Below are 230,686 nucleotides of genomic sequence, written 5' to 3'. Positions count from 1 at the left end.
TATAATACATCACAATAATAGAAAGACCCGCACCTAATCAATCTATTATTTTATACACTCAAGTTTATTAAGAAAAAAATCTGAAAATTCAAAATCAACAATATCTTGATGCCCTTCGGTGCCCTCCAAACGAACTAATTTAATTTTTGATTTTTTCAATCTTAAAAATTCACTTGGACTAAGCTTCCCAATTAAATAATAATCATCTGCACAACGAACATCACCTGAATGATAAAAAGTTAATTTATCATCATTTTCCAGTATGACTTGTACTTTTGAACGTGAAGTTTGATAAGGACTTGAGCATCCTAATCTTACATTTAATTTGAAATTAACAAATTTATATTTACCTATTCTTTGCAAGGCAATTAAAAGTTCGTAGTCGTGGACATATCCAACCTTATGATATTCGGTGCTTTTTATAATATCACCAGTTACGGCGTCAACAGAATTAGTGTCATATTCACAAGTATTCTTTTTGTCAATTTCATACTGTTTAAATTTTTCGTTTTTTCTTTCTCGAAAAATATCGGCGCTATCAATCTCTATCTTGTTAATCCCAATCCTATATGCTCTTAAATCCTTATTTTCATTAAAATAAGATTTAGCCAAAACGTAACCTTTTACCCCTCCAACTTCTACGAGATAATTATTTTGCGTATAACCCAAAACATTAATTGAGTCGTATTTTTTGAAACTATAGATTCTTTTTACTGGATGATTAATATCATCCTTTAATTTACCACTCTTAATAGCAACAGTCTTATAAAGAATTGTATCTGAGGTTACATTTTGCGCTTGTAAATTACTTAAACCGATTAAAAGCATAAGTACTTGTAAATAAAATAGTTTTCTATAATGTATATTCATATTAATCTTTTTAAGAAATATTATTAAGTATAGTTTGTAATTCAATCCGTGCAAAAGTCTTATTTTTTTTTAAATCATCTGTGTTTGATTAAATTTATTAACTATTTCATTATCAGACCTTATTTACACATACTAATAATAACCAATCAATTTAAAAGATATCTCATTTTCTATCTTTTTAATAAGAGTCTATCTACTTTACATATAAGTGGACATTTAAATTTGTTTGTGATATATATCCTTTCGCGAAAGCGTAATTTATCAAATACCACCTAGAACAAACACATATAATTCCCATTTCTAGACTTAACACTTGGGCGCTATAAACATTAACAGTTTGGGATGGAATTAACAGTAATACTAGCTATCTTTGGCAGCCTTTTTGTATACTTAGGTTGAACTATAAATACATAGAATTTTATGAAATATATCACGCTTATAGTGTGCGTTATAATGTCTTCTGTACTTAGTGCTCAGGAGCTTCCTATACAGATGGACTCTGTAGAGCCTCTTGAGACTCATACGAGTCCTATATTGAGAGAGCTTTTAATACAAGAGATTAATAAAAACTCAAAATGGAAAAATCTAGTGAAGTCTAATAGAATGTCTATAGGCGTTGTAGATATGTCCAACTTAGAGAATATAGAGTATGCAGGTATCAATGATGAGTTTATGATGTATGCCGCAAGTTTACCTAAGATTGCCATACTTCTTGCCGCAATGGATGCTATAGAAAATGGCGAACTACAAGACTCTAGAGAAATACGTAAGGATATGCGACTTATGATAAGTAAGTCTAATAATGCTGCTTCTACTCGTATGATAGACCGTGTGGGCTATGATAAAATAGAACAAGTACTGCGCAGTGACCAGCTCAAGCTTTATGATGAAGAAGTAGGCGGTGGTTTATGGGTAGGCAAGAGATATGCCGCTGGCGGAAAACGTAATCCAGACCCTATGAAGGGATTAAGTCACGCGGCTACAGCTAGACAGGTATGTAGTTTTTACTACCAGCTTGCAATGGGTAACCTAGTAAGTACAGAAAAGTCTGAAGAGATGCTGGACATTATGAAAGACCCAGCACTACACCACAAATTTGTAAACACGCTAGATAAAATTGCTCCTAAGGCAGATATCTACAGGAAGTCTGGATCGTGGAAGAATTGGCACTCTGACTCTGTATTGGTATGGGGACCTGAGCGCAAGTATATACTAGTGGCTCTTATAGAAGATGCACAGGGTGAGCAAATTGTAAGAGATTTAGTAATTCCTTTAGAAAAAGCAATGAAAAAATCACGAGCTTTAGCCTATAACTAGGGAACCTCATTATAAACGCAATGAATGCTTAAAAGTCTTTACAAGAAAGCCTTTGATATAAGAGATGGTGAGATCACCATCTCTTTTTTTATGCAGCTGTACATCTTTTTGGTGATTACAGTGCTACTTATTGTAAAGCCTACTGTAAACGCATTATTTCTATCGGCGCTAGGTGCAGAGCGATTGCCTTACGGGTATCTTTTTGTTGCGGCTGTGGCTATTTTAAGTTCTTACTTCTATAACAAAGCTTTAAAGCGATATTCGTTTAAAAAGGTAGCTACGATAACCTTATGCGCTTTTGGCTTCTTTTTTATGTTGCTTTCTGTCGCCTTGCATTATAAATTTCTTGAGGTCTGGCTACTTTACTATTACTACGTTCTCATATCCTTGTTTGCCGTGGTGGTTACCTCACAATTCTGGATACTAGCAAATATGGTTTATAATGCGAGGGAGGCAAAGAGACTCTTTGGTTTTATAGGCTCTGGCGCTATTGCTGGTGGAATTTTTGGTGGGTACTTAACGACCTTAATTTCGGCGGCTTTTGGGAATAAAACGTCTATTCTTATCGCAGGGATTCTCATTTTATGCTGTGTGCCTATACTCTATCGTATTTGGAATTTAAGGTTACGCACGCTTTCTATGTACACGAGAAAGAAAGAGATACACCAAGTGTCTAACCCGGATCGTAATGCTTTTCAAATCATCTTAAAATCTAAGCATTTACTATACTTAGCATCTATTATCGGGATAAGTGTGCTGGTGGCAAAGCTGGTTGATTTTCAATTTAGTGATTTTGCGCACAAGGCCATTCCAGACTCAGATGAGCTTGCTTCTTTTTTAGGGTTCTGGTTTTCTTCGTTTAATGTGGTGGCTTTACTCATACAGCTTTTTGTTACTAATAGAGTCTTAAGCTATCTAGGCGTAACCTCAACTATGCTTATACTCCCACTAGGAATTGCCTTAGGCTCCCTCCTATTTCTTACGGTTCCTGAGCTTTGGGTGCTTATTATCATAAAAGGGTTAGACGGTAGTTTTAAGCAGTCTATAAACAAAGCAGCTGCAGAGCTTTCTATTTTACCCATACCGTATGCTATAAAGAACCAAGCAAAATCATTTATAGATATTGTGGTAGATAGTGTAGCCACAGGTATTGCTGGTTTTCTGCTCATTTTTGTGATTAAGGGTATGGAACTAGATACCAAGTTTGTGACGATTCTTACTATCTTCTTCTTGTTTATATGGCTCTTGTTAATCTACAAGCTTAGAGATGCCTACTTTGATTCGTTTAGGTCCAACCTCAAGAGTTTACTACTCAATAAAGATGAGTCCAAACGAAACTTCAGAAAAGAACGTACTATCGCTACTGCAAGACATATTTTACAAAATGGTGAAGAAAGCGAGATTCTCACTTTATTATCTAGATTATCATCGGCTAAGCTTAATCCCTTAAAAAAGCAAATAGTCGCACTTTTAGACCATCCTTCTAATGCTATAAAAATAGCGGCTATTGAGGAGTTGTATTATTATAAAGAAGGTACTGCATTACATAAAATTAAAGCCCTCCTTCACACTAGCGACAGCGCACTTATTATAGCCACATTACAATATTTACTACATCATACCAAAATAGACGATCAAGAATTATTTACAACCTATCTAGATCATCCAGAAAAGCCCATTGCAAATGCTGCGCTGTTATGCCTTGCACAAGATGCACGCCTCAATACAAATCTTGGTAAGCAGTTTAATTTAAGAGACCGTATCGCGACTCAAATAGAACGACTAGGCACACCAGAAGGACTAGAAAATGTTGCCGAAACTTCTGACCTGCTTCTTAGTATTGCCTACTCAGGGCTTAACGAGTTTTACTACTTTATCTCTATTCATTTTAGTAATAAAAATAAAAAGGTAGCAAAGAAAGCTATAGAAGCTGCAGGCATTACCACAGACCCGCTCTTTGTAGGGAATCTTCTCCAGTTTCTAGAAAATAAAAAACTTCGTAAAGCAGCTATAAAAAGTCTTACTCAATATGGGCCAGAGATTACAAAAACACTTCTCAGGCTAGAAAATGAAGATGCTTTTAGTCTAGACATAAAAAGAAATCTACCTAAGGTTATCGCAACATTTAACTCTCAAAATGCAGTAAAAATCTTATTCAAATTTTTAGGTAGTAACAACCTCATCGTACGTAAAAATGCCTCAAAATCATTACTAAAACTAAGTAGTAAAAACCCGTCGCTTACCATAGATAAGCGCAAAATCTCTAGATACATATTACTAGAGAGCAACTATTACCAAAGCACGCTTAACGCCCTTGCTACCTTCACAAAACTTGTAAACAATCCGCCAGCAGACTCACAAGACGAAACTAAAGAAACAGAGGTCTTACTCGCCCGTGAAGCCATAGTGCTCATTTTAAGGGAACAAGTAGATCAAAGTCTACATAGCATCTTTACACTATTAAGTATACGTTACAATCAAGAAGATATAAGTGCTGCGTTTTTGGGTATTAAAAGTAAAGATGATACAGCGAGAATCAACGCCATAGAGTTTCTAGACAACCTCTTACATATCAAACTTAAAAATAAGATCCTGCCATTGCTCGAAGTACATATCATTGACACAGATGTTGATAATCTACATTCTCAAGAAATGGTAGAACAAACAGAATTTGATGCCGTAAGAAGCTTAATTCGTAATCGCAGCAGACAGATGAATATCGCTATGCTCCACCTTATTGAGATACTAGAAGACACAAAGTATACTGCCATTACTCAATCTTTTACAAAGCATAAAAACACGAACATTGCAAAACTTGCTACGCGTGTATCTACAAGTCTACAACGGGTAAAACAGCAACAAAAGTAAAACGCCTTCTAGTAACAACTAGAAGGCGTTTTAATAGAACTGTAAATGCTTTTTATGTGGGATTTACCACCTTATCAATACTACTTGCTAGGTACATATGTGCACCTGCAGAATTTTTATTAAGTACGTTAGTCATTAGGCATACGATGTATTTTTTACCATTAGGCTGCTCCACAATAATCACTGAGTTCATATAGTTAAACACATTACCTGCATAGTCGCTACAGTTAGGGTTTTTCTCTCGATCACATTTATAAAACGAGCCAGATTTAAAGTACACCGCCGCGTCATCTAGTCTATTAGAGTGTGCATAACGTATACGTCTGTCTGTCATATATAATAATCGCTTCATCTCAAGCGAGCTTTCCTCATCTATTACATTTCCTTGCTCTAGCGCTACTAGAAACTTCATAAGCCCTTTAGGAGTTCCAATACTTCCACCCTCACGACCTACGTACTTACCAGCAGGACGCGTAAACATCCCTCCTAGTCTCCAGTCGTCTTCTGTAATTCCTAGATCTCTTAATGGCTGATTCACCACTCGGTTTGCTTGACTCGTAAGAGAGTCTCTATCGGTCTCTACAAAGTAATTTTCTGCTTCTTCTTCGGTGAGGTCTGCATACTTTCGTCCAAAGGCGTCTAGCAGCATTGTCTCTCTATACAGCACACTCGCAGCTCCGTTATTACTCACAGAGACCATATGATCTGCCCACTCATACAGCGAGAACTCATCACTAGCAACCACTTGTCGCTTTGTTAACTTATCACTGTCTATATCATACACAGGTATCGTGTGGTGATCTCCTGTTCCCCAGTAGCGAGCCTTCACTCGTTTATTACACATAAGCCCCGTACGCAACTCAAAGTTATCTGGATATACCTCTGCAAGCTCTGTAAAGAAGCCGTTTAGGACAGCAATTTTACCTACACTTCCTGGCTGGTACCCTACATTTTCTCTGTGAGCCGCATATTTTAAACTATCTGGATTAGTCATATCAAGTACCGCAAGTGAGTAGTTTCCACCGGGTGTAATTCTCGCAATCTTTCTGGAAAAATCATTGTCTTCTACTAGTATTGCTCCAAGAGAATCACGCTTTCGCGAAAGCAAATTGAGCTTGATATCCTCTAGTTTTAAATAAGCGCCATTAGGAATACGCTTGTTTACAATACTATCCATCTCCATTTTCTGAAGTCGGTATAATCGTTTTATACCCGTCGTATCATAACCGTCTATAGGATAAAGCATCGCTACAAATAAAGTCGATAAAGCGATGAATGTTAGTGTGATATATGTTTTCATTAGTTTATAGGTGCATCAAGCGTTATTAAAAAGTCTTTGTCAATTTTTGGTGAGATTGCCTCAAGATATTCTGAGGACTTTGCCGTTTTATTTTCTACAAATGGTCGTATCTGGAACAGCCATAGTTTGTCATTTTCAAAACCAAGCTCCACATCATAAGCCCCATCATAGTCAGAACCTGTCATTTCTGGTAATCTAGTTCTTATAGACTGGGCAATGGCACGTATATCCTTTATGTTTTTCTCATTGAGAATCTCTTCGTCAAAGGTTGCGATGTTTCTCTTCACACCTCCCGTTGCTGGCAGTCTAATAAAATCTGCCTGTCTCGCTGGCGATAGTAAGCGTGCATCTGTAGCGGTAACAAGTCTAGTTTCTGCGGCTTGTCCATCTACAGCTCCTCCTGCCCCACGGCTAAAGGCAATAGTAAGATCCTCATCTGTACCTTGATTAATACCCTTTGTAATCATCACACCACTATACTCCACATCTACCGAAGGAATGATAAGTATAGAAGGAAACACATTTTCTGGGTTGCTTAGATACTGCTGGCGCCATTTAAAACTACGCTCCGTATATGGAGAAGCCCACACATCTTTAATTCCTTTTAATATTTTATCCTCATCAAGAATATTAAAAAGCGTCAAGTTCAATCCTGCGCCAGTAAATTCTTCAAGGTCTTCCATATTTGTATCACTACGCAAGAATACAGGAGTTTTACCCATAGGCGATTTAAAGACTTTTTGGAAATCTGCACGCAGGCTATTTACAAATGACGGCTTTAGCGTCATCATATTTATAGCTTCACGTAATCGCTTCAACTCTTGCAGTTGGTACGTCTCTATCTCTTTTGATGACGCGCCGTTACTTTTCATTTGTTCCGCTTTCGCGAAAGCGCTATTTAAAAACTCCCAATAAGAACCCTCGTAATTGGTCATTTTTTGATCCATATGGTCCTTAAAAATGCCGAAAGGAATAACAAGACCTTCTACCACCTGCTCTGGGAACATCTTCTTGAGTTGCCCAAGGTTTGCCGCCTTAGGGCCTACTAGTTTTCCAGACGCGCTTGCATCTAGATCACGCATATTTATGATGTCTTTCTTATCTAGTGCTATCTTCTCTACAGGCACGGTTACCTGACTTGTAGAACGTTGCTTCTTTGAGAATAACTCACGCTCCTCATCTGTAATATCGTCCTCGCCTTTTATAATCACACTTCCTTTATTTGAAACTGCATAGAATACCTTATTACCGCTATACTTGCTCAAATCTTGAAGATTTTCTTGGGATAATGCCGCATTAGGGATTCCTAAATTACGAGCTAGTAACTGCACGTGTGAAACCAGATTACCTTCTGATACCGTCATAATACCAGCCACAGGCTTGAGGTCTGACGGCGGTTTTTCAAAAACGTATATCTTCTCTGTATCCACTTCTATACCTTCTGGAGAACCTTCTATAACGACGAGCTCACCGTAGGCATACCCAGGATTTAATCCTCTCACAGAAGACTGTCCATCTATATCCATTACCTTATTTTCAAGCCCAGAATGCTTTGCTATAAACGCACCTAGCGTGCTCACACTCTCACCTAAATCTAATGCAACAGAGGAGCGCACGCGGTCATCTATAAAACCATAAGCCTTAGGCTCAAAAGTTGCGTAGGTATCGACGACTTCTTGATACTTTGCCTTTACTTGTGAGGCGCTCCACTCTACAACACCTCTAGCTGTCGCCAGGAAATCGTTAAGCTGCTCGACACTCTTATCATTATGGTAACTATCTGCTTGTAAATACGGCTCTACTGCTGCCCACTCATTTAACTCAATGAGTCCTGTACCTGTTGCTGCATATGAAAGGGTTTGTATTTTATAAAGCAGCTCCTTTAATGTTTCTGGTTGCCACTCTTGTGTCTTTAGGAGTAATATATCTTCCAGCTCATTAGATAAATCTAGCATCGCAAGACGATCACTAGATCTACGTAAAGTAAGTACGTCTTGACGTATATAACAGAGTACATCTGCAATTTCTGGCACAAGTATTTGCGCAGAAGTATCCTGAGCAGCTTTTTCTAAAAACGTGCTAATGCGTTCTGTTAGATCATTTTTTACAGAGATAGCGTTTACTTGGCTCTGTAGTTCCTTAAAATTGATAGGTGTATAAAACTCGGCGAGGGTTTTTTCTAGTTGGTCAAACTGCTTTTTCACTTCACCAGAGAGGTCTCCCTTATGTTTAGCTCTAAACTCTTGAACCATCTGGATGTCACTCACACTGGGCTTGCCGTGTATTTTAATACGGGCATCCATAAATTTTGGGTAGGTCTCTGCCAGTATTTTTGACTCACTACGCATACGCTGGGCAATGTTGCTATCGCCATCGTGAGGAATATCTCGTAAGGTCTGGCGTAGTAAATAGTAGTTTTGTCTAAAACGAGTATCGCTACGCAATAACCACTCATAAAACTCAACGCCCCACGCCTCCTCATCTTCAGACTGGATGGCACCACGGTAAAACTGTGACTTGCGCTGCACCCAACCATTATCTACACTTGCAAGGTATCTCGCTAGTTGATATTGCTTGATGCGGCTATTATCATTTGTAACATCCCAGAAAGCAACCCTATCTGTATTTGCAAGTATATCTGCAAAAAAGAGGTGATACTTAGTACCTAGCGTTATTAGATCTTCACTATAACTCGCGTGCTGCACACCACCACCTATATCATCTGGACAAGGGTCACGTGCTTCTCGCATCGTACCATCTTCACAAAACCACTCTATTTTTTTATAAGGGCCTCGCGGATTTTCTTTAAAAGATTTAATATTCTTCTGGATAGTTGCGACGGGTAAGTCTTGAGCAACAAGTTGACTTGTGATAGTAAAAGATAATATCACAAGAAATGCTTTGTAAATTTTGATCATTTATTGGTTAGATTGGATAGTGTGAACTAAAGGTAATAGAGTATACAGCAACATCCATATCCATTAACGCTTTACTAACAGAAGAAGCGCACCAGAACCGAATATTTAATATACTTTAACTTTTGGCAACTGTAAACGTAAATTTTGTGTACTCCCCTAGCACTGAAGAAACACTTATGGTCCCACCGAGATTATGCACTAGTTTTTCTACTGTAGATAATCCTATACCGTGGCCTTTCTCTCCATTTTTATCTAGGTGTCCTACGGTACTGAATAAAGTGAATACACCTTCTATCTTTTCTTCTTCTATACCGCGCCCATTATCTCTTATAGAAAATTCAAAGTGCTCATCTTGCTCTAGAACATCTATATGTATTACTGTATGGGCTTTATCATTATACTTTATACTATTACCTATAAGGTTTAAGAATATCTGGTCAAGTGCAGACCGGTTACATCTAAGTTCTATATTTACCTCAGGAAAGTGAAATTCACACTCAAAGTTTATATTTAATAGATCTACAAGATCTTCTAGCATATCGTTAAACATAAACTCGTGGGCATCTTCTCTATCATATGCCGTGCTCTCGTAGTGAGCAAGTATGTTTGTTATATAGTTACTCATAGAGAGTGAAGACTTCTTGAGATAACCTAGGTAATTTACTCCAGACTCATCTAGTGATGCTGTGTACTTCTTTTTTAATATATCTGAGGTGAGAATAAGGTTTGCGAGGGGCATTTTTAAATCGTGTGAAACAGTACCTGCAAAATCTTTGAGCAATGTGTTATGTTTTGTGAGACTCGCTTTTGCCTGTTCTAATTGATTATTTACAATGCGCAATTCAAAAAGTCGCTCCACCTGCTTTCCAAGAGTTATAAGCGCGGCTCTTTGTTCTTTACTTAGTTTATTAGGTTTATGATCTATAACACATAAAGACCCCATAGACATACCATCTGTTGTGCGTAGCGGGACTCCTGCATAAAATATGACAGGATCTTCAAGCTTTGTAAGTGGGTTATCTATAAAACGATCATCTTTTGTTGCATCTGGTATTTCTAATATCTCATCTGGAGTTAAAATGGCGTGCGCACAAAAAGAACTATCACGCGAAGTCTCACATAATGCCATACCTACTTTACTTTTAAACCACTGTCTATCTTCATCTACAAGGGTTACTAATGCAACTGGAGTGCCACATATGTATGCAGCGAGCTTAGTAATGTAATCAAAATCTTCCTCTTGATTTGTGTCAAGTAACCCTAAACCTAGTAAGGTTTGCATACGTTGCTTTTCATTAAGAGGGAAATCTGGTGCGATCATAAAGAATGTACTATTTAAAAAACAACAAACTGTTTAAGTAACTAAGATAGAATATACAAAAATAACATTCAACCTTAAACAATTTTGCTTTATTGCATAATATGTTAACGCTATTGAATTCTCTTACAATTATCTATTTGTTAGACTTCGGTTTTATTAAATAATAAGGGGTATATTTATGATGTTCTCATTTTCGCGAAAGCGTAACTATCATATTCACAAGATATTCATATAAATTCGCATTAATTACTGTGCGTGCATAGTATATTTTTAGTATCTTTACAATCACATTGTGAAGAACTATATGAAAGATAAAACTATAGACTACTGTTTAAGAGCCACCTGGCAAGCAGTTATGAAAATGTATAATGAACAGGCTGCCGAATATGATGTAACTATGGCGGTAGGTTTTGCACTCCTTAGTATTGATCCAGAAGAGGGAACTCCCTCTACAGCACTAGGACCGCGTATGGGTATGGAAGCTACTTCCCTATCTCGCACACTTAAGACTATGGAAGAAAAAGGTCTTATAGTGCGTAAACCTAATCCTGCAGATGGCAGAGGCGTTCTTATACACCTTACAGAGTTTGGACTTGAAAAAAGAGATTTTTCAAAAGACCGCGTTGTAACTTTTAACGATGCCGTACGTGGCAATATATCTGACGAAAAGATTAATAATTTTTACGAAGTCATTGAGACCATTAATGACTTGATTCAAAATAGAAGAGTATTTAACCAAAAAGAAACCGCAATAAAATAATGGCAAAACGTAGAATAAAGAAAGTAGCCGTCATCGGTAGTGGAATAATGGGAAGTGGTATTGCTTGCCATTTTGCAAACATAGGTGTTGACGTTCTTTTGCTAGATATCGTTCCTCGTGAGCTTACTGCAAAAGAAGAAGCTAAAGGACTTACACTTCAAGACAAAGTTGTACGTAATAGAATGGTAAATGACTCGCTCACTGCAGCACTTAAGAGTAAGCCGTCACCTATTTACAACCAAGCTTTTGCAAAAAGAATCTCAACGGGTAACCTTGAAGATGATATCGCAAAAGTAAAAGACGTAGACTGGATCATTGAGGTGGTAGTAGAGAGACTTGATATTAAGAAACAAGTTTTTGAAAACCTTGAAAAGCATAGAACACCAGGTACACTTATTACTTCAAACACATCTGGTATCCCTATAAACTTTATGTCTGAGGGACGTAGTGAAGATTTCCAAAAGCACTTTTGTGGAACTCACTTCTTTAACCCAGCACGTTATTTAAAATTATTTGAAATCATACCTGGGCCAAAAACAGACCAGAGCGTTCTTGATTTCTTAAATAACTACGGCGAGCAATACTTAGGGAAAACCTCTGTTGTTGCAAAAGATACACCTGCCTTTATAGGTAACCGTATAGGTATCTTCTCTATTATGTCACTTTTCCATACTGTAAAAGATATGGGTATGACGGTAGAAGAGGTAGATAAACTTACAGGTCCAGTTATAGGACGTCCAAAATCTGCAACCTTCCGTACGGTAGATGTTGTAGGTCTTGATACTCTTGTACATGTTGCAAACGGTATTGCAGAAAACTGTCCTAATGATGAGCGCAAGTCTCTTTTTGAGCTTCCAGGCTTCATTAGTACAATGATGGAAAACAAATGGCTAGGGTCTAAAACTGGTCAAGGTTTTTATAAAAAGAGTGTAAATGAAGCTGGTAAGAAAGAAATTCTTACACTAGACCTTGACTCTATGGAGTACCGCTCTAACAAGAAAGCAAAATTTGCTACCCTAGAGCTTACTAAAAATATAGACAGCGTTTACGATCGCTTTAAAGTGCTTGTAGGTGGTAAAGACAAAGCTGGTGAGTTTTACCGCAAGTCTTTTGCACACCTATTTGCTTATGTACAAAATCGTATTCCTGAGATTACAGACGAGCTTTACAAGATAGACGATGCTATGAAGGCTGGTTTTGGCTGGGAGCACGGACCATTCCAAATTTGGGATGCTGTAGGTGTAGAAAAAGGTATCGAGCTTATGAAGGCAGAAGGTCTTGAAGTTGCCACTTGGGTAACAGATATGATTGCTGCTGGAAGTGAGACTTTCTACTCTGTAAAAAATGGTGCTACTTATGTATATTCCGCTTCCGCGAAAGCGCACGTAAAGAAACCAGGTCAAGATTCATTTATCATTCTTGATAACATTAGAAAGCAAACAGAAGTATTCTCAAACACGGGAGTATCTGTACAAGATCTAGGAGATGGAATCTTAAACGTTGAGTTCCGCTCTAAGATGAACTCTATAGGAGGTGACGTACTTGCAGGAGTAAATAAAGCAATAGATCTAGCCGAAAAAGACTTTGACGGTCTCGTAGTAGGTAATCAAGGTACAAATTTCTCTGTAGGAGCAAACATTGGGATGATCTTTATGTTTGCTGTAGAGCAAGAGTATGATGAGCTTAATGCTGCTGTAAAATATTTTCAAGATACGTGTATGCGTTTACGCTACTCTGCTATCCCTACAGTTGTTGCACCTCACGGTATGACACTAGGTGGTGGTTGTGAGATGACACTACACGCAGATAGAGTTGTCGCAGCTGCCGAATCTTACATAGGACTTGTAGAGTTTGGTGTAGGTGTAATACCAGGTGGTGGTGGATCTAAGGAAATGGCCCTTAGAGCATCAGATAAGTTTGATAAAGGTGATGTACAACTTAACGTATTACAGGAGCACTTCCTTACTATAGGTATGGCAAAAGTATCTACCTCTGCACACGAGGCGTACGATCTTAACATCCTTAAGCACGGTAAAGACCTTGTAGTTGTAAACCGCGATCGCCAGATTGCTACAGCAAAGGCTGTTGCACGCCAAATGGCAGATATGGGGTACACACAACCTGTAAAACGTAATGATGTACTAGTATTAGGTAAGCAGGCACTAGGTATGTTCTTAGTAGGGACAGACTCTATGCAAGCATCTAACTATATATCAGAGCACGATAAGAAAATTGCAAACAAGCTTGCTTATGTAATGGCTGGAGGAGATTTATCTGAGCCTACAAGAGTTTCTGAGCAGTATTTACTAGATCTAGAGCGTGAAGCGTTCTTATCTCTAGCTACTGAGAGAAAATCACTTGAGCGTATACAGCATATGTTACAAAAAGGAAAACCATTAAGAAACTAAAGTTTCTGCAATACGCCTTAAGCGCTAAGCTATAGGCAATGATAAACCGCTTAAAGCTTTCAGCTTATAGCCAAAAGCAAACTAAAATGAAAACAGCATATATAGTAAAAGCATATAGAACAGCCGTTGGGAAAGCTCCCAAAGGTGTCTTTAGATTCAAGCGAGCAGATGAGCTTGCTGCAGAAACGATTCAGTATATGATGAAGGAGCTGCCAGAATTTGATAAAAAGAGAATAGATGACGTCATTGTAGGTAACGCAATGCCAGAAGGATCACAAGGTCTTAATATGGCGCGTCTTATATCTCTTATGGGACTAGACGTAATAGACGTACCTGGTGTAACTGTAAATCGTTTTTGTTCTTCTGGGATAGAAACTATAGGGATGGCAGTAGCAAAGATTCAAGCAGGTATGGGTGATTGTATTATCGCCGGTGGAGCAGAGTCTATGTCTTCTGTACCTATGACAGGATTTAAACCAGAACTTAACTACGATACTGTAGTAAAGTCTGGACACGAAGATTACTACTGGGGAATGGGTAACACCGCAGAGGCAGTAGCAAATGAGTATAAAATCTCTCGTGAAGATCAAGATGAGTTTGCATATAACTCACATATGAAAGCCCTACGCGCACTAGCCGAAGATCGTTTTCAAGACCAGATTGTACCTATAGACGTAGAGCAAACGTATATAGATGCAAACGGTAAGAAAGCTACAAAATCTTACACAGTAAACAAGGATGAAGGTCCTCGTGCAGGAACAAATAAAGCAGCACTTGCAAAACTTAGAGCAGTATTTGCAGCTGGAGGAAGTGTAACTGCTGGTAACTCTTCACAAATGAGTGATGGTGCTGCCTTTGTAATGGTTATGAGTGAGGAGATGGTAAAAGAACTTAACATCGAGCCTATCGCACGTATGGTAAATTATGCAGCAGCAGGTGTACCACCACGTATAATGGGTATAGGTCCCGTAGCTGCCATTCCAAAAGCCCTTAAACAAGCTGGACTTAAGCAAAATGATATTGAGCTTATTGAGCTTAACGAGGCATTTGCATCACAGTCACTTGCAGTAATACGCGAGTTAGGACTTGATCCAGATATTATAAACGTAAATGGTGGTGCGATTGCATTAGGTCACCCACTAGGATGTACTGGAGGTAAACTATCAGTACAGTTATTTGACGAGATGCGCAAGCGTGATATGTCAGGTAAATACGGTATGGTTACAATGTGTGTAGGTACCGGACAGGGAGCTGCAGGGATTTATGAATTCTTGAAGTAATTCCGCTTTCGCGAAAGCGTAAAAACAAAAAAATATAGTACATATTTCTTATAGAGAAAGAAAAAAATTAATTAGCAATAGCAATGAGCACAGAAACAACAAAAAATGATATCCTACGCGGTGGTCAATTTATCGTAAAGGAAACAGCTTGTGAAGATGTCTTCACAATGGAAGATCTTAATGAAGAGCAAAAGATGATGCGCGACTCTACAAGAGAGTTTGTAGACCGCGATCTTTGGGCACACTGGGAGCGTTTTGAAAAGAAAGATTATGCATACACAGAGGAGACTATGCGCAAAGCTGGTGAACTAGGTTTACTAGGTGTTGCTGTACCAGAAGAGTATGATGGTCTTGGGATGGGATTTGTATCTACAATGCTTGTTTGTGATTACATTTCTGGAGCTACTGGATCTTTTAGTACTGCCTTTGGAGCACATACTGGGATAGGTACAATGCCTATCACACTTTATGGTAACGAAGAGCAAAAGAAGAAATATGTGCCAAAACTTGCTACTGGTGAGTGGTTTGGAGCATACTGTCTTACAGAGCCTAGTGCTGGATCTGACGCAAACTCTGGAAAAACAAAAGCCGTTTTATCTGAAGATGGAAAGAGCTACAAGATTTCTGGACAAAAAATGTGGATTTCTAACGCTGGTTTCTGTAACCTATTTATCGTTTTTGCTAGAATAGAAGATGATAAAAACATTACAGGGTTTATCGTAGAAAATGATCCTTCTAATGGAATCACACTAGGTGAAGAAGAAAAGAAATTAGGTATACACTCTTCTTCTACTCGTCAGGTATTCTTTAATGATACAGTAGTACCTGTAGAGAATATGCTTTCTGACCGTGGTAACGGTTTTAAAATCGCGATGAACGCACTTAACGTAGGTCGTATTAAACTTGCTGCTGCTTGTCTTGATGCACAGAGACGTGTGATAAACGAGGCTGTAACATATGCAAAAGAGCGTGTACAGTTTAAAACTCCTATCATAAACTTTGGTGCAATTAAGCAAAAACTTGCGCTTATGGCTACAAACGTCTATGTAGATGAGTCTGCATCTTACCGTGCTGCCAAAAACATTGAAGATCGTATCGCTATGCGTCAGGCAGAAGGTAACACACACCAAGAAGCAGAGCTTAAAGGTGTTGAGGAGTATGCTATAGAGTGTTCTATCCTTAAAGTTGCAGTATCTGAAGATGTACAGAATACTACAGATGAAGGTATTCAGATTTTTGGAGGAATGGGCTTCAGTGCAGATACTCCTATGGAGTCTGCTTGGCGTGATGCACGTATCTCTCGTATCTATGAAGGTACAAACGAGATTAACCGTATGCTCGCTGTAGGTATGATGGTAAAGAAAGCGATGAAAGGACACGTAGACTTTATGGGACCAGCAATGGCTGTAAAGGATGAACTTATGGGTATCCCTTCTTTTGACACTCCAGATTACTCTGAGACACTTTCTGAAGAAAAAGCACTTATCAAGAGCCTTAAGAAAGTATTCCTTATGGTTGCAGGATCTGCAGCTCAAAAGTTTGGAACAGAGCTAGAGAAAAATCAGCAACTACTTATGGCAGCTGCAGATATTCTTATAGAAATCTATATGGCAGAGAGTGCTATACTACGTACTGAGAAAAACATTAAGCGCACTGGTCTAGATAGTCAAGCAACACAAGTTGCAATGTCTCAACTATACCTATTTAACGCTGTTGATATCATCCAGACTAAAGCAAAAGAAGCTATTATCTCTTTTGCCGAAGGTGATGAGCAACGTATGATGCTTATGGGACTTAAACGTTTTACAAAGTATACAAACCAGCCTAATGTAATCGCACTGCGCAACCAGATTGCTGCAGATGTTGAAGAAAATGGTAAATACCGCTTTGACGGATAATATATTTTTTTAAGTCACTAAAACTATGTGTACTAGATTACGTATTGAAAATGACTTAAATGTATATGTATTCGCTTGCGCGAAAATTTAATATCAACAGAAGCCACTTCCCTATCGAAGTGGCTTTTTTTGTACCCTACTACTACAACGATTTCGTAACACAACAACCTATTTTACACAATGAAAATTAAAAAAGTCCTCGTCGCAAATCGCGGGGAAATTGCTATTAGAGTACTACGTGCCTGTACAGAACTTAATATTACAACCGTAGCTGTCTACACCTATGAAGATAGATACTCACAACATCGCAACAAAGCAGATGAGTCTTACCAGATAGGAGCAGATAATGAGCCGCTTAAACCCTATTTAGATATGGATCAAATCATTGATCTAGCAAAATCTAAAAATGTAGATGCCATTCACCCCGGCTACGGCTTCTTATCTGAAAACTCAGAATTTGCAAGAAGATGTGCAAAAAATGGCATTATATTTATTGGCCCTGAGCCAGAAGTAATGGATGCACTAGGTGATAAAATCACCGCAAAAAAAGTAGCACAATCTTGTGGAGTACCTATAATAGAAAGTAATAAAAAAGCCTTAGATTCACTAGAAACGGCCCTAAGTGAAGCTGGAAAAATAGGATATCCAGTAATGCTCAAAGCTGCCTCTGGTGGCGGTGGTCGTGGTATGCGTATTATACGTAAGGAAGAAGATTTACAGCTTAGTTTTGACTCTGCACGTAATGAGGCGCTCAACTCTTTTGGAGATGATACAATGTTTTTAGAAAAATATGTAGAAGATCCAAAACATATAGAAGTACAAATAGTAGCAGACACACACGGTAATATAAGACACCTTTATGAACGTGATTGCTCTGTACAACGCAGGCACCAGAAGGTGGTAGAGATGGCTCCTTCATATAACCTATCACAAACGCTACGCGATAACCTTTATAAGTATGCTGTAGCTATTGCTACAGAGGTAAATTATAACAACATAGGTACCGTAGAGTTTCTTGTGGATGCAAATGATAATATTTACTTCATCGAGGTTAACCCACGTATACAAGTAGAGCACACAGTAACCGAAATGGTTACAGGTATTGACCTTGTAAAAACACAAATCTTTGTGGCTGGCGGTTATAAACTATCAGATAAGCAGATAAAGATTTATGGACAAGAGTCTATAGGTACTTACGGCTTTGCCATACAGTGTAGACTTACAACAGAAGACCCTACTAATAAATTTACACCAGATTACGGAAAGATAACAACCTACCGTAGCGCCTCTGGTATGGGTATACGTCTAGATGCCGGTAGCATTTATCAAGGGTATAAAGTGAGTCCGTTTTTTGATTCGATGCTTGTAAAAGTATCTGCTCACGGAAGAACGCTGGATGGAGCAATACGCAAGATGGTGCGCGCCTTAAAAGAATTTAGAATACGTGGTGTAGAGACTAACATTCATTTTCTTCAAAATGTCATACAGACCGACGTTTTTAAAAATGGAGAGACCACGGTAAATTTCATTCAGAATACTCCTTCCCTATTTAATATTAAACTTTCTCAAGATCGTACCTCTAAGGTTGTTCAGTTTCTGGCAGATGTGAGTGTCAATGGTAATAGTGATGTAAAAACAAAAGATCCAAAAAAGGTATTTACAAACCCTAAGGTGCCACTTTACAGCCTGTCAGATCCGTTTCCAAAAGGGACAAAAGATATGCTTACAGAGCTAGGTCCAGAGGCATTTTGTAAGTGGTTACTAGATGAGAAAAAAATACACTTTACAGATACCACAATGCGTGACGCACACCAGTCTTTACTGGCAACGCGTATGCGCTCTTATGATATGCTCAAAGTAGCATCCAGTTTTGCAAAAAATCACCCTAACACCTTTAGTATGGAAGTATGGGGAGGTGCAACCTTTGATGTATGTATGCGATTCTTACACGAGAGCCCTTGGACACGTTTACGAGAGTTACGCAAGGCAGTACCTAACATCTTGTTCCAGATGCTCCTTCGTGGATCTAATGGCGTGGGTTACAAAGCATATCCAGATAACCTTATAGAAAAGTTTGTAGAGAAGTCTTGGGAGAATGGTGTAGACCTCTTCCGTATTTTTGACTCTCTTAACTGGGTAAAAGCAATGGAACCTAGTATAAAATACGTGCGTAATCTTACAGGAGGAATAGCCGAAGGTGCCATAAGTTATACGGGAGATATTCTAGATACTAAGCAAACTAAGTACAACCTCAAGTACTACACACAACTTGCAAAAGATCTAGAAAATGCTGGGGCACATATGATTGCCATTAAGGATATGGCGGGATTATTAAAACCTTATGCCGCGACAGAACTTGTTACAGCACTTAAGGATACTGTAAATGTGCCTATACACCTGCACACACACGACACGTCTTCTTTACAAACAGCTACTTACCTCAAAGCCATTGAGGCAAATGTAGATGTGGTAGATGTAGCTCTAGGTGGACTTTCTGGATTAACTTCTCAACCTAACTTTAATGCTGTAGTAGAGATGCTTAAGTATCAAGATAGAGAACATCCATTTGAGATGGAAAAACTCAATCAGTTTTCAAATTATTGGGAAGATACGCGTGAGCTCTACTACCCTTTTGAGTCTGGACTTAAAGCCGGAACGGCAGAAGTATTTCAGCACGAGATACCAGGTGGGCAGTACTCAAACTTGCGCCCTCAGGCAACTGCTCTAGGTCTTGCAGATAGATTTACAGAGGTAAAAAAGATGTATGCCGCTGTAAATAAAATGTTTGGCAACCTAGTAAAGGTTACGCCTAGCTCTAAGGTGGTAGGTGATATGGCCATTTTTATGGTGACCAATAACCTCACACCAGAAGATGTGATGGAGCGTGGTGATACCATTTCCTTCCCAGAGTCTGTTATAAACTTCTTTAAAGGAGATCTAGGTCAGCCAGTAGGTGGTTTCCCAAAAAAGCTACAAGCCATTATCTTAAAAAATAAAGAAGCTTATACAGATAGACCTAATGCACACCTGGCGCCAGTAGATTTTAATAAGGAGTATAAAGTCTTTACAAAGACCTTCCAAAAAGGGTTTACCAGGCCACTAGAGATAGAAGATTTTCTATCATATATGCTCTACCCTAAGGTTTTTGAGCAAGCACACGAAAACTATAAGAAATACGGTAACCTAGCGCTCGTACCTACTAAGAATTTCTTCTTTGGTATGAAACTAGGTGAAGAAACACTTATTGAGCTAGAACCAGGAAAAACGGTGATCATCAAGTTACTCTCTATTGGTATTCCTAATGATGAGGGAATGCGCACGGTATTCTTTAAAGTAAATGGAGAAAATCGTTTTGTAGAGGTACACGACACTTCCCTTAATATCAAAAAGGTTGAAAACGTAAAAATTGATCCAGATAATGAGAACCACATAGGTGCTCCATTACAAGGGTCTCTTTACAAAGTGCTGGTCAAAAAAGGGCAAGAAGTCAAAGAAAATGATCCACTTTTTATAATAGAAGCTATGAAAATGGAAACTACCGTTGTTGCCTTTAAAGATGGTACAGTACAATCTATAATCGTGACAGATGGAACAATGGTGTCTCAAGATGATCTCGTTGTAACTCTTGAATAAGCCACCCCCTGCATCTCACAATTTTTGATGAGATACTCGGTAAAGCCGCCTCTTGACAGGCGGCTTTTTTTGTTCTCAATAGTACAATTACTTTTATAGGTTGTGAGTCCGCTTTCGCGAAAGCGTAATAAAACCCTATCTCAAAAGTACCTTAACTTCATATTTACAACCGGCGTTAAATAAAACCTAATATCACCTAGGGAATAGGAATTATACAACACAACTTGTACTTTAAAATAAAACTAAATAGATATGAATACTACAAAAGTTATACTACTTAAAAATAGACCGAGCGGCAAACCGTCATCTAGTGATTTTGAATTTACAGAAGAGCAAGTGCCGGAAATAAATGATGGTGAGATACTCTTAGAAACTACATACGTCTCTGTAGATCCTTACCTAAGAGGAAGAATGCAAGATGCCAAATCTTACGTACCGCCTTTTGAGCTTAATAAGCCTATACACTCTGGTGTAGTGGCAAAAGTTATAGCGACCAAAAATGATAATTTTAAAGAAGGAGATTATGTATCTGGGATGCTAGACTGGAAAGAGGTACAGAAATCTACTGGAGAAGAATTACATAAAGTGTCAAAAGACAATGCTCCCCTACCTGCATATCTTGGTACTCTAGGTATGACCGGTCTTACTGCATACTTTGGCCTTAAAGAAATAGGAAAACCTAAAGAAGGAGAAACCATACTCGTATCTGGTGCAGCAGGCGCCGTAGGAAGTATCGTAGGGCAAATAGCAAAAATAAAAGGCTGCCGCGTGGTAGGTGTTGCAGGCTCTGATGAAAAGATAGAAAAGCTTAAGAAAGATTTTGGCTATGACGATGGCTTCAATTACAACACAGAAGATGATCTAAACGCTGCTATACAGAGAACCTGCCCAGATGGTGTAGATGTATACTGGGATAACGTGGGAGGAGAACTCTCAGACGCTGTATTCTTTAATATTAACCAGAAAGCACGTATTATAAACTGTGGTGCAATTGCCGTGTATAATGACAATAAAGTACCTACGGGCGTGAGTCCGCAGGTGTTTTTAATTAAGAATAGTGCCTTAATGCAAGGATTTATAGTGTCTAATTATATGGATTCTTTTCCAGAAGGAGTACAACAACTTAGTAAGTGGTACGGAGAAGGTAAACTGCACCACGAAGATACTATTGTAGAAGGTTTTGAAAATATACCGCAAGCGTTTATAGACCTCTTTGATGGTAAAAACACCGGTAAAATGCTCGTAAAGATATAGACGAGATAACACGTATTATTATTGCACCTCTATGTAAGGCACAATGTCATACATAGGGGTGTAACTTTTTGTGCAAAATAACGAGACTAAGGTGTATTAAAATTATCTTCGCAGCAGATACTAGTTTTAATGAGTTACCACCTCCTTTCTTCGCCCTTGCAGGGCTTTACAGATTTTCGTTTTCGCAATGCACAACAAAAATATTTTGGAGGTATAGACACTTACTATGCTCCTTACATACGACTTAATAAAAAACAAGTCATAAAAGGCTCTTACCAGCGAGACTTAAATCCAGAAGTAAACACATCGCTAGAGGTCATCCCGCAAGTAATGACGGCAGACCCAGATGACTTTATTTTTGTGATTAAATATATACAGTCACTAGGTTATAAAGAACTTAACTGGAATCTAGGCTGTCCCTACCCTATGGTCACTAAAAGCGGTATGGGATCTGGACTTATTTGCAATACAGAAAAAATAGACCACATACTTGACCGTGCGCATACGGAAACAGATGTTACCATCTCAATGAAAATGCGACTAGGTTATGAAAGTCCAGAAGAGATTATTAATTCTTTTCCTATTCTTGAAAAATACCCACTCAAGAGTGTGGCTATACACGCACGTCTAGGTAAGCAATTATATAAAGGCGGGGTAGATCTTGAGGGTTTTCAAAAATGTATAGACACGGCAAAACACAAATTATATTACAACGGTGATATCACAACGGTAGCACAGTTTAGAAAAATGAGAGAGCGCTTCCCTTCTATCGAGCATTTTATGATAGGTCGCGGTCTTATTGCAGATCCTTTTTTACCAAGTATGATTAAGGCAGATACTACTGCCTACCCAGAAAATAGATGGGAGATTTTTAGAGAATTTCACGATGAGATTTATGCACAATATGATGCTGCCCTCTCTGGCCCCACTCCTATAAAAATGAAAATGCAAGGCTTCTGGGAGTTTTTTGCACAATCTACACACAACCCACAGAAGGTTTTTAAGGCTATAAAAAAAGCAAGCAACCCTATGAAGTATCAAAAAGCCGTAGGAGAAATAATCGCAGCACAACGATAGTAAGATATTAAGCTATCTTTGCACCTCACAAAAGAGCCTCTCAATCTATTGGAAGACGTATTACTCATAACACCACCCTTTACACAGCTTAACACGCCATACCCGGCAACAGCATACATAAAAGGTTTTCTTAATACTATAGATATCACAAGCTACCAGATGGATCTGGGTATTGAGGTAATACTTAATTTATTTACCAGTGATAGCTTTCAAGAAATATTTGATAGTGTTAAAACCCAAGACCTAGCACTCTCAGAAAATGCACAGCGCATACTTGCACTTAGTACGCAGTACGTGCAACCGCTAGATAGAATAATTGCCTTCTTACAAGGTAAAAACCAGACGCTTGCTAGACTCATTTGTACAGATAACTTCTTACCGCGTGCCTCTCGTTTTGAGCAACTAGATGATCTCTCTTGGGCTTTTGGTGAAATGGGAATGCAAGACAGAGCAAAGCATCTTGCTACCTTGTATCTAGAAGATTTATCAGATTTTCTAGTAGAATGTGTGGACCCAAATTTTGGTTTTAGTAGATATGCAGAACGTCTAGGTCAAAGCGCAAATAACTTTGACGAGTTATATGATGAGTTACAGCAAGAACTCACATATATAGATGAGATAACAATTGGATTGCTAGAAGCCCGCTTTCGCGAAAGCGTTCCAAAACTAGTACTACTCTCAGTACCTTTTCCCGGAAATTTATACAGTGCACTGAGATGTGGTGCTTACATCAAAAAAAATTACCCGGAAGTAAAAGTGGCTATGGGCGGTGGATTTCCTAACACAGAGTTGCGCTCTATTACAGATACCAGAGTTTTTGAGTTTACAGATTTTATCACCCTAGATGATGGCGAGCTACCCGTTGCACTACTCATAGATGCAGTGATACATAAAGTTGAAAACCCAACCTATAAACGTACGTTTCTCATAGAAAATGGTGCTGTGGTTTATAAAAATAACACGGCAAGACAAGACTATAAGCAAGCACAAGTAGGAACTCCAGATTATAATGACTTGCTACTAGATGAGTATATCTCTGTGATAGAGATTGCAAACCCTATGCACAGCCTGTGGAGTGATGGCAGATGGAACAAGCTCACAATGGCACACGGCTGCTACTGGGGTAAATGTACTTTTTGTGATATCTCACTAGACTACATAAAGATTTATGAACCTGTTGCAGCACGCACGCTTGTAGACCGTATGGAAGCCCTTATCGCTCAAACGGGCGAAAACGGTTTTCACTTTGTAGATGAAGCTGCTCCTCCAGCTCTAATGAAAGCTGTAGCACTAGAAATACTTCGTAGAGGGCTTGTAGTAACCTGGTGGACAAATATTAGATTTGAAAAAAACTTTACTGCAGATCTATGTCTACTTCTTAAAGAATCTGGATGTATTGCAGTGTCTGGAGGGCTTGAGGTAGCTTCAGATAGGCTACTTAAACTTATAGACAAAGGCGTGACGGTTGCACAAGTGGCACAAGTTACTCGCAACTTTACAGCGGCAAATATTATGGTGCACTCCTACCTTATGTATGGATATCCCACACAGACGGTACAAGAAACGGTAGATAGCCTTGAGATGGTGAGACAGCTCTTTGAGCTAGGTATTATACAATCTGGATTTTGGCATCAGTTTGCGCTCACAGCTCACAGTCCTGTAGGGCAAGATCCAGAAGCATATGGCGTGACACCCCATTATAACGAGATTACCTTCGCAAATAATGATGTAGACTTTACAGATAGCACAGGGATAGACCACGCTAGCTTTAGCTACGGACTCAAGAAATCACTCTTTAATTATATGCACGGTATAGGCTTTGAGATGCCGTTACAAGACTGGTTTGATTTTGATATTCCTACATCTACTATAGATCCATATTACATAGAAGACTGTCTCAACACAGAGGTAAATCTAAGTGTAAAACCTACGGCAAAAATAGTTTGGATAGGTACAACGCCTATCGTGAGTTACTTCTCAAAGAAAAAGAGACAGCTTGCCACGCTCCTATTTCACACCATAAGTGATGAGTTTACGATTACTCTCAGTGAGGGAGAAGCCAGATGGCTTATTGCTATACTACCGGCTCTAAGCCCTCAGAGTGAGCAGCTAATGACTTACTCAAAACTTAAAAGCTCGTATGAAGAACAGTTTGAGCACTTTGAGCTTTTTTGGTTTTCAAAACCTCTGGAAACACTTAAAGAAAAAGGACTTTTAGTGCTGTAACTTCTTTTTATAGCTTACTACGGGTAATGTAGCATACAACATTATAATTGTAGGTGCATATCTATTTGTGACTAGCTAAGTTTCTTTATTTTTAACTACTCAAACACGGTCTTTAGCTGTTAACACAAAGAACTACCGATATGGCAAAAAATACTTCGCAAATCCCTAACGGCGTTATGCTTAACGCATATCCAGATAGCATAGGTACTAACCTCAATTATATCGTTACATTGCTTCAAGAACCAGCGCTTAAGGATGTATTTTCATTATTTTACGTCTTACCCACCTTTTTTAATAGTGATCTAGACAGAGGGTTTTCTATCGTAGATTACAATATTAATAAAGAGCTTGTCTCTCAAGCAGATCTTGACGCACTTAAAGAGCTAGATATTATGCTCAAATTTGATATTGTGCTCAACCATCTTTCTGTAGGTTCTCCACAGTTTAAGGATATATTAAAAAACGGTGACGCATCGCCTTATAAAGACTTCTTTATAGACTGGAATAGCTTCTGGAAAAATCATACCGCAAGTTATAAAGATGGCGTTGCAGTTCCAGAAAAGCAATATCTCGACAAGCTATTTATGCGTAAGCCAGGCCTACCTGTGCTTAACGTACTTTTTCCAGACGGCACAGAGCGCCCTTACTGGAATACTTTTTACCAAAAAATCACCCTACAACCCATTACTCTTCAAGACATAGCACATCTAGGTCTATCACAAGATGATAAAGATCACGCTATAACTCTTATTAATGAGACCATTGAGGCAGGAGGAATACTAGAAGAATTACGCTTTCGCGAAAGCGTACAACCCCACAAGCAAGATGTATTAAACATAGTACATAAAAATCGATCATACCTGGGCCAGATGGATGTAAATGCAAATGCGCCAGAAGTGTGGGATTTTTATGATGAAACACTTCGCAAGGTGGCAAGTTTTGGATGTAAGATACTACGTCTTGATGCCTTTGCTTACTTACATAAAGAAGTAGGACAGACTAATTTTTTTAATAAACCTGGCACCTGGACCTACTTAGAGCGCATACGCCAGATTGCCGAAAAGTATGATCTTACCCTTTTACCAGAAATACACTCAGAGTATGGACTAGGTTTACACGACGAGGTGGCAAGCGAGGGATATCAGATTTATGATTTTTTCTTTCCGGGTCTAGTGATTCATACCATTGAGACTGGTGATAATACGGCACTCACAAAATGGGCAAAAGAAGTCGTTACAAAGGGCTATAAGACCGTAAATATGCTAGGTTGCCACGACGGGATTCCTGTTTTAGACCTTAAGGGCATCATAGATAAAAAAGGAAATACACACCAAGGACTACTTAAAGACCGAGAGATTGAGCATATTATAGATACGATACTTGACCGTGGTGGTCGTGTTAAAAATATATACGACCCAGAGGGTAATAAAATCTCATACTACCAAGTAAATGCAACCTTTTACAGTGCGCTAGGTGAAGACGATAATAAGCTACTAATGGCAAGAGCGTTACAAATATTTATGCCAGGTATCCCACAGGTGTGGTACCTAGACCTCTTTGCTGGTAAAAATGACTATGCCGCCGCAGACGCTGCAGGCACAGGTGGTCATAAAGAGATTAATCGTACAACTCTTACTCAAGAAGATATTACATCTGGCTTACAGAAACCAGTGGTACAAATGCAACTAGCGATGCTACGATTACGTAACACATCTCCTGCTTTTAATGGTACGATGGCCATATCAAACAGTACTGCAAACGAAATACATATCGCGTGGTCTAATGATGTAAACAGGGTGGTATTACAAGCAAACCTTAAAACAAATCGCTTTAAAATCTCATTCCAAGAGAATGGTGAGAACGTGATTATCACTAATGAGTAGGGTAAATTACGCTTTCGCGAAAGCGTAAACTTTAACCCTTAAATTTTAAGCACCAGCTAGTCATTACAAAGTATATATGAGGTTAATTGCCTCTTTTTCTAATTGAGTTTGATTTATCATTCGTAACTTCTACGTCTAAAATCAATCCAAATGAAAATACGTATTACTTCACTTATACTTTGTATGCTTATGGGCTCAATACTCACAGCTCAAAGAGACAATGCTACGGTGCAGGCTTTAATAAAGGAAGCCACACAAAATTCACAGTTAGAATCACTTGCCCACCAGATCACAGATGTGCTTGGCCCAAGACTTGTAGGTACACCACAAATGCAAGCTGCAAATGACTGGGCTGTACAACAATATGCATCTTGGGGTATAGAGGCTCGCAATGAGCAATGGGGAGAATGGCGAGGATGGGAACGAGGAATTTCTCACATAGATATGCTTGAGCCAAGAGTGCAGAGTTTAAGAGGTACGCAACTAGCCTGGAATCCAAGTACTTCAAAGGAAGGTGTTACTGCAGAGGTTATCACCCTACCTACTATTAAAAACGCAACGGAGTTTAAAAAATGGCTACCAACCGTAAAGGGTAAGATTGTTCTTATTTCAAAACCGCAAATCACGGGACGCCCAGATTATAACTGGGAAGAGTTTGCTACCGAAAAGTCGTTTGCCAAAATGAAAAAACAACGCGACTCTCTATCAAACTTATGGAATGACAACATACAGCGCACGGGATACACTAGTAGAGGTTTACCAGAAGCATTAGAAAATGCAGGAGCCGTAGGTATTGTGACTTCTAACTGGTCAAGAGGTTTTGGAGTTAATAAGATATTTAGTGCTAGAACAAAAGAAATACCTACCGTAGATCTTGAACTAGAAGATTACGGTATGCTTTATAGACTATCTGAATCTGGTAATACTCCTAAAATAAATATTACAGCAATCTCAAAAGAACTGGGTACCGTACCTACATTTAATACCATAGCAGAAATAAGGGGGACAGAAAAGCCAGAGGAGTATGTTATATTATCGGCTCATTTTGACTCTTGGGATGGTGGTACAGGAGCTACAGACAATGGAACGGGTACTCTTGTAATGATGGAAGCTATGCGTGTACTTAAAAAAATCTATCCTAACCCAAAACGTACTATACTAGTAGGTCATTGGGGAAGTGAAGAACAAGGGCTTAATGGCTCAAGAGCTTTTGTAGAAGATCACCCAGAAATTGTGGCAAAAGTGCAAGCATCATTTAATCAAGATAATGGCACAGGTCGTGTTGTGCGCCTTAATGGTGGCGGTTTCTTACGCAGTTATGATTATTTAAACAGATGGCTAAATGCTGTACCTAAGGAAATAACAGATGAGATAGAAACTACATTTCCTGGTGCGCCAGCACGAGGAGGGTCAGACTACGCTTCATTTCAAGCTGCTGGAGCTCCAGGATTTAGTCTCAGTAGTTTGAGCTGGTCGTACTGGAATTATACGTGGCACACCAACCGTGACACTTATGACAAGATAGTTTTTGATGATGTACGCAATAATGTAATCCTTACTGCAATACTTACATATATGGCTAGTGAAGATCCAGAATTTACCTCTCGTGAGCAAGCAGTGCTCCCACTAGATAGAAGGTCTGGTAAACAAAGAGAATGGCCTACGCCTCGTTCTCCCATAAGAAAAGGAGGACTTGATTAACTCATAATAATTAAACACCTATTATATGAAACCACTACGCAAAGAAGATATCTCACAAGAAGTTTTTGACCTTTATGATGACTATGCTCACAATAAAATAGATCGCAGAGTTTTTATTGAGCGATTATCGGTATTTGCTGTAGGTGCGGTAACCCTTCCAGCGCTCTTGAGTTTTATAAGTCCAGATTATGAGACTACACAAACGGTCTCAAAAAATGATCCTACCATAGAAAGTGTTTTTATAAACTATGACTCACCAAAAGGAGGTGGGTCTATCAAGGCGCTATATAGTAAACCTGCAAATGCTTCTGGCAAATTACCAGGGGTCATTGTAGTACACGAGAACAGAGGTCTTAATCCTTATATAGAAGATGTAGGCAGGCGTACTGCAAAGGCAGGGTTCTTATCACTAGCCCCAGATGCACTATCACCACTAGGCGGCTATCCTGGTAATGATGATGAGGGTCGTGCAATGCAACGCAAGAGAGATAGACTGGAGATGCTAGAAGATTTTATTGCTGCATATCACCATCTCAAAAACCACAAAGATTGTAATGGCAAGGTTGCTGTTGTAGGCTTTTGTTTTGGCGGGTGGATTTCTAATATGATGGCTGTACTCGTGCCAGATCTTGCTGCTGCTGTCCCATTTTATGGTAGACAACCAGACGATGAGCAAGCCGCAGAGGTAAAAGCACCACTACTACTTCAATATGGTGGTCTTGATGAGCGTGTTAACGCTGGATGGCCTGCTTATGAGAAAGTACTCACAGCAAATAATATCCCGCATACCGCACATTTTTATGAAGGTGCAAATCACGGTTTTCATAATAACACAACACCTAGATATGATGAGAAAGCTGCAACCCTAGCCTGGGATAGAACAATTGCCTTTTTTAATAAGTATCTTACCGCCTAATCGCTGTATACTTAGATTGCAAGAATAGCAAACCGCTATAGTTATTATATAACCTTAATGACGCTTTCGCGAAAGCAAAAAAATATGAATATCATAGAGACTTTTTATAAATCATTTCAAGAAGGTAATGCCAGCGGGATGACTGCTTGCTATGACGATAATATCGTATTTTCAGATCCTGCATTTGGAGAACTTCAAGGCAATCGAGCAAAAGCTATGTGGCATATGCTTATAGAACGCTCAAACGGCGCTATGACTATAGATTATAGTGATGTCCAAGTTTCTGGTAATACAGCAACAGCAAAATGGACGGCTCATTATACCTACGGCCCAAAAAAGCGAAAGGTTGTAAACCACGTCCAAGCGGCGTTTGAGCTTCAGGATGGAAAAATTATAGCACATCACGACACCTTTGATATGTACAAGTGGTCAAAACAGGCACTGGGCACTCCAGGACTACTTTTAGGTTGGACAGGCTTTATGCGTAAAAAAATCCAACAGAAAACAAACGGATTGCTCGACGCTTATATGAGGCGTAATAGTTCTAAAAACTATCAAGCTATTTAATACACAGCTCTGTGCAAAGTACCACACGTTATCAATCTCCTTTTTACATTATACTACTTGTACTAGCTGGCGAGGCAGTATTTATACTTCCTTTTGTACTAGCAAGAGTTTTTAGAGCAACAGTGCTTGACGTATTTCAAATTACAAATACAGAACTAGGCTATTGCTTCTCCATTTATGGAATTGTAGCTTTAATATCATACATCATAGGCGGCCCACTAGCCGATAAATATCCGCCAAAAAATCTAATGGGTATAGGTCTTATACTCACAGCTCTGGGCGGGATCGTGTATGCTAGTAATCCATCATTGCTAACATTGCAGGTACTTTACGGTTTCTGGGGATTTACGACTATATTTTTATTTTGGGCTGCGATGATTAAAGCTACACGTGTATGGGGTGGAGCTAGTAACCAAGGTAAAGCCTTTGGTTTTCTAGACGGCGGTCGTGGTCTGGTAGGCGCATCTTTTGGGTTGCTTGGGGTTGTTATCTTCTCACTATTTATAGTAGAAGATAATGTAGCACTTACAAGTGCACAACAAGTAGAAGCTTTCCAAACTATTGTATATGCCTCTTCTGCAATAGTAGCTCTGGTGGGTATTATTGTACTCTTATTTTTGAAAACTAATGTGGCTCAACAAGAAAATAACACGCAAACCATTACGCTAGATGCTATAAAAACAGTCCTTAAACTACCATCTGTGTGGTTACTTATGATCATCATTTTATGTGCCTATGTAGGTTATAAAATCACAGACATCATCTCTCTATATGCAAAAGATGTGATGAATTATAGCGAGGTAGACGCCGCAAAGACGGGTACATTTTTACTATTTATAAGACCGCTAGTGGGTGTTATCGTTGGTTTTCTAGCAGATAGGTCGCGTGCCTCACTTTACCTATGTATGGGCTTTGCACTATCTATTATAGGAGCCATACTTTTTGCCTCAGACATACTTAGTGAAGATACTACCGTACTTTTCTTCTTAACTATCATTATCACAGCTCTTGGAGTTTATGCAGCACGAGTCCTCTACTTTGCTGTTATGCAAGAGGGTAAAATACCGCTTAAGTTAACCGGTACGGCGGTGGGTATTATCTCTTTTATAGGCTATACTCCAGATATTTTTGCAGGGCCTATGATAGGCTATTACCTTGATGGCATTCCTGGTAAAGAAGGTCACTTTGCTGTTTTTTGGATGCTAGCCATCTTTTCGGCAGTGGGGCTTGTGGCGTCTATTGCCTTTTATAGATTTGCTCGTAGGGAGTAAGATTACGCTTTCGCGAAAGCGTCCTTAAAACTATTTTCTTCTAATGATATTTTTGAAATATTTTGAGCGCCTCGTTATAGCTACTCTCAAAACTCATCGTGTTGATGTTATCATATGCTTGTACAGAGGCAAAGTAAGAAACTAGCTTCTCTGTAGGCATATTACCGGTAAGATCATCTTTTGCCATAGGGCAACCGCCAAAACCTTGTATTGCTCCATCAAAACGAACACAACCTGCCTTGTACGCCGCATCTACCTTTTCGTGCCAGGTAGTAGGTGTAGTATGTAAATGTGCACCAAATTCTATATTTGAGTACCTTGGTATTAAGTTAGAAAAAAGGTAGTCTATAGTTTCTGGGTCTGAGGTTCCTACCGTGTCAGATAGTGATAATATCTTAACTCCCATCTTACTTAGTCGTTCTGTCCACTCCCCTACGATATCTACATTCCAAGGGTCTCCATATGGATTCCCGAATCCCATTGATATGTAAACCACAAGCTCTTTATTTTTTGAGTCTGCGAGCTCTATAATGTCTTGTAGTAAATCTATAGACTGGTCTATGGTTTTATGCGTGTTACGCATTTGGAAGTTTTCTGAGATAGAAAAAGGATAACCTAGGTAGTCTACCATCTCGTGTTGTACAGCATCTTGCGCACCACGCAGGTTTGCGACTATGGTAAGGAGTTTACTATCTGTTTTTGAGAGGTCAAGGCTATGCAATACTTCTGCAGAGTCTTTCATCTGAGGGATTGCCTTAGGAGACACAAAGCTACCTACGTCTATCGTATCAAAACCACAACGCAGTAGCGACTGGATATACTGGATTTTAGACTCCGTAGGAATCCAATCTTTTATGCCTTGCATCGCGTCACGAGGACACTCTATTATTTTTACCTTTTTACTCACTTTGTAAAAATAGGATTTTAAAAACGGACTTGTAAGAGTTGTGTTACTTTACGCCTGCTTCTTTTCAATAATCTTATCAACACAATTTATACCATCTATGGCTGCAGAGATGATACCCCCAGCATATCCAGCTCCTTCCCCGCAAGGATAAAGGCCTTTTACCTCTACGTGCTCTAGGGTTTCCCACTCACGCGGTATGGATACGGGTGATGACGTTCTACTCTCTGGTGCGTGTATTACGGCATCATTAGTAAGGTAGCCCTTCATCTTTCTACCATAAGCTCTAAACGCCTTCTTTAAACGTTTGGATAAAATATCTGGTAAAACTTTATTGAGATCTACAGAAACAATACCGGGTTGATACGACGTCTTTGGGAAGTTTTTTGACACTCGACCGTCTACAAAGTCGCGCATACGTTGTGCCGGTGCTGCTTGAGTTTTTCCTGCGGCTTCCCAGCAAGCACGCTCTACAGACTTTTGAAAATCAAGACATACAAAGGGATCATCCTTTTTATAATTAGGCAAATCTTCTGGGGTCACACTCACTACGATGCCAGAGTTTGCATAAGGATTATCACGCTTAGAGGGGCTCCAGCCGTTTGTCACTACTTCCTCTTGACTTGTTGCACAAGGTGCTATAATACCACCTGGACACATACAAAAAGAGTAGACCCCCATACCGTCTACCTGCTGTACTAGACTATAAGACGCTGGAGGTAAATAAGGATTATCACCATCTGAGTGATACTGTATATCATCTATAAGTTCTTGCTGGTGCTCTATACGTACACCTATGGCAAATGGCTTTGCCTCAATCTTAATATTACGCTTGTGCAGTAAGTAAAATATATCTCTTGCCGAATGACCAGTCGCTAGTATCACATTATCAAAATCTAGCCAGTCTGTATCGTTTACTTGTATAGCGGCAATCTGGTTATCCACCACTTTGAGATCTGTGAGTTTTGTATCAAAACGTACTTCTCCGCCGTGTGCTATAATAGCCTCACGCATCGCTGTAATAATTTTAGGAAGCTTGTTTGTACCTATGTGAGGATGTGCATCTACCAGTATATCTTCTACCGCGCCAAAGTGTACAAACCACTCGAGAGCTTTAAGTACATTACCACGCTTTTTTGATCGTGTATAAAGTTTTCCGTCTGAGTAGGTGCCTGCGCCTCCTTCTCCAAAACAGTAGTTTGAATCAGGATTAACAATATGATCTTTATTTATAGCCGCAAGATCTCGTCTTCTAGCTCTTACATCTTTACCACGCTCAAAAATTATGGGTTTTAGTCCCCCTTCTACGGCGCGCAATGCAGCATACAGTCCAGCAGGACCAGCTCCTATAATGGCTATCTCTGGAGCGTTAGAAACATCTTGAGGTACAAATGGAGGAATACTAGGTCGCTCCTCACCTTTTTTCCAAAACTCTATTTGTAGTGATATTTTTACCGGTGATTTACGAGCGTCTATAGAGCGCTTACGTATATCCCACTCACGCACATCGTCTGCACGAAGTCGGGCTTTTTTAAAAGCAACCTCTGCGATGTAGTCATCATCTTCGGCTTGGTGTGGGAGAACATTTATTTGTACAAGTGTAGACATAGCGCAAAGATAAGTGCTTTGCTATCTTGAAGTGCCTAATGACTCTAAAAAATGGTGGTAGAAATGTGGTTTTACGCTTTCGCGAAAGCGTACTCAACATTAATCTATTTCCTCATAGTCTACATACTCTCCTACTACTTTTGAAGATTTTTTAGGAACATCTCTTGTAGGCTCTTGTTGTGATTGCCCATATTGTTGCGTCTGTTGCTGGAAGCCTTTAAAGGCATTTTCCATTTTCTGACCGGCTTTTTTTGTAATGTACCGTACAATGTATGGCCAAGCTAATTTTGCCAAGAAACGAAGTCCAAAATATACCAGAAGTATGATGGCAATCGTTTTAATAAAACTTGGAATTTCTGCAACTAGCAGCATAATCTTTACTTTTTTTTCAAAATTAGTAATTATAGCTTGCAACAAAGAGATGTAGAAGCCTAAAAAAAAGATAAATTCTTCTATATTTGAACGACTAACCCATAACCTTTATGCACACCGTACGTATTATTGTTACTCTATTAATTTGTGTCGCTACAACAAGCTCCATTACAGCACAATACACAGAGACAATTAACTCAAACAGACCTGGAGAATCTCAAGGCGCTTTTAGTGTAGGGACTCGTGTTTTACAGGTAGAAACTGGTTTTGACATTGGGAATGACACCCACTCGCTTTTACAAACAGATACAGATATACTGGGGTATAACCTCAATTTACGTTACGGTTTATTTTTTGAAAAACTAGAGCTTAACGGGTTTATGAGATACCAGCGCAATGAGGTATCATTTATTTCTGGATCTGCCACGCCAGATGTTATCGCAGGACTAGAGACGGTACAAATAGGTGCTAAATATCTTATCTATGACCCCTATAAATATGCTAGTGACGAGGTAAATCTATACAGTTACCACGCAAATAGACGTTTTAAATGGAAGTCACTTATCCCTGCTGTAACAGTATATGCTGGAGGTGTTTTTGATTTTGAAAACAGCCAGTTTAATTCTATACGTGAGGATGGTATTAGTCCTAACTTAGCGCTTATACTCCAGCATAACTGGGGTCGCTGGGTGTGGGTAAATAATATTATAGTAGATAGAGCAGGTACCACATACCCTACTAACTCTTGGATTACAACCTTAACACACTCCTTTAATTCAAAATTTGCTGGCTTTGCAGAGTACCAGCTTATAGATGGTGATCTCTATGCAGATTATCTAGTACGAGCAGGAGCTGCATATCTTATCACAAAAAATCTACAAGTAGACCTTAGTGGTCTGGCAAACTTTAAAGACACTCCTACACGCTGGAACGTCTCTGCAGGAGTTTCTTATAGACTAGATTTACACGAGAAGGATGAGATTATAAAAGATAGAGATGCAGATGGTGATAAAAAAAGCTCATCAAAGCGTCAAGCAGAGCGCATAAATAAAAACAGAAAACGTAAAGATGCAGTAGATCCTGACGGTGACGGCATTAAATAATACCCCTAAATATTGCAGATGATTACGCTTAAGGAAATGATTACCCCAAAAGAACTTAAACAATTTGTTAAGTTCCCATTTTCCCTATATAAAAATGAGCCTAAGTGGGTACCTCCTATTGTAGCAGATGAGCTAGATAGTATGGACCCTGCAAAAAACCCTGTGTTTAAAAATGCAGAGGCACGTTATTTTCTCGCTTTCGCGAAAGCGGAAAACGGAAAACAAGAAGCCGTAGGAAGAATATGTGCTATCATAAATCATATAGAAATCAACGAGCAAAAGAAGTCAAAAATGCGTTTTGGCTGGTTTGATGTAATAGATGACATAGAGGTAACTAAAGCACTGTTATCCAAAGTCTCAGAGATAGGAAAAGAAAACAATCTTGAGTTTATAGAAGGGCCTGTAGGTTTTTCTAATATGGAGAAAGCAGGATTGCTTATAGAGGGATTTGAGTATCTCAACACAATGATTACTTGGTATAACTACCCGTATTACAAGGATCACTTTGAGCAACTAGGTTTTGAAAAAGCTGCCGAATGGGTTGAATATAAAATTCAAATAGATCCACCAGAAAAGCAGAACCCAAAAGTGAAGAAGTTTGCAGATATTATTGCAAAGCGCTATGAGCTTAGCCCGCTAGAGTTTAAAACCTCTGCAGATGTAAAGCCGTATGTAGATGAGATGTTTGGGTTACTTAATAAAACCTATGATACTCTTAGCACCTTTGTACCTATACAGCAGTATCAAATAGATCACTATAAGGAGAAATATATAAAATATATTCACCCAGATTTTATAAAGTGTGTACAAGATAAGGAGGGTAAACTAGTAGCTTTTGCTATTACAATGCCATCTTTTAATGAAGCGCTCAAAAAAGCAAATGGATCGCTCTTTCCTTTTGGGTTTTATCACTTGCTTAAAGCAAAAAAGAAAAATGATACTGCCGCCTTCTACCTTATAGGTATTGATCCAGAATATCAAAACAAAGGGGTTACAGCTGTTATTTTTCAAAAAATGCAGGAACTATTTAACTCTAGAGGAATTACTCAAGTTGAAACAAACCCAGAACTAGAAGAAAATAAAGCCATACAACAGCTCTGGAAAAATTACGAACACAAGCTTCACAAACGTAGAAGAACCTACCGTAAGGATTTATAGCACTTAATAAGGCTAACACAATTATGATAGATTCACTAAGCCTCATAGGTCTTGCAGTAGATGCGGCTCTTGTCGTACTTATTTTAATCGTACAGCTCATAATATACCCTAGCTTCTTATATTATAATCGTGATAACCTTGTAAACTGGCATAACAAGTATACAGGTAAGATTGCTGTAATAGTAGGGCCGCTTATGGTCATACAACTTTTACTAGCAGTTTATACTGTATTTACTGGTGGCTTATATATGATAGGGACTATTTATCTAGTCTTTGTATTATCTACCTGGGTTACCACTGCACTTATATTTGTGCCATTACATAAAAAAGTGACCCAAAATACTCACACAGATGGAGATCTTAGGTCACTTGTTTCAAAAAACTGGATACGTGTTGTTTTATGGGTTATAATTCTCGGTATAACGGTATTAAAACTTAATATACTCCAGCTGTTTTCTTTTTATAATTAATAGTGTTGCTACTTGGCAAGTATGTGTTCTTTATGATGCGCAACGAGGCCGTCTATAGGTCGTTTAAGAATCTTACCAGCAGTAAGTTCAAAATTACCTAATACTTCCTTAAGTTCGGCTTGTAAATAAAAACCTATAGATCCTACAAAGTGTATAGGTATGTCTTTTGCATCTGGAAATTGAAGAACAATCTGATGTTCTACAAATACAGAAAGCCCTTCCTTTATAACGCTCTGGCAATACTCCTCATCTTTATTTTCAATAATGAAACGTGCAAAGGTTGCTAGATATGTATTAGGGTTAGGATTTTTATAAAGGTGATTCTTTATGTTTTCTGAACTTAAGTCATATTCTGACTCAAATTTTTGGGCTAGTGCAGCCGGTATTTTCCCGAACTTATAATCACGTATGAGTTGACGTCCAAAGTAATTACCACTAGCATCATCCATTACTACATAACCTAGAGAAACTACTTTCTGAATGATGTCTGTACCATCAAAGTAACTACAGTTTGACCCTGTACCTAATATAGACACAATACTTCTCTCTCCCTCTGTGGCTGTAGCATATAATGCTGCATACGTATCTTCTTTAAGAACAATATCAGTAGCCTGAGTAAATATCTCATCAAAAACACTTCTCATTAAAACACGAGGGCGCTCTGTACCACAACCAGCACCATAGAAGTAAAGTGCTTTTACATCTTTTCTATGTTTATAAAGCTCAAAGTTGTTTACAATACGTTCTCTTAAAATTTCTCGAGATAAAACTTGAGGATTTAATCCTAAAGTTTGTGTTTGAAAAAGACTTTTACCATCATCAGTTAGCGCAATCCAGTCTGTTTTTGTCGAACCGCTATCTACTACTAAAATCATATAATACGTGTATGAAGAAAAATAATATAAAAACGCTTTTACAGCAATATACACCTACCTCCTATTTAAGAGCAGCTAAGCATATATTACTACAAAAGCGCGTTAATGCATCTTAAAGTGTATTTACTTTTTCTGCAAGATCAACTAGTTTATTAGAATATCCAAACTCGTTATCATACCAAGACACAAGCTTAAAGAAAGTTGGGTTTAACTCTATTGCACTATCTGCATCAAATACAGAAGTACGTGTCTCGCTTACAAAATCTTGAGATACTACAGCATCTTCAGTATAACCTACCACACCTTTCATAGAACCTTCGGCAGCATCTTTAAATGCTTTTTTGATAGCTTCTACAGAAGTTGCTTTTGAAGTCTTCACAGTTAAGTCTACCACAGAAACATCTGCCGTAGGTACACGGAAAGCCATCCCTGTAAGTTTTCCATCTACTGCAGGTAATACTTTCCCTACTGCTTTTGCAGCTCCTGTAGATGTAGGTATAATGTTATTTAAAGCACTACGGCCTAAACGGTAGTTCTTACGGCTAGGTGCGTCTACTACAAACTGTGTAGAAGTACCTGCGTGTATTGTAGTCATAAGCGCCTCTTCAAGTCCAAAGTTATCTTCTATAACTTTTGCCATAGGTGCTAGACAGTTTGTAGTACAAGAAGCGTTAGACACCACGGTGTGCTCTGCAGTAAGATCTGCATCGTTTACTCCCATTACAAACATAGGTGCATCCTTAGAAGGCGCAGATATTACGACTTTCTTTGCTCCACCTTCTATATGGTAATTTGCAGTTTCTAGAGTTGTAAAGATACCAGTACACTCTGCCACAACGTCTGCTCCAGCTTCATCCCACTTAAGATTTTTAGGATCACGCTCTGCAGTAACACGTATAGTTTTACCGTCTACAACAAGGTGCCCATCTTTTACCTCTACAGTTCCATCAAAACGTCCGTGTACAGAGTCATATTTAAGAAGGTACGCTAGGTGATCTACATCCAGTAAATCGTTTATTGCTACTACATCTACATTATCACGCTTTACTGTCGCTCTAAATACGATACGTCCAATACGTCCAAAACCGTTTATTCCTAATTTTAAATTTGCCATTGTTCTTCTCTATTATTATGTGGTCATTATCTCAGACACACGGATTAATTCTTTATTTATTTTACTCTCACCTTTAATTGCTTGTTCTAGCGGTGTGAGTGTCATTTTATCGTGTATGGTACCTACCATAAAATTGCTCTTACCTTCTATAAGACTTTCTACAGCTTTTACTCCCATACGGCTAGCTAGCACACGGTCATAACAAGTAGGAGATCCTCCTCGTTGCATATGTCCTAGTACAGAAACACGTACGTCATACCCCTCTAGATTTTCATCTACATAATCTTTAAGTTCAAAAACAGACTTGCCTATTTTATCACCTTCGGCTACGACAACGATACTTGATGATTTTCCAGATATTTTAGAACGCTGTAGTGACTCTACTAGTCGTTCTATACCCATATCTTCTTCTGGTATTAAAATCTCTTCGGCACCAGCACCTACTCCAGCATTAAGAGCAATGTGACCTACATCGCGACCCATTACTTCTACAAAAAAGAGTCTGTCGTGTGAGTGTGCAGTATCACGTATTTTATCTATTGCATCTACAGCAGTATTAAGTGCTGTATCATATCCTAGTGTGCGATCTGTGCCACTTATGTCATTATCTATAGTACCTGGTATACCTATCACTGGGAAGTCAAACTCTGCATTAAAATGAAGTGCTCCCGTAAACGTACCGTCACCACCTATAACTACAAGCGCATCTACACCTGCCTTTACCATCTGGTTATGTGCAATCTGTCTACCATCTGTAGTTCTAAAACGCTGGCACCTGGCAGATTTTAAAAAGGTTCCTCCTTTATTAATTATACCACGTACACTTCTTGCGTCTAGCGGAATAAAATCACCCTCAATCATACCGTCATACCCTCTGTGTATCCCTACACATTCTAGCTCGTGATAGGCACAAGCACGTACAACAGATCTTACTGCAGCATTCATTCCTGGGGCGTCTCCTCCAGAGGTCATAACTGCTATTTTGGTGATTTTTTTACTCATATAAGCACAATTTTAGATTAAATTTAGCAAACTTAATGTAGAAAAATCAATGAATTGGGGTGTAATTTATTGGATTGTCAATTTCAAACGTTTTCGGTTGAAAAGTTTTTTGGAATTCTTAATAATGAAACATCAAAAAGAAGCTTAAACTGATAAAATGAGGAAGAATTACGCTTTCGCGAAAGCGTAAAAAAGACTTTTCCTATTTATTAAATTGAACGCCGTCTGGTCCAATCTTTTTTGGCACATCTCTTTCGCCTTGAGCTTGAAGAACAGCTTCTTCTACTTTACCCTTAAAAACTTTGCGCAAGAGTTCTTTAAAAGTATTAAAATCTACAGCATAAGAGAGCCCTACTCCTTGCGTATATCCTTCTGTCTCACCTATAAACTGGATATCTGTCTGGCGATTAAAAACTTTTGCTCGCAGTGTACCGTCTTCATTGAGTAAGAAATCTATTTCTACATCACCCACAATCACGCTCTCACTAATACCTCCTGTAGGCACTCCTACCTTACCATTTATGAGAACTCGGTTTGTAATTTGAGTAGACAGGGTCACTCCCACTCTACCTGCAGACTGGATGTTTGCAGTGGGATCGCGCTCTGCTTGCACAAGATCCACACCCACGTCAAAAATACTATCGTCGTCATTAAAAAGAATACCAGATAGTATAGAAGACGTAGTCTCGAGAAGATTATTTACAGCCGCAGTAGCGGTATTTACACTAGCCGAACTTAGGAACGCTCCCTGTGAAACAAGAGATATAGCGTTAAGCTCTTTTGCATTACGGTCTTGTAATAAAAATTCTAACTCTGACACCACTGTACTACCAGCTCCAGGAAACTCAATGTCAAAAGTAATATCTGGTTTTAACAGCTCGCCAGCTAGATTAATAATTACGTTTACTGGTATTTTTCTATTTACGGTAGAAGTTTCTAGTAATGTACTTGGGTTAGCCTGCGTTCTATAAATCGCACTTACGTCTAGTATGGCTTTTGCTGGATCACCATCCCAGCGTATGTTTGCGTCTTGTTGTAATATAAAATCTTTAGTCACAAAGCCTCCATAACGGAAATTAAATACCCCTTCGGTGGCAATAAAATCCCCGTTCATTATAAACTTACCATTAGTATCAAGTTGTATAAGTAAGGTACCCACTCCTCTACCTCTCAAAGTACTTCCATTAGTTTTATCTACAACCACCTCTACCTCTGCATCTGGATCTATATCTAGGTCAAAATTTACAGAAAGACCTTTTACAGCTTCTGTGATAATTTTCTCACCATTAATACGAGCTTCTTTCTCCTCTGGGCTCAAAAATTTGATATAAGAATTGTCTCCTAGAGTTTCTGAGTCGTCGATAGGGATTTTAAAAACGGTACCCTTTGCTGTTTCTCCAAAAACGTCTATAACCAGATTATCTGTAGGGCCTTTTATAAATGCCTCTCCTTCTAGAAAAGCTGTACCGTAATAGAGTGACTCTAGATCTTCTTCTGTATCTAGTACAGCTATTCTGGCAGCACTTATACCTAAGTCGAGTTTCCAGTCACTAAAAGACTTGTGACTTATCTTACCATTAAGAACACCTAGTGTTTTATACTTTGTATCTTCTAGCTGCACTGCTTGAAACTCAAACTCTTGTTTTCTTAGTACTACATTTGAGATACCTTTAAAATCATAATCCACATTAAGATAAGGAATCTGTAGCCCAGCATCTTTTAGTGTTAAATCACCATTTATCTCAGGATTGCGATAGTCACCTTCTACTTTTGCTCTACCACTCACTAAACCACGTATTCTATCTATCACGCCCTGTCCCATAGGGTTAAACGGACTTAGATCAAGATCTTGAAGACCCACAGCCATATCTATGATAGGTGTAGTACCTGCGGCATCTATAGTACCACTAGCAGTAAAAGATTTAAGTCCCTCACGTGCAAGACGGGAATCTATTTCATATTTTGATAAAGTTGCATTACCTCTTACATTTATATCTAACTGACCAAGATTAGTCTCATTTACAGAGAAGTCCGAAATTGCTAGAGAAGTTACAGGTAAGTAAGCTCCATTTTTCTGAAGTACATCTAGCTGTCCATTAATACGGCCTCCTAGATTAAGACTGTCCAGCTCTGGAGTAACCTTAGCTAAATCTACATTTTTAAAATTTGCTTTTATGTTCTTATAGGTGCTATCACGTATTTGTCCTTTAAGATCTATAAGCTCATCTTTATGACTTAACACCAGCGTTTTAATATCTATATCTTTAAAGTTATTATCAAAGACAACACTGTTATTTTGATCATTTTTCTCATTAATAAACCAAGGATTGTCTTTAAAAACGATTTCAGATTTCTTAAAACCCAATACAGAGTTCCCTTCTTCATTTATTGTATGGTATAATGATAGGTCAAAAGAGTCATCATTGCGCTTGCCACCTGTAAACTCTGAGCGCATAAAGAGTGTATCTTTCAGCGTCACATTAATGAGATTAAAGTCTGATACCGCATAAAAACCTGCGTTTATACTATCTGCAGCGACGTATGTATTAAATAGTGGGTTCTTATTATCTACACGTACTTCTATGGCTTCTGCCATATACCCAAAGGCATCTATCTGTGGTGACTTAAAGGTGAGTTTAAACTCAGAGTCGTCTGCCACCACACTACCTCTTATAATAGTCTCTGGCTCTAGTTTTAAATCCGGCACAAAGACTTCTACAATCTTATTATAGATCGTAAACTCAAAATCCATAAACTGATTTTCTGTAAGAATCTCAGGTTGGTAATTTGTATACAAACTGCCTATGGCATTTTTAAAAAGAGGAACCACTTCACTAAACTTGTATATACCACTTACCTCTCCACTTATGATATCTGTAGAGTTTATAGCAATGGTGCGTACTTGCTTTTTATCAAACTTTGAAGTAATCTCAAAATCTTTAAAGCTGTAGGTGTTATTTTTATTTTGATAACTAGCATCCTCAAAAGAGATACGGCCATACATATTCTCTATACCTGTACCCTTCATATCTACAACAGCATTACCTTTAAGAATAGAGATGCTATCGTTAATAAAATTGAGGGTTACCAGATCTGCATAATCTATTTGTGCCTCTAGGTCATAACTATTTACATCTTTTGAGATATCTACCAGACCATTAAACTTACCCCGAGCATTAGGATCATCTATGAGAACTTCTCCGTCAAAAACTGGAGCTTTAAGATTTCCAAAAATTGTAATATCCTTATACGTATAGTCGTTATAATTTAGGCTTGCGATTGTCCCAGAAAGCTTTGTGTTTACCGTTTCTTGTATAAATCCCTTACCATCTACATCTAGGTTAAATGTAGCATTACCTAGCCTTTCATCATTAAATAACTTACCTAGGTTAAAATTATCAACTATCACGGTACCTTCATAACCAGCATTATCTGCATCTTGTAAGCCAGTCATTGCAAGGTCAAGGTTTACTGTACCTAGATCTGTGGTTATAATACCTTCTGTCACAACAGCCTCACTTGTAAGTGCATTGTTTCCTGTAAAACGTATTGTTCCAAGTTGTGTTATTTCTGTAGGTAAACTAGCAAGTGGCTTGGGCAGTAACTTTTTAAGGTCAAAATAACTTGTTTGTACGGTTTGATAATTACCAGAAATTCTAAAACCATTACTGTCAAGTAAATTTTCAAAAAAAACATTTCCGCGTATCAGGGATTTCCCTAAACCTCGGACCTCAAGATTAGGAACCCTAAAATCATTGAGATGTCCCGTGAGGTTACCTTTTATATCTAATATAATATCTGGTGCAATATCATTATAAAAAGGGCGTATATCGTTTGTTGATATTTCCGCTTTCGCGAAAGCGGCCTCCACCTCTACCAGTGTGTTAAAATCATCTAGTGCACCATCTGAGGTGTCTAAGGTAATGTCGCCCTCAAGTAAAGAATCATCTGTAGTTAATGAAAATTCTTTAAGAGAAATTAAATCTGGATCGTAGTGAAATAGGCCATCTAGTGTCCTAATTTGATATCCTTTTATGGCATCAAAAGAGAGTGCTCTTATATGAGCATCTACCGTCTCATTGTTAAGTACAAAGTCTTGCCAGTCTGTAGAGAGGTTTTGATAATCTAGCACAAAAGGGTCATCAAGCTCCTCGTTTATATACATAAACCTACCATCTGTAATATCTACGTCGTCTGATGAGAGAAGGAAATTTGTACTGCCTTTAGGGTTTTGAGAAGCAAACTTGCGTGAAAACAATGATAAGTTATCAGAGGTATCGCCCTTATATTTAGTAAGATAAAATCGCACACCATCTAAGCTTATATCTCCCAGTTCAAGATCACTATCTAATACTTTTTGTAAGCTAAAAACACTTGTGGCTAGCTCACGTACGTAAATCATCGTGTCATTTTTGTGATCTTTTATAAGTGTACCTTTTACGAGTACATCACCATTCCATTTAAGACCTACGCGCTCTAGATGAATCTCTGTACCATACTTATCATTAATACGATCTGTTGCGTTTTTTGCAATACGAGTTTGTACCGCGGGAATAGAAAAAAGCAGCACAATGAGCCCAAATAGTAAGAACAACACCAAAAGAGTGCGAAGTGCTATTTTTTTAAATTTCTTGATAGGGCTTATTGTTTTAACTTTGTACACTTATTGCAACTTACGTGCCTTATGAATACAGATTCTCAAAAAACTTACATTCTCGCTATTGAATCCTCTTGTGATGATACTGCTGCTGCCGTATTACAAAACGATAAGGTACTCTCAAATGTTGTTGCAAACCAAGCGATTCATCAAGAATATGGAGGTGTAGTTCCAGAGCTTGCCTCGCGAGCACATCAACAAAATATAGTACCAGTTGTCACCGCTGCATTACGTAAAGCAAATATCGACAAAAAACAACTAAGCGCCATTGCTTTTACAAGTGGACCTGGCTTACTTGGCTCCCTTCTGGTAGGCACCTCATTTGCAAAGTCTTTTGCGATGGGACTAGATATACCCCTGCTAGATATTAACCATATGAAAGCACACATACTCGCTCACTTCATAGATGAAGAAGGGTATGATAAACCTAGTTTTCCCTTTATAGGAGTGACTATTTCTGGTGGACATACACAAATAGTACGTGTAGATGATTACTTTAAGATGGAGGTTATAGGTGAGACCATAGATGACGCCGTGGGTGAAGCTTTTGATAAAAGTGCAAAAATTATGGATTTGCCCTATCCTGGAGGACCGCTCATAGATAAGTATGCACAACTAGGTAATCCAAAAGCTTTTCCTTTTACAAAACCAAAAGTGGGAGGTCTTAACTTTAGCTTTAGTGGTCTTAAAACACAAATAATGTACTTTGTACAAAGACAACAGGAGGCAAACCCTGACTTTTTAAAAGAAAATAGAAACGATGTGTGTGCCTCAATACAATATACAATTGTAAATATCTTAATGGATAAAATTAAGAAAGCGGTAAAAGAAACCGGAATTACTCAAATTGCTATAGGTGGTGGCGTTTCTGCAAACAGTGGTATAAGAACAGCTCTCAAAAATGCCGAAACTACTCACGGCTGGAAAACTTTTTTACCAAAATTTCAGTACACCACAGATAACGCGGCTATGATAGGGATTGTAGGATATCTTAAGTACAAAGACCTTGTAGAAAAAGATTCTTTTCAAAACTTAGAAGTAAGTGCTCAATCTAGATTGAAAATATAAGTATGCAACTATTTTACAGCAAGAGTCTTGATATAGAAAGCACCTCATACACTTTACCTAAGGATGAGAGTAAGCACGTTATACGTGTACTACGCAAGCAACCAGGTGATAGCATTTATCTTACTAATGGAAAGGGATACTTATTTACCGCACAGATATATGATGCAAATCCAAATAAATGTAAATTATCCATCACAAGTTACACGTACCAAAATCCCAGAGATTATAATTTACACCTTGCCGTAGCTCCCACAAAACTCAATGATAGGTTTGAGTGGTTTTTAGAAAAAGCAACAGAGATAGGCGTTACAGAAATCACGCCACTACTTTGCGATCATAGTGAACGCAAAGTTATAAAGGAAGAGCGCTTTCTTAAAATCCTGCAAAGTGCAATGAAGCAGTCACTGCACTATCACTTACCTATATTACATCCTCTTACCTCTTTTAAAGATTTTGTAGCAAGTACTCAAAGTAATACGCTTATAGCTCATTGTGAAGATGATAAAAAGAGCCTACTCAAAAACGAACTATCACCCGCAACAGACTACACAATTTTAATAGGTCCAGAGGGAGACTTCTCTATAACTGAAATACAACTAGCGCTAGAAAAAGGTATCACTCCAGTATCACTAGGTAATAGTAGACTACGCACTGAGACTGCAGCTATTGTAGCCTCTCACAGTGTAGCATTTATAAATGAGTGAGGGTTATAATATTGATTACTTAATACCCGTCGTATATCTGGTAAATACGACCATTACAATTCATTTTCTTACAATTTTGTAGATCCAATTATAAATTGTTTATTTGCTCACCTTGTTTTACCTTACGGTAAGGGGCCCAACTACTTAATTATTAAAAAGATAGATAAAATTGCGCAATTTTGTCAAGTTGGTCACACCCTTTATCCCGGCGTTAATAAGCGTTTGTGGAGGTATGCTCTCTATTATAGGGCTCATACTTTATTTCCCTCTTGAAAACGTCGCACAACTCTCATCTGCATTACAAATTATTGCCATTATAAGTATAGTACTTGTAGTCGTTATTATAGGTTTTATTTTAAGTAAAACAGCACAGTTACAGTTTACAGGAGACTCTACTAATGCAGAGATTGAGAAGCTCACGCAACAAATGCATTACTTTAGAGATATTGCAGATATACTCGTACGTTCTAAGGTTTGGGCTCCTGGCTTAAAAGAATATATAGATGACGAGTTTACAAATCTCAACTACTTTTTAGTAAAAGAGTTTTACAAAGGAAGATCAAAACTTGCACTAGAATATATTGAAGAAAAAGACAGATATGGTGAGACCGAAATACTATATCTCGAGACTAAAGCATTACTTCTTAATGACCCTAGTAAAGGGAGAGTAGATAATTATATGAATCCTAAAGAGTACGATCGCCGTATGCTCAAAAAATGGCGAGATCACAAAGTAGGAACTGGATGGAGCCATTACTTTGGTTTTAAATATAATCAGTTTAAAGAAGAGCTTGATGTGTCACGTATATATGAACGACACCAAGAAAAAATAATGAAGTATGCCGTGCAGATTGACCCCCTGCGTTATCAAAATGTAGGATTTAGTGAAGAACTTATATCAAAGCTAGGTATCCAGCTCTCAGATGAAGTAATACCGCAGTTACTCGGGTTGACCGTACAATCTGTAAAACGAGTTCCAAAAATCATAACACTAGCATTCACATTATTTGTATTTCTTGTTATTTTTGGAGTATTTCAACCCATAGCTATCATCCTCTTTAATCTTGACGTAATCTTCAGCTTTATATCTATAAGTGTGGTACTTAGTGTGCTTATGTTTATGATGCTATCTATGTACCCATATATAACTAACCAAATAAATAAATAAGTCATTAATTACGCTTTCGCGAAAGCGTAAAAAACATCCTTAATACTTATATTTAATCAAGAATTGCTGTTTTAAATTGCCCTTCTAGGTTTTTAAAAATGCTACAACCTAGAATATATGTCAAAATTACCTAAAGCTCACCGCTTTACAGATCTATCAGACTATGGCAGAAAACCTGCTCAGTATCTTGTAAACATTCTTAAAGACACGACTACTACACCTGTACAAGTTACCTTACTATTTTTTGTATCTGGAATTGTAGCCCTTTATTGTATTTATACTGGACACTATGTGCTAGCGGCAATTTTCTTAGTGTTGAAATCTATACTAGATGCCGCAGATGGAGAACTGGCAAGGGTTAAAAAAACACCTTCATACACTGGGCGCTATCTAGATTCTATACTTGACATAGTGCTCAATGCTCTATTTTTATTTATAATAGGATACGTGACTGGATCTTCTGTTATGTACATTGTTCTAGCATTTATTGCCTTACAAGTACAAGGCACTTTGTATAACTACTATTATGTAATTTTACGCAATAAACTAGATGGAGACACCACTAGTCGTATTATCGAGACCGGCTCTCCCACCGCATTACCAGGAGAAGAGCAAACTACGGTAAATATCCTTTTTTACACCTATAAATTACTGTATGGGCTTTTTGACAAGCTTATATACACGCTAGATCCTAAAGCCTCTGATGGTAAAATAATTCCAAACTGGTTAATGACACTTGTATCAACCTTTGGTTTAGGATTTCAACTTCTCATTATGGCTGTACTTCTGGTAATCCAGCTGCCTGAGGTTATTATTCCATTTTTTATAGGTTACACAATACTGGTACCCATTTGTATCTTGTTACGTATGAAGTTTTAATCAATCTGACTATAGCGCATAAAAAAGCCCAGACTAGCAACTAGTCTGAGCTTTTTTGTTAATCATTATCATCTTATAATCTGTACCCTACACTTAAAGTAAAGTATTGATTTTTTCCTGTATTATTTACAAGGAAGTTATCGCTGTTTACTAAGCTATTGCTATTTGCAGACTCACCGTCCTTAGGTGTGAAAGGAACAACAATTTTAGAGTCGTCTTCAAATACTTCTAAAAACCCTCTTGTAAAGCGTGCTTCTATAAAAACACTCTCGTTAAAGTGATATCCTATACCTCCAAAAACAGAGAAGTCTATAGACTTATAATTTTCAGACTGTAATGGGTCAGATATTTTTATTCCTGCTTGTGGTCCAGCAATTACAAAAAGCTGATTGAAATTTATTCTTAAACCTAATGGTAATTGTAAGTTATCAAAACGTGTTCCTTCGTATTTATTACCTTGAGAAGAAAACGCAAATTCTGGTTGAAAACTTATTTTATCATTAATCGGGAATTCGGCAAGAAATGCTACTGCAAATCCATAACGTCCTTCTTCAGCTCCAGTAGGCGCTTGTCTAGCGGTCTCGCCTGCTTGATTAAAGAGGCTAAACTCATAACCGGTTATTTGACTATAGCTTAATCCAGCTTTAAAGCCAAGTCTTGCTCCTTGAGCAAACAATTGTGTACTGCATAAAAATGCAAAGAATAATAAAGAAAGTACTAGTTTTTTCATATCAATAATATAATAGTCGTTAATAACATTTTAAGTCGCTGGGAAACTACTAGAATGTAAAGATAAATGCTATATATTAGATAATATGGCTTTTAAACTACAAAGCTATTTACACACTATAAAAAACAACATACAATCGATAAGGTGCACTTTAAGACTTAAAGTCTATAACCAACACCTAATTGTATTACTGCATTTTTACCTTCAAGGTTTGAGAAAGTTGTTCCTCCTCCATTACTAAAGGTTGTACTGTTGTTATCTTGAAAAATATCTGTTAATCCTAGCGTATATCTAGCTTCAATAAATATATTAGATTTAAAAATATACCCTATACCTCCAAATGCCGAAGCTTCAAAGTTTGCAAATTCACCAGATCTATCTGGATTCCAAACCCTCACACCTATTTGTGGCCCTAGATTTACATATAAATCGCTTATTTCTAATTTGAGACCAAGTGGAAGATTTAAATAATCAAGTCTAAAGCTCTCTAAATTTTTACCTTGTTGTGAGAAGATAAATTCTGGAACAAAACTTAACTTTTCAGTAAGTGGAATATCAACTAAAAAACCTACAAAATAACCTGTACGTTTTCCATCAAGTTGATCTTTTATCGTATTTGCCGCAGAAGAACCATCATTACTAAACTCAAAACTATTAACATCTGAGAAGTTAATTCCGGCTTTAAATCCAGATGTAACTTGAGCATTTACAGCGGTAAACACAAATAAACTAAAGACAATTGTACTGAGTAATAATTTTTTCATTTATCGAATTTTCAGAGGGTTAGGACACAAATATACATCATTTTATTTATGTTAACATTTGTTTTGAAAGATATAAACTTTTGATAATACCATCTGCAAGACCAATTTTTGGGACTATAATTTGTTTTGCTTTTGATGACTTCATTGCTTGTAGGTATATTCTTAAAGCGGGTATTATAACGTCTGCACGGTCTGGATTGAGCTGTAATTCTATCACGCGTTGCTCGTAACTCATATCACTTAAATCTTTGTATAGTTGTGATAAGAATAAATATGATAACGTTTTACCTGGTTTTTTTGTACTTAGTTTAAACACTTTATTAATGTTACCTCCAGAGCCTATAAGGTCTATGTGATTAAAATCTTTACAATGCTGATGTATCCAGTTTTTAAATACCTCCCAATCTTCTGAAGAAACCAGATCATTAAGAAGTCTTACTGTTCCTATTTTAAACGACCTTGAGGCTACAACATTACCCATATGGTAAATAGTTATCTCTGTGCTTCCACCTCCTACATCTACGTAGATGTATGTTCTATCCTCTTTTATAAAGCTTTGAAGATCTGTCGCGGCGATAATTTGGGCCTCTTCTTCTCCGTCTATAATTTCAATATTAATATTTGAGGTTTCTTTTATTTTTTTCGCGAAAGCGTGACCATTTTTTGCATCTCTCATCGCACTGGTAGCACAGGCACGGTATTCTTTTACCTGGTGTGCATTCATAAGTAGTCTAAAGGCTTTCATCGCATCTTCCATACGTGCCTGATTTTTTAAAGAGATTTCTCCATTAATAAAGACATCTTCTCCTAGGCGTATGGGCACTCGCACTAAGGCATTTTTTCTAAATAATGTGGGCCCGTTTTCTTGCTCAATTATATTTGCAACAAGTAATCTAATTGCATTAGAACCTATATCTATTGCAGCGTATTTTAATATGTTAAGCACTATAAGTCTGTGAGTTTGTTTACGTAATAATCATAAGTAGCAAATTGTGATCTCACGAATGGTAATTCGTCTTTTTTATACTTATTATCCATTTGTTTGTTAAGAATTCGCGCCTTTACATTATCACTCCACGATATCTCGTGTGTATCTATAATTTCTTGCTTTACATCTTCATCATAAATAGGGACAGAAACCTCTACCCTATTATCTAGATTACGACTCATCCAGTCTGATGATGATAAGAATATCTTTTCTTCTCCTGCAGTACCAAAAATGTATACTCTGGGGTGCTCTAAGAACTTATCTATAATACTTATAACCTCAATGTTTTCGCTCATACCAGGAACATCTGGAATGAGACAACAAATACCACGAACAATCATTTTTATTTTTACCCCAGCCTGACTCGCTTCATATAGCTTATCTATAATATCATAGTTTGAGATACTGTTGAGCTTAAGTCTTATAAGGCCTTCTCCCCCATTTTGAACCACCTCTATTTGCTCTTGAATGAGCTTATACATTCTTGTACGTGAGTAGTGTGGAGACACTACTAAATGTTTGTACTTATTTACTATATAATTTGTGTCAAAAAAGTTAAAGAGTTTTGAGAGGTCTTTAAGTATTTCTTTATTTGCTGTAAATAGTGTGTAATCTGTATATATACGTGCTGTAGCGTGGTTAAAATTACCCGTACTTATAAAACCATAACGTACAATTTTACCTTCTTCTTCACGCTCAATCACACAGACTTTACTGTGTACTTTAAGACCAGGTACGCCAAATATGAGTCGTACGCCTTCATTTTGCATTTTTTTTGCGTAGCGCATATTTGACTCTTCGTCAAATCTTGCTCTAAGCTCAATCTGTACGGTTACTTCTTTACCGTTTTGAGCCGCGTTTATTAATGCGCTAGCTATACTTGAAAGCTTTGCAAGCCTATAAATAGTGATTTTTATAGATCTCACTTTTGGATCTAAAGCAGCTTCTCTAAGAAACTTGATGGTATATGAGAAACTTTGATAGGGAGTATATTGTAAGAAATCTTTTTTTGCAACTATAGAAAATAGATTGTCTTCGAGACTTATACCTGGTATGGGTAATGGCTTTACACTAGGGTAATAAAGTTCTTGCCTACCAAATGTAGGGAAGTTCATATAATCCTTACGGTTATGATAACGCCCGCCAGGTATAATACTATCCTTACGTTTAATACCCAATTTATTAAGTAAAAATTGTAGGGTCTCATCCTCTATTGTTTTATCAAAAACAAAACGCACAGGCTCACCATCTTCTCTGCCTTTTACACTACGAGTAAGTTTCTCTAAAAAACTCTTACCAAGATCTGACTCAATATCTAACTCTGCATCACGAGTAATTTTAATCATATGTGCAGAGATACTGTCGTACTCAAAAATGCTAAAAATGGTATCTAGATTATAACGAATCAAATCATCTAGAATCATTATATAATCTTTACCATCTACCTGTGGGAGTACCACAAAGCGGTCTAATGAACTAGGAATCTCCAGAAGTGCATATAGCGGTTTTTGCTCCTCTGTAAGATTCATCTTTACCATAAGGTAGGCATCAAGGTCTTGTATACGTGGCAATTCTAAATCCTCACGTAATATAATAGTCTCTACCGCGAGGGCTACTTTATCTGTAAAAAAGTCTTTTATAAATGCCTTATGCTCAGGAAGTGTTACCTCCTCCTCAGTAAGCATATAAATATTTTGTTCTTCTAGCTTTTTGTAAATATCTTCTAGAATCTGGAGACTTTCTGTCTGTTGCTCAATAACAATCTCGGTTATTTTACCGAGCAACTCCTCGGCAGAGTATACTCCTAGTGCTTTTCTACCCGTTTTACCCGCATCTACAATTCTACGTACGGTAGCATATCGTACTTTAAAAAACTCATCTAAGTTATTTGAAAAAATCCCCAAAAACCTAAAGCGTTCTATAAGCGGCACACTCTCATCTGCTGCTTCTTGCAACACACGTGCGTTAAACTGTAACCAGCTTAGTTCTCTATTTATATACCTGTTTTCTTTAGTTTGCGTCATTTTAAAGTTCTTTTGGAGCCTTATGATAAATTGTCTTTCCGGGTATTAAATCTTGCCAATTATGAATCTCAAATGTGATAGCCGTAAAGGCTGCAGTAGCTACATTATCTACTCGTAAATCACCGTAGGAATTTACAAAATTTGTCATTGCATTATTATGACCAAAAACCATAAGTGTATCTACCTCATCACCTACACTCTTTATCACCTCAACCAGATCACGTCCTTCAAAATCGTACATTTTATGATTAAGTATAATCTCTGTATCTGGAATAGCAAATGCCTTTGCAAAAAATACTGCAGTAGTCTTTGCTCTTAAGGCGTCACTGCTCATTAAAAGATCTGGCTTAGGCATTGTAGCCGCAATATGTCCAGCCATTTTTGGTCCATCTTCAAGGCCTCGCTCATTGAGCGGTCGCTCGTGGTCTATTACATCAAATTTCCAACTTGACTTTGCGTGTCGTACTAGGTATAATGTTTTCATATCAAGGTGCTAGTCGCTCTATTATCCAGTTATCACCTTCTTTACGATAGCGCACACGGTCGTGTAATCTACTTGGTCTACCTTGCCAGAACTCAACTGTAACAGGTTTTATGATGTATCCACCCCAGTGTGAGGGACGCTGTATATCTTGATTTTTATATTTCGCTTTAAGCGAAATCATCTTTTCCTCAAGAACAGTTCTATCTTTTATAACAGTGCTTTGGTCTGAAACTAAAGCTCCTAGCTGACTGTCTTTAGGTCTATTATTAAAATATGCATCCGAACGAGCGTCTGAAACTTTTTCTATATCACCTTTTATAATGACTTGTCTCTCTAAATTAGGCCAAAAGAAAGAAACACCCACTTTAGGATGTTGTGCGATACTAACTCCTTTCTCACTCGTGTAGTTTGTGTAGAATACAAATCCCTGCTGGTCATATTCTTTAAGAAGTACAATTCTTGATTTTGGAAAACCGTCATCACCTAGCGTGGCAATAGTCATAGCGTTGGGCTCTGCAACACCTCCAGCTTCTTCTACCTCTTTAAACCAAGTTTTAAATTGATCTATAGGATGTTGTGCGACGTTTTCTATAAGTAACTCGCCTTTTTCGTATGATTTTCTGTAGTCGTGTAAGTCCCTGTTCATTGTAGTAAATGTACAAAGACCGCTATAAAATTAAAAGTGGAAGCGGTAGTATTATTTCCTCATAAACCCTTTCTTTATCAAGAGTTTTCTCACCTTATCATTGTGTTTTCTAATACGGGTAAATTCTTCATAGTCCATATCATCATCATCAAAATCTTCTGCACCAAACTGCCCCTCAAAGTTTTCAAGCATTTCTACCTGATCTCTATCTATATTATACCTGCGGTGCTCAGTGTATCCATCTGCATTTAAAAAGTACTCACAGATATATTGATCTTCAAAAATGAAAACCTTAAACGCAATACTTATGCTATCTTTTACAGAGGTAGACCCGTAGGTTTTATTAACTTTTTTAAGACGTATATCTGGATTAACAAGAAACAGGTTACGTGGGATTAAACCATCAAAATGTACTTGTAATCTTGCTAAAATAGGTTTTGCTATTTTCTTTACTTCTTCTTCCATCATAATCTTTTTTTAAAAGGTAAAATTCTTACCATCGTCACCTAGGTGTACATTTTCAAAGTAGGGTGTGGCTTCTTTTATAAATTCTTGTAAATCACCATATCGTACAGAGTAGTGACCTAATATTAAATTTTTTACTCCAGCCATAGCTGCTATTTGAGCTGCTTGTGCTGCTGTACTGTGCCCAGTAGGTTTACACAAGTGTGCGTGACTTTCTAGAAATGTAGCCTCGTGATACAATGCTGTTGCCCCTTGTATTTGTGATACAATTTCTTCATAATAAGCAGTATCACTACAATAAGCATAACTTTTAGGTTGCGGCGGATCAAAGGTGAGTTGTTCATTTTTTACAACTGTCCCGTTATCTAATGTGATATCTCCTCCCTGCTTTATTTTATTATAATATGCACGATCTATATCTAGTTTTAAACAAGCAGTTATATCTAGCTTGCGCTCACCTAGTTTTTCTTCAAAGTAAAAACCATTTGTATAGATGCGATGCTTGAGTGGTATAGTGGTTACCGTAATCTCTTCATTTTCTAAAATCACTTCTGGCTCCTTACTTGTTATTTCACGAAAGTGTAAGGGGTAGCTTGTAAATCCTTTTGTAAGTTTTAATTGCAGTAAGATAAGCTCTTTTATACCCTTAGGGCCATAAATGGTAAGTGGTGCAGTACGTTTAAGTAAACTAAAAGTTGTTATCACGCCCATAAGACCAAAAAAATGATCACCGTGCAGGTGTGATATAAAAATGTGCTTAATACGGGCAAACTTAATCTTATTGCGTCGTAAAGCTACTTGAGTACCTTCACCACAGTCTATGAGAAATAGGTTATTGCGTATTTCTAAAACTTGAGAAGTAGGGTTTTTATAACTACCGGGCGCAGCTGCATAACAACCTAATATGGTAAGATGTAGATTGCTAGACATTATATTACTTTTTAAAAACCGAGATCACGCTCTATCTCTTCCATCGCGATAATATCTCCAGCCTCTTCTAGCGTAGGGACTACCACCATCTCGTCTGGTACAAGGTCATAATCTATACCTGTATTTACAATCACATAAGAGAGCTTACCACCACGCTGGTAGTTAGACAGTTTTATAAACTGCACTAGCTGGTCTAGAGTGAGGTTCTCATACTTTAATAAATCTATAACAAGATTTTTTTTATCGTAATGTAATGGTACTATTTTCTCAAGATACATCGCAAAGTCTAACACGTCATCACGCTCGTCTCCTAGTATAGTGTATGTATCTTTTTCTATAATTTTCATTATTGCTTAATTTTTGACGCAAGTAAATAGATGACAGCCATCCTCACGGCTACCCCATTTTGTACTTGATCTAGAATAATAGCCTGATCTGAGTCTGCAACATCACTGGTAATCTCTACACCTCGATTTATAGGACCTGGGTGCATTATTACAATTTCTTTATTGAGTGAGTTAAGCAGTTGTTTATTAACTCCATACTGCTGCGTGTACTCTCTAGTACTAGGGAAGTAACTTATGTCCATACGCTCGTTTTGTACTCTAAGCATATTTGCCACATCACACCACTCTAGTGCTTTTCTTAAATCTAGTTCTACCTCAACGCCTAGTGACTCAATGTACTTAGGCATTAATGTTTTGGGTCCACAAACTTTTACATTTGCTCCTTGTAGCTTGAGGGCATAAATATTTGAGAGTGCTACTCTGCTGTGCAAAATATCGCCCACTATAACCACATTTTTTCCAGCAACGTCACCTAGTTTCTCACGTATAGAGTAACTATCTAGTAGCGCTTGCGTAGGGTGCTCGTGTGCTCCATCTCCAGCGTTTACAATACTCGCCTTTATATGTTTTGATAAAAAGATACCTGCTCCAGGATTAGGGTGACGCATTACCACCATATCTACCTTCATAGATAAGATGTTATTTACGGTATCTATAAGTGTTTCTCCCTTCTTAACAGAAGAGGCTGCAGCAGAGAAGTTAATTACGTCTGCACTTAGTCTCTTTTCGGCTAGCTCAAAGGAGAGCTTTGTACGGGTGCTGTTTTCAAAAAATAGATTTGCGATGGTAATATCACGCAAAGAAGGAACTTTTTTAATAGGTCTATTAATCACTTCCTTAAAATGATCTGCCGTTTTAAAAATAAGTTCAATATCTGCAGCAGTGATATATTTAATACCCAGCAAATGGTTGACACTAAGCTCACTCATACTCAAAAATTAGCTTTTTACAAGATATACGGTGTCTTCGCCTTCATTTTCTTTCCAGCACACCTTTACTTTTTCTTCATTTATGGCATCTACCTGTCTCCCTTTGTAATCTGGTTGTATAGGTAGGTGTCGAGAGAACCTTCTATCTATAAGACATAGTAGCTCTACCTCTTCTGGACGTCCAAAGCTTTGTACTGCAGTAAGAGCAGCATTAATGCTTCTACCTGTATAAAGAACGTCGTCTATAAAGACTACCTTTTTCTTTTCTACTACAAAATCAATCTTGGTCTTGTTTGCTTCTAGCGTCTTCTCTGTTCTTCTAAAATCATCTCTATAAAAAGTGATATCAAGATAGCCTAGCCTTATTTCTTCTATGGCATATTCTTCTATTAATAACTTTTTAATACGTTCGGCTAGGTAGACTCCTCTGGGCTGTATACCTATTAAAACGGTTTCTTTAAAATCTAGATGATTCTCAATGAGTTGACAAGCCAGACGATTGAGAATGATGTTGATCTCTGTCGCGTTAAGAAGTACTTTTTGGCTCATAGATATTTCCGAAATCTGTTCGGAGGACAAAGTTACACAATATTAAGGTTTACTGGTAGGGTTTGTTACGCTTTCGCGAAAGCGTACTCTGCAACCCCTTCTCTAAAAAAAGAAAGCACCACCATACGGTAGTGCTTTCACCATTTATATAATTATTAATTAATAATAACTACAATGTCTATAATGGCTTTATGTTTTTATGCTTAGAATCCAGCTTGTAATACTACAGAAGCGTTACCAGTTCCTGTTTGAGAAACTGTACTTGTGTTACCTGTACCTAACTGACCTACTAGAGACCCGTTAGACGTACCGTCTTGTAATACTGTAGATACGTTTCCTGCTCCAAATTGACCTACTAAAGAAAGGTTTGTAGTTCCTAATTGATCTACTTCAGACTGGTTACCTGTTCCCATCTGTAAAACTCCAGATAAGTTATTAGTACCTTGCTGTGCTGTATCTGCAAAGTTTGAAGTACCGTCTTGAGCAATAACACTTAAGTTAGAATCTCCACCTTGATAAACACGTGCAACATTTGAATCACCTAGTTGTGATACAAAAGACACCTGGCTCTCACCTAACTGGCTTACACGAGTATCATTTCCGTCTCCTACTTGAAAAACGTCAGAGCTACTATTATTACTTACTTGAGAAACAAAATTTAAGTTTCCGTTACCTTGTTGGTCTACTTCAGAAAAGTTAGAATCTCCAGTCTGGATTACTTCAGAGCTATTACCATTACCTTGCTGTGCTGTATCTGCAAAGTTGCTATCTCCTGTAGAAAATATAGAACTGTCGTTGTTATTACCACCTTGGTACGTACGTGCAATGTTTGAGTTACCTTGTGCGTCTACCTCAGAAGAGTTTCCGTCTCCAAACTGATCTACTGTAGAATCATTAAGAGTTCCTTGTTGAGCAGTATCTGCAAAGTTTCCATTTCCAGAAGAAAGAATTGTACTAGTGTTAGACTGTCCACCTTGGTATACTCTTGCAACGTTAGAATTACCTTGAGCATCTACTTCAGAAAAGTTAGAATCTCCAACCTGGCTTACGATAGCGTCGTTATCATTTCCATTTTGAGCAGTGTCTGCAAAGTTAAAATCTCCGTCTTGACCTACAACACTTGCATTACCATCTCCTACTTGACTTACAACAGCCTCATTGTCATTAGATAGTTGTCCAGGAGTTGCAGAGTATTGATTAATTACAGAAGAGTTTCCTACTCCATCTTGTAATAAACGAGCCTCATTGTCATTACCTACACGTGTCACAGCACCGTTACTAGATACTTGACCTTGGTTAACTCTAGAAGAGTTGTGACTTCCTGTTTGTAATACTTCAAAGTTGTTATCATCTCCACCTTGACTATTTACATTACGGTTGTTTCTACCTAGAGATACTACCTCTGCAGTGTTATTGTCCCCTTTAGTAACTAGCTTGTTGTTGTTAATAGATCCTACTTGTAATACTGCAGAAAGGTTTGCATCTCCTACTTGCTCTACAGAGCTTACATTGTCTTGCGCTACAACTGTTGTAGCAAATACTAGCGCCGCAGCACTGATCATTAATTTTTTCATAGTATAAAAAATTAGATTAATAAATAAATGGTTAATAAATACAGTCTATCTCTACTATTTTACAATAGTATGGAGTGCACTAATGTGCGCTTAATCAATTTACTACGGGGGAGGACGTTGAGATACAAACTAAAGGGGGAAGGCGTCTGCTCTTTATCAACATTGTAAAGCTAAAACAGAATGCTAAACAAAAAGTAAATTCTTACAATTTTTCGATAACGTGAGAAAATTCTTTTTCAACACTCGATTAACCACAACGTTTTCAGTGTTTTGCGAATTTAACATTAACTACTTTTTAAAAAAATTAGCAATTTATTTTGATGATTATTCTTACAAAAATTAATTAATAAAGTCTCGATTTACTGTTTTTGTTTAACACCTTGATTATCAAAACGCGAGCTTAGATGAAGAGAAGATCTTTTTACGCTTTCGCGAAAGCGTATAGATACCTAACTTCGTAACTCATCTTATTTTACACATTATGTCGCAAACTAAAACCTGGTGGAAAGAAGGTATTGTATACCAGATTTACCCTAGATCCTTTAATGACACTACCGGAAATGGTATAGGAGATTTACGTGGTATTATAGAAAAACTAGATTATATAGCAAGTCTTGGTGTTACCATTATATGGTTAAACCCGATATATGACTCGCCAAATGATGATAATGGGTACGACATTCGTGATTATCGCAAGATAATGGCAGAGTTTGGCACTATGGAAGATTTTGATGAGCTACTCTCTGGTATGAAAGAAAGAGGGTTACGTCTCATTATGGATCTTGTAGTTAATCACTGCAGTGATGAGCACAAGTGGTTTAAAGAGAGTAGATCTTCTAGAGATAATGCCTATCGAGATTACTTTCACTGGTGGCCTGTCGAAAAAGGAACGCCGCCTAAAAGATGGAGCTACTTTGATGTAGAAGAAAATGCCTGGAAATATGATGAGCAAACAGATGCCTACTACCTACACTACTTTGCCGTAAAGCAACCAGATCTTAAGTGGGAAAACCCAGCCGTGCGCAAGGAGGTATATGATATGATGCATTTCTGGTTTAAAAAAGGAGTAGATGGTTTCCGTATGGATGTTATTCCCTTTATAAGTAAAGACACTAGCTATCCAGAGATTAATGCGACAGAGCCGCACGAGTATATTGCCTATTATGCAAATGGGCCTAAGGTACACGAGTATCTTAATGAACTTAATACAGAGGTAATCTCAAAATATGATGCATTTACCGTAGGTGAAGGTCCTGGTATAGCTATAGACCAAGCTCTAGACTTCGTACACGAAGATCGTAAAGAGATGGATATGTTCTTTCACTTTGACTTGATGAGCCTAGATAGAGCTCCTGGAGAAGTTTTTAAAATGAGGGAAGGAGGATATAGTCTTGTGGAATTTAAAAAAGTATTTAGTGACTGGGATGCTGCTTTTGCAAAAGCTGGATGGGGCTCCTTATTTCTCGCAAACCACGACTTCCCAAGGTCTGTAAGCCGCTGGGGGAATGATAGTCCAGAACACTGGAAAAACAGCGCTACCCTACTCCACACCTTTTTACTCACTATGCGAGGTACCCCCTACTTCTATCAAGGTGATGAGATAGGTATGACTAATGTATGCTTTACAGATATAGAAGATTATAGAGATATAAATACAATAAATAGGTATAAAACTATACAAAATCGAGGTGGCGATTTAGAAGCCTTTATGCAAAGTGAGCAACACGCAGCTAGAGAAAATGCACGCACACCTATGCAATGGGATACAAGCGCAAATGCTGGATTTACAAGCGCAACTCCCTGGATAAAAGTAAATCCAGATTATGAAAATGGAGTAAATGTAGAAGCCCAGCTAAAATCCAAGCATTCTGTTCTTTCTTATTTTAAAGATATTACTGCACTTAGACAAGCGCACCCAGCGCTAGTATATGGAGATTATGAGTGCATACGGCCAGAGCACGAGCGTGTATACTGCTATACAAGAACCCAAGAGGACCAGAGGTTCCTTATACTTCTCAATTTTTCTGATGAGGTGGAGCGATTCTCATTACCCTTATCATTAAGTTACAATAGAAAGATAAAACTCATCTCAAATGACAAGATACTTGATGATAAAACTTTTAAAGAATTCTTATTAAGACCTTGGCAAGCTATTGTATATAAATTAGAAAACTAGTAGTCTGATAGTACAAATATGGCAATACCAATAAATACAATAATTTGTAGCCATTTTAAGACAACCCCAGCTTTCTCACTGGTGCGGAGTATATGTGATATTTTACCAGCAACAATGGCTATAGATCCAAAAATCAAAAACGACTCTACCATAAATAGAAGACCTAACACATAAAATTGAAACACCGTATTACCTTCAGGATCCCAGAGAAAACCTGGGAAAAACGCTAGAAAAAATATGGTAACCTTGGGGTTAAGGATATTCATAAGTACGCCCTGTTTAAAGAGTGCGAGATATGTTTTCTTTGGCGCTGCTTCTGCTAGGTTTATAGTACTATCACTTTTAAACACTTTGTAAGCCAGGTAGAGTAAGTAAATTGCCCCTACAATTTTTATTGCGAGAAACAGATAAGGAGAAGCTGCTATAATTGCAGAGAGTCCAAAGGCAACTAGCGTTGTATGCACAATGCAACCAGTAATAAGCCCTGCCGTAGTTGCCAGTCCAGATTTACTCCCATTTGCAATACTCTGGGTAAGTACATAAATATTATCTGGTCCAGGTGAAAATGCTAGTAAGGCAGTTGCTGCAAGAAAGGCTAGTAAAGATGCTATCACAGATAGGTAGGTTTATAAAGCCCTAAAATAAGGAAAAAGCAAATACGATTACCACTGTCGTTCTTTCCACATTGTGTAAAAACCTAAAACTAGTAACAAGCCCGCAACTGCAAGTTTGAGCCATTGTGGAATAAATGCAGCCACATCTGGCTTCATTGCAAAAAGCATAACGGCAATGGAGGCAAAAATAAGTTTGTGAGAATTTCTCATAGTTGTAAATAAACCCTTGTAGACGAGAGTTGTTTCTTAACCTTTCGCTAGTATTGCTTTATTTATGTCTTTTATGAGACTTGGCCCTTCATACACAAAGCCAGTATATAATTGCACCAGCGAGGCACCGGCTTCTATTTTATCTAGCGCATCTTGCGCACTGTGTATACCACCCACTCCTATAATAGGAAATGATCTATTGCTCTTATCTGCTAGATATTTTATAACTCTTGTAGAGCGATCTGTTACAGGTTTACCACTTAAACCACCGTTACCTATCTCTTCTAGTCTAGCATCTGTAACTTTAAGTCCCTCACGATTTACAGATGTATTACTTGCTATTACACCATCTAAGCCTGTGTCTTTTACAAGTGCCACAATCTCATCTAGCTGCTGGTCATTTAGATCTGGTGCGATTTTAAGAACAATAGGGCGCTGTATATCATAAGACGCATTTGCTTTTTGTACTGCTTTTATAAGCTCTTCTAGGTAATCCTTATCATTAAGCTTTGCGTGACTAGATACATTAGGACAACTTACATTGAGTACAAAGTAATCTACTACTGGGTGTAACTCGTGAAAACACGTAAGATAGTCCTCTGTATAATCTTTTGGGTCTGTGTCGGTATTTTTACCTATGTTCCCTCCTATTATAATAGAATTATTCTTTCTAGTCTTAAGTCGCTTTGCTGCTTCTTTTACACCGCCATTGTTAAATCCCATTCTGTTTATGAGACCTTGATCTTCTTTTAGTCTAAAGAGGCGTTGCTTTGGGTTTCCTTCTTGAGCTCTAGGCGTGACCGTACCTATCTCTATAAAACCAAAACCAAGATCTCCTAGCTCATTAAAAAGTTTTGCATCTTTATCAAACCCTGCGGCAAGCCCTACGGGGTTTTTAAAGGTAAGACCTAATACTTTTCTCTCTAGGCGCTTATCTTCTACTTTACCCATATTATTGAGTATTCCAGAAAGTCCGAGTTTATGCAGACGTTTTATCCATCTAAAGGTAAAATAGTGCACTTTTTCTGGATCAAAAGAAAATAGAATCGGGCGTATAAGGAGTTTGTACATTTCGGTGATTTCTGTGGTGCAAAAATACTCCAAAAAGAGGTATTTTTGAAGTAGAACTGAATGATGATTTTTACGCTTTCGCGAAAGCGCACTCATAACCACCCACAATGATAGATAAAGACGCACTACTCAAAAGATTTATAAGCTACGTAACCACCTATACCGAAAGTGATCCCGCAAGTAACACAACCCCTAGTACTGAGTGCCAGTGGGACCTCGCAAGACAACTGCGTGATGAACTAGAAGCAATGGGGATGACAGAGGTTACTATAGATGAGAATGCATACGTAATGGCTACATTACCTAGCAATGTAGATTATGAGGTGCCAGTTATAGGGTTTGTCGCACACTTTGACACCACTCCAGATTTTACGGGTAAAGATGTAAAACCGCAAATATGGGAAAACTATGATGGAGGCGATCTTATGCTTAACAAGGAGCAGAATATTGTATTATCTCCAGATTATTTTGAAGATCTTAAACAATACAAAGGTCAAACTATTGTAACTACAGATGGTACTACCCTTCTAGGAGCAGATGATAAAGCGGGTATTACTGAGATTATGGAAGCAATGCAATACTTGCTTGCAAATCCTCAAGTAAAACACGGTAAGATACGTGTAGGCTTTACTCCAGATGAAGAAATAGGCCGCGGAGCGCATAAATTTGATGTAGATAAATTTGGAGCCGCCTGGGCATATACAATGGACGGTAGCCAGATAGGTGAACTTGAGTATGAAAATTTTAATGCCGCAGGTGCTGTGGTTACCATAGAGGGTAAGATAGTTCATCCCGGTTATGCAAAAGGTAAGATGGTAAACAGTATGTATATCGCTACAGATTATATAAATAGCTTACCTAGACTAGAAACTCCAGAGCATACCTCAGATAGAGAAGGATTCTTTCACCTTCATAACATAGAAGGGAGTGTAGATAGCACAAAACTTGAGTACATCATAAGAGATCACGATAAAGGACATTTTGAAGCTCGCAAGGCTATGATGGTACAACTAGCAGATGAGCTTAATGCACAGCTAGAAAAAGAGCTCGTTACCGTTGAGGTAAAAGATCAATATTTTAATATGCGTGAAAAGGTAGAACCCGTAATGCACATTGTAGACATTGCAGAAGAAGCTATGAAGGCACTTGATATAGAGCCACTCATAAAACCTATACGCGGTGGTACAGACGGATCGCAACTATCTTTTATGGGATTACCTTGTCCTAATATTTTTGCTGGCGGACATAACTTTCACGGTAGGTATGAATATGTTCCCGTAGAGAGTATGATGAAGGCCGTTGAGGTCATTGTAAAAATTGCAGAGCTTACTGCTCAAAAGAAAGCATAACAGGTAGCAATCTATTTAAAAAGTAAATAAAATGAATCCCTCTGCAACTGGCTGGGTAAAAAAGCACTTCTCATCATTTCTTGATTTTATAGACAAGAATGCGATGGATGAAGAAGACTTCTACGAGGCTTTGCGAGCAGTGGGATTTATTTATGGACACTCACTAGACACACTTACAGAAAAAGAATCAAAAGGTCTTACCTGGACTACTCAAGAAAAGACCAAGGTGAACCTTTTTGACGCACTTGCATTCACCTATTACGATACTATTACAAATGCAAGAAAAGAAGATTGCCTGGAGGCCATCATCGCTTTTTACAAATTACTTGATAAGAAGGAACAGTACATCATAAATATCCCTATAGGTAAAGGGTCACTTGAGTATAAGGTAGAAAAAATCATACACCAGCGTGTACAGACTAACGAGTCTGTTTTACAAAAAAACTTTAGTCACATTATAACTAATGCACTGGTTTATATAGACATCTTAAGTTTTGACCACTACCTTATTACACAAGAAGATCCTTATGAGTATGCAAAAAAGCTAGAAGCCGTACTTACTGAGACCATCTGGTTAGCCCTGCAACAAAAAGAAAGTAAAGATGAGTACAACAAGCTACTCATAAAGCTTTTTGAAAGTTCGCTGCGTTATAACTCATTAATTAAGCACACACATACACGGGTTACAGAGATAGACTTAAGTATAGTCACAGAACCGCTAGAGCAACAATACCTACTTGACTTATGTAGTTTATCCCTCTGGGATGATCAAAAAATAGATGAGCACGAGCGTCTTTTTATTATGGAATTTTGCACAGTAATGGGCCTAGATGAAAAAGGCTATCTAGAGGGTGTACTTGCTGTAAAAACCTTCCTTACCGAGCATAGTGATGAAGTAGCCTATCTCAACTACAGTAATCCTGTAAAGCATTTTTATAACCAGACCACTAGCACGGTAAGTAATCTCATCTCTCGCAATAGTAAAAGACTAGTAAGAGAGATACGTGAGAGCCGCGATCTGGTCATATTACTGGGGCAATCTACCACGCGGGATTTATCTAAAGACGAACGTAAACTGGTGAAAAATCAGCTGTTAGATATTTGTAAAAGTATACCATCGCTGGCAGTATTTTTACTGCCTGGAGGTGGTTTGTTACTACCTATACTCGTGCGACTTATCCCAAAAATGCTTCCAAGTGCTTTTAATGAAAACCTTGAAGATTAAGCAATCCAGGTTTTAAAATCTTTTACGCGCTCACGGCTCACAATTATTTCTTGCTCATCCCAGTTGTTAAGCTTTATCTTAAGTCTAGAATTTGTGTATGCTATAATATCTGCAATGGCATTAATATTTACATAATACTTTCTGCTTACGCGAAAGAATGTCTCAGGCTCCAGATCATTTTCCAGAAGCTCCAGCGTAGTATCTAGCAAGTAATTGCGCCCCTCTATAGTACCAGCATATGTTCCTTTGTTTTCGCTATAAAAACACTCAATCTCGTCTATAGGAATCATTTTTATATGCTGCCCTATCTTAGTAGTAAAACGCTTTTTATACTCCCGCTCTACCGGCGTAGCGCCTAGAAGCTTACGTATATCTTCAAAGTTAAGTGCCACATCTTGCGGCTTAGGTGCGCGCTCCTTAAACTTATTTACAGCCTTCTCAAGATCTTCATCATCTATGGGTTTAAGTAAATAATCTACACTGTTAAGTTTAAAAGCCTGTAAAGCATACTCATCAAAAGCTGTGGTAAAAATTATAGCACTCTTAACCTCTATCTCATCAAAAATTTCAAAAGACAAGCCATCAGATAATTGAATATCTAAAAAAATCAAATCAGGATGCGCATTAGACTTAAACCAAGCCACTGCTTCTGCTACAGAGTGTAGCATTTCGTTTACAGTTACTCCTAGTTCAGCTAGCATTCTATTAAGTCTTCTAGCAGATGGTTTTTCGTCTTCTATGATGAGTACATTCATTTATTTGTGCTTTGATTTACGTAAAAATACTAATTCTTATTCTTGCTCGACAAGGGTACCTTCTTTCCAGATATGTGATAATGTATTGAGCTTCATTACATCATTTACTGGTGATTGCTCCAGCAATAGCAAATCTGCTTTATAACCTTTCTTTATGTACCCTACTCCTTCTAGAGAGAACTTCTCTGCAGGTAGTGACGTAGCACTTGCTAGTACAGCCTCTATGGGTAATCCCGCTTTCGCGAAAAAAGCCAACTCTTTATACAAATCACTTCCTATATTAATATTTGCATTAGGTGGATCTGTACCTGCTAGTATAGGTATACCAGCGTCATAAAAACGTTTTACCTCTTTTAAAAGATTTGCTTCTATAAGAGCTGTCTCCTCTGTAGTTTTATTAAAGTATAAAGGCTGTATCAATACCGTGGTTAAAATTGTAGGAATTACAAAAAAGTCCTTCTCTCCTACCAGCTTTTGCAAATGCTGGTCTGTCATAGGTTTATCGTGATAGATATGTACGAGTCCATCTGCATTACTAATTAAAGAATTATAAGCATCTTCTTCATTTGAAACGTGTACAACTGCAATTTTACTTGCTTTGTGTGCTTCTTTTATAATCTGTGCTACCGTTTCTTTATCTAGTGTCTTTTTCCACGGCTCTACTATGATTTTAATATAATCTACACCTGCAGCTACTCTGTCATTCACCCACGGTTCAGCATCTGCTGGTTTGCTTAAAGTGGGTATAGGAAATCCATATTGTGTACCGTGACCACCCTCTGTGGTAGCAGCATATCCCGCTCTGTATAATCTGGCACCATCTAGAGAGGTTCTGGCTTCTACCATTGCTTTTTGCATAGGTTCCATACCGTGCATATCTAGTAGGTTGAGCACTCCCGCTTGAGCTGCTTCTTTAAGCTGTGGTAATGCCCAAGTGTGCACGTGTGCATTTGTAAGAGCTGGCATTAAGAATTTACCTCGACCGTCTATGATGGTTTCGGCTTTTTGGGGTCTTTTAGATACTTTAGTTATCGTTCCGTTACTTACTGCCACAGAGCGGTTTTTTAAAATTTCTTCTCCATTAAATAGTGTTACATTGTTTATAACAAAATCTCCTTGAGCGCTAGTTATAGAAGTTATAACTAGCAGGAGTGTGAGTAGTAGTGTTTTCATAGTTTCTATTTTTCGCGAAAGCGTGAAGAAAACTCTTCCTCCTCTTCTTGCATAAACTCTTTAATCTTGCGCTCTTCCCACTTACGTATACCTTTTAAGAATCTAAAGCCTTTAAAAACATAAATCCAATGTATAAATAGAGACAATCCCCAGAAAAATGGTGTTGTAAATCGCACCCACCACGGCGCATACTCACCGATATGTAAGTCAAAAAAGATACCTGAATAAAACAGCTGTAGTAAGGTGTTTATTACGAGATAGACGGTAAGGTGATTATAAAAACCTTTCTCATCTGCTACGCGTTTTTTTGCGCGTTCATATTTTTCTTTACTGTACTCCATTACTTTCTTATTATAGGGTTTGAAGAATTTTCTCTTTCATCTCTCTCCAGGTGTTCTTGTATTTTGCGCTGTTCCCATCCTTTTCCTAAAAAGATACCTAGACCAAACAGCTTGAGACCGTCTATCACAATACCTAGAAGTGAGAATCCTACTACCCATAGTACCCAAGGATTTCTAAACTCATTTACATAATAATTTATCCCCGCGATAATGGCACAAACGATGACAGCATTTATGACTTTACCATAAAACTTACGCACCTTTTGTACGTGAGCCGCAGCTCTTTGATATTTTTCTTGTGGCGTTTCCATATACTATTATTTTAAATCATCATTACGTAAGTACTCATCTATCTTGCGCTGCTCCCAGTCTTTTGAGAAAAAGGGATTCCATCTAAAGGTATTTGCTGCGTGGCCTAATATACCAAGACCCCAACCTAATATAGGGAAGATTGCCCAAAAATAACCGCTCGTAAAATAGTTAAGCGCTAGAAAGAATACGACAAAAATTAAATAAATGCCTAAATGGTTATAAAACTCTTTAAGTTCTCCTACTCTCGCTTGTGCTCTTTGATATTTGTTTTCTTGATCTGAAGTTCTCATAATTACTTTGTTATTGATTGATGGTGTAAATATCATATCAAATTGCTTCTTTTTAAAGTTGCAGTTACCGAATTGTAGAAAATATGCCCTCAATTGTAAAACGGACATATATAGCCTTGAAAAAGACCGCTACAAGCCGTATCTTTAAAATAAAAAAAAGAAATGTTTGGATTATTTAAAAAGAAAAGCCCAGTTGAAAAACTACAAGAAAAACACAAAAAGATACTAGAACAAGCCTTCCAACTATCTAAGAGTGACCGAAGTGCAAGCGATAAGCTATATGCAGAAGCTGCCGAAATAGAAAAAGAGATATCACGACATTCATAACTTTTTAACATAATGTTTTGATTTTCTATTAAGTATTGTAAGATTTTTTCTATTTTACAACAGCAAACCTTAAACACTCTTATATGAAATCCCTATTCTATTCCTCAGAAAAACTGAGGCGCTTAAAAGCGTACCGTAAAAAAGCAATCTCAAATGCAAAAAAATGGAACGGTACAGACGAGATGGCAAGTCACAGCTATCAAATAATGGTAAAGGTCATAGATCAAAAAGTATCTGCCCTTACTGTTAATAAGTAAACAAGAAAGAGGCCATACTCACTAGTATAATTTTACATACCCCTTTATATTTGTGAGTATGGAACCCTTCATAGTATCAGCTCGAAAATATCGCCCTACCACCTTTAAAGATGTTGTGGGACAACAGGCTATTACTAACACGCTTGAAAATGCGATTCAAAACAACCACCTAGCACAGGCACTACTTTTTTGTGGTCCTAGAGGAGTGGGAAAGACGAGTTGTGCACGTATACTAGCAAAACAGATTAATACAGACGAAAATACTAGCCCAGATGAAGACTTTGCCTTCAATGTTTTTGAGCTAGATGCCGCTTCAAATAACTCTGTAGATGATATACGAAGCCTCATAGATCAAGTACGTATCCCTCCTCAAGTAGGTAAGTACAAAGTTTATATTATAGATGAGGTCCATATGCTCTCTGCAGCGGCCTTTAACGCTTTTCTTAAAACATTAGAAGAACCACCTAAGCACGCCATATTCATACTTGCCACCACAGAGAAGCATAAAATCATACCTACTATACTCTCACGTTGTCAAATATTTGACTTTAAACGTATCACAGTAGCAGACGCGCGCAAGCACCTTGTACAAATCGCTGCCGAAGAAGGGATAGAAGCAGACGAAGAAGCACTGCACATTATCGCACAAAAAGCAGATGGAGCAATGCGTGACGCATTATCAATTTTTGACAGAGTAGTAAGTTTTAGTGGAAAAACGCTTTCGCGAAAAGCAGTAACCGAAAATCTAAACGTATTAGACTACGACACCTACTTTACAACTACAGATCTTTTACTCACAAATGATATCCCACAGGTACTCGTACAGTTTAATGATATCCTAGCAAGAGGTTTTGACGGGCATCACTTTATAGCAGGTCTTGCATCCCACTTTAGAGACCTAATGGTTTGTAAAAACCCACCTACAATACATTTACTAGAAGTAGGTGACAGTACTAAGAAAAAATATTACGAGCAATCACAAAAAACAACAATGGCTTTCTTAATGGAAGCGATAGATATTGCAAACAGTTGTGATCTCAAGTATAGAACTAGTCGCAACCAGAGATTACTGGTAGAACTAAGCCTTATGCAACTTGCCTCTATCACTTTTGATGGAGAAAAAAAAAATGATGGTCCATTCATAGTTCCGCCATCTTATTATAAGGTAGGTGCTACACAAATTCAAGTTAACACTCCGGCCGCACAGGAGGTGGCACAACCGCAAACTCCACAAGGGCAAGCCGTACATAGCCCTACGCAAGCTCAACAAACATCGCCTGTACAACAGGTGCAAGAACCAGCTATTACAGAAAAGCAGCCCGTAAATAACAACATAGTTACTCCAGTAAGCGATAATGAGTCGCAAGTGACTACGCAAGTTTCACCAACCACCGTCGAAACTAATGCAACTGTACCAGCAACAGAGCAAACAAGTCCAGCTACTCCTGCTCAACCAGAGCAACCTGTACCTGCTCAAGGCTCACCTACTACACAGGCAACCCCAAGTCTAACTATACGTAAAGACAGAGTATCAGGGCTTTCTCTAAAAGGATTGCAACGCAAAAAAGAACTTGAACAACAAAAGGCAGATAAAAAAGTAGATGTGCAAAACCTGCCATCAGAACCTTTTACAGAAATCGCAATGCAAGCCGCTTGGGCTTCTTACGTACAAAAATTACTACAAAAAGGAGAACGCATCATCGCTTCAAATCTTGAGGCAGACCAACCAACTCTTAACGGTACGACAATAGAACTTGAGTACCCTAACGAAACAATGAAAATTGAGGTAGAACGAGCACAAGGCCCATTACTTGAATATTTAAAAAGAAGCTTAAAAAACTATGATATCACCCTTGATATCACTGTAAATGAAGAAGTACAGCGCAAATATGCCTACACTCCTCAAGAAAAATACGATAAATTAAGAGAGCAGAATCCTGCTCTGGATATTTTGAGAAAGACCTTTGACCTAGACTTATAAAACCCTTTGCTATGGAAAATAAAGAAGCAATACAGATGCTACATCTTAAACTACCTACAGATCCTAGGTGGGTAAATATAGTAGAAAAAAACATAGAAGAAATCCTTACAGATCACGCTTACTGTGAGCAAAAGGCAGCCTCTAGCGCAATCTCATTTATTATAGGTTTTCCAGAATACTCAGAGCTTGTAGCAGCAATGAGTGATCTAGCTATCGAGGAGATGAGCCATTTTAAAATGGTGCACGACCTTATGGTAGAACGAGGTTTACATTTAGGTAGAGAACGTAAAGATGAATATGTACATAAACTACGTTTTTACTTCCCAAAAGGTGGCTCAAGAGTAGAAAGCTTGATAAATAGGTTACTCGTAGCAGCACTTATAGAAGGAAGAAGTTGTGAGCGCTTTAGATTACTTTCTGAACAACTAGAAGATAAAAAACTCGCAAAGTTTTACCGTAAGCTTATGATAAGTGAGGCAGGACACTACACAATGTTCTTAAATTTTGCTCGTCAATATGGAGAACGCAAAAAGGTAGACGCTAAGTGGCAAGAATTACTTGATTTTGAAAAGCAAGTAATGAAAGATCTAAGCGTTAAAGAAACAATGCACGGATAAAGTATAATCGTCATCATTATGCGCTACACATTACTTTTATTATCTCTCTTTACACTCCTTCTCTACTCTTGTAAAAATGAAGAGAAACACGCTGTTGTTAGTAGTCAATTTGATTACCTCATAGGTGATTGGGAACGTACTAATAGTAAAGGTGGTAGTGCAACGTCAGAACACTGGAGGGCGGCAACTAGCGAAGACTTGAGAGGTCACGGTTATACTATAGAAGACGAGGATACAGTTTTTAATGAACGTATGCGCATTTACAAAAAGCAAGAACAGTGGATACTTTCTATAAGTGGTCCTAATGAAAACCCTACACTTTTTAAAATTACTCAACATACAAATAGTGCATTTACAGCTGTAAATCCTGATAATGAGTTCCCAAAGGTAATTACGTACTCGTACTTTGATGATGTGCTCACAGCGACCATCTCTGCAGAGGATACAGAGATTCCATTTATCTTCTGGAGAATGGAAGATTAATCTTCGGCAATAAGCTCATCTAGTGTAGTACGCACAGCATCGCTGTTCCAGTTTGATGCTCCTTTTTCTTTTATAATGATATGACCTGTTTTATCTATAATATATGTTGTAGGTATAGAACGCTCAAAGAGTTGTTTTGGAGTTTCCATAGCCGGTAAGACTGCCGGTAGTTTGTGATCTTTTTTTGCCATAAACCTGGCTACTACTTCTGGGTTTTCATTTGTGATAAGTAAAAATTCTACTTTGTCGCCATAATCCTCATATAAAGCTTCTATAGATGGTAGCTCTGCTATACAAGGCGGGCACCAGGTAGCCCAGTAACTTATAAACGTTACTTTTCCTGTTCCTATAGATACTTCTTTAGGCGCTCCATCTAGTGATGTAAGGCTATATGTAAATGGTTTAAGTTGTTGCTGGTCCGCTTTCGCGAAAGCGGAAGGAGAAAAAATTGCCACCTTAACTTTATTTAAGGCCACCTGTATAGGCGTTCTAGTTTGTGGTATAAGTAACAACAATATCCCTACTATAAATAGAACATTTTGCCAGGTAAACTTCTTTTGCTTTTTCATAAAATATAATGCGTGTATACAACAGTCGTATACACGCATTAAACTTACATATTTTATTATTAAAATGGTGTAACCGCTAGTTACGAGTAACCGTTACAGGCTCAGAAAGATCATAACATCCTTCTAGATCATTTGCATTTGCTCCTACCATTAAACCTTCAAGTCCGTCTTCATAACGTAGGTACCAGATAAGACAAACGCCTGTACCTGCATCATCAAAGTTTACTCCCTCTACAGCTGTAAGCGTAGGTGGCAATCCTAAAATCTCACCAGTATCTGATGTAATTACCCAAGTATTAAGCGAGCCCATACTGTCACCCGTAAGGCCTAAACCAGAAACCATATCTGGAGTGCCATCTACAGTAAAGGTAAAAGGACCTCCCGTAATTTCGGCAGCTAGGGTTTGGTTACGCACAACTTCTACAGGTTCTGAAAGATCAAAAGGTCCAGTGAGATCATTTGTATTCCCTCCTACTTCCAGACCCTCTACGCCTTCTTCATATCTCATATACCATATAAGACATACTCCTGGTCCGGCAGCATCAAAATCTACTACAGTTTGTACCGCTTCAAGTGTAGGTGGTAATCCTAAAATCTCCCCTGTGTCTGATGTGATTACCCACGTCCTCTCAGACCCTACAGAATCACCAGTAAGTGATAAACCGCTCACCATATCTGGTGTTCCATCTACACAAAACTCAAAAGGTCCTCCTACAATCTCTGCTGCCATAGGTCCTGCATTACGATTTACGATAATAAAGTTAGATAAATCAAAATCTCCAGAAAAGTCATCTAGATTTTCACCCATTGCAAGTCCAGCTAGACCGTCTTGATAAGCAAGATGGTACACATAACAAGCACCTACTCCAGCATCATCAAAGTTTACTCCTTCTAAGGCATCAATTGTAGGTGGGATTCCTAAAATATTACGATCTGCATCTGTTACCACAAAGGTAGTAACGTCACCGGCAAGTTCACCACTCACTGAGACTCCTGTTACCATATCTGGCATACCGTCTACAAAGAATGTAAATGGACCTCCTTCTAGCATACCTGCCTCTGGAGTGATTGTGTTTGTGTTGTCATCATCAGACTCACAAGATGCAAATAAAGCTCCTAGAGCTAAGCATCCTAATAGCAATTGTTTTTTCATTTGATAGTAATTTGTTTTTTATACTGTAAAACTATTACCATCTGTCATCTTTAAATGTAAGCTAGCTTACATTTGGAAAAATTATGCGACTTTAAGTCTAATTTCATTGCGCGAGAAGTCTAAAAAATTTACTTCCTTGAGATCATTCATTATAGCATTTAAAGTAGGACGTGAGGTTCCTATAAGACTGGCAATATCTTTTTGTGTATATGGGTGTTTTATTACTGTGTCTCCAGTATTTGGGCAGCAGTAGCCAAAATCTTCGGCAAGTTCATCAAGAAATTCCTTTACACGAGTCGTGGCATCCTTAAAAAGTAATAAATCTAAGCGACGTTCTAATTTTTTAAAACGCATTCCTAAAAACTTATATACTTTAAGACTAAAGGTTCTATTAGACCGCATTAACTCCTGCATCTGCCCTACTGGCACTGGGCACACCATAGTTTGAGCATCTAGCGATTGTGCAAACTCACTGCGAGACTCCTCACCTAGTATTGCTTTTTCGCCAAATAATTCTCCCTTTGTAAGTATTGCACGTACCACTTCTTTACCATCTTCGGCATAGTAACCTAGTTTTACCTTACCCTTTTCTATAAGATAGACCTTTGTAGCCGCATCTTCTTCAAAGTAGATATAATCTTGCTTTCCGTACTGGCAAAAATGATTACGCTCTCTATATCTTTTTGTTTTGTGTGGGCATAAGGCTCCAAAAACATTTACATCTTCTAAAAACCAAATTTTTGACATCGCAATATGAAGTTAGTGATCATAAGCTATGTCGAACATTTTAACATTTTCTTACAACTATAGTAAATATTGAAAGGTGAATCACGCTTTCGCGAAAGCGTACTCAAAACTACTAATCATCACAAGAGTATCTTATAAATACTAACTACTCGTCGCATCATCTACTCCCCATTTATCTAAACTGAGTAATATATCTCTAAGCGTTTCTCCTCTCTTAGTGAGACCGTACTCCACCCTAGGAGGCACAACAGGATATACTTTTCTAAAAACCAGTCCATCCCTCTCGAGCTCTCTTACCGTTTGAGTAAACATTTTATTTGATATCCCATTAATGTGCTTTTGGAGTTGACCAGATCTAAGTGGCTGGTCAAGTAAATGAAAAAGAACTAGCGGTTTCCACTTTGTGCCTATAAGTTGCATTGTATAATGGAGTGGGCAAATATTATTATTTTCCAAAAGTTTTATTTTTACTTAATTGACAATCATTATTTTACACCTTTTAGTAACTATCATACTTTATGGTGCGTTATTGCCTTAGGGTACAATATACTCTAATTTTGACTTTAAAATAACAATCTATGAAAACAGAAAATAATTACCCAAAGTCATTTTCCCACATTGGGCTCACCGTTCCAGATATAAAAGCTGCAGTACAATTTTACTCAGAGGTTATGGGATGGTATGTAATTATGGAACCATCTACCGTAAAAAAAGAAACAGATACTGCGATAGGGCAAATGTGTATTGATGTTTTTGGTACAGACTGGGAAGAATTTGAAATTGCGCACCTAGCCACATCAGACGGTATCGGTGTGGAGCTATTTTCATTTCCGCACGGAGTCAAAGAAGCTCCTGCTTTTAATCCATTTCATACTGGATTATTTCATTTTTGTATACAAGATCCTCAAATTGAAGAGCTAGTAGATAAAATAGTCGCTCACGGTGGAAAACAAAGAATGCCTATACGTGAGTATTACCCAAAAGAGAAACCATTTAAGATGTGTTATGTAGAAGATCCTTTTGGGATTGTTTTTGAGGTATACACACATAGTTATGAGTTAACCTACTCATCTGGAGCTTACACAGGCAAACCAGCATAAACAAAAAAAACTCCGCTATTACTAGCGGAGTTTTTTATATACTTAAAAGAGATGTGCTTATGCAGCGTTCTCTTTTTTGATTAAGTTAAGAGCACTTCCCTCACGGTACCAAGCGATTTGAGCATCGTTGTACGTGTGGTTTACTTTAATAGTGTCTTTGCTTCCATCTGCGTGAACGATCTCAACTGTAAGTGGAGTATCTGGAGCAAAATCTGCAATATCTACAAAGTTAAAAGTATCATCTTCTTGAATAAGGTCATAATCTGCCTCGTTCTGGAAGGTAAGACCTAACATACCTTGCTTCTTTAAGTTTGTCTCGTGTATACGTGCAAAAGATTTTACAATCACTGCAGCTACGCCTAGGTGGCGAGGCTCCATTGCCGCGTGCTCACGAGAAGAACCTTCACCATAGTTGTGATCTCCTACAACTACAGTTTTAATTCCTGCCTTTTTATACTCACGTTGTGTGTCTGGCACTCCACCATACTCACCTGTAAGTTGATTTTTAACAAAGTTTGTCTTTTTTCCAAAGGCGTTTACAGCACCTATAAGACAGTTGTTAGAAATGTTATCTAAGTGTCCTCTATAACGTAACCAAGGTCCTGCCATAGAGATGTGGTCTGTTGTACACTTACCAAATGCTTTGATAAGTAACTTCATACCCTGCATCTCACTATCTTGGATAGGTGTAAATGGTGTTAAGAGCTCTAGCCTTTCAGAATCTGGAGATACACTTACAACGACACCACTTCCATCTTCTACCGGAGCTAGGTAACCATTATCTTGTACTTCAAATCCTTTAGGAGGTAATTCCCATCCTGTAGGCTCATCAAATTTAACCTCTTGACCATCTTCATTAAGAAGCGTATCTGTCATTGGGTTAAAATCTAATCTACCAGCAATTGCTATAGCAGCAGTAATCTCTGGTGATGCTACAAAGGCGTGTGTATTTGGGTTACCATCTGCACGCTTTGCAAAGTTTCTATTAAACGAGTGTACGATACTGTTTTTTGGCGCATTTTTAGGATCGCTATAACGAGCCCACTGCCCGATACAAGGTCCACAAGCATTTGTAAATATCTTAGCATCTAGATTTTCAAAAATATCTAAGATACCATCACGCTCTGTTGTATAACGTACAAGTTCAGACCCTGGGTTGATACCAAGCTCTGCCTTCATTTTTATTCCTTTATCTATTGCTTGTTGAGCAATAGATGAAGCTCTAGATAAATCTTCATAAGAAGAGTTAGTACAAGAACCTATAAGTCCCCACTCTACTTCTAGTGGCCACTCATTTTTTGTTGCTTTTTCTGTCATATCAGACCCTACAGCTGTAGAAAGGTCTGGAGTAAAAGGACCGTTAAGTAATGGGTTAAGCTCAGTAAGGTTAATCTCTATTACTTGGTCAAAGTATTGTTCTGGATTTGCATAAACATCTGCATCTGCAGTAAGATATTCTTTTACATTGTTTGCAGCATCTGCAACATCTGCACGATCTGTAGCACGTAAGTAACGCTCCATAGAAGCATCATATCCAAATGTAGAAGTGGTTGCTCCTATCTCTGCTCCCATATTACAAATAGTACCTTTACCAGTACAAGATAAAGACTCTGCTCCAGGGCCAAAGTACTCTACAATAGCACCTGTACCTCCTTTTGCAGTAAGAATCTCTGCTACTTTAAGGATAACGTCTTTTGGCGCTGTCCATCCAGAAATAGTACCTGTAAGTTTTACACCTATAAGCTTAGGGAATTTAAGCTCCCAAGCCATACCAGCCATAACATCTACAGCATCTGCTCCACCTACTCCTATCGCTACCATACCTAGACCACCAGCGTTTACTGTGTGAGAATCTGTACCTATCATCATTCCTCCTGGAAATGCGTAGTTCTCAAGAACTACCTGGTGTATAATACCAGCTCCTGGTTTCCAAAAACCAATACCGTATTTATTTGAAACCGACTCTAAGAAGTTAAAAACCTCGCTAGAGACATTGTTTGCATTTTTAAGGTCTGTTGCTGCACCTTCTTTTGCTTGTATAAGGTGATCACAGTGTACCGTTGTAGGCACTGCTACTTTATCCTTACCAGCCTGCATAAACTGCAATAGCGCCATTTGCGCCGTAGCATCTTGACAAGCGATACGATCTGGAGCAAAGTCTACGTAGTCTTTACCACGTGTAAATGCCGTAGAAGGCTTCCCATCCCAAAGGTGAGAATATAAAATCTTTTCAGAAAGTGTAAGGGGCTTACCTACAAGATCACGAGCCGCGTCTACACGCTCTGCCATACTTGCATAAACCTTCTTGATCATATCAATATCAAATGCCATATATTTATGTATTAGGTTGTTAAATAATTCCGTTCTAAAAACGGTCTACGAAAGTACAAAATACCCTACTTAATAGCAATAGTACAATGGGCGCTTCATCTAGAGAAAGTGAGATTTATGAAGGTGCATAAAAATTAAACTTCAGATTACACAATTCTAAAAAAGAACCCCTTCAAATTATCATATTAATAATTTGAAGGGGTTAAATTTATATGTTGATAATTACGCTTTCGCGAAAACGTTGTATTAAAATGTACTTAATGCATAATTTCCATCAAAAGAGCCAGCTACTAGATCACCATCTGTGCGCTGAAATTCAAAAATGATGTGGATTTCTTTCTTATTTCTATCTACTGAAACAATTCTAAAAAAACCAGAAGAAACATTATCCTGATCAAGAATAAAGTCGCCGTCTGTCACTTCTCCTTGATTAAGATTACCATTTGCTACGGTAACAAAATTTGTGAGATCACCTCCTACATAATATGATCTTTCTAGCAAGTTATTCTCAGTAGTTTTAAATACAGCCACATCTACATCACTTGCAGATCCATCATCAGAGAGATTACTATTAGAAAGTATCACGTCTCCCTGTGGTGTTACATATACCATATCTGTAATGTAAGCAACGCTATTGTACTGAAATCCGTTCTCATTACCCAATGTATTATTAGGTACCGTTTCTTCTACTGAGCAAGAGGTAAAAGCTAGTAAACAACTTAAAGCTGTGTAGTATATATATTTCTTCATTATACTTATGATTTGGGGCATATAATTCAAATGTATAATAAACAGCCCAAATCATCGTTGAAAAACACAAATATTCGATGAAATACACAAATTTGTGTTTTTACTTAGGTATTGAAATACCTTAAATATGGCAGATATTGAGAAAAAAATTAGACAATACAAACCCACAATAAACATTGTACTGTTTATCAATCACTTGCTGTATATGAAGAATTAGGTAATAGCGCTTTCGCGAAAGCGTACTAAAAAAGATCTTTAATAATAGACTCTATAGTGAGTCCCTCTGCCTCTGCTTTATAGTTTTTAATCATTCTGTGCCTAAGGATACCGGTAGCTACGGCTTGCACATCTTCTATATCTGGAGAGAATTTACCATTTACAGCTGCGTGTGTCTTTGCTCCCAGTATTAAGTTTTGAGATGCACGTGGTCCCGCTCCCCAGTCTATGTAATCATTTACAATCTGAGCTGCCTTTTCTGTCTTAGGTCTTGTCTTGCTTACTAGATTTACTGCATACTCTATTACATTATCTGCAACAGGGATACGCCTCACTAGTTGCTGAAACTCTATAATCTGAGCTGCATTTAATAATGCACTTACTGTTGGCTTACTATCTGATGTGGTCGCTTTTACAACATCTACCTCTTCTTGAAAAGATGGGTAATCAAGATTAATAGAAAACATAAAGCGATCTAGCTGTGCCTCTGGCAGTGGGTAGGTACCCTCCTGCTCGATAGGGTTTTGAGTAGCTAGTACAAAATATGGTAATGACAAAGGATATCTCTGCCCGGCAACTGTAACCACACGCTCTTGCATTGCTTCTAGAAGGGCTGCTTGTGTCTTAGGTGGTGTACGGTTAATCTCATCTGCTAGAATAATATTAGAAAAGATAGGGCCTTTAATAAACTTAAACTGTCTAGACTCATCTAGTATCTCTGATCCTAATATATCACTAGGCATTAAATCTGGAGTAAACTGTATACGTTTAAAATCAAGACCTAAGGTAGTAGCAATAGTGTTTACCATTAATGTCTTTGCAAGCCCAGGAACACCTATTAATAAAGCGTGACCACCAGAAAAAATAGAGAGAAGAATCTCATCTATCACTTTTTCTTGACCTACTATTATTTTTGATATTTCTGTTTTGAGTAATCCGTGCTTTTGCACAAGATTCTTTATGGCTGCAACGTCAGACATCTATTTCTTTATTTTTTTAACCAGTTACTTACAAAATCACAATCACGGTTTTCTCCATTGATTTTGATATAAGTTTCTGCAATTTTTTCTTCTTGCCACTTCTCGATGGCTTTAATTTGCTTTTGGCGTAAGGCAAGCTCTTTAATCTTTATGTAATCATTTACATAGTCTGCCTTGTGCTCTTCAAGTCTATTGTTTACTGAGTACAAAAGATACTGCTTTTGCCCTGTTCTAGTTTGATCTGTAAAAACAAGTGATACCTCACCCTCCTCAAGGTCATCTATTTTTGAGTAAATGTCTGGATCTACTTTAGTAAGCTCAAAACGTCTGCTACCTGTTTGTGGTATTGTAAGCGTACCTCCATCATACTTAGTTTCTTCTTCATCTGAAAACTCCTTTGCAGCCTCTTCAAAAGTTAACTCACCGTCTATAATGCGCTTTCTTACGAGTTTCACAAGATCTTTTGCTTCTTCTTCTTGAGCTTCTTTAATTTCTGGTACAAGCAGTATGTGACGTATGTCCTTACGTTCTCCTCTTGTTTTTTCTACATAAACAATGTGAAAACCAAACTCTGTCTCAAAAGGCTCACTTATCTCTCCGTCTTGAAGACTAAAGGCAACGTCTCTAAACTCTTTTACAAGTGGTGTATTTCGGTCTATTACCATAAGTCCTCCTTCTGGTCTTGAACCTGGATCTTGGGTATATAGTACAGCTTTTGTAGCAAAGCTACTCCCGTTCTCAAGTATGTCACTACGGAAACCTTTAAGACGATCTATCACCTTCTGACGCTCTTCTTCTGAAGCTTTAGGCTCAATTACGATTCTTGATATTTCTAACTCTACTCCTACTGTAGGTACTTGATCTTCTGGAATACTCTCAAAGAATGTCTTAACCTCGTCTGGTGTAACATCTACCGTCTCAATGATTTTATCATTCATTAATTCTGATAAGATAATGTCTTTTCTAATTCCAAAAAGCTCGGCTCTTAAATCTGCCATATTATCTTTCTTGTAGAATTCTACAACCTTTTGTTCTGAACCTAACTGACTCGAAAAACGTTGTATAATTTGATCTACTTCTCCGTTTACTCTAGCATCTTGCACTATAAGACTATCTTGTACCGCTTGGTGTGCAAGTAATTTACTCTCAAGTAAATTACCCATTACTTGACAAGGTGTAACCTCTGAAGCTGCTTGCCCTTGGTTTTTTATATCTGAAAGAAATTTATTTATATCACTCTCAAGTATAAGGTACTCACCTACTACACCTGCTACTCCGTCTACCTTAAATTTATCATAAGATATTTTTACGGTATCCTTTTTTACTACTGCCACTTCTTCAACCTGTGTAGTTACAGGCTCTGATGTTACATCTGTAGTTTGTGCAAAACCTATTTGTATAGCAAAAAGTAGGACTAATATGTTAGTTGTAAATTTCAAATTTCTTGTTTTTAATAGCATCATCCTTAATCTCCTTTTCAAGCCTTTTTATAAGGGCTAACTTCCTTTTGTTATTAATAATCTGATTGATAGTAGGGCGCACATATTCTAATGGTGCGATATCATTGCGACCTAACGTATTTTTTACAGCGATCAAATATAATCCTAATGAATCTCGTAGCTGTATGAAATTGGTTTTTTTTAACAACTGTTTTGAATTTTCGTTGTTAATAATATTTATTTGGTTTATGACAACCCGCTCTTTTACCCATATAGAGTCGTTAAGAAAATGGTTTTTATATTGAAACTTAAGAGAGTCTAATATTTTTGCATCTTCATAATCTGAACTTCTAAATCGCTTTTTTAAATCGTTTAAGCCATTATAGTCCTCTTCTACTTGTATGAACTTAAACTGCAACAAGGGCTCATTGAGCAAGAAATTCTGTTTATTGTCTTCATAAAAGGTCGTAGCTTCTACATCTGAAACAACACTGTCAAGCTGCTTATTAATAAGTGCATCTTTATAGTAACGTATGTATAAATCCTTTCTGTAATTTGCCACTAGCGCTTCAAATTCTTCTTGGTCATCTTTGGGTAAATTGCGCATTGCTCCATCAAGCAACAACTGGTCTGTCGCCCAATTATTTATGTAGTTTTGCACAAAAGATGCACTATCTGTAATTGTATTTGATGATAGAATATCTTTTAATGTTTCTTCTGTAAGTGTATGGTCATTTACTCTAGCAATGACAGTCTCTTCTTCAGTTTTCTGAAAATAGCTACAACTAGATATGAGTATAGCAACACAGCTATATAGTAAGACCGTTATATATCTACTCATCATATCTTTTTTCAAGGTTGTTTAAGATTGTTGTATTAACATTGATCTCACTATTTTTTCTCAATTCTTTCACAAAATTAGTCTCTAAGTACTTTTGATAATCACTCATTACTGCCCCTCGCGACTCTGCCAGTGTATTTAACTTTGCTTCATCTATACTCAAAACCTCGTACAAGATATAATTGTCTCCTTCTGTTATTACGTTTTTTACACCAAGATTATTATCTCCCGAAAATGGGAGGTTTTCTTCAACAATCTCTCTGTTAGAAACAATTAAGGGTGATTTATATTTCACTTTAAGTGCCTCTATAATTATCTCACTTTTTTCTCCCTTAAGTAGACGCTTTCTATACGTGGTTGCTATTTCCTTCTGTTTTGTAGTAAATACTCGTGTGTTATATACTTTAGGAGTTTTATAGTTTTGTGCATTTGCATTATAAAAAGCTCTTAACCCAACAGAGTCCTTTTGCGCTTTCTTCCAAATCTGGCTTTCTAAAAGATCAAATAGCAACAATCCTTCTTTATATTCATTAATAAGAGACCTAAATCCAGGATTTTCTTCTTCTAAATGTGCTAGATGATATGTTTTAAGCGCGTCATTTATAAAATTTGCCACCTCATTTTCTACAAAATATGAACGTGATGTATAGTTTTTTCGCTTAAGCTTGTTATCAATCACCTTTGCTATATCACTGTATAAAAAAGTCTCGTCACCTATGGTAAAGGCTGTTCTTGTTAATGCGCTCTTATCTGTAAATAATTGTTCCTCTCTGTTATACACTTCTGGCAAGACACTTGTAAAGTATTCTACAATTGCTACCTCTTCTGTTACATTATATTTCTTACGTAGTTTTTCATATAAAGCCTCAGATAAAACACGTGCTCTGGCATCTCTTGTAACCTTTTGTGTTAAGGAAGCTTCTATCTCTTCAAATGCCTGTAGTGGATTTTTCTTTACTAACTTAAGGATATGCCAGCCAAACTTTGTTTTAAAAGGCTCTGAAATTTCTCCTATGCTTTTGAGATTAAAAGCTGTCTTTTCAAAAACATCACTACTAAGTTGTCCTTTTTCAAACGCATTGATCACACCGCCTTTCTTTGCGGTATTCTTATCATCACTGTAATTGAGAGCTAGCGTTTCAAAATCTGCTCCAGAATCTAGAAGTTCTTTTACTTTAATAATCTTAGCCGCTGGTGAGACTGTACTATCCTTTTGATTTAAAGAAACCATAATGTGTGCTACCTGTACAGTTCCTTGTGATATTCTTGTCGCTGTAGGTTGTACAATGTGATAACCAAAATTTGTTCTAAAAGGCATTGAGACTTCCTGTATCGGTGTACTGTACGCAGCATTTTCAAATGGATAAACCATTTTAAAAGCCTTAAACCAACCTAGGTCTCCACCATTTTGCTTTGCAGATGGATCTTCACTATAAATACGGGCAATCTTATTAAAATCCTCCCCTTTAATGATACGGTCACGAGCAGCTATAAGTTTATTATAGGCTACGAGAGTGTCTTTAGGCAATGCATCTGGACGAAGTCGTATAAGTATATGTCGAGCACGAAGCTCATTTTTACTCCTAAAGTATGCCTCTTTTACAAGATCATCTGTTACTTGCACATCATTAAGGTAATTCTTTGCTAGTTGTAACCTATATGATGCAATCTCTTTTTGATAAGCCTGTTTCTTATCAAGCCCTTGCTTATATGCCTCTTGCACTTTGAGCTTATAATCTATAAAGAGATCAAGATACTGTTTTGGAGAGTTATGTTCTACCTCCTTAATAAGTGATAAGTTTTTCTCGTAAACACGTATAAATTCTTCTGTACTTACTTCTTCATCATTTACTTTAAGTAGCACTTTTTCTTGCCCCGTTAAAGCAAAAGAGAATAAAAAACATACTATAAAAAGATAACGCATATAAGGGTTTAGATAATTGCAAAAATAGGCATAATCAACTACTGTGCAATACCAACGGTTTTAAGTAATCTTTAGTACATATATACCCTTGAGTAAGAAGCATATTATATATTTTTGGCATAAGAATATTAAGATCATCACCATTGGAAAGACTTAAACTTATATGGGACTTTAGAGGTCCAGACGCAGAGAAGATTGCTCTTCACCACGAGATACACTTAAAGGAGTATGCAAGTGCAAAAGAACTAGCCACCCCTATTACAGGAGTAGAAAAACAATCTGAAGACTTTGCACTTGCTTACCTTGTAGTAGACAAAGAAGCAATGAAACCAGTGAGAGACGACTTAAAACCTCACAGAGGACAGCTCTTTACTTAAAAAAGCGCCCTTGGCACAGATATTGTCTTCAATCACATATATTTGCACGCGCAAATGATAAACCTTAACAAAACACATACAATGAAAAAACTCGTACTCGCAATGTTAGTCGTGCTATTTACAGCAACAGCTTTTGCACAAAGTAAAGTAGGAACTGTAGATGCAGATTTTATCCTCACAAAAATGCCAGAGCTTACTGCTGCAAATGAAGAAGTAAAAAAATACAATCTTGATCTTGAGTCTCAAATGAAGGTAAAGATTGAAGATTATGAAGCAAAAGTAAAACTATACCAAGCGGGACAAGCAGGCTTTACAGACGAAGAAAGAAAAACTAAGCAAGGAGAAATCATTTCATTAGAAGATGATATTTCAAAATTTCGTCAGAACGGAGCACAGCTTTTACAACTTAAGCAATCTGAAGTAGTACAACCACTTTATAAAAAAATAGGTGAAGTTGTAACTACAGTGGCAAAAGAGCAAGGCTTCTCACACATCCTTACTATAGGTAACAATAATAACTTTGCATATGCAGATCCTGCATCAGACATCACAATGGCTGTACTTGCAAAAATGGGTATCAAAGTAGAGGAGTAAAAACCTTACTACTATATAAAAAAAGCCGCTTTCTTAAGAGAGCGGCTTTTTTTATAGTTTTTACTTGTTAAGTATACTTGCAATGTCTGGCTTAAAATAGTTAGGCCCTTTAAGTACTTTACCATCCTCTCTATAGATAGGCTTTCCATCTTCACCCAACTTACTCATATTAGAACGTTGTATCTCATTAAAAACCTCCTCTATCTTATCTTGCATACCGTGTTCTATAATAGTCCCACATAAAATATACAGCATATCCCCTAGCGCATCTGCCACTTCTACGAGATCTCCATTATTTGCTGCTTCTAGATACTCTTCATTTTCTTCCTTCATCAAGTTATAACGTAACTCATTTTTGGCTTTAGAGAGTTGAGCTGTAGGCGTAGCCTTTCTATCCAGCCCATAAGTATCGTGAAAAAGGGTTACAGCTGCTATTTTATTTTTCATAAGTTAAATTTGTTTTATTACGCTTTCGCGAAAGCGTACTCATACGTATTTTTACACTTCTAAAATACTCCAAATGTTTAGCACTGGTCAGGTTATATTCGTACTTTTTTTTGTGATTGCTTTCATAACACTCATTATATGGAGCTATCGCAAAGATCTTAAGCTACATAAAAAGCAATACAAAGGAAGTAAATGGGTATTGCTAGGTTTTATAGGGTTTGTAGTGCTTCTGTTTTTGATTAAACTGGTTTTAAAACCTTAATCAGGATAGATACTCACAAGTCTAAAATAGGGCACTACCCTATATTTATGGGGCTTTCTAACTTTCTTAATAAGAGCTCGTTTAATTTTTGCAAATCATCTGGGTGAATTCCTTTTGCATCAAAAGTGATGTACTCGCCATTGGTTTTAGTTACTATAAGAGAGCTTTCTGTAAGATCTGTACTAGCGATGTGGTCAAAATATATGCGTTTACCATTCCACGAGTTGAGACGTATCATTATTACATTTTTAGTAACCTGTACATCATTCTTATAGATAAAAAATCGAAAAAAATATATCACCTGTAGTAAGAAGCCAGCCGCAGCAATCTTCTTATTTATACCAGGATTTTCAAATTCATAAAACTCAAAGGTGCCTGCGACTATACATACCAGAGAAAGTACTAGTAGTGTTACCCAGAACCAATTATTCTTGTTAAAATGTATATGTTTCATAAATCTTAATCTCTTACGGTAGGTGTACGCTTTTAAGCTTTTGTTACAAACAAACATAAAAAAAGCCAGCAATATAATTACTGGCTTTTACATAAATATGTGTTTACTATGCTTTAAACAATGGTCTGTGCCCCATCATCTCGTTCACACTTTTTGCAACGTTTTCTAGCACCTCATCATTATCGTGGTGCTGTATTGCCTTGTCTATAAAGTTTGCAATCTCGTGCATATCACCTTCTACAAGACCACGTGTAGTTACTGCTGCAGTACCTATACGTATACCAGAAGTTACAAATGGTGACTTATCATCAAATGGAACCATATTCTTGTTTACCGTAATGTCTGCCTTACCTAGCGCTTCTTCGGCAGCTTTACCTGTTACATCTTTATTGCGTAGGTCTATAAGCATCATATGGTTATCTGTACCTCCAGATATAATATCATACCCTTTAAGCACAAGTGCATCTGCTAGTGTAGTTGCATTTTTCTTAACCTGCACCATATAGTGTAAAAACTCATCTGTAAGTGCTTCTCCAAAGGCAATTGCCTTTGCTCCTATCACGTGCATTAATGGTCCTCCTTGGTTACCTGGGAAAATACCACTATCCAGTAGAGAAGACATCATACGTTTCTTTCCACTTTTAAGTGTGATTCCAAAAGGATTTTCAAAATCTTCACCCATAAGTATCATTCCACCGCGTGGCCCTCTTAGGGTTTTGTGCGTAGTAGTTGTTACTACATGACAGTGTGGTATAGGGTCTGCTATGATTCCTTTTGCAATAAGACCTGCTGGGTGAGCAACATCTGCAAGAAGGATGGCGCCTACTGAGTCTGCAATTTCGCGAAAGCGTTTATAATCAATCTCACGTGAGTATGCAGAGGCACCTGCTATGATCATTTTAGGCTGCTCTGCAGTTGCTATTTCTTGTATTTTATCGTAATTAAGTAATCCTGTTTCCTTATCTACTCCGTAAAAAACGGGGTTATACAAGCGACCAGAAAAGTTTACTGGCGACCCGTGTGTTAAGTGACCACCGTGAGCAAGGTCAAAACCTAAAAACTTATCTCCTGGTTTTAAACAAGCGTGAAAAACTGCCGTGTTTGCTTGAGAACCTGAGTGCGGCTGTACGTTTGCATAAGCTGCTCCAAAAAGCTCTTTTGCACGCTCTATAGCTAGTGTCTCAACCTCGTCTACTACTTCACAACCACCATAATAGCGCTTACCGGGATACCCCTCTGCATATTTATTAGTTAGTACAGATCCTGCGGCTTCCATTACCTGGTCACTCACAAAGTTTTCTGAAGCAATAAGCTCAAGGCCATTAAGTTGGCGTTCTTTTTCTTCTTGTATTAGGTCAAAAATGGCGGTATCTCGTTGCATATTTAAGATGTTTGTTAAAGTGATACAAAAATACTACAATCTCTTTTTAAGAATGCTATAAATCATATATTTGAGGAAGAGATTTACAAACAACTTATTAAAACATATAGAATGCCTCTATCTGCAAACGATCCTTCTAGAAAAACGTGGTTAGACACGTCTAAGAATACAGATTTTCCCATACAGAATATTCCTTTTGGGGTGTTCTTAACTCGTGATGATGTAATCACAATAGGTACACGCATAGGTGATTATGCAATAGATCTAGGTGCACTACACCAACTAGGATACTTTGAGGGCATACCTCTTACAGATGATATCTTTTTACAAGATACCCTTAATGACTTTATTGCAGATGGTCGCAAGACGTGGCGACTCGTACGTAATCGCATTTCTGAAATCTTTGAGGAGAGCAATGCTGCACTGCGTGACAATGCAAAAGATCGTGACGTGGTTATCTTTAAACTAGAAGAGGTAGAAATGCAACTACCAGTACAAATAGGTGATTACACAGATTTTTACTCAAGTATAGAGCACGCGACTAATGTGGGTACAATGTTCCGTGGAGAAGAAAACGCGCTTATGCCTAACTGGTTACACCTACCTGTCGCATATCACGGTCGTAGCTCTTCTGTAATACCATCTGGAATACCAGTACACAGACCAAAAGGACAAAAGCTACCTAACGGTGCGACAAACCCAATATTTGGCCCATCAAGACTTATAGATTTTGAACTTGAGATGGCTTTTATAACAACAGATGCAAATAATCTGGGAGAATCTATCTCTACAGAAGAAGCCGAAGAAAATATTTTTGGACTAGTGCTCTTTAATGACTGGAGTGCACGTGATATTCAAAAATGGGAATATGTGCCACTAGGACCGTTTCTTGCAAAAAACTTTGCTTCATCTATCTCACCTTGGATCGTCACACTAGATGCTCTTGAGCCTTTTAGAGTAGAAAGTCCAGCGCCTAAAAAAGAGCTTTTACCTTACCTTAAGTTTGAAGGTAAAAAGAGTTTTGATATTAACCTTGAGGTGGCATTACAGCCAGAAGGTATGAAGGAGACTACCGTGTGTAAGTCTAACTTTAAATATATGTACTGGAATATGAGCCAGCAACTTGCTCACCATACAGTAAATGGTTGCCCTGTAAATGCTGGAGATATGATGGGTAGTGGTACACTATCTGGATCTACACCAGACTCATATGGTTCTATGCTTGAGTTATCGTGGAGAGGTGAGAAACCTGTAAAACTTAAAGAAGGCGGTGACCGCAAGTTTATAGAAGATAATGACACGGTAATTATACGTGGTTACTCTAAGTCTAAGGATTACCCGCGCATAGGTTTTGGCGAAGTATCAACTAAGCTATTACCAGTTTTTGAGCCTAAGACAAAATAAGAATACCGAGTAAATGAAAACAATAGCCTTATACTTTGTAATGCTGCTAGCAGTCTCTTTTTATGCTAGTGCACTGCTACTAGCCTACTGGCTTCTATGGCTTATATTTGGCAAAATAGCCGCCGCAAGCATATTGCTTATCCTTATAGGTATAACGGTAGTGAGAGTACAATTAAAAAAAAGAAGATCGTAAGGTCTTCTTTTTTTTTACGCTTTCGCGAAAGCGTATACATAACGGTAACATATCATTCTACATAAACGCCTTGTAAAATAACGTATATTTAGGATCAGTATAAGAAACATACCTCCTACTTAGTCACACCATATGCTTACATCTACTTTTAATAAACTTTATGATTACCTCAATAATGAAAGTGAAGATCGTGTATGCAAGGGCATAACAGATGAGGCTTGCAATCACGTAGCTAGTAATTTTTTTACCATACTCTTTACTCACACTTTTACAAAACTAGGTGACACCCTGAGTAACCCAAAAACAGTACTCACTTGGTTAATGAATTATGTAAATGCTCCTGTGTTTCTTATAAGTCTTATTGTACCCATACGCGAGTCTGGCGCTCTTATCCCGCAGGTAGCAATCTCAAATTACGTAAAGAAAAAACCTATACGTAAATACATTTGGGTAGTAGGTTCTATAATACAAGGGGTAGCCATTGCTGCTATAGGTCTCGTCTCATTACACTTTGATAAAAAAGTGGCTGGCTGGTTAATCATAGTTTGTTTAATCATTTTTAGTTTAGCTCGTAGTCTTGCCTCAGTAAGTTCTAAAGATATTAAGGGTAAAACGATACCAAAAACTCGTAGAGGGAGACTAGGCGGTTATACCTCCTCCTTTTCTGGCATACTAGTACTTATATCTGGGCTGTATATAACCTACACTTCAAAAACAACAGAAAACATTCAGTTTTATACTAACCTAATTTTCTTTGCAGCCTCAATGTGGATTATTGCTTCTGTGATATATGCTTCTGTAAAAGAGTTTCCCACTCCTATTGAAAATGAGGCTGGCGAGCAAAACAGTATAGCAGATAATCTTAAACTATTAAAAGATGATAAACATCTACGAGATTTTGTTATAGCAAGATCTCTTTTGCTCTGCTCTGCACTCTCTGCACCGTTTTATGTTACTGTTGCTCAAAATAGTGTAAAAGACACCAGTTATTTACTAGGCTTACTTATTATATCAAATGGCCTTGCATCTATCGTGAGCTCTCCGTACTGGGGTAAACTGGCAGATAAGTCTAGTAAAAACACAATGGCATATGCCGTTACCATAGCATCGCTTTGTGGTTTAATCCTTTTTTTAATAATCACATTTGCTGGTGATTTTAAAACGCAACTCTGGCTATACCCTATTGCTTTCTTTGTTTTAGGAGTTGCTCATAGCGGTGTGCGTCAAGGGAGAAAAACCTACATTATAGATATGGCAAGTGGTAATGAGAGAACAAATTATGTCTCTGTAAGTAATACAATTATAGGTCTCATACTTCTAGTCACTGGTGGTCTAAGTGCTGTATTATCACTAGTCTCTGTTGAGAGTGTGATACTTGCTCTATCCATAATAGGACTTCTGGGAGCTGTAAAAAGCTATAGATTACCTAATGTAGAAAAAACCACAGGAGATACTAATTAAGAAATGCTCATAGTTACGCTTTCGCGAAAGCGTAATACTGTAAGAACCATCAAAAATAAAGGGCTATCTGAGAAGATAGCCCTTTATACAGCTCAATAACCTTAAAAATTGAGCTGCTCTATAGACAGGTGTAACAATCTCCTTCTAAAGCATAGAGTTGATTGATTTCAGTAGGATTTAAAGTACTGTTATAAACTCTAAGGTCATCTAGATGACCTTGAAAGCCCTGTCCAAGTGTGTATACATTAAGTGCTGTGTTGCCTATATCTAGCGTTGCATTTACTACCTCATTACGTAAAATACCATCCCTATAAAGCTTTACAGTGTTACCCTCATCTACGGTAACAACTAGGTGATGCCAGTCTGTATTATTCCAAGCAACGTCTGTCTCGTTTGCCCAGTCTTCATCCCATATGCTAAAGTTTCCAGATGAAAACAAAGGTGTGTTTAAGTCATATACTCCCAGCTGAAAACCTTCTCCAGTTGTGGTTCCTTTTTGAAAAAACACCTCGTAATCTCCTGCAATTTCATTCTGCATTTTAAACCATATACTTATAGAATATGCATTTCCCTGCACAAGCATATTTTCATCTGTCACTGGTATAGTAAAGTCGTCTTGTGAGAAAGCGATAGAACAGTGGTCGTTACCATCTCTATCTATCACGCACTCATTAAGAGCATTCTCATTGTAATAACCACTTATAAGCTCAAGTGGATACTCAGAAAGTGGCATATATATAATAGCATCTTCCAAGTATAATTGTGGATTATCACAACAATCTACCACAGTGAGGTCTAAGAATATAATTTTATATGTACTAGGATCACTAAGTAGACTTATACGTGACCAGATTACTATATCACCAGTAAACTCATACGTTTCTGGATTTGGAATAGCATTTATCTCTGCCATTGCATCTGCTTCAGAAATGTAGTAATCTACATTTACCTCTGTGGTATCACAACCTAAAAGAGCTGCTTCAAGATTTAGGCTGGCTTCATTTGTAGTACCATTATCACAAACACCCAGTATGGAACTTGTAAAACAGTCAAGTGGCTCATTAAAACAGTTACGTTCAAAAACGAGTGTGTCATCACCTCGCTGCATTAATAATGTGGTGGTGCTGCACTCCGTAACTATCCAGTCGCCTTGTAATTCTTGACTAAGCACCGAAATACTCGGAAAAGAGAGTACACCTCCTTGATCAGACTGTGAGGTAGACCAGGTAGACTCAACAAATGTATTTACATCATAAAAGAACATATAACCATTATCTACACTAAAGAAAAAGGTATAATTACTTAACGTATTTTCCTCATTATATGATGTGATTTGCCAGTAACAGCTTGTGAGATATTGATCTATTTGCTCTTGTGGGCAGCCTTGTTGTGTCTCGAAGTCTATGCCATCATCTTCATCACAACTTGAGATAGCAGTAGCAAGTGCCTCTTCTAGTTCATTATAATCTACTATTTCTGTACTTGTACTGTCGTGGTTAATAAGAGTGATGGGAAACGTAAGTCCTATCACCGTACTTGTGCCTATGTATGTACTTATAAACTCAAGTATCTCTGCGTCACTCGTAACGGTAACAGTCGTTGCTACTTGAAACTCTGGGTCAAACGTATTAAACGTGATTGGGTAATCAAAGTCTACACATTCTATATCTATATCTGCAATACTAGGATCACTACAAGTTGCTACAAGCGCATCCATTTCATCTTGTGAGCTAGCAGTAACCACCTCGTGGTTCATTAAAATTACATCTACTGGATAGTTTATCGTAATAGAATCTGCGGGGTTTTCATAATGATACTCCTCTACCGTAATAAGATCTTCTTCATTTTCTACTGTAAACGTAGATGGTCCTAATTCTATAGTCATAGGCAGTACCATCTCGAGACAGCTCGCTCTGTCTATGATATTATCTACAGAGCCATCATTAAGTGCTACGTTATTAATATACTGTAGTAACTGTGCGCTCGCATTTGCCTCGTCTATAACGTCAACAAAGTCTTCATCTTGAGATAAGTCATCTTGACAACTAGAGGTACCTAAAAGCACTCCTAGTAAAAGAAGGCTTGTAGTTATAAAATGCAAAGACAGTTTTTTAGTACTCATAATTTGGTAATCGATTCTATGATTACAATTATAGAACATCTAGATTTAAAAAACTCCTACCTAACCGCAGTAATTATGTACGTTTATTTAATATTGCACTATTAATGAGCACAAAAAACACAGAAGGCGTATGTAAGGAAACTGTTTATAACAGAGTCTTTATGGCGCATTCTAAAAACCTCTTTAATTTTCTATATTACAAATACGGGAGCCTCTACAGTCCTGAAGATAAGGTGCAAGAAGCATTTGTGAAGTTATGGGAAAATTGCTCAAAAGTACCTGAAGAAAAAGCAAAAAGCTACCTCTTTACCATTGCAAATAATCTCACGTTAAATGCCTATGCGCATCAAAAGGTTGTTTTAAAGTTTCAGAAAACAAAACCTCAAAATTATACAAATGAGTCGCCAGAGTTTGTGCTTGAAGAACAAGAATACAATGCAAGATTACAAGCGGCCATTGCAAAACTAAGTGAGGCGCAACGCAGCGCATTTCTATTAAACAGAATAGAAGGTAAAAAACATAAAGAAATAGCAGAGATGCTAGGCATCTCAAAAAAGGCTGTAGAAAAGCGCATCTACGGGGCGCTGGCAAAGCTTAAAAAAGAAATTACAGAACTTAAGTAGGACTTTCTCAACACACACTGTTATATACACAGGTAATACTATGGAAAGAGAACAATTAATAACAAAGTGGTTAGACAACGAGCTGTCTGAGGCAGAGCTTCAGGAGTTTAAGCGTCTTGAGGATTACGAAGATCTTGTGCGTATCGCAGAGACCACAAAACAGCTTGTACCACCAGCATATAAGGCTACACAAGAGTATGAGAGATTACAGACTAGCTTAGACAGCAAGAAAAAATCTGGAATAATCTATCTCAAGCCATTTCTTAAAGTCGCGGCAATTCTCATCTTGTTTGCTGGTATTTATTATGCTACTACATTATCACAACAAACCGTTGAGATAACAACTGCCATTGCTCAAAAAGAGGTTGTGACTCTACCAGATAATTCTATTGTTACGATTAATGCAATGTCTGATTTATATTATGACCCAGCGACTTGGGATGAATTTAGAGCTGTGACGCTAGATGGCGAAGCCTACTTTCAGGTGGCAAAAGGTGCTACATTTAGCGTTGAGACTTCTAATGGTGTGATTTCAGTACTAGGGACCCAGTTTAATGTGCGCAATAGAGATGATAAGTTTGAAGTATACTGCTACGAGGGATCAGTACAAGTTGATACTGGCGAGCATACTGTGATATTAAAACCTGGAGACCGCTTTCGCGAAAGCGTAAAAATAGCTAGTACAAATACCAGCACTGCGCTATCTCAACCCTCTTGGATAGTTAATGAAACCTCGTTTGAAAAAACACCTCTAGGTGAAGTACTTAAAGAATTTGAGAGACATTATAACGTAACTGTATCATTAGATAAAGAAGTAGAAAACCTACTCTTTACTGGTACATTTACACATCTTGATATGGAGATTGCTTTAAAGTCAATAAGCTTACCGTTTAATTTATCCCATAAAAAACAGGGAAATAAGGTAACTTTATCACGTGACTAAAAAAAGTGTACTTACATTCTTCACTTTACTTTGTTGTTTATTTTTTTCTGATCTAAAATCTCAAGAACAAAATACAGCAACGCTTCCGCTAGCTACAGTTTTAAATAATCTAGAGGCTATTTTTAATGTAAGCTTTTCTTATGCAGATCATATTGTAGCTCCCACATATATAAAAGATATATCTAAAGGGTCTACACTCACGCAAGCACTAGAATATATTGAGAACAATACAGATCTCACATTTGATTTTCTTAATGAGCGATTTATAGTTATTACAGAAAATATCATTAATGAGGTACAAGAGCTTGACCAGATTTACATCTCTAACCTTCTTACAACAGGGATTTCAAAATCCAGATCTGGAATCACGCGTATCATCCCAGAACAATTTGGGATACTACCAGGCATAATAGAACCTGATGTTTTGCAAGCTGTACAAGCATTGCCCGGTATTTTTAGCACAGAAGAAACTGTATCTGATGTAAATATACGTGGAGGCACAAATGATCAAAATCTTATCTTATGGGACGGTATTAAAATGTATCAATCTGGACATTTTTTTGGTCTTATATCTGCCTTTAATCCTTACCTAACAAAGCGTGTAGAAGTTATTAAAAATGGCACAAGCGCACGATACGGAGATGGTGTATCTGGTACTATAAATATTGAACTAGATGATAAAGTCGCTACAGATTATGAGGGCAGTGTGAGTGCAAACTTGCTTCATCTTAAAGGATTTGCTACACTTCCGGTCTCAAAAAAACTTACCCTCTCTCTTTCTGCAAGACGCTCTAATACTGATTTCATACAAAGCCCTACATATACAAGCTATACCGATCGTATTTTTCAAGATACAGACTTGAGTATAAATAGTGATAAAGAATCACAAGTCTCAGATCTCAATTTTTACTTTTATGATGTAAGTACAAATCTTATTTATGATATTTCAAAAAAGGACAAACTTAAGCTTAGTGCAACCACAATCTATAATAAGTTAGGGTATGATGAGACCATTAGAGCCTTAGAAATAAATGAGCGTAGCGGTATTAACCAGAGTAATAATGGTGCAAGACTAGTTTACACCAGAAACTGGAATAAAAAACACACGACAGATGTAGAGCTTTACCTATCAAATTACAATCTTAATGCACGTAATTTTAACTTAGAAAACGGACAACAACTAGATCAAGAAAACGAGGTACTAGATGTAGGAGTAAAACTTCAGCTAAGCAGCAAACTCTCCGATACCTTTATCTGGAACAATGGCTATCAATTTACAGAGGTGGGCGCACGTAACTTAGCACAAACTAATAGGCCCATCTTTTTTAATAATGAGCGCGACGTAATACGTACACATAGCCTCTATTCTGAACTTTCTTACCTCTCTCCCTCAAAAGGGACACAATTTATAACGGGAGTAAGAGGTAATTATCTCGATACTTTTAATACCCTCATTATAGAGCCTAGAGTACGCTTTAGCCAGCGGTTTTTGAGTTTTTTAAAAATAAGTGCTTTGGGAGAGTTTAAAAGTCAGTCTATTTTTCAAATAATTGATCAACCTAATGACTTTTTAGGATTGCAACGTAGTCGCTGGATTGCGGCAAATGATGATTCGTTTCCTATTTTAAAGAGCAAACAAGCTTCTGTAAGCCTCGACTATACAAAGAGTAAATGGCTGTTAAGTGTAGAAGGATATATTAAAAATGTAGATGGAATTTCTTCACGTAGTCAAGGTTTTCAAAATCAGTTTCAATTTACAAATGCGGTAGGCTCATATGATGTGATGGGTATAGACTTTTTGGTAAACAAACAGTTTCAAAAATTTGGAACCTGGCTCTCCTACTCTTTTAGTAAGAATAATTTTGATTTTGAGAGTTTAAATAACGGTAGACGCTTCCCAAATAATACAGACATAAGGCACTCACTCACCTACGGCTCTACGTATACTATTAATGATTTTAAATTTTCACTAGGCTTTAACTGGCGTACGGGTACACCTCTCACCAGCCCAAGAGAAGAAAACCCTATTGTAAATGGTCAAATCATATATGACCTACCTAACAGTAGTGTTTCAGATAGCTTTTTGAGATTTGACGTATCTGCTATTTATAAATTTGAGCTGTTTTCTAAAAATGTACAAGTAGGAGCCTCTATATGGAATTTACTAGACAACAATAATATACTCAACACCTATTATCTCATAAATAGCAATGATGAAATTCAAAAAATTACGGTAAAATCTTTAGGGATCACTCCTAACTTTAGTCTTCAGTACAGTTTTTAATACGTTATAGCAGCAGCAACGTGTTTACCTGGCAGCTTGCTTCTACCATTTAAGAAATCGAGTTCTATAATAAAATTACACTGTACTACCTCTCCCCCTAGCTCCTCAATCATTGCAACTACCGCAGCAGCCGTCCCTCCCGTGGCGAGTACATCATCGTGTAATAACACTTTATCTCCCGGCTTTATAGCGTCACTGTGCATCTCTAGTACATCTGTACCATACTCGAGATCATATTCTTTCTTAATGGTTGTATAAGGTAGTTTATTAGGCTTACGTACGGGTACAAATCCAGCATTGAGTCTTTTTGCAAGTAGTGGTCCATAAAAGAAACCTCTCGCTTCAATTCCTACCACAACATCTATTGCTACTTCTGGCACTAGTGTGTATAGAATTTCTTCCGCTTTCGCGAAAGCGGTCTTATCTGCCAGCAAAGGTGTTATATCTTTAAAAGTAATTCCTTCTTTAGGAAAGTCTTGAACGTCTCTTATGTAGTCTGAAATTTGCATAGATAAAGCGAGTATTTATAGTACTAAGATATACAAAAGTTTGTGCTATAAATTAATCAATATTGTAAAACGCTGAATGAATGACAACTATCGTTTTGAGTTTAAAACAATCTCATTTTTTTTATCTTTTTCTTGTGTGTAACAATAAAATGATTGTATATTTGCACCCCGAAACAAACAAGTAATTATTGTTTCTAAACGGCCTCGTGGCGCAACTGAATAGCGCACTTGATTACGGCTCAAGAGGTTACAGGTTTGAATCCTGTCGAGGTCACAAAAACCTTACAATCAAATGATTGTAAGGTTTTTTTTATTTCTACACATTTTTATAATTGAACTTTTACATCTTAGCCGTGGCTACGAGTTCAAATTGTATAATCCCACCGTCTATACTTGCTTTTATAAGTCTCCCATCTTTATAGAAGTAAAGGTTTTCTCGGCCTTTGGCATTTACCTTTTTATACGAGTGATTACCCAGCGCTACTAATTTATTAATACTTCCATCCTGCTCAGAATAACAGCTCGTTATAGCTGTGGGTTCTTCAAAATATAATTGGATGGTCGTATAATTAATAGGTTCTTTATAGAACTGAGGTCTTTTATTATCTCTAGAGATTATAAAAAGGCTGTCTTGTTTTCTTGTATATGTTTGAGCACGCGGTTTATCATTTACAAAAATATCAACGTCTGAGGTTTGTAGTAGCCCACTCTCAAATAACACCTTATAATTATAGTTTATTTGTGTTTCCCATATAATCGTTGCTGTAATATTTGTGGTGCTCTGGTAAAGAGTTTTGTTATCATCTATGGTTTTTTCGGCTTTTAAACTCCCTATAACTTTATTGTTATGTATTATATCAAAGTAGCGGTTTTCTACTTGTGCAGCACTTGTAGACCAAGAGCTAACTAGCATACAAATTAGAAAAATATAATAACGCATAGCAATGTATTATGATTTGTAAGGTGTGATACAAATTACCAGTATATATAAGTTTTAAACACTGACCAAAGTCATTTTAGAGTTAATAAGATGGTCATAATTTTGAGAAAAATAAACCTATGAAATCTATACTGCTACCTACCGATTTTTCTAACAATGCATTAAGTGCAATACAGTATGCAATTAAGTTATATGCACAAGAAAATTGCACATTTTATATATTTCACGCGTGGTCTTTCCCTACTGATAGCAACAGAGCAACTATCACCTCAAATTATGTAGAAGAGATGAAGAAAGCTTCAGAAAAAAAATTGTCTGCTTATAAAGATCAAATAGCACAATCACATAAAAACGCACAACATACATTTAGGGCTATACACACAGATACCTCGCTACTTAATGGCATTGAAGCTAGCATTAACCAACATAACATTGACCTTATTGTAATGGGCACCAAAGGAGCTACAGGAGCAAAAGAGCTTTTTTTTGGGAGTAATACCATTAAGGTTGTCAAAAATACTAAACGATGTGACGTACTTATTATACCAGATAATTATCAATTTGAACCACTACAGCAAATAGCCTTTCCCACAGATTTTACACGTTCGTTTGATAATGATATTGCTCCATTAAAAAAAACATCTGCACTAGACGATACTACAATTCAAATACTACATATAGGCGATGAACAGAGTCTACATATAGAACAACTCAACAATTTAAATTCTTTAAAGCGATTATTACACCCTATTGAAACAGATATAAATTATGTAGAAGCAACTGCAAAAAAGAGAATGCTTATAGGATCTTTTATAGAAGATTTTAATATCGATATGCTAGTAATGATTGTATACAAGCATAACTTTATAGAGAACCTTATAAACGAGCCAGTAGTAAGTAAACTAGGGAGTAAGGCAGCTGTCCCTTTCTATATTATTAAAAGTAAAAATGAGTAAGTCTATATTTATCTACTCTTAAATAGTTTTTCTATTGCTTTTATAAACTTGTTTTCTAGGTCATCTAGAGATTTTGGTGCTACAGCTTTTAAGGTAGTTGTAGCAATAGGCTTATCTTCTGAGGTTGTGGCAATATCATATACCGCTGCCTCAATGATATAGGTGACAATTTCTTTTTTATCATATGAAAGATCTTGTGAAGACGAGCTCCCCATTCTAAGTGGTTCTAGGGAGTTCATATAATTATGCAGAGACTTTGATAGTACCGTATCTACAGTCATAGACTTACGTGAGGCAAAAAGAATCTTGTCAATATTTTTTGATTTGCAGTTTACAATAAACTGTTCTATCTCTGTTTGAGTACGTTCTTCCTTATAGACTACATCTGGAAAAACTTCGTGCATTTTGTAAGGAACGATACCTTCTGCCTGCATTATAACAGCCATCTTGTTTTCAAATCTGTTTTGAAGCTCTTTATCTTCTGTATTCCCAAAAATGAGAATACGATCTAGACTTGCCTCCTTAAAAGCGTCAGAAACAGATTGAGAAGGTATCAATTTACTTGATGTACAACTGCTTAAAAAAAGTAGAACAAGTACATAACGTATTGCTATTTTCATAATCTGAGGATTGATTTTTAGTACTATAATTTACAATATATCTCACAACTCACCTCTATAACGAGCTTACTTATGATAAGTTAAACGAAATTTTAATTCCCTCAATAATCATCCCAGTACCTATTATACCAATGATTAACCCCATAATCTTTCCTATCACAGAGATCACATTATTACCTAAGACTTTTACGATAAAATCGCTCGCACGAAAGGTGATATAAGTTAATAAGCACATTAAACCAAAAATGAAAATCACAAGACCTATTTGCATATAACTCGCATCTGCAACAGAGTTCATTGCAGTAACAATTGTACCGGGTCCCGCGATAATAGGTATAGCTAGAGGTGATATTGCAATATTTTCATCTACATCTACCGTTTTGAGGTGCTTTACACTAGACTTCTTAGACTGAAGTAAATCAAAACCTATAAGAAAGACGAGTATCCCTCCAAAAATTTTAAAAGCAGGTATGGTGATATCAAATAATTCAAAAATAAACTTACCTAATAGTACAAACAGTGCTACGATAATGAAGGCCACTATTGTTGCTCTTTTATTAATATCCCTTTTTACCTTCTTACTGGCACCCTCTGTAAGCGACAAAAAAATTGTCATATTTGATATAGGATTTGTAATGGCAAAAAAACCGGTAAATACGGTTAAAGAAAAAGTAAGAAGATCCTCCATTATTGCGAGTGTTTGTGATTTATTAGACCATTTTCAATTTAGAAAAATTGCTCTATTTTAAAAATCATTAAGGCATACTAATGTACTATAAATAGTCATAATTGATGTTTTTTGTAGTACGCTTTCGCGAAAGCGTAAAAAGAAGCTTGCAAACTAGCTTAATTTTAATGTAGATTCCCTTACTATAAGTTCCGTGTTAATCTCTACGGTTTTACTAGTGGTCATTTCTGTATCGCTCTCATTCTCTATCTCGCTAATAAGATATGATACTGCAGTCTTCCCTATCAAATTACCAGGCTGACTTACAGTAGTGAGATTAGGCTCTACTATTTTTGAGCTTTTAGAATTACTGAAGCCTACAACGGCAATCTCCTCTGGGATTCTAATATTTGATTTATTAAGAGTCTGTATGACCCCTATTGCGGCACTATCTGTTATTGCAAAAATAGCATCTGGTCTTTTTTTGAGACTTAATAAAATATTAGTCATACGCTTCCCTTGATTTAGAGAGATGTCATCTACACTTAATATAATTTTATCGTCTACAGCAATATTATGAGCTTCTAGGGCTTTTATATATCCTTTATAACGCTTCTGTGAGGTATAAGAAAACTCACCCTCTTTTATGATAGCTATTCTTCTCTTTCCTATATTAATAAGATGCTCTACTGCATTAAAAGCGGCTTGCTCATCATTAATAGTTATTTGAGTACAGGGTATTTTTTCTGAGACTTTATCAAATAGAATTAATGGTACTGTGTGTGCGATGGGTAATATAGTATCTATATTACGAGTCATCTTTGTAAGAGAGGCAAGTATCCCGTCTACGCCAAATTGTATCATTGTATTGAGCATCTCATTCTGGCTGGTAACATCATTATTAGACTCAGATATAATAACACGATATCCCTTTACAGCAGCTTCTTCTAGTATACCCCTCACTATGGTAGTTGTAAAATAGTGTGTTATGGTAGGTACAATGACCCCTATAATATTAGACTTATGTTTTCTAAAACCTTTTGCAAAAATATTAGGCACGTAGTGTAACGCGTTTGCAAGCTCCTGCACTTTTGCCTTTGTCTCTTTACTTATATCTGGGTGATCATTAAGTGCTCTAGAAACAGTTGATATTGAGATATTTAATCTTTTTGCAATAGTCTTAAGGGTAGTTACCTCTTTCTTCATAACATAAAATTAACTAAAAAGTAAAGTTGCAAACGTTTTCGCAAACGTTTGCATACAAATATGCTAAATTATTAGCATCATTTTTATGAATATGAAAATATATTTACATTGAAAATCAATTAAACGCATTTATAATGAAAAAGCTACTACTCAGTTTACTACTCGCTATGAGCGCTGTTATAAGTTTCTCGCAAACGGAAATTTCTGGAACAGTAAAGGATAATACAGGTATGCCTATACCTGGTGCAAATGTGACTATAGATGGTACTACAGAAGGTACCGTATCAGATTTTGACGGAAACTTTATTTTTTCTACAAGTCTTACTGGCTCACAAACACTTCTTACTTCGTATGTAGGTTATAAAACATTTACAGAAACTATAACATTAAACGGCTCCCCACTTAGTTATAATATCGTCTTACAAGATGGTAATGCCCTAGATGAAGTTGTGCTTACTGCATCATCTACCTTTAGATCTCAAAAACAGGCACCTCTGTCTATAAGTTCTGTAAAACAAGAAGAGATTACAAAGTTATCTGCAAACAGTCAGGCAGATATCCTTCGTGGTGTCCCAGGTATCACCGCAGAAGGTGGTGGTGGTGAGACCGCAACAAATCTCTTTGTGAGAGGTTTACCCTCTGGAGGACAGTATGTATTTAACCCGTTACAATATGACGGTATGCCACTTATGAGCACCTTTGGTCTTAACTCATCTGCTCACGATGTGTATGCAAGACCAGATATAGGTTTTAAAGGTGTAGAGTTTGTAAGAGGTGGTGCTGCAGTTTTATATGGTGCAGGGTCTGTGGCTGGTATTATTAACTATACTAGTAAAACAGGAGACACAAATGATGAAAACATCATAAATCTAGAATACGGTACAGAGGGTCGTCTTAAAACAGATTTTTACACAGGAGGAAAACTAGGTGGTGAAGACTCAAATACATTTTATGCATTTACGGGATTTATAAGAAAAGATAGCGGTCCTATAGATACGGGTCTTGATACGCGTGGAGTACAGTTTAGAGCAAATATTAAAAAGAAATTTGATAATGGATCTTTTACTGTGCACGGACAATTTATTAACGACAGAGCCCAGTTTTACTTACCTCTCCCACTACAAGGAGGATCAAGAGAACGTATAAATGGTAACGATGGTGAACCCGTAGAGCAGTTACTTGCAGGAGACCTTGCAAATACGTCTTTCCGCACACCAGGAGGTGCTTACACAAGCCCTATAGATGATGGTGTTTTTACAAGTGGAGGTTACCTTATGGCAGATTTTGATTATAACCTTTCTGACAACTTACAGTTTAATGCAAAAGCAAAATATGCAAACTATGAGCACAACTTTGCTCTTTATGTAGGTGGAAATGGTGATTATGGAAACCCAATTACCTTAAACGATTATGTAGCAGCCGTTGCTCCAGATAATACTGGCTTTAATGCAACTTATCAAAATGGAGCTGGTGGACAAATAGATGGTAATGACCTCCTAGTAGAAAATCTACACGTAGACCGTTTACGACCTATGACAGACTACTCTGGGGAGGCTAACTTAGTTTATAAAACAGAAAATAGAAATCACACGTTTACATTAGGAACATATCTTGCCAGAACAGAAGCAGAGGATGTAAACTATCAATACAGAGTGCTGTCTGAATTTAATAATGATCCTCGTCTCGTAAATCTTAATTACACAGATGCTGGAGGTAGCAATGTCATCTACTCTACTGGTGGTTTATATAACCGTATAGGTATGACCTCAAATAACTTTTTAGATCAAAGCAGGACTGCTTTTTATCTTACAGATGAGATGGTTTATGATAGATGGCGCTTTGATGTAGGTGTACGTATTGAAAATACTGCAGGAACATTTAGAAGAGGTGGTATTGCTACCTCTGAGGTATATGAAAATGATGAACTTACAGATAATCTTCAGAATGTATCATATGCAGATGGCAGCTTTGCTGTAGGAGAAATAGATGCTACAGACTGGGCAGTATCACTTGCCGGTCTTTATGAACTTACAGATGCTACAAACTTGTATGCAAACTTCTCAAGAGGTTTTTTCTTCCCTCAACAAAGAGGTTTTGCTCCTACACCAGGCATAAGAGAGACTAACTATGATGCAGAAACAATTATACAAGCAGAAGCTGGAGCAAAATTTGGTACAGCAGCCTTCTCTGGATCTGTGGCTGGTTATTATGTAAACTTAAGTGACCGTATACGTATAGATCAAGCTATCGTAGGAGGACAACTTGTAGACCAAGCCAGAAGTGAACAAACCACACGTACTATAGGTCTTGAAGCAACAGGTAACTACAAGTTATCTGACGCCTTTAGTATAAATGCTACGGCAACATATCAAAATCACGAAATTACCCAAAACGAAACCCTGAATCTAGTTGATAATACCAGTGCCACTATAAATGAAGGTAATGAGATCGCGAGACAACCTAAATTTTTAGGAAGTCTAGGTCTTAACTACAGTCAGAAAAAGTTTGATGCAAACTTTAGCTTAAATCACACAGGGGCAAAATTTACAGATGACACAAATAATGTAGAGCTAGATGCGATAACTATTGCAAGACTTGGTGCTGGTTATACTTTTGAGACACAAGATGACAACTCCCTTAGAGTTGGTATGTCTGTGTTTAATCTTTTTGACAGCAGTGGCCTCACCGAGGGTAACCCTCGCGCAGGTATTGCTGGGCAGTCTGGAGATGGAGAGTTCTTTTTCGGGAGACCTATCCTACCACGCAGACTTTTCTTGACTGCTACTTTTAATTTTTAATTTACTTGTTAATTAGTTTGTTAGGGCTCATTATCTACAATAGGTAGATAATGAGTCCTTATTAATCATTTTACTATATGAAAACATTACAGCAAAGAGCGATTGATGTATTAAATAAAAACTGGAAAGATACCTTTAGTATTCCTTGTGCAAACCTCTACCCTTTTCAATGGTTTTGGGACTCTGGTTTGATTGCTATTGGTTTTGCCCATTTTGATATGCCTAAGGCAGAAAAAGAGATAGAAACACTACTAGATGCACAGTGGGATAATGGGTTTATACCTCACATCATTTTTCACACAGAAACAGATACCTATTTTCCAGGAGCAGATTTTCATAAATCAAGCTTACACCCACAATCTTCAAAAAAATATAAATCTACTGGGATGACTCAACCTCCAGTTACAGGATTTGTACTTAAAGAACTCTATGATACCAGTAATAACAAAAAAGCTTCACTAGCCTTTGTACAATCTGTAATAGATAAGGTATATCACAATCACAAATACTTTTATAATAAACGTGACCCTCAAGACGAGGGCCTTGTATACATTTATCACAACTGGGAGTCTGGCACAGATAACTCACCTATATGGGATGATATCTGGAAAACAATGAATCCCCCAGATTATACTTTTGAAAGGAGAGATACTACACACGTAGATGCTTCTGAGAGACCATCAAAAAGAGAGTATGACCACTATCTACACATTATTGAGATAGCAAAAGCAAATAACTATGATGATGCAAAAATTGCAGAGCTGTCTCCTTTTCTGGTACAAGACCCCCTTTTTAATGCAGTTCTTATAAAGTCTAATAAATGTCTTATTGAACTGTATGAACTGTTAGGAGGTAACGATGATAAAATTGGACAACTCAAAAAATGGCAAGACAAGGCTGTAAAGTCATTTAATAACAAGCTATTTGATAAAGAAGTGGGTGCATACATTCACTACGACTTACGTAATGAAAAGCCACTACCCTATCTATCCTCATCATCATTTGCTCCCTTATTTGCCGGTATTCCTTCACCAGAACGTGCAGAAAAAATGGTGCAGACTATGATGAAAAAATTTGGAGGTGACCATCAATATCTATGTGCATCATTTGACCCTACTAGTGAGCGCTTTAATCCAAAAAAGTACTGGAGAGGACCAGTGTGGGTGAACCTCAACTGGATGCTTTATAAGGGTCTCATCTCTTATGGATACAATGATATTGCAGCGCGCGTAAAAGAAGATACCATTGCTCTTATAGAAAAAAATGGTTTTTATGAATATTTTGACTCAAGAAAGGAAATGCATACGGACGGTAGCGGCGGTTATGGTGGTAATGACTTTTCTTGGAGTGCAGCGCTATTAATAGATTTATTGAGCAAAGATTAAAACATACCAAGTTCCCCCATTTACTCTAAGTATGTATCTCCCTGTAGGTTCTTATAAGAAGTCTAATACATTACTTTTAAGTATTTTACAGGGAGTATTACGCTTTCGCGAAAGCGTAAATATCACAACTACTAATCATCAAAGCATAAGAAATGAATTATATAGATTACATTATCATTGTCGTGTATCTCCTCGGTTTCTTAGGAATAGGCTATTTCTTTAAAGAAAACAACAACTCAAAAGATTACTTTCTAGGAGGGCAGTCTATGGGGTGGTTTCCGCTCAGTTTATCGACTATGGCTACGCAGCTGTCTGCCATAAGTTTTATTTCGGCACCGGCATTTGTAGGGCTTAAAGATGGTGGAGGTTTACAGTGGTTAACTTATGAGTTTGGAGTGCCACTAGCAATGGCGTTCTTGCTTATAGCTATAATCCCGTCTTTATATAAGTCTGGTATCGTAAGTGTTTATGAGTATCTAGAAAAAAGATTTGATGCCTCCTCACGTTTGCTCATTAGCTTTGTTTTCCAGATAAGTAGATCTGTTGCGACAGGTGTGATGGTGTATACGATGGCGCTTATTTTACAAGCCACTATTGGTATAGATTTCTGGATTTCTGTGCTTATTATAGGTGTCATCACGATGATATATTCTTTTCAAGGAGGTATGAAGGCTGTGATATGGGGAGATGTGATACAAATGTGTATTCTCTTTTTTGGTATTATAGTGTGTCTTGTTTATGGAATAAGTGAGCTAGGTGGTTTTGAAAACTTCTTGACTAATGTAGATCAAGATAGGCTTACCGCTGTAGATTTTTCTAAGTGGGGATTTGATAATGCAGATAAGAATGATGAATTTGGATTCTGGCCTATGGTGATAGGTGGTTTCTTTTTATATGCCTCATATTACGGTACAGATCAAACACAGTCGCAGCGCCTTCTCTCTGCAAAAGGAATGCCTACCATAAAAAAATTACTACTTGCAAATGGCCTCTTTAGATTCCCAATAACACTTACCTATTGTATAATGGGTCTCGTGCTAGGAACCTTACTTATACAAGACGCAGGTTTTCAAGAGCTTTTAGATAGTGTGTATCAAACTAACATTTCTTCCTTAGAAGGTAAAAAAGCAGATTTGATGGTGCCTGTTTTTATCATCAAGTATTTACCTAATGGTATTATAGGTATTCTTATTGTGGCAATTATGTCTGCAGCGATGTCTTCATTGAGTTCTACGGTAAATTCCCTATCTGCAGTAACTCTTGAGGATTTTATTAAACGTTTTAAACCTAATATGACAGATAAGCAATATGTAATGAACTCTCGTTTGCTTTCGGTATTCTGGGGGCTAGTATGTTTGTTTTTTGCTTTTTTTGCAGGTAGTATAGAGGGTACTGTAATAGAGGTTATTAATAAAATAAGCTCCATCTTTTATGGACCTATCCTTGCCGCATTTATACTTGCTATATTAACTAAGAAGACACACGCCCTAGGCGCAAACATAGGTATTGTAGCGGGTGTACTCTTTAATATGTATTTATGGCTTTATGTACCTGCCATATTCTGGTTCTGGTGGAACGCTATAGGATGTATCGTTACTATGGCAGTAGCTTACAGTATAAGCCTTATTATAAAACGTGAGCGCAAAGAAGGTCTTGAAGTCTTCTTCTACAAAGCAGGAAAAAGAGAAGTAATTATCCTCTTGAGCTACTTTATAGTTATTGTGATTCTTGCAATGTCTATGCAACGTATTTTAAGCTAATTTGAGATATTTTGAAGATAGTTTTAGCACCAGATAAGTTCAAAAATTCCCTTACAGGATTACAGTTTTGTGATGCCGTAATAGATGGGATACATTCTGTTTGCACAGATATTGATATACTTAAACTTCCTCTGGCAGATGGTGGAGATGGTACCATAGAGGTTGTAAACTATTATCTTAAAGGTGAGCATATAGATGTAGCTGTAAGTAATCCTTTTTTTGAAAAAGTAATAGCCACTTACCTATATGCATCACAAACTCAAACAGCTTTTATAGAAATGGCAGAAGCCTCTGGAGTAAAATTACTCTCAGAGCAACAATTAGATTGTAAAAACGCAACTTCCCTAGGTACTGGTGAGCTGATTGTAGATGCTATAAATAAAGGCGCTACAACAATTATACTAGGTATAGGCGGTAGTGCAACAAATGACTGTGGTATAGGTATGGCTACAGCATTAGGATATCAGTTTCTAGATAAAAATAGAAACACAGTACATCCCATAGGTGCAAATCTCTCTAGCGTTGTCACAATAGACGCTAGTGCAATACACCCAGGTCTTGCAAATGTAAATTTTGAAATCGCCTGTGATGTAAAAAACCCCCTTTACGGTACAAACGGTGCTGCCCAGGTATATGCAGCTCAAAAGGGAGCAACACGAAATGATATCACTTTGCTAGACCAAGGACTTAAGGACATAGCGCAAGTGATAGAAAACCATTTTAATATAAACCCACAACTTATAGAAGGTGCAGGTGCTGCTGGTGGTATGGGCATAGCCGCAAAGATTTTTTTGAATGGTAAGCTTAGCCCAGGCATAGACCTTATAAAATCACTTTCAGATTTTGACAATCGTATCAAAGATGCAGACTGGATTATCACTGGTGAGGGTAAATTAGACAGCCAGACACTCTCTGGAAAGACCATTCAAGGAGTAATCACTTCTGCAAAAAGAAACAACAGTAAAGTTGCCGCTTTCTGTGGGGCAATTGATCTTGATAAAATTGAACTAGAGCATATAGGGATTGTATATGCAGCCTCTGTAATGGAAAAAGCTAGAGATCTTAATGACGCTTTCGCGAAAGCGGAATACCATCTACAACACATAGCAAGCACATTTGCAACAAAATACTTATAAAGATGACACTCTATCCCCTAAAGTTTACCCCCGTTTACAGCTATCGTATTTGGGGAGGTGAAAAATTAAAAACTGAACTCAATAAAAACTATGAGCAAAACTCAATAGGTGAATCTTGGGAAGTGTCTGGTGTGCCAGGTAACGAGACTAAGGTGAGTGAAGGACCATTATCCGGAAAAACCCTAAAAGACCTGATAGAAACCTATAAGGATGAGCTAGTAGGTCAAAGTGTTTATGACAACTTTGGTTCAACATTTCCGCTATTAATCAAATTTATAGATGCAAAAAGTCCATTATCAATACAAGTTCACCCTAACGATGACCTCGCAAGACAAAGACATAACTCGTATGGAAAAAACGAGATGTGGTATGTTATGCAGGCCGAAAAAGATGCCGAACTTATAGTAGGATTTAATAAGAGAGTCTCTCAAGAAAACTATCAAGAACATTTGCAAGACAACACGCTCCCAGAAATTCTTAACACCGAAAAAGTAAAAGAAGGTAGTGCTTATTACATTCCTGCAGGACGAGTACACGCCATAGGTGCTGGAGTATTACTTGCCGAAATACAACAAACCTCAGATATCACCTACCGGATTTATGATTATGACAGAGTAGATAAAACCACTGGTAAAAAGAGAGACTTACATACCAATCTAGCGCTAGACGCTATAGATTATAATCATTATGCCTCTTATGCTACAGGTTATGAAACCTGTCCTAATAAGGTTAATAAACTGATTTTTAGCCCATACTTTAAAACGAACTCATTACATTTAAAAGATAGTTTCTCTAGAGATCTCAGCTCCATAAAATCATTTGTGATATATATATGTGTAGAAGGAAAGACTAGTTTACAATGTTTTAATACTACTTATGAACTTAGTAAAGGTGAAACTATTTTAATTCCAGCTACTATAGAGCATATAGACTTTATAACAAAAGGTGTAAAGTTACTAGAAGTATATATTACGTAGCTCTTACCCTCTCGTACATAACTATAAATTAATTCTTAAAAACGGCGATGAGGAATTAAAAAAACAATCCGCAAACAACTTTTTATAGTTGATGCGGATTTATTTATGATCTAATAGTTCTACTCTGTAATGCTTAATCTATTTAATGTAACAATAACAACAACGTACATTATTAGGTTTACATCACAGTGATACCCTAGATCTATTTCTTAATCAATATACACTTCTAAAAACTTTGCATTCTGAGCAAAAAATGAAGCTTCATCACATTGTGCTGGTAAGAGAATAGTTTCGCCCATAGATATAATTTCTGTTTTATCATTTACAGTTACAGATGCTGTACCCTCTACACACATAAGGATAACAAACGAATCTAGGTTAGTAAATGATCTTTGAAATGTACTATTTACATTAAAGCTATTTGTTGTAAAATAATCACAAGCAACAACATTCTGTGATAGATTATCTTCTACTTTGCAATCTTTCTTACATTCTTCAGTAAACTCCTTAGTAGCTGCAACAGACTGGTCTAGGTGTAAATCTCTTTTTTGACCTTCCTTATCTGTGCGATCCCAGTCATATACTCTATAGGTGATATCTGAGGTTTGCTGTATCTCTGCTGCGAGTACACCTGCTCCTATGGCGTGTATCTTTCCTGCAGGTATAAAATATGCATCGCCTCTTGTTACTTTTTCTTTATTAAATACATCATATACATTATCTCCTGTCACATCACGTAAGATTTCTGTATTTGCATTTTTATCTTTAAGACCTAATATGATCTCTGCTTCTTCTTCGTGATCCATTATGTACCACATTTCGGTTTTACCGTATGAGTTATGATCTCTTTGTGCCATCTCATCATCTGGGTGTACTTGTACAGAAAGATTTGTCTTAGCGTCTAGAAACTTTATAAGTAGCGGAAACTCATTTCCAAATCGTTCATAATTTGCAGCTCCTACAAACTCACTGGTGTGGTTTTCTAAAAGAGAAACCAGTGATTCTCCCTCGTATAATCCGTTTGCTACCTGTGATATATTTCCTTCTACTCCAGATATTTCCCAGCTCTCGCCAGTCGTATCGCTAGTACATTTCTTGTTAAGTACCGATTGTAGTTTTGATCCTCCCCAAATTTTTTCTTGAAGGATAGGTTCAAATTTTATTGGATAGATGTTCATAATAGTAGATTTGATGTGGATAAATGATGTTTTATGGGGACTAGGAAACGGTAGTTATTATGCTGCTATAGAAAGTTCTGGCGTCATAGTATCTAGTGCAAATTCTGTAGGTATCACCTTGACAGCTGCATTGTTTTTCACTGCGTAGTTAAACCAGATCTGTGTAAGATTCATAGGGATCTGTAAAGCGTCTTTCATTCCTAATTTTGAATCATCTACGTGTACCCATCTCATAAGTGGCTGCTCAAAGATGTTGTTCATCGTGTTTTCTTTGCCTAAGTACTTTTTAAGACGTAAGAAGATCTCTACGTCAAATAACCATCTACTTGTAAAAGCTTTGTCATATACCGCAGGTACGATACTTCTTGTAAATACTTTTGCTCCACACTGCGTATCTCTTATAGGTAATCCTAAGATTAATAAGATAAACTGCTTCACAAATTTTGAAAACATATTTCTCATAAAGTTACGCTCTATCTCACCGCTTCCTAAAGCGTTTCTAGAACCAAAAACTACGAGCTTTCCCTCAGTCTTCAGAGTTTTAACGAGGTCCTTAAAATCTCTGAAGTCTGTAGAAAGGTCTGCATCCATAAATCCTATCGTAGAGATAGTAGACTTACTGTATAAGAATCTAGCTCCTGCTCTTACAGCGGTTGCTTTACCAGAGTTCTTTTTTACATCTACAATGCTTATTGCATTAGGCGCTTGTTCTTTCATACTATAAAGAACCTCTAGCGTTTTATCTTTACTTCCATCGTTTACAAAACATAGGTGGTAATCGCGGTTTTCTTTAATGAATTTTACAAATGCTTCTGTGTTAAGTCTCTTTTCTTCGTTGTAGCAAGGGATGATTATTCCAGTTTTCATAATGTGTGTTTTTGTGTGTTGTTATTGTTTTACAAGACAAACATACCTCCAAATTGCAGCTATTTTTCTGAATTTTCGATGGCTGGATTCTTTGTATCGACGGTTACCATTCGTCGAAGGATGAACCATTCATCGAAAGAACTATCTTTGAATCAGAATATTAAAAAGGGTATCTTTTCACTCCCAAATGAAACAGTCTAGAACTAACAAATATTTAGTAAGTGCCGTACTCCTCGGAATGATTTTCCACGGGACGGCTATGTTTTTTACTGTAGAGCGCACTTATGACGCTCTTATACACCTGTTTTTTGCAAATCACTATGCGACTAACTGGTTTGAGCCTTGGAGTTATAGCTGGTATACTGGCTTTACAGTAATGGGATACCCACCACTAGTGCATCAAACTATAGGAGCACTCTCTTACATAGGTGGTCTTAAATTTGGGATGTTTACCGTCGCCCTCACGGGAGTCGTACTATTTATTACTGGAGTGTATCGCTTTACGATGGTGCTTATACCTAATAAAAAAGTCGCTGGTTATGCTGCGGTGCTAGCCGTATTTAGTTCTTCCTTTGTAGAAACGCTCCATATATTTGGGCAACTTCCTAGCATTATAGGTATCTCTGTATTAATGCATTGCCTGCCGGAAATATATCTCTGGGTAAAAACTGCGCGTAAACGACACCTCTTTAAAGCACTGGCATTACTCTCGGTAACGGTTACTTCGCATCACGTGACTCCTATCTTTGGTATGGTTTTCTTCATATTCCCGCTGTTAGGAATGGTGGTAATGGATGCTGCGAGAGAAAAGGTTAATAGTACAAAAGAGGTGACTGTTATCGCTTTCGCGAAAGCGGTATGGACCCACCTAAGACGCATCATCATATTTGGAGGATGTTCCTTGTTTCTTATCATCACGTGCATCTTGCCGTACTGGGTAAATACAAAAAACAATCCCATCACGCAGGTGCCTATACCGCACGGGTCGCGTGACAGCTTTCTTGAAGTACTCTCTTCTGGACTGGTGTTCTTTGTGATCCCTTGGGGACTTTTAATGTTCTTGCTTCCTTATTTCTTTTATAGATATTATAGCAAGCGCCTTCTATTTTTTGGCATCTCATTTACATTACTTTTTATTTTGGGTACTGGGGGTACTACACCTATTCCGCTGGCAATGCTAGGCGAAAATGCCTTTAATATCCTTACACTAGACCGCTTTACATTATGGGCATCTATAATGGCACTGCCGGTTTTTGGTGAATTTTGTTACCGCTTTGTAGAGGGAGATTATAAGGATTACTTGCAAGAAAAATGGGGAACGCTGGTGCATAGAGCATCTGGAGCATTTTTATCGCTACTCTTTATTTTTATTGCCATTTTTACAATTACCCTAGGGAAATTTAGACCGAGCCAGCCAGATGTAATTAAGATGACGCCTATTGTAAACTTCTTAAATGAAGATGAGCATTATAAATGGCGATACTTACCACTAGGTTTTGGAGACCAGATGGCGTGGCTCTCTGCACAAACTGAGGCAACCACGGTAGATGGAGATTACCACTCTGCTAGAAGGCTGCCAGAGCTTACCACACGAGCGGTAGAGCGTCTCGAAAACTCAAAATATAGAGGTATAGAAGGAATAGGCTCGCTACAGCAGTTTCTTACGGTACCAGAAAAGTATCATTTAAAATATGTATTTTCTAATGATAAATTTTATGACCCACTACTCTACTTTGCTGGCTGGCACAGATTAAGCTTACTAGAAAACGGTATTATGGTTTGGGAAAAAGCAGGTATTGCTCCCTTACCTAGTGTGCTTCCTAGAGAAGATGCACCGCTAGTTTTAAAACTTATGTGGGGCATCATTCCATTCTCAACAGTAATACTCGCAATACTATTGCATCTAGGTGCCTTGTGGACGCGATCTTTTAATAGAAAAAATGAGCTTCCATTATATTTTGCATTTGCGGCAAAATACAAGCGAGCACCATCCTTATTATACTGGGCTTCTATTTTATGGACGATTGTTTTACTCATTATTATAGCCTATGCAGGATATCTATTTTATGTAAAAAACACCACACAACTCTCTGCTAGAAATGTGGTCACGGCCTATTATGATGCTGTAGATTTTAAAGAGTTTGAGCGTGCGCACTCTTATCTTGATCCAGAGAGTGATAAAAAACTCTCACAGTTTATGCTTGAGATATCTGTCTCAGATGGCCTGTTAAGTTCATATGCAAAGCTAGATAGCTTGCACATAGATATAACTCCTAAGACAGACACAACTGCTCAAGGTGTTGTAGATGCTACCTGGATTACACCCCTCAAGGAGATACAAACTCAAGATGAGCTGGAGCTCATTAAAAAGAAGAGCAAGTGGTACATTATACCTCAAAAGGTAGATCCAGACATCCCACCAGAGCAATTGCTCATACAAAGTGGCACTAGGTATTATAATCACGGTAAGCGTGCCGTCACCTCAGAGCAAACCTTTCACGAAGATGTACTTAAACAACCCGTTGTAGAGGTACTCTCTGCAAGACTAGTACAGCTAGACACAACCTATGCTATTGTAGGCGAAATACAGAATGTAGATAATATCCCTGCAGATATCTCTGTGACAGGAGCTTTATATAATGAAGAAAATGAGGAGCTGGCAAGATTTAATGCAAAAGATGTAGTAAAGCATAAACTACTGCCTAAGGAAACAACGCTATATCGTATAAACTTTGAGGGTATTGCTTGGGTATCTGCGCTAGAAGAAAAGCCTACTACCTACGAGCCAGATACATTTACAGAGGTAGATCTTACAGACATCCCAGTAAACTTTGAGGTACAAGTAAGCGCAAACGTAGCAACTACAGATCTTTACCAAGCTGCAGACCTTTTTAATGTCACACAAAAAGACACAACATTAAATGGTTTTCTCTTTAATACGAGTATAGAAGAAGCCACCATACCACAACTACTCATAGGCTACTATAATGAAGACAAAGAGTTGTTATGGGTAGAAAGCAGATATATAGATGAGAGTGTGCGCCAGCAACGCAAACGCCCTTTTTCTGAAGTACTTTATACAGATGCATTACCTACAGAAGTTGCATCTGGACTAGCAACGGCCTCTGTAAATGGACTACCTAACCAGAGTATCTCTGATAAAGTGGTGCCTCAACGCAATGATGCTGGGACTAACCGTACGTTTATACCTATAGCAGGTATGCCGTATGCATATATCACCATCATCACAAATAACTATGTAGGTAACCCAAAATAATGAAGCGCCACACCAACATATCGCATTTACTTTTATATATGAGTATACTCATATGCTTCGGTATGTCTAGTTGTAAAGAAGAACCCGTTGAAGTTACAGCTACGCCTATAACACTATCTATAAACAACATAGAGGATACTACAGTTACAGAAAAGGGAATCTACATTACCACGATGGGTGACACTACTATTGCCACGGGACAGGCTTATCTCATTCTCTCTAGCACCTATGCTACGATTGTTATAGAGCCCGAAGCGATTAATAATACACCACAGTTTTATATTCCTCCTAGTTTTACAAAACGTAGTGGTGTGGTAAATTATAGCCTATATCTTAATGATAAGGTTACGCAAGAAGGAAGTTTTAGACTACTGCCCAACCCTACTCAACTAGGCACTGTAGAAACTTATCTTGGGCCACGTAGTATTGTTGCAAATGTGCGTGACTACACGATGCTCGTGAGTATCCCTACAGATACACTAGATAACACGCTGCCAGATAATACAGAAGTGGCTCTCAAGTCGCAGTTTAAATCTAAAATTACAACTACATCTCACGAGGTTACATCTGGCTTTGTGTGGAAACGTATTTATGCTCCACTTAAGACCGGCCGAGTGAGCACGGGAAGTACGATTGAAAATATTTCGTCTAAGGAGTTGGTTGCAGATGTATTTCCAGATGTTGCTCAAGATTTTACTATCACCGCAAGTAGTAATCACAACTATGCAGATGGTAATGAAATCATCACATTTAATAGTTCGCAAATACGCGATGCACACGGTAATGTAATGACAGACGGGACACTCGTTACCTTTTTTATGACGAATGCTAGAGGTGCCCACTGGCAGATTACAGCGAGTACTATAAATGGGTACGCTTTCGCGAAAGCGTTACACCCACACTTTCCTACCACCTGGAATGTACGGGCAGCAGCAACAGGCATAGCACAGAGCAAAACCATTACTCAAGAGTTTACAGCTATCATAGACAGCATCCCAGCACCACAAATCACCGAAAGAAATCTAACCGTAGGACCACTTACGAGTTACCTAGGCCAGCTCGTGCAAAATGGAATAGACGTTCAAATTACTATAAATAATAACACCTACAACGGCTTAACCAAAAATGGGTCTGCCGTCTTTTATCTTAAAGAAGAAGACTATCCAGCAGGAACATATGATGTAAACATTGAGACCCTAGGACTCGAGGCTACATACAAAATCACCATTACAGATTGAAAACCAATAAAACGCTATATCGTATCTTAATTTTGGCTGGATTTATTCTCATAAATGCAGGTATCCTCTATGGTATCAGTCAGGTGATTGCTTTTTTAAACACGGGTGCAGACAGAAGTAAGATGCTTCACCTAGATGAAACAAAAGAGCGTCACTATGTACCCCAGGTGACGTGGGAGTCTATTGAGAATCCTGGTAGACCTATGGAAGAAGCAAATCTTACGAGCATAGAAGAAGATTATCTAGACGCTTGGTATGTAAAAAATAGATCTTTTTACACAGGTGAAAATGCTGGAGTTTTTGATCATTTCACAGAGCAAGCCCGCGGAAAGGTTGAGGATTTAATCACCTTAAACAATGAGGCAAACGTATATATAGAAAGTACGACCCTCACCCATCACCTCTCGCTAGAATTTTATAGTGCAGACGGTACACTGGTTGTACTTACAGATCGCAATGTCACAGGTGTAGAACGTGTTTTTAAAAATGAGCAATTTCTAGTAGAGCGCTCTTTTAATGATGATTATAAAATCATACTATTACTGGAAGATGGCTTCTGGAGAGTGCGACATTTTGAAAAAGTAGCCTCACATCCAGTAGATGATGCTCAAAAAGAGACTATCCCGATTGATCTTGCAATGTTAGAAGGAATTAACTATTACCCGCAAGGGAGCCCTTGGGATACCTTTGGTGCTACATTTAGTAAAGATACTCTTAATGCAGATTTTAAAATCATTAATGATCTTAAGCTTAATTCTATAAGAGTCTTTGTGGGGTTTGAGGATTTTGGCAAAGCGCCTGTTCCGCGAGAAAAGCTTGAGAAACTCACATCACTTCTAGATGAAGCGCAAGCAGCAAATCTTAAGGTTGTCGTCACTCTTTTTGACTTTTATGGAGATTATCGCATACAAGACTGGACTATTACAAATGCTCATCTATATAGTATCGTAACACATTTAAAAGACCATCCTGCTTTATTAGGATGGGATATAAAAAATGAGCCTAATCTAGATTTTGAAAGTCGTGGCCAACGCGAGGTTTTATCGTGGCTGAGTCAAACGATAGATTATCTCAAGACTATAGATAATACACATCCAGTAACTATAGGCTGGTCTTCACCAGAGGCCGCATTACATCTAGAAAATAAAGTAGACCTTGTCTCTTATCATTATTACAAAGACCTCAAGGACCTAAGTGCTGCTCATAAATCTATTACAGATGTAACTAGTAAGCCTGTGGTTTTACAAGAATTTGGTCTTGCCGCTTATCACGGTTTATGGAATCCTATAGGTCCAGGTGAAGAAGATCAAGCGGCTTATTATACTGAGTTTTATAAAACCCAGAAAAGAGATAGTATACACTATCTCTCTTGGACACTTTATGATTTTAGGGATATACCGAGTGAAGTGGCTGGTAGATTACCGTGGCGAAAGAACAAACAGGCTTTTTTTGGAATTGTTAATACACTTGGGGTGAAAGACGATGCCTATTTGGTCATTAAGAACCGGTAATTATGCTGCCATTAATGTGGTGTTTTTTGTTCTTCTTGATGTGCCATTAAAAACATCTATATACATTTGAGCAATACGGCTCATAGGTAATGCTGTTGCTGCTTGATAATTTGCTTTTGCTATTTCTGTTCTGTAAGTGTCGTTTGTTACAAGGTTTTGGATTCCTGTAGCTAGACTATGTAAACTCTCTGGGTTAAAAAATTCACCTCTGTATCCTTCTTCTTTTACAAGAATACCAAGATCACCTAAGTCTGGCATTACTACTGCCTTACCATAACTTCCAGCTTGGTGTAATACTCCTGAGCTTCCCGTAGTAGATGTGTATGGAAAAACAACCATCGCACTTTCTGAAAAGATTACAGGTACATCTTCTTCTTCTACATAACCTGTAAATGTAAGATTTGGAACGTGTTTATATACTTCTTGAACTTCTGCTAGGTATCCTGGCGTGTTAGGACTATCTGTACCAGCAATTACGATCTCAAGATCACGACCAGTTTGCTCTCTTACGATTTGAACAGCTTCTATAAGTATCTCTACTTTCTTGTACGTTCCAAATTTTCCGAAGGTCATTATTTTTAAAGGACCTGGTGCAACATCATAAGATGGCTCTTCTGGAATCTCAAAGGTACCGTGAGGGATCAGCACACAATTTTTTGCGTTATACTTCTCTTCTAGTATGTCTACATATTTACTAATGGTAAGCGCCACAGTATCTGCTTTAAGTACCACACGAGTAAGCATCTCGCCTATGAAGTTATATGCCTTTATTTTTAATTTATTACTTGTAAAACCTGCACTATCAAGATCTACAGTTTCCATTATATTGTGAAGTAATACCGTTGTTTTTACTCCCATCATTTTTGATACCCAAGGAGAAAACAATCCTAGCGCTGCAGCTACCTTCTTATCACCAAACTTCATAAACTGTAGGTTATAAAGTACTGCATCTGGTTGTGTTGCTCTTACGGCTTTTGCGATAGAGAATACATTTTTTAAGCTGTTGAATTTCCAACATTGCTTTACTGTAATCTCACATCCATCTTCTTCAAAAGTGATATCTGCTTGGTCTGGAGTTACATCTGTAAGAAGTACCAGTTCTGTTACTTCTTGGTTTTGACGAAAGTGCTTTACTAAGTGGTATGCATATTCGTTTAAAGTTACTTTGCTCGGTGGATAGGCCGTTACGATTGCTAGTTTCATAATATATAGATTTGATGTTGTTATAGTAATTTGTGTTGTCTTATGCTGCTGCCTGATAATAGTTAGACTGGTTATTAATTTGCGCATATAATTCGGCAACTGCTGGCTCTGGATAGCTGAAAAACTTAAGTGATTTTTCTTCTGAGATTTCGGCTTGTAAGCTTTCTAAAACTCTTACTAGTTTCTTTGCTCCTTTTTTAACCTCACATAAATTTATGATGACATTATCTTCTACAGATAATAGTGCTTTAAAGTATCCTTTTACTTCTTGTACGTGTGTGTTTGATACTTTTCCTTTGATACAAGTTACTCCGTAAATGTTGTTTATTTCTAGTGCCATAATATTTGTTTTTAAGTAGTTATGTTTTTTTGATAGTACAAATATGGGGCTTTGTTTTCGCGAAAGCGGACGAAAAACGTTTACTCGACCGTTAGTATAGACGAATGGTATTTGACCTTCGATAAACGATTTTGCACTTTCTTACAATTACAGCTCACATAGGCTAAGTCACTATAATGCAGTAACTAAGATTAGATATCACCAGATAGAGATTTGATATAGATAAGGAGTATATAAAAGGATCTTATAGACCTCCCTAATAGGCTTGAGTTAGTCAAAACAAAAACCCTCTCACAAAAGCAAATGCTTATGTAAGAGGGCAACTACAATTTGGGGAAACTGTTACTTTACTTGCATCTTCCAGAAATAAAGTAATTGAGCAATGAGTAAACTTCCCATTGCAACTACTTGGGCTAAAACAACTTCAAACAATGAATCGTGGAATAATATGATTAACACTATTTGTAACACTCCAAAAATGGCAGCAATTACAATAGGTTTATAATGATCTAGGGATAGATAGTAGTAGGCAAAAATGTTAGATAGGGCAAAAAAAGATGTCGCAAGTGCATACCAACCTAATAATGGAGCAATAGACATATACTGTTCTCCAAATAATATTTGTACTGCAAATGATGGAAACAGAAATGTAAATAACACAATACCACTAGCAAGGGCTGTGATGTACCCTACATACTTCATAAGTACAGGTACAGAGTTCTTACCTTCCTTGCGCATAGAAACTACTGTAGGTAATAGTAACATTACAAACATCCAGGTTACAAAGTAAACTACGCGACCTATAAGCGCTAGAGATGCATATAATCCTGCATCATAAGATGGAAAATAGTGTTTTACTAAGAGTATATCACTGTTGTTACAAATGATTTGGGTAAGCTCATAGCACGCAGTAAGTACAAAGAAGTTCATAACTGCCTTGCTCTCTTTTGAGGTAAGGGCAGATTGCACTGCCTTTTTAGACGTTAATTTTTTAAATGGAAATACACCTGCTATAAAAGAGATTGCGATTGCTGTAGCTACCGCGACAGACGATTCTATATTGAAGAAAAGTAATAATGCAAATGTAAGTGCGAGTCTGCATACCATTTCCAATTGATAGGTGATTGATAATGCAATAAAGGATTTACGTCCTTGAAGGTTTCCTCTGTTTACGCTCATTATGAAATAAAGTGGGACTGCTATTCCAAAAATGGTAAACATTACAGAAGATTCTGTTTGAAAAAGTGTTTGCAGCGATCCTGCAAAAACTACAATTGCCGCACCCAATATGATTCCAAAGGTGGTAGCTTGTTTATAAGCTCTTTGTACAAATGCTTCTTGTTTTGACTTGTCAAACTCCGTTGTAAACTTTGCAACTGCTAGCTGAAAAGTCATTGCAACAAATGATAGTACAAGTAGCAAGGTGATAAGTATAGCAGCATCTGCAAAGGCGCCAGGGCCTAATACTCTACCCAGTCCTAAATTATAGAGGTAGTTTCCTCCGTTTACCACAAAGGCGCTGAGCATAAATATTTGCTCGGGAGAGAGTATCTTTTTGATTTTGTGTTGTATAGCGATCATAACTAATGATTAATAAGTCATTAACTGGATAACCGGCTTATCTACCTTTCTGTGTACTACACTTAATGTGTTACTAGCTTGTCTATTTCTAGCGTTGTGTACTACTCTTAATGTGTTTGAGTTATTTATTATTGTAAGTCCCATAATTGTTTTGTTGTTTGTTTCTGGTACAAATATGCGAGCAATTAAGAGGCTTTCGGTTGAAATTTCGATGAGTAGAATTTTACTGTAGACGAGTGGTCCTGTTTTATCTTTAAAGCATATTTTGTGATAATGTCGCTTTCGCGAAAGTTTAATGTGATACTATATAAGGAGTGGGTTTTGGTGGTTGGGGTGTGGTTCTCACTCAAACCCAAAAACATCTCCTCTGGCATTTATATATTACTCACTCAAACCCAAAAACATCTCCTCCCAGCCTCCTCTTCAAAGAGGAGGAGCACACAAAGAAGAAAGCCCCTCTTTGAACTTGCCTCCGACGAGTGAAGTATGAACGAGAGGAAGGCGCATTTGGGGAGATGTCAGCAACTAAATTCTCACTCAAACGGAAAAACATCTCCTCCCAGCCTCCTCTTCGAAGAGGAGGAGCACACAAAGATGAAAGCCCCTCTTTGAACTTGCCTCCGACGAGTGAAGTATGAATTAGAGGAAGGCATATTTGGGGAGATGTTGGCAACTAACTTCTCACTCGAACTCAAAACATCTCCTCCCGGCCTCCTCTTCGAAGAGGAGGAGCACACAAAGATGAAAGCCCCTCTTCGAAGAGGGGTTGGGGAGATGTTGGAGGCAAGTGACTTTAGGAACAATAAATAGAACCTTGGGGAGATATTCACAGCTCACTTCCCTCAAAACTCCATTCACACTTTACGCAACCTCCACCAGTCGACGATAAGTGTCGACGAATTGCAGATATATTAAGATTGAATCCTTTGTATATTGCCATAACTTGCACTTGTAAAACATACGCAATGAGACAACTAACATATATTATTCTTTTCCTACTAGGTGCAACAGCATACAGCCAAGATATGTCTGCTGGTTTCACTTTATTAGAAACTGGGAAATATGAGGAGGCAAAAACATTTTTTGGAGATGTGCTTGAAGACTACCCGGATAATAAAACGGCAAGACTCTGTTACGGTCGTGCTCTGGGTTTGAGTGGTGAGAGTGGCAAAGCAAGAACACTTTTTACAAACCTTAAAGCAGACTACCCTACAGATTTTGAAGTGGGCCTAAACTACGCCGAGTCTCTTTTATGGGATAGTGATTTTGGCGCTGCAAAAGACTTTTATGAAACCCTCGTTGCCAAAGACAGTACAAGCTTCTCTGCCCTACTCGGCTATGCAAACACGCTTTCTAACCTTAAAGAATATGACGCGGCAATCGCTTATGTAAACAAGGCACTTACCGTACAACCTGGTAATGCAAATGCTGCGGTGTCAAAAAAATTTATGCGTTTAGGTAAGGCAAACCAACTCACAACTGCCTTTCAATATGATGCGGCAATACAATTACTTAAAAGTGCTCTTGAAGATATGCCTAACGATCAGCAAATCATAAGCGCGCTTGCAAATACCTATATCGCAAAGAAGGATTATGAGAATGCAAATACGATGTACAGCAAGCTTTCTGATACCTTAACATCGCAAGTGGGTAAATCATTAGTTGCTCACTTACAGAAGGACGACAACCTCGCATTATCACTGGCGCAGGAGAGTATTAATTTCGCGAAAGCGGACACTACAAAAATCATTACTGCAAACGAGCGCTACATACAAGCGCTCATCTGGAACGGAAAATATGCCACAGCAAGAACTGCCATTGCAGATCTTAAAAGCACCTTCCCGACTAATGCGCGTGTGGCTGCACTTAAGGCAACTTTAGGGATGTACACGGGGACTTTTAAAAAGAGTATCGAGGTGTATAACGGTATCCTTGAGAAGGACAGTGCCTCTTTTGACGGGAATCTTGGGATTGCAAATGCATACCGTGCACAGGGTAATCTGGATGAGGCTTACGCTTTCGCGAAAAATACCTTAACCTTCTACCCTAACCAGAAAGATGCTACTGGGTTAATGAAAACAATAGAAAGTAGCCTCGCTCCCGTGATTGAAACACGAGCTGCATACACCGAAGATAATGGTGATAACCAAGCATACTCGGCTGGACTGACCGCTACCTTGCCATTTACAAGTAGGTTTAAGGCTATATTTTCTTATAACTACCGTACTACCGAAAATATGACCACAAACACGATGGCTTATAACACAAATGCAAGCCTTGGAGCTCATTACAGAGTTATAAATAATACTTGGCTAGAAGGAACACTAGGGTTTGTAAAAGCAGATGCAGATGCAAATGAGTATACAGATGTAAATGGATCTATTTTTGTAAAGTCAAGACCTTTTCCGCTTCAGTTTTTAGAGGTGGGTTACAGCAGGACGTTACAAGATTTTAACGCCGCACTGCTAGATGAAAAAATCTTTATGAATAACTATTCCCTTAATTACAATATGGGAACAAACATAAATCTAGGGTGGTACACTGGTTTAATGCACACGCAGCAAACAGATGGAAACTCTCGTAACTTACTATTTACTTCTTTATACTACAACTTTACAAAAAACCCAACTCTCAAGGGTGGTATCAATTACCAGTATGTAGGTTTTAAGGATCAAGTACCTACGTTATATTTTAGCCCATCAAAATACCAAGCAGTTGAGTTGTTTTTAGATCTTACTGGTCAAGCAGGAAAGTGGAGCTATGCAGCAAACGCAGCAGGAGGTTTACAAGTAGTAGAAGATGATGAGGCTACTACTCTTTTTCGCGTAGAAGCCAAAGTACAATATGCGATATCAAACCGCTTCCAGATGGGTGCTTACGGTAAGTACAGTAACATTGCCTCTGCAACCGCAGCAGGATTTGAGTTTATGGAAGTAGGTTTAAAGCTGAGATGGCAAGTGCTTGAAAAAGGAATTATAAAGATGTAATCTTGAAGACGCTATTTGATATTAAAAAAACGCCCAGCTGGGCGTTTTTTTAATTGTTATAAAGTAGGTTGATCTTATATAAATTGTGAAACAGAAGTACTCTAAGAGGCATTAGACTTGTACTATTCTGTATATTTAGAGTAAATAATTGAGACTACAAATTAAGGTAATCCAGCAATTTTGTTTATTATCGGGAGCTGCCATTAATTTATTTGAAAGTCCGTTGTGAGTCACTAGAAAAAGTATAAATGTCACAAAGCACTACACTTTATGAAATAAATATATCTGACTTTATCAGGATAGAAAGGGATCCTTCATTATTTAAACCGGATATATCTAAATCATACGAAATCTTTGAGAAGAATTTTTCTGGAATTGAATTTATTCTTAAAAAAACTATTGATAAAAATATGACGGAAAAAATTGATGAAATTTTTAGTCCAAAGCAGTATTTAGGTGAACCTGTAAATTATGAAAATATTGATTTTACTCAAATTGATTTTTCAGAGATTGAGGATAACTCTATTAATTATTTAAATCTTGAAGTGATAAAGGATATAAATACAGTTTTAAATTCAATCCCAACCCATAAATTTATTGATAAGTATAACTCAACAGAGCTAAATAAAAACGCAATTTACCCTGAAGTTTGGAACGATGCTGAATCCGATGAGCAAGCGTTTAACAAAAAGCACATAGCTGAGGGAATTGAACAACTCAAATCAATACTAACTCGTGCTGAAAAAAATGAAAACTATATTTTCATTTTTAGCGGATAGAAAACGAACGTGAAACATAGAGCTTTATTAAAGACAAGCCTACTTTAGCTTTGCTATTCCTAATCTAGAACTCTTGTCAAATTGCCATTCTATTTTTATATGGATAAACATTTGTTTTGAGAGCTTGTTTACCATCGTGATGAGTTCTTTCTATTTCTCTTACTTGAGGTATGATTTCGCGAAAGCGAACTTGTGAGATTTACAACCACCGATAGAGCGTAGCTATAAAGCTTACTAAGCAGTGTAACCTATCACCCCACCCCACAAAAAAAAGCCACCACCGTCCCCGGTGATGGCCAAACATCAAATCAAATCAAAAAAACTACTTACTTATCTCTTTATGACAAACTTGCCACTGTGTTGTTGTGAGGCACTATCTATTATTTTATAGGTATAGATGCCTGTCTGTAGGTTTGGAGCTGTGTATACAGCTGTTAACCCTCCATTATTTGTTGTTATATCTTGCGTGTCTACTATGCGTCCTAGCATATCTACTACTGTGATTTGTACCGTTGCACTCGCTTTTGCTAGGCTTATCGTAGTTTCTCCTATAAAAGGATTAGGATAGTTTGTTAAAGCTAGCTCCTCTACTGTAGCATCTACATCTTCTACCGAAAGGGCTTCTGAGTTTGCAAATCTTATGTCATTAAGGAACATCTCTTTAGTTTGTGCTGTTCCGTCTTGAGATACCATTGTAAATACTATCGTTACAAGATCATCAAGTACTAGTGGTGCTCCAGAGCCGTTTACAAAGTTCTCTAGTGAGAAGTCTATCTCTTGATAGCTATCTGTAAGCTCAATGGTTGCTTTGTACTGTTCTTCCCAGTTTTCTATGCTTGCTTTTACAAAGGTTACTTCTAGGTTACCCGTTCCTTTTGCACTCATCTGTAGTGCGCTATAGTTACTTACATCTACTGCCTGAAAACGTGGTGTAAGTGCTCTGTAGGCTCCTACATAACTCGTCGTTGTTGCTGTGAAGGCAAGGTTACGCTCTATAGCATATACCTCATCACTATAAGTGTTTTCATTTTCTGTAATCTCATAAGAGAGTACTTCTGTACCATCTTGTGAAGCATCTACTCCCCAAGGCCCATCAGATAGAAATAAATCATCTGGTGTGTTTATACCATCTCCTATTCTAAAGCCTATGTCAAATAAATAACCAGTGTCAATAGTAACTTCTGTGATGTACTGTTCTCCTAGATCTATTATAGAGGTAGTTGTCACGAGATCACTTGTCTCTGTAGCTCTTATACCTGCATCAAAGGTTACACTCTCTGTTGCATTTGTGTTTACAATCTGTAGTTGTAATGCACCATTTGTATAGCTACCGCTTTTTACAAAAACTGTAGGTGGTGTTGTTACCTCATAAGATGTTACTGGTTTTTGTACTTCAAGTAAGTTTAATAATTGTTGTCCTAGTTTATGAAGGTCATCTATTGAGTTTGCCCATATTTGGAAGTTGTAAAAAGTTACCTCTTCTTCATAGCGATCTAGATTCCAGTGGCTCTCTACGGCAAACTCTGCTCCGTTATTTACTTCTTTCGCCGAAAGGCTTAAAACAAATTCTACACTGCCGTCTATATTTCTTATAAGGGATTTGATAAACTGCTGTCCATTAATCTCTATGGTAGACACAGAGGTAAGCTCTGCTCCTAGTAAACGATCACAGATATACTTAGTGTGCTCATATACGCCATTCTCAGTTTTGAGTGCTAGTATAGAAGCGGTAGAAATGTCATTTTTAATATAGTCTACAGCATATACTTCTGTAGCATTTGTAATATCAACAAGGTCTTCTGGAGTAGACTCTACTACATAGTCTTCATTTATTTCTTCTAGAGGGATGAAATCTTGTAGTGTAAATGACTGTGCATTTCTCACTCCATAGTTTGCTGTTTTTTCTTTAAGTGGGGCTAGGTCTTTATTAAATGTATAGCTCTCTTTTGCACGGTTAAAATTACGTTTTGCAATCGCATTAGATAATCTATTGTTACTCTCAAGACCACCCTTATTACCAGTAGAAGCTTCTGGATCTATAGTTGCACAGTCTCCATATCCAGAGCAAGATGGATCTTCACAATCTGTAAGACCGTCTCCGTCATCATCTATACCGTTATCACATATTTCTTGTAACACTGGTGCAGTAGGGCAACGAGCGCCATCATTACTATTACTAGATGGTCCAAAAGCAAAGAGGTTTGAGTCCATACTATTACTTCCCGTTAGGTCTTGCACACTTTGTATTACATAGATAGTTCCTGTCTGGTTTGCAGAGACATAAAATCTCCCTGATGCATCAAAATATACAGCACCATAGGTGTATTTAAGACCAGATAAGATAGGTACTTCACCAAGTGACTGCACTACTCCATTTTCTGGATTAATACGGTATAGTATGTTTGAATTTTTTTCTACAGTATATAGTTGATTATCTACCGCATTAAAAGCCCAGTCGTGCACGTTAATGCTTTGTGATAGCGTCTCTGTGCTTAAAAACTCTGTGTATGTACTTGAAGTTGGGTCTAAGTCTACTTTATAATACGTACTACCACCAGCTTTAAAGTAATACTGTCCCGTAGCGCTTATGTCTCCTATATACTTATTACCTGTGGTAAGTGCATCTATAGTAAAAACGGTTGTGTTAAAGTCTTGACCTATTCTAACAATAGATTTTGATGGGCTAGATAAATACCCCCATATAAAACCATCTGCAGGGTTATATGCTGCAGCGTTAATGTTACCAGTAGTTATATTTTCGGCCGCTAGAAAAGAGTTTCCAGAGGCAAGATCAATCGCATATACATCATTATACTGAAATAAGTATGCACTGTAATCACAGTTAAATGGAGTGTCTTGTGCACTTACATTAAAAGTACATACTAAGCAAGCTACTAAGAAAACTTGTTGTGCTAGTGAGTAAAGATTTGATTTCATAGTGCTTCTATGGATTTGATTATAGAAACAAAATTAGGTCGTTTATACTCTGTATTTTTTAATTTTCGATAGCACTAGTCGTGATATCGACGAGTGGCAGTTTACTGTAGACGAATGGAAATACCTAATTTACAACAAGTTAAGGCGCTTCATAAGTTCTGGTCTATTAGAACGACTTATAGGGATTACATCTCTTGCTATAAGGACACTATTATCCTCAATATCAACTATTTTCTTAATATTAATGATATAAGAGCGATGTACTTTTAAGAACAAGCTGTCTGGCAGTTTTTCTTCTATCTTTTTAAGTGTAGAGTGTACTGTATAATTCTTCCCTTCGGTTTTTATGAGTACGTAGTCACCTTTTGCCTCGATAAGAAATATGTTATCAAATACAATCTTTATGAGACGCCTGTCTATATTTACATACATCTCTTTTTCTGACTCTTCTTGCTTTGCTTCTTGTACAACAGGAGCTGCTTTTTGAACCACAGGTGCTTTAAAGCTTTCTACCTTTTGCATTGCCTTAAGGAATCTAGGTAATGTAATAGGTTTTACTAGGTAATCTACAATACAATCGTACTCAAAAGCCTCAATAGCAAAGTCACGGTCTGAAGTGGTGAGAACAATCTTTGGTGGATTTTTAAGCGAGTCTATAAAGTCAAAACCCGTAAAATCTGGCATATGTATATCCAAGAATATAAGATCGACCTCGTTTTTATTTAAAAACTTAATCGCTTGCATCGCGTTAGGGAAGTCATCTACTACAGTAAGGTTATCTACTTGACTACATAAATGCGAGACTATAGTTCTCGCAGCAGTTTCATCATCTACAATTATACAATTCAACATATGAGGCATTTATTGTTGTATATGCAATTTACAGATTATAAATCTTTTATAAAATCTATGACGCTATTTAAGATGTCTTTAAATGCTTGTTCCAAGCGTGTGTTATCTTCTTTAAGTTCGGCTTCATAAGTGATGGCAAGTTCGTACCCATCTACGAGGCCTACTATACCTAGCTTGTGCTTGATTTTATGTACGTTTTCTGCCGCTTTCGCGAAAGCGGAATTTTTCATATTCTCTTCATACTCTGCGATCTCCACAGGAAGCTCTGCTTGTACTACCCCGATGAGTACTTTTTCAAAAGATGCGTCTCCACCTGAAAGTTCTTGTATGTAGCTTAGATTAGGCTTTTCCATTTATGTAGTATGTGGTAATGTAAAATAAAAAGTTGTTCCTACTCCTTCTTCGCTCTCAAGCCAGATCTTACCACCGTAAAAGCTTACAATCTTTTTTACTATGGAGAGGCCTATGCCGGTACCAGAGGTATTACTATCTAATTTTTGGAAAATCTGAAAAATTTTCTCAAAGTAGGCTTTGTTGATACCCTTACCATTATCTGCTATTTTAAATCTGGGAGCCCGAGAGACTATCTCGTAACTTACCGTCACCTTACCTTCTGGTTTATCCATATTTGCAATGGCATTACCTACGAGGTTTTGAAATAATTGCTGGATTTTTACCTTATCTGCCACGATCGTGGGTAGCTTTTTTATAATCACCTCAACATTACTAGGGACAGCTTGTAGATTTACTACTTCATCTAGTAATGCATTAAGATCTAGCTCTCGCTCTTTGCGTAAGTCCTTATCTATAGAGGAGTAGCTCAATATACCAGAGATAAGGGCATCCATCTTTTCTAGATGTGATACGATGAGTTTTATTTGCTCTTTACCGTCATCACCCAGTACCTCTTCATAATCTTCTTGTAGCCAGCTTATGAGAGCTTCTATGCTACGTAGTGGTGATTTTAAGTCGTGAGAAACGATATGAGCATAATCGTTAAGTTCTTGATTTTGTAATGCAAGTTCTTGTAATAACAACTCTTGATTTTCATTAACTCGTATAAGCTCATCTGCTTGCTCACTTATGTACTCTGCTAGGTTTCTCTCCTCTGCATTCTCATCAATATTATCTGGATTTGCTTTATGAATTACAGCTTGTAACCTATCTAGTAATGACTTTTGCTGAGCTGTTTCTTGTCTTAATAATTTATTTGCCTCAAAAAGCTCTTCTGAACTGAGCATCATTGCTCTCTGGGTCATTTTGAACTGATTGTCTAAGGTGTCATAAGAGCCACTAATAGCATCCATAAACACAGCTAGATCCTCTCTATCCTTAAGATCATCAGGGAGGTATTTTCGTATTTGTCTTTTTAAGAGCGGGTTCATCTATTCGCTTATTAAAGTGATAGTCATTGTCTGGTTATGCAATTTGCAACTTTGCTCACCATAAAATGGTGCAATCTCACCATAAGAATACATACCGGCTATGGTGGTATCATTACCTATCACGCTCATTACCTCCTCTACCTCTTCTTCTACACGCTGGTCTAGTACGAGTTTACGCCCTATGCAACTTATAAGTAGCGCAAGCTCTGGTGGTGTTTTCCTTCCTTCCATCGCTCTATTTGCTGCGGTCTCTGATGCAATGGCTATGTTATCCATATTAGTCATCATAAGTTGTACTGTAGCCTTCTCAGGAACATCACCAGCAAGTATCATCGCATTTTGCTCCTCATCTATATTAAGTATGGTGCGCACAAAAGATTGTTCATTTTCCTGACTTTTCACATTGAGCGGATATATTAGTGCAGATCCAGGTAACTCCGCTGCTTTATCTCCTAAGTATCTCTTGTATAAATCTAATGCCGGTTTTCCATCTATTTCATAAAGAACGTTTCCTTCAGACTTAGTAATAAGTCGCTCTGGTCCAAAAGGCGTCCAACCACCATAGATTGAAAAGGAGGCTTCAAAGGTTTCTCCATAAAAACCTATAACTATAATCTCCCCTTCTTTAGGTTGTTCATTATAAGATGCTAGTGTTCTCTCAAAACGAGCATCATCACCACAAAGACCTCCAGTGATAAGAACATCTGGTACGGCCTCTTGCATTCCTTTTGTAAGTGCAGATCCATTTACAGAGCTACCTTCAGAAATTACAAAAATGTGCTTAAGCCCCTCTTTACTAAGCTTATCTACCACAGTTCTCCCTGCTTGCTCACTATCATTATGAGCTTCTATAATAGACGTTGTTTGTACTTCAAATCGCGTCTTTTCAAACTCAATTGCTGTAATTGTAATGTGCTCATCATTTACCGCACCAGCAACAATCTCACCACTAGAAGAACCAAAAATGAGGTGACCATCTGGAAACAGTGATCGTACTTCTTCATAAATAGCAGCATCCTCAAGCAAATACCTGTTACCAAAAACGAGAACCAAAGGCGATTTTAATGAAACATTTTCAGACAGGTACTGCCATTCTTTATCTTTTTGTCGCTGTAACTGTACTGTTTTCATATTATTATTTTTTTAATGTGAAGAAAAATGTTGTTCCTTCTCCCGGTATACTTTCTAACCAAATTTCACCAGAGTACAAGTCTACTATCTTCTTAACTATTGATAACCCTATACCTGTAGAATCTTTGTGTTTGTTAAGTGATTGAAAAATCTCAAATATCTTATGATGATATTCTTTCTCAATACCTATCCCATTATCAGACACAGAAAAGGTATTATGTGTTTTTCCTTCTTTACAAGCTATTTTAATAACACCCTGTTCCTTATCTGAGTAACGTATGGCATTACTCATTAAGTTTTGAAAGAGCTGTTGTATACGCACTCTATCTGCTTTTAAAATAGGTAAAGTGGTTTCTCGCTCTATACGTATATTATCAGGGATGTGGAGTAACTTTTCTATATCATCTATTACTCCAGAGACAGATACATCTTCCTCCTCTTTATCATCTGATGAGACACTTGAGTATTCAAGCACATCAGATATGAGTTGCTCCATCTTCTCTAACGTGGTACCCATCAAGTCTAAGTTTTCTAAACTATCGCTTGACAGTACATCTGCATTATCTTCTTTCACCCAGGTTAATAGGGCATCAAGACTACGCAATGGAGACTTTAAATCGTGAGAAACTACGTGTGCATATTCTTGCAACTCGTGATTACTAGAAGCTAGCTTTTGTAATAAACTCTCTTTTTGTAATTCAAGTTCTTTAATAGCTGTAATATCAAGATGGATACCTATAGAGCCTATAATATTACCACTTAGATCATAATTTGGCGCTCCACTTATAAGCCAGTGTCTCTTTTCTCCTTTTTTAGTCACTGCGACTACCTCATAAGAGTTTGATGAGCCTTCAAGGCGTTTTTGATTTTCTTCTATGAGTTCCTGTCTTGAGCTCTCATCAAGAAGTACTTCACTACCCTTCTTGCCTATTAATTCATTTTCAGTATAACCAGACATTTCTTCAAGACTCTGGTTTACCATAAGAATCTTGTCGTCATTATCTACCTCTACAAGACCTAGCTCCATATTTGCAATGATACTACTGTACTTAGCCCTTTCTGCCTCAATATTTTTTCTAAACCTTCTATGTAATGTTACATCCCTGTAAGTGGTAAGGTGACCTTTATAAATGCCTTCTTCATAGATGGGTATAAAATCTCTTTCTAATATTCTGCCATCTTTGAGGTGCAATTCATCACCTACTACTTGCTCCTTAAGTTTAATAAGTGTGTTAATTCTAGTTACAAAACGCTCTTCATTTTCAAAAAGGTGTTTGTATCGCTCTGCTGCATTAGTACAATCTTGACCTATGAGCTCAGCTGGAGTACTAGCCATATTAAAGAAGTCGCAAAAACGCTCGTTTGCAATAACTACTTTTCTGTTTTCGTCTTCTAGTAATATCCCGCTCTCAAGGTTTGAGATCACTGCAGAGAGTCTATTTTCTGAATTGAGAAGTTTACGCTCTGCGGCTTTTTGTGCGGTTATATCACGTACAATCCCTTGTGCAGCTATTGGGATTTGATTTTCATCATAAACGATACTTGCATTGAGTTCAAGTAGTACTGTTTTACCGTGAGCGACAATCCTTACATTAAAACCTGTGAGAGAGCCTGTGCTGTATAATTTTTGAAAAGCAGTGGCAGCCTTCTCTACATCATCTTGATGTAAAGTGTCTAGGAGGTTTTTCTTTTCTGAAAGATTAAAGTCTAGTAACTGCTCTGCAGCTTCATTCATTTTTAAAACGTCACCAAAAAGATTGGTCACTACATAAGCATCAACTATGTTTTCAAAAACCCCTTTAAGTTCTGAGGTTTTTTCCCGCACAAGGCCTTCGAGTTGTTCATTTGCCTTTTGTAGCTCTTGCCCTTTATAAAAAAGTTCACGAGACTTATCTTCAAGAATACGTTCGGCCTCTTTTCGGGCCGCCTTTTCACGAGCTAGCGCTCGTTCATACATTTTTATTTTTTCTTCACTCATCTGCAGTGATACTGAATTTAACTTCAGTACCCTTATCGTTTAGTTTCTCGACTAAGATAGTAGCTTTTTGATTAAAATGCTCAAATGTTTTATTCATTAATCCTCTACCAAAAGAGTGCATAGCCCTACTAGATGTATAAATCATTACCAGCTCATTTTCAGTCTGTTTAACAATTTCAAAGGTAGGCAGCTCTGCATCAGGATATATTTTTATAACCTCAACGTGTATGTGGTTTTCTATAGATCCTAGCATATCAAAAGGATCTTTAAATTGAAGTAAAAACTCTGGGTAACTCTTCTTTACTACACTAAAAAAGTGCTCTCCATAAACTAATAATAAGTCGTCTATAGCGATACCAGTTTCCTTATTTAGATTAGTAAGTAAACTCACCATCTCTGCAAAGCTATAAGTACCTACTGCGGTATAAACTCCATTAGACGGAAGTTCTGAGTTAGAAAGAAGCGTGTCAACCATTTCTAGTCCAAACTTATCTTCTACAAGATCTAAAAATTCTGTAAATACAATTCCTTTCATTATGCTTTTATTAGTTCGTTCTGACTCCAGTAATTAAGTGTGCGTTCTATTTTCTGAACGTAATCATCATACTTAAGCGGCTTTAAGATATAACCAGCAACTCCGTGTTTGTAACACTCTAGTACATCTTTTCGGTTACTTGATGTTGTAAGTATGATGGTAGGTAAATACCTTAACACCTCATCTTCTTTTAAAATTTTCAAGAATTCAATGCCATTTATACGTGGCATATTGAGGTCTAAAAATATGATATCTGGAACCACATTTTCATCCTTAAGAATAGCAAGCGCTTCTTCTCCATTTTTTGCTTCTATGAGGTCGTGTTGCATCTCGAGCTTTTTTATCGCTCTCTTAAGCTTCATAACTTCAATAGCATCGTCCTCTATTAAAAGAACTTTTAATTTTTTTGACCCCAAATCATTATTTTTAAATGTCAACAAATATGAATATTAAAAATTGATTCTTAGATGAAAAATAGTTGAACACACATTTTACTGTAGACGGATGGTAGAAAAGTGTCGACGAGTGGTAAAAATGGGTGTTTTTTACGCTTTCGCGAAAGCAAAATGATATTTTCTACTAGTATATTACTTTACAACAACTTATATGCTGAATTTGAAATACTTAGCAAATGTCGTAATTATAATGCTCTCAATTACTCATTTTTTTTACTCAAGGACATCCTTAAAGAAAATCTAACGCTTGTTTAATTTAGAAAAGAGATATAGTCTATCTCGTGAGGCTTGAGTAAACGGTTTGTTTTGGTCCTAACTTTTAATAAGTCCTTAAGTGCGTTAAGCTCGCTTTGATTAAAAACCATTGCCAGATTTTGTTGCATAGATTGTATAGGTATCTTACGCTTGAGCAATGCGCGCTGGCAAGAAGCTTCCCAGTAATCTATATCTATCTCATACACAAACTTGGTAAACGCCTTAAACTCTCTAGGAGTAAACTGAAGGTATATATTATTAAAATAAAGATGATATACCTTACACCCCTTGCAGTATGAGAGCTCTCCTTCTATATTTTTTGAAAGTGTTTTGAGATTAGTACACATAAGCATTGTTTTTAATAGCAATCTGTTTTTAGCTGTCCAGACTCCTTAAGGCTTGCAATATCTGTTGTGCCGTATTGAGCAAGCGTTTCTTCTAGAAGGTCAAGTACATCGTTTTGCATCGCCAGCGATCCACATATCATTATGACGCCCTTATCCTCAATCGCTTTTAGGAGAATGTCGCGACGTACTCTTAAAGCATCTTGCACATATTGCTTGTCTCCCTCTCTGGAGTGACTTTTATAAAAATGTACACGTGGGTTTGTTGCATACTTTTCTAAGAGGTAATCATCATAAAGTGCAGTAGATGCCGCTGTACGACTTCCCCAAAACACGTAAAACTCCGTAGGTGCTTTTGTATCTAGCATCCCTATAAAAGGTGCGATACCAGTACCATTTGCAATCATTACCACTTGCCTAGCTTTTTTAGGTAGATGGAAGGGGCTATTATGATTTATACTTGCTTTAATAATAGCACCCTCATTAAGACTGTATAAATAAGAAGACCCTTTACCCATACTGTGCTTTTTTACACTTAAAACTATGGTGTCTTCTACCTTAGCAATAGAGTACTGCCTAGCGACTGTTGTATCTGGTGGTGTGATTGCAAATAAATCGCCAGATGTAAATGAGGTCTTTGTTACGGGCTGTAGGGTAATAATGAAGGTTTCATCTACATTTAATGCAGTTCTTTTAAGGACTTTGAAGTCTTGTAAAGCGGCTGCCTTTTTTACTTTTTTCTTAGTGTCTAGCGGTAATGTTACACCTATACGTTTTCCATATTGTGCACCCCATTCTTTTACTTGAGCCACATCTCCATTATTAATTTTATGTAACGGCAGTTGTGGTATAAAACCGGCTTGAGCTTGTAAAAGTGCATCTACTTGTATGGCAAACTTACAGTAGTCTGGATACTCACGTGAGCCATAACCTACCACAGCATAAGCAATCTCGTTGGGTTGTGATATGGTTTTAAAATTTTTTATAAACTTTCTGGCATTTGTAGGTGCCTCACCTTCTCCATATGTAGATGTAAAAATGATGATATGTTGCGCTTTCGCGAAAGCGGAATACGAGTTAAGCATCGTCATAAACACATTTTTACCGCCTGCAGTAAGATCTTGATACAGCGCGCGTGCATATGAGTGACTTGTACCTGTCTCCGAACCTACAAGAATGATATACTCACAGTCATCCTTATCTGGCATTTTGAGCGTTCTCCCCTTCTTTGACAGTCGTTTTATGCTCATTACACAACCCGAGTACATAAAATATAAAATAGAAATACTAGCCAGTAGTAGTACGATAGACCATAAGACGGTTCCTTCTCCGGTATGTAATACCCAACTTATCTTAGATACAGCTTCTATAAATGGATATGTAGTACTCCTTACAATCTCACCAGTAGCTTGATTTACATAAACCTCTTTATCTGAAAGTGCAATCTCATAATACTCCGCTGGATCACTAGAAAATGGAAAAGCCACCTCACGCACGTCACTGAGCATTATTTCTTTAAAAAAGGGTATCTCAGTAACACGATTATACCTCACAGCATTATCTTGAGGGGTGTACTCCGCTACTTCTGTTTGTGGAGTAGGTATTAATTCAAACTTTTCGGCAGAGAGATAGACGCCTGTAAAAGCAATTATAATTATGGGGATGATAAACCACCTACTAAGCAAGACGTGATATCGTAACTCTGGGTAATCTTTATGAACTCTAGCAAATATCTTTCTTAGGCCACCTTGTCGCTGTATAAGCAATAGAAACCCTGTAAGAGCTATAACGAGTAATAATAGCGCTACTATACCTACAAAGACACGCCCTAGGGTTTTTAAAAACAGTGATCTGTGCAAGTTAGTCGCAAAGCTATAGATGGAAGGGCGCTCTTGTACAATGGCAAGGGTTTCACCCGTAAGCGCATCTATGTAGACATCTTGCGTCTCCATCTCTGAGGTAAGCACGGCCGCTTTTACAAATCCGGCAGTGGTTACTTCTAGGGCAAAAACCTCATCATAGTTTTCTTTAACTACACCTATTGTAGTGCCTAGTGAGATGCTATCTAGCTCGCGTACATCATATCCTTTTGCTTGATGAGCAATAGGCTCTACCGCAAGTATAACACCCGTTATAGCTGCGACGAGTAAAAATAAAGATGAAACTAAGGCTAGTACAAAGTGACTATATCGCCAGATGGAGAGGGTCATAGGTATCTTACTGAGGTAACATTCTTACGTAGCGTATAAAACCTTTACCTTCTTTTTTGGCTTTCAGGTTTTCTGAAGTAAGCTCAAATTGAATATCATCTTCATAATATTCTTGATCTTCTACAGAGGTTTCAAAACGTAAACTATAACCTTGATCAATTTTATCTTCTGGTATTTGTAATACAGTCACTGTGCGCTCACCACCACTTATGGTAGCCCCAGAAATTGCATCTATATTAGGACGGCGCTTCCCATAAAATTGCCACCAGGCAGTAATCTCACTATACCACTCACTGTCTTTACCTTGCACATAAAGTGTCTCTTGATACGCACCAGTAGGATCTAGAAGCGATACTACAAGGTAGGCTCCTTCTCCACTATAGTTAGTCATCTGGATAAGGCACTTTACAGGTTTTGTAGTTGCTGTAGTAAACGCACTTAATAAAAGCCCCGTGAGTAACAGGGCTGGTATGATTTTATAGATACTTTTCATTATTTTAAAAATGTTAGAGGGATATTATTTTGTTGTAATAGTTCGTTTTCGGTAGCGAGGTCTAGTACAGACTCTTCAAAATCTGTTTTTACTTTGTGATCTGCACCACTTGCTATAAGCAACTTCATAAGACGGTCGTCTTTTGCCTTCATTGCTGCAATGTGCAGTGCGGTAAGTCCTTCACTGTTTTTTGCATTAATGGCTGGTTTGTATGCGAGAAGCTGCTTTACAAGATTTACATCATTTTTTAAGACTGCAAGATGTAATGGTGTATTTCCTTCGGCTTGTGTAGTGGTAAGAGACACTCCTTTTTTTGATAACAAAGCAAGCTTACTTTCAAAAACTTTTGGATTCCTAGCCCTATATGATTGTACAAGGTATGATGCTAGTGAGTTACCGACTTTATCTTTCGCGAAAGCGTCACCACCATTATCTAGTATATATTGTACAACGCTCATATCATTACCTCCTACAGCAAGCATAAGAGGTGTTTGCCCCTTATCATTCACTGTATTAATATCTGTAAGTTGCTTTGCGAGTAACTGCAGGATTGCAAGATTATTTCTGGCAGCAGCATTATGAAAGGCAGTTGTACCACTTTTATCTTTCTGGTTTACATCTACGCCTGCATTTATAAAGAAGTTAAAAATAGCTGCGTCTTTGTTGCTATACGCAAGACGATGTAAAGGTGTCGTACCTTGTTTTGTAACTACATTTGCCTCAAGACCTAGCGATTGTAGATACTCATAAACGGCTAGTGAGTTACTAAAACCACGACCACCTTGAGCTGCAAACATATATGCGTTACCTCCATCACTGGCAAGCTCTTTATAAACCACACCGCGTGCTAAAAGGGTTTTAAGAAAATCAATATTTCCTTTTTTTGCGGCATAGTTAAAAATGCCATTCCCATTAGTATCTGTAGCATTTATATCAAAACCTTTGTTTAAAAAATAATCAAGATCTGCATCTGTTTTTAATGATGGTGCTGCGAGTAAAAGTAAGTTTACGCCGGTATCACTTTTTTGAGCGGTGAGGTTTACGCCTGCATCTTCAAAAGCATCAATGATGGCTGGATGAACCTGCCCAGCATTAATCCCAAAAGCTAGCGGAGTAAAACTATGGCTGTCTAGTGCTGTTGTACTAGACCCCTCGTTAAGTAAATAGTTTACAGTCGCAACATCACCCGCATATGCAGCCCAGTGTAAATAGATACGGCTGTCGTGTGTCTTTTTTGCTACGTCATTACCTGGCTGTGCGAGGAGATATTTAATTACAGCTACATCTTTCTTTTCAAGTAGTGCATACACCGTAGCGTCAAAGGCGTTTGCATTGAGCATTGCTGGGTCGTTACCCTCTTTTATTTTTTGTGAGACGGTACTTACTGTGACTTCACCTTTCCAAAAATCTCTATTTAGAAAAATGTTATCGTCTTGTGCGTTTACTAGGGTACTTGCTAGAAGAATAGCCAGTAGTAATATGTTATGTGCTCTTTTCATAATTATTCTTTTACAAATGATTCTATAAGTTGGTCTATACTTTTTTGATCTTCATATCCTTCGCCAAAAAGGTGCTTGTATAGTACTTTATTATCTACCTTTTGCTCTAGATGTAGGTCTTTGTTCTTGTTGTAAACTTCATCCCATTTAGTGCGCACAAGCGCCCATTTTTCTTGGTTATCTACCCACCACTGTGCAGCGGCAGCACATTTACTATCATCTACGCGCTTGTAGGTATTGTATCCTTTTTCTTTGGCTATTACTTGATCTTCTTGGTTTGCGGTGCGCACTACCTTACTATTATCTTGATCGTGTACCCATCCATAAGGAGTAATCTCCTGGCGATTACCACGTACCGTAAGATTATAGTCACTTCTAGTAGTATACTCTCGTCTAGGTAAAGGTGCATTTGCGGTATTCTCCCAGTAGCTCTTACCATCTACGTGTACCCAGGTTGCAGAGCCTTCATAACGCGGACTATCATCTACTTGATATACCTTTTGTGTCCACTGTCCAGCTACTTCATCTGCACTTTTATTTTCGTAAGTCCATACATTATCTGCATTGTACGAGTAGAGGTTTGTGTTTTCATAAAGCCAGTTTTGTCTCCAGTGTTTTACAATCATAGGTTGTTCTGGGCTTCCTACTTGTAATAAGTGTTGTATCTCAATTTGATTCTCCTTATCTGTAACGAGTTGCGCCCACTCTAGTCCTTTGCTTACCTTATTTTTTGAAGGTTTATATAATGAGTCATTGCTATAAGTAAAGGTCTCTGCAAAGTTAAAAGTCACTTCAAAGCAGCCGCACATCTTCTTTATAGCTTCTTTATCGAGCTCCTTTTTATTAGTCTGTGCTGTGGTTTGTAATCCTATACTTATTATAAGTAGGGTAAATAATATTCTTTTCATCTGATAGGTATGTTGTTAAATAATTTGTGGTGTAAAAATAGTTATTTTTATTAAATCTAAATAACAATAAATACTATATTTGCTCACTATTAAGAATCAATCTAAATAAAATGAGCCCTAAAACACTAGCAATAAGCTTAGTACTTCTTATAACCTCACAAACACTTTTTTCTCAAGAGCAACCAGAGGCTGTAACACCAGAAGAACTAGAAGAAGTGATCCTCACAGCTACTCGCACCAAGCGACAGTTATCTTCCCTCCCTCTACCCGCAACTTTAATCTCACAAAAAACCATAAAGCAATCTGGAAGTTTACGATTACAAGAGATACTTAATGAGCAAACAGGTATTATCACCATTGCAGATGAGAGCGGTTTTGAAGGGGTGCAAATACAAGGAATCTCATCAGACTATATACTTATCCTTATAGATGGTGTTCCACTAGTGGGTCGTAGTGCCGGAAACTTTGATTTGAGTAGGCTCACCGTAGGCAATATCAAACAGATAGAAGTGGTAAAAGGTCCCTCTAGTAGCCTTTACGGCTCTGAGGCGCTGGGCGGAGTTATCAATATTATTACAGAAAAGCCACCATCAGAACAACTAGATGGTGATGTGACCTATCGCATAGGCTCAAATACCACACAAGACGTGCAAGCCAGCATCAAGCAGGGGTTTGAAAAATTGAGATATGCCCTGTTTGCAAACCGAAACTCTAGCAATGGTTATGATCTCACACCAGAAAATGAAGGACAGACCGTAAATCCATTTGTAAACTACACTGTAAATGGTCGTGTGTATTATGACTTTAGTGACAAGCTTTCATTGTTTGGCTCTGCTAGATTATATGATCAAGAGCAGGAAGCTGGCCTTACGGTAGATAATGTGCGCTACGAGGGTGATACAGACGAGCGTGAGTATAACACCCATCTCAAATTAGATCAAAAATTTGATTCCCCACTCACTACTACCTATGAACTTTACTACACAAACTATCAAGCGAGGGAGTTGCTACAAGACCCTATTTCGGCAGGAGTGCTTAGTGATAATGACTTTAACCAGAAATTATGGCGGCCAGAGGTACGTGGTAATTACGCTTTCGCGAAAGCGGGATCACTCACAACAGGTATAGGCTTACAGTATGACCAGCTAGATCGTACCTTTTTTGACGAGACAGTACGTTTTAACTCGCAATACATCTATGCACAATATGACACCACACCCCTAGACAAACTGAATGTTATAGCAGGATTGCGTTATGATAATCACTCTGAATATAGTAATCAACTTAGTCCAAAAATTGCCCTACGCTACGAGGCTACAGATGCTATTGCCATTAAGGGCTCTGTGGGGTATGGCTTTAAAGCGCCAGACTTTAGACAGCTATACTTTGATTTTACAAATGCGGCCGTAGGTTACACCGTATTGGGCTATAATGTGGCGTTAAGTAAGCTTCAAGAACTGCAAGATCAAGACCAGATACTAGATGTACTCATCTCTCAAGATGACTTATCACAACCGCTCGCCGCCGAAAGTTCTGTAGGTTACAACCTAGGCGTCACCTATAAAAAAGGAAAGTGGAATGCAGAGCTCAACGGCTTTAGAAATGACTTTAAAAATCTGATTGATACACGCATTATTGCTAGAAAACAAAATGGTCAAAATGTCTTTAGCTACGCAAATTTTGATAAGGTATTTACCACAGGTTTTGAGCTTAATGCGACCTACACCTTCTCAAAAGATCTTCGTCTTAGTGCGGGATACCAGTTGCTGTATGCATATAACAATGCAAACAGGGAGGCGGTGCGAGATGGACAAGTTTTTGCACGAGACCCAGCGACTAACCAGACGGTTGTTATAGAAGAGCAAGACCATTTTGGACTCATAAATAGATCCCGGCATAATGCAAATGCAAAGCTATTTTATAACATCCCATCGCTAGATATAGCTATGAATGCACGCCTACTCTACCGCAGTAAGTACGCACAGTTTGACACAAACGGTAATAACCTAATAGATCGCTACGACACCAGCTTTGTAGATGGTTACCTAACGACCAATGTTGCTGCGTCAAAAACATTTTATAATGACTTCACGCTTCAAGTAGGAGCAAATAACCTCTTTGATTATAAAGATAGTAACATCCCAACTTTACCAGGCATACAAGGGTATGCCTCACTTAATTATCAATTTTAACCATTTAATACACACACAATGAACAAGAACTTTTTTACACTAGCAACCCTCTTTATCCTTGCTTTTACATCTTGCAGCAGCGATGATGATACTACGGTTACACTCGGCCCTGTTGAGGCAGAGCAAGTAAGTAATCTATATGCGCCACAAACGGGCGGACAAGGAGCACCTATAGGAGGTGATTTTACAAAATTTGACTTTGAGACAGGAGCAATCACGACAAGTGATACAGAATGGGATATTGCCTTTAGAGGTACTACCATTGCTGTAAATGGTGGCGTAGCAACAGGTACAGATGATGAGCCTACACGCACTGGTGATGCGGCAGCAGCTATCATTACTAGTACTTTTGATAATGTGACTACAGCAGAAGGTCTTACGTTTACACAAGACTCAGAAAGCGAGTTTGCTATCCCTACAGGAAGTGATAATGGATGGTACAATTACAACTTTCAAAACAACGTGGTCTCTCCCATACCAGGACAAATACTTGTATTTAAAACTACAGAGGGTAACTATGCAAAAGTTGAGATACTGAGCTACTATCAAGATGCACCTGCCAGTCCAGACCCACAGACAGACGCGAGTAGATACTACACATTTAACTATGTCTATAACCCTAATGAAGGCGAAACAACTTTTAACTAAGTTGTTTAGTTAGTCTGCTAGTTGAGCCCATCGTTATGATGGGCTTTTTTTTATGAGCGTTTGCCTCCCAGGCTACTGCTTCCCATATGGAGGTCACTGTTAAGCAACTCCTCTTGTTGTGCAATTTCCTTTCTTGCTCTAAAGATGTATTCTTTCTCGTCTTTTGGGCTTACTGCAAGACGTTTCAAACTATCTACATCCAGCTGTATAAACTTGGCTGCTTGCTCATCTGTAGCCTCTCGATCAAAGCCCATAAAGTGCAATACATCACTCGCCATCTTTACAGATGTATCTAGGGACTCTCTGTAAATATGATCGATTCCCATATTGTGAAGCTCGTAAGCATCATATCTATTTCTGGCGCGCACGAGTAGTTTAATGTGAGGATACTTATCCTTTACCTTTTTTACAATACGTCGTACCAGCTCTGGATTATCTATGGCACAAATAAGGTAATCTGCCTCTGCAATACCAGCAGACTCAAGAAGATCCATTCTATTTGCATCACCATAAAATACCTCAAACCCCATTTTACGCAAGAAGTCTACTCTATTTGAGTCTAGATCAAGTACTGTAGTTTTTATACCGTGGGCACGTAAAAATCTACCCACAGTACTCCCAAAATGACCAAAACCTATGAGTAACACCTTATGGCTAGACTGTATATCGTCCATAGGTCTTTTTTCTTGTTCTTTAGTTCCTTTGCGGGGTAAAATAAGGCGCTCGTTTACAATCCAGAGTACAGGTGTAATAGTCATTGTGAGGGCTGTAACCACGAGCATAATATCTAGCTGCTCTCTCTCAAATATATTGAGCTGGAAAGCAAAGGATAACAATACAAAGGCAAACTCCCCTATTTGTGCTAGTCCTACAATAAGTAGTAATCGCTGGTCAAGTTTAAGCTTAAAGGCTAATCCCGTGATGAGCAATACAATTGCCTTCACAAGGATGACACCCACCACAAGACCGGTAATCAATAAAGGATTTTCGGCAATAACAATAAAATTTATGGAGGCACCTACTGCCATAAAAAATAAGCCTAGTAATAATCCCTTAAAAGGATCTAGCGTACTTTCAAGCTCGTGTTTAAACTCGCTAGTAGCCAGAACGACCCCGCCTAAAAAGGCTCCAAGAGCAGGACTGAGCCCTACTAACTCCATAAGAAACGAGATACCCACTACTATAAGTAAAGCAGAGGCTACGAGTAGCTCTCTCACCTTTGACCTTGCTACTAAGCGCAACATAGGGACAATAAGATACCTACCCGCTACTATAATAATAGCGATAGATAATAGAATAGCCAGTGCTTGCAGTCCTAGAGGCAGGTCATCAAGTAAACTCACGTGACCACCTTCACTTGCTGTAGTAGCATCACTCACATTAGATAAAAGGGGTAACACACCAAGCATTACAATGACAATAATATCTTGAAATAACAGAATAGAAAATGAAGAAGTACCGTAGGTGGTTTCCATCAATCCTTTTTCTTTATTTGTTTGTAAAGTAATCGCTGTAGATGATAGCGAAACTGCCATTGCACTGGTAAGTGCAATTTTCCAATCTACGCCAGCTAGGTACAGAATGCCATACGTGAGCAGCATCGTCCCAAATACTTGAATACTCCCCATACCTATAACGAGTTTTCGCATCTCCCAGAAGCTGCTTGGTTTGATCTCTAACCCTATAATAAAGAGCATTACCACTACGCCAAACTCTGCAAACTCAAGTATATCTTGCCCTTCTTGCCCTACAAAACCTAAAATATAAGGTCCTATGAGCATCCCGGCTAGTAAATATCCTATTACAGAACTGAGTCCTAGTTTTTTTGCTAGTGGCACACATATCACGGCACCGGCTAGAAATATAATTGCTTCAAAAAGTATTCCTCCACTCATACATTAATATTTGATTGGTTATAAAAAACGAGTACATCTTAAGCACTCACAGCACAAGAGGCTCTTTTAAGTAGCATATACTCCCCAGCATTTTTAAACTCTCTTACAGAAGTGCCTGTATAGCGTTTAAATGTTTTTGAGAGGTGACTTACATCTGTAAAGCCTAGCTCATCTGCGATTTCAGTAAGGGTAAAATCTGAATTGAGAAGACGTATCTCTACTAGTCTAAGTTTGGCTTTCATAATATACTCACGCAAAGACATCCCTACCTGTTTTCTAAAAAACTCACTTACGTAGGTGGCAGACATCATAAATGTTTCTGCAAGTCTATCTACTTTAAGCAGTTCACTTTTTGCAATGTTCTCGTTGATGTAGGTGAGCATATTTGTTGCTCTATCATCACTTGTTGTATTTACAATCTCATAGTGACTCCCTTTTTTTATATTTCTAATAACCACTTCTAAAATACTTACCATAAGACTTGAGATAAGCGATACAGAGACCTCTCCATAGTTTCTAGTCTCTCTTAAAATAATTGCAGTAAGCTGTTTGAGATGCTCCCTATCTGCATCACTTTTAATGATATCGCCAGGCAGCTGGTTGTAGTTAGATAAGATGTAGGCGGCTTCTTTAAACCACTCAGACTTATCCAGCGTCATCTTATTAGAGCTTTTGAAAAACGAATTTGTAAACTTTAAAAAGACAAATTTTGTACGCTTCTCTATATTGAACGAATGACACTTTAAGGGAGGTAGTAAAAAGATACTATCCTTTTTATAATCGTAAAAGTTGTAATTAATACACTGCGTACCCTCTCCACTTTCAATAAGTACAAGTTCAAAAAAGTTGTTTTTAACTGGGCGTTGTTTCCACTCAGACAACTCCATTTCTTGTATTTCAAAAGGTTTATAAGCTTCTAATACTTGCATAGTAGTATGATTTAGGGACAAATTTAGGGTTTTATAGCGTTAAAATTATCATAATACACCCAACAACCTTTATTTATACCTAATTAACCATTTTATATACAAATAGACCAGCGAGCTATCCCACTACATTTGTATCATCAAACAAACTCACAAACTAAAACGTACTAAGATGGATTACAAAAACTTCCAAACATTTACGGCTTCACAAACAGAAGGCGTACTCACCGTAACAATTAATTTTGGCCCTGTAAATGTACAAGGACAAGAAATGCTAGCAGACCTCAACAGCCTTGCACTACGTCTCGAGAGAGATAGAAGCGTTAAAGTAGTTGTTTTTGAATCGTCAAATCCAGATTACTGGGTATGTCATTACGATACCAACCTTTTAAGAGATATGTCTACAGAGGCGGTACACAGAGATGAAGTGGCATTACTAGATCTACAAGTGGTTTTAGAACGTTTAAGCAACTTACCACAAGCTACTATCGCAAAAATAGAAGGATTTGCACGTGGTGGTGGACACGAAATGGCTCTAGCGCTAGATATGCGATTTGCAGCTAGAGGAAACGCTAAGTTTATGCAGATGGAAGTAGGTATGGGTATTCTTCCTTGTGGAGGAGGCGCATCACGTATGGCACGACAAGCAGGTCTTGGTAAAGCACTAGAGATTATTCTAGGTGCACAAGACTGGGATGCAGACCAAGCAGAGCATTATGGTACGATAAACAAAGCACTAGACCCAGATGAAATAGGACCATATGTAGACGCACTTGCCACACGCATATCAAAATTTCCTGCAGAAGCAATTACAGCTTGTAAACGTGCCGTATATGCATCTATAGATCTACCTATAAAAGAGGCCTTAAAAGAGGAAGCTTATCAACTTTATCAAGCAACTAGCAGAACTCCGGCGATAAAACGTTTTACCATCGCAGATGAAAATGGAGCTCAGTTTGACCACAACAATCAGAAAAACTGGGAAGGAATGTTATTAGACCTTCAAGAAATACAATAAAAAAATCACACAACACAAACTATAAAAAGAAAGCATATATGAAAGCAATGATTATAAACGAATACGGTGAGAATGCCGCATTCACAGCAAGCGAAGTAGCAAAACCAGCAGTAACTTCAGGTCACGTGAGTATCAAGATTGCAGCCTCTAGTGTGAACACGGTAGACACAATGATTCGCAAGATGGGGTCAGACCTACCTTTATCACCAGCAGCACCAGCTATATTAGGAATGGACTTTGCAGGAGTGATAGAAGCAGTAGGTGAAGGTGTAAATGACTTTAAAGTAGGTGACGAGGTATACGGTTGTGTAGGTGGCCTTGCCGACTTACAAGGTACGCTAGCCGAATATATCGTGGCAGACAGTAAACTTATTGCTCACAAAGCTGCCAACTTATCTATGACAGAGGCGGCATCACTACCACTTGTAGCAATTACTGCTTATGAGGGGTTAATGCGTGCAGGGATTAAAAAAGGACAAAAGGTACTTGTACAAGGTGGATCTGGAGGTGTAGGCCACGTAGCGGTACAACTAGCTATTCACTTTGGGGCAGATGTATATGCTACTTGTGGAGGACCAGAACAACAAAAAATTATAGAAGGCTATGGAGCAACGGCAATTAACTATAAAGAAGAAACGGTTGAATCATATGTAGCAAAATATACAGATGGTGCAGGTTTTGACCTTATTTATGATACCGTAGGTGCAGATAACCTTACGAAGTCTTTTGAGGCAGCAGCACTTAATGCACAAATAGCTACTACAGTATCTATGTGCAACCTAGATCTTACTCCAGCACACTTTAAAGGCTTATCACTACACGTTGTGTTTATGCTCATCCCTATGTTACACAACTACAAGCGAGAAGAGCACGGAGCGATTTTAAAAGAACTAAGCAATATCGCACAAGACAAAGCACTAGTACCTCTAGTAGACAGCACATTTGCGCTAGATAATGTAGGTGATGCTTATGCAAGACTAGAGAGTGGTAAAGCAATAGGTAAAGTAGTTGTAACTAACTAAGACCTCATCCATAGGCTTACTATGGCAGGACTTAAACCTTAAACATCTATTTTATAGGTGTTTAAGGTTAAAAAAATACAGAACTTTGCTTTTCATAACAACCACCATTTTAACCACCAAAGCCAACAGCCTTTTGTACGCAGTTCTGTTATAAATATAAAATAGAATAGCAGTAGCTATATGTAAAACATAATATTATGAGTACCATAGAACATACAAATGCACTTGCAGAAGCTCGTGCTTTAGAAGTACCATCACGAGAATTATCATTAAGACGCGATCCATCTGTTTCTCAATTTTGGAACGAAAATCGTAAATTACTAGAAGCTGCTTGGGCAGAATGGGAAATAGAAAACAAAGATGATGTATTAATTCCTGATGAAACCTTGCTAGACCCACGTTTACGACAAGCCATTAAAGACGCTTGGGAAAACCCAGAAAAAGAATCTGCTGTTGCCGATTTATGGGAAGAAATTATACCTGGTGTTTATGTAGCACAGTTTTTTGATCTAGATCGTTTAGCAGATTTTCGTAACTATCTAGAAGCTGTAGCAAACTCTGGAGTGCCAAAACGTGCACCTTATGGTATACAATTAAATCGTTATGGAATGATGTTAGACCCTCGTTCTGAAGGTCATCTGGCAGTACCTAATTTTCAGGCATTTTATAATGTTATGATGGATCGTTTTATGCGTCCTATAGCGCGTTTGTTATTAGGAACTTACGGTTATGATAATCAGACTTTTGGTTTTTCTATCCAGTACAATCCAGATAAGGACAAGGATTTACACGCACATACCGATGCCTCTGCAGCTACCTTGAATATCAATATCAACTTACCAGATGAAAAGTTTACAGGATCTGAGGTTGATTTTTATGATAAAGCTTCAGGAAAAACGGTACAAGCTATTTTTGAGCCGGGTAAAGCCATCATCCATAGAGGTAATGTCCCACACGCAACACACCCCATTACAAGCGGGCAACGTAGTAATTTAGTAGTGTGGTTATATGGAGACCGTATGCAAATACCACGTGGTAGTACAAGCAGCTACGGAAATACTAGCAACAGCGACACCATTAAAGATGTTGCTTTAGAAAGTGTAACCGCTCGCCAGCGATGGAGTTTACCTGATGGTCCTAAAGATACCGCTGCACCTTTTTAAGAAACGTAGGTTAATTATTAACTTAGAACAAGAATAAAATTAAAAGAACTGGTAATACAACTAGTGTCAGTTTTCATCAACATAAACATATAGGAATGAGCAAGACCATATTAATTACTGGAAGTACTGACGGCATAGGTAAACTAGCCGCCATACAGCTAGCAAAACAGGGACATACCTTGTACATACACGGTCGTAATGCTACAAAAGTAGCAGAGACCATCGCCACCATAAAAGCCGAATCTAACAATGAACACATAGACGGTTTTGTAGCAGATTTTTCTAGTATGGCAGCAGTTCGTGATATGGCTAGTGAGGTAAATGAAAAACTCACAACACTAGATATACTCATAAACAACGCAGGGGTTTTTAAAAGCCGCGAGCTGTTTACGGCAGATGGGCTTGATATGCGTATGGCGGTAAATTATATCGCGCCTTACCTGCTCACCACTTCCCTACTCGATCTTCTTAAAAAAGGCGAGCACACACGCATTATAAACCTGAGCTCTGCAGCACAGTCATCTGTAATAGATAGCGTGCTAGCAGGTACTAAAGAAGAGAGCCAGCAGGAGACCTACGCACAGAGTAAGCTTGCTTTATTAATGTGGAGCTTTGACCTAGCAATACAAGAGCCAGCACTTACGGTTATCCCTGTAAACCCAGGTTCTTTGCTTAATACCAATATGGTAAAAGAAGCCTACGGTCACCACTGGTCACCAGCAGATAAAGGAGCAACTATTTTACAAGACCTCGCTACAAATCCTAACTATGAGAGCCATAGCGGTGATTATTTTGATAATGATAAAGGAAGCTTTGGTAGGGCACATACAGATGCCTACAGTGAGGAAAAACGCACACACTTAATCACCACAACACAACAGATTTTAAAAAACATCTCATAAACCACAAAAAGCGATACCTATGAAACATCTCATCGCCACAGCAGCACTTGTTATACTTACGGCAAGCTGCGCAGAGCAAACGTCACAACAAGAAACAAAAGATACACCATCTACAGAAGCCATCTCCTATAACGAGGCTACCTATGAGCTTATGCTCGCTACAGATGTTACCTGGGGAGCACTTAACCCAGCACGTGGTGAGAATGGACCGCGCGCTACCAACTTATGGGGAGATCGTACTAAAGAAGGTCCTTCTGGTATGCTGGTAAAATTTAAAGAAGGGTTTGCCTCACCACCACACATACACGATGCGACCTATAGAGCAATTGTACTAGATGGGGAGATTCACAATGCAGATAAAGATGCCCGCGAACTCTGGATGCCAGATGGCTCTTTCTGGACGCAACCTTCTGGGGAGACGCACATCACAGCGGCACGCTCAGCGACTAATATGGCTTTTGTAGAGATAGATAACGGGCCTTACGTAGTAAAACCTGTTGAGAAGGCTTTTGAAACCACAGAGCGCCCTATTAATGTGCACGATACAAACGTAGTATGGCTAGATGGCAAAGACATAAACTGGCTTAACAAAACAGGCACTCTAGAGGGCGCGTCACTGGCAGTACTATGGCAATCACAAACTAATAAAAAGCACAAAGGTTTTTACCTACGCCTCGCGCCTGGCTTTACGGGAAACATCACCACAGGTGAGGGAGATTTTAAGGCAGTCATTGTGAGTGGTGATGCAAGCTATAAGGCAGCAACAGCAACTACTCCGGTAACTACGATGCTTGGGAGCTATTTTGGCGCTACGGGTGTCTCACAACACCAGATTAGTGCTGGTGCACAAGGAGTGATTTTATATATAAATACCACGGCTAGCTTTACGGCACAAAATAAGTAATGCGCTACTTTTGGGTACAGCAAGGTGATAGTATTTACCTCTCATATGTAGTAGTTTTACGCTTTCGCGAAAGCGTAATTTCCGCTCAACCGCATCACCGTCTTGTTAACAAGATGGTTGGGTGTAAAAAGAACCCTTACGATTAAAAAAACAGGCGACACCTATATCCTTTTGACCTCGCACTTATGAAGTGTAATATGACGCCAGAAGAAACCGCACAGGCAGGTGTAGATGTACAAACCAAAAGACTGATGCCTGCCTATACACTAGGCAGGCTTTAAACTTGCCTTCCACCCTTGGACAGATCCCGTACTACGAATACAAAAAGACGCCGCAACAAAAGACCTCACCATCATCACCCCACGCATAGGTGAGATAATACCTGTACAAGATAGTACACAGGTATATCAAGATTGGTGGTTTGGGTTGTAAAACTAATCTACCTTTCTATAAGGTTGTTTTTTTCTAATATGAGTAATATTCTCTTACCTATTTCTTGATCTAATTTGTCGTCGGTATTGAAAACATTGATATTAGCAAGGCCACAGCTATGTGCCGCTGGTTCATTAAACTGTGAAGTGATTAAGGCATCACTATGTACTCCAGGATATAATAACAACGCATTTCTTCCTTGCCAATACTCATTGTACACATACATCTGCCTTAGATCATTTGTACTGGGTTTATTATCCTTATTGTTTTTCCACTTTGTATCAATGATCGATGAGTTGTTACCATTTTTCACAACGATATCTGGCCTTATGGTTATACCATTCCAAAATCTCTTACTGTTCTGACCAAAAACCTCAATATCTAAATCTCGTGTTGCTTCTTTTAATTTAATTAAAACATATTCTTCCCATAGGGAGTTCATATCAAATAGTAGTGCAAGCATATTCTCCGACCCTCCAGATACGTTAGGTGCAAAGTTTAAAATAATTAATCGAGCAATTTCAATAGCAGTCTTATATGGCTTGTTTTTACGATTGAATGCTAATTTTGAGAATGTAGCTTCGTTACAAATTATCGCAGTTACTTCTGGAAAGTTTAACTGAACCTCTTTACACCTAGAATATAGATATGTTCCTTTTGAAACTAACTCTATAATTGATAATGCTTGATTAATTATCTGATGAAGTGTATGATCTTGATTATAAACTTGATGGGAAGTGTAAAATCGTTCTTTGTGAATTAAGTTTTGACTTAGATGCTGTGCAAACTCAAGCTTTCCTTTTAAAGCCCTAACGTTTTTGGATTCTTTATAATAGGTTTTTATTAGTCCTTTTCTACATAAATCTTGCACCTCTCTTAAGAACCAATCGAAGTATATATCAAGTAAGTGAATGCTCTGCTTATTAACCTGAGCTTGTCCAACTTTTTGAACTTTCAATTTTTTAGTTTGCTTAAGCATTTCTATAAGCACTCCTTGCCATACTGCCTTTTCGCTATTATGACTAGCATCCACTTTTGGTAAAATCTCTATATTAAGATCATCTACACGCACAACTCCTACATATTGACTAAACTTAACCCCTTTATGTACGAGCGTAAAATATTTATTATCGTGTAAGCTATTAAGCTTTGCTAGCGAATCAAAATGTTTCTTTTGAAATAAGATACCATCATATTCACTTCCATAATAAAGTGTGCGGTGCTCAAAAACTTGGATGCGTTTAGTAGTTCTCAAAAATTAATTTCTGCTTTTATTTAGCAATATCAAAACGGCTTCTTCTATATTACCAATAGTATCTTTTAATACAAGCTGAGTATCGATAGGTGGTATATCTAAATTGCCAAAAGAAGCAAATTTTACTTCATTATTTTTCTTCTGCTCAATGAATCCAGCCCCGAGAATTAATGCCATCTTTTCATAATCGTGATAAAAGTACTCTTGTAATAATGGAATGATTTTATTCTGAAAAACCGTAAATAATGCCTCTGTATCACCAGAATCAATAGAAAGGAAATAAGAATGACCTATGGTATGATCCCTATCTACTAAAACTTCTATACGCTCATTGATTGTCTTAAGCACTTCTTCGAGAGTAAAACCATCAAATTGTATGTCCGAAAGTAAACTTGGGTTAGGCATTAATTCTTTAAAAGTAAAACGTCTTCGCAATGCAGTATCTAGTGCTTCCACAGATCGGTCTGCGGTGTTCATTGTACCGTAGATATGTAAGTTAGCAGGAACCGAAAACTTATCCTTAGAGTATGGTAACTGCACCTCTAATTCATTTATACCTCCTGCCCGTTTGTCTTTTTCTATAAGGGTGATGAGCTCCCCAAAAATAGCAGAAACATTACCGCGATTAATTTCATCTATAAAGATTGCGTAGTTATTTTCTGGATCAACTTTTGCGCGCTGGCAAAGTTTCTTAAAAACACCATCTTGTATTTCATATCCTAAGTCTCTTTCACCATCTTCCATTACAGGTTTTATACCTTCTACAAAATCTTCATAACTGAAAGATTGATGGAAGGTTACAAACTCGTAGTTTCTAATTTGTTTGTCCGGCATAGGTTTGAATGCTTGATACTTGTGCATCATATCTCTTGCCTCTGGAAATTGATCATTCAGTTCCTTTTCCACAATAGACCAGCGACCATTTTCATCTTTGTAGAAGATTAAAGGCGCAACTCTTCTGGAATGGTTTACATTTTCACAATCTTCAATGGTATGAGCCTGGAGATTCCCCCAAGCAGTTTGTCTCAAATTATTTGATAAACTTGTTTTCGCTTTTCTAGCAAAGAACTCGTGATTTAAGATTTGTGTTACTTCGGTCTTTCCAAGATCCAAAACAATCAAAGTAATTACTTGAAACCAACTCAAATCACTAAATTCCTTTTCAAGAAACTGATCACTTGTCAAGCTGGACTCCTTAATTGTATACCTATTAAAATACTCATTCTGTAATGTATACGTTTTGCCTGTCCCCGGAGGACCATATAATATTTTATTTAAGGACAACGAATTGTTTTGATCTTCATACTCCATTTCATAAGAATTTTTATTTTCCTTAAAATATTCTAACAAGAATTTTTGATAATTCTCTTTACCAAGTAATGCTCTAGGTCTATGTGTACCTGTGTCTTTACTAAATTTATAAAATAGTCCGTCCTTATTTGTACTCACTTCATTCAAAATCTCAATTACCTCAAGATAATTATTCTGATCTACGTTAAAAATATCGATGTCAAAATAAGTGTTACTGTCCTCCAAATCTTGAGATATCCTTTCACTAGATATATCCTTATATTTTAATTCTGGGCGGCTATAAAACCAATCAAGAAATTTTTCTTTAACACTATCCATTTTAGACATAAGCCACTCGTAATAATATTCATAATTTTCGACCTTTGATTTATAGGAAGAAACATCAGTTAAGGTTTTTAAAACCATACTATGGTCTATATTCCAGATTCCTTTTTTTACCCAATTTACTTTTCTCCGATTGTGGTATTTATAATTACTCTCGTGATAATATTCCGAGGTTATAATACCATAGCCCAATAAAGTACTTTTTCCCTTTTTGATAATAACCACGTCACCGAGACTCATATCGTTTGCAAACTCCCAATTTGCAGTAACGTCATTCATCTTATTTCCTTCTCCACCATAATATTCTCGAAGTGCATCTCGTATACTATCCTTATTTGAATATTGAGTTAAATCTCCTAATTCATCCCACCCTAGAGCCATATAGCCCTCCTCATAAAATTTATCCCACATTATAGCATTTCTACCAGGAGATAATAACCAATATTTTTTTTCTGATGTGGTGATTTTGTTTTCTACAGATTTCCTAGCCTCTTTCAATTTTCTCTGTGAGTTCTCCTGTAACTCTTGAAATTTTTGATCACTTATGATTAGGTCAGGTATTTCTGAATCAATAGCAACTTGCTTAATAATGGGATAATTTTGTTTTAACCAATCATAAATTAGTTGGGGCTGTCCTTCTTGAAAATCACCAATTATTTTATACGCTCTAGTCCCTTTTGGGTCCCAACGTATATCATCAAATTTGCTGGCTAGGCTTTTATAAAAATCCACTAACCATTGATCTGTCTCTCCAGGGAAAACGATATCAAGATTGACTGTAAAGCCATCTTGAATTGGCTTAAAGACTAAGCCTACGCTTTTTGTTGCATTTGCACCTCCACTCTTGTCAACTAATCCAACAAAACAATAATCATTAGTTCCCTGAAATACTAGGCCTTGTGCAAATTTTCCTCCTAGATAATTCTTATCCTTTGTGCTTGCACGCTGGCGTACAATAAAATTAAAACTACTATCAAAATTTGTTCTATAATTTAGGAGGTAGTCGTGTATTTTTTGATGAAAATGCATTTTCTTGTTGGTATTTAAATATAGATTTTCTTACTTCTCTCTAAGTTTTATAAAATGTCAGTTACAAGAGTTTATTCTATTTTATAAATCATCCTATCCTTTGCAAATAGATATATCCTACCTGTTGGCTTTTTACAAACCTTTACATTTACTGTCATAAACCTCGTTCCTAGTGGATGCAACTTTCGCTCTTTACTACTGCATTCTATCATTATATTTTGTGGTAAACCTTGGCCAGAAAGTGGACGTACCCTAATACGTCCAGTCTCCTTATCTAAAAAACTTTCACACTTAATATCATCATAGTAATTACCTAATATTAGATTCATATACTGTCTTCCTAACTTTATATTAAACGCAATATTCTATCCTAAGCACTCCACTCCCCAAACTGTCCTTCTGCTTGCTCCATAATATCTTGTAAGATTTCATTGAGCTTAGTGATACTAATCTTTCCTCTTAATTCCTTTTTTACGGCTAGGCGTATGCTTGCTTTTGCGTTCTCTTTCTTGGTCCAGTCGAGTTGTAGGTTTTTCTTTACAGCTTTTACCACCGCGTGCACGATGTCTTGAATGGGGCCTTCTTCTTTGATGATCTCCTTTTTTGCTGCTAGTATGTCATAAAAGGCGAGTTCTTCCTCGCTTAGTCCTAGTTCTGAGATGCGGCTGTCTTCTTTTTGTAGGTCTTTTGCGCGCTCTACTAATTCTGCGATGGTAGCGTAGCTGTCTAGGGCGTTATTGTGATAACGGTCTATTACTTTTTCTAGCTCTTCTTTTAGGCTTGTGTATTTCTTGATATTTTTATGGAGCCTGAGTTTTATTTCGTCTTTGAGTATGTTTTTTATTAGCTCAATTTTTAGGGCGTGACCGTCTTTTTCCTTTTTCGCGCCAAGCAAGAAAGTATCGTCTAGTATGGAGATATCTGCTCGCTCAATGCCTGCCATTGCAAATACATCTACTATCTCTTCGCTGTCTATACTCTGGCTTATGAGCTCTTTGATCTTTTCCTTCTGCTCGCTTCTAGTGCTTTTTACACTTTTGGCATTACGCACTGCCTTACTCACGTGTTGTACATAAAGTACATCGATCGCGCTGTGTTGAATCGCTGGCTGACTTTTTACAATAGACAGTAATCCAGACATCGTCTTTTCGGCCTTCATAAAGCTCATTGACGCTTCATCGTCTTTTATGATGTGATTAAGTCCTGCTTTTACTAGCAATACTTTATCTGCATCTCGCAATGCTTTCCAGTGTTGATAGTCTGCCGTTTCTGGTAAGAAGCTCAGACAACTTTCTAGCTGATCAAAAAACAGCTCTAGCGCCTGTTCCATATCTATGGTAGGCTTTCCTTTGCCGCCCTCGCCAGTGTACTTTGTAGTGGCGATTTTAAGATTGTCACCTATGCCTATATAATCTACAATGACGCCGTTTTTCTTGTCTTTAAAAACACGATTTGTTCTCGTGATAGCTTGCATCAAGTTATGACCACGCATTATCTTATCTACATACATCGTATGTACGCAAGGAGCGTCAAAACCTGTGAGCCACATATCCCGCACGATGACAATCTTGAGCGGATCTTCAGGATTTTTAAAGCGTTTTTTTAAGGCTTCTGTGCTTTCTTTGGTTCTAAAGTGGGGATTCCACGATTGTGGGTCTTTGCTTATGTTTCCTGTCATTACTACGGCTACTTCTGGGCAATCTTCTAGCGCAGTAATCGCTTCATACATTTTTACACAGTTGCGCCTACTCATACAGACGATCATCGCTTTCCCTTCTAAGGTAGCGGTGCGGTTTATAAAGTGGTTGAGAATATCTGTAGATACTTTGCCCACGCGATCTTTACTTCCTGCGGCGTCTTCTATGGCTGCCCATTTTAAATTTCCGCTATCTTCGGTGGCTTCTGTAATGGCATCTACCTCATCATCTAGCTTGTCATTCCACAAGTGAAGTTTGGCTAGTCTTGGTTCATAAAAGATATTTACCGTAGCCTTATCTGCCACGGCTTGTTTGATATCGTAAATATGGATCGTATCGCCAAAAACTTCTTGCGTATCTGCATCCTTACTATCTACTGGAGTTCCGGTAAAACCTATAAACGATGCTTTTGGCAATGCTTTTCGCAGGTTACTGGCAAAGCCATCTAGCAGCCCGTATTGTGTACGGTGCGCCTCATCTGCCATCACAATCACATTTTCGCGTAAGCTTAAAACAGGATGTTCTGTTTCTCCTAGCTCCTCATCTGTACCTTGTTTTAAACGGAACTTCTCTATGGTGGTAAAAATCACACCACCAGCACCTGCGCTTAGTAACTTACGTAGGTCATCTGTAGTGTCTGCGTGTTGCACATCGCCCACGAGGTCCTTTGCAGCGACAAAGTTTTCATAGAGCTGGTAGTCCAGATCGCTACGGTCTACCTGCACGACTATGGTAGGATTTTTAAACTGTGGGTGGCTACGCAAGATGCCCGTGTAGATCGCCATAAAGATACTCTTGCCAGATCCCTGTGTGTGCCAGACCACGCCTATGCGGCCATCGCCTGCAGGACGTACCGCCTTTTGAGCAGCAGCCACGGCATAGGTCACGCCAAAATACTGATGGTACTTTGCCCCTTTTTTAATCAAGCTGCCATTATGGTCTTCGTGAAAGATAAAATTCTTGATGTAGTGCAGCAGTCGCTCTTTTGTAAATAGCCCAAAGAGCAAGGTGTGCATCTGGAAATCCTCGTCATTAAAGGTTTTTGTGCCGTCTATACTCTTCCAGGCAGCAAACCACTCTATCCCACTCCCATACATCCCGTGTTGCGCCTCATTACCATCACTTATCACCGTGAGGGCATTGTACTCAAATAACTGTGGGATATCTTTTATGTAATGCCCTATCTGGTTATGGGCTTCCTTAATATTTGTAGTCTCGTCATACCAATTTTTTAACTCAAAAACTACTAGTGGCAAGCCGTTTACATAGATGATGATGTCTGGACGACGTTTATTTTTACCGGTAATGCTAAACTGGTTTACCGCCCAGAAAGTATTATTCTCAGGATGCTCAAAATCTATGGGATAGAGGTGAACGGCTTTCTCACTACCGCTTGCATCTTCATAGGGAATCTCCACCCCTTTTGTCATCTTGAGATGAAAATCACGGTTGCGGTGGTCTAGATCTGCCCCTGTGTTATGCGTAAAAGTAGCAACGGCAAGTTCTTGTATTTCTTTAGGTAGGTGTGCATACTGTCTTGCAATAAATGCCGCCAGCTCCTCCTTGAGCACCACACTCACATTATTTTGCGGCAACGAGGTGCCTAGCAGGTGTGTGTACCCCAGATCTCCTAGCCAGTCTATACAAGCTTGCTCTATGTGTGCTTCTTTCATTGCTGTTATATTGTCATTCCTTTAAAGGCGGGAATCTCTCCACGACCTCTTAATTTGATTTACTTATCACTTCCGCTTTCGCGAAAACGGTATTCACCCACATACTCCCTACGTATTTGCAAACTCGTTAAGGCGAACTTCTCCGCTTATGAGTTTTGGCAGCAAAGTGTCTCGAAGGTTGGTGAGGGTTTGGTTTTTCATTTGATTACTATAGATCATATCCAGTATCGGTTTTGCTAATTTTTCATAATCATTTATAGCCTCTTTATTTGGAACTGGTATTTTCAATTCTTTCAGATTAGAAACAGTCACGTGTCCTAAACCAGTAGTTTGTTTATGAGTTGCTAGATTTATAAATGTTGGAAGTAAGTTTTTGAGCATATTGAACACATAACATTTACTGTCTGAATTGCTTACTCTAACTACAAAAATATGTTGATTGAGTAATGCCTCACCTTTATCCCATAAATGAATACCTAGTGAAGTATGTGGATTTCCAGACCAAGGAAATAATATATCATTATTGTTTATAATGTACTTTTCGTCCAATTTTTTATTTGAATACTTTGTCTGACTAGTGACTCCTTGTTTTATTTCAACAATTTTAATAACAGGTAAACCTAATTGAGTGTCTTCTGTGAAATCTTTTGGTTTAAAAGATGCTCCATTTATAAATTTTGCAGTTGAGTAAACACTTTTCACCACCCATCCCTCAGGGATCATCCCGAGTTCGCTTTCTACAAACCTCCCCTCTTGAAAAGGACCAAAATCTACAAACCACTCTTTATAGAGTGCCATTGCCATTTCTTCTAGGGTTTTATTAATGGCGAGGTTGTTTTCTATTTTGGCATCTATAGTGGAGAGTATGGAGGCAATGGCGGTTTGTTCTGGGAGGGGTGGGAGTTGGAGTTCTAAATTCTTTATTGTTCCAGCATTTAAATTCTGTTGAGCACCACCGTTTGCAAGATCTTTTATTATAAGATAATCGTTAAATACTTGATAATAAACGTATCTAAAATCAGCAACGTCAGGATCAATTATCAAATTACAACAAGCCTGATTAGTGGTCAAAGGTATATTGGTTACAGCTGATTTTCCTGCTGTATTTCCATACATAGCAATTATGACAGAATTTTTTGGAACCCATTTTGCAGAAGAATTAGTCAGCCCCTTTTCTGTAATATACTTTGCTGTTTCATTTATAATTCCAAAATTAACTTCCTTTGTATTTAACCAAGGAATATTTCCGCCATAATAATCACTTCGCTTTGTTGAAGGTGTACCTCCTGAATAAATTTTCTTGGATAAATCTCCTAGTTTATATGTTTTCCAGTTTTGGGGCATTAAAATCCTTTTATAGTTTTGATATCCTCTATTGTAATGGCATTTTCCATATATTCTTCATCTCCTCTAAGAAGTTTCAGACAATTATCTCGCTTTGAAATATCTTTGCCGTCCTTAATAAGTTCTTCAAATTTTGCAGTTGATTCCGTATTCAGAAGAATTCTCTTTACCTCAGGACATAAATCTTCAATGATCAACCATCTAAATAATTTATGCTCGCTAAAGACTACTCGCTCTGCCATCAATATAGTCCTCGCCATTGTATAATTATTAGCTAGTCGAATTATAGAACGTGGATTTGTATCAATATAAGCGTGGTATTCTTGGAGTAGATGTTTTAATTCTTCGGTATTTTTATTTTTTTCTTCTATAACGACATTGGATGCTGTATCGCCTGAAAAATTGAAATCTGTCTGCAATTTTTGAACAAAATCTGGATCAGTTAGTTCCGACTTTGATTGCTTCAAAATTAATTTTAATTCATCTTTCTTAGAATCGGTAAGTTCACTTACTGAGACATTTTTATTATCGACAGCCTTAGATTTCATTCCAAGTATATGATCCCAATATCTCTTTTTTGATTCTTCGGAAATGTTTGGTAGACGAAAGGATAATTGAAAAACCTTTTCAATAAAGAATTCTCCTAGTTGTTTTTTTGAGACCTCTTCATTGGAGAAATCTTGATAAATATTCCCGTAACTTGTGGATATCCAATTCTTATCACCCGCAATAATATATAATACCCGCTTATCCTTAAACAATGTTTGTACACCTTCTAATAATTGAACTATAAATTCCTTATCACATCGATCTATGTCATCAATAAAAATAGCGAGTTGTCTGTTTTTATTTTTTGAGTTAATATCATCCACCAACTTATTAAAATGATCTTTGATTTTGTTCATAGGATCCGAAGCACGTAATACAAATGATTTCGCTTCATTGGAAGAATTGATAAAAAGTGGAACGGTTACAAACTTTGCTAATGCAAATAAAGCACCACCAATAGAAATCAATGTTACTACTACTTTAAGAAAATCTCCAAAATTTGAAATGAAACTTTTACCATTACTATTAGCATCTGATGTAAGACTAAGAACATCAAGTATCTTATCTCCAAAATATATTATCGATAACACACCAATAATAAAAATTATTAAAGGAAATACACTGTACCAACGACTATAGCGCCATATCCTTCTAAACACCTCTTTACGCCATAAGTGCAAACTAGCTCTTATTCCAATTAAATATAATTGTTCTTTACTCTTTAAATAAACCTGGTCTATTAATGACCACCAAGGTGGCTTGATATGTTGATTTTGCCAAGCATTATAATCTACAATTATCCAATTATCGCCATCGGAATTTAAATTCTTCTTAATGAAATTTAAAAAAGATGATTTTCCTGCCCCCCATTTGCCCTGTAAATGAACCATAAAAGAATGGTTTAATTGTTCGGTAAAGATGTCCTTTTTTATAAGTCGTACGAATTCTCTTGCGACTGGTTCTCTACCTAATTTGTCTTCATTAACAACTTGGTCTAAATGAAAAGGGATTTTATCTTTGGTATTTTGCCTTAACTCGACTTCAGTTTTTTCCTCTTCACTCTTTATATATAAATCTAATGGCGGGGCTGGCGGTCTAGACAAGGCTACTGCTATTTGATGCACATAATCATTTAAATCCTTTTCAGATGAAGATAGCGGCAGATTGATTCTCACTTTATGATGAGGAAGAATTCCACGTAAAATTTGAATTCCTTCAATGACATTGCGTAAACTTAGCAATGGATTCATTCCAGCTTGACCAGCTCCTAATAATGGTATAAAAACTTTAAGATTTTTCTCTTTCAATTCCTTAAAATCTTCGAACTGTTTGAGATTATTTATTGCCCGTTTTAGATTATCAATAAAATCTATTTGATTTTTATTTTCATCACGAGTAAAAACAAACCCAATGTAAACAAGCTTATTTCCTAATTCTCTGAAGAACCATTTAAAACCCTTAGGATAAATTGGTTTTTCATTGAATGTAAAACTCAAAGAATCAAATCCTAAGATTTTCAAAACAGAATGCGCAATTCCATTTCTGCCTATTCCCCCCAAAGTACTTTTTGGCAAAATAAAAATATCATAGTCTCTTAATTCATTGCCTATTTTCTGTCCAAAAAAGATATTTTTCAATTCTGGTATTTCAAATTCATTTGCTAGGCTTAGTTGTTTTCTATCTTCGTCAAGAAATGAACTTTTAGACGAATATTTATAGTCGTGTCCCAATTGACCAAATAATTTTATGAACTCTCTACCTTTCTTGTCATCGGGAATAGAAATTGTAAAGTTGATTTTAGGAAAATTTTTGAGAACTCCCACCGTAGTATCATAGCTATCAACGAATTCAAGACCACCGGCACCTGTTCCCATTAAAGGGATCCAAACATTTTTTCCTTTAAAATCTTTATAAATTCTCGTTAATGCATTAGTAAGATTTCTTTTAAGTAGAATTCCTGTAAATTCTTTTCCAATCGTACTTACCAACAATACCGGCACACTATTTCCGCTTATCAAATAATATCCCTGATTTAAATTAATTCCATCGAGTACGGAGATATCATAGTCAAGACTTGATAAAACATATCTGTTTAATGTACCTGGACTTCCAAATTCATCTATTGAAACGACAGCCATATCAAACTGATTTGGTGGCTCGTCTAAATATGTATTTATATGAGTGTATTTCTGGTCAATCATCTAAAACTTCTCAAAATTCAACAAAATCTCTTCTTGCAAGCGATCTCCTTCTGCAAACTGTTTTTTCAATTGTGCTTGTAGGGTTTCCATTTTCTCTTCAAAAGGGATTCCATCATCTTCTATAGCCTCTGTTCCTACATAAATCCCTGGAGTAAGTTTGTAATCTTGTTTTTGTACTTCCTCTAGTGTAGCGCTGTATGCGAAGCCATCTGTGTTTTCATACGTACTCCCCACATTTCTCCAGTTGTGATAGGTATCTGTAACCTTATCAATATCTTCATCTGTAAAGACACGTAGTTTGCGGCTTTCCATCGTTCCCATTTTACTAGTATCTATAAAAAGGATCTCGTTCTCACGGTTACGGTGCTTGCCGTCTTTACCGTCACGATTTTTACTCAGTATAAAAATACAAGCAGGTATCCCAGTAGTAAGAAAGAGCTTGTCTGGAAGACGTACAATACAGTCTACCATATTGTGATCTACCATATGCTGGCGTACGTTTTTTTCTCCTTTATTATTAGAAGTCATCGCACCGTTTGCCATTACTACAGATGCCGTTCCCGTATCACTCAGGTGATTCCAGAAGGTTTGCATCCACATATAATTTGCATTACCATCGGTTGCAAACTCTTCTTTTGGTCCAAAAAGTCTTGGGTCGTTTTCTGGTAAATCCTCAGGGTGCCACTGGCTCACATTAAAAGGAGGATTTACAATAATAAAGTCGGCTTTCAGGTCTGGAAATTTATCTTGTAATAAGGAGTCACCTAGTCGCACATCAAAAGAAAGATCTCGTAAAGCAAGGTTCATTTTACAAAGTCGCAAGGTGCCGTCATAGCGCTCTTGCCCGTAAATAGAGATATTCTTTTTATCACCACCGTGAGCTTGCAAAAACTTTAATGACTGCACAAACATACCACCAGAGCCACAAGCAGCATCAAAGATTTTACCTTCATACGGCTCTATCATTTCTACTAATAAGCGCACAATACTTCCCGGTGTAAAGAACTGCCCGGCACCAGAACCTTCGGCTATCGCAAACTTGCCTATGTAGTACTCATACACACGCCCCAAAATATCACTATCTGGATTTTCCTTTTCTGAGAGTTTTGGGTTTGATAATAAGTTAATTAGGCCAGCAACTTGCTTCGCTGTGAGTTGGCTTTTTACAAAGATGCGTGGCAGTATTCCTTTCAGGTCAGCCCGGTTTGCCGCTAGTGTTTCATCAAGTATATCAAAAGCTTCATCTACCAGCACCTTGATATTATCCTGCTCTGCATTGTCTTGTAAAAACTGGAAAGTTGCCTTCTCTGGGATGATGTACACGTTTTTAGACAGGTACTCATCTGGATCTTCAAGAATGTAATGCTGCTCTTCTGTATCTAGTGTGTAGTACTCAGATTTCTTCTCTTTAAACAGTTGCTTTAAAGTATCTCGTCGCATCTCATAGCGCTCTGAGATATGCTTTAAGAAAATAAGCGGTAAGATGTAATCTTTATATTGATTTTCTGCCACTGCACCACGTAGTTCGTTTGCGGCTTTCCAGAGTTCTTGTTCAAAGTTAATATCGGCTTTGGATGTTTTTTTTGTCATTCAGTTAAAATGCTTTTGGGTAGTCTCCTGTAAATATAAGAAGAAGGTTTTTCTTACTATTACGGTAATCCTCATCTTTAAAATAAAATAATTTATAAATATTGAAGCGCTGTCTGTATACGTTTCGCGAAAGCGAGAATTAAACCGTATGCCCATTATCAAAGAAACGGTCTAAAAATAAAATTATCAAATATTGAGTATTCAACAAAAGAAGGTGTCGTAGTACTCTGTTAAAATACAAATGATTAAAAGAGATTGCCTACAACGATACCGCGTGCGCAGGAATCTCAAATACCAGAAGATACACGCCATAGATATCATCACAAGGATGTGATTTGTTATACTTTCGCGAAAGCGTAATAAGAATATATCTTAGTTCAATACGTACTTTTCACAATCCAAAACAACACACCCAATGACCATAGAAGACCTCGCAGGCACATACACCATCACAGGAAGCAACCAAAGCCCAGATGCAGCTGGCTATGAGGGCGAACTCACACTAGCGCTAGACGAGCACAAGAGAATTGTTGCTACTTGGCTAATAAGTGGTGATCAGCGCCAACAAGGAACTGGTTTCTTTAAGAATAATATTCTGGTGATTAATTTTAATTATGAGGGCGATGACGAGACCATCTACAAAGGTGTCGTAGTCTATCAATGCATCACCAAAGATCTACTAGAAGGCTTCTGGTCAGAAAAACACGGTAATCCGCTATACCTAGGTGAAGAACGCTGCTATAGAAAAGGAACGCTCAAGGAGGTGCTTAATTAAGGGGGCTTTTAGTAGACGGTAGTTGGTAGGCGGTAGACGGTAGTCTTTAGCTGTTGGCTTATAGTTCGTAGACGGTAGTTCTTAGTTTTTGGCTTTAAGCTCTAAGCCGTAAGCTTTAAGCTGTGAGCTGTGAGCTGTGAGCTGTGAGCTGTTCTATAGTCCTTATTCGATATTCGATATTCATTTCTCACTGTTTTACAAAGAAAAATTACGATGGGATTACCTGCGGTGATCCCGGGTGGGTATCCTTTGCAAGCATAAAACCCATAACGAGCTGTGCTCGTTGGTTTTTTGTTTTATCCCTACGCCTTCCAAGCGAGCTTGGGGCTTGGTATAAAACAAAAAACCTGTAACATACGTTACAGGTTTCTTTTGCGGAGAAAGAGGGATTCGAACCCCCGGAGGTGTGACCCTCAACAGTTTTCAAGACTGCCGCATTCGACCACTCTGCCATTTCTCCTTGAGTGTCTCACCAAGCTATCTGCTTGATTGCGGGTGCAAATATACAGCGCTTTTTTAATTACCAAAACCTTTTAATGAGTTTTTTTGAAAATAATTTTATCACTCACAATACACGCTTTTATTCTCGCCACTACTCCCCTAGCTATCATTAATTTATATATTTTGTTTATCTATTTTAAAAAATTGATAAACAACAAACCGCTTTTAATAGTATCTTTACCTCATAACAAATCATTCCTAACCAATGTATACCATTTGCTATTTTAGCAAAGTAGCTCCAGATCTTACAGATGAGGAGATACAAGAGATCTTTGATCATACCTATCACCAAAATAATGAAAAAGGCGTATGTGGCATCCTACTGCATACGATGGGTAATTTTTTTCAGGTGCTAGAAGGTGACGAGGCTTATCTCACAGACCTCTATGAGAATAGAATAAAAACAGACCCGAGACATCATAGTATTTTTGAAGTGATCCATAAAGCTGGAAGCGATCCCGTTTTTACTACCTATAACTCCCGCTTTCAAACCATAGATAATAGTGACCAACTTAATGAGGTAAAACAATACCTCCAGAAGCACGCCATACGCTCCTCTACCTCAGACAAGCTAGCGCGACTGCTTAAGTCTTTTATCATCTTTGACTACTAGATGCCATACACCCATAAAAAAAGCCTTTCTCATTGCTAAGAAAGGCTTTTTACTGTCTTATATAGTAGTATCGCTTATACGTTAAATAAGAAGTGCATCACATCACCATCATTTACAATATAATCTTTACCCTGTACGCCTAGCTTTCCAGCCTCACGTACCTTTGCCTCACTACCGTACTCCACAAAGTCATTATACTTAATGACCTCTGCACGTATAAAGCCTTTTTCAAAATCTGTGTGTATCACTCCGGCAGCTTGTGGTGCCGTTGCTCCTATGTTTACCGTCCAGGCACGCACTTCTTTTACACCTGCTGTAAAATACGTTTGCTGGTTAAGTAGCTTGTAAGCTCCGCGTATTAACACGGCGCTTCCTGGCTCCTCAAGACCTATATCTGCAAGAAACATCTGGCGCTCCTCATAATCATCTAGTTCTGTAATATCTGCCTCAGTACCTACAGCAAGTACAATCACCTCTGCATTTTCGTCTTTTACCGCCTCACGTACCTTGTTTACATACTCATTACCAGCTACAGCAGCATCTTCATCTACATTACATACGTAAAGTACTGGCTTGTCAGTAATAAACTGTAAAGGCTTTACAAACTCCTCGCGTGTATCTTCATCTATATCTATCGCACGTACAGAGATACCTGCTTCTAGACCTTCTTTTATTTTAAGTAAAGCTGCTTCTTCTGCCTGGGCTTCTTTATTACCCGTACGAGCCGCACGTTTTACCTTTTCTAGTTTCTTATCGGCTGTTTCAAGATCTTTGAGTTGTAGCTCTATATCTATCGTTTCCTTATCACGTATAGGATCTACACTCCCGTCTACGTGCACAATATTATCATTATCAAAACAACGTAGCACGTGCAGTATCGCATCTGTCTCACGTATGTTTCCTAAAAATTGGTTTCCTAGTCCTTCTCCCTTACTTGCCCCTTTTACAAGACCTGCAATATCTACAATCTCTACCGTAGCAGGGATCACACGCTCTGGGCTTACGAGCTCCTCTAGTTTTGCTAGCCTGTTATCTGGTACATTTACCACACCCACGTTAGGCTCAATAGTACAAAACGGATAGTTTGCACTCTGTGCTTTGGCATTAGACAGACAGTTAAAAAGGGTTGACTTCCCTACATTAGGTAATCCTACGATTCCAGCTTTCATATAATAGTATGTATTAGTAGTACGCTTTCGCGAAAGCGGAAAACCATTCTTTCCACTTTATTTTTAGGGTGCAAAGATAATCCTATTTTATTGATCTACCGAGTGGCTTATACGACGAGCCACAGAAAGCATCACTTTTGTGTTAATTTAAGTTAATCGCCTTGTGAGCCCAGTAATATTGGGAAAGGCTTAATAAAGTCTTACCATCCCTTTGGCTATCATAAGCAGAAAAGGATCTTAAATTTGTACAAACAAAAAACAAGACCGATGAAAAAATCACTTATCATAGCAGCACTAGCTGTATGTACCGCAACAGCCGTACAAGCACAAGAAAAAGTAGAAAAAATCACAAAAACTAGAACGACCGTAAAGTCTTCACTAGGTAATGAGACCGTATATAAAACGGTAAAAGAAACTGAGGTAACCCCTACATCACTTAAAAAAAGTGACCAAGGGCAACTCAACCAGTCCTTACAACGAGGTAAGACAATGGTAAAAAAAGAGGTGACATACACCTATAATGACTCAGACTTTCGTCTAGAGGAAACTCAAAATGGATACGCCATAAAAAGAACAAGAGAAAATAACACCTCTGAGTATGGTACAATGCGTAAACTGGCAAAAGGTGACGTATACCTTATGAAAACAAAGGAGGGTATCTCTGTAAACTATTTTGACAAAAATGGAAATATGGTGTCAGAAAAATATAATGACGAGGATGATACGGTAACAACCATCACCTATGAAGTAAAACCAAACGATAAAATGTATAAGTAATACATTTCCCCCACTGCGTTTATAAACGCAAAACAACTTTGGTTGGTTAGATTCCCGAGCGCGAGAGCCTCGGGTTTCTTTTTTTTACGCTTTCGCGAAAATGTATTTCCTATATTAAAAACACAATAATAACAACTACCTTAGTCACAGACTTATATACAGTACACCTATGAGGACTCTTATCATTCTTGCCGTTACTTGCCTTACTGGCTTTATATCACACGCCCAAAACGTCACAGGCGACTGGAAGGGAACGGTAAACTTTCAAGGTCAAAGCATAGACTTTGCCTTTCACATCACGCAGCCACAAGATAGCCTACACACCACAATGGATATCCCGAGCCAAGGACTTACAGGTGGTAAAGCAGCAAACACGGCCTATACAAACGATACTCTTAAGGTAGACTTTCCGCAGTTTAAAATGCGCTACATAGGCGTGACCAAAAATGATAGCATACAAGGTAACTTGATACAGAATAACTTTCCCGTACCGCTTACTCTCGCAAAAGGTGCGCTCGTACTTAATAGACCACAGCAACCTAAGGCTCCTTTTAATTATGATGCACAAGAGGTGACTTTTAAGAACAAAGAAGAAAATATCACCCTTGCTGGCACACTTACCTTACCTAAGGATATAAAAAACCCGCCTATTGCGGTGATTATAAGTGGTAGCGGTCCACAAAACAGAGATGGAGATATGTTTGGCCACTCGCTATACTACGTACTTGCAGACTACCTATCAAGTAACGGTATAGGTGTATTGCGTTATGACGAACGTGGCGTGGGTGCATCTACAGGTACTTTTGAAACGGCAGGTATTGCACAGTTTACAAGTGATGCCACAGCAGCCATAGCTTATTTAAAGAAGTATAAGAAAACCAAATATTCTCAAGTAGGTCTTATAGGTCACAGTATAGGAGGTATCATCGCTCCTCAAATAGCAGCACTATCACCAGATGTGGCTTTTACCGTTATGCTTGCTGGACCAGGCATACCTGGTAATGAACTTATGCTCTCGCAAAAAGAAGCAATGGAGCGCCTTATGAACATCCCAGAAGCACAAATTAAACAAGGTCAAGACCTCTTAGGTTATGCTTATGATGTTATTATACAAAATGACGGTACAAATGCAGCGATTAAAGATGCTGTAAATCTCGCTCTCAAAGAGAAACTGGGACCTATGGTTCCCATACAGCAAGTAGAAGCTATTACAGATCAAATCACCACCCCAGAGATAGTAAGCCTCCTTAAAGCTACACCAGCTAGCTACCTGAGTGTTATAAAATCACCTGTCATTGCGCTCAATGGCAAGAAAGATTTTCAGGTTCCTTACGTGCAAAATATTGCAGCTATAAAAGAAGCCTTTGCTGCTGGAAATAATGATAATGCTAGAACTGTTGCCTTTGACGATCTTAATCATCTCTTTCAAGAAAGCACCACCGGTGCCCTATCTGAATACTCAGAGATAGAACAAACTATGGCGCCAAAGGTTCTTGCCTTTATCACAAAGTGGATTAAAGAGCATACCAATGACTAACTACTCAAAAAGTGCAGCCGTCGCTTTTTGATACGCCTCAAAATCGCTTAGGTTATTGTGATTACCACCAGGTACAGTTACAAAAGTCTTTGTAGTTGTCGTAATGCTATCATAAAGGGCCTTACCGTGCTCATAAGCGACTACACTATCTTCTGTGCCGTGTATCACGGTTATAGGAGCCGTCACCTCATTTATAAAGCTATACGTAGGCAATCTATAGTTGAGCAACCTCTCTACCGGAAGAATCGAAAAGCGTGATTGTGCCTCGTCTAGTATACTATAAAAAGGAGTTTCAAGCACCAGCTTAGTGACTTCTTTTTTTGACGCCACGTAGGTTGCAAAGGTCGTCCCCAGGCTCCTGCCGTAACTCGTTATTGGGGTTGTGGGGTATTGCGCTTTCGCGAAAGCGTACCATAGCAAACTATCATCATAAAGCGCCGCCTCTGTGAGTGCTCCGCCACTCTTTCCATACTGCCTGTAATCCATAATAATAACCGCATAGCCCTTTTGTACAAATGGCTGGGCGATTTGCCCCCACTGCGCGAGACTGCCTGCATTACCGTGGTGATAAAGTATCACGCCCTTTGGGTTTGTAACCGTAAAGTGCAAGCCATTAAGCCGAGCTCCATCTGGCGCATCTACCCAAACCTCCTTATAATCGCCATCAAAATCAAAAGCATACTCCTGCGGCAATTGCTGCGGGTGGAAAATGAGGTTGTCTTGAAAAAAATACAATCCGCCACAAAGGATGGCATATAAGTTTGCAATGATGAATATGGCGATGAGCGGTTTTTTTATCTTTTTCATTTATAAGTATTGATGACAATGTTGTAGTAATAGACAAAAGCTTGCAACATAGGTTTACCGTAGTGCTAAGCTGTGATAGACGTCAAAGTTATTCATATTTTTTATAGATACACATATACCTAATCTGTATGATATTTAAAATTAAAAAATGATAGACCTAGCAATGGTGTTCAAAGCTAGCTCACTCTTTAACAAATAATTAAGACTCAAAAACTACCGTCTCACTATCTTAGAGGATTATCAAAAAACACTAAAAATGATCAAATCAAACAGTTTTAAAATGATTGCTGTTGCCGTGATGGTAACTGCTCTCTTATGTACTTCTTGCGAGGGTAATAAAGATACCGCCGTAGCAGAAGATGCAAAACTATCTATTGATTATGAGAAGTACGAGCTGGAGAATGGTCTAGACGTGATCTTACATCAAGATAGTAGTGACCCTATTGTATCACTTGCGATACAGTATGCGGTAGGTTCTAACCGCGAGAAGACGGGGCGCACCGGTTTTGCTCACCTATTTGAGCATATGTTATTTCAAGAGTCTGAAAATGTACCACAAGACTCATTCTTTAAAACGGTACAAGATGCAGGAGGAACCCTTAATGGTGGTACCTGGAAAGATGGTACAATCTATTATGAAACGGTACCAAATAATGCACTTGAGACTATTTTATGGCTAGAGTCTGACCGTATGGGATTCTTAATTAATACGGTAACCGAGAGTGCCTTTGAAAACCAGCAAGAGGTTGTTCAAAACGAAAAAAGACAACGTGTAGATAACAATCCTTACGGGCATACGAGCTGGGTACTTGATAAAAACATCTATCCAGAAGGTCACCCATATAACTGGCAAGTTATAGGCGAGCTAGAAGATTTACAAAATGCTACGGTAGATGATGTACGTGAGTTTTATGATAAGTTTTATGGTCCTAACAATGCGACACTTGTACTAGCAGGAGATTTTAAAACTACAGATGCAAAGGCACTTATTGAAAAGTACTTTGGTGAGATTAAAAAACGTCAAGAGGTTGCACCACTTGAAGCACAGCCAGTAACTATCGCAGAAACAAAGAAGCTATACCACGAAGATAACTTTGCACAAGCACCACAACTACACCGTGTGTACCCTACAGTACAGCAATACACAAATGATGCATATGCACTAGACTTTCTAGCAGAAATCATCTCAAGTGGTAAAAAGGCACCTTTATATAAAGTGCTAGTAAAAGACAAAGACCTTACCTCTAGAACAGTTGCTTATAATAGTAGTCAAGAGATTGCTGGTGAATTTCACATCATCATTACTGCAAATAGCGGTGTAGATCTAGACCAAGTAGAAGCTGGTATAGATGAAGGTATTGCAAAGTTTGAAGCAGAAGGCGTTACAGATAAAGATGTAGAGCGCATTAAAGCTGGTCTTGAAACTCAGTTTTACAATGGTATAAGTAGTGTAAACGGTAAAGCGTTTCAACTAGCGAGTTACAATGTATTTGCTGGAGAGCCAGACTTTATAGAAAAAGACATAGAAAACATCAAGGCGGTTACTAAAGAAGATGTAATGCGTGTGTATAACACTTACATAAAAGGTAAGCCTTTTGTACAAACTAGTTTTGTACCTAAAGGACAGATGGATCTCATTGTAGAGAACTCTGTAAAAGCAGAGGTGGTAGAAGAAGAAATCACAGAGAATGTTACTAAGGTTGTAGAAGATGAAGCAAAGGAAATTGTAAAAACACCTTCAAAAATAGATCGCTCTACGCCACCAGTAGTAGGAGATGCGCCAAAACTAAGTATTCCAGAATCTTGGGAAGCAGAGTTGTCTAACGGGATAGATGTATATGGTATTTCTCAAAACGAGATTCCTACAGTAAACTTTAACCTGGTAATAGAAGGAGGTCACCTACTTGATAGTATGGAAAAGAATGGGGTTGCAAACCTTATGACAGATATAATGATGGAGGGTACTGCAAATAAAACTCCAGAAGAGCTTGAAGAAGCTATCGAGTTACTAGGAGCAAGTATTAATATGTACACTTCTCGCGAGGCTATTACAATACAAGGTAACACGCTTACGCGAAATTTTGCCGCAACTATGGATCTAGTAGAAGAAATTCTGTTTGAGCCACGCTGGGATGAAGAAGAGCTAGGTCGTATCAAAACAGCTACTATAAACAGTATTAAACGTCGCTCTGCAAACCCTAATGCGGTGGCAAGCAACGTATATAACAAAGTGCTTTATGGTGAAGATCACATCTTCTCGTACCCTACGAGCGGTACAGAAGAGTCTGTAGAAGCAATTACAATGCAAGATCTTAAAGATTTTTATGCAAATAACTTCTCACCATCTGTGAGCCGTTTTCATATTGTAGGTAAAATAGATAAGAGTGATGCTCTTGCAGCCCTAAGTGACATAGAGTCTAAGTGGGAAGCAAAAGAAGTTACCATACCAGAATATCCAGTAGCAAATAATAGAGATAAGTCTTCACTCCTATTTGTAGACATTCCTAATGCAAAACAATCTGTAATAAATATAGGCTACATCGGGATGGCTCGTACAGACAAGGATTTCTACCCTGCAGAGGTAATGAACTATAAACTGGGAGGATCTTTCTCTGGAGCTGTAAATCTTATTTTACGTGAAGAAAAAGGATATACCTATGGAGCACGTACTTACTTTAATGGATCTAAAATACCAGGGACTTTTACAGCATCATCTAGCGTACGTACTAATACGACAGGAGAATCTGTTGAGATCTTTAGAGATCAGATCAAGGCATATAAAGACGGCATCTCACAAGATGACCTTGACTTTACAAAAAATGCGCTTATCAAATCTAATGCTCGTCGCTTTGAGACGCAGTTTGCCCTTCTAGGTATGCTACAAGAGCGCAGTGCTTTCGACCTTCCAACAGATTATATTGAGAAGGAAGAAGATGTTATAAGAAATATGACACTAGACCAGCACAAAGCATTAGCAAATAAATATCTTGATGAAAACAAGATGGCATACCTAGTAGTAGGTGATGCTGCCACGCAGTTTTCTCAGTTTAAAGATATGGGCTTTGACGAGGTAAAAATGTTAGACAAAGATGGTAATGAGGTAGACCTTACAAAGGTGAAGCAATAATCACAATCCATTATAAATATGAAAAGAGCCTCTTCGGAGGCTCTTTTTTTTGTGGGTATAGCTACGCTTTCGCGAAAGCGCATAAAAAAACCTCCTACAGTAATTGCAGGAGGTTACATATCGTAAAAGCGAGAGATACTAGTTGTTCTCTTGCTCTCTCTTAAGCTTACGTTCTTCTCTTTTTTCTTTCATAAATTCAATAAATGAACCTCCTACCCAGTAAGGGATTACAAAAGTAAGAAGGAAAATCATTAACCAAAATCCTATAGTAAGGATGGTTAAAAATGCGAGAAAACCTAAATATTGGTCAAAATCGAACATAGGATGGTGTCTTTTCTAATTTGTAGCAAAGATACTTGATAATATATATGTCACACAAGAGAAAAAATAGATTTATTGACAGCTTATCAACGATGCAAAATGAAGCCAAATGTTTAAATTTGTGTTCCAAATTTCTAACATAATTCACAATGGAATATAGAATCGAAAAAGATACAATGGGCGAGGTACAAGTACCCGCAGATAAATTATGGGGAGCACAAACTGAGCGTTCTCGCAATAACTTTAAAATAGGAGCTCCTGGCTCTATGCCTATTGAAGTGGTACACGGCTTTGCGATTCTTAAAAAAGCAGCTGCTTATACAAACTGTGAGCTAGGTGTACTACCGGTTGAAAAGAGAGATCTTATCGCTGCTGTATGTGATGAGATACTTACAGGTATGCACAATGACCAGTTCCCACTAGTAATCTGGCAAACGGGATCTGGAACACAAAGTAATATGAATGTAAACGAGGTGATTGCAAATAGAGCTCACCAACTTGCAGGAAAAACAATAGGTGAAGGTGATAAAACACTAGCGCCTAATGATGATGTAAATAAATCACAATCTTCTAACGATACGTTCCCTACGGGAATGCACATTGCAGGCTACAAAAAGATTGTAGAAAACACAATACCAGGAGTACGCACATTACGTGACACGCTTAAAGCCAAAGCAGATGCTTTTAAAAACGTGGTAAAAATAGGTCGTACGCACCTTATGGATGCCACTCCCCTTACACTGGGTCAAGAGTTTTCTGGATACGTATCACAACTAGATCACGGGCTTAAAGCTTTAGAAAATACACTAGATCACCTAGCAGAGCTTGCTCTAGGAGGAACAGCTGTAGGTACTGGTCTTAATACTCCTAAAGGATATGCAAAGCGTGTGTCTGAGTATATGGCAGAGTTTTCTGGTCACCCGTTCCGTACTGCAGATAATAAGTTTGAAGCACTTGCTGCACACGATGCAATCGTTGAAACTCACGGTGCGTTAAAACAACTTGCGGTATCTCTCAATAAGATTGCAAATGATATACGCCTTATGGCCTCTGGACCACGCAGTGGTATAGGTGAGATAAGTATCCCGGCAAATGAGCCAGGATCTTCTATTATGCCAGGTAAAGTAAACCCTACACAATGTGAGGCACTTACAATGGTTTGTGCTCAAGTTATGGGTAATGATGTTGCTGTAGGTGTAGGTGGTATGCAAGGACATTACGAGCTTAATGTATTTAAACCTATGATGGCTTCTAACCTTTTACAATCTGCACAACTTATAGGTGATGCTTGTGTTTCTTTTTCTGAGCACTGTGCTTCAGGTATTGAGCCAAACGATGCAAGAATTAAAGAATTACTAGATAACTCATTAATGCTGGTAACTGCTTTAAACACAAAAATAGGGTATTACAAAGCTGCCGAAATAGCAAATACGGCACATAAAAATGGTACAACATTAAAGACAGAAGCTGTAAATCTAGGATACGTAACCGCCGAAGAATTTGACGAGTGGGTACGACCTGAAGATATGGTTTAATTCTTATGTAGTAAACACAAGTTAATCGATGAAATACACAAAACCATCGATTAACTTGTTTTTATCAATAGCTTATCATATCTTTATGGTCCCAAATCATAAGAAATGAAACTACTATTGGTTCTTTTAAGCTTCCTGCTTTGCAGTGTGAGCCTACCACCAGAGACCATTACTTATCTTAAGGATGCTTCTGGCACACATAACATAACAAGTGCAAAAAGTGCTGTTTTTACAGACTTAGAATCAGAAAACTTAGGATTAGACAATGGTGTTTACTGGTTTAAAATAAATAATATTTCTCAACCTAGAGCTATATTAGAACTTCAGACAGCACACGTTACTGATCTTGAATTATATGATAATAATGGAGCGCTTATTTCTGTAATGAATAACACGAGATTTCCCTCGTATTTTATAAGTAAAGATTTACACAGCTTTCCTCTATATCTTAAAGGTAACTTCCCACTAGAGTCCTACTTCCCTATAACAATTTCTAACGAAGGCGAGTATGCAAAAAATGATCGAGTGAATATGCTAGGTATAGGTTTCTTTTATGGGACCAGTATAGCTTTACTTATTGCAACCCTTATATTTTTCTTTATAGTCAAAAACACAAAATTTCTATTTTTTGCATTTATCATTTTTGGTATACTGCTTAGTGTAATAGCTCAAGATAATATCCTCAATTTTTTAGATATTAATCTAGGTAATCCATTATATATGGAAGCACTAGGACATTATTCTGTAGGTATAATGGCGTTGTTTTTTATGGTTTTTTATCTCAACTTGAGAAAAAACCAACAATGGATTAAATATGCAATGATCTCTATAATTGCTGTCTCTACTGTTTCATTAATATATTTTGTGATCACTAAGATGCTTTGGGGGCTTATACTGGTTAACTCTTGTTCTATACTAGCAACTGCACTTCTCTGGATTCTTATATTGAGAATTGCTAGTGGACCTAAGCGTTACATACTCCTACTAATTTATTCTGTAAACCTGTTTTTCTTAGTTAATGTATTTGTATTTCATTTATTGGGAATCACACTGCTAGAGCGTAGCACTTTTGATGGAGCGGGGATTGCTTTACTAAACTTTACCCTAATTGCCGTACTCCTATTACTCTCCTTTTATGGTATACAAACTACGGGGGTAATAATGAAGCACAAAATAAAAAGGTATGTAGAAGAGCTAAAAGAATTAAATACCTATAGAAATATACAAGACACAGATGATGATTATCTAGAATCTCTTATTTACCAATTTAAACTTGAAAATATAGAGGTAAAAATACTAGATGACATTGCTAAGGGCTTAAGTAATGAAGCTATTGCTTCAAAATATAACTTAACTACAGATCGCTTAAACCAATTAACAAAAAGTCTCTATACCAAGCTTGGTTTAGAGACTTCTGGTGATTTACAAAATCTAGCTTTTTAAGCCTTTTTCTTCTTTATATAATACTTTCTGTATCTCATATATGATACCGTACCAAACACCGTAAGAATAACTGCTGTGATGAGTATCTTTTGGTCTGCGATGTCGCCACCACTCTGGTATGCGTGCAATCCAGATAAGTAGTAATTTACCCCAAAGTAAGTAAACATAATACTACTTAATGCTACAATAGAGACAAAGTTAAATAGCCATCTACCTCTCAATCCAGGTATTAACCTCATATGTATCACAAAGGCATAAACGATAAGTGAGATAAGCGCCCAAGTCTCTTTTGGGTCCCATCCCCAGTAACGCCCCCAGCTTTCGTTTGCCCACTGACCTCCCAAGAAGGTACCTATGGCAAGTAATACCATACCCACTGTAAGAGCAAGCTCATTAATGATGGTTATCTCTTTAATATTAAGATCCATCTTTTCCTTATTTTTTTCAGTTGTAAATATCATTAAGAATAATGAGACAACTCCTAGAATAGCTCCTAGCGTAAAAGGACCATAACTCGCTACAATTACTGCAGTATGAATCATTAACCAGTAACTATCTAGTACAGCTTGTAAATTTTCTATCTCTGGATTCATCCAGTTCATAGAGGCTGCCCATAATATAAAAGCACCTACAAACGCAGTACTAGCAATAGTAAGTTGACTCTTTCTCCCGAAGGCTAGACCAAAAAATACCGTTGCCCACCCTACATATAGCACAGACTCATAAGCATTACTCCACGGTGCGTGCCCAGCAATATACCATCGCCATATCAAGCCTATGGTGTGTACAATAAATAATACAACAATCGCAGCTGCACCCAGCTTAGTCATCCAGCTGATGAACTTATTGTTGTTAAAAATAGCAGCAATAACAAAAATCATCATAAATACGGCTGCCAGCATATACATCCAGTAAAGCTTTGTAAAGACATCATACTTATTGTAAAAAATCTCTGCATCACGCTTCTCTATAGAAGGCATTATATCATTACTATGACTGCGCTGAAACTTCTCTATACCTTGCAAAACTTTATCTGCATCCGTGTAATCTCCAGTAGCTCTACCCTTCTTTAAACTCAATAAATAAGCAGGAAAAATTTGATTTGCAATGACAGAGTCTGTAGCTCGATAAGGGACGTCCTTTACTTTTATAGGAGAGATCCACGTGTTATTTGAATCATCTGGTTTTGGGAATATTCTTAAAACTTCTTTAACCAGTGTTCTGTCTAAGAGATTCATACGCTCTGAGACGTCTATAAATTCTTTAGAAATTTTTGTAGGGTTTGCCTCTGCATATGCCTCTGGTAAAAATGGAGCTAGTTTATACCTAAAATCTGAGGTAAAGAAATCCATTTGTTTAAAGTACTTTCTGTCTGACGGTACACCCACAACATTACGTAAACTATCATTTCCTTTTTGAAGGTATATGATCTCTGCAAAACTCCATATTTGCGGGTTTTCCATCATTGAGAGCATTACTTGGTCTGCAGTAAGGCCTTCATAAGTATCACTCCTGCTTAACTTACGTAATAACATACTTGAGTATGTATTAATAGGCATCATACGCCCACCTTCTTGTATGATAAGACGGCCAAACTTTTCTGCGTGCTCTAGTGGTACTGCATTTTCTACAATGAGTCTTTTTATCTCTTCTTGTGAGGGCATAGCCTGCTCGTGTGGCTCTCCTTGGTGACTGTCAAGTCCTAAAATGTCACTTATATTTTCTCCAGTAACAGCTACGGTGTCTTTTACGACTACGTTTCCGTTGCTTACTTCGGTAGTTTGATTAGATATATCTTCTTGTGCGTATCCCGCTTTCGCGAAAGCGATCAAAAACACAATCATCATAAGTTTAGATTTCTTGAGTTTAATCTTATCTAAACGACGCTTGAGCTCACCAAAACGTGACCCCTTATCAAAAAGAATCATCATCATACCTATGTACAGTAAAAAGTAACCTATGTATGTAACCCAAGTTCCCCAAAAATCGTGACTTACAGAAAGTATCGTACCAGACTCATCTGGAAAGAAACTTGCTTGAAAAAATCTAAATCCTTTGTGGTCTAAAACGTGGTTCATATAAATTTCGTAATCAAAATTTTCTTCAGGATCTTCTACCGTTATCTGGCTTTCAAAAGACGAGTATACGTTTTGTGTACCAGGATATCTTCTAGCGATAAATTTATTGAGCTTTATAGAAAACGGTAGTGGCATAGACTTACTTCCGTATGCTAGATAAACTTTGTGCCCACCTACCTCTATATGCTTTTTATCGTTACTATAACCTTTACCACCTAGTAGTCCTACTGTTTTGGTCTCGCCATTTGCGGTTACATCTACAAAGAGTGCATCCTCTTGATTTTTTTCTTTTACCTCTTTTGCAACAATACCAGTACGACCACGTATAGCTTGGTCTGGTATCACGAGTAACTTGCCGCCTAAGTTATAAAGTGCTCGTAGTTTAAGTGGCTGCTCTACATCTTCTGGCACATCACTCTCATCTTGTGTTGCCATTACAGTAACAGAACCTGCAAATGGTGATTTAAAAGTGTAGTTTTCACCGTCAAAACCTATGTTTATAGCGCCATCTGTAGGCTTATTAAAGGCATAGAGTACATTGTGAATATTCACTAGCTCACCTTCTACTAGAAAGTGCTCGTGACGCTGGTTATCTGTACCTGTCTCTACAATTTTAAGGTGCCATAACCCGCTCTCGTCTTCTACAAATCCATCTTGAGCGCCATCTATAAACTTGTTAAAATTAAAAGTAAAAGTGGTCTTGTCACTTCTGTTATTTGTATCGTGCACAAAATCTTCTGTCCACGTAAAATCATTATTTAATCTAGGCGATAGTGATAACTCCTTTTCTATTGCACGGCGCATAGGTTGGCCGTTTTGCTCTCCATCTATAAAAACATCAAGGTAGGTTTTCTCGCTTAAGAAAGAATTTTCGGTCGCACCCTCCTCAATAGGCATAACACCTTCATAACTTATATATCTTGTAATACCCGCTCCTATTAAAATAAGTACAAATGAAAGGTGAAAAACTAATGTCGTTATCTTCTCCTTGCGTAACAATTTATACCTAAATATGTTTCCTATAAAGTTGACTACAAACAGAATATGAATAAGTGTAAACCACCAAGCATCATAAATCCAGTATCTTGAGTACGGCGTAGGTGAAGTTTCTTGACCTATATCTAAAAATGTTCCTACTGCCATTGCAACAAAGTAGGCTATAAAAAGGATCCCCATCAAGCGTGTGGAGAATAAAATAGAAGCGATTTTCTTTTGCATAATTCAGGCAAATTTTAACGAGTGCAAAGATAACCTACGACGGCTTAAAAACCTTAAACCTAGGGTTCATAAAATATGAAACCTCAACAGTTTTAAAAAAGCCTATTTTTGCTACTATGATAGAAGTAAACATTGTGGGTACTGGTAATGTAGCGTGGCATCTGGCAAAGGCACTAGGTGCACAAAACCGAGCAGTCGTAATGCAAGTAGCTGGCCGTACTGAGGCTAGTCTTGAGCCTTTTAAAAATATGGCTCGTCATACGGTAAGTATTGAAGAGCTTACCCCTTCAGACGTGACTATCATTGCTGTGAGTGACGATGTGATTGCAGAGGTGTCTAGTCAAATTCCTTTTGATAACACACTGGTAGTACATACTTCTGGATATACGGCTATGAGTACGCTTTCGCGAAAGCATAATAAAGGCGTTTTTTACCCTTTACAAAGTTTTTCTAAAGATGATACGTCTATAAACTTTTCCGAAATACCAATTCTAGTAGAAGCAGATAACGATGAAGATGAAAAAACCTTGCGCGAGCTAGGTGCGATGATATCTAATACGGTACAGGTAATAAATAGTACACAGAGAAGACAGCTCCATCTAGCTGCCGTGTTTGCAAATAATTTTACAAACCACTGCTATACCATCGCTCAAGACATCTGCGAGCAATATGAGGTAGATGTAAAAACCCTACACCCACTTATCTTAAAAACAGCTCAAAAGGCTTTAGAAAATGGACCTAAAAATAGTCAAACAGGCCCTGCAAAAAGAGGTGACAAAGCCGTCATAAACAATCAACTAGATTTGCTAGAAAACCCAGATCACAAAGATATTTACAACGCTCTTACAAAAGCGATACACACTACCTATGGAAAAAAGTTATAAAGAATACTTACATAATATTACCACCTTTATATTTGATGTAGATGGTGTCCTTACAGATGGTAAACTACATATTACCACAGAAGGCCAGATGCACCGCACGATGAATGTAAAAGATGGATATGCCATAAAAGCAGCGCTAGATGCTGGATACAATATATGCATCATAAGTGGTGGTACAGATGAGGGTGTGCGCTCAAGGCTACAAAAACTAGGCATAAGTGACGTTGCCCTAGGTGCTCACAATAAGATGGAACACCTTAACACTTATCTTAAAGACAAGGATATCGCAGCACAAAACATACTATATATGGGAGATGATATACCAGACTATCCCGTAATGCAATTTGCAGGTCTCGCCTGCTGCCCACAAGATGCTGTAAAAGAAATAAAAGACATCTCAAATTACATCTCACATAAAAATGGCGGTCAGGGCTGTGTGAGAGATGTGATAGAGCAAGTTCTTAAAGTGCAGGGCAACTGGATGAAAAATATAGATGCAGCAGCTCATTAACGAGATATTATGTATTTTTAATAAAACAACCTAACCCCTAGTTGAAGTATCTAAACCTCATAAGATTTAATAATCTTCTTATGATCATTGTTATGCAATGCGTCATAAGGTATGCCATTGCTCAAATAGATGATATTGACATCACATTAAGCAATCTAGGCCTGTTGTTCCTTATCCTTGCTACCGTGTTAATTGCAGCTGGAGGATACATCATTAACGACAGCTATGATGTTGTGGCAGATAAAATTAATAAGCCAAAAAAACGCACCGTAGGTGTCTCTATAGATGAGAAACAAGCAAAACTCATTTATTTTGGACTCACCTTTACTGGTTTAGGGCTTGGTTTTATCCTCACAAGCCTGATGGGACACCCCATATACTTTATATACTTCTTACTTAGTGCAGGGTTTTTATACCTCTATGCTAGGTTTATAAAAAAGTATGCTTTATTAGGTAACTTGCTCGTAAGTATCTTAGTAGGTCTCTCGGTTATTTTAGTACCACTATTTGAACTTATACCTGCTATAGACACAAGTAATAATGAGGAGCAACTAGGTGCATTTACAGTATTTACGTCGGTCGCTATATTTGCCTTTGCTATCACACTTATAAGAGAACTTGTAAAAGATATAGAAGACATACAAGGAGATCACGTCGCTGGTTATAAAACGCTACCCATATTACTAGGCGCACAACGCACAGCAAGAGTTTCTGTAATACTCACACTTATAATAATCACATTTATAAGCTGGTATACTTTTACATTTTTATACGATTATAAAATAGCTGTGGCTACTGTATTTTTTGCCATTATCGCACCATTGGGATATTGCTGTTCAAAACTATGGGAGGCGACTAAAAAAAGTGAGCTCTCACACATATCACTCATCCTTAAAGTAATTATGTTTGTAGGTATATGTATCATCCCATTACTTATACACGCTATTTACTATGCTTAAAGAAAAATTAAAAAATCACAATCTCATACTAGCCTCTGGATCTCCTAGACGCCAGCAGTTTTTTAAAGAACTAGACCTAGATTTTACCATACAACTTAAACCAGTAGATGAGACCTTTCCAGACCATTTACAAGGTCCAGAGATAACAGATTATCTAGCAAAACTTAAAGCCGCAGCTTTTACAGACTTACAAGCAACAGATATACTTGTAACCAGTGATACCATAGTATGGTTTAATGGCGTAGCACTTAACAAACCAGAAGATCGTGATGAAGCCTATGCGATGATAGCAGCCCTTTCTGGTAATAGCCACCAGGTTATTACTTCAGTAGCTTTTACTACAAAAGAAGGTCAGACCGTGATAAACGATACGACCACCGTCACCTTTAAAGAGCTTACAGAAGAAGAGATTAATTACTACATTGATAATTACCAGCCTTATGATAAAGCTGGTGGTTATGGTATACAAGAATGGTTTGGCTACATAGCCGTAACAAGTCTTGAGGGTTCATACTTTAATGTGATGGGTATGCCCCTGCATAAAGTTTACGAAACGTTAATGCAGCTGGCAGACTAGTAGCTTTTCTGTACTTTTAGTTAAAAATAAATTATGGGATTCTTAAAAAAAATGTTTGCCCTAGAGCGTGCTATATTCTTTTCTATAGTGGCTATTGCGTTACTTGCGATGCTTATAAGTTGTAAAAAAGAGACTGGGGGTAATATCGCTTTCGCGAAAGCGGACTCAGCTAAAACCACCACCGCAGAAAAACGTAATTTATCTCAAGAGTGGAAAGATTACTGGTATGCCGGCACTGCCGAAATTTCTTCTTATAAACTAAATCAAGCACGATATGGCGAGATAAGACCAGGCACAGCAGTCTTGATTTATGTAACCGAAGATTTCTTACCAAAAGAACAAGTAAAAGCAGATGCTCAAAACGATAGCAACATCCCTGTCCTAAAGCTCAATGCTACCAAAAAGTTTGTAACAGGCATCTACCCCTATTCCATAATGACCAGCACATTTTATCCCGTTACCGAAAAAAAACACGCTATAAAAGTATCACAGAGCACACAAGAATGGTGCGGTCACGTATATGCACAACTTAATAACAGAGATGACTTTGAAGTGACCTCTCACTCCTACTTTCAATCTGAGGCAGACCAAGAAATGAGTCTCCCAAAAGATATACTAGAAAATGAATTATGGACACAAATACGCCTTGACCCAACCTCACTCCCTACAGGATCATTTAAGGCTATACCTAATCTTGAATTTATACGTAACTCACATATTGATCTTGCAGCATATCAAGCAACAGGAAGCCTAAATGGGGATTCTTACACAATAGAATATCCAGAATTAAAACGCACAGTTACTATACAATATACTCCTGAGTTTCCTCATACTATAGAGGGCTGGACAGAGACATTTCCTCAAGGGCGTGACGGCAATCCTATGACAACGACAGCCACTAAGATGAAAACCATAAAAAGTGCCTACTGGGGTAAAAAAAGTATTGCAGATGAAGCTTTGCGTACAGAATTACAATTAAACTAATGGGAAGGTTACGTAAACAACTCAATAAAGTTAACCCCTTTACAGCGGTAAACCTTATATCAAAAAGCGTCATTAAAGAGCAAATGTCGCACGCCCCGGGTCACGTAGTTTATACGGGTACAAAGGAAGTAAAAGATGTCCTCATAGATGTTTTTGACTACAATGCAACCTTTGTAGAAGAAGAAACGGTACACGAGTTATCCAGCTACACAAAAGACACAGACGAAAAAACGGTTACCTGGGTAAATGTAAATGGTCTTTCTGACACACAGGCACTTACAGATATATCACACAAGTATGAGCTACACCCACTGGTGATGGAAGATGTGGCAAATACCAGCCAGCGACCCAAACTAGATGAGTATCCAGATCATTTATTTATTGTTTTTAAAATGCTCTATCACGATACAGATGGTAAATTAAACACGGAGCACATAAGCCTTATTCTGGGCAAGACCTATGTCTTGCTTATGCAAGAGTATGATGGTGACGTTTTTGATGGAATTAGAGATCGTATACGCCTGTCTAAAGGTCGGGTGCGCACTACTGGAGCAGATTACCTAATGTATGCACTTATGGATGCGGTGATAGATCACTACTTTATAATCATAGAGACCCTAAGTGATAAAATAGAAGAGCTAGAAGAAAGAATATATACAAACCCTTCAGAAAACTATTCGCAAGAGATACAACAGCTCAAAAAAGAGGTGATACAAGTACGTAGGTCAATTTTTCCGCTACGGGAGGTTGTAAATAAGCTAGAAAAAGTAGATAATCACCTCATACTTAAAAAAACGCAAGTTTTTGTGCGTGATCTTTATGATCATACCATACAGGTAATTGAGACTGTAGAGGTTTATAGAGACACCATAGCAGGACTAATGGATATGAACTCAACAAACATCGCAAACCGTATGAACGAGGTGATGAAGGTTCTTACTATTATCGCTACTATTTTTATACCTATGACTTTTCTAGCAGGAATTTATGGGATGAATTTTCAACACATTCCAGAGTTAGAAATGCAAAATGGTTACTACTACTTCTGGGGAGCGATGGTATTTATTTTTATAGGTTCTATCATATACTTTAAGCGCAAAAAATGGCTATAGATTTTATAAACTTATACAGAGAGCAACTTATAGAAAGTGCCATCGTAGCGGTTGTTATGATAGGCCTACGTATGGTGATTTCTTACTTTGTAAATCGTTTTTCAGATAGAAAAAATAAGGTAAAGCAACGTGCAAATCTAGTAATGAAGTATGTAGACTTTATTCTTATCCTCATTGCCTCTGTGTTTGCTTTTCTCATCTGGAGCCTTAATGCTAGAGATATAGGCGTGTACGCCTCTTCGGTTTTTGCTCTTATAGGTATAGGCTTTTTTGCTCAATGGTCTGTATTAAGTAATATGACCTCTGGTGTTATTATATTTTTCACCCTTCCCTACAAGATAGGTGATCGCATTAAGATACACGATAAGGATTTTCCCATTATTGCCATTATAGAAGACATAAAAGGCTTCCATATGAATTTGCGCACAGATGATGGCGGTCTACACACCTACCCTAACAGTCTTATTATGCAAAAAGGAGTCACCTTAGTACAAGATGGAGTCGCAACACGCATTGTAGAGCCTATTGATCCTACATCAGATAATGACCACTTTAACAAGCCTGTATAATCGTTAAAGAAAACTTAAAGAAAACCTCCTAGGCATTGATATTAGGTATATTTGAGAGATAACAACACTCTCAATATGACACGCAAATCCTATGCGATTTTTGTTCTGATTTCTATTTTTGCTTTCGCGAAAGCGTACTCACAAGGAATCACTGTACAGCCCAGTAAACCTACAGCTAGCGAAATTTATGAAGACCTAAAAAAGCTAAATTTCTTAGGCTCTGTACTATATGTTGCTGCACACCCAGATGACGAGAACACAACAGCTATCTCCTACTTTGCAAATACCGTAAAAGCAAGAACGGCATACTTATCACTTACAAGAGGTGATGGTGGCCAGAATATTATAGGCCCAGAACTAAGGGAACTTTTAGGAGTAATACGCACTAATGAGTTACTTGCCGCTCGCGCAACAGATGGTGGAGAGCAACGTTTTACACGTGCAAACGATTTTGGTTACTCAAAACATCCAGATGAGACACTTGCCATCTGGAACAAAGAAGAAGTACTGGGTGATGTAGTATGGGCGATACGTACTTTTAAGCCGGATGTAATCATTAATAGATTTAATCACAGAACACCGGGAAGCACACACGGACACCACACCTCTAGTGCAATGCTCTCTGTAGAGGCATATGATCTTGCTGGAGATGCCGCAAAATATCTAGATCAATTACAATACACAGATACCTGGTCACCACAAAGACAATTTTTTAATACCTCTTGGTGGTTTTATGGAAGTAGAGAAAAATTTGAAGCGGCAGATAAGTCTAACCTTGTGAAAGTAGATGTAGGTACCTTCTACCCTGGCTTAGGGTTGTCAAATACAGAAATATCTTCCCTTAGTAGAAGCCAGCATAAGTCTCAAGGATTTGGTAATACGGGCTCGCGTGGTACTAGTGATACTTATTTTGAGTTATTACGTGGAGAAATGCCTACTAACGATGATGTTTTTCAAGGTATTAACACCACTTGGACACGTGTTAAAGGAGGAAAAGCAATAAAGACAATACTAGACAACGTAGTTGCCACCTATGACTTTACTGCGCCAGATAAGAGTATACCACAACTTATGAAGGCATATGCCCTCGTGCAACAACTAGAAGACACACACTGGAAAAACATAAAGTCTAAAGAACTTGAGAAAATTATCACTGCAGTGACAGGCCTTTACCTAGAAGCAAAAGCAGATACTAATTATGCAACTACAGGCAGCTCAATAAAACTAGATATAGAAGCTATAAATAGAAGTGTACAGTCTGTGATTCTCAAAAAAGCTACCGTAACAGTAGCAAATAACGTAGTAGCGTCTAACCAACCACTAGCGAATAATGAGCGTTATACCACATCTACAACTCTTACGGTAAATGATGACTTTAAAGATACATCGGCTTACTGGTTACGAGAAGAAGGTACTTTAGGTATGTACAAGGTTGCAGACCAGCACATGATAGGTAAACCAGAAACACCACAAGAAAACACAGTCACATTTGACCTTGTCATTTCGGGAGTGCCTATAAGTATTACAAAACCTATTGTCTATAAATACAATGACAGAGTAAAAGGTGAAGTGTATGAGCCTTTTGAAATTGTACCAGCTGTGTCATCTAGACTAGAGTCTAAGGTGATCATTTTCGCGAAAGCGGAATCAAAAAAAATACCCGTGACAGTCACAGCACATCAAGCTAATTTTACAGGAACTGTGCTACTAGATAAACCATCTGGATGGACGGCATCACCTGCTAGTTATGATGTTTCTATAGCAAATAAGGGAGAAGAAAAAGAGTTTGTATTTACAGTAACACCACCGGCTGGTGATAGCGAGGGTGATTTGAGTCCGCGTGTGGTTTCTGGAGGAAAGACGTATACTAAAGAGCTTATAAAAATAGACTATGCTCACATCCCGCTGCAGTCATTATTCTTGCCTAATAAAGCACGTGTTGTACGACTAGATATTGCACGCAAGGGTAACTACATAGGTTACATACAAGGAGCTGGAGATGCGGTACCAGATAACCTCGCGCAGATAGGTTATCAAGTTGCAGTGATAGATCCTGCAACCATAACACCAGAGTTGCTATCACAGTTTGACGCTGTGGTTGTAGGTATACGTGCTTATAATGTGGTAGATGAGATGCAAGCAAAACAGCCACTGCTACTAGATTATGTAAAAGATGGCGGAACACTTATCGCACAATACAACACCTCTGGACGCTGGGGCAACACAAAAATAGGCGCTCCGTATGAGCTTACACTTTCTAGAGACCGTGTGACAGATGAAAATAGCGAGGTGAGAGTCCTAGCAAAAGATCACCCACTTATGAATTTTCCTAACAAGTTGTCTCAACAAGATTTTCAAGGATGGACACAAGAGCGAGGTCTTTATTTTCCGAATAAATGGTCTAGTGAGTACACGCCTATTTTATCAATGAACGATAAGGGAGAGACTGCAAAAGATGGAAGTCTTCTCATCGCAGCATATGGTAAAGGACATTATATCTACACTGGCTTAAGCTTTTTTAGAGAGTTACCAGCTGGAGTATCTGGGGCATACAAGCTATTTGCAAATATGCTTAGTGTAGGTAAACAAGAGCAGCAAGATATTAAACAGTAATTATGAACAAGCCATCCTCATACACCTGGAAGAAGAAATACACAATCATCTTATTGCTTAATCTAGCATACTTTATTGCTTTCTATCTCTTAATGACCTCATTCTCATAATATGGAAACTATAGACTGGGCTGTACTTGCATTTACCTTAATTTTTATTGTGGTTTATGGAACCTATAAAACACAAGGAAGTAAAAATGCCGAAGAATATATAAAAGGCGGTAACTCCTCAAAATGGTGGACCGTAGGTCTCTCAGTAATGGCAACACAGGCAAGTGCCATCACTTTTTTATCTACCACGGGGCAAGGTTTTTATGATGGAATGGGATTTGTACAATTCTATTTTGGCCTGCCTATTGCAATGGTCATTATATGTCTTGTTTTTATCCCTATATACCACAGGCTTAAGGTCTTTACGGCTTACGAGTATCTAGAAAGTAGGTTTGATCTTAAAACACGCTCACTAGCTGCTATCCTATTTTTAATACAGCGCAGTCTCGCAGCAGGTATTACTATATATGCTCCTGCCATCATTCTCTCTGCCGTATTAGGTTGGGATCTTACAATGCTCAATATTCTTATAGGTATCGTTGTGATTATCTATACCGTTTCTGGTGGCACAAAGGCAGTAAGTATTACTCAAAAGCAACAAATGGCAGTCATTTTTGCAGGAATGGCAATTGCCTTTTACCTCATACTTGACAAACTTCCAGAAAACATAAACTTTACAGATGCGCTAAGCATAGCCGGTGCTGGCGAAAAAATGAACCTTCTAGATTTTTCTTTTGACCTTAGTAATAGATATACAGTCTGGACAGGTCTGTTAGGAGGTACTTTTTTAATGCTCTCTTACTTTGGTACAGACCAGAGTCAAGTCCAGCGTTACCTCTCTGGTAAAAATGTAAAGGAAATGCAAATGGGTCTTCTCTTTAACGGTGCTCTTAAAATCCCTATGCAATTTTTCATACTACTGGTAGGTGTGATGGTTTTTGTCTTTTATCAATTTAATAGTGCACCGCTGCACTTTAATCCTGCGGCGACAGATGCAGTTAAATCATCTATTTATGCAAGTGAATTTGCCTCGCTAGAAGAACAACTTCTTACAAACCAAGAACTACAAAAACAAGCAGCATTTAACTATGCTCAAGACCCTACTCTTGACACTTATGAGCGAGATGGTGAGACACTATCTTACATCACTACCTATGAAACTAGAGATAAACAGTTACGTAAAAAAGGAAAAACTATTATCTCAAAAGCTGCTCCAGAGGTAGAAAATAATGACAAAGACTATGTCTTCATTCACTTTATACTTAACAACTTACCTAATGGCCTTATAGGCTTGCTTCTTGCGGTAATATTAAGTGCTGCAATGTCATCTACCGCATCTGAGCTCAATGCACTGGGCGCAACCACAGCCGTAGATCTTTACAAGCGCAACTACAAAGGAGAGATGACAGATGCGTTATATGTAAAAAGCACCAAAGGTTTTACACTTATGTGGGGTATACTCGCCATTATTGTAGCCTGTACGGCCAGCCTTTTTGAAAACTTAATACAGCTAGTAAACATTATAGGTTCTATTTTTTATGGAAATATCTTAGGGATATTTTTACTAGCCTTCTTTATCAAATTTGTAAAAAGCAATGCCGTATTTATTGCAGCGCTTATCACGCAGGTAATTATTATTATCGTTTACGGCTTGATACATTATGATATTATAGAGTTTCCGTACTTGTGGCTAAACGTAGTAGGCTGTGGTCTTGTGATGGGACTAGCAATGTTGCTACAAGCAAGCTTTGGAAGTTCTAATAAGGACTATGTGTAATTTTCTTTTTTGAACGCTTTCGTGAAAGCAAAATACTCCTATAAATAACAACCACTATGACAAACTGGGCAATACTAGGCTGCGGAAAGATAGCTGGCAAATTTGCAAATGACCTCCTCCTCACCGAAGGTGCAAACTTATATGCCGTAGCGAGTCGTGATAAAGAAAAGGCTGTAAACTTTGGTAACACTTACAAAGCTGTAAAGTCTTATGGTAGTTATGAAGAGATGGCGCAAGATCCAGACATAGACATTGTTTATATCGCTACGCCACATATGTTTCATAAGGAAAATACGCTCCTCTGTTTATCAAATAACAAGGCTGTGCTCTGCGAGAAAGCTTTTGCTATGAATCTTAAAGAGGTTGAGGAGATGATCGCTTTCGCAAAAGCGAAAAAAATATTCCTTATGGAAGCATTATGGACACACTTTTTACCACATTATAAATTTGTACTTGACAAAGTAGCTAGTGGTACCTTAGGAGAGATACAATCACTTAAGGCAGATTTTGGTTTTAATAGTCCGTTTGACACAACTTCTAGGCTGTACAATAAATCACTTGGTGGCGGTAGTTTACTAGACGTAGGTATCTATCCTGTTTTTGCAGCGCTCTCTTTACTTGGTTATACAGATGATATAAATGCTAAGGCAACTCTAGGCCCTACTGGCGTTGATCATAACTGTACTATTAAACTGCGTTACCCTACTGGTGTGGAGGCACAACTATTTTCGGCGATAGATGAGCAAACAGATACTACCTGTCACATTGTTTTTGATAAGGGAGAAATTGTTATAAATAGTCGTTTTCACGAGCCTAGCTCTGTAACAATTACCGAAAATGATGTGACCAAAACATTAGAATTTAAAATTACAGAAGGGGTGAATGGTTACCATTATGAAATATTACATTGTCAAGAGATGCTTGCCCTAGGCAAGACTGAGAGTGACGTGATGACATTTTCTAAGAGTAAAAAACTCATTATGATGCTAGATACTATACGAGCGCAAATAGGGCTATCTTATTAAAAATGAGCTCTTACATTTAGATTATTACAACTCAGTCTCATAAAATGACAGTTGGGTAACCGCAGATTGTTTTCACGAAAGTGTGATGATACATTTACATCATCAATTAAAAATAACAACACTAAAATCTAATCATTATGAGAACAATTATCTTTTTATTACTAGCAGCCGTATCATCTTTTTCTTTTGGGCAAGAAGCATCTGGAGTAACTGTAACCGTTACTATCCCAAACCTAACAAATAATGACGGAGCTGCCTCTGCCTCATTATACACAGAAGGAACTTTTATGAAGGCAGCTCCTCTCGACACACAGTCTGCAACACCAGAAAATAAAACAGTTACACTCGTTTTTGAAAATGTAAAACCAGGTGAGTATGGTATTATCACATTACACGATATGAATGGCAATAACCGTATGGACTTTGAAGCAAATGGTATGCCTAAAGAGGATTATGGGATTTCTGGAAGTGGTGCTGGTTTTGGCCCTCCTACTTGGAACGACGCAAAGTTTACAGTAGCATCTGATGATTTAAAACTTGAGATTAAAATGTAATTTTAGTTTCATATAACAACACAAAAGTCTGTGTCTTGTACACAGACTTTTTTTGTTTGTGGTGTTTACTTCTCATCACCTTTGTAGAGGGTTATAATTAATCATTTCTTATTTTTGTGATAGATAACCTTACCAATGACTATAACTCAGCTTAAATATGTGCTTGCTGTTGCAGAGCATCAAAACTTTACTAGAGCGGCTCAAAAAACTTTTGTTACGCAACCCACGCTTAGTATGCAAATACAAAAGCTAGAGGACCAGCTGGATGTACAAATATTTGACCGTAGTAAGAAGCCCATAGAGCTTACAGATATAGGTGCAAAAATTGTACACCAGGCGCGTAATATTGTAAATGAAGCAAATCGCATTACAGACATTGTAGATCAACAAAAGGGATATATAGGTGGAGAGTTTAAGCTAGGTGTAATACCCACAGTAATGCCTACGTTATTACCTATGTTTCTTACTAATTTTATAAAGAAATACCCTAAGGTTACTCTCAAAATAGAAGAGCTCAATACAGATCAAATAATGGAACGTCTTGAAGAGGGGCATCTAGATGCAGCCATAGCTGCAACACCACTAGAAAACCCAAATATAAAAGAACGACCATTATACTATGAGCCTTTTATGGCATATGTGCCAAACAACCATAGATTATCAAGTAAAGAGGTGTTAGAGCCTAGTGATCTAGATACTCAAGACTTATTGTTACTAGAGGACGGTCACTGTTTTAGAGACGGAGTTATTAATTTATGTACCACTCCTCGCAACAAAGACGAAGAAAAATTTACACTAGAAAGTGGAAGTTTTGAAACACTTGTAAAGTTATCAAACGAGGGACTAGGGATGACGCTTTTACCTTATCTACATACTTTAGATATGCCTATTAAGGAAAAAGAATTATTTAAAGAATTTAAAGAACCTTCTCCTGCTAGAGAAGTGAGTATCATTTTTCATAAAAGTGAATTAAAAATGCAGATCATTGAGGCGTTGCGTTCTACCATAGCTGGTGTTGTAAAAGGTGCAATTACTTTTCAAAACGTACAGATTATAAGTCCGCTTAACAAATAGGTTGATTACAATAGATATATAACTAAAAAAGCCCCGTAGTACGGGGCTTTTTTTACGGTTTTAGATATATTAAACATTGTCCTAAATCTGGCCTTGTTTCTACAAGTGTATTGATCCAGATTCTTAATTCATCTATCTCGTAAGGTAATAATCTCTTAATAGCCTTTTCTAGTTCTTTACAAAATAATGAACTATCAAAACTTACCTTATCAAGAATAGTCTTCGTGTATTCAAACATTGCTCTCGCCATATTCGAAGGTTTTTATAGGTTAGACTTTAAAAGGTAGTTTTATAACAATAGGCTGGTTTTTTTGAATTCCATTCTATAAATATACTACATAATGACCACAAAAGTGCTAACAAACGGCGTTATAACTTCTTAAAAAATAGTTAATTATCTAAAATCTATTATCTCCATCTAGTAAATCTCCCAGTCCACCTAGTATAGAACCTTCGCCTCTTTTATTTCCTCCAGTTTTTGGAGCCATTGCTAGCACACGATTTGCCAGACGACTAAAAGGTAAGGACTGTATGTAAACAGTTCCTGGACCTGTTAGGGTTGCAAAAAACAATCCTTCACCACCAAAAATGGTGTTTTTAATACCTCCTACAAACTCTATATCATAGTTTACGGAGCTATCAAAGCCTATAATACAACCTGTATCTACTTTGAGGCGCTCGCCTGGAGCAAGTTCTTTTTTAAGCATTGTACCGCCTGCGTGTACAAACGCGATGCCATCGCCCTCTAGGCGCTGCATAATAAAACCTTCTCCTCCAAAAAGTCCTCTACCTAGCTTACGCGAAAATTCTATCCCGACAGATACGCCTTTTGCAGCACAAAGAAATGCATCTTTTTGACACACAAACTTCCCTCCTATCGCTCCTAAATCTATCGGAATGATTTTACCGGGATATGGAGAAGCAAAGCTTACTTTCTTTTTACCCACAACATCATTATAAAATGCAGTCATAAACAGGCTTTCTCCAGTAAGGAGTCGCTTTCCTGCCCCAAAGATCTTACCCATTACCCCCGTATCCTTTGCAGAGCCATCGCCAAAAATAGTTTCCATACGAATCCCTTCCTCCATCATCATAAAGCTTCCTGCTTCTGCTATGACTCCTTCTTGAGGATCTAGCTCTACCTCAACATACTGCATCTCCTCGCCGAAGATTTCATAATCTATTTCGTGTGCGTTCATTTTTAAAGTTTTTGATTGTGATTATAGGTAGTAATATAGAAAGCTATGTTACAAAACTCGCATAAAAAAAAGCCTACAACAGTGTTGTAGGCCTTGTTATATATATAAATATATCTTACGTTTTATAATTCTTCTAGCTCATAACTTAGCACCTCAGTTACTAGACCACACTCATCTTCTTGTGGAGTAATTTGTGCTGTGATTATCGTCTGGTAATCTTCTTTTTCTATTCTAATTGTATAGCTACCATCTCGCTCATCTGGGCCTTCATAAACCCCTGGAGAAACTTCTGTTAATACTGCTGTAAAAGTCTGGTCCATAACGGTTATGGATACACCTTCTAGCAAGGCATTAGTACTAGCATCACGTATGGTTATACTAAAAGTAGGTAGGATCTCTGTAGTACAGTCTGCCACTGGGTCCTGCGTGTCTTGATCATCATCACCTCCACAAGCAATTAAAGTTACAAAGCAAAAGACAAAAAGTAGGTATTTCATAATAGTTACATTTTTTTACTAAGATACTTAATTTATAAAAAGGTTGCGTTTTATAGATTATCAAGCTGGTTACTACTTTTATCATCACTTATGGTCCAGAAGAAACCTACAAAGAAAAACTGATCTGTTGCGGGTCTAAGCGCTCGCCTGTTAAACATTCCTGCTGTGTCTGGGGTATCTGCATACTGGTAACCATTTATGTTTCTTAAACCTAGCACGTTATTGATAGAGAAGTATAATATCTTTTGTTGCGATAAAAGATAAGCCCAGTTTACACTCAAGTCATTAAAAGACTTTGTATTTGCCTGTAAAAAACCTGGAGTGTTTCGGTCTGTATAGGTTCTACCAGAACTGTGCTGAAAACTCATCCCTATTTGTGATTTCCAGTCTTCTACAAAATACTTTGCCACAATAGAGACACTATGAGGACTAGCAAAGGTAGGCCTCGCCTGCTCGGGATAGTTGAGATATTTTCTCTCAGAATCAAGATAAGAATAGCTTACCCAGTAATCCATATTTTTAATACTGGTATTATCTCTCCAAAATACGTCTACACCTTGTGCATACCCGCTCCCCTCGTTTGTAAAAACACTCTCTGGGCTAGCAAACTCTGTTGTTGAAGTTATTAAATCACTATACGACTTTCTATAAGCCTCTGCTCTAAAAATACGACCGTTATCACTGTATTGATAGTTTGCAATGTAGTGTGTAGTTTTTTGAGCTTCAAAATCTTGACTAAACTTCAAAAAGTCATTAAGCGGATTTTGATAAAAGTCACCATATGCTAGCGATAGTTGACTCTTTGATCCTGTTTTATAGGCTATACTCGCTCGAGGCGAAAATGTAACATCTTTCATATAGTCTGTATAACTCGCTCTCGCTCCTAGTTTTATAGCAAAGTCTCTGGAGAAAATAATATCACTTTCGGCAAAGGCGGCTGTGATGTTACTTTTAAAATCATAGTTTGCAGTAAACATATTGTCATTAACCGCAACGGTGACATCTTCATCAAAATCTGTAATAAACTGTTCGGCGCCAAAGGAGAGTTTAAATCTATTTGAAAACCTCTTCTTTAGTTTGAGCTTGAGGTGTGCACTGTTTTCTGTGTCTAGCACCTGGGTTGTAGATTGTATGTTGGCTTCATTTCGCGCAAGCGTATAACTACCTCCTGTTTGTATACTCCACGTATCATTAAGCATACCCGTGTATGATGAGTTTACATATACATTACTGTTAGTAAGCCCTAGATTAAATCCTTCTGGGTTGTTTATATCCTCTTGCGTGATGTCAAAGCTAGTGCGATCTCCAGCGGCATAGAGTTTAAAAAGTCCATCTGTAGTTCTATATCTATATACTGCCTCTCCCGCCAGTGCTTGAAAGGGTTTGTTAAAGTTATTACGATTAGGAAATAACGCGACATAAGGCGCCAGATTGATGTATGAGGTGCTCAAACTGAGCGAACTCTTTTCAAATTTTCTAGTAAGACCTAGCCCTGCCCCTACAGACATTATAGAGATATCTGTTTTGTTTTGATCTGGCTCATCTACCGTGTTAAGCAATAAAACGCTAGACAGGGCTTCCCCATATTCGGCAGAATATCCTCCGGTAGAAAATGTGATCCCGTCAAAAAGAAATGGGCTATACCTGCCTCTTGTAGGTGTATTGTTTGCCGTAGGTGTATAGGGTGTAAAAACGCGTATGCCATCTATAAAAATTTGAGTCTCTCCAGCATCTCCACCACGCACAAAGAGTCTACCATCTTCGGCCACTGTGGTGGTACCTGGTAAGGTTTGTAAAGCACCTACAAAATCACCTAGCGCACTTGCTGTGGTAACCACATCTAGTGGTTTTAAAACAGATACTTTACTGTTATCACTTGCCTCAAAAGTACCTGCAGAGAGTACAACCGTGTCTAGTGAGTTTATATCTTCTCGTAGTTTAATATTAAGGTTTTTAAAAGTGCTTACATTCATAAAAATCTCATAAGGCTCGTATGATAAGAAGGTGACTTTAAGTAGCTGCTCGCCAGTCTCTGTAGTCGTAAAAGAAAATACGCCTCTTGCGTCTGTGCTTGCACCGTCATAAGTACCGTCCAGAAATACATTTGCGCCTTCTATAGGCACGCCTTTGGGATCTGTCACTACGCCAGAAACGGTGGTTTGGGCAGTGAGAAAATAACTTGATAAAATGAGTAAGAGTGATAAAAGAGGTTTCATAAGTGGTTCGTTAGATTGATTGTGGGACAAATATGAAGGGAGTCCCGCTTTCGCGAAAGCGTAATACTCCCAACCGTCATAATCTGCAACTCAATTGTAATATTTTGTACATTGAGGTTATGACTAAAGATGAAAAGCTGAATAATTTTTATAATCAAGAAGTGCCTTGGCTAGCGAGCTTAAAGAAAATAAGAGCGCTTCTCAAGAGTACAGATCTGATAGAAGATGTAAAATGGGGAATGCCAGTTTATACCATTAATAATGATAATGTAGTAGGTGTTGCTTCTTTTAAGCAGCACTATGGCTTATGGTTTTATCAAGGTGTCTATCTTACAGATGCTGGTAAGATACTGCGTAATGCACAAGAAGGAAAAACCAAGGCAATGCGCCACTTACACTTTACAGAAGATGATATTATAGATGAAAAACTCATTACATCTTATGTAGATGAGGCTATACAAAATGCTCGAGATGGTAAAAAAATGCCTGTGGTGCGCTCTGTAAAGAAAGTGCTATTGCCTACAATGCTTAAAAATCAACTCTATAACGATGCACAGCTTAAACTACATTTTACTGCACTCACAAAAGCGAAACAACGCGCCTATGCAGATTATATAAATGAGGCAAAGCAAGAGGCCACAAAGCGCAAGAGACTAGATCGCTGTATCCCATTTATACTTGAAGGTAAAGGAATAGATGCACTCTGGAAGAAAAACTAATTTAAAATTACCTACACCGTGTCTGACGTAAAAACTAAAAAAAATGACCAATCTCCGCTAGACTTCATAAATGCTCTTGCACACACCACACGCAAAGGAGACAGTCTTTACTTACTTGAGCTTATAGAAACCGTAACCGGAAAAAAGCCGGTAATGTGGGGAGATAGTATTATAGGGTATGATGAGTATGAGATGGTGTATGCCTCTGGAAGAAAAGCACACTGGCCTATGTTGGGGTTTTCTCCTCGCAAGCAAAATTTGAGCATATATATTATGCCAGGTTTTGGTGTTATAGATGACCTTCTGCCGGCATTAGGTAAACATAAAACGAGTAAAGCCTGCCTGTATATAAATAAACTAGCAGATGTAGATCTGGACATACTTAAACAGATTATAGAACGAGCGATTACCTATATGAGGGCCAAGTATTAATACATTCTTAACCTTAACATTGCAATTGAGTAACGCTCTAGATATACTTTTATCCCGTTATAATTCAAGATTGCATAAAAGATTCGTTGTTTGAAAGGGCAGCGGATTTTTTTGTTTGATGTAGTTACGCTTTCGCGAAAGCGTAATTATTTATAATTCAGAATATAGTAGCCGTTATAGTCTCGAATAACCTTGTTTTAATTTTAAGTTATCATAGGGTTTTATAGACGTAAAATATGCGATAAACTTCTCAAAACGTAAAGGTTTACTAACGTTTACATTTCATCATCTAGTGTGTTGATTTCTACTTTTAAGGGATTAATCAACCACAAAAATCACACAGATGAAACAACATTACTTTTTATTACTTTTTACATTCTTATTGAGCTGTAGTATACAAGCTCAAGACCTCATCATTACGGGCGTATATGACGGGCCTCTATCTGGAGGAACTCCTAAAGCTATAGAGCTTTATGTACTTAATGACATTTCTGACCTATCTATATATGGTGTTGGCTCTGCAAATAATGGAGGCGGTACAGATGGTGTTGAGCTTAGCCTAGAAGGAAGCGCAGCTGCCGGAGATTTTATATACATCGCGTCTGAGCAACCTAACTTTAATACGTTCTTTGGTTTTGATCCAGATTATGTAAATGGTGCTGCTGGTATAAATGGAGATGATGCCGTAGAGCTTTTTATGAATGATGCGGTTATTGACACCTTTGGTGATATAAACGTAGATGGAAATGGAGAAGCTTGGGAATACCTAGATGGATGGGCTTCTAGAGTAAATGAAACAGGACCAGATGGAAGTACTTTTGTAATTGCAAACTGGAGCTTTAGCGGGCCTAATGAAAATGATGATGATAATATGGCTACACAAGCAACAGCAACAAACGCGTGGCCAATAGCTGCTTATGAAGCTGCAACAACCACTTTACCTACTATTACTTTTACAGAAGAAGAAACGCAACTTACAGAAAACGAAGGTGCGGTAACACTAGAAGTTACAATATCTGAGTCTGCAACCGTAAGTGCTGTAGTAGAAGTAAGTTATACAAATGATGAGAATGAATCTTTTACAGTAGATAATGCTGTAAACTTTGTAACAGGTGAGGCTACCACACAGCAAGTAACTTTTACACCTGTAGATAATGAGGACCTTTCTATAGACTATTATGTATCATTAAGTCTTACAGATATTACAGGAGCTACAGGGGGTGAGACAGTATCACACGCAATATATGTAGTAGATGATGAGGCTCACGCCCCTACAGCAACAAATACCCTAGGTATGGTATTCTCAAATAACATAGAAGTAAACGGAGCTGAGATTATAACATTTGACGCTGGATCAAGCAGGCTGTTTGTATCAAATGCTGGTGATGCTGCTGTAGAGATTTTAGACTTTACAGACCCTACTGCTCTTACTGTACTAAACTCTATTGTTTTAGACACGTACGGTAGTGAGGTAACAAGCGTATCTTCATATGATGGTGTTGTAGCGGTAGCTGTACGTGCAGAAGACCAAAGTAATGGTCAAGTTGTATTTATGGATACAGACGGTACAGTTTTATCAAATGTAATGGTAGGGTCTTTACCAGATATGTTAACGTTTACTCCAGATGGATCAAAAGTACTCGTAGCAAATGAAGGAGAGCCTAATGCAGATTATACAGTAGACCCAGAAGGATCTGTATCAATTATAGACCTTGCTGCTGGCGCTGCGGCTGTGGTACAAGATGATGTGACTTCGCTTTCTTTTACAAGTTTTGATTCACAACTTACAGAACTTACAGATGCTGGGGTTCGTATATATGGTCCAGGAGCAACTGTATCACAAGACTTAGAGCCAGAATATATTACTGTAAGTGACGACGGTGCTACTGCTTATGTATCACTTCAAGAAAACAACGCATATGCGGTAGTAGATATAGCTGCTGCAACGATTACATCTATAATACCTTATGGATATAAAGATCACCAATTGCCAGAAAATGCTATAGATGCTTCAAACAGCTTAGACTTTGTCTTTATGTCTACTTGGCAAACTTTAGGAATGTATCAACCAGATGCTATTGCAAACTATACTGTAGATGGCACACAATACCTTGTAATTGCAAATGAAGGTGACTCAAGAGATTATGATGGCTACAGTGAAGAAGAGCGTGTAAAAGATCTTGACCTTGATCCTACTGCATATCCTAACGCAAGTATCTTACAACAAAATGAAACACTGGGAAGACTTAAAACAACAAACGCTACTGGTGATATAGATGGTGATGGAGATATAGACCAGATTTACTCTTATGGTGGACGTTCTTTTGCTATTCTTAATGCAGAGACAGGTGCTATTGTTTATGACAGTGGAGATTTACTAGAGCGCATAACTTCTGAAGATGAAGTATACGGAGCCATCTTTAACGCTACAGATGATCAAAATGCGTTTAAAAACAGATCTGATGATAAGGGACCAGAACCAGAAGCCGTAACCCTTGCAATGATAGATGACCTTTGGTATGCCTTTGTAGGTCTTGAGCGCATAGGTGGTGTAGCTGTATTTAATATTTCAGATCCAGAGGCGCCAGTATTTGAAACCTATGTAAATAATCGCGATGTAACACCAGATGCCGAAGATCCTGCAGGTGATCTTGCTCCAGAGGGAATTGTTTACATACAGCCAGAAGATAACGCTACAAACACGGGACTTATAGTTGTGGCAAATGAGGTAAGCTCTACAGTATCTGTGTACACTCTCGCAAATGATGTACTTACAACAGATGACTTTAATGCAGAAGCTAGTCAGACAGTGGCTTACCCTAACCCTACCGTAGGTAACACACTTTACTTTACAAAAAACACAAGCTTTACACTTGTAGATATTTTAGGTAGAGTATTAATATCGTCTAAGGAAGTAACACAGGCAGACATTAGTACACTTACTACAGGTGTTTATATTGTAAACTTTGAAGATGGCACAAGCCAGAAGATTATCAAGAACTAAGTAAAAACAATTACTATTAAAGCTCCTTTACCTATCTTGGGTAAAGGAGCTTTTTCTTTTTAAGAAAACAGATATTAGTACGCTTTCGCGAAAGCGTAACAAAGAAAACCACACACCAACGCACTGTCCTTCAATAAATAAAAAAACTTTTTACAACAGCGTGTAACACTTTGTAAGAATAACCTACTTATAGATAACAAAGCCACCAACCATTGGACAAAACCACCGAAGAAAAATTTGTTACCCTACTGGAGGAGAACCAGAATATTGTGCACAAAATATGCAGGTTGTATACAAACAATCGTGACCAGCACAATGACCTCTTTCAAGAGATAACGATACAGTTATGGCGTGCCTTCCCTAAGTTTAGAGGAGATTCAAAATTCAGTACTTGGATGTACCGAGTGGGTCTCAACACTGCCATCACTTTATATCGTAAGTCTAAGAGAACGGTACAAACACAAGATTTTGACTCTGTGATGTTCCGCATCTCTTCTGAGGAGTATGATGATACGGTAGAGCAACAATTAAAGTTAATGTACAGTGCTGTAAAGGAGCTTAACGATATAGATAAAGCACTTGTGTTTTTATATCTAGAAGATAAAAATTATAGCGAGATCTCAGAAACCTTAGGTATCACAGAGGTAAATGCTAGAGTAAAGATGAATAGAGTGAAGAAAAAACTCAAGAAAATATTAAACCCATAATCATATGGTAGACGAATTAGAATTGCTAAAAAAAGATTGGCAAAAACAAGAAGATACTCTTCCTAAATACACAAAGGAAGATTTGTACCCTATGCTCCTTAAGAAGTCTTCTTCTATAGTGAAGCTTATATTTATTGTAAGTCTTATAGAATTTGCTTTTTGGATTGTACTCTCATTTGCTTTTAACGACAATGAGACAAAAGCTTTTGAAAAACAGTTTGGGTTACAAACCTTTGATACTATCGTACTTGTTGTGCATCTTACGGCTCTTGTGGTTTTTGCCGTGTGGTTTTATAAAAATTTCAAAAAAATACAAGCGACAGACTCTGCAAAAGTATTAATGAAAAATATTATCAAAACGCGTAATACGGTAAAGTACTACATCTGGTTTAGTATGGCATTTGTAGCGATTGCCTCTACTATTGCTTATGCAATTATGATACAAAATAACCCAGCCCTTGCAGATGAGAATTTACTGTATCTCTCACTCAAGTTTATTATTGTAATAACTATAGCCCTTGGATTACTATGGGGGCTTTATAGAATTATTTATGGGTTATTATTAAGAAAGCTCAATAGAAATTATAGAGAACTTAAGAAATTAGAAATTTAACTGTAGGGGGTTTAAATTTCTATACAAGGCAATAGGTCAAGCTGTTGCCTTACCATAAAAAAAGCGAGAATACCTACTGGTATTCTCGCTTTACTTTTTTAGTTGGATTTCTAGACTAGGCTAGTATTCCCACTGTCTTTTCTTATTGAGTGCTTCTTCTGCCTCTATCTCTTCTGTAGGGATCACTTTTAAGAAAGAAGGATGTTGCTCTATTGCATATTCTAGCTGCTCTACAATCTTCTCTACAGAGTCGTTCTCATAATCTATCTCTAGTGGTTCTTTTACCTCAAAAGACTGTAAGATGCCACGTTTTTTAATACGCAAACCTTTCTTATCAAAACTTCTTCTAAAACCATCTATCACGATAGGCACTACAATAGGCTTGTAATTTTTAATAATGTGCGCAGTTCCTTTTCTAATAGGTTTCCACGGTTTTGTGGTTCCTTGTGGGAAGGTGATTACCCAGCCATCATCCAGAGCGATACCTATGTTTTCTGTATCCTTAAGGTTTACTTGACGTTCTATCTCTTTACCTTTTTCTCTCCAGGTACGACTCACGGTAATGGCTCCTGCATAAGCCAGTATGCGCGGTAATAAACCAGCCTTCATTGTCTCGCCTGCTGCAACGTAGTATAAGTTAAGTTTTGGCCTCCAGAGGTACCCTATATTTTTTATAGAATCTGTGCGACCGCTTAGACTCGCATTAAATACGTGAAACATCGACACCACATCTGCAAAGTAGGTCTGGTGATTAGACACAAAAAGCACGTTAGTATCTGGTAAATTTGTGAGTATCTCTGAACCTTCTATCTGCAGCTCATTAAAGCCGCGGTAACGCCTGTGTGTCATTGCTCCTGCAATACGAATGAGCCAGCGTTTTAAGAATAGTATATGTCCAAATGGATTTTTTTTGAATAGCCCCATTTAATAGTTTAAAGTTGTGTGCGTTTGAGTGCGCTTTCGCGAAAGCGTACTTGGTTACAAACAGCCTGTAAATATACAAAAGACCTTACAATATTAAAGATTTCTTAACAAGAGCTCTTACCTCACTGAGCATCATTGCAGTAGCTCCCCACACTACGTGACCTTGCAACATATAGGCTGGTACTTCTACCTCATCCATATACGAGGTAGTGAGGCGCTGGGTAATTACAACCTCATCAGACAAGAATTCTGAGAGTGGTACGGGTATGAGATCTTCTACCTCTGTTTCTTGAGCTTTAAAAGCGGGAGTATGTTGCACGTAGCCTATAAATGATTGTACATAAAAATTACTGGGTGGTATATAAATATTAGTAAGTTCACGCACGAGTGTGACCGCATCTTGAGCAACACCTACCTCCTCCTCTGTCTCACGCAAGGCAGTATGTGCGAGGTCTCTATCTTCTTGCTCAACTTTCCCTCCCGGAAACCCTACCTGATTAGAATGTACTCCTTTATAGGTCTTACGTAGTATGAGTATAAGCTCTGTCTCCCCCTCATTATTAGGGTAAAAAAGGGACATCACACCAGCTTGTCTAGGGTTGTGCTTTGCAATATCTTCTTCCTTTAGCTCTTTAAGCCGCTCTTGTGGTGCCATCTCAAGCTGTACATCACGCCCAGGAAGCGGTAGTTTTCTTATTTTTGAAACTAATTCTAAAAATGACTCAAACTTCATATATGCGCACCTTTGTCTGGATTATTATATTTTTTGCTCTAAGCACAAGTTGTCAAGATAAGAAATCTGAAAGTAAATCTGTAGCCAAAAAAGTTGTGATACAAGATACCATCACACCTATAGAAACTCTTGATGAACAAGATCCTTCACCAGATATGGGTACCATAAAAGAGCCTACTATAAAAGGGCAAGAAGACGTTATTGATTTCTTTACTACCTATGGAGAAAACAACCCTGAGAGTAAGGTGAGAATCACAACTCGTTTTGGAAATATTGAGGTACAACTTTATGAGGACACACCACTACACAGAGCAAATTTTATTATGCTGGTTAAGAATGGCTATTTTAACACAACACAGTTTCATAGAGTCTCGCCTAACTTTGTTGTGCAGGGTGGTAATAATGACACACAAGGTACTGCGCGCAACCGGTCAAGCTTTGGGAGTTACTTGATTCCTAATGAGGCAAATTCCTCACACACGCATACTAGAGGGGCTTTTTCTTCTGCTAAGTATACCGAGCAAAATGTAAGTAATGCAACCGCTCCTTTTGAGTTTTTTATAGTACAACCTTCTCGCGGTGCACATCACCTAGATGGAGACCACACCGTTTTTGGCCACGTGACTAAAGGTATGAGCGTGATAGATGAAATTAATAAACTAGAAGTAGACGGCAGTGAGTGGCCACTAGAAAATGTGTATATGACTATTGAGATTATAGAATAATCTTTACTCTATGAGCGCTGTCTTCTAGCCTCAAAGATTAATATTCCCGCTGCTACAGATACATTCATAGAGTCTATTTTACCACGCATAGGGATTTTAATATTTGTACCCACCGTTCTCCACTCTGGAGATAAACCAGTAGCCTCTGTACCTACTACAATAGCACTACCACCTGTATATGCCTGCGTTGCATAGTCTACCGCCTCTTGTAATATGGCACTGTATATAGCAACATCCTTTTTTTGCAAGAAAGATATAACCTCCTCCGTACTCCCAGTAGCGATTTGTGTTGTAAACACACACCCCACACTGGAGCGTATGATGTTAGGGTTATATAAATCTGTTTTGGGGTTTGCTATAATAACGGCATCGACCGCGGCAGCATCTGCTGTGCGAAGTAGTGCGCCTATGTTACCAGGTTTTTCTGGCGCTTCGGCAACTAGTATGAGTGGGTTTACTGGTAATTGTAATTCTGATAATGTGGTTTTTTTTGCTTTCGCGAAAGCGATCACCCCCTCAGTACCTGCTCTGTAAGCTACTTTCTTGTATACCTCTGTTGCTAGGCTCGTAAGGGATATCTTGGTCCCCACAAGTTCTTCTACCAAAGATAGCGTTATGAGTTGTTCGTCATAATACACCTCAGTAATGGTATAGCCGCCAGCGATAGCGAGCTCAATCTCACGTTTACCTTCTATTATAAAACCACCTTCCTTCTTACGAGTGCGTGACTTTTCTTGAAGTTGAAGTAAACGTTTTACCGTTGGGTTTTGAAGACTAGAAATATATTTTGACATAGCGCAAATGTAGAATATTCTGAAGATTAGATAAATAGTTGCTCAAAATAGTTGATAATTACAAAATGTAAAGTATATTTGACATTATAATAAAATATCTTTCCATTTTGGAAAGTTAAGTTGTAATTACTTAAAGAAAATCAGTATGAGTATAAAGAAAATTATTGCGTGCGAGCGCAAGAGTCTAGGGAAGGTTAATAAATTTCAACTACCACATCATTTTAAAAAAGTGGGTTGGGTACTATTTATAATTTCTTTTATATCGCTATTTGCATCTAGCATAATAACCACAGATGAAAGTCTAAAATCAACAATAGTGATAATTGTAAAATACACGATGCTCATAGGTTTACTTATGGTCTCTCTAGCCAAAGAGCCTATAGAAGATGAGTTTATCAAGAGTATGCGTATGAAGTCATATATGATTGCTTTTATACTAGGAGTGATACAAACGCTTATTATGCCATTTATTACGCTAGGTGCTGAGACTATAGTAGATGGTGGGTCAACACTAAAACCGGTAAACGACTTCTTTGTACTATGGGTATTACTATTTTGCCAGATATTAGTTTTTCACGTTTTTAAAAGCGCTGCAAATGACTAACTCTCTTAAGGTAGAACGCGCTATACTAGATCTCACTCAAGATGATCTCGCAAAAAAAATAGGCGTCTCAAGACAAACTATAAACTCAATAGAAAAGAATAGGTACGTACCATCTACCGTACTTGCTTTAAAACTATCTGCGCTTTTTAATAAACCCGTAAACGATTTTTTTAAACTCACCGAAGAAGATTAAACTCCTTTGTAAGTAATCGCCTATTTTTACTACAAAACAAGCTAATTATAACCAATTCAAAATGAAAAACAATCTACTCGTACTAGCAGCTATCGTACTGCTCGCAAGTTGCAAGACAGAAACAAAGCAAACTACCATTACAGAAGAAACTGTAGCTGAGACACCGCTAAGAGAATATCCAGAAGATATAGCCGCTATTTTTAAAGCGCACGGAGGTATTGACGCTTGGAATGCAATGAACAACTTATGCTTTACACTTCCTAAAGGTGATATAGAAGAAGTACATACTGTTGATTTAAAATCTAGAAAAACACGTATCGAGACACCAGCATATACTTTAGGTTTTGACGGAGAAAAAGTATGGCTCAAGCAAGATAGTCTTGCTTTTAAGCCAGAAAGAGCACGTTTTTACCACAATCTTATGTTTTACTTTTATGCAATGCCGTTTGTACTAGGTGATGAAGGTATCACGTATAGTGAGGCTCCTGCCCTATCTAAAGATGGTGTAGATTACCCTGGTACAAAAATTAGCTTTGAGGACGGTGTAGGTGACGCGTCTGATGATAATTATATCATCTACAGAGATCCTAGTACAAACCAAATGGCGTGGCTAGCATATACAGTTACCTATGGTAAGGAAGGTCCGAGCGAGCGTTACAGCTACATTAAATATGACAAGTGGCAAGAAGTAAATGGATTACAACTCCCTAGTGAGCTACAATGGTATAATGTAGAGGAAGGACAACCTACCGAGATGCGCAACGCAATGAACTTTACAAAACCCACAGCTACACCTACTCAACTAGATAAAAATCTATTTGAAAAACCTGCAGATGGAACATTTGCAGAGTAAGCTTGCAATAACAAAATATAATCTCAAACGCTATTCTTTATGAATAGCGTTTATTTTTTTATACAAATAACTGTTATTCAATTAGTAATGAGTTTATAATTCTCTATTAACATCTATCCTTTTACCGGTAAAATGGTGAAAAATCCCGCAAAACCTATTAGATTTACTTTTTAATGATACACCTTATAACAATAAAGTAACTCTCTTAATAATGCACTATTACAGTCTCAATAATAAAGCACCACAGGTAACCTTTGACACCGCAGTTATAAAAGGAATTGCGCCAGATAAAGGACTGTATTTCCCTGAGCGCATACCTACACTACCTACGCAGTTTTGGGAAACTATAGAAGAGCTGTCTAAAGAAGAGATTGCTTACCAAGTGATGCAACCGTACGTAGGTGACACGATGGATGAGACTACGCTTAGAGAAATTGTAGCAGATGTATTATCGTTTGACTTTCCTATCGTTCCCATAACAAACCATATAGGTACGCTTGAACTCTTTCACGGGCCTACAATGGCATTTAAAGACGTGGGTGCTCGCTTTATGGCTAGATGTTTAGGTCATTTTCTTAAAGAGCAAAACCAGCAAGAAGAAGTAACCGTACTAGTGGCTACCAGTGGTGACACTGGCGGCGCTGTGGCAAGAGGTTTTTATAAAGTACCCGGTATAAAAGTAGTCATACTCTACCCCTCTGGTAAAGTGTCTGACGTGCAGGAGCGACAGCTCACCACGCTAGGAGAAAATATTACTGCTCTAGAGGTAGACGGCACCTTTGACGACTGTCAGGCTATGGTAAAAAGAGCATTTTTAGACACAGACATTACTAGTATAAAACAGCTTACCTCTGCAAATAGTATTAATGTTGCTAGGTGGTTACCACAATCACTGTATTATCTATTTGCATATAAAGAATTAAAAAAACAGGGCAAGGCACATAAGATTGTGTTTTCCGTGCCTAGTGGTAACTTTGGAAACATTTGTGCTGGTATGGTGGCACACCTTATGGGGATGCCCGTGCATCACTTTGTAGCTGCTGTAAATAGTAATACCACTATCCCTAGGTTTATGAAAACGGGTGATTACAGCCCTACTCCTACCGTACCTACCATAAGCAACGCGATGGATGTAAGTGACCCTAGCAACTTTGTGAGAGTGCTTCAGCTTTTTGAAAATAGTAGACAGCTTTTATCTACTAAGTTTTCATCATATTCATACTGTGATAATGCCACTAGAGGTGCGATGCTTGATATATATAAGAAACACAACTACACTGCAGATCCACACGGTGCTGTGGGATACTTGGGGCTAAAAGAATACCTTAAAGACCACCCAGATGCGCACGGTATCTTTTTAGAAACAGCGCATCCCATAAAATTTTTACCAGCTGTAGAGCCAGTAGTAGGACCGCTAGCCCTTCCAGAGCAAATAAAAGAACTTATGAATGCTCAAAAAGACGCCCTCGCCATAAGTGATTATCAAGAACTTAAAAATTATTTGTTAGAATAACGCTTTCGCGAAAGCGTGTATAACCCCATTTCATCCATCATACTGGTAGCTGCATCATTATCGTGCAAAAAAATAGTAACTTTCTACAGTTGTTATACCCGATAATAGACCAAAAATCTAGTGCAATGAAATATTATATATCGCTTTTACTATGTATCATAACTTTACAAATGTCTGCTCAACAAGTGTCTAGTGAAGCACTAAAAGCCTTTGAGGCTAAGACCTACTCTTATAAAGGCAAAGAACTTCCGTATAGAATACTGTACCCTGAGAATTTTGATACGAGTAAGAAGTACCCGTTACATTTATTTTTACACGGCGCAGGCGAGCGTGGCAGTGATAACCAAGCTCAGCTTGTACACGGCAGTGATCTCTTTGTAAAGATGAATGAGCAATACCCTGCGGTGGTTATATTTCCGCAATGTCCAAAAGGTGACTACTGGGCAGATGTTGAGGTCACACGAGGAGAAAACCAAAATGTCTTTAAGTACCCTGCAAACCCTACTCCTACTTGGGCAATGCAAGCGGTTACTGCCTTACTAGAAGAAACGTTTGACGAGACCTATATAGATCATAATCGCATCTATCTAGGTGGACTCTCTATGGGAGGTATGGGAACATATGAGTTGCTCGCCAGCAAGCCAGATACCTTTGCGGCTGCAACGGCAATATGTGGAGGTGGCTATCCTGCAAATACTGCGAGATGGGCACAACAAACACCGGTATGGATTTTTCACGGAGAGGTAGATGCTGTTGTGCCAGTAATCTACTCTCAACTTATGGTAGAATCGTTGCTACAAAACGGTCAAACACCTAGATTTTCTTTATATCCTAACGTAAACCACGACAGCTGGACAAATGCTTTTAACGAGCCAGATTTCTTCTCGTGGGTATATGGACATACTAAAGAAACAGGTGATCCAGCTGACACAACAGAGGTAATCACTGAAGACTGCACACCAGAGTGGCTTAAATTTTCTGAAAGCAGCCTACTCACAAAATTTGAAAAAGATAATGAACGGTTAAAAACTACAAACAACTCACAACGCATTGTTTTTATGGGAGATTCTATCACTGAGGGATGGTCGAGTACAAGTCCAGAGTTTTGGGAAGAGAATCCTCATTACATAAATCGTGGTGTAGGTGGCCAGACCACCTCACAGATGCTACTACGCTTTAGAAAAGACGTGATCAACCTAACGCCCCAAAAAGTGGTTATCCTCGCAGGTACAAATGATATTGCGGGTAACACTGGGGTTACCTCAAATCAAACCATTTATGATAACATTATTACGATGGCAGAGCTTGCCACAGTTTATAATATCGATGTGGTCTTAAGTTCTATTCTTCCAGTATATGACTACCCTTGGAAAACTGGTTTACTACCTGCTACAAAAATCACAGAACTCAATACATTACTCAAAGACTACGCACTTAAAAATGGTCATACCTACATAGATTATCACAGTGTGATGAGAGATGCACAAAACGGGATGCAGTCATTACTCACCTATGATGGTGTACATTGTAATAAAGCAGGTTATGAAGTGATGGAAAAAGTGCTAAGCTCTGCACTTTAAAAAATGAATACATACACTGAAGCATAAAATCTTACTCGACAATAGGCTTAAAAATCGCTCTCGATATACGTAGATAATTTAGATTTAATTTATCTATCAAATAAGGACCTTTCCTTACATTTGTGTATCAAAACGAAGTAGATTTTATATGAAAAATACAGCCTTAACAAAAGTACACGAAGCCCTTGGGGCAAAAATGGTCCCGTTTGCGGGCTATAATATGCCCGTATCATATGAGGGTGTAAATGCAGAGCACGATACCGTAAGGAACGGTGTGGGTGTTTTTGACGTGTCACATATGGGTGAATTTCTTGTTTCTGGAGAAAAGGCGCTAGACCTATTACAATGGGTATGCTCAAACGATGTGTCTAAAATAAAAGTAGGTGGTGCGCAGTACAATTGCTTCCCAAATGCTACGGGTGGTATTGTAGATGACCTTATCGTTTACCGCATTAAAGAAGATCAATATATGCTCGTTGTAAATGCTAGCAACATAGATAAAGACTGGGCGTGGGTAGAAAAGCAAAACGCAGAAAAAGGTTTTAATGCAGATCTTAGAAACATATCAGAAGGGCACTCGCTACTGGCTATACAAGGACCTAAAGCTATTGAGGCAATGCAAAGCCTTACAGAAGTAGATCTTGCTGGTGTCAAATTTTACACCTTTGAGGTAGCACCTTTTGCTGGTCTTGAAAACGTTATTATAAGTGCTACAGGATATACTGGTAGTGGAGGGTTTGAAATCTATTGTAAAAATGAAGAGGCAGAGCAACTATGGACTAAGGTTCTAGAAGCTGGTGCAGACTGGGGTATAAAACCTATAGGTCTTGCAGCTCGTGATACCTTACGCCTAGAGATGGGATATTGCCTATACGGTAATGATATAGATGACACTACTTCACCTCTTGAAGCTGGTTTAGGCTGGGTAACAAAATTCACAAAAGACTTTGTAAATAGCGATGCTCTTAAGGCTCAAAAAGAAGCAGGATTAAAGCAACGTCTCGTAGGCTTTGAACTTACAGAGCGTGGTATACCAAGACAAGGATATGATATCGTTACAGAAGAAGGGACAAAAATAGGTCACGTTACCTCTGGTACAATGGGCCCATCTGTAGATAAAGGTATTGGTATGGGGTATGTAGATACGGCTTTCGCGAAAGCGGACTCAGCAATCTTTATACAGATACGCAAGAAAAGAGTACCTGCAACCGTTGTAAAGACTCCATTTTACAAAGGATAGATAAACCGAAAGATTAATCCCAAATTTCAAAAAGGATTACTTTTTGAAATTTGGGATTTTTTATACAAAATAAGTAAGCTATCGCATTTAAAAAGTCAAAAGATAAGATACTCATACTAGGAGCCAGTGGCTTTTTAGGCAATGCTCTATATAAGGAATTGTACAGGTATTATAACACCTACGGTACCTATCATTCTGGCAGAATTTATAGTGATAACAAGCACTATTTAAAGTTTGACCTTGTAAATGATGATGTGTATGAGTTATTGCGACAAGTACAACCATCGGTAATTATCTCGGCGCTGCGAGGTCCTTTTTCAGACCAGCTAGAGGCACACGAGCTTATGGTGGGTTATGCGCAAGAGACTGGTTGCCGTATTATATTTTTGTCAAGCGCAAATGTTTTTGACGCATTTTCAAACTACCCAAGTTATGAGAATGATAAAACTCTCTCACAAAGCATATACGGGAAATTAAAGATACGTGTAGAGACACTCCTTATGAGACATCTACCAGAAGAGCAATATGCCATTGTGCGATTGCCTATGGTTTTTGGGGTAGGTTCGCCACGTATACAAGCTCTTAAAAATGAGCTATTACTAGGTGATGCCATAGAGGTATTTCCGCATCTTGTGATGAACACTACAACAGATGCAAAACTACGCCAGCAGATACATTATATTATAAATAGAAAACTCTCCGGTATCTTTCATTTAGGTAGTACAGATCTCATACACCACAAAGAGTTTATACACGAGCTGGTGATAATGCTCGATCTTAATAGAAAACCTATTTACAAAAATGTATTTACTAGCAATACAGACCGCTACCTAGCCGTACTCCCTCGCGATAACCGACTACCAAAACATTTACAGATTACAAATGAAACGGTTGTTGAGAGCAGTAAGAAGTATATTTAACCAGTAAAGACACCGTAAAACTACCTTAGTCCGTATCTTTAAAACAAAAGAAATTTATGATCTGGCACTTATATATTATGTCTGCAATGTACATCATTGCAGGTGTGATGCATTTTATAAAACCACGAGTTTACGGAGCAATAATGCCTCCTTACATACCTTTTAAGAAAGCGATGGTATTCTGGAGTGGTGTGGCAGAGGTTGTACTTGGTGTGGGACTTCTATTTGATACTACCAGAGTATTTGCCGTGTGGGGTATTATTTTAATGCTCCTTATTTTTTTTACGGTTCATATAGATATGATTACTAATGAAAAGCACAAAGGTAAATTCCCAAGCTGGCTGCTTTGGTTAAGACTACCACTACAGTTTTTACTTATGTACTGGGCTTATCAATACTTATAAATGTCATTATTTTCTAGCGAGCCATATCATCTTGATATTCCGGATGGAGATATCACTTACTATCAAGACTTCCTCTTAAAAGAGGAGGCGCTAAATTTTTATAATACACTTTATAAGGAAACACCTTGGCAACAAGATGATATTACCGTTTTTGGAAAAACATATGCACAACCTAGACTTACTGCGCTTTATGGAAATAATGGTAAACCCTACTCCTACTCTAATATCACGATGCACCCGCTTGAATTTACTTTCGCTTTAAGCGAAATAAAAAAAAGAGTCGAAGCTATCACGGGTATTACATTTTCTACTTGCTTGCTTAACCTATATAGAGATGGAAATGACAGCAATGGGTGGCACTCAGATAATGAGAAAGAATTAGGCAAGAACCCTGCAATAGCATCAGTAAGCTTAGGTGCAACCAGAGCTTTTAAACTAAGGTATAAGAAAGATCACAGTATTAATAAAAAGCTTATGCTTGACTCTGGAAGTTTACTTTTAATGAAAGGATTTACGCAAGAGTGCTGGCAGCATACAGTACCAAAAACTGCAAAAAAAGTAATGCCGCGTATAAATCTAACCTTCAGGGTTGTAAAATAAAAAAAGCAAACGCTTAGGGGGTACGTTTGCCTTAGTTATCTACCCGATTAAAGTCACGAGTAGATGAATTCTTTCTTGGGATGAAAGCCAATTTACATAAGACTTAGAAGCTTAAAACAATAAGTAATTTAGGGGTTACTAAGCATCAATTTTTTACTTCTAAGTCAGTATATCAAATAATTATAATCGTACATCTCTACTAGGGATGTGATACTGTTATGATTTAAAAAAGAGGTATTGTCACCAAAAAAAATCATTAACTAAAAAACTAGGGAACTCAGAAAAAAGTCAACCTAAGCGATAAACAGTGTATATATTATGAACATATATAGAATGTAAGAGCAAAAAGGAACTAACAACTAACCTTAAAACCAAACGTGACAATACCTCAAACTTTGTACTCTTACACTCGTCTATTCTAACGGGCGCAAAGCTATGCACGCATAGTAAATCCAAACTAGTAAAATATTGATAAAAAATTGTAAAAAACTTGTAACAATCTGATAATAAGCAGTAATTATGCAATCTAAAATTAAATTTGTATCTTAAGGTACACTATTTAAAGCCCCTACTTAGTCATAATATGCAACAATTTAGCCTACAAGACACTTTCCTTATTAAACAGTTTGAGAGAACTGGAAAGCATCAGGATACAGACCTCAGATCTTATTTTCAAATAATTTTTATTGAAGAAGGAAAGGGTCGTCATTTTGTAAACGAGTTTATAGTAACCTATACAACAGGTGATGTATTTTTAATCGCACCAGAAGATAAGTACTGGTTTGAAATAGATGGTACTACCTCGTTTTGTTATTTTCAATTTACAGAGTCATTATTTTCTAGTAAAATGAACCTACCAGATAGGTCGTACTGGCTACATCGCATAGAAGGTATTATACATAGTCCTAACCAGATGCCGGGAGATATTATTACAAATCCTTACGACAAGGCACTCATCTGGCATATGCACAATGTAATTATACAAGAGTATGAGATGGGTAAAGAATTTTACAAGCATAATATCTCAAATATGGTGAGTACCACCTTGAGTATTATTGCTAGAAATATTCTGAGAGATATTAAACCTGTTAAGAAAACAGGTAATAAAGATCAACATACCACTATAGAGTCTTTACTTAATTATATACGACAGCACGTATATGACACAGACCTTATGAAAATAAGTGCTATTGCAGATAAGTTTAATATGACTAGCAGTGGGATAAGCGCCTATTTTAAAAAGAAAACTGGAGACTCGTTACATCACTATATTTTAATGTATAAAATACAGCTAGTTAAGTATAGACTCAAAAATACTGACTTTACAGTGTCTGAAATAGCTTATCAACTAGGCTTTACAGATGAGAGTCACCTCACGCGTATCTTTAAAAAATATAACGATCTAACCCCAAAACAGTTTAAGAAGCAAGAAGAAGCTAGACCACTAGCCTAAAATCTCATTAAGTAAAGTAGCCAGACGTATACCTCCTTTTTGTAATTGTCCTTTAAGAACATTAAAGTAGTCATACATATATCTGTACCCTAGCTTTTCACCTTTTTCAGTATTTGCATAGATTTCTTTTACAAGAACACGGCTACCCTTCATCCAGTCTACATAAGTACCCTGGGCGATTGCTTTCTCTTGATTTTTAGTAAGACTAGGCATATTATCTGCAAGTTCTGAGTAGCTCATCCCGTAACTTTCTATCATCTGGGTGTCCCATACTCTGTGCAGATTTGTACCATCATTATACCATCGTACTTGAAAATCGTTACCACCTTTATCTTCACTAATTCCGTTATGCAGTGGCTGGTGTAAATCTCCTATAAAGTGCACAAGCATACGTAAGTAAAATGCTTTATCTTCTTTTGTAGCAGTGTCAGACTTTATAACAGCTATACTCTTCTCTATACCGCTTATAATATCTCCCTTCTCACTTCTAGGGTGCTGTTCAAAAGAACTATCAAAAGGTACATTTACATAGTGCCAAGGTCCAAAAGATCTATATTTTTTATCACTCTTAATCTCATCTGCATAGGTAGATACCAGTGCAAGAGACTCCCCATCTAGTAATTCTGCAATAGCTCTTTTTGTCTTTTTAGTTAAGTACTTTTCAGCAATAGCACCAGTGGTTCTATGACCCGTTTTCCCCCAGTCAAAAGCAGTGGCTTGTAGTGAAAAAAGTAAAACAAAAACTAAAAGTAAAGAATAACGCATTGTATAAAATTTTGAGCAAAAGTACAATGAATCAACCTTCTTCTGTGTTATAAAAAGATTAAGAATAAGTCCGCTTTCGCGAAAGCGTAAACAACACTATCTTTAACTCTATAAATTCCATATACTAATGCAAACTTCACTAAAGCTAAAATTACTTATACCGATACTTTGTTTACTGGTACAAACTGGTGTCTTTTCTCAAAATTATAGTGGTAGTAGTGACCTTCGTATCACAGATATGGTTTATGGAACCTTGCTCACTCCAGAAACTCCCACTTCAAAACTTGCGATAATTATTCCAGACTCAGGTCCAACAGATCGCGATGGAAACCAGCAAATGATGCGTAATAACAGCTTAAAACTCCTCGCCGAAAGTCTTGCTCAAGAGGGTGTCGCTAGTTTTAGATATGACAAGAGGGTACTTACATTACTAAAGAAAAATGCGCTTCAAGAAGATAAACTGGACTTCACAATGTTTATTGATGATGCAGTGGCTGTTATAGATTACTTTAATAAACAAGGGCGTTTTAAAGAAGTGTTTATCATAGGTCACGGGCAAGGTTCACTCATAGGGATGGTGGCTGCTCAACAAACAGCTACAAGTGGTTTTATATCACTCACTGGAGCGGGACAATCCATAGATCAATCTATTATTAATCAAATAGCATTGCAAATGCCAGACCTTAAAGACAAAGCGGCAACAGCTTTTAAAACACTTAAAGAAAAAGGAAAGGTAAAAGACTACTCTCCTGCCCTTGGATCTATTTTTAGGCCAGCCGTGCAACCATTTATGGCAAGCTGGATGCGTTATAACCCCAGTGAAGAGATTGCAAAACTTAAGATACCTGTTCTCATTATAGATGGTACAAATGATTTACAAACTTCTCCAGAAGAAGCTATAAAACTACAAGCTGCCCTTCCAGCAGCTAGTTTATCCCACATAGAGGGGATGAATCACGTCTTACGTATTACAGGTAAAGACAATCTTGAAAACTCAAAAACATATAATAATACCGCCTTACCTATTGCCTCTGCGCTTATAGATACAGTAAGTGCGTTTATAAATCGTGAGTAACACCTCTAGCGTTAAACAGAAAGCATAAAGATTAATATATGGGGTTAAAAGCTTCTTAAATTTAAGTTATAGCATAGCCATTTTATTTACTTTTAGGCATAACCAATCAATATTAATGCTTAAATACGTTTTATCTATCGCAATACTAGTTGCGAGCCTTACTACCTATGCACAGACTAAGGAGGTAGGTGTAAAATTTATAAATTCACCTATTACCGTAGACGGCTCGCTAGATGAGCCAGTATGGAACGAGACGAAACCAGCAACAAACTTCTGGCAATACTTCCCTACAGATACCATACAGGCTTCATATCAATCTGAAATAAGATTTTTATATACAGATAAGACACTTTATGTAGGTATTAAAGTATTTTCTCAAGGAGATGACTATGTGATACCCTCGCTTAAGCGTGACTTTAGAGCTGGCGGAAGTGATAATATCACTTTAATGTTTGACACTTTTAACGATGGAAACAATGCTTTCTTATTTGGCTCAAATCCCTTAGGTATACGTCGGGAGGCTCTCGTATCTGGTGGTGGTACAGACTTAAGAGGTTTTACGACTAGCTGGGACACAAAATGGGTAGGTGAGACTAAGCAGTATGATGGCTATTACATTTGTGAGTGGGCCATCCCTATGAGTGCCTTTAAATTTAGAGAAGGCGAGACCAGATGGCGCTTTAATAGTTACCAGTTTGACACTCAAGATAATACTAGAAACACGTGGATAAACATACCTCAAAATCAGTTTATATTTAATCTGGCTTATATGGGAGATATGGTTTTTGAAAAACCGCTAGGTAACTCAAAAAGTCCCATATCAGTTATTCCATATATAAATGCGATAGCAGGTCAAGATAGAGAACTACCAGATGATTTTACAGAAGTAAAAGTGGGTGGTGATGCTCGTTTTACTATAGGTAATAGTCTTAATCTAGACGTCACCATTAACCCAGACTTCTCACAGGTAGAGGTAGATAATGCCATCACAAATCTCTCACGTTTTGAGGTGGGGCTACCAGAGAGGCGCCAGTTTTTTATAGAAAATAGTGACCTCTTTGCAGATTTTGGAGATCCTAGAGCGGCAAATCCATTTTTTTCGAGACGCATAGGTATCGCAGAAGACTTTGAGGGAAATACCATTATAAATAACATTGTAGCTGGAGCAAGACTAAGTGGCAAAGTGAATAATAACTTGCGCGTAGGGCTCCTTAATATGCAAACCGAAAAGGATGAGCGCAATGAGATCTCTGCAAATAATAATACTGTGATTGCCTTACAGCATAGAGTCTTTAGCCGGTCAAACATCTCTGCTATTTTTGTAAACAGACAAGCCACAGGTAATGAAACTTTTGTAGAACCTGGCGAGCAATACAACAGACTAGTAGGTCTCGATTATAATCTTGCAAATGAGGATAACAGTTGGAACGGTAAATTTTACCTACACAAATCTTTTACCCCTGGTGTAGAGCGCAAAGACTTTTCTGGGGGAGCCCGCATTGAGTATAATAGAAATAACTGGAGAGCAACCAGCGCTACCCTCTTTGTAAACGAAGACTTTAACTCAGACCTAGGTTTTATACCCCGTAAAGATATTTTTAGAAATTTTTCAAAACTTGAACGCCTCATATTCCCTAAGTCTGGAGCAATAAATAGACATATATTCTCTCTCAACTCATTTTATGTGTGGCGACCAGAGCTAGACTTTACCCTAGGTGATCGCACGCTCTCTCCACAGTGGGAAGCAGAGTTTAAAAATACAGCCAGCCTCGCTGTAAAGCCACGAGCTCGTTTTACTAAGCTTTTTGACACCTTTGACCCGTCGCGCTCAGAAGGTTTAGAACTTCCAGAAGGCAGTGAGTATAGTTATAATAGCATAGAGCTTGAGTATAATTCAGATAGAAGAAAGGCACTTTCATATACCTCAAATGCTACCTATGGAGACTACTTTAATGGTGAGATTTTAACACTAAGAGCAGGAGCAACACTACGTTTACAACCTAAGTTAATTATAGGTTTTAATGCGCGTTATGATAAAATAAACCTTCCTGCCCCCTACTCAGATAATGACATCTGGCTCGTAAGCCCTCGTGTGGAAGTGACATTTACAAAAAACCTATTTTGGAACACCTTGCTTCAATACAGTACCTTGCAAGATAACTTTGGTATCAACTCTAGATTGCAGTGGCGTTTTGCTCCTTTATCAGATTTATTTTTGGTTTATAATGACAACTATTTTACAGATACCACCTTTGCGCCACGCTTCAGAAGTATAAATTTAAAGCTCACTTACTGGCTCTATTTATAGGGATTTTCATATTTTCGGGACGCTTCTAGATAAATTAGGAGCGATTATTTTTTACGCTTTCGCGAAAGCGTAAACACCCTCACAACTATGGAGAACACACCTTATTTTACAAATGATGCTATCGTCTTTGGCCTCATAGCTCTTGCACTAGCGGGCATATTTTACACCTCTGGAAAGAAAACAGGCTTCTGGGGTAAGTTTTATGGCATTGTACCAGCCTTACTATTATGTTATTTGATCCCCGCTATATTTAATAGTGTAGGATTAATAGATGCAGAGAGTAGCCAGCTCTATTATGTAGCGAGTCGCTACTTGCTACCTGCCTCGCTTGTACTTATGACATTAAGTATAGACCTTAAAGCTATTGTAAATCTAGGCCCAAAGGCACTTATTATGTTCTTCACAGGGACCTTAGGTATCGTAATAGGTGGGCCGCTTGCTATTTTATTAATCTCTGCTATTTCACCAGAGACGGTGGGTGGTGCTGGTCCAGATGCGATATGGAGAGGCCTGTCTACCCTTGCTGGTAGCTGGATAGGTGGTGGTGCAAATCAAGCAGCTATGCTAGAAATTTATAAATATAATCCTGCCAAGTATGGGCAAATGGTACTCGTAGACATAGTAGTAGCAAACATCTGGATGGCAGTATTACTTCTAGGAATAGGAAAATCAAAACGCATAGATAACTGGCTTAAAGCAGATAACACAGCTATAGAAAAATTAAAAGAAAAGGTATCAACCTTTGCCGAAGGTGTAAAACGCAACCCTACTCTTAATGACCTTATGGTAATGCTGGGACTTGCCTTTGGCGCTGTAGGTATTGCACACTGGGGAGCGAGTGGTATGTCAGCACTGTTTTCTGATATACCTAAGGACTCTGCCCTTGCGTCTTTTGGCTCTACATTTTTCTGGATGATTACAATTGCTACGGCAATAGGTATTTTGCTTTCGTTTACAAAGGCAAAAAACTATGAAGGTGCAGGAGCAAGTAAGATAGGTAGTGTTTTTATCTATATACTGGTTGCAAGCATAGGTATGAAGATGGATTTACTAAGTATACTTGATAACCCAGGTCTTATTGCAATAGGTTTTGTATGGATGGGTATACACGCTGGCCTACTTATACTTGTGGCAAAACTAGTAAAAGCGCCCTTTTTCTTTCTTGCTGTGGGAAGTCAGGCAAACGTGGGAGGAGCAGCCTCTGCTCCTGTTGTTGCAGCAGAGTTTCACCCGTCACTAGCGAGTGTGGGAGTGTTGCTAGCGGTCTTTGGCTACGTGGTAGGAACCTATGGTGCGATATTGTGTACAATTTTAATGGAAATGGCCTCTGCAGGCTAGTTTTGTTTGTAAAATAATGAGATATTTGCGGCCTTAACAAGACTATATTATGACTAGAATTACATACCTTTTATTAGTAAGCTTTTTAATTATCTCGTGTTCAAAATCTGGTAATTTAACACTTACAGGAACCGTAAAAGGCCTTAAAAAGGGGACTCTTTATGTGCAGCATATACAAGACACTGCACTAGTAAATATAGACTCTCTAGAAATAGATGGAGAGCCAGAATTTGAATTTATACTAGACATAAAAGAGCCAGAGGTTTACTATTTACACCTAAGTAAAGAAAATGAGTCTGGCTATGATGATCGCATACCTTTCTTTGCAGAAGATGGAGCTATCAATATCACTACATCACTCAAAAACTTTGAAGGATTTGCAGCAGTAATAGGGTCAGAAAACCAAATGTACTGGCAAGAGTTTCAAAATATGAATAAGCAGTTTAATGATAAAAACCTTGATCTTATAAAAGGCTCTTTTGAGGCTAGACAGAGCGGTGTACAAGAAGATATTGTAGCCTATGATGACTCACTACAAAGCCTTGTTAAAAGGAAGTATCTTTACACAGGTAACTTTGCATCTGTACATAAAGACAAGGAGGTAGCTCCTTACCTACTTTTGACACAGATTCCTGATGCTGCAACTTCTTATCTAGATACCCTTTACAAGACATTCCCGAGAAAGACTAAGCAATCTCTATATGGTAAACAGGTAAAAAGATTACTCGAAGAGCGCAAGGCAAATTAATGCCACTCTGTTGATAAACAACGCTCAATTTACCATCACAAACTGAAGCTCATCTTCAGAAATTACAGTATTTTTGCATTCAAAATAAGAACTATGGCAAATATTAGAGATTTAAAGAAAGATATCAATTTTGTACTAGGTGACATCATTGATGCCGTGTATGTATGGGAAGCGCTTAACCCAAAAGAAGATGCCGCTAAAGGTGAAGCGATTATAGATGACGCAATTAAGACATTTGATACCCTTATTGCAAAGGTAAATGACCGTAAGGTTGAAAATAGAGGAAAAAATTTAGAAGCCGTACGCACTGATCTTGAGAGAGATGCAAGCGGTCTTATTGAAAGAATTAATAAGCTTTAATTTTTTTTCAAATTGAGGTTGCAAATATGATATAAATGCTATTATATTTGCACCCGCAATGCCGATGTAGCTCAGCTGGCTAGAGCAGCTGATTTGTAATCAGCAGGTCGTGGGTTCGAGTCCCTCCATCGGCTCAAAAAGGTCTTCTTTTATAGAAGGCCTTTTTTGTTTTAAAACCATTACGATTATTAAAAGTAAATGTGAGTACGCTTTCGCGAAAGCGTAAAAAGATTACAGCCCCTTTATTACAGAAAGTGCTTTAGGAATGTGCTTGCCAGCCATCATACTATTAAAACGCATTTTAACGGTGCCTGTGGCATCTATAACAAAGGTCTCTCGTCCTGGCAACAAACCTAGAAGTTCGTTCTTTACACCGTATAAACGACGTATTTTATTTTTTTGATCTGAAAGGGTGTCAAAAGGTAGGTTATGCTTTGCTCTAAATCGTTTATGACTCGCTACACTATCTGCACTTATACCAAATACTTTTGCCCCTGCATCTGTAAAATCTTGATACTGATCTCTAAAACTACAGGCTTGCGCAGTACAACCGGGTGTGAAGTTCTTAGGGTAAAAATAAATTACTAGAGGTACTTGACCTAGTAGTGAGTCTATAGAAACATCTGTACCGTCTTGATTTTTTAAACTAAAGCCTGGTGCCTTATCTCCTACTTTTAATGCCATTTACTCTCCTTTATAGGTTACAAAGTTGCGCGGTGTCTCATATAGAGTCACCTCCAGATCAAACTTAGGTTCTAACACTGTTTTGATTCTATTATAAATAACAACTGCAATATTTTCTGCCGTTGGGTTAAGCTCTTTAAACTCCTGTACCTCAAGATTAAGATTTTTATGATCTAGATAGTCTTCTACCTGAGCTTTTATAATATCCTTTAAAATTTTAAGATCTATCAAAAATCCGGTTTCTGGATCTATCTCTCCAGTAACACTTACTGTAAGGTCGTAATTATGACCGTGAAAATTAGGATTACTACACTTGCCGAAAATCTGGCTATTTTTTTCATCATTCCAGTCTGGTCTGTATAACCTATGTGCAGCGTTAAAATGTGCTTTTCTGTGTGCAGTTATTCTCATTGCTTAATGTGGTTATAGAATTTATCAAATATAATTTTAAACCAAGCTGTATATAGTTCTGGGTGACTTGCTATATCTTGCTTAACCTTTTCTAAATTCATCCATTTCCAGGCGGCTACTTCATCTTTATTTATAACAGGTTCTTGCTCTGAGTGACCTATAAGGATATGGTCTAGCTCGTGCTCTGTAAGGCCATTGTCAAAAGGCGCTTTGTATATGAAAGAAATGCTTTCTTCTAAGGGAACGGTAAAACCCATCTCCTCTTGTAACCTACGGGTACCAGCTTCTATATTACTCTCACCATCGCGCTGGTGACTACAACAGGTGTTGGTCCATAGGCCGGGGCTGTGATATTTATGAAGCGCTCGCTGCTGGAGCATAAGCTCGTTTTTATCATTGAAGACAAATACAGAAAAAGCGCGGTGTAGTACGGCCTTTTCGTGAGCTTCCATTTTGGGCATTAACCCTATTTTATTGTCATTTTCATCTACTAAGATGACTAATTCTTCTTTCATAAGCTTTGTAAAAATACAAATAACTCATAAAAAAAGCGTCTCATATGAGACGCTCTTAAAATTATTGAAAGTAAGTGACTAGTTATTACTTAAAACTATAAACTCACTTCTTCTGTTAAGTTGATGTTGTTCTTCACTACACTGAACACCGTTTGAACATTCATTAACTAGCTGAGACTCTCCATAACCGCGACCAGAAAGTCTAGATGGATTAATTCCCTTTGCAATAAGCCAGTCTCTAGTAGATACATTACGGTTTTGAGATAGTGTACGGTTGTACTCATCATTACCTCTACTATCTGTGTGTGATCTTACGTCTATACGTACAGAAGGATACGTTTCCATATACACCAGTACTTTTGCAAGCTCAATCTCTGCATCTGGTCTTATGTAGTACTTATCAAAGTCAAAGTATATAGGATTAAGGTTTAATATTTTTGCAATATCGTCTCCTGGTTTTGCAATTTGAACAGCACGTTCTAATTGTAAAAACTCTTGAATTTCACCAGATAGATTAGGCGTAGACACTCTTTTTTCTACTGTAGTGTATCCATCTTTAGATCCTCTTAAAAGATATTTTGCATCACATTCTGGCTCAAACTCAAAAGTTGCTTTTCTACCAGTAACTATAGATTCAATAAGATTACTATTATCATCATATAATGCAACGGTAGCACCTTTTAAAAGCTCTTCTGTGTTTTTATCTGTTACATTACCAGTTAGTAATATTTCACAAAGAGGTTCTGGCCTTCTAAGCTGTCTTATCATATAGATATCATCATCTATACCAGATTTACCACGGTTAGAAGAAAGAAATCCAGTTTTAGTGTCAGAATCAATTATGAATGCAAAATCATCTTTAGATGTATTTGCAGGCTCTCCAATATTAAGTATAGTTACATCCTCACCAGTTGCATCAAGATTAGTTAAGAAAATATCTAAACCTCCAAGACCTGGATGACCGTTTGAAGCAAAGAATAGATCATTTGCTGCGCTTACATATGGAAAACTTTCTCTTCCTTCAGTATTAATTCTATTACCAAGATTTACTGGTTCTCCATACGTACCATCATCATTAATTGCTACATACCATAAGTCTGCTTGACCTAAAGTACCTGGCATATCTGAAGAGAAGTATAATTTTTTACCATCTGGGCTTAAAGCTGGGTGAGCTACGGTATAATTATCACTATTAAATGGTAATTCCTTAACTCCGCCCCAAGCGCCATTTTTATAACTTGCGCGGTACAACTTTAACTGGTTAGTACCTGTACTATCTTTACTAAAGATACCATTGCTATAATTATTACGTGTGAAATACATAACACTATCCCCCTTTGCAAATACAGGAGAACTCTCGTGATATTGCGTATTAAGGTTTGCGCTAAATGGTTTAGCAAACTTAGTTCCACCATCTTGCCCTACTTTACTAGTATCTACTTGGTATAAGTTTAAGAATGGTTGACCATTCCATTTATGCACACGTTTTGTATAACCGCCTGTATCTCTGTTTGAGGCAAAAATCAATTTGTCCTTATACAATGCAGATCCAAAATCTGAGTATCCAGAGTTAATTTGAGTGATAGAAACATCGTAAGCTCCTTTTTGCTTTTCAATCTCTCTAAGATAATCAGGTGCTTTTCTAAATAATACAGCTCTAGTATCATCCTCACCTAGGTCATAAAAACGAGCCATCATCTTATCAGATAATGCATAATCTTTTGTTGCTCTTAATGACGTTGCATATCTAAAATATACTTCTGGCTCTACATCTTCAGGAAATTGCTCTATAAGCTTTCCATAATATGTTGCTGCTTCATCATATTTTGCATTTAAATAATATGAGTCTGCAAGTCTTTTAAAGAGGTCACCAGATTCATATCCTTTATCAACTACTTTTTGATAAATTTCTTGAGAGTTTACATAATCATATTGATTAAATCTCTTTGTTGCTCTTTCTATCTTCTTTTCCTGCGCGTATCCAAAAAATGCAGTAAGAAGAAATATAAATAATGTAATTTTTTTCATAGTACTGTATTAAAAGAATCGTGGTGTTAACATTCTATCATACTCGTTAAAGAGCTCAAATCTTAAAAACACTTCAAAACTACCGTCATTATAGACAGTATCACCTAAGTCTGTGCTCTCTCTATCATAAGCAAGCCCTATTAACATACTGTCTGATACTTGAAAACCTACAAGACCGCTTAATGCAGCGCTCCATCTGTAAGCCGCTCCAAGGTGAAGCTTTTCCATTACCAAAAAGTTTGCGGTAAGATCAACTTGTAATGGCGCACCTTGAACCAATTTTACAAGAGTACTAGGCTTAAATTTAAGTTGATCACTTATATCAAATGTGTATCCCATTATACCGTAGTAATGAATACGCTCTTTTGCTATAAAACTAGCTCCATTGCTATTATTACCTACATCAAAATGTTCTGTTTGAATAAGATTAGGCACACTTACACCAGCATAAAAATTATCTGTGTGATAGTATAAACCAGCACCTATAATAGGTGAGATCTTATTATCAATGTTTTGAGAAAATCTAGGATCTGTCACATCAAATAATGTAAGCTTAGTGAAGTCTACATCTAGTATGTGTCCTCCAGCTTTAAGTCCAAAACTTAATTTCCCAGACTCTGAAGTATTAACTGTATAACTAAAATCTGCCCCTACATAAGTCTCTTGCGACGGTCCAAGTGCATCATTTACGATAGAAAGTCCAAGACCTACTTTACCTTCACCTATAGGTGAGTGTATACTTAAACTCTGTGTACGTGGTGCGCCGTCTAGACCAACCCATTGACTTCTGTGTAGTCCTACAATACTTGTAACGCCTCTGTTTCCAGCATAAGCTGGATTGATTGCCACGGTATTATACATATACTGCGTATACTGTGGATCTTGCTGAGCGTTTACTTCGGTAAAACTTAGCATCGTAATCACTAGCAATACGATGAGATGTAGCTTTTTCATTCTAATCTTAGTTTAAATCATTTAGTAAAATGACTTCCGTTGTTTGAACGGAATCGTCATTTTACTAGATGTTATTGTTATTACGCTTTCGCGAAAGCGGTTTTCTAATTATCGGTTAATATATAAATATCCACTTAATCGTTTCAATCCGTCCTCAGTTTGATAGTTGATTAGGTAGTAATATGTTCCTTCTGGAAGTTCCTTATCAGCATTGATAGTAGTTCTTCCATCTGAAATACCTCTAAACACTACTGATGTGTTATCATAACCATTTCCTTCGAACACTTGAACACCCCATCTGTTGAAAATCTGAACATTATTATCTGGGAAGTCTATAATTCCTTCAATAATAAATACATCATTCTGTCCATCTCCGTCTGGTGACATACCAGTAAATACTTCAAGGTCTGTTACATTAAGAACACTTGGTATTACTGTTATTGTTGGATCATCAGGGTTACCATCTCCATTAATATCAACATTTGTATCATCTGTAGGATCATCAGATAGGTCAATTAACTCTACTCCATCAGGTAATATACCGCTTACAGTAGCTTGGTTAATAACTGTTCCATTTTCGATATCCTCCTCAGTGATAAGGTATGTAGCCGTAAATGTTGTACTATCAGATTCTCCTGGTAATAATGTAATAGGACCTCCATCTACATCAACTAGTGGATCAGTAATTACAATATCTTCAATAGTTAATTCTCCAGTATTTGTTACTGTGAATGTATATTGAATAATCTCTCCTGGTTCAAATACTCCATCACCGTTAAGATCGATAAGCTCACCTGTTTTCTCAAGAGCTATTGAATTTGCTCCTGTAGGTAAAATAGTAATTGTAACATCTTCCTCACCTTCAACAGTACTATCATCATCTGATGTATCTTCTACGTCATCTCCATTAGGGTTCTGACCAGTTGCAAGTGCTTGGTTTTCTACCATTCCTGCATCTACATCGTCTTGTGTTAATACGTACTCAGCTACAAACGTTGTTGCATCACTAGCTCCAGGCTCAAGATCTATTGGACCTCCAGTTACAGCTACTAATGGATCTGTTATAACAATATTTGATATCGTAACATTTCCAGTATTTAATACTGTAAAGTTATAAGTGATTGTCTCACCAGCTTGTGCAAAACCATCTCCATCCTCATCATTGAACGTTCCAGTTTTTACAACTGCAATAGATCCAATATCTTCAGGTAAATCTGTAATTGTCACATCATCCTCACCTTCTTCAGTACTATCATCATCTGATGTATCTTCTACGTCATCTCCATTAGGATTCTGACCAGTTGCAAGTGCTTGGTTTTCTACCATTCCTGCATCTACATCGTCTTGTGTTAATACATACTCAGCTACAAACGTTGTCGCATCACTAGCTCCTGGTACTAAATCAATAGGACCGCCAGTTACTGTTACTAATGGATCTGTTACAATAATGTTTGTTACTGTTACATTTCCTGTGTTTGTCACTGTGAAGTTATAAGTGATTGTCTCACCTACTTGTGCAAAACCATCTCCATCTTCATCATTGAACGTTCCAGTCTTAACAATTGCTATTGTTCCTGGATCTTCTGGTAGATCTGTGATTGTTATATCATCATCACCTTCTTCAGTACTATCATCATCTGATGTATCTTCTACGTCATCTCCACTTGGGTTCTGACCAGTTGCAAGTGCTTGGTTTTCTACCATTCCTGCATCTACATCTTCTTGTGTTAATACATACTCAGCCACAAACGTTGTTGCATCACTAACTCCTGGTACTAAATCGATAGGACCGCCAGTTACTGTTACTAATGGATCTGTTACAATAATGTTTGTTACTGTTACATTTCCTGTGTTTGTCACTGTGAAGTTATAAGTGATTGTCTCACCTACTTGTGCAAAACCATCTCCATCCTCATCATTGAACGTTCCAGTCTTAACAATTGCTATTGTTCCTGGATCTTCTGGTAAATCTGTGATTGTTATATCATCATCACCTTCTACTGTACTATCATCATCTGATGTATCTTCTACGTCATCTCCACTTGGGTTCTGACCAGTTGCAAGTGCTTGGTTTTCTACCATTCCTGCATCTACATCGTCTTGTGTTAATACATACTCAGCTACAAACGTTGTTGCATCACTAGTTCCAGGTACTAAATCAATAGGACCGCCAGTTACTGTTACTAATGGATCTGTTACAATAATGTTTGTTACTGTTACATTTCCTGTGTTTGTCACTGTGAAGTTATAAGTGATTGTCTCACCAGCTTCTGCAAAACCATCTCCATCTTCATCATTGAACGTTCCAGTCTTAACAATTGCTATTGCTCCTGGATCTTCTGGTAAATCTGTGATTGTTATATCATCGTCACCTTCTACTGTACTATCATCATCTGATGTATCTTCTACGTCATCTCCACTTGGGTTCTGACCAGTTGCAAGTGCTTGGTTTTCTACCATTCCTGCATCTACATCGTCTTGTGTTAATACATACTCAGCAATAAACGTAGTATCATCACTAGTTCCAGGTGCTAAATCAATAGGACCGCCAGTTACTGTTACTAATGGATCTGTTACAATAATGTTTGTTACCGTTACATTTCCTGTGTTTGTCACTGTGAAGTTATAAGTGATTGTCTCACCTACTTGTGCAAAACCATCTCCATCTTCATCATTGAACATTCCAGTCTTAACAATTGCTATTGTTCCTGGATCTTCTGGTAAATCTGTGATTGTTATATCATCATCACCTTCTACTGTACTATCATCATCTGATGTATCTTCTACGTCATCTCCACTTGGGTTCTGACCAGTTGCAAGTGCTTGGTTTTCTACCATTCCTGCATCTACATCGTCTTGTGTTAATACATACTCAGCTACAAACGTTGTTGCATCACTAGTTCCAGGTACTAAATCAATAGGACCGCCAGTTACTGTTACTAATGGATCTGTTACAATAATGTTTGTTACTGTTACATTTCCTGTGTTTGTCACTGTGAAGTTATAAGTGATTGTCTCACCAGCTTCTGCAAAACCATCTCCATCTTCATCATTGAACGTTCCAGTCTTAACAATTGCTATTGCTCCTGGATCTTCTGGTAAATCTGTGATTGTTATATCCTCTTCTCCTTCTACTGTACTATTATCATCAGAAGTATCAACTACATCATCTCCATTTGGATCCTGACCAGTTACAAGCGCTTGGTTTTCTACCATACCTGCATCTACATCTTCTTGAGTTAATACATACTCAGCAATAAACGTAGTATCATCACTAGTTCCAGGTACTAAATCAATAGGACCGCCAGTTACTGTTACTAATGGATCTGTTACAATAATATTTGTTACTGTTACATTTCCTGTATTTGTCACTGTGAAGTTATAAGTAATTGTCTCACCAGCTTGTGCAAAGCCATCTCCATCCTCATCATTGAACGTTCCAGTCTTAACGATTGCAATCTCCGGATCCTGATTAAGAACTGTAATAGTACATTCCATACAATCTGGATCATTAAGAGGATTATTAGGATCTATACCAGTTGGATCTTCAGACGCATCTGTTGCTATTTCTCCAGCTGGATCTTGACCTGTAGCAATTGCTTGGTTGTATACAGCTCCTGTATTAATATCCTCTTGAGTTATTGCATATATAGCTGTAAAAGTCATTGAATCACTTTCTCCAACTTCAAGATCGATAGGTCCACCCATTACATCAACTAGTTCATCAGTTAAAGTAATATCGCTCAATGGTACATCACCATTATTGAAAACAATAAAGTTGTATATAATTGAGTCACCAAGGTTCACTACTCCATCCTCATTTGTATCCTCATAATTACCTTCTTTAAATACATCTAGTGATGGATTATCTGGAGTTACTGTTACTACTACAGTAGCAGTCTCAGTAGTTGTTGTTCCATCAGGGTTTGTTACAGTCACTGTGTATTCAAAAGTATCTTCTCCGTTGAAATTCGGATCTGGAGTATACGTTACTGTTCCATCATCGTTGATCACTACAGTTCCATTTGCAGGATCTGTAACATCAGTTACCTCTACATCAGCAGCAGGATCAAAACCATCATTATCTAATACATCAATTACTACTGGTGTATCTTCAGGTGTTTCTATTGTATCATCAACTGCATCAGCCTCTGGAGTTACTGTTACTACTACAGTAGCAGTCTCAGTAGTTGTTGTTCCATCAGGGTTTGTTACAGTCACTGTGTATTCAAAAGTATCTTCTCCGTTGAAATCAGGATCTGGAGTATACGTTACTGTTCCGTCATCGTTGATTACTACAGTTCCATTTGCAGGATCTGTAACATCAGTTACTTCTACATCAGCAGCAGGATCAAAACCATCATTATCTAATACATCAATTACTACTGGTGTATCTTCAGGTGTTTCTATTGTATCATCAACTGCATCCTCCTCTGGAGTTACTGTTACTACTACAGTAGCAGTCTCAGTAGTTGTTGTTCCATCAGGGTTTGTTACAGTCACTGTGTATTCAAAAGTATCTTCTCCGTTGAAATCAGGATCTGGAGTATACGTTACTGTTCCGTCATCGTTGATTACTACAGTTCCATTTGCAGGATCTGTAACATCAGTTACTTCTACATCAGCAGCAGGATCGAAACCATCATTATCTAATACATCAATTACTACTGGTGTATCTTCAGGTGTTGTCTCAGCATCATCTACAACATCTTCTTCTGGAGTTACTGTTACTACTACAGTAGCAGTCTCAGTCGTTGTTGTTCCATCAGGGTTTGTTACAGTCACTGTGTATTCAAAAGTATCTTCTCCGTTGAAATCAGGATCTGGAGTATACGTTACTGTTCCATCATCGTTGATTACTACAGTTCCGTTTGCAGGATCTGTAACATCAGTTACTTCTACATCAGCAGCAGGATCAAAACCATCATTATCTAATACATCAATTACTACTGGTGTATCTTCAGGTGTTGTCTCAGCATCATCTACAACATCTTCTTCTGGAGTTACTGTCACTACTACAGTAGCAGTCTCAGTCGTTGTTGTTCCATCAGGGTTTGTTACAGTTACTGTGTATTCAAAAGTATCTTCTCCGTTGAAATCAGGATCTGGAGTATACGTTACTGTTCCATCATCGTTGATTACTACAGTTCCATTTGCAGGATCTGTAACATCAGTTACTTCTACATCAGCAGCAGGATCGAAACCATCATTATCTAATACATCAATTACTACTGGTGTATCTTCAGGTGTTGTCTCAGC

The 230,686-nt window shown here is 37.8% G+C and carries 192 protein-coding genes and 3 tRNA genes; 99 read left to right on the top strand and 96 right to left on the bottom strand.

The window, feature by feature from the left end:
• Positions 1-45: 45 nt before the first annotated feature.
• The gene (locus ACJJVM_RS00995) at positions 46-870 is read right to left on the bottom strand and encodes a hypothetical protein (protein WP_405210472.1); all 825 of its coding nucleotides are present in this window, start codon (positions 868-870) and stop codon (positions 46-48) included.
• 420 nt (positions 871-1,290) lie between these two features.
• On the opposite strand from ACJJVM_RS00995, the gene ACJJVM_RS00990 reads away from it, so the two are divergent.
• Positions 1,291-2,187: a serine hydrolase gene (locus ACJJVM_RS00990; RefSeq protein ID WP_035337167.1), complete on the top strand. Its 897-nt coding sequence runs from the start codon at positions 1,291-1,293 to the stop codon at positions 2,185-2,187.
• A gap of 24 nt (positions 2,188-2,211) precedes the next feature.
• Complete coding sequence (locus ACJJVM_RS00985) at positions 2,212-5,055, top strand: NTP/NDP exchange transporter (protein ID WP_405210471.1); 2,844 nt, start codon at positions 2,212-2,214, stop codon at positions 5,053-5,055.
• 52 nt (positions 5,056-5,107) lie between these two features.
• Here the strand turns inward: ACJJVM_RS00985 and ACJJVM_RS00980 are convergent, their stop codons facing one another.
• From ACJJVM_RS00980 to ACJJVM_RS00970, 3 genes are all read right to left on the bottom strand, one after another.
• Positions 5,108-6,355, bottom strand: a complete 1,248-nt coding sequence (locus tag ACJJVM_RS00980; protein ID WP_405210470.1) for a serine hydrolase — start codon at positions 6,353-6,355, stop codon at positions 5,108-5,110.
• Entirely contained in the window at positions 6,355-9,273 is a 2,919-nt protein-coding gene (locus tag ACJJVM_RS00975) for a PEP/pyruvate-binding domain-containing protein (protein ID WP_405210469.1), read from the bottom strand. The genes ACJJVM_RS00980 and ACJJVM_RS00975 overlap by 1 nt, the downstream gene beginning before the upstream one ends.
• Before the next feature lie 115 nt (positions 9,274-9,388).
• Positions 9,389-10,594, bottom strand: coding sequence for an ATP-binding protein (locus ACJJVM_RS00970; protein ID WP_405210468.1), 1,206 nt, complete (start codon positions 10,592-10,594; stop codon positions 9,389-9,391).
• Positions 10,595-10,898: 304 nt separating this feature from the next.
• On the opposite strand from ACJJVM_RS00970, the gene ACJJVM_RS00965 reads away from it, so the two are divergent.
• The 13 genes from ACJJVM_RS00965 (at position 10,899) to ACJJVM_RS00905 (ending at position 31,468) form a co-directional block, all read left to right on the top strand.
• A complete protein-coding gene (locus ACJJVM_RS00965) occupies positions 10,899-11,354 on the top strand; it encodes a MarR family winged helix-turn-helix transcriptional regulator (RefSeq protein ID WP_298350859.1) in 456 nt (151 codons plus the stop codon).
• Positions 11,354-13,762: a 3-hydroxyacyl-CoA dehydrogenase/enoyl-CoA hydratase family protein gene (locus tag ACJJVM_RS00960; protein ID WP_405202226.1), complete on the top strand. Its 2,409-nt coding sequence runs from the start codon at positions 11,354-11,356 to the stop codon at positions 13,760-13,762. The genes ACJJVM_RS00965 and ACJJVM_RS00960 overlap by 1 nt, the downstream gene beginning before the upstream one ends.
• Before the next feature lie 86 nt (positions 13,763-13,848).
• Positions 13,849-15,042 carry an acetyl-CoA C-acyltransferase gene (locus ACJJVM_RS00955; RefSeq protein ID WP_038600741.1) on the top strand — a complete coding sequence of 398 codons (1,194 nt, stop codon included), beginning with the start codon at positions 13,849-13,851 and terminating at the stop codon, positions 15,040-15,042.
• An 83-nt stretch (positions 15,043-15,125) separates the two neighbouring features.
• Positions 15,126-16,940 carry an acyl-CoA dehydrogenase family protein gene (locus ACJJVM_RS00950; protein ID WP_298350866.1) on the top strand — a complete coding sequence of 605 codons (1,815 nt, stop codon included), beginning with the start codon at positions 15,126-15,128 and terminating at the stop codon, positions 16,938-16,940.
• 180 nt (positions 16,941-17,120) lie between these two features.
• On the top strand, positions 17,121-20,573 hold the full coding sequence (locus ACJJVM_RS00945; RefSeq protein WP_405210466.1) for a pyruvate carboxylase: 3,453 nt from the start codon (positions 17,121-17,123) through the stop codon (positions 20,571-20,573).
• Positions 20,574-20,825: 252 nt separating this feature from the next.
• On the top strand, positions 20,826-21,827 hold the full coding sequence (locus ACJJVM_RS00940) for an NADP-dependent oxidoreductase (protein ID WP_299150792.1): 1,002 nt from the start codon (positions 20,826-20,828) through the stop codon (positions 21,825-21,827).
• A 129-nt stretch (positions 21,828-21,956) separates the two neighbouring features.
• Positions 21,957-22,904 (top strand): tRNA dihydrouridine synthase, encoded by a 948-nt coding sequence (locus ACJJVM_RS00935; protein WP_405210465.1) that lies wholly within the window; start codon positions 21,957-21,959, stop codon positions 22,902-22,904.
• A 48-nt stretch (positions 22,905-22,952) separates the two neighbouring features.
• Positions 22,953-25,130: a B12-binding domain-containing radical SAM protein gene (locus tag ACJJVM_RS00930; RefSeq protein ID WP_405210464.1), complete on the top strand. Its 2,178-nt coding sequence runs from the start codon at positions 22,953-22,955 to the stop codon at positions 25,128-25,130.
• Positions 25,131-25,270: 140 nt separating this feature from the next.
• On the top strand, positions 25,271-27,013 hold the full coding sequence (locus ACJJVM_RS00925) for an alpha-amylase family glycosyl hydrolase (protein WP_405210463.1): 1,743 nt from the start codon (positions 25,271-25,273) through the stop codon (positions 27,011-27,013).
• Positions 27,014-27,163: 150 nt separating this feature from the next.
• Complete coding sequence (locus ACJJVM_RS00920; RefSeq protein WP_405210462.1) at positions 27,164-28,714, top strand: M20/M25/M40 family metallo-hydrolase; 1,551 nt, start codon at positions 27,164-27,166, stop codon at positions 28,712-28,714.
• A 25-nt stretch (positions 28,715-28,739) separates the two neighbouring features.
• Positions 28,740-29,630: a dienelactone hydrolase family protein gene (locus ACJJVM_RS00915; protein WP_405210461.1), complete on the top strand. Its 891-nt coding sequence runs from the start codon at positions 28,740-28,742 to the stop codon at positions 29,628-29,630.
• Positions 29,631-29,714: 84 nt separating this feature from the next.
• Entirely contained in the window at positions 29,715-30,197 is a 483-nt protein-coding gene (locus tag ACJJVM_RS00910) for a nuclear transport factor 2 family protein (protein ID WP_405210460.1), read from the top strand.
• Between the two features lie 11 nt (positions 30,198-30,208).
• Positions 30,209-31,468, top strand: a complete 1,260-nt coding sequence (locus ACJJVM_RS00905) for a nitrate/nitrite transporter (RefSeq protein WP_405210459.1) — start codon at positions 30,209-30,211, stop codon at positions 31,466-31,468.
• A gap of 40 nt (positions 31,469-31,508) precedes the next feature.
• On the opposite strand, the gene ACJJVM_RS00900 is transcribed toward ACJJVM_RS00905, so the two are convergent.
• From ACJJVM_RS00900 to ACJJVM_RS00890, 3 genes are all read right to left on the bottom strand, one after another.
• Positions 31,509-32,375, bottom strand: a complete 867-nt coding sequence (locus tag ACJJVM_RS00900) for a hydroxymethylglutaryl-CoA lyase (protein WP_021779234.1) — start codon at positions 32,373-32,375, stop codon at positions 31,509-31,511.
• Between the two features lie 48 nt (positions 32,376-32,423).
• The gene (locus tag ACJJVM_RS00895) at positions 32,424-33,980 is read right to left on the bottom strand and encodes an NAD(P)/FAD-dependent oxidoreductase (RefSeq protein ID WP_298350894.1); all 1,557 of its coding nucleotides are present in this window, start codon (positions 33,978-33,980) and stop codon (positions 32,424-32,426) included.
• A 99-nt stretch (positions 33,981-34,079) separates the two neighbouring features.
• Entirely contained in the window at positions 34,080-34,352 is a 273-nt protein-coding gene (locus tag ACJJVM_RS00890; RefSeq protein ID WP_038596790.1) for a hypothetical protein, read from the bottom strand.
• Between the two features lie 110 nt (positions 34,353-34,462).
• Here ACJJVM_RS00890 and ACJJVM_RS00885 point away from each other — a divergent pair, with 110 nt between their 5' ends.
• The 3 genes from ACJJVM_RS00885 to ACJJVM_RS00875 are packed head-to-tail and all read left to right on the top strand — an operon-like array spanning position 34,463 to position 37,083.
• Positions 34,463-35,455 carry a transporter gene (locus ACJJVM_RS00885; RefSeq protein ID WP_298350904.1) on the top strand — a complete coding sequence of 331 codons (993 nt, stop codon included), beginning with the start codon at positions 34,463-34,465 and terminating at the stop codon, positions 35,453-35,455.
• A gap of 18 nt (positions 35,456-35,473) precedes the next feature.
• Entirely contained in the window at positions 35,474-36,613 is a 1,140-nt protein-coding gene (locus tag ACJJVM_RS00880; protein WP_405210457.1) for a GTP cyclohydrolase, read from the top strand.
• 23 nt (positions 36,614-36,636) lie between these two features.
• Positions 36,637-37,083 carry a hypothetical protein gene (locus ACJJVM_RS00875; RefSeq protein WP_405210456.1) on the top strand — a complete coding sequence of 149 codons (447 nt, stop codon included), beginning with the start codon at positions 36,637-36,639 and terminating at the stop codon, positions 37,081-37,083.
• Between the two features lie 8 nt (positions 37,084-37,091).
• Here ACJJVM_RS00875 and ACJJVM_RS00870 read toward each other — a convergent pair whose 3' ends face one another.
• The 4 genes from ACJJVM_RS00870 to ACJJVM_RS00855 all read right to left on the bottom strand — a co-directional run bounded on the left by ACJJVM_RS00870 (position 37,092) and on the right by ACJJVM_RS00855 (position 44,671).
• The gene (locus tag ACJJVM_RS00870) at positions 37,092-37,958 is read right to left on the bottom strand and encodes an N-acetylglucosamine kinase (RefSeq protein WP_405210455.1); all 867 of its coding nucleotides are present in this window, start codon (positions 37,956-37,958) and stop codon (positions 37,092-37,094) included.
• 112 nt (positions 37,959-38,070) lie between these two features.
• Positions 38,071-39,072, bottom strand: a complete 1,002-nt coding sequence (gene gap / locus ACJJVM_RS00865) for a type I glyceraldehyde-3-phosphate dehydrogenase (RefSeq protein WP_035337213.1) — start codon at positions 39,070-39,072, stop codon at positions 38,071-38,073.
• A 15-nt stretch (positions 39,073-39,087) separates the two neighbouring features.
• A complete protein-coding gene (gene pfkA, locus ACJJVM_RS00860; protein ID WP_298350918.1) occupies positions 39,088-40,074 on the bottom strand; it encodes a 6-phosphofructokinase in 987 nt (328 codons plus the stop codon).
• 202 nt (positions 40,075-40,276) lie between these two features.
• Positions 40,277-44,671, bottom strand: a complete 4,395-nt coding sequence (locus tag ACJJVM_RS00855; RefSeq protein ID WP_405212156.1) for a translocation/assembly module TamB domain-containing protein — start codon at positions 44,669-44,671, stop codon at positions 40,277-40,279.
• 87 nt (positions 44,672-44,758) lie between these two features.
• Here ACJJVM_RS00855 and tsaD point away from each other — a divergent pair, with 87 nt between their 5' ends.
• The 4 genes from tsaD to ACJJVM_RS00835 all read left to right on the top strand — a co-directional run bounded on the left by tsaD (position 44,759) and on the right by ACJJVM_RS00835 (position 48,550).
• The gene (gene tsaD / locus ACJJVM_RS00850) at positions 44,759-45,799 is read left to right on the top strand and encodes a tRNA (adenosine(37)-N6)-threonylcarbamoyltransferase complex transferase subunit TsaD (RefSeq protein WP_405210454.1); all 1,041 of its coding nucleotides are present in this window, start codon (positions 44,759-44,761) and stop codon (positions 45,797-45,799) included.
• 2 nt (positions 45,800-45,801) lie between these two features.
• A complete protein-coding gene (locus tag ACJJVM_RS00845; protein ID WP_405210453.1) occupies positions 45,802-46,503 on the top strand; it encodes a 16S rRNA (uracil(1498)-N(3))-methyltransferase in 702 nt (233 codons plus the stop codon).
• 232 nt (positions 46,504-46,735) lie between these two features.
• Complete coding sequence (locus ACJJVM_RS00840) at positions 46,736-47,671, top strand: hypothetical protein (protein ID WP_405210452.1); 936 nt, start codon at positions 46,736-46,738, stop codon at positions 47,669-47,671.
• A 117-nt stretch (positions 47,672-47,788) separates the two neighbouring features.
• A complete protein-coding gene (locus ACJJVM_RS00835) occupies positions 47,789-48,550 on the top strand; it encodes a CDP-alcohol phosphatidyltransferase family protein (protein ID WP_405210451.1) in 762 nt (253 codons plus the stop codon).
• A gap of 73 nt (positions 48,551-48,623) precedes the next feature.
• Here ACJJVM_RS00835 and ACJJVM_RS00830 read toward each other — a convergent pair whose 3' ends face one another.
• The 12 genes from ACJJVM_RS00830 to ACJJVM_RS00775 form a co-directional block, all read right to left on the bottom strand.
• The gene (locus tag ACJJVM_RS00830) at positions 48,624-49,280 is read right to left on the bottom strand and encodes a porin family protein (RefSeq protein ID WP_298350931.1); all 657 of its coding nucleotides are present in this window, start codon (positions 49,278-49,280) and stop codon (positions 48,624-48,626) included.
• Positions 49,281-49,438: 158 nt separating this feature from the next.
• Positions 49,439-50,044: a porin family protein gene (locus ACJJVM_RS00825; protein WP_405210450.1), complete on the bottom strand. Its 606-nt coding sequence runs from the start codon at positions 50,042-50,044 to the stop codon at positions 49,439-49,441.
• 46 nt (positions 50,045-50,090) lie between these two features.
• Entirely contained in the window at positions 50,091-50,990 is a 900-nt protein-coding gene (locus tag ACJJVM_RS00820) for an exopolyphosphatase (RefSeq protein WP_405210449.1), read from the bottom strand.
• Positions 50,990-53,056, bottom strand: coding sequence for a polyphosphate kinase 1 (ppk1, locus tag ACJJVM_RS00815; RefSeq protein WP_405210448.1), 2,067 nt, complete (start codon positions 53,054-53,056; stop codon positions 50,990-50,992). Before ppk1 ends, ACJJVM_RS00820 begins: the two co-directional genes overlap by 1 nt.
• Position 53,057: 1 nt before the next feature.
• On the bottom strand, positions 53,058-53,540 hold the full coding sequence (locus tag ACJJVM_RS00810) for a SixA phosphatase family protein (protein WP_405210447.1): 483 nt from the start codon (positions 53,538-53,540) through the stop codon (positions 53,058-53,060).
• A 1-nt stretch (position 53,541) separates the two neighbouring features.
• Positions 53,542-54,186, bottom strand: a complete 645-nt coding sequence (gene pdxH, locus ACJJVM_RS00805; protein WP_405210446.1) for a pyridoxamine 5'-phosphate oxidase — start codon at positions 54,184-54,186, stop codon at positions 53,542-53,544.
• Positions 54,187-54,237: 51 nt separating this feature from the next.
• On the bottom strand, positions 54,238-54,654 hold the full coding sequence (locus tag ACJJVM_RS00800) for a hypothetical protein (protein WP_298350950.1): 417 nt from the start codon (positions 54,652-54,654) through the stop codon (positions 54,238-54,240).
• Between the two features lie 9 nt (positions 54,655-54,663).
• Entirely contained in the window at positions 54,664-55,581 is a 918-nt protein-coding gene (locus ACJJVM_RS00795) for a ribonuclease Z (RefSeq protein WP_405210445.1), read from the bottom strand.
• A gap of 11 nt (positions 55,582-55,592) precedes the next feature.
• Positions 55,593-55,928 carry a ribonuclease Z gene (locus ACJJVM_RS00790; RefSeq protein ID WP_298350956.1) on the bottom strand — a complete coding sequence of 112 codons (336 nt, stop codon included), beginning with the start codon at positions 55,926-55,928 and terminating at the stop codon, positions 55,593-55,595.
• Positions 55,928-56,857: an aspartate carbamoyltransferase catalytic subunit gene (locus ACJJVM_RS00785; RefSeq protein WP_021779259.1), complete on the bottom strand. Its 930-nt coding sequence runs from the start codon at positions 56,855-56,857 to the stop codon at positions 55,928-55,930. Before ACJJVM_RS00785 ends, ACJJVM_RS00790 begins: the two co-directional genes overlap by 1 nt.
• A 9-nt stretch (positions 56,858-56,866) precedes the next feature.
• Positions 56,867-57,406 (bottom strand): bifunctional pyr operon transcriptional regulator/uracil phosphoribosyltransferase PyrR, encoded by a 540-nt coding sequence (gene pyrR, locus ACJJVM_RS00780; RefSeq protein WP_021779260.1) that lies wholly within the window; start codon positions 57,404-57,406, stop codon positions 56,867-56,869.
• Positions 57,407-57,609: 203 nt separating this feature from the next.
• The gene (locus tag ACJJVM_RS00775) at positions 57,610-58,980 is read right to left on the bottom strand and encodes a hypothetical protein (protein WP_405210444.1); all 1,371 of its coding nucleotides are present in this window, start codon (positions 58,978-58,980) and stop codon (positions 57,610-57,612) included.
• 481 nt (positions 58,981-59,461) lie between these two features.
• On the opposite strand from ACJJVM_RS00775, the gene ACJJVM_RS00770 reads away from it, so the two are divergent.
• Positions 59,462-61,156 carry an alpha-glucosidase gene (locus tag ACJJVM_RS00770; protein WP_405210443.1) on the top strand — a complete coding sequence of 565 codons (1,695 nt, stop codon included), beginning with the start codon at positions 59,462-59,464 and terminating at the stop codon, positions 61,154-61,156.
• On the opposite strand, the gene ACJJVM_RS00765 is transcribed toward ACJJVM_RS00770, so the two are convergent.
• Genes ACJJVM_RS00765 through ACJJVM_RS00755 form a run of 3 tightly spaced genes read right to left on the bottom strand, consistent with a single transcriptional unit; the run spans position 61,153 to position 63,051 of the window.
• Positions 61,153-61,770, bottom strand: coding sequence for a LysE family translocator (locus tag ACJJVM_RS00765; protein ID WP_405210442.1), 618 nt, complete (start codon positions 61,768-61,770; stop codon positions 61,153-61,155). The two genes, ACJJVM_RS00770 and ACJJVM_RS00765, sit on opposite strands and share 4 nt — an antisense overlap.
• Positions 61,771-61,818: 48 nt before the next feature.
• Complete coding sequence (locus ACJJVM_RS00760; RefSeq protein ID WP_157496188.1) at positions 61,819-61,980, bottom strand: hypothetical protein; 162 nt, start codon at positions 61,978-61,980, stop codon at positions 61,819-61,821.
• A gap of 36 nt (positions 61,981-62,016) precedes the next feature.
• The gene (locus ACJJVM_RS00755) at positions 62,017-63,051 is read right to left on the bottom strand and encodes a quinone-dependent dihydroorotate dehydrogenase (protein ID WP_405212154.1); all 1,035 of its coding nucleotides are present in this window, start codon (positions 63,049-63,051) and stop codon (positions 62,017-62,019) included.
• 107 nt (positions 63,052-63,158) lie between these two features.
• Here ACJJVM_RS00755 and pepT point away from each other — a divergent pair, with 107 nt between their 5' ends.
• Together pepT and ACJJVM_RS00745 are read left to right on the top strand one after the other, a co-directional pair.
• Complete coding sequence (pepT, locus tag ACJJVM_RS00750) at positions 63,159-64,400, top strand: peptidase T (RefSeq protein WP_405210441.1); 1,242 nt, start codon at positions 63,159-63,161, stop codon at positions 64,398-64,400.
• A 31-nt stretch (positions 64,401-64,431) separates the two neighbouring features.
• Positions 64,432-65,625, top strand: a complete 1,194-nt coding sequence (locus tag ACJJVM_RS00745) for an LETM1-related biofilm-associated protein (RefSeq protein WP_021779267.1) — start codon at positions 64,432-64,434, stop codon at positions 65,623-65,625.
• On the opposite strand, the gene ACJJVM_RS00740 is transcribed toward ACJJVM_RS00745, so the two are convergent.
• From ACJJVM_RS00740 to ACJJVM_RS00720, 5 genes are read right to left on the bottom strand one after another with little or no spacing between them, the layout of a single operon-like run.
• The gene (locus tag ACJJVM_RS00740) at positions 65,622-66,380 is read right to left on the bottom strand and encodes a LytTR family DNA-binding domain-containing protein (protein ID WP_035324661.1); all 759 of its coding nucleotides are present in this window, start codon (positions 66,378-66,380) and stop codon (positions 65,622-65,624) included. The two genes, ACJJVM_RS00745 and ACJJVM_RS00740, sit on opposite strands and share 4 nt — an antisense overlap.
• A 36-nt stretch (positions 66,381-66,416) precedes the next feature.
• On the bottom strand, positions 66,417-67,553 hold the full coding sequence (locus ACJJVM_RS00735) for an amidohydrolase family protein (protein ID WP_405210440.1): 1,137 nt from the start codon (positions 67,551-67,553) through the stop codon (positions 66,417-66,419).
• A 5-nt stretch (positions 67,554-67,558) separates the two neighbouring features.
• On the bottom strand, positions 67,559-67,894 hold the full coding sequence (locus ACJJVM_RS00730) for a 2TM domain-containing protein (RefSeq protein ID WP_021779270.1): 336 nt from the start codon (positions 67,892-67,894) through the stop codon (positions 67,559-67,561).
• Positions 67,894-68,205: a 2TM domain-containing protein gene (locus ACJJVM_RS00725; protein WP_405210439.1), complete on the bottom strand. Its 312-nt coding sequence runs from the start codon at positions 68,203-68,205 to the stop codon at positions 67,894-67,896. The genes ACJJVM_RS00730 and ACJJVM_RS00725 overlap by 1 nt, the downstream gene beginning before the upstream one ends.
• Before the next feature lie 6 nt (positions 68,206-68,211).
• Positions 68,212-68,496, bottom strand: coding sequence for a 2TM domain-containing protein (locus ACJJVM_RS00720; RefSeq protein ID WP_035328545.1), 285 nt, complete (start codon positions 68,494-68,496; stop codon positions 68,212-68,214).
• Between the two features lie 162 nt (positions 68,497-68,658).
• Here ACJJVM_RS00720 and ACJJVM_RS00715 point away from each other — a divergent pair, with 162 nt between their 5' ends.
• The 5 genes from ACJJVM_RS00715 to ACJJVM_RS00695 all read left to right on the top strand — a co-directional run bounded on the left by ACJJVM_RS00715 (position 68,659) and on the right by ACJJVM_RS00695 (position 72,161).
• Entirely contained in the window at positions 68,659-68,823 is a 165-nt protein-coding gene (locus ACJJVM_RS00715; protein WP_021779273.1) for a Lacal_2735 family protein, read from the top strand.
• Positions 68,824-68,906: 83 nt separating this feature from the next.
• Positions 68,907-69,080 carry a hypothetical protein gene (locus ACJJVM_RS00710; RefSeq protein ID WP_298350994.1) on the top strand — a complete coding sequence of 58 codons (174 nt, stop codon included), beginning with the start codon at positions 68,907-68,909 and terminating at the stop codon, positions 69,078-69,080.
• A 58-nt stretch (positions 69,081-69,138) separates the two neighbouring features.
• Positions 69,139-71,061: a DNA polymerase III subunit gamma/tau gene (locus ACJJVM_RS00705; RefSeq protein WP_405210438.1), complete on the top strand. Its 1,923-nt coding sequence runs from the start codon at positions 69,139-69,141 to the stop codon at positions 71,059-71,061.
• Between the two features lie 35 nt (positions 71,062-71,096).
• Complete coding sequence (locus tag ACJJVM_RS00700; protein ID WP_298351382.1) at positions 71,097-71,678, top strand: tRNA-(ms[2]io[6]A)-hydroxylase; 582 nt, start codon at positions 71,097-71,099, stop codon at positions 71,676-71,678.
• Between the two features lie 18 nt (positions 71,679-71,696).
• The gene (locus tag ACJJVM_RS00695) at positions 71,697-72,161 is read left to right on the top strand and encodes a DUF6265 family protein (RefSeq protein ID WP_299151371.1); all 465 of its coding nucleotides are present in this window, start codon (positions 71,697-71,699) and stop codon (positions 72,159-72,161) included.
• On the opposite strand, the gene ACJJVM_RS00690 is transcribed toward ACJJVM_RS00695, so the two are convergent.
• The 4 genes from ACJJVM_RS00690 to ACJJVM_RS00675 all read right to left on the bottom strand — a co-directional run bounded on the left by ACJJVM_RS00690 (position 72,158) and on the right by ACJJVM_RS00675 (position 75,050).
• Positions 72,158-72,730, bottom strand: a complete 573-nt coding sequence (locus ACJJVM_RS00690) for a TlpA family protein disulfide reductase (protein ID WP_405210437.1) — start codon at positions 72,728-72,730, stop codon at positions 72,158-72,160. The two genes, ACJJVM_RS00695 and ACJJVM_RS00690, sit on opposite strands and share 4 nt — an antisense overlap.
• Before the next feature lie 76 nt (positions 72,731-72,806).
• Positions 72,807-73,883, bottom strand: a complete 1,077-nt coding sequence (locus tag ACJJVM_RS00685) for a hypothetical protein (RefSeq protein ID WP_299151367.1) — start codon at positions 73,881-73,883, stop codon at positions 72,807-72,809.
• Positions 73,884-73,964: 81 nt separating this feature from the next.
• Positions 73,965-74,630 carry a Crp/Fnr family transcriptional regulator gene (locus ACJJVM_RS00680; RefSeq protein ID WP_405210436.1) on the bottom strand — a complete coding sequence of 222 codons (666 nt, stop codon included), beginning with the start codon at positions 74,628-74,630 and terminating at the stop codon, positions 73,965-73,967.
• Between the two features lie 141 nt (positions 74,631-74,771).
• The gene (locus tag ACJJVM_RS00675) at positions 74,772-75,050 is read right to left on the bottom strand and encodes a winged helix-turn-helix transcriptional regulator (protein ID WP_405212153.1); all 279 of its coding nucleotides are present in this window, start codon (positions 75,048-75,050) and stop codon (positions 74,772-74,774) included.
• 158 nt (positions 75,051-75,208) lie between these two features.
• Here ACJJVM_RS00675 and ACJJVM_RS00670 point away from each other — a divergent pair, with 158 nt between their 5' ends.
• On the top strand, positions 75,209-75,730 hold the full coding sequence (locus tag ACJJVM_RS00670) for a VOC family protein (protein WP_405210435.1): 522 nt from the start codon (positions 75,209-75,211) through the stop codon (positions 75,728-75,730).
• A gap of 57 nt (positions 75,731-75,787) precedes the next feature.
• On the opposite strand, the gene ACJJVM_RS00665 is transcribed toward ACJJVM_RS00670, so the two are convergent.
• From ACJJVM_RS00665 to ACJJVM_RS00640, 6 genes are all read right to left on the bottom strand, one after another.
• Positions 75,788-78,061 (bottom strand): aconitate hydratase, encoded by a 2,274-nt coding sequence (locus tag ACJJVM_RS00665; protein WP_299151357.1) that lies wholly within the window; start codon positions 78,059-78,061, stop codon positions 75,788-75,790.
• A 246-nt stretch (positions 78,062-78,307) separates the two neighbouring features.
• A complete protein-coding gene (locus tag ACJJVM_RS00660; protein WP_298351014.1) occupies positions 78,308-78,811 on the bottom strand; it encodes a hypothetical protein in 504 nt (167 codons plus the stop codon).
• Between the two features lie 242 nt (positions 78,812-79,053).
• Positions 79,054-80,007 (bottom strand): MoxR family ATPase, encoded by a 954-nt coding sequence (locus tag ACJJVM_RS00655; RefSeq protein ID WP_035324651.1) that lies wholly within the window; start codon positions 80,005-80,007, stop codon positions 79,054-79,056.
• Between the two features lie 8 nt (positions 80,008-80,015).
• Positions 80,016-81,446, bottom strand: a complete 1,431-nt coding sequence (locus ACJJVM_RS00650) for a peptidylprolyl isomerase (protein ID WP_366880996.1) — start codon at positions 81,444-81,446, stop codon at positions 80,016-80,018.
• On the bottom strand, positions 81,430-82,290 hold the full coding sequence (locus tag ACJJVM_RS00645; RefSeq protein ID WP_405210434.1) for a peptidyl-prolyl cis-trans isomerase: 861 nt from the start codon (positions 82,288-82,290) through the stop codon (positions 81,430-81,432). Before ACJJVM_RS00645 ends, ACJJVM_RS00650 begins: the two co-directional genes overlap by 17 nt.
• Entirely contained in the window at positions 82,280-84,211 is a 1,932-nt protein-coding gene (locus ACJJVM_RS00640) for a peptidylprolyl isomerase (RefSeq protein WP_405210433.1), read from the bottom strand. The genes ACJJVM_RS00645 and ACJJVM_RS00640 overlap by 11 nt, the downstream gene beginning before the upstream one ends.
• A 143-nt stretch (positions 84,212-84,354) precedes the next feature.
• Between ACJJVM_RS00640 and ACJJVM_RS00635 the strand changes: the two genes are divergently transcribed.
• Positions 84,355-84,588, top strand: a complete 234-nt coding sequence (locus tag ACJJVM_RS00635; RefSeq protein WP_298351025.1) for a hypothetical protein — start codon at positions 84,355-84,357, stop codon at positions 84,586-84,588.
• A gap of 81 nt (positions 84,589-84,669) precedes the next feature.
• On the top strand, positions 84,670-85,182 hold the full coding sequence (locus tag ACJJVM_RS00630) for an OmpH family outer membrane protein (RefSeq protein ID WP_405210432.1): 513 nt from the start codon (positions 84,670-84,672) through the stop codon (positions 85,180-85,182).
• A 60-nt stretch (positions 85,183-85,242) separates the two neighbouring features.
• Here the strand turns inward: ACJJVM_RS00630 and ACJJVM_RS00625 are convergent, their stop codons facing one another.
• From ACJJVM_RS00625 to glyA, 3 genes are all read right to left on the bottom strand, one after another.
• Positions 85,243-85,629: a nucleoside triphosphate pyrophosphohydrolase family protein gene (locus ACJJVM_RS00625; protein ID WP_298351031.1), complete on the bottom strand. Its 387-nt coding sequence runs from the start codon at positions 85,627-85,629 to the stop codon at positions 85,243-85,245.
• A gap of 296 nt (positions 85,630-85,925) precedes the next feature.
• The gene (locus tag ACJJVM_RS00620; protein ID WP_405210431.1) at positions 85,926-86,345 is read right to left on the bottom strand and encodes a hypothetical protein; all 420 of its coding nucleotides are present in this window, start codon (positions 86,343-86,345) and stop codon (positions 85,926-85,928) included.
• Between the two features lie 106 nt (positions 86,346-86,451).
• Positions 86,452-87,726, bottom strand: a complete 1,275-nt coding sequence (gene glyA / locus ACJJVM_RS00615) for a serine hydroxymethyltransferase (RefSeq protein WP_021779294.1) — start codon at positions 87,724-87,726, stop codon at positions 86,452-86,454.
• A 111-nt stretch (positions 87,727-87,837) separates the two neighbouring features.
• Between glyA and fahA the strand changes: the two genes are divergently transcribed.
• The 3 genes from fahA to ACJJVM_RS00600 all read left to right on the top strand — a co-directional run bounded on the left by fahA (position 87,838) and on the right by ACJJVM_RS00600 (position 90,784).
• Positions 87,838-89,130: a fumarylacetoacetase gene (gene fahA, locus ACJJVM_RS00610; protein WP_298351043.1), complete on the top strand. Its 1,293-nt coding sequence runs from the start codon at positions 87,838-87,840 to the stop codon at positions 89,128-89,130.
• Between the two features lie 13 nt (positions 89,131-89,143).
• Complete coding sequence (locus ACJJVM_RS00605; protein WP_298351047.1) at positions 89,144-89,323, top strand: hypothetical protein; 180 nt, start codon at positions 89,144-89,146, stop codon at positions 89,321-89,323.
• A gap of 132 nt (positions 89,324-89,455) precedes the next feature.
• Positions 89,456-90,784 carry an MFS transporter gene (locus ACJJVM_RS00600; RefSeq protein ID WP_405210430.1) on the top strand — a complete coding sequence of 443 codons (1,329 nt, stop codon included), beginning with the start codon at positions 89,456-89,458 and terminating at the stop codon, positions 90,782-90,784.
• A 118-nt stretch (positions 90,785-90,902) separates the two neighbouring features.
• Here ACJJVM_RS00600 and ACJJVM_RS00595 read toward each other — a convergent pair whose 3' ends face one another.
• On the bottom strand, positions 90,903-92,906 hold the full coding sequence (locus ACJJVM_RS00595; RefSeq protein ID WP_405210429.1) for a LamG domain-containing protein: 2,004 nt from the start codon (positions 92,904-92,906) through the stop codon (positions 90,903-90,905).
• Positions 92,907-93,010: 104 nt separating this feature from the next.
• Here ACJJVM_RS00595 and ACJJVM_RS00590 point away from each other — a divergent pair, with 104 nt between their 5' ends.
• Genes ACJJVM_RS00590 through ACJJVM_RS00580 form a run of 3 tightly spaced genes read left to right on the top strand, consistent with a single transcriptional unit; the run spans position 93,011 to position 96,756 of the window.
• The gene (locus tag ACJJVM_RS00590) at positions 93,011-93,529 is read left to right on the top strand and encodes an RNA polymerase sigma factor (RefSeq protein ID WP_298351057.1); all 519 of its coding nucleotides are present in this window, start codon (positions 93,011-93,013) and stop codon (positions 93,527-93,529) included.
• Between the two features lie 40 nt (positions 93,530-93,569).
• Complete coding sequence (locus tag ACJJVM_RS00585; protein WP_405210428.1) at positions 93,570-94,472, top strand: FecR family protein; 903 nt, start codon at positions 93,570-93,572, stop codon at positions 94,470-94,472.
• Positions 94,465-96,756, top strand: coding sequence for a TonB-dependent receptor plug domain-containing protein (locus ACJJVM_RS00580; RefSeq protein WP_405210427.1), 2,292 nt, complete (start codon positions 94,465-94,467; stop codon positions 96,754-96,756). Before ACJJVM_RS00585 ends, ACJJVM_RS00580 begins: the two co-directional genes overlap by 8 nt.
• Here the strand turns inward: ACJJVM_RS00580 and ACJJVM_RS00575 are convergent.
• Positions 96,753-97,265 carry an adenine phosphoribosyltransferase gene (locus tag ACJJVM_RS00575; protein WP_405210426.1) on the bottom strand — a complete coding sequence of 171 codons (513 nt, stop codon included), beginning with the start codon at positions 97,263-97,265 and terminating at the stop codon, positions 96,753-96,755. The genes ACJJVM_RS00580 and ACJJVM_RS00575 overlap by 4 nt on opposite strands.
• Before the next feature lie 200 nt (positions 97,266-97,465).
• Here ACJJVM_RS00575 and ACJJVM_RS00570 point away from each other — a divergent pair.
• Positions 97,466-97,539, top strand: a tRNA-Arg gene (locus ACJJVM_RS00570).
• 66 nt (positions 97,540-97,605) lie between these two features.
• Here ACJJVM_RS00570 and ACJJVM_RS00565 read toward each other — a convergent pair.
• On the bottom strand, positions 97,606-98,205 hold the full coding sequence (locus ACJJVM_RS00565; protein WP_405210425.1) for a DUF6134 family protein: 600 nt from the start codon (positions 98,203-98,205) through the stop codon (positions 97,606-97,608).
• 119 nt (positions 98,206-98,324) lie between these two features.
• Here ACJJVM_RS00565 and ACJJVM_RS00560 point away from each other — a divergent pair, with 119 nt between their 5' ends.
• Entirely contained in the window at positions 98,325-99,161 is an 837-nt protein-coding gene (locus tag ACJJVM_RS00560) for a universal stress protein (RefSeq protein ID WP_405210424.1), read from the top strand.
• Between the two features lie 8 nt (positions 99,162-99,169).
• On the opposite strand, the gene ACJJVM_RS00555 is transcribed toward ACJJVM_RS00560, so the two are convergent.
• The 3 genes from ACJJVM_RS00555 to ACJJVM_RS00545 form a co-directional block, all read right to left on the bottom strand.
• Complete coding sequence (locus ACJJVM_RS00555; RefSeq protein WP_405210423.1) at positions 99,170-99,781, bottom strand: hypothetical protein; 612 nt, start codon at positions 99,779-99,781, stop codon at positions 99,170-99,172.
• Between the two features lie 70 nt (positions 99,782-99,851).
• Positions 99,852-100,469, bottom strand: coding sequence for a MarC family protein (locus tag ACJJVM_RS00550; RefSeq protein ID WP_298351076.1), 618 nt, complete (start codon positions 100,467-100,469; stop codon positions 99,852-99,854).
• Between the two features lie 153 nt (positions 100,470-100,622).
• Positions 100,623-101,654: a LacI family DNA-binding transcriptional regulator gene (locus tag ACJJVM_RS00545; protein WP_299150142.1), complete on the bottom strand. Its 1,032-nt coding sequence runs from the start codon at positions 101,652-101,654 to the stop codon at positions 100,623-100,625.
• Positions 101,655-101,788: 134 nt separating this feature from the next.
• Between ACJJVM_RS00545 and ACJJVM_RS00540 the strand changes: the two genes are divergently transcribed.
• The 5 genes from ACJJVM_RS00540 to ACJJVM_RS00520 all read left to right on the top strand — a co-directional run bounded on the left by ACJJVM_RS00540 (position 101,789) and on the right by ACJJVM_RS00520 (position 109,710).
• Positions 101,789-104,452 (top strand): TonB-dependent receptor domain-containing protein, encoded by a 2,664-nt coding sequence (locus ACJJVM_RS00540; protein WP_405210422.1) that lies wholly within the window; start codon positions 101,789-101,791, stop codon positions 104,450-104,452.
• 77 nt (positions 104,453-104,529) lie between these two features.
• Positions 104,530-105,837, top strand: coding sequence for an amylo-alpha-1,6-glucosidase (locus tag ACJJVM_RS00535; RefSeq protein WP_405210421.1), 1,308 nt, complete (start codon positions 104,530-104,532; stop codon positions 105,835-105,837).
• A gap of 152 nt (positions 105,838-105,989) precedes the next feature.
• A complete protein-coding gene (locus ACJJVM_RS00530; RefSeq protein WP_298351081.1) occupies positions 105,990-107,597 on the top strand; it encodes a sodium:solute symporter in 1,608 nt (535 codons plus the stop codon).
• An 11-nt stretch (positions 107,598-107,608) separates the two neighbouring features.
• Positions 107,609-108,733 (top strand): glycerate kinase, encoded by a 1,125-nt coding sequence (locus ACJJVM_RS00525; protein ID WP_405210420.1) that lies wholly within the window; start codon positions 107,609-107,611, stop codon positions 108,731-108,733.
• A gap of 2 nt (positions 108,734-108,735) precedes the next feature.
• Positions 108,736-109,710 carry a type I phosphomannose isomerase catalytic subunit gene (locus tag ACJJVM_RS00520; RefSeq protein WP_405210419.1) on the top strand — a complete coding sequence of 325 codons (975 nt, stop codon included), beginning with the start codon at positions 108,736-108,738 and terminating at the stop codon, positions 109,708-109,710.
• Positions 109,711-109,919: 209 nt separating this feature from the next.
• Here the strand turns inward: ACJJVM_RS00520 and ACJJVM_RS00515 are convergent, their stop codons facing one another.
• The gene (locus tag ACJJVM_RS00515) at positions 109,920-110,888 is read right to left on the bottom strand and encodes a type I phosphomannose isomerase catalytic subunit (RefSeq protein WP_405210418.1); all 969 of its coding nucleotides are present in this window, start codon (positions 110,886-110,888) and stop codon (positions 109,920-109,922) included.
• A gap of 57 nt (positions 110,889-110,945) precedes the next feature.
• A complete protein-coding gene (locus tag ACJJVM_RS00510; protein WP_405210417.1) occupies positions 110,946-111,755 on the bottom strand; it encodes a dolichyl-phosphate beta-glucosyltransferase in 810 nt (269 codons plus the stop codon).
• Positions 111,756-111,942: 187 nt separating this feature from the next.
• On the opposite strand from ACJJVM_RS00510, the gene ACJJVM_RS00505 reads away from it, so the two are divergent.
• From ACJJVM_RS00505 to ACJJVM_RS00495, 3 genes are read left to right on the top strand one after another with little or no spacing between them, the layout of a single operon-like run.
• Positions 111,943-115,032: a hypothetical protein gene (locus ACJJVM_RS00505; protein ID WP_405210416.1), complete on the top strand. Its 3,090-nt coding sequence runs from the start codon at positions 111,943-111,945 to the stop codon at positions 115,030-115,032.
• A gap of 38 nt (positions 115,033-115,070) precedes the next feature.
• Entirely contained in the window at positions 115,071-116,270 is a 1,200-nt protein-coding gene (locus tag ACJJVM_RS00500; protein ID WP_405210415.1) for a hypothetical protein, read from the top strand.
• Positions 116,267-117,781 carry a glycoside hydrolase family 2 TIM barrel-domain containing protein gene (locus ACJJVM_RS00495; protein ID WP_405210414.1) on the top strand — a complete coding sequence of 505 codons (1,515 nt, stop codon included), beginning with the start codon at positions 116,267-116,269 and terminating at the stop codon, positions 117,779-117,781. The genes ACJJVM_RS00500 and ACJJVM_RS00495 overlap by 4 nt, the downstream gene beginning before the upstream one ends.
• On the opposite strand, the gene ACJJVM_RS00490 is transcribed toward ACJJVM_RS00495, so the two are convergent.
• The 4 genes from ACJJVM_RS00490 to ACJJVM_RS00475 form a co-directional block, all read right to left on the bottom strand.
• The gene (locus tag ACJJVM_RS00490; RefSeq protein ID WP_405210413.1) at positions 117,782-118,984 is read right to left on the bottom strand and encodes a glycosyltransferase; all 1,203 of its coding nucleotides are present in this window, start codon (positions 118,982-118,984) and stop codon (positions 117,782-117,784) included.
• Between the two features lie 40 nt (positions 118,985-119,024).
• Positions 119,025-119,324 (bottom strand): hypothetical protein, encoded by a 300-nt coding sequence (locus tag ACJJVM_RS00485; RefSeq protein ID WP_035336592.1) that lies wholly within the window; start codon positions 119,322-119,324, stop codon positions 119,025-119,027.
• A gap of 342 nt (positions 119,325-119,666) precedes the next feature.
• Positions 119,667-120,905, bottom strand: a complete 1,239-nt coding sequence (locus ACJJVM_RS00480; protein ID WP_298351105.1) for an oligosaccharide flippase family protein — start codon at positions 120,903-120,905, stop codon at positions 119,667-119,669.
• Positions 120,906-120,914: 9 nt separating this feature from the next.
• Complete coding sequence (locus ACJJVM_RS00475) at positions 120,915-121,049, bottom strand: hypothetical protein (protein ID WP_405210412.1); 135 nt, start codon at positions 121,047-121,049, stop codon at positions 120,915-120,917.
• A gap of 821 nt (positions 121,050-121,870) precedes the next feature.
• Between ACJJVM_RS00475 and ACJJVM_RS00470 the strand changes: the two genes are divergently transcribed.
• The gene (locus ACJJVM_RS00470) at positions 121,871-123,892 is read left to right on the top strand and encodes a tetratricopeptide repeat protein (protein ID WP_405210411.1); all 2,022 of its coding nucleotides are present in this window, start codon (positions 121,871-121,873) and stop codon (positions 123,890-123,892) included.
• Between the two features lie 248 nt (positions 123,893-124,140).
• Positions 124,141-124,671, top strand: coding sequence for a DUF1877 family protein (locus tag ACJJVM_RS00465; protein ID WP_405210410.1), 531 nt, complete (start codon positions 124,141-124,143; stop codon positions 124,669-124,671).
• Between the two features lie 330 nt (positions 124,672-125,001).
• Here ACJJVM_RS00465 and ACJJVM_RS00460 read toward each other — a convergent pair whose 3' ends face one another.
• From ACJJVM_RS00460 to ACJJVM_RS00400, 13 genes are all read right to left on the bottom strand, one after another.
• Entirely contained in the window at positions 125,002-127,608 is a 2,607-nt protein-coding gene (locus ACJJVM_RS00460; RefSeq protein ID WP_405210409.1) for a DUF6923 family protein, read from the bottom strand.
• A 129-nt stretch (positions 127,609-127,737) separates the two neighbouring features.
• Entirely contained in the window at positions 127,738-128,457 is a 720-nt protein-coding gene (locus ACJJVM_RS00455) for a LytTR family DNA-binding domain-containing protein (protein ID WP_298351391.1), read from the bottom strand.
• Positions 128,458-128,495: 38 nt separating this feature from the next.
• Positions 128,496-128,813 carry an Hpt domain-containing protein gene (locus ACJJVM_RS00450; RefSeq protein ID WP_298351116.1) on the bottom strand — a complete coding sequence of 106 codons (318 nt, stop codon included), beginning with the start codon at positions 128,811-128,813 and terminating at the stop codon, positions 128,496-128,498.
• A complete protein-coding gene (locus ACJJVM_RS00445) occupies positions 128,814-129,845 on the bottom strand; it encodes an ATP-binding protein (protein ID WP_405210408.1) in 1,032 nt (343 codons plus the stop codon).
• Entirely contained in the window at positions 129,846-130,976 is a 1,131-nt protein-coding gene (locus ACJJVM_RS00440) for an FIST signal transduction protein (RefSeq protein WP_405210407.1), read from the bottom strand.
• A 4-nt stretch (positions 130,977-130,980) separates the two neighbouring features.
• The gene (locus tag ACJJVM_RS00435; protein ID WP_405210406.1) at positions 130,981-132,954 is read right to left on the bottom strand and encodes a PAS domain S-box protein; all 1,974 of its coding nucleotides are present in this window, start codon (positions 132,952-132,954) and stop codon (positions 130,981-130,983) included.
• Entirely contained in the window at positions 132,947-133,489 is a 543-nt protein-coding gene (locus ACJJVM_RS00430; RefSeq protein ID WP_405210405.1) for a heme NO-binding domain-containing protein, read from the bottom strand. The genes ACJJVM_RS00435 and ACJJVM_RS00430 overlap by 8 nt, the downstream gene beginning before the upstream one ends.
• A complete protein-coding gene (locus ACJJVM_RS00425) occupies positions 133,489-133,905 on the bottom strand; it encodes a response regulator (protein ID WP_298351130.1) in 417 nt (138 codons plus the stop codon). Before ACJJVM_RS00425 ends, ACJJVM_RS00430 begins: the two co-directional genes overlap by 1 nt.
• A 290-nt stretch (positions 133,906-134,195) precedes the next feature.
• Positions 134,196-134,546, bottom strand: a complete 351-nt coding sequence (locus ACJJVM_RS00420; protein ID WP_298351133.1) for a DUF6686 family protein — start codon at positions 134,544-134,546, stop codon at positions 134,196-134,198.
• Between the two features lie 11 nt (positions 134,547-134,557).
• Positions 134,558-136,753 (bottom strand): PepSY domain-containing protein, encoded by a 2,196-nt coding sequence (locus tag ACJJVM_RS00415; protein WP_405210404.1) that lies wholly within the window; start codon positions 136,751-136,753, stop codon positions 134,558-134,560.
• 7 nt (positions 136,754-136,760) lie between these two features.
• On the bottom strand, positions 136,761-137,246 hold the full coding sequence (locus tag ACJJVM_RS00410; RefSeq protein ID WP_298351139.1) for a DUF2271 domain-containing protein: 486 nt from the start codon (positions 137,244-137,246) through the stop codon (positions 136,761-136,763).
• Complete coding sequence (locus ACJJVM_RS00405) at positions 137,246-138,745, bottom strand: ankyrin repeat domain-containing protein (RefSeq protein WP_405210403.1); 1,500 nt, start codon at positions 138,743-138,745, stop codon at positions 137,246-137,248. The genes ACJJVM_RS00410 and ACJJVM_RS00405 overlap by 1 nt, the downstream gene beginning before the upstream one ends.
• 2 nt (positions 138,746-138,747) lie before the next feature.
• A complete protein-coding gene (locus ACJJVM_RS00400; RefSeq protein ID WP_405210402.1) occupies positions 138,748-139,653 on the bottom strand; it encodes a DUF6607 family protein in 906 nt (301 codons plus the stop codon).
• Between the two features lie 110 nt (positions 139,654-139,763).
• On the opposite strand from ACJJVM_RS00400, the gene ACJJVM_RS00395 reads away from it, so the two are divergent.
• Positions 139,764-141,845 carry a TonB-dependent receptor plug domain-containing protein gene (locus ACJJVM_RS00395; RefSeq protein ID WP_405210401.1) on the top strand — a complete coding sequence of 694 codons (2,082 nt, stop codon included), beginning with the start codon at positions 139,764-139,766 and terminating at the stop codon, positions 141,843-141,845.
• A gap of 18 nt (positions 141,846-141,863) precedes the next feature.
• Entirely contained in the window at positions 141,864-142,493 is a 630-nt protein-coding gene (locus ACJJVM_RS00390) for an HmuY family protein (protein WP_405210400.1), read from the top strand.
• Between the two features lie 50 nt (positions 142,494-142,543).
• Here ACJJVM_RS00390 and ACJJVM_RS00385 read toward each other — a convergent pair whose 3' ends face one another.
• Both ACJJVM_RS00385 and ACJJVM_RS00380 read right to left on the bottom strand, forming a co-directional pair.
• On the bottom strand, positions 142,544-144,388 hold the full coding sequence (locus ACJJVM_RS00385) for a monovalent cation:proton antiporter-2 (CPA2) family protein (RefSeq protein WP_405210399.1): 1,845 nt from the start codon (positions 144,386-144,388) through the stop codon (positions 142,544-142,546).
• Positions 144,389-144,426: 38 nt separating this feature from the next.
• Entirely contained in the window at positions 144,427-145,317 is an 891-nt protein-coding gene (locus ACJJVM_RS00380) for an AraC family transcriptional regulator (RefSeq protein ID WP_405210398.1), read from the bottom strand.
• Positions 145,318-145,486: 169 nt separating this feature from the next.
• On the opposite strand from ACJJVM_RS00380, the gene ACJJVM_RS00375 reads away from it, so the two are divergent.
• The 5 genes from ACJJVM_RS00375 to ACJJVM_RS00355 all read left to right on the top strand — a co-directional run bounded on the left by ACJJVM_RS00375 (position 145,487) and on the right by ACJJVM_RS00355 (position 150,323).
• A complete protein-coding gene (locus ACJJVM_RS00375; RefSeq protein ID WP_405210397.1) occupies positions 145,487-146,332 on the top strand; it encodes an enoyl-CoA hydratase/isomerase family protein in 846 nt (281 codons plus the stop codon).
• A 47-nt stretch (positions 146,333-146,379) separates the two neighbouring features.
• Entirely contained in the window at positions 146,380-147,354 is a 975-nt protein-coding gene (locus ACJJVM_RS00370) for a zinc-dependent alcohol dehydrogenase family protein (protein ID WP_405210396.1), read from the top strand.
• 197 nt (positions 147,355-147,551) lie between these two features.
• Positions 147,552-148,517, top strand: coding sequence for a 2OG-Fe(II) oxygenase (locus tag ACJJVM_RS00365; protein WP_405210395.1), 966 nt, complete (start codon positions 147,552-147,554; stop codon positions 148,515-148,517).
• A gap of 95 nt (positions 148,518-148,612) precedes the next feature.
• The gene (locus ACJJVM_RS00360; protein WP_405210394.1) at positions 148,613-149,419 is read left to right on the top strand and encodes an SDR family NAD(P)-dependent oxidoreductase; all 807 of its coding nucleotides are present in this window, start codon (positions 148,613-148,615) and stop codon (positions 149,417-149,419) included.
• 19 nt (positions 149,420-149,438) lie between these two features.
• Positions 149,439-150,323, top strand: a complete 885-nt coding sequence (locus tag ACJJVM_RS00355; protein ID WP_405210393.1) for a DUF4437 domain-containing protein — start codon at positions 149,439-149,441, stop codon at positions 150,321-150,323.
• A gap of 439 nt (positions 150,324-150,762) precedes the next feature.
• On the opposite strand, the gene ACJJVM_RS00350 is transcribed toward ACJJVM_RS00355, so the two are convergent.
• The 6 genes from ACJJVM_RS00350 to ACJJVM_RS00325 all read right to left on the bottom strand — a co-directional run bounded on the left by ACJJVM_RS00350 (position 150,763) and on the right by ACJJVM_RS00325 (position 163,728).
• Complete coding sequence (locus tag ACJJVM_RS00350; RefSeq protein ID WP_405210392.1) at positions 150,763-152,010, bottom strand: McrC family protein; 1,248 nt, start codon at positions 152,008-152,010, stop codon at positions 150,763-150,765.
• A 3-nt stretch (positions 152,011-152,013) separates the two neighbouring features.
• Entirely contained in the window at positions 152,014-154,674 is a 2,661-nt protein-coding gene (locus ACJJVM_RS00345) for an AAA family ATPase (RefSeq protein ID WP_405210391.1), read from the bottom strand.
• A 370-nt stretch (positions 154,675-155,044) separates the two neighbouring features.
• Entirely contained in the window at positions 155,045-158,044 is a 3,000-nt protein-coding gene (locus ACJJVM_RS00340) for a type I restriction endonuclease subunit R (protein ID WP_405210390.1), read from the bottom strand.
• A 108-nt stretch (positions 158,045-158,152) separates the two neighbouring features.
• Positions 158,153-159,388 (bottom strand): restriction endonuclease subunit S, encoded by a 1,236-nt coding sequence (locus ACJJVM_RS00335; RefSeq protein ID WP_405210389.1) that lies wholly within the window; start codon positions 159,386-159,388, stop codon positions 158,153-158,155.
• A complete protein-coding gene (locus ACJJVM_RS00330; RefSeq protein WP_405210388.1) occupies positions 159,388-162,138 on the bottom strand; it encodes a P-loop NTPase fold protein in 2,751 nt (916 codons plus the stop codon). The genes ACJJVM_RS00335 and ACJJVM_RS00330 overlap by 1 nt, the downstream gene beginning before the upstream one ends.
• On the bottom strand, positions 162,139-163,728 hold the full coding sequence (locus ACJJVM_RS00325) for an N-6 DNA methylase (RefSeq protein ID WP_405210387.1): 1,590 nt from the start codon (positions 163,726-163,728) through the stop codon (positions 162,139-162,141). It abuts the gene before it with no gap.
• Between the two features lie 415 nt (positions 163,729-164,143).
• Between ACJJVM_RS00325 and ACJJVM_RS00320 the strand changes: the two genes are divergently transcribed.
• Positions 164,144-164,503, top strand: a complete 360-nt coding sequence (locus ACJJVM_RS00320) for a hypothetical protein (RefSeq protein ID WP_405210386.1) — start codon at positions 164,144-164,146, stop codon at positions 164,501-164,503.
• Between the two features lie 375 nt (positions 164,504-164,878).
• Here the strand turns inward: ACJJVM_RS00320 and ACJJVM_RS00315 are convergent.
• Positions 164,879-164,963: transfer RNA gene (locus tag ACJJVM_RS00315), tRNA-Ser, on the bottom strand.
• 246 nt (positions 164,964-165,209) lie between these two features.
• Here ACJJVM_RS00315 and ACJJVM_RS00310 point away from each other — a divergent pair.
• Positions 165,210-165,617: a BLUF domain-containing protein gene (locus ACJJVM_RS00310; protein WP_405210385.1), complete on the top strand. Its 408-nt coding sequence runs from the start codon at positions 165,210-165,212 to the stop codon at positions 165,615-165,617.
• A 74-nt stretch (positions 165,618-165,691) separates the two neighbouring features.
• Here the strand turns inward: ACJJVM_RS00310 and ychF are convergent, their stop codons facing one another.
• Positions 165,692-166,786 (bottom strand): redox-regulated ATPase YchF, encoded by a 1,095-nt coding sequence (ychF, locus tag ACJJVM_RS00305; RefSeq protein WP_021779395.1) that lies wholly within the window; start codon positions 166,784-166,786, stop codon positions 165,692-165,694.
• A gap of 267 nt (positions 166,787-167,053) precedes the next feature.
• Between ychF and ACJJVM_RS00300 the strand changes: the two genes are divergently transcribed.
• Both ACJJVM_RS00300 and ACJJVM_RS00295 read left to right on the top strand, forming a co-directional pair.
• Positions 167,054-167,563, top strand: a complete 510-nt coding sequence (locus ACJJVM_RS00300; RefSeq protein ID WP_405210384.1) for a hypothetical protein — start codon at positions 167,054-167,056, stop codon at positions 167,561-167,563.
• 169 nt (positions 167,564-167,732) lie between these two features.
• Positions 167,733-169,100: an alpha/beta hydrolase family protein gene (locus ACJJVM_RS00295; RefSeq protein ID WP_405210383.1), complete on the top strand. Its 1,368-nt coding sequence runs from the start codon at positions 167,733-167,735 to the stop codon at positions 169,098-169,100.
• On the opposite strand, the gene ACJJVM_RS00290 is transcribed toward ACJJVM_RS00295, so the two are convergent.
• Positions 169,101-169,907 (bottom strand): alpha/beta hydrolase, encoded by an 807-nt coding sequence (locus tag ACJJVM_RS00290; RefSeq protein WP_405210382.1) that lies wholly within the window; start codon positions 169,905-169,907, stop codon positions 169,101-169,103.
• Positions 169,908-170,205: 298 nt separating this feature from the next.
• On the opposite strand from ACJJVM_RS00290, the gene ACJJVM_RS00285 reads away from it, so the two are divergent.
• Entirely contained in the window at positions 170,206-173,034 is a 2,829-nt protein-coding gene (locus tag ACJJVM_RS00285) for a M16 family metallopeptidase (protein WP_405212151.1), read from the top strand.
• Between the two features lie 138 nt (positions 173,035-173,172).
• Here ACJJVM_RS00285 and ACJJVM_RS00280 read toward each other — a convergent pair whose 3' ends face one another.
• Entirely contained in the window at positions 173,173-173,355 is a 183-nt protein-coding gene (locus ACJJVM_RS00280; protein WP_021779402.1) for a hypothetical protein, read from the bottom strand.
• A 149-nt stretch (positions 173,356-173,504) separates the two neighbouring features.
• Here ACJJVM_RS00280 and fumC point away from each other — a divergent pair, with 149 nt between their 5' ends.
• Both fumC and ACJJVM_RS00270 read left to right on the top strand, forming a co-directional pair.
• Positions 173,505-174,890, top strand: coding sequence for a class II fumarate hydratase (fumC, locus tag ACJJVM_RS00275; RefSeq protein WP_405210381.1), 1,386 nt, complete (start codon positions 173,505-173,507; stop codon positions 174,888-174,890).
• A 105-nt stretch (positions 174,891-174,995) separates the two neighbouring features.
• Positions 174,996-176,333 (top strand): 7TM-DISM domain-containing protein, encoded by a 1,338-nt coding sequence (locus ACJJVM_RS00270; protein ID WP_405210380.1) that lies wholly within the window; start codon positions 174,996-174,998, stop codon positions 176,331-176,333.
• Here the strand turns inward: ACJJVM_RS00270 and ccsA are convergent.
• Positions 176,330-179,629 carry a cytochrome c biogenesis protein CcsA gene (ccsA, locus tag ACJJVM_RS00265; protein WP_405210379.1) on the bottom strand — a complete coding sequence of 1,100 codons (3,300 nt, stop codon included), beginning with the start codon at positions 179,627-179,629 and terminating at the stop codon, positions 176,330-176,332. The two genes, ACJJVM_RS00270 and ccsA, sit on opposite strands and share 4 nt — an antisense overlap.
• A gap of 116 nt (positions 179,630-179,745) precedes the next feature.
• Here ccsA and ACJJVM_RS00260 point away from each other — a divergent pair, with 116 nt between their 5' ends.
• The 12 genes from ACJJVM_RS00260 (at position 179,746) to ACJJVM_RS00205 (ending at position 192,318) form a co-directional block, all read left to right on the top strand.
• A complete protein-coding gene (locus tag ACJJVM_RS00260) occupies positions 179,746-180,513 on the top strand; it encodes a Rossmann-like and DUF2520 domain-containing protein (protein ID WP_405210378.1) in 768 nt (255 codons plus the stop codon).
• Complete coding sequence (locus tag ACJJVM_RS00255) at positions 180,497-181,024, top strand: HAD family hydrolase (protein ID WP_298351228.1); 528 nt, start codon at positions 180,497-180,499, stop codon at positions 181,022-181,024. The genes ACJJVM_RS00260 and ACJJVM_RS00255 overlap by 17 nt, the downstream gene beginning before the upstream one ends.
• Positions 181,025-181,065: 41 nt before the next feature.
• Positions 181,066-181,983, top strand: a complete 918-nt coding sequence (locus tag ACJJVM_RS00250) for a geranylgeranylglycerol-phosphate geranylgeranyltransferase (RefSeq protein WP_405210377.1) — start codon at positions 181,066-181,068, stop codon at positions 181,981-181,983.
• The gene (locus tag ACJJVM_RS00245) at positions 181,976-182,560 is read left to right on the top strand and encodes a Maf-like protein (RefSeq protein ID WP_405210376.1); all 585 of its coding nucleotides are present in this window, start codon (positions 181,976-181,978) and stop codon (positions 182,558-182,560) included. Before ACJJVM_RS00250 ends, ACJJVM_RS00245 begins: the two co-directional genes overlap by 8 nt.
• Positions 182,561-182,593: 33 nt before the next feature.
• The gene (locus ACJJVM_RS00240; protein ID WP_405210375.1) at positions 182,594-183,544 is read left to right on the top strand and encodes a septum formation inhibitor Maf; all 951 of its coding nucleotides are present in this window, start codon (positions 182,594-182,596) and stop codon (positions 183,542-183,544) included.
• Positions 183,544-184,656, top strand: coding sequence for a magnesium/cobalt transporter CorA (gene corA, locus ACJJVM_RS00235; protein ID WP_405210374.1), 1,113 nt, complete (start codon positions 183,544-183,546; stop codon positions 184,654-184,656). Before ACJJVM_RS00240 ends, corA begins: the two co-directional genes overlap by 1 nt.
• Complete coding sequence (locus tag ACJJVM_RS00230; RefSeq protein WP_405210373.1) at positions 184,647-185,225, top strand: mechanosensitive ion channel domain-containing protein; 579 nt, start codon at positions 184,647-184,649, stop codon at positions 185,223-185,225. The genes corA and ACJJVM_RS00230 overlap by 10 nt, the downstream gene beginning before the upstream one ends.
• 75 nt (positions 185,226-185,300) lie before the next feature.
• Positions 185,301-187,838, top strand: a complete 2,538-nt coding sequence (locus tag ACJJVM_RS00225) for a PIG-L family deacetylase (protein WP_405210372.1) — start codon at positions 185,301-185,303, stop codon at positions 187,836-187,838.
• A gap of 111 nt (positions 187,839-187,949) precedes the next feature.
• On the top strand, positions 187,950-189,665 hold the full coding sequence (locus ACJJVM_RS00220; protein ID WP_298351249.1) for a sodium:solute symporter: 1,716 nt from the start codon (positions 187,950-187,952) through the stop codon (positions 189,663-189,665).
• A gap of 56 nt (positions 189,666-189,721) precedes the next feature.
• Positions 189,722-190,690 (top strand): Gfo/Idh/MocA family protein, encoded by a 969-nt coding sequence (locus ACJJVM_RS00215; protein WP_405210371.1) that lies wholly within the window; start codon positions 189,722-189,724, stop codon positions 190,688-190,690.
• Positions 190,691-190,827: 137 nt separating this feature from the next.
• Positions 190,828-191,244: a DUF2141 domain-containing protein gene (locus tag ACJJVM_RS00210; protein ID WP_298351257.1), complete on the top strand. Its 417-nt coding sequence runs from the start codon at positions 190,828-190,830 to the stop codon at positions 191,242-191,244.
• Positions 191,245-191,379: 135 nt separating this feature from the next.
• Entirely contained in the window at positions 191,380-192,318 is a 939-nt protein-coding gene (locus tag ACJJVM_RS00205; RefSeq protein WP_298351260.1) for a LysR family transcriptional regulator, read from the top strand.
• A gap of 52 nt (positions 192,319-192,370) precedes the next feature.
• On the opposite strand, the gene ACJJVM_RS00200 is transcribed toward ACJJVM_RS00205, so the two are convergent.
• The 4 genes from ACJJVM_RS00200 to ACJJVM_RS00185 form a co-directional block, all read right to left on the bottom strand.
• Entirely contained in the window at positions 192,371-192,568 is a 198-nt protein-coding gene (locus tag ACJJVM_RS00200) for a hypothetical protein (RefSeq protein ID WP_298351263.1), read from the bottom strand.
• A 148-nt stretch (positions 192,569-192,716) separates the two neighbouring features.
• On the bottom strand, positions 192,717-193,517 hold the full coding sequence (locus ACJJVM_RS00195) for a TIGR00266 family protein (protein ID WP_298351268.1): 801 nt from the start codon (positions 193,515-193,517) through the stop codon (positions 192,717-192,719).
• Between the two features lie 122 nt (positions 193,518-193,639).
• Positions 193,640-194,014: a hypothetical protein gene (locus ACJJVM_RS00190; RefSeq protein ID WP_299150024.1), complete on the bottom strand. Its 375-nt coding sequence runs from the start codon at positions 194,012-194,014 to the stop codon at positions 193,640-193,642.
• 50 nt (positions 194,015-194,064) lie between these two features.
• Positions 194,065-196,230 (bottom strand): TonB-dependent receptor, encoded by a 2,166-nt coding sequence (locus tag ACJJVM_RS00185; protein WP_405210370.1) that lies wholly within the window; start codon positions 196,228-196,230, stop codon positions 194,065-194,067.
• Positions 196,231-196,262: 32 nt separating this feature from the next.
• Between ACJJVM_RS00185 and ACJJVM_RS00180 the strand changes: the two genes are divergently transcribed.
• The 5 genes from ACJJVM_RS00180 to ACJJVM_RS00160 all read left to right on the top strand — a co-directional run bounded on the left by ACJJVM_RS00180 (position 196,263) and on the right by ACJJVM_RS00160 (position 201,705).
• Positions 196,263-196,949 (top strand): YdeI family protein, encoded by a 687-nt coding sequence (locus ACJJVM_RS00180; protein ID WP_405210369.1) that lies wholly within the window; start codon positions 196,263-196,265, stop codon positions 196,947-196,949.
• Positions 196,950-196,967: 18 nt separating this feature from the next.
• Positions 196,968-197,381 (top strand): DUF1801 domain-containing protein, encoded by a 414-nt coding sequence (locus ACJJVM_RS00175; RefSeq protein ID WP_405210368.1) that lies wholly within the window; start codon positions 196,968-196,970, stop codon positions 197,379-197,381.
• 343 nt (positions 197,382-197,724) lie between these two features.
• Positions 197,725-200,385: a choice-of-anchor I family protein gene (locus ACJJVM_RS00170; RefSeq protein WP_405210367.1), complete on the top strand. Its 2,661-nt coding sequence runs from the start codon at positions 197,725-197,727 to the stop codon at positions 200,383-200,385.
• Positions 200,386-200,597: 212 nt separating this feature from the next.
• On the top strand, positions 200,598-201,092 hold the full coding sequence (locus tag ACJJVM_RS00165; RefSeq protein ID WP_038596653.1) for an RNA polymerase sigma factor: 495 nt from the start codon (positions 200,598-200,600) through the stop codon (positions 201,090-201,092).
• A gap of 4 nt (positions 201,093-201,096) precedes the next feature.
• Positions 201,097-201,705, top strand: coding sequence for a hypothetical protein (locus ACJJVM_RS00160; RefSeq protein WP_298351286.1), 609 nt, complete (start codon positions 201,097-201,099; stop codon positions 201,703-201,705).
• 120 nt (positions 201,706-201,825) lie between these two features.
• On the opposite strand, the gene ACJJVM_RS00155 is transcribed toward ACJJVM_RS00160, so the two are convergent.
• Both ACJJVM_RS00155 and ACJJVM_RS00150 read right to left on the bottom strand, forming a co-directional pair.
• Entirely contained in the window at positions 201,826-202,629 is an 804-nt protein-coding gene (locus ACJJVM_RS00155; protein WP_021779427.1) for a 1-acyl-sn-glycerol-3-phosphate acyltransferase, read from the bottom strand.
• An 85-nt stretch (positions 202,630-202,714) separates the two neighbouring features.
• On the bottom strand, positions 202,715-203,362 hold the full coding sequence (locus ACJJVM_RS00150; protein WP_298351292.1) for a CoA pyrophosphatase: 648 nt from the start codon (positions 203,360-203,362) through the stop codon (positions 202,715-202,717).
• Between ACJJVM_RS00150 and ACJJVM_RS00145 the strand changes: the two genes are divergently transcribed.
• Positions 203,347-204,087, top strand: coding sequence for a peptidylprolyl isomerase (locus ACJJVM_RS00145; protein WP_405210366.1), 741 nt, complete (start codon positions 203,347-203,349; stop codon positions 204,085-204,087). The genes ACJJVM_RS00150 and ACJJVM_RS00145 overlap by 16 nt on opposite strands.
• An 8-nt stretch (positions 204,088-204,095) precedes the next feature.
• Here the strand turns inward: ACJJVM_RS00145 and ACJJVM_RS00140 are convergent, their stop codons facing one another.
• A complete protein-coding gene (locus ACJJVM_RS00140; RefSeq protein ID WP_405210365.1) occupies positions 204,096-204,881 on the bottom strand; it encodes a TrmH family RNA methyltransferase in 786 nt (261 codons plus the stop codon).
• Between the two features lie 145 nt (positions 204,882-205,026).
• On the opposite strand from ACJJVM_RS00140, the gene ACJJVM_RS00135 reads away from it, so the two are divergent.
• From ACJJVM_RS00135 to ACJJVM_RS00090, 10 genes are all read left to right on the top strand, one after another.
• Complete coding sequence (locus ACJJVM_RS00135; RefSeq protein ID WP_405210364.1) at positions 205,027-205,485, top strand: hypothetical protein; 459 nt, start codon at positions 205,027-205,029, stop codon at positions 205,483-205,485.
• Positions 205,478-205,678, top strand: coding sequence for a helix-turn-helix transcriptional regulator (locus ACJJVM_RS00130; protein WP_298351303.1), 201 nt, complete (start codon positions 205,478-205,480; stop codon positions 205,676-205,678). The genes ACJJVM_RS00135 and ACJJVM_RS00130 overlap by 8 nt, the downstream gene beginning before the upstream one ends.
• 61 nt (positions 205,679-205,739) lie before the next feature.
• Complete coding sequence (locus tag ACJJVM_RS00125; protein ID WP_405210363.1) at positions 205,740-206,531, top strand: DUF6503 family protein; 792 nt, start codon at positions 205,740-205,742, stop codon at positions 206,529-206,531.
• 211 nt (positions 206,532-206,742) lie between these two features.
• Positions 206,743-208,044, top strand: coding sequence for a threonine synthase (gene thrC / locus ACJJVM_RS00120; RefSeq protein ID WP_405210362.1), 1,302 nt, complete (start codon positions 206,743-206,745; stop codon positions 208,042-208,044).
• 125 nt (positions 208,045-208,169) lie between these two features.
• A complete protein-coding gene (locus ACJJVM_RS00115) occupies positions 208,170-209,624 on the top strand; it encodes a GDSL-type esterase/lipase family protein (RefSeq protein WP_405210361.1) in 1,455 nt (484 codons plus the stop codon).
• Between the two features lie 148 nt (positions 209,625-209,772).
• Positions 209,773-210,864, top strand: coding sequence for a glycine cleavage system aminomethyltransferase GcvT (gcvT, locus tag ACJJVM_RS00110; protein ID WP_299150002.1), 1,092 nt, complete (start codon positions 209,773-209,775; stop codon positions 210,862-210,864).
• A 107-nt stretch (positions 210,865-210,971) separates the two neighbouring features.
• Positions 210,972-211,784: a sugar nucleotide-binding protein gene (locus tag ACJJVM_RS00105; RefSeq protein WP_405212150.1), complete on the top strand. Its 813-nt coding sequence runs from the start codon at positions 210,972-210,974 to the stop codon at positions 211,782-211,784.
• A gap of 56 nt (positions 211,785-211,840) precedes the next feature.
• Positions 211,841-212,188: a MauE/DoxX family redox-associated membrane protein gene (locus ACJJVM_RS00100; RefSeq protein ID WP_405210360.1), complete on the top strand. Its 348-nt coding sequence runs from the start codon at positions 211,841-211,843 to the stop codon at positions 212,186-212,188.
• Positions 212,189-212,788 (top strand): alpha-ketoglutarate-dependent dioxygenase AlkB family protein, encoded by a 600-nt coding sequence (locus ACJJVM_RS00095; protein ID WP_405210359.1) that lies wholly within the window; start codon positions 212,189-212,191, stop codon positions 212,786-212,788.
• Positions 212,789-213,371: 583 nt separating this feature from the next.
• Positions 213,372-214,241, top strand: a complete 870-nt coding sequence (locus ACJJVM_RS00090) for an AraC family transcriptional regulator (protein ID WP_405210358.1) — start codon at positions 213,372-213,374, stop codon at positions 214,239-214,241.
• Here ACJJVM_RS00090 and ACJJVM_RS00085 read toward each other — a convergent pair.
• Entirely contained in the window at positions 214,233-215,006 is a 774-nt protein-coding gene (locus ACJJVM_RS00085; RefSeq protein WP_405210357.1) for a S1/P1 nuclease, read from the bottom strand. The two genes, ACJJVM_RS00090 and ACJJVM_RS00085, sit on opposite strands and share 9 nt — an antisense overlap.
• A gap of 127 nt (positions 215,007-215,133) precedes the next feature.
• Here ACJJVM_RS00085 and ACJJVM_RS00080 point away from each other — a divergent pair, with 127 nt between their 5' ends.
• From ACJJVM_RS00080 to ACJJVM_RS00055, 6 genes are all read left to right on the top strand, one after another.
• A complete protein-coding gene (locus ACJJVM_RS00080; RefSeq protein WP_405210356.1) occupies positions 215,134-216,081 on the top strand; it encodes an alpha/beta hydrolase in 948 nt (315 codons plus the stop codon).
• A 115-nt stretch (positions 216,082-216,196) separates the two neighbouring features.
• The gene (locus ACJJVM_RS00075; protein ID WP_405210355.1) at positions 216,197-218,389 is read left to right on the top strand and encodes a DUF5916 domain-containing protein; all 2,193 of its coding nucleotides are present in this window, start codon (positions 216,197-216,199) and stop codon (positions 218,387-218,389) included.
• Positions 218,390-218,476: 87 nt separating this feature from the next.
• The gene (locus ACJJVM_RS00070; RefSeq protein ID WP_405210354.1) at positions 218,477-219,727 is read left to right on the top strand and encodes a DUF819 domain-containing protein; all 1,251 of its coding nucleotides are present in this window, start codon (positions 218,477-218,479) and stop codon (positions 219,725-219,727) included.
• Positions 219,728-219,776: 49 nt separating this feature from the next.
• The gene (locus tag ACJJVM_RS00065) at positions 219,777-220,475 is read left to right on the top strand and encodes a DUF4369 domain-containing protein (protein WP_405210353.1); all 699 of its coding nucleotides are present in this window, start codon (positions 219,777-219,779) and stop codon (positions 220,473-220,475) included.
• 93 nt (positions 220,476-220,568) lie between these two features.
• On the top strand, positions 220,569-220,835 hold the full coding sequence (locus tag ACJJVM_RS00060) for a hypothetical protein (RefSeq protein ID WP_021779448.1): 267 nt from the start codon (positions 220,569-220,571) through the stop codon (positions 220,833-220,835).
• A 60-nt stretch (positions 220,836-220,895) separates the two neighbouring features.
• Positions 220,896-220,969, top strand: a tRNA-Thr gene (locus tag ACJJVM_RS00055).
• Between the two features lie 97 nt (positions 220,970-221,066).
• On the opposite strand, the gene ACJJVM_RS00050 is transcribed toward ACJJVM_RS00055, so the two are convergent.
• From ACJJVM_RS00050 to ACJJVM_RS00025, 6 genes are all read right to left on the bottom strand, one after another.
• The gene (locus ACJJVM_RS00050) at positions 221,067-221,519 is read right to left on the bottom strand and encodes a peroxiredoxin (protein WP_298351348.1); all 453 of its coding nucleotides are present in this window, start codon (positions 221,517-221,519) and stop codon (positions 221,067-221,069) included.
• Positions 221,520-221,930, bottom strand: coding sequence for a 6-carboxytetrahydropterin synthase (locus ACJJVM_RS00045; protein ID WP_035325069.1), 411 nt, complete (start codon positions 221,928-221,930; stop codon positions 221,520-221,522).
• Complete coding sequence (idi, locus tag ACJJVM_RS00040) at positions 221,927-222,445, bottom strand: isopentenyl-diphosphate Delta-isomerase (RefSeq protein WP_405210352.1); 519 nt, start codon at positions 222,443-222,445, stop codon at positions 221,927-221,929. The genes ACJJVM_RS00045 and idi overlap by 4 nt, the downstream gene beginning before the upstream one ends.
• A 78-nt stretch (positions 222,446-222,523) precedes the next feature.
• The gene (locus ACJJVM_RS00035) at positions 222,524-224,473 is read right to left on the bottom strand and encodes an OmpA family protein (protein ID WP_405210351.1); all 1,950 of its coding nucleotides are present in this window, start codon (positions 224,471-224,473) and stop codon (positions 222,524-222,526) included.
• A gap of 9 nt (positions 224,474-224,482) precedes the next feature.
• Positions 224,483-225,427, bottom strand: coding sequence for a type IX secretion system membrane protein PorP/SprF (locus ACJJVM_RS00030; RefSeq protein WP_298351359.1), 945 nt, complete (start codon positions 225,425-225,427; stop codon positions 224,483-224,485).
• A 108-nt stretch (positions 225,428-225,535) separates the two neighbouring features.
• A partial coding sequence (locus tag ACJJVM_RS00025; RefSeq protein ID WP_405210350.1) for an Ig-like domain-containing protein occupies positions 225,536-230,686 on the bottom strand: 5,151 nt, incomplete at its 5' end.

The organism is Dokdonia sp. Asnod2-E02 (assembly GCF_045063915.1).
Taxonomy (GTDB): domain Bacteria; phylum Bacteroidota; class Bacteroidia; order Flavobacteriales; family Flavobacteriaceae; genus Dokdonia.
This window is presented reverse-complemented; position numbering and strand designations above follow the sequence as displayed.

Coding starts and splice junctions, on each gene's coding strand:
- ACJJVM_RS00995 (WP_405210472.1), bottom strand. CDS start 870: ATGAATATACATTATAGAAAACTATTTTATTTACAAGTACTTATGCTT.
- ACJJVM_RS00990 (WP_035337167.1), top strand. CDS start 1,291: ATGAAATATATCACGCTTATAGTGTGCGTTATAATGTCTTCTGTACTT.
- ACJJVM_RS00985 (WP_405210471.1), top strand. CDS start 2,212: ATGCTTAAAAGTCTTTACAAGAAAGCCTTTGATATAAGAGATGGTGAG.
- ACJJVM_RS00980 (WP_405210470.1), bottom strand. CDS start 6,355: ATGAAAACATATATCACACTAACATTCATCGCTTTATCGACTTTATTT.
- ACJJVM_RS00975 (WP_405210469.1), bottom strand. CDS start 9,273: ATGATCAAAATTTACAAAGCATTTCTTGTGATATTATCTTTTACTATC.
- ACJJVM_RS00970 (WP_405210468.1), bottom strand. CDS start 10,594: ATGATCGCACCAGATTTCCCTCTTAATGAAAAGCAACGTATGCAAACC.
- ACJJVM_RS00965 (WP_298350859.1), top strand. CDS start 10,899: ATGAAAGATAAAACTATAGACTACTGTTTAAGAGCCACCTGGCAAGCA.
- ACJJVM_RS00960 (WP_405202226.1), top strand. CDS start 11,354: ATGGCAAAACGTAGAATAAAGAAAGTAGCCGTCATCGGTAGTGGAATA.
- ACJJVM_RS00955 (WP_038600741.1), top strand. CDS start 13,849: ATGAAAACAGCATATATAGTAAAAGCATATAGAACAGCCGTTGGGAAA.
- ACJJVM_RS00950 (WP_298350866.1), top strand. CDS start 15,126: ATGAGCACAGAAACAACAAAAAATGATATCCTACGCGGTGGTCAATTT.
- ACJJVM_RS00945 (WP_405210466.1), top strand. CDS start 17,121: ATGAAAATTAAAAAAGTCCTCGTCGCAAATCGCGGGGAAATTGCTATT.
- ACJJVM_RS00940 (WP_299150792.1), top strand. CDS start 20,826: ATGAATACTACAAAAGTTATACTACTTAAAAATAGACCGAGCGGCAAA.
- ACJJVM_RS00935 (WP_405210465.1), top strand. CDS start 21,957: ATGAGTTACCACCTCCTTTCTTCGCCCTTGCAGGGCTTTACAGATTTT.
- ACJJVM_RS00925 (WP_405210463.1), top strand. CDS start 25,271: ATGGCAAAAAATACTTCGCAAATCCCTAACGGCGTTATGCTTAACGCA.
- ACJJVM_RS00920 (WP_405210462.1), top strand. CDS start 27,164: ATGAAAATACGTATTACTTCACTTATACTTTGTATGCTTATGGGCTCA.
- ACJJVM_RS00915 (WP_405210461.1), top strand. CDS start 28,740: ATGAAACCACTACGCAAAGAAGATATCTCACAAGAAGTTTTTGACCTT.
- ACJJVM_RS00910 (WP_405210460.1), top strand. CDS start 29,715: ATGAATATCATAGAGACTTTTTATAAATCATTTCAAGAAGGTAATGCC.
- ACJJVM_RS00895 (WP_298350894.1), bottom strand. CDS start 33,980: ATGTCTACACTTGTACAAATAAATGTTCTCCCACACCAAGCCGAAGAT.
- ACJJVM_RS00890 (WP_038596790.1), bottom strand. CDS start 34,352: ATGCTGCTAGTTGCAGAAATTCCAAGTTTTATTAAAACGATTGCCATC.
- ACJJVM_RS00885 (WP_298350904.1), top strand. CDS start 34,463: ATGCACACCGTACGTATTATTGTTACTCTATTAATTTGTGTCGCTACA.
- ACJJVM_RS00880 (WP_405210457.1), top strand. CDS start 35,474: ATGATTACGCTTAAGGAAATGATTACCCCAAAAGAACTTAAACAATTT.
- ACJJVM_RS00875 (WP_405210456.1), top strand. CDS start 36,637: ATGATAGATTCACTAAGCCTCATAGGTCTTGCAGTAGATGCGGCTCTT.
- ACJJVM_RS00870 (WP_405210455.1), bottom strand. CDS start 37,958: ATGATTTTAGTAGTAGATAGCGGTTCGACAAAAACAGACTGGATTGCG.
- gap (WP_035337213.1), bottom strand. CDS start 39,072: ATGGCAAATTTAAAATTAGGAATAAACGGTTTTGGACGTATTGGACGT.
- pfkA (WP_298350918.1), bottom strand. CDS start 40,074: ATGAGTAAAAAAATCACCAAAATAGCAGTTATGACCTCTGGAGGAGAC.
- tsaD (WP_405210454.1), top strand. CDS start 44,759: ATGAATACAGATTCTCAAAAAACTTACATTCTCGCTATTGAATCCTCT.
- ACJJVM_RS00845 (WP_405210453.1), top strand. CDS start 45,802: ATGCAACTATTTTACAGCAAGAGTCTTGATATAGAAAGCACCTCATAC.
- ACJJVM_RS00840 (WP_405210452.1), top strand. CDS start 46,736: ATGCTCTCTATTATAGGGCTCATACTTTATTTCCCTCTTGAAAACGTC.
- ACJJVM_RS00835 (WP_405210451.1), top strand. CDS start 47,789: ATGTCAAAATTACCTAAAGCTCACCGCTTTACAGATCTATCAGACTAT.
- ACJJVM_RS00830 (WP_298350931.1), bottom strand. CDS start 49,280: ATGAAAAAACTAGTACTTTCTTTATTATTCTTTGCATTTTTATGCAGT.
- ACJJVM_RS00825 (WP_405210450.1), bottom strand. CDS start 50,044: ATGAAAAAATTATTACTCAGTACAATTGTCTTTAGTTTATTTGTGTTT.
- ppk1 (WP_405210448.1), bottom strand. CDS start 53,056: ATGACGCAAACTAAAGAAAACAGGTATATAAATAGAGAACTAAGCTGG.
- ACJJVM_RS00810 (WP_405210447.1), bottom strand. CDS start 53,540: ATGAAAACATTATACCTAGTACGACACGCAAAGTCAAGTTGGAAATTT.
- pdxH (WP_405210446.1), bottom strand. CDS start 54,186: ATGAACAGGGACTTACACGACTACAGAAAATCATACGAAAAAGGCGAG.
- ACJJVM_RS00800 (WP_298350950.1), bottom strand. CDS start 54,654: ATGATGGAAGAAGAAGTAAAGAAAATAGCAAAACCTATTTTAGCAAGA.
- ACJJVM_RS00795 (WP_405210445.1), bottom strand. CDS start 55,581: ATGTCTAGCAATCTACATCTTACCATATTAGGTTGTTATGCAGCTGCG.
- ACJJVM_RS00790 (WP_298350956.1), bottom strand. CDS start 55,928: ATGAAAATTATAGAAAAAGATACATACACTATACTAGGAGACGAGCGT.
- ACJJVM_RS00785 (WP_021779259.1), bottom strand. CDS start 56,857: ATGAGTGAGCTTAGTGTCAACCATTTGCTGGGTATTAAATATATCACT.
- pyrR (WP_021779260.1), bottom strand. CDS start 57,406: ATGAGCCAAAAAGTACTTCTTAACGCGACAGAGATCAACATCATTCTC.
- ACJJVM_RS00775 (WP_405210444.1), bottom strand. CDS start 58,980: ATGAAAAAATTAATGATCAGTGCTGCGGCGCTAGTATTTGCTACAACA.
- ACJJVM_RS00770 (WP_405210443.1), top strand. CDS start 59,462: ATGTCGCAAACTAAAACCTGGTGGAAAGAAGGTATTGTATACCAGATT.
- ACJJVM_RS00760 (WP_157496188.1), bottom strand. CDS start 61,980: ATGAGAAATTCTCACAAACTTATTTTTGCCTCCATTGCCGTTATGCTT.
- ACJJVM_RS00755 (WP_405212154.1), bottom strand. CDS start 63,051: ATGTACAAACTCCTTATACGCCCGATTCTATTTTCTTTTGATCCAGAA.
- pepT (WP_405210441.1), top strand. CDS start 63,159: ATGATAGATAAAGACGCACTACTCAAAAGATTTATAAGCTACGTAACC.
- ACJJVM_RS00745 (WP_021779267.1), top strand. CDS start 64,432: ATGAATCCCTCTGCAACTGGCTGGGTAAAAAAGCACTTCTCATCATTT.
- ACJJVM_RS00740 (WP_035324661.1), bottom strand. CDS start 66,380: ATGAATGTACTCATCATAGAAGACGAAAAACCATCTGCTAGAAGACTT.
- ACJJVM_RS00735 (WP_405210440.1), bottom strand. CDS start 67,553: ATGAAAACACTACTACTCACACTCCTGCTAGTTATAACTTCTATAACT.
- ACJJVM_RS00730 (WP_021779270.1), bottom strand. CDS start 67,894: ATGGAGTACAGTAAAGAAAAATATGAACGCGCAAAAAAACGCGTAGCA.
- ACJJVM_RS00725 (WP_405210439.1), bottom strand. CDS start 68,205: ATGGAAACGCCACAAGAAAAATATCAAAGAGCTGCGGCTCACGTACAA.
- ACJJVM_RS00720 (WP_035328545.1), bottom strand. CDS start 68,496: ATGAGAACTTCAGATCAAGAAAACAAATATCAAAGAGCACAAGCGAGA.
- ACJJVM_RS00715 (WP_021779273.1), top strand. CDS start 68,659: ATGTTTGGATTATTTAAAAAGAAAAGCCCAGTTGAAAAACTACAAGAA.
- ACJJVM_RS00710 (WP_298350994.1), top strand. CDS start 68,907: ATGAAATCCCTATTCTATTCCTCAGAAAAACTGAGGCGCTTAAAAGCG.
- ACJJVM_RS00705 (WP_405210438.1), top strand. CDS start 69,139: ATGGAACCCTTCATAGTATCAGCTCGAAAATATCGCCCTACCACCTTT.
- ACJJVM_RS00700 (WP_298351382.1), top strand. CDS start 71,097: ATGCTACATCTTAAACTACCTACAGATCCTAGGTGGGTAAATATAGTA.
- ACJJVM_RS00695 (WP_299151371.1), top strand. CDS start 71,697: ATGCGCTACACATTACTTTTATTATCTCTCTTTACACTCCTTCTCTAC.
- ACJJVM_RS00690 (WP_405210437.1), bottom strand. CDS start 72,730: ATGAAAAAGCAAAAGAAGTTTACCTGGCAAAATGTTCTATTTATAGTA.
- ACJJVM_RS00685 (WP_299151367.1), bottom strand. CDS start 73,883: ATGAAAAAACAATTGCTATTAGGATGCTTAGCTCTAGGAGCTTTATTT.
- ACJJVM_RS00680 (WP_405210436.1), bottom strand. CDS start 74,630: ATGTCAAAAATTTGGTTTTTAGAAGATGTAAATGTTTTTGGAGCCTTA.
- ACJJVM_RS00675 (WP_405212153.1), bottom strand. CDS start 75,050: ATGCAACTTATAGGCACAAAGTGGAAACCGCTAGTTCTTTTTCATTTA.
- ACJJVM_RS00670 (WP_405210435.1), top strand. CDS start 75,209: ATGAAAACAGAAAATAATTACCCAAAGTCATTTTCCCACATTGGGCTC.
- ACJJVM_RS00665 (WP_299151357.1), bottom strand. CDS start 78,061: ATGGCATTTGATATTGATATGATCAAGAAGGTTTATGCAAGTATGGCA.
- ACJJVM_RS00660 (WP_298351014.1), bottom strand. CDS start 78,811: ATGAAGAAATATATATACTACACAGCTTTAAGTTGTTTACTAGCTTTT.
- ACJJVM_RS00655 (WP_035324651.1), bottom strand. CDS start 80,007: ATGTCTGACGTTGCAGCCATAAAGAATCTTGTGCAAAAGCACGGATTA.
- ACJJVM_RS00645 (WP_405210434.1), bottom strand. CDS start 82,290: ATGATGAGTAGATATATAACGGTCTTACTATATAGCTGTGTTGCTATA.
- ACJJVM_RS00640 (WP_405210433.1), bottom strand. CDS start 84,211: ATGCGTTATCTTTTTATAGTATGTTTTTTATTCTCTTTTGCTTTAACG.
- ACJJVM_RS00630 (WP_405210432.1), top strand. CDS start 84,670: ATGAAAAAACTCGTACTCGCAATGTTAGTCGTGCTATTTACAGCAACA.
- ACJJVM_RS00625 (WP_298351031.1), bottom strand. CDS start 85,629: ATGAAAAATAAAATAGCAGCTGTAACCCTTTTTCACGATACTTATGGG.
- ACJJVM_RS00620 (WP_405210431.1), bottom strand. CDS start 86,345: ATGAAACATATACATTTTAACAAGAATAATTGGTTCTGGGTAACACTA.
- glyA (WP_021779294.1), bottom strand. CDS start 87,726: ATGCAACGAGATACCGCCATTTTTGACCTAATACAAGAAGAAAAAGAA.
- fahA (WP_298351043.1), top strand. CDS start 87,838: ATGCCTCTATCTGCAAACGATCCTTCTAGAAAAACGTGGTTAGACACG.
- ACJJVM_RS00605 (WP_298351047.1), top strand. CDS start 89,144: ATGAAAACAATAGCCTTATACTTTGTAATGCTGCTAGCAGTCTCTTTT.
- ACJJVM_RS00600 (WP_405210430.1), top strand. CDS start 89,456: ATGCTTACATCTACTTTTAATAAACTTTATGATTACCTCAATAATGAA.
- ACJJVM_RS00595 (WP_405210429.1), bottom strand. CDS start 92,906: ATGAGTACTAAAAAACTGTCTTTGCATTTTATAACTACAAGCCTTCTT.
- ACJJVM_RS00590 (WP_298351057.1), top strand. CDS start 93,011: ATGAGCACAAAAAACACAGAAGGCGTATGTAAGGAAACTGTTTATAAC.
- ACJJVM_RS00585 (WP_405210428.1), top strand. CDS start 93,570: ATGGAAAGAGAACAATTAATAACAAAGTGGTTAGACAACGAGCTGTCT.
- ACJJVM_RS00575 (WP_405210426.1), bottom strand. CDS start 97,265: ATGCAAATTTCAGACTACATAAGAGACGTTCAAGACTTTCCTAAAGAA.
- ACJJVM_RS00565 (WP_405210425.1), bottom strand. CDS start 98,205: ATGCGTTATTATATTTTTCTAATTTGTATGCTAGTTAGCTCTTGGTCT.
- ACJJVM_RS00560 (WP_405210424.1), top strand. CDS start 98,325: ATGAAATCTATACTGCTACCTACCGATTTTTCTAACAATGCATTAAGT.
- ACJJVM_RS00555 (WP_405210423.1), bottom strand. CDS start 99,781: ATGAAAATAGCAATACGTTATGTACTTGTTCTACTTTTTTTAAGCAGT.
- ACJJVM_RS00550 (WP_298351076.1), bottom strand. CDS start 100,469: ATGGAGGATCTTCTTACTTTTTCTTTAACCGTATTTACCGGTTTTTTT.
- ACJJVM_RS00545 (WP_299150142.1), bottom strand. CDS start 101,654: ATGAAGAAAGAGGTAACTACCCTTAAGACTATTGCAAAAAGATTAAAT.
- ACJJVM_RS00540 (WP_405210422.1), top strand. CDS start 101,789: ATGAAAAAGCTACTACTCAGTTTACTACTCGCTATGAGCGCTGTTATA.
- ACJJVM_RS00535 (WP_405210421.1), top strand. CDS start 104,530: ATGAAAACATTACAGCAAAGAGCGATTGATGTATTAAATAAAAACTGG.
- ACJJVM_RS00530 (WP_298351081.1), top strand. CDS start 105,990: ATGAATTATATAGATTACATTATCATTGTCGTGTATCTCCTCGGTTTC.
- ACJJVM_RS00520 (WP_405210419.1), top strand. CDS start 108,736: ATGACACTCTATCCCCTAAAGTTTACCCCCGTTTACAGCTATCGTATT.
- ACJJVM_RS00515 (WP_405210418.1), bottom strand. CDS start 110,888: ATGAACATCTATCCAATAAAATTTGAACCTATCCTTCAAGAAAAAATT.
- ACJJVM_RS00510 (WP_405210417.1), bottom strand. CDS start 111,755: ATGAAAACTGGAATAATCATCCCTTGCTACAACGAAGAAAAGAGACTT.
- ACJJVM_RS00505 (WP_405210416.1), top strand. CDS start 111,943: ATGAAACAGTCTAGAACTAACAAATATTTAGTAAGTGCCGTACTCCTC.
- ACJJVM_RS00500 (WP_405210415.1), top strand. CDS start 115,071: ATGAGTATACTCATATGCTTCGGTATGTCTAGTTGTAAAGAAGAACCC.
- ACJJVM_RS00490 (WP_405210413.1), bottom strand. CDS start 118,984: ATGAAACTAGCAATCGTAACGGCCTATCCACCGAGCAAAGTAACTTTA.
- ACJJVM_RS00485 (WP_035336592.1), bottom strand. CDS start 119,324: ATGGCACTAGAAATAAACAACATTTACGGAGTAACTTGTATCAAAGGA.
- ACJJVM_RS00480 (WP_298351105.1), bottom strand. CDS start 120,905: ATGATCGCTATACAACACAAAATCAAAAAGATACTCTCTCCCGAGCAA.
- ACJJVM_RS00475 (WP_405210412.1), bottom strand. CDS start 121,049: ATGGGACTTACAATAATAAATAACTCAAACACATTAAGAGTAGTACAC.
- ACJJVM_RS00470 (WP_405210411.1), top strand. CDS start 121,871: ATGAGACAACTAACATATATTATTCTTTTCCTACTAGGTGCAACAGCA.
- ACJJVM_RS00465 (WP_405210410.1), top strand. CDS start 124,141: ATGTCACAAAGCACTACACTTTATGAAATAAATATATCTGACTTTATC.
- ACJJVM_RS00460 (WP_405210409.1), bottom strand. CDS start 127,608: ATGAAATCAAATCTTTACTCACTAGCACAACAAGTTTTCTTAGTAGCT.
- ACJJVM_RS00450 (WP_298351116.1), bottom strand. CDS start 128,813: ATGGAAAAGCCTAATCTAAGCTACATACAAGAACTTTCAGGTGGAGAC.
- ACJJVM_RS00445 (WP_405210408.1), bottom strand. CDS start 129,845: ATGAACCCGCTCTTAAAAAGACAAATACGAAAATACCTCCCTGATGAT.
- ACJJVM_RS00440 (WP_405210407.1), bottom strand. CDS start 130,976: ATGAAAACAGTACAGTTACAGCGACAAAAAGATAAAGAATGGCAGTAC.
- ACJJVM_RS00435 (WP_405210406.1), bottom strand. CDS start 132,954: ATGAGTGAAGAAAAAATAAAAATGTATGAACGAGCGCTAGCTCGTGAA.
- ACJJVM_RS00430 (WP_405210405.1), bottom strand. CDS start 133,489: ATGAAAGGAATTGTATTTACAGAATTTTTAGATCTTGTAGAAGATAAG.
- ACJJVM_RS00420 (WP_298351133.1), bottom strand. CDS start 134,546: ATGTGTACTAATCTCAAAACACTTTCAAAAAATATAGAAGGAGAGCTC.
- ACJJVM_RS00415 (WP_405210404.1), bottom strand. CDS start 136,753: ATGACCCTCTCCATCTGGCGATATAGTCACTTTGTACTAGCCTTAGTT.
- ACJJVM_RS00410 (WP_298351139.1), bottom strand. CDS start 137,246: ATGAAAAGTATCTATAAAATCATACCAGCCCTGTTACTCACGGGGCTT.
- ACJJVM_RS00405 (WP_405210403.1), bottom strand. CDS start 138,745: ATGAAAAGAGCACATAACATATTACTACTGGCTATTCTTCTAGCAAGT.
- ACJJVM_RS00400 (WP_405210402.1), bottom strand. CDS start 139,653: ATGAAAAGAATATTATTTACCCTACTTATAATAAGTATAGGATTACAA.
- ACJJVM_RS00395 (WP_405210401.1), top strand. CDS start 139,764: ATGAGCCCTAAAACACTAGCAATAAGCTTAGTACTTCTTATAACCTCA.
- ACJJVM_RS00390 (WP_405210400.1), top strand. CDS start 141,864: ATGAACAAGAACTTTTTTACACTAGCAACCCTCTTTATCCTTGCTTTT.
- ACJJVM_RS00385 (WP_405210399.1), bottom strand. CDS start 144,388: ATGAGTGGAGGAATACTTTTTGAAGCAATTATATTTCTAGCCGGTGCC.
- ACJJVM_RS00380 (WP_405210398.1), bottom strand. CDS start 145,317: ATGCAAGTATTAGAAGCTTATAAACCTTTTGAAATACAAGAAATGGAG.
- ACJJVM_RS00375 (WP_405210397.1), top strand. CDS start 145,487: ATGGATTACAAAAACTTCCAAACATTTACGGCTTCACAAACAGAAGGC.
- ACJJVM_RS00370 (WP_405210396.1), top strand. CDS start 146,380: ATGATTATAAACGAATACGGTGAGAATGCCGCATTCACAGCAAGCGAA.
- ACJJVM_RS00365 (WP_405210395.1), top strand. CDS start 147,552: ATGAGTACCATAGAACATACAAATGCACTTGCAGAAGCTCGTGCTTTA.
- ACJJVM_RS00360 (WP_405210394.1), top strand. CDS start 148,613: ATGAGCAAGACCATATTAATTACTGGAAGTACTGACGGCATAGGTAAA.
- ACJJVM_RS00355 (WP_405210393.1), top strand. CDS start 149,439: ATGAAACATCTCATCGCCACAGCAGCACTTGTTATACTTACGGCAAGC.
- ACJJVM_RS00345 (WP_405210391.1), bottom strand. CDS start 154,674: ATGCATTTTCATCAAAAAATACACGACTACCTCCTAAATTATAGAACA.
- ACJJVM_RS00340 (WP_405210390.1), bottom strand. CDS start 158,044: ATGAAAGAAGCACACATAGAGCAAGCTTGTATAGACTGGCTAGGAGAT.
- ACJJVM_RS00335 (WP_405210389.1), bottom strand. CDS start 159,388: ATGCCCCAAAACTGGAAAACATATAAACTAGGAGATTTATCCAAGAAA.
- ACJJVM_RS00330 (WP_405210388.1), bottom strand. CDS start 162,138: ATGATTGACCAGAAATACACTCATATAAATACATATTTAGACGAGCCA.
- ACJJVM_RS00325 (WP_405210387.1), bottom strand. CDS start 163,728: ATGACAAAAAAAACATCCAAAGCCGATATTAACTTTGAACAAGAACTC.
- ACJJVM_RS00320 (WP_405210386.1), top strand. CDS start 164,144: ATGACCATAGAAGACCTCGCAGGCACATACACCATCACAGGAAGCAAC.
- ACJJVM_RS00310 (WP_405210385.1), top strand. CDS start 165,210: ATGTATACCATTTGCTATTTTAGCAAAGTAGCTCCAGATCTTACAGAT.
- ychF (WP_021779395.1), bottom strand. CDS start 166,786: ATGAAAGCTGGAATCGTAGGATTACCTAATGTAGGGAAGTCAACCCTT.
- ACJJVM_RS00300 (WP_405210384.1), top strand. CDS start 167,054: ATGAAAAAATCACTTATCATAGCAGCACTAGCTGTATGTACCGCAACA.
- ACJJVM_RS00295 (WP_405210383.1), top strand. CDS start 167,733: ATGAGGACTCTTATCATTCTTGCCGTTACTTGCCTTACTGGCTTTATA.
- ACJJVM_RS00290 (WP_405210382.1), bottom strand. CDS start 169,907: ATGAAAAAGATAAAAAAACCGCTCATCGCCATATTCATCATTGCAAAC.
- ACJJVM_RS00285 (WP_405212151.1), top strand. CDS start 170,206: ATGGTAACTGCTCTCTTATGTACTTCTTGCGAGGGTAATAAAGATACC.
- ACJJVM_RS00280 (WP_021779402.1), bottom strand. CDS start 173,355: ATGTTCGATTTTGACCAATATTTAGGTTTTCTCGCATTTTTAACCATC.
- fumC (WP_405210381.1), top strand. CDS start 173,505: ATGGAATATAGAATCGAAAAAGATACAATGGGCGAGGTACAAGTACCC.
- ACJJVM_RS00270 (WP_405210380.1), top strand. CDS start 174,996: ATGAAACTACTATTGGTTCTTTTAAGCTTCCTGCTTTGCAGTGTGAGC.
- ccsA (WP_405210379.1), bottom strand. CDS start 179,629: ATGCAAAAGAAAATCGCTTCTATTTTATTCTCCACACGCTTGATGGGG.
- ACJJVM_RS00260 (WP_405210378.1), top strand. CDS start 179,746: ATGATAGAAGTAAACATTGTGGGTACTGGTAATGTAGCGTGGCATCTG.
- ACJJVM_RS00255 (WP_298351228.1), top strand. CDS start 180,497: ATGGAAAAAAGTTATAAAGAATACTTACATAATATTACCACCTTTATA.
- ACJJVM_RS00245 (WP_405210376.1), top strand. CDS start 181,976: ATGCTTAAAGAAAAATTAAAAAATCACAATCTCATACTAGCCTCTGGA.
- ACJJVM_RS00240 (WP_405210375.1), top strand. CDS start 182,594: ATGGGATTCTTAAAAAAAATGTTTGCCCTAGAGCGTGCTATATTCTTT.
- corA (WP_405210374.1), top strand. CDS start 183,544: ATGGGAAGGTTACGTAAACAACTCAATAAAGTTAACCCCTTTACAGCG.
- ACJJVM_RS00230 (WP_405210373.1), top strand. CDS start 184,647: ATGGCTATAGATTTTATAAACTTATACAGAGAGCAACTTATAGAAAGT.
- ACJJVM_RS00225 (WP_405210372.1), top strand. CDS start 185,301: ATGACACGCAAATCCTATGCGATTTTTGTTCTGATTTCTATTTTTGCT.
- ACJJVM_RS00220 (WP_298351249.1), top strand. CDS start 187,950: ATGGAAACTATAGACTGGGCTGTACTTGCATTTACCTTAATTTTTATT.
- ACJJVM_RS00215 (WP_405210371.1), top strand. CDS start 189,722: ATGACAAACTGGGCAATACTAGGCTGCGGAAAGATAGCTGGCAAATTT.
- ACJJVM_RS00210 (WP_298351257.1), top strand. CDS start 190,828: ATGAGAACAATTATCTTTTTATTACTAGCAGCCGTATCATCTTTTTCT.
- ACJJVM_RS00205 (WP_298351260.1), top strand. CDS start 191,380: ATGACTATAACTCAGCTTAAATATGTGCTTGCTGTTGCAGAGCATCAA.
- ACJJVM_RS00200 (WP_298351263.1), bottom strand. CDS start 192,568: ATGGCGAGAGCAATGTTTGAATACACGAAGACTATTCTTGATAAGGTA.
- ACJJVM_RS00195 (WP_298351268.1), bottom strand. CDS start 193,517: ATGAACGCACACGAAATAGATTATGAAATCTTCGGCGAGGAGATGCAG.
- ACJJVM_RS00190 (WP_299150024.1), bottom strand. CDS start 194,014: ATGAAATACCTACTTTTTGTCTTTTGCTTTGTAACTTTAATTGCTTGT.
- ACJJVM_RS00185 (WP_405210370.1), bottom strand. CDS start 196,230: ATGAAACCTCTTTTATCACTCTTACTCATTTTATCAAGTTATTTTCTC.
- ACJJVM_RS00180 (WP_405210369.1), top strand. CDS start 196,263: ATGAAGGGAGTCCCGCTTTCGCGAAAGCGTAATACTCCCAACCGTCAT.
- ACJJVM_RS00170 (WP_405210367.1), top strand. CDS start 197,725: ATGAAACAACATTACTTTTTATTACTTTTTACATTCTTATTGAGCTGT.
- ACJJVM_RS00160 (WP_298351286.1), top strand. CDS start 201,097: ATGGTAGACGAATTAGAATTGCTAAAAAAAGATTGGCAAAAACAAGAA.
- ACJJVM_RS00155 (WP_021779427.1), bottom strand. CDS start 202,629: ATGGGGCTATTCAAAAAAAATCCATTTGGACATATACTATTCTTAAAA.
- ACJJVM_RS00145 (WP_405210366.1), top strand. CDS start 203,347: ATGACTCAAACTTCATATATGCGCACCTTTGTCTGGATTATTATATTT.
- ACJJVM_RS00150 (WP_298351292.1), bottom strand. CDS start 203,362: ATGAAGTTTGAGTCATTTTTAGAATTAGTTTCAAAAATAAGAAAACTA.
- ACJJVM_RS00140 (WP_405210365.1), bottom strand. CDS start 204,881: ATGTCAAAATATATTTCTAGTCTTCAAAACCCAACGGTAAAACGTTTA.
- ACJJVM_RS00135 (WP_405210364.1), top strand. CDS start 205,027: ATGAGTATAAAGAAAATTATTGCGTGCGAGCGCAAGAGTCTAGGGAAG.
- ACJJVM_RS00130 (WP_298351303.1), top strand. CDS start 205,478: ATGACTAACTCTCTTAAGGTAGAACGCGCTATACTAGATCTCACTCAA.
- ACJJVM_RS00125 (WP_405210363.1), top strand. CDS start 205,740: ATGAAAAACAATCTACTCGTACTAGCAGCTATCGTACTGCTCGCAAGT.
- thrC (WP_405210362.1), top strand. CDS start 206,743: ATGCACTATTACAGTCTCAATAATAAAGCACCACAGGTAACCTTTGAC.
- ACJJVM_RS00115 (WP_405210361.1), top strand. CDS start 208,170: ATGAAATATTATATATCGCTTTTACTATGTATCATAACTTTACAAATG.
- gcvT (WP_299150002.1), top strand. CDS start 209,773: ATGAAAAATACAGCCTTAACAAAAGTACACGAAGCCCTTGGGGCAAAA.
- ACJJVM_RS00100 (WP_405210360.1), top strand. CDS start 211,841: ATGATCTGGCACTTATATATTATGTCTGCAATGTACATCATTGCAGGT.
- ACJJVM_RS00095 (WP_405210359.1), top strand. CDS start 212,189: ATGTCATTATTTTCTAGCGAGCCATATCATCTTGATATTCCGGATGGA.
- ACJJVM_RS00090 (WP_405210358.1), top strand. CDS start 213,372: ATGCAACAATTTAGCCTACAAGACACTTTCCTTATTAAACAGTTTGAG.
- ACJJVM_RS00085 (WP_405210357.1), bottom strand. CDS start 215,006: ATGCGTTATTCTTTACTTTTAGTTTTTGTTTTACTTTTTTCACTACAA.
- ACJJVM_RS00080 (WP_405210356.1), top strand. CDS start 215,134: ATGCAAACTTCACTAAAGCTAAAATTACTTATACCGATACTTTGTTTA.
- ACJJVM_RS00075 (WP_405210355.1), top strand. CDS start 216,197: ATGCTTAAATACGTTTTATCTATCGCAATACTAGTTGCGAGCCTTACT.
- ACJJVM_RS00070 (WP_405210354.1), top strand. CDS start 218,477: ATGGAGAACACACCTTATTTTACAAATGATGCTATCGTCTTTGGCCTC.
- ACJJVM_RS00065 (WP_405210353.1), top strand. CDS start 219,777: ATGACTAGAATTACATACCTTTTATTAGTAAGCTTTTTAATTATCTCG.
- ACJJVM_RS00060 (WP_021779448.1), top strand. CDS start 220,569: ATGGCAAATATTAGAGATTTAAAGAAAGATATCAATTTTGTACTAGGT.
- ACJJVM_RS00050 (WP_298351348.1), bottom strand. CDS start 221,519: ATGGCATTAAAAGTAGGAGATAAGGCACCAGGCTTTAGTTTAAAAAAT.
- ACJJVM_RS00045 (WP_035325069.1), bottom strand. CDS start 221,930: ATGAGAATAACTGCACACAGAAAAGCACATTTTAACGCTGCACATAGG.
- idi (WP_405210352.1), bottom strand. CDS start 222,445: ATGAAAGAAGAATTAGTCATCTTAGTAGATGAAAATGACAATAAAATA.
- ACJJVM_RS00035 (WP_405210351.1), bottom strand. CDS start 224,473: ATGAAAAAAATTACATTATTTATATTTCTTCTTACTGCATTTTTTGGA.
- ACJJVM_RS00030 (WP_298351359.1), bottom strand. CDS start 225,427: ATGAAAAAGCTACATCTCATCGTATTGCTAGTGATTACGATGCTAAGT.